The sequence below is a fragment of the Richelia intracellularis HH01 genome (assembly GCF_000350105.1).
Taxonomy (GTDB): Bacteria; Cyanobacteriota; Cyanobacteriia; order Cyanobacteriales; family Nostocaceae; genus Richelia; species Richelia intracellularis.
Genome location: NZ_CAIY01000044.1, coordinates 57,672 through 288,357 on the forward strand (window position 1 = coordinate 57,672; position 230,686 = coordinate 288,357).

Genomic DNA, 230,686 nt, shown 5'->3' on the forward strand with positions numbered 1-230,686 from the left:
TAAAGAGTTATGGGGTAGGGAAATAATTCTATTAGTAATTGGATTGCCCAAAATAAAAAAGGAAGTCTCATGATCTAACCACCCATGTGTTGCATTCAAAGTTCCAAAAGGTGAAATCCAAGTAATTACTGGTTTACCCCTCACGTTCTCCTTCTTGATTTGAAACTGATACTGAGTTTTCATGATGTTATCTAACTTCGTGAAAAATGTTTCCGCTCTTCGGCGGTCACTTGTCTTAACCATTAATAATATGGCTGCATGAAAATCTTCTTGTTTTCCTTCTTGTGGAATATTCGGAACCATAGATACAGAAAATTCTTCTGCCATCCAACTCAGAATATCCTGCTCTAAATCGAGACTCAGATAGTCCTTAATACTTGTTTTTATTTGTTCTGGAGGGATTGGAGCAAAGGGATTATTTTTGGATATGGAAACATAGTCCAACCATAAATGGTGTAAATTCCTCCCGGATAGCATAATTAAAGTCTCAGGGGGTAGAAATTTTGCCATATTTTCCCTTTCATATTCAACTTCTAACTGACGTTGACTATTAGGGTTTAACCAGGAAATTCCTTGCAATTGAATACCTGTAGGTTTTAAAGATATGCTTCCAACTAAACCCTGATTATCTTGCAAACGTGTTAAGACCTCGGGCGGTAAACGACTTTTAGTTACTGCATCCATGATTTTAACTGATGCAGGAATATTAAAGTAAAATTGGATAAAGGAATTAGAATGCTTTATTTTGGAAAAATTCTCGGCGAATCCATTAGTACTAGCTATAGTTAACTTGCTTTTATAGGCATTAGTTATTTGTTGAATTGTTGAGGGATTATTGGCTACTACTAAGAACTTTTGATTTATGAATGCCGTGAATAATCTGCTTCCAGATGGGGATTTGACTGTTCGAGTCAAAATTCTCTTGCTGGGATTTTCGCGTTGTATTAGACTACCTGAAATCTTCGATGTTTGAGATAAAACTTGTTGTGCTTTCACAAGGTTTTTGATGGGTAGTATGATTGCCAGATGCTGTTCTTGAAGACTTTTACTATTAGTAGAAACAGAGGTATTGATTGTTATACTTTTCTTATTAGAGGTTAAGACAACAAAGGTAATGCGATTACCCACCCAAGGTTGAATATCCTTATGAAAATCATAACCTTTGCTGTTAAAGAGGATGTCAACCCATATCGCTAAATTTTTATCCAGTTCTTTTTGGGCTACCAGTGTTCCAAATTCCCGCAGTTGTTTCCACTGACTAGGATCAGTTGTTAAAGAAAAAGATAATAAAGCATCCTGGGGAATCAAATCATTACCAGGAAGAGAATTACTATTAAAATATTTACTTTGAATTAGAAGACAATATACTCCTAATCCACTGGCAATTAAGAATATAGCAATTGAAAATTTTAAAGCAAGGTATGATTTATTTTTTTTCTGCCTTCTTACAGAAGAATCTACTGGTATTGTCATAAGACCCCTCAGACTATTTTTGATTTTGGATGAGAAAGGAAAATGAGGAATAAATACTAGTGAGACCTTATGTGAAGAGAACATTTTTAGATTATTGCATTGCTTTTTGCTACTACTTACATTCCTTACCCCATTGCCAATTAAGGCCTATCTCTCTTGAAAGGTCTTACTCTTCTCTTATACTTGAGGTCTGCATAGATGCCAGTCTGTAGACTGTTCATAGGCATAGGCAACTTGGAAAAGTAAATCCTCTCTAAGAGCATTACTAATTAGTTGTAAGCCAATGGGCAAATTCTTGTTATCAAAACCACAGGGTATGCTTATACCAGGTAAACCTGCCAGATTAACTGGTATTGTCATCAAATCTGTTAAATACATACTTAGAGGGTCAGCATTTTTCTCACCTGATTTAAATGCGGTGACTGGAGAGGTAGGACATGCTAGCACATCAACCTGAGTAAAAGCATTCTCAAAGTCTTTTTGGATTAGTGTCCGTACTTTCTGAGCTTTTAGGTAATAAGCATCATAATAACCTGTAGATAAGGCATAAGTACCAATGATAATCCGACGTTTTACCTCTGTACCAAACCCTGATGACCTAGTCTTTGCATACATAGATACTAAGTCATCCCCGTTCTCGTTACGGTAGCCATACTTCACCCCATCATAACGGGCCAAATTAGCAGAAGCTTCGGAGGGGGCAATAATGTAGTAACTGGGTAACCCGTAGCAAAAATGTGGGCATGATATTATACGGATTTCTGCACCCAAAGCTTGTAATTGATCAATAGCTTTCAAAAATGCCTGGTTTACAAAATAATCCAAACCTTCCCCAATAGTTTCTTTGATTATACCTATTTTGATTTTTCCCTTGGGTTTAAAATCTGGTATTAGATTAGCTGTGTAATTTGGGATACATATACTTAGACTAGTGGAATCTTTAGGATCATGACCGGCAATCACACTTAATGATATAGCTGCATCTTCTACAGAACGACTAAAAAGTCCTATTTGATCTAAAGATGAAGCATAGGCAACTAAACCATATCGGGAAACCAATCCATAAGTTGGTTTGATCCCTACCACACCACAGAAAGATGCTGGAAGGCGAATAGAACCACCAGTATCAGAACCAAGGGACACCACACATTCATCTGCAGCGACCGCTGATGCTGAACCCCCTGAGGAGCCCCCAGGAACTCTGGAAATATCCCAAGGGTTTGCTGTTACTTGATAAGCTGATGTTTCACAAGAGCTGCCCATGGCAAATTCATCCATATTGGCTTTACCAATCATCACTGCTCCGGCATCAAATAATTTCTGGGTTACTGTAGACTCATATGGAGGAACAAAATTTTCTAAAATCCGTGAAGCGCAGGTAGTAGTAATTCCTTTAGTACAAATATTATCTTTAATGCCAATGGGTATTCCTGCCAATAGACTAATTTGTTCCCCAGCTGCAATTCTGGCATCTACTAATTGAGCTTGTTTCAATGCCTTTTCCTCTGTTATACACAAAAAGCTATGCAGTTTAGGCTCCAAGGATTGAATTTTTTCCAAAGTCTCCCGGGTAATTTCCACAGCTGAGCGTTCTTTGTTAACTAGCTGGGTATGCAATTCGAGGATATATGCCATAATTCCCTTCTTGTATGAATAAGGTGTTTGATTTTAATAATATAAATTGCCGGCGGTAACTCAAGTGGAATTAAGTCATATAAATAATATAAGTTTATCAACCTAACATAGAGTTTCAAAATGCATTAAATCATACAGAGTTATTAGGCACATATTGAGCCCAGACACAAAATAATTTGTTAGTTTTTCATTTGAAATATTAATTAATGGGAATAAAAATGGCAAAAATCTTATCCTACAAATCTTTAGGTACTGGGAAGGTATATGACATAGGGGTCAAAAACACCCATAATTTTGCCCTCAGTAATGGTTGTATTGCATCTAACTGTTTTAACAAATCCCATTCCACCGCCTATGGTTATGTTACTTATCAAACTGCATATCTCAAAGCAAATTATCCATTAGAGTACATGGCAGCATTATTGACTGCTAATAGTGGTGACATAGATAAAATACAGAAATATATTTCTGCTTGTATGAGTATGAATATTACTATATATCCTCCAGATATCAATTGTTCCAGAGTAGATTTTACGCCCCTGAATGGGAAGATTTTATTTGGGTTGTCAGCGGTACGTAATGTAGGACAAAATGCAATTGCAGCAATTTTAGAAGCCAGGGAGAAAGGAGGGAAATTTAAAGCCTTAGCCGATTTTTGTGATCGTGTTGATTTGAGCACAGTTAACCGAAGAACGTTACAATCTCTAATTTATTGCGGTGCTTTTGATAAAATCAATTCTAACCGTCACCAATTAATTCAAGATTTGGAACTAGTCTATAACTGGGGACAATCTCGTGCCAGAGACAGGGCTAGTGGCCAAGGAAATTTGTTTGATTTGCTTGGAGGAGAATTTACTTCTCAAAATACCCCCAGCCTAACCAGAAATGCCTTTGAATTAGCCCCTAAAGCCAAACCAACTCAGGACTTTCCTCCTCAGGAGAAACTACGTCAAGAAAAAGAAATTCTTGGCTTTTATGTTTCCGAGCATCCCTTAACTTCATTGCGACAATCTACCAAGGTTTTATTTCCTATAAACCTTTCTCAAATTGATGAATATAAACAAGAAGCTTTAATCTGTGCTGTTGTTATGCTCAATGGGGTTAAAAAGGTAATTACAAAAAAAGGCGATCCTATGGCCATTCTGCAAATAGAAGACTTAACTGCTCAATCAGAAGCTGTCGTTTTTCCCCGGACCTATGAACGTATTCATTCCTTGCTGCAACTTGATGAAAGACTAATTCTATGGGGAAAAATAGACCACCGTGATGAGCAAAATCAATTAATTATTGAGAATGCAGAAGCAGTCGAAAAGATGCAGATGGTTATGATAGAGCTTACCCCTTATCAGGCAAGTACCATCGAAGAACAAAACCGTTTAAGGAATATTTTAAAAGAACATTCTGGAGAAGGGGAAAAATCCAAAATCCCAGTTATTGGGATCGTTCGAGCCGGAAATTCCCAAAAATTAGTTATGTTTGGTAGACAATTTTGGGTACATGACTCTATGAGTACTATTCAGACCTTAAAAAATGAAGGTCTTGCAGCTCGTATTCAGCAGCTAAATCAGTCATAGACTTATAAATTTGTATGGTGTACTGGTGTGTGCAAGCTAAAAATCGAGCAAAAATATTAATCAAAAGTTTGGGCTTGGGATAATGTTAACTATAAGCCCAGTAGTATCAGCATCTTAAATATACTATGGGCTAATATTGTTAAATATCCCTGCCATTAAATTCCCCTTCACATAGCCACTGTCATAATCAACACAGTTTGTTCAGATCAATACTGATTAAGATTGGCGACTACGATATTCTAATTTCAAATATAAGGGTAATGTATTTATTAAGTATATAAACGTATTATTATCTATAAAGTATGTCTTTTGGTTACTTACTCGGATGATAAATACTTAGGAATAGTGATACTTTAGAATTCCATAACTAATAATCATTTTTATGTTTTATGTTGAGGATAGGAGGAAAGATACCTATGACCGCACATCAGATATATACGGCATCGCCTGCAATTAGCAAATTTGTAAGATATTGCAAAGTCATACAACCTCAAACCCACAATGAAATTAGCAGATTTTTTGATGGTGTAATTGGATTTCCATACGATAAGGAACTCTTATTACAGGCTTATTTATTTATGAATACAAAAAAACTGTTTCCTCTGTGCTCTGAGTTGCTACTTTTTGAAAAATCACCCATATCAGACTACACAGATCTAGGAAAATGTGATTTTGTATACCTTACCCCTCAATTTAAATTATTTTTAATTGAAACTAAATTTATTGATACCCAGGCGACAGGAGCAACTGAGAGAAAAAGACGAAATAAACATAGAAATAAAGTTTTTGATCAAGTAATCACTTTAAAAAGTAGATTTAGTGAATATTGGAATATTAATGCCAATGAATTAGAAACAGGAGTTTTTTCGACTGACCCAGAAATATACTGGCGTGGTAGTGGGGTAAATGTATTAACAAAATCGGTTTCCATTGAAGAGTTGGAAATATGGCGGAGAAATTATCTATATTCCTAAATTTAGATATTGAATTATTTACACAAAATGATATCTTTTAGGTTAACATTATAATTATGAAATAATGCTTATACCTATAAGCAAATAGTAAAACACTAAGATGACAATAAGTAAATAAAATTATCTAGCAGAAATAAATCAAATTACTAGCAATAGAGTTATAGCAATAAGACAAAAGTCTATACTAAATTTTAGGGTTTAAATAAACTTACTCAAAATAAATTATAAAGTGAAAGATAATCATATATTAAATTTCATAGGGTATCTAGAACATTAAATAAGTCCTTAATTCTGCATTATTTGTTATATTTAAACAACTCAATATAAAGTAAACACTTTCAAAAAATATCATAATTTTATTATCAACTTTTAATAGAAAATAAAAACTATTATATTACAGAATTTTTATCATACTTAGATACATAGTAAATAGCTATAAACTATTGAATAAATACAGCAATTCTTAAGTGATAAGTTTCTTTTAAAACTAAATAAATCTAAGATTATTTGGAAAGGCTCCGTATATTATATGGTTAATTAAATATGCTTGGATTCGCAACAAATAATTTAGAGAAATAATTAACTAGACTATATGTTACCTACAGTTTACACTCTCTCAAAATTCCTAAATAATAAATACACAGTATATAGTAAATAGTACCCTTATAAAGGATATAAGCAATGTTTATCCAAGAACTTTAACATATTCATAAAATAAATTTATCAGTATTTGAATACTGCAGTAAAACTGGGTATTTGCAAGCATAAAATCAATATATGGTGATTTTCGTAGATATTGAATGTGGTTATACTATACTAGAAATAGGTTTTAATATATATTTTGTCTAAGGTAACTATATAAAAATATTAGTAATAGTTTCAACTTAAATAAGTTAATACTCAGCGATAAATCTGCTTTGCTTTAAAAGCTATTTCTCTGGAAAGAAGTTTTGGTAAAAACTTTTATATGCTAGTACATGTTGAATATTATCATTATCAAGTTTATGCATGAATGTTAATTAAAAATTTAAGCTTAAAAAATAAAAAATAATTTGACTTAATAACTTGAAAAATCATTATTTTCTAAGATATGATCTAATTGTATAAATTCTTCGCAAATTATATAAATTAGAGTAGTAGATATATCCATATAAATTTAAATAAAAATACTTGACTATTTGAATAGTAAAAATTATCTAACTACATAGATTTTAATAAGGATTAAATTAAGTTTAAATATACAATATATCTCTTATTAAAAATAATAAAAAATATATAGTAAATGGAGCATAACCAAATTATAGTTTCGAAAATCAAAGACTCCTCTTTGTAGGAAAATACCTTAACCAGAAAGTATAATATAATCAAATAAATATCCGGTTATAAAAGTATATATATGTACTGATATAATAGAATTCAAACAATATTACTAATATTATTTCCAGTATAAAAGAATTAATAATTATACTTAATCTGCTATGCTAAGTTTAAATTAATTAATATTAAAAGCAGAAAAACTTTGTAGCTTATATACAGCTATTTTATAGATATTAATTTTGGGGATTGGAACCCAACTTTGAAGTTGAGTTCTATGAGGGTTACAATGAAATATTACTTTTTAAATTTATGTAATCATATTACTTACAGTATTTATCCTACAAGGAATATGAGTGATTATTCCTTACTTCAGATGCATGGTTTATAATTTCTCGTTGGGAATCATGAACTAAGCATCCATCTTCCATTTCAACTATATGATCAGCAATATCTAAAATTCTATTATCATGGGTTACTAAGAGAATTGATGTCCTTTGCTCTTTAGCTAATTTTTGCATTAATTCTACTACATCGCGTCCTGATTGTTTATCTAATGCTGCTGTAGGCTCGTCTGCGAGTACTAATGAAGGATGATTTACTAATGCACGAGCAATAGCTATTCTTTGCTTTTGTCCTCCAGATAGATTATCTGGGTAACAATCAATACTTTTTCCTAAGCCTACTACCTCTAGCATATTTTTTGATTTAGAAATAGCATCTGCTGGTGAAATAGTATCTTGTAATTCCACAGCCATCTGTACATTTTGTCTAGCACTTAAAAAACCCAACAAGTTATGAGCTTGGAAGATAAAACCAATATTGCGACGGATTTGCACAAGCTCAGCTTGACCAGCTCCAAATAGTTCTATTCCTAAAAATTTTAAGCTTCCTTGTTGTACAGAACGCAAGCCACCTATCAAGCTCAATAATGTGGTTTTACCAGAACCAGATGGTCCCGTCATGATGACAATTTCTCCAGGGTTAATTACCAGGTTGATATCAACTAAAATCTGTCTTTTTAGAGAACCTTTACCATAGTAATGATTGAGGTTATTAACTGAAACTACAGGTTCTTGGGTCATAAATATATAATATTTTATAGATGATTCCCTAATATTATTAATATATGTATTATCTATTTTAATTATTGAGTATTAATTAACTTTCTCCTATTTTCATTAGAAAATTAATATTCTGAAGTAATGTAAAATACAAAAAATTATAATTGTCAAAAATATCTTAGAAAATATCTGCTGGGTCTGCATACTTTAATTTACGAACAGCTATAGAGCCGGAGAAAAAACACATGATAATCGTTAATATTAGTACTGTAAAAGCACGAATAAAGCTCATAAATATTGGGAGAAGAGTTGCATTTCTTGCACCTTCATATAGAAATAAACTAAATATAACTCCTGGAATATATCCTAATAAAGCTAAAATTAAAGCTTCTTGTAAAATAACTATCAACAAATATTTTTGTGTATATCCTATAGCTTTTAGAGTAGCATATTCAGTTAGATGATCAGCAACTTCTGTATATAAAATTTGATAAACAATAACAATCCCAACAATAAAACCCATTATTGTTCCTAAGGTGAAAATAAAACCAATTGCCGTGCTGCGTGCCCAAAAATTTTTTTCAAATTCTATATATTCATTCTTTGTTAATATTTTGACATCATTAGATAAATATTTTCTTAATTTATCCACCACTAGATTCGCATTATAACCGGGTTTTACTTTAATCAAACCAATATCAATTAAGCCAGATTGTCGATTTGTGAATATCCTTAAAAAGTTAACATCACTAGTAATTAAACTACCATCAGCACCAAAGGAAGTACCGAGATTAAATAAACCTCCAACTTTAATTAACTTCCTTCCTACTTCTGCTTTTACTAGTTTTCCTTGTTTGAATATTGCTGCAATTGGACCATACTCTTTCCGAGAAGAACGGTCGTATAGGACAACATTAGGTAATTGGGTTTTACTTAGATTTTCCCTTAATCCTGATAGATTTAAAATCTGATTTTTTGGGTTAATTCCAATTACTAACAAGTTGCGTGGTATTCCATTAATAGGATTTTTCCAGCTTGTAAAATCTAAGTATATAGGATACACAGAATCAACTTCTTTTAAATTCCTTGCTTTATATAACCTACGTCTAGAAAATTTTTGCATTGAGAGTAAAGCACTAGATTTAGAATGAATTAGAACAATATCTCCATTTAAACTACTATGGAAGCGCACATTACTCTGATATAGTGAGTCTTGAAATCCTAACTGCATAAACATCAAAATATCAGCAAAAGCAATCCCTGCTAGGGCTACTGCTAGTCGGTTACTCTCACGCTTGATTTGTAGCCATGCCAGGGGTGTTTTTTTGCCAAACATTTTTATAGTTCCTATGGTTTAATAATTACCAATCAATTTTGGTCAGGATTAATAGTGATGTATATAAAATTATGAATGTATAGTATTGATAGTTTTCCGCTAAATAATTTAGAGGTAAATCTGAACAAGGACTTTTGCATCAGTTAAACCAGCAACTAGATCACTATCGCGAGGAGACAAAGAAATTCTAACTTCTACAACTCTGGCATCTACATCTGCAGCTGGATCATTGTTAAGGATGTTTTTCTTGCCGATTTTTCGACCGATCTCGATGACAGTTCCTTTTAATTCTCCACTAAAAGCTCCGTTCTCACTATTGATTATTGCCGATTGACCCAGGCGCACTTTACTAATGCTATCTTCTGGAACTTCAGCCACGGCAATCATTTGGTCCGTACGCCCGATTTCAGCAATCCCATCTGGCCCCATTGTTTCCCCTGCTTTAGTATGAATTTTTAGGATTTCTCCGGCTATAGGTGCTATGATGTAGCTTAAATCTAGTTCGGCTTTAGCTCTCTTGTTGCTGGCAATAGCATTATTTAATTGAGCCTGTGCTATTTTTATCTTGCTAGGACTTGAATCCCGAATCTTATTGAATCTTGATATTTGTTCCTGAATCTGTCTTTGCAAAGTTGCTGTGGTCTGATTTAGGTATGCTTGGGCATGATTAGTTTGTTGTATCAAAGTAGCAAGCACTTTGGCTCGGTTGGCATAGGCCTCTTCAATCTGCTGTCTCAATATTTCCAAAGTTTTGTTGCGACTAGCCTGGGCTTCTCTAAGTATTTGATTGGCTTGTTTTACATTTAACTGTTGACGATAGTGTTCTTGCTGAGAAATAGCTCCTGATGCATATAAGAGATCATACCGCTGCAAATCAATTTGAGCATTACGTTTTTCGGCACTTAGTTTGTTTATAGTTGCTGCAAATGTATTTTTTTGCCCTTGCAACTCCGCTTCTAAGCGTCTTATAAAAGCCAGTTGAGCTATCTTTTCTGCACCTAACTGTGACTTTAAACGTTTAATGTCGGCCTGCCGAGCCTGTATTTCTCCAGTTAATTGGGCTTTAAGGCGATCAACCACAGCAGTCTGAGTTTGTAAATCTATTGGTGAAATAGTTTTCACATTTATTAAGTTGGCGCGAGCTTCTTGTAGCTTGGCTCTTGCTTCTTCTAACCTAGCTTGGTTGCTAACATAATTATCTAGCACAGCAATAACTTCACCTTGTCTTACTCTTTGTCCCTCCTTCGCTAAAACTCTATCTACCCTTGAAGAAGCCTGTATTCCATTAGTGGGAGCGGATAATCTAATTACTGCACCTTTAGGTTCTAAGCGTCCTACAGCATTAATACTATTGATTATTGGACCATTAGCAGATGGTTGACTGAGCTGCTTAAGTTGCTCCATTCTGGCTAGAGTTAATGCTCCAGCAACAATCACTACCGGTATAACAATAGCAAGACCCCAAAATACTTTTTTCTTTCGTTTCCTTCTGGTGGCCTCTCTATTAACTGTGGCTGCTCACTCACCCTTGACATATGATTTTGTCCATTTTGTTCGTACTTTTTTATAGATGCAAAACTCTCTGCAATACAGTTGTACAACTAATTATTTATGCCAAGACATTATTGAGAACCCAAACTTTTGACTAAAAATAATTCTAAATTATTACTGATTGATAGTCCTATATATACAGGATTATGCGTAAATAGCTTAAATTACTCAAATCATAAAAAGGTAAGAATTAACAAGTATAATAAACCAGGTATACTATATCCTATTCCTGTCTTGAAAGTAAGCACAGTTAAATCTTTAGCTCTGAGATTATGTAATATATAAACTGAATTTATTGTTTTATATCTATACATATTTCTGTTAGAATATGTACTTTAATATAACTATTTAGTAGCATTTGAATACTTAGATTAAAGTTAGATAAAACAATTATATAAATATAAATTAAAGGTAACATATTAGACTAGAAATATTTATATAATTGCAATAAACAAGTTACTTTCTTCTTGGCAATCTTTACCAACTACGGAGAATAAAGACTACAGACTTTTACTATTAAACTAATTACCAGATATCATTTTTACTAGATATATCCATTATAATTCCGGGTAATGGTAGAAGAATTTTCTTAATTAATTTAAAACATTTCTTTATAGGTTATGCATAGCCAAATCAAGCTGGACATCTTGATTTGGCTAAATGATATAAATATCCACGATACCTTGTAAATAGATTCGTTTAGTACTAATTCAATCAGAAGTGAGATATTTTTTGATATTTACATCCCAAATCTTAATTATTTTTAAGGCAATTTAAAATAAAAAATATGGTCTAACCACTAGTTAAATATTATAAACTCCATTTTACAGTAACGATGAGTCTATGATGTAGAATTAATGAGACAGTTTTTATGTTCTTATAGTTAATAACTCACTGTTCTAATCACCCCTCCATTTTCTATTGTAATAGCAATTAAGTCACAAGATAAGTAGAAGTTAAAAGAATGATAGTATTAAGTTATTGCAACGTTTATATGAAATTGCCTTAGTCTAGTTCAACAATGGAATTCATATAATATTTATTGCATCCGGATTATTGAAGTAATAAATACTATTACTTCGAATAAATTCACTAATTACTTATTAAGCCCCTGGTTAATTCATGCAAATTAACATTTGTGGTAGTAATGAGTATTATTAAATTGAAAGGTTGTAAGCTGGAATCAATTGGCAATTTTAATATATATGAAATATTGTACTTACACCAATATTTTCTAGTTGTTTATATCCAACAATTTGAATATATTTATGATGAAAGTTAAATTGGGCTAATTCACCAATGATCATCATTTAAATTCCAAAATAGTTTAGTATATTCTGAGTATATTTATCTTACATTTATAGACTAATTTAAGATGTAACAAACCTTACAGTTATTTCTTAATAGCAGTCTTAAATTCATGTCTAAAATTAACATCATTTAATGCTTTCTTCTACCAGATATTGCTTATAGTAGTTAGGCTAAGTTAGAAAGAGTTTTTATTTTTATTTCCAGTATTACACTAAAATTTCTTGGGTATGATAATAATTCAAAAAGAGGCTTATAAAGTGTAAATATATACGTCATTATATTGTCCTCCATATTATTAAATCGCAGGAGAAAGCTGGCATCTTAATTATCCCGTCGGACATCACATTATATATACATTCATGCTGGCAAATCAAAAAGGACTGTATTCATATAATACTCTGCCCAATCAACACCAAAAGCTTTTTCTAATAGACGACGAGTTTTATCATTCTTTTGTTGTTTAGTGCAATAATTCTTCTGTCCTGCCAGAATTTGTTCCATTTGTTCTGTTGAAACAGGTTGAGAGGCAATTACAGTTGCTAAACTACAATGAATTTCTAAAAATTCTTTCACCCTTTGCACAAACAGATTTTCCTCATCTGGAGAGTTAGGGCGGACAAAAGTACAATATTCAGAAAAAATATCCCCCCATTCTGGTAGAGTTCGTGGCTGAGAGAATTCCAGGGAAGGAAGAGCAGACAGAGCATGAGTATAAGATATGGGTAAATATCCAGTGTTAACTGGTGATAGATCAACAATCGCTGCACTAATTTGACCCCCACTCCCCACTAGATCACACCCAAACATCGGTAAATCATATTCAGGATAGGGAAACATGACACAATGCAAAATATCCAGCACGCTTCCCACCTTTGCCAATTCCATGTGCATTTTGCGAAACTGGGGTGTTTTGTAACAATAGTTCTCAATGGTTATTTTTGCCCCTTCTAACTTTCCTTCTACATACCCTAACTCCACAGGTAAATTATATGGTGTTAAGTCGAGACAATTATTCCACACTGCCTCGATACAGTCAGCTAGTTGACAAATTAAGGGATTTTGTTGCTTGCGTAAGGAAAAAGCAGAAGGAGTTAACATAATTTAGTGGAGTAGAAAAACTTTTCTAGTTGTTTCGTGTCAATTTCCCGGTACACAGATGGACAACGCATCCAGAAGAATAGCAATAGCAAAAGCGGGATATCGACCCAAAAAACATGACTTTATCCTATCCTGATTTTGAAAAAAAATGACAAAAAATTACTTGGCAATCAGAATCTGGTATGGTTGATACTAGCTCCCCGAAATGTACACAGCTAAAAAATAATTCAGTATATAAAAGATATTAATATAACTGGGAAGTGTTTTTTATGACTTGTACTTATCGTAAACATTTTTCACTTAGTTAATAGTATAAGGTAATATTGGTAGCAGACTCAATATCATAGAAACGCAATAGTTTACCCTTTTATATAACCAAAATAAATAAAAATAATATACAAAAGTGATAATTAAGGAATTAAGAGCTCTTTAAGAAAATAGCAGTAGGGAGGAATAATTGATATATAAGCTTTTTCTATCATGTTAATTGTTTGCTTGTTTCAACTATTCAATAAATCAGTACTAGAAATATTGTACTGATTTATTGAATAGTTAAACTTTGAGGTTTACATTAATAAGCTCATTTACTTATCTACCAATTGTCAACATTATTAATATAGGTTCAATATCATTATTTGTTTACATTGCCTTTATATTTTATAGTAACTTTACTTACTACATCCCGAAACATAGATTTTATCCAATACTAGAGTTCCCAAAAACTAACTAATACTTAAAACGAATTCTTCAGTATCTATAGCTTAGAGCTAATTTACATTATACTTATCACTAAATAAAATGATTCTTCCTTGGTATATAATGCAATTATGAGATTTATTTAAGATCCATACATAACACTATAAACTTACCAATAACCAATATATGTATTGGTTATTGGTAAGTTTATAGATAACCGGTTATTTAGCAGTTGTGGACAACTAAATATTATGCAGACTTCTAGTGTGTGATGACTAAATCATCAATGCTACTTTACTTTAAAGATTTTGATATGACCTAGGGTACAATAAACTCATAAAAAATCAGCCAGAAAGATAAATTTATCCCCTGTTTGATATATGCAATATTTTCATCAGCTGAACTGTTAATCACTAATAGTGGAAAATTATTTCTTCCTATAAGAGGGGTATCAATTATCAACAACTAACAAATAGTTTGAAAGCTAGTAAGTTTTTAGCTTTTAATTTTAATGGTTAAGAATGCTCAAAAGAAGAATTATTCTTAAAGCTAAATTTTAAATAACTTGGAATGAAACAATGATAACTCCATCATTAAATTTGGGGATTACCTTTAATTTTATGGTGCGGTTTTTTATTTACTTTCGGGATAGATATTAAGGCTATCTACTATTAATATTGATCATGTTTGAACAGTTGAATTAATTAACCTAAACCAGTACCTACTTAATATTAATCTCATTTTCTATCTTTCTTTTAACAGATTAAATCTATGTTATTAGTTTTGATCTATAGCCCTATTTAATAGGAATAGCCTTTAAATTATTGAGTAAAGCACTAATCCAGTTTTTATAAATATACTGATAATAAATGCCTAATACCTATACAAATAATACTATTATATTATGTTTTTTTATAAAGCTGCCTTGTAATCCTAGTAAATTATAAAAACCCTATTATAATTAATATTTTTTATATTTATGTTACATTCAACACTGTACCTAAGTTTTAAAAATAAGCTAAAATTTATTGCTTATATTAGTGTTTGCAGATTACTAAATGCGCATATTCTCATAATTATTATATGTGCATAAAATTTTTTATATGAATTTAATTTATAGAATATTCAAGAGGGTATCTCAATAAGTAGGATATATAGTTTATATATCCTACTTATTGAGAAATAATTATATCCATAACAACTAGATAGTATAGTATTACAATACTTATCAATAAAGCAACTAGTAGAGTTAATCCCTTTAATAAGGGAAAGATATAAGGCTTCTAAAAAGCAGAATTTTATAACTTCAGGAATAAATATATCAATTCAGGTTAATTAAGAATAAATATATTCAAATATATTTGAAGTAACCATGGAGAAATATAGTAAAAAGGCAATTATAAAACAATAATAGTTGATTTTTTACTTTGCTAGATTTTGGGAGGAGGTAGATGATATTTTAAACTCTATTAATAATGATCCTCTCAGCTTCGGTGAAACCCTCAACTATTTTCCATTTTCGCGATAGTAATATTACATTAATATCCAAATTACATCATAAATTTCCTTGTAGTCTGCAGATGAGATTTAAAAACAGACATAAAAATTAGAAGTTAATATTGTGGCTTCTTTCCAATAGATTCATAGTAGTATTTAGATAATCTAAAGTATCTCTAAAAGTTTAAGAATTAAAGATTACATGTAAAAAAAAGGAACCATAATCAGGTTCCTTAATACTTTGATTGTGAAATTAAGATTACTTGATAGCAACCTTACCACCAACTTCTTCAATACGTTTTTTGGCATCTTCAGCTGCCTCTTTAGCTATAGCCTCTTTGATAGTTTTGGGGGCAGATTCTACCAATTCTTTTGCTTCTTTCAAACCTAAACCAGTTAATTCCCGCACAATCTTCAAAACAGCAATTTTCTTGTCAGCGGGGAAAGACTCAAGAACTAAATCGAATTCAGTTTTTTCTTCTGCAGCTTCTGCACTAGAAGTGTTATCAGGAGAAGCCATCATCATCATGCCACCAGCAGGAGCAGCAGCACTAACCTCAAAGGTTTCTTCAATTTGTTTGACTAGCTCAGCAGCCTCTAGTAAAGTTAAGGTTTTTAATTTTTCCAAAATTTCATTAGTCGCAGTAGACATTGATTCTCTCCTCGAAAATTAGTTTTAATTAATTGGTTATTACTACTAGTTATGTCTTAGGTGCTAGTGAAGAAATAGATAAGCCTTAAATTAAGATTCAGTCTTATCATCTTTTTCCTTGTTCGCATAAGCCTGTAATCCACGAGCTAAGGAGCTTGGTACTTCTTTTATACCTACAGCAATCTTGGCAGTCAATGCATTGAGGGCTCCAGCAATTTGTGCCATAAGTTGATCTTGTGATGGTAAATTACCTAGGGCACTTACATCTTCCCCTTGCAGTAAACGACCCTCCATGACCCCACCACGAAGTTCTGTTTTCTTCGTTGTTTTTTGGAAATTCTCATATGCCTTAATAGCCGATGAAAAGTCCTCCTTTATTAACAAGAAAGCAGAAGAGCCTTTAAGTAAATCCGACATTATTTGCCAATTCTCATCATCTCGAATGGCAATATCCATTAGGGTATTTTTTGTGACTTTACAAACGGCACCACTAGGACGCAGTTTGTCCCGCAAGCTGGTAATTTCACTAACACTTAACCCTTGATAGTCAATAACCACAGCCAATGTGGATTCATTGAGTGCAGTTTTTAGATCCGCTACAATCTTCTTCTTATTTTCTAGGGTTTTTCCCATCTTCTTCTCAACCTCAATACAACAACTTGAGAATCATTTATTCATACAGTTGTTGATTTAACTACTATCTGTACACAATAGCCATAATTAAGCAAAGCAATAGACTCCAAATTCTGCATGTGGAGTTAACAATGAAGCGAAGTTTGTTGTTCTAACTTGGAATCTACTACCGCAATAAGGGCAAAAGAACTAGTTAAATTACAATCAGACCTCGGCAGGAAATTAAGCTATTTGCACCTGCTGTCTCCGGTTATTAATTGCCCAAGCGATAATTATATAGGAAAACCCAAAAACACACAACCTAAGCAGTCTCGGTTAATTTCATTTCACGCAAGGTGTTAATATCAACCCTAATAGACGGCCCCATCGTTGAAGCAACATATATTGTACGCCAGTAACGACCTTTAGCACCAGAAGGACGGTTACGATCAATAGACTCCTGCAATGACTTCAAGTTTACCAACAAGTCCTCAGAAGTAAAGGATACCTTGCCAAACATAACATGAACAATTCCTGTACGATCAGCACGATATTCCAATTTACCTGCTTTAAACTCGTTAATTGCACCTGCCAGGTTCGTGGTTACAGTACCACCTTTAGGAGAGGGCATTAAACCACGAGGGCCGAGAATTCTGCCAAGTTTCGCGACCTGAGGCATCATATCAGGGGTAGCAATCAGTTTATCAAAATCCATCCTACCTTTCTGGATTTCGTCAATCAATTCTTCAGAGCCGAAAACATCAGCTCCAGCACTACTTGCCTCAGTTACTTTTTCACCCCTTGCTATTACTGCTACCCTAACCTCCTGCCCTGTCCCCTTAGGTAAGACTACGGTTGTTCGTAATTGCTGGTCTGTATATTTGGGGTCTATTCCCAAACGAATATGAGCTTCTGCCGCCTCTGGAAATTTTGCAGTTGCCATTTCCTTCAGTAAACCTAGAGCTTCTAAAGGCTCGTAATCCTTATCTTCTACTTTTTCCAATAAGGCTTGTAAACGATGTGATATTTTTTTTCCCATTATTTTCTATCCTCCGGGGTAATTAGCGAAGTTTATCTCTCCCCCGACACAATTGTAAATCGATGTAACTGAAGATTTTAGGTTATTTGAATTAATAACATAAATTACAAAATAATAATCTACCTAATCACTTACAGTGACACCCATGTTCTTGGCAGTACCTTCAATAATCTTCATTGCCGCCTCAATATCATTAGCATTAAGATCAGGCATTTTTGTTTCGGCAATTTCTTTTAATTGCGCCCTCGTGATAGAACCAACTTTCCTTGTGTTTGGTTCATTGGAACCTTTATCAATATTTGCTGCTTTGCTAATTAGTACTGATGCAGGGGGAGTTTTAAGGACAAATGTAAAACTACGGTCTTCATACACAGAAATTTCTACAGGAATTACCATTCCAGCCTTATCTGCTGTTTTGGCATTATATTCCTTGCAAAACATTATGATATTAACACCATGTTGACCTAGAGCTGGACCAACCGGAGGAGATGGGTTAGCTTTCCCAGCATTTAGAGCCAATTTAATTACGGCTACAACTTTCTTTGCCATTTTTTAAGCTTGTTTCTTAACTTGATTAAATTCCAATTCGACTGGTGTATCACGCCCGAAAATTGAAAGTAAGGCTTTGAGTTTACTGCGTTCTGGGCTAACTTCAATAACTTCACCTTCAAAGTCTTTAAACGGACCTGACGACACGACTATTTTATCACCAGTAGCCATATCAATTTTGACTATTGGCTCTTGCCGGGTGGCTTGTTTGAATATTCTTTCTACTTCCCCGATAGAAAGGGGTACAGGTTTAACATGTCCGCGCCCCCTGCCTGTACCACGTTTTTGTTCCGACCCGACAAAGTTAATCACATGGGAGGTATTTTTAACTACCTGCCAGGAATCATCATCCATAAACATTCTTACTAGTACATAGCCAGGAAAGACCTTTTCTTCTGAATTATGACGACTACCATCCCTACGAATTTTGACTGTTGGGGTGTGGGGAATTTCTACTTGAAGAATCTTATCAGCTACATCAAAAGTTTGAATGCGCTGTTCGATATTTGTTTTTACTCGTTTCTCACAACCAGAGGCTACTTGTACTGCGTACCAAAGAGCTTCTGTCAATGTGTTAATTTCTGTTCTTTTGGTCTGTTCCGACTGCAATGCCGAGTTTTGACCTTCTTTTGCTGCTGGAGCCATCAGAATACCTGTTTTACTGCCCAAGTTAAGAACTGATCTACGAGAAATATTACGGATGAGGAGAGTGTTACCATTAGCAGTACGCCTGCGGACTCACTTACCAACTGCCTCCGGTTGGGCCAAACTACCTTCTCAAACTCTTCTTTCAAACCCTGTAATAAATTTGTTAGATTTAATCTATTTTTACTTTTAGGGATTTCTGCTTCACTTTTTTTTGGCATGTTAGTTTACCCCCCATACTCAATCAAAAATTACATTTATTATTAATTTAAATTTAGAAAAAGTACAGCCCTTTAAAGAATTTCCGAAATATAAGGGGAAATTTATAGTATAAAAATTAAACCCGAAATCAAAGTCAACCACTGTCATATTAACAGTTAAATCACTTATTCCGGGCCTAGTCAACATCTGGAGCGCGCCCTGGAGGACTTGAACCCCCGACATCAGGTTTTGGAGACCTGCGTTCTACCAGCTGAACTAAGAGCGCACGATGTACTTTTTTATTTATTTAATACTTTCCCTATATTAGCCTAGTTTGGCATTAGGTAGCTCATTTTTCTTCGGGAAAATTTTTAGGGATAAACTGGAGATGAATACCGTTTGAAACAGTTTCTTTCCTATACACCCTAAATATAATTTACTATAGTGGGCGATCAAATCTCTGTTTGATCCTAGTTGCCTTACCAACACGACCACGCAGGTAATAGAGTTTGGCACGTCTTACCCTTCCACGGCGGACGATTTTGATTTTATCAATCCTGGGAGAATGTAAAAGAAAAATTCTCTCTACGCCAATACCCTGAAATACACGTCTAACTGTTATCGTTTCGTTAATGCCGCCATTCCGTCTGGCGATAACAACTCCTTCATAGGGTTGGACACGAAACTTTTCACCTTCTCTAATTTTAACTCCGACCGTTACCGTGTCTCCTACATAAATAATTGGGAGATCTGATTTGAGATACTCGGCTTCAATAGAGCGAATGATATCTTGGGCTTTCATAAATCTTACTAAAAACTTACAACTGACCATCATAAATCTACTAATGGTCTACAGTCTAGTCGTTATTACATGATGAGTAAGGAAGAACCCATCGATTTATAACGGAATAACCATAAATTATCTATAACTGGTGAGGGTGTATGAACCTCATAAAGTCTATCATTATGGTAGCCATAAATAATAATTATTACTTCGACTAGTTATATTATCATTGTGGAAGCATTTTTAAAACATAAATTTAAAATATAAACTTAACCTCTTATAATTATTTTAGGTGTATATATACAAAATTATCAACTGATAATGTTCCCAATTTAATGCTGGTTAACTATATTTAATCCCAATATTAGAATTTTTACACATTCAAAGCCTTTTCATAGGCAACATAATCATAATTATTGGTATTTAGGAAACATATATTCCACTTTGTCATGCTTCACTACTCTTATGGAAGTGATCTCATGGCAACACCGGGCCCCATAAATTTATTTGATAATCCCACTACATATTCTCCAACCCTAATTAATATTTTGTAGACCCTGGATAGATGAACCTGGTTAGTATATCTAGTGGGCTGTGTATAAGCCTTGAATTCCACAGGTAAAAGAGTCCAGATTTGATAAAGTCATCAAAACTAGATTTGTAATTTGCTAGATAGGTGCATTTGCTTATAAACAAAATATACTATATTACAGTTAAGTATTACTATCAAGTTTATAGGAACTTATATAGAATATTTATGGCACAATTTTTACTGACCAGATAGCCACAGGGATAAAGATAAAAGTGGAAGTGCTATGATGATATTTACCGCTTCATTGGTAGTTAGGGAACAGTACAAAATCTTAGGCGTAAGTGAAAACTATACCAAAAATATAGTTGACTTTGAATAATTCACTAACCATTGGTAATTTAGGGGAGAGTGAAGTAGAAGTATTAATTAATTTCAGTAAAAGTAGTTCCTATTTGTGTTTGGTATTCTCATAAAAACTAGCACAATGCTAATGACAAAAATGATATACGTTTCAATATACGCATTAATCTCAAATCCAAATATAGCAAATAAGAGCGCTGGATGTATATCCTATGGTAAAATTGGGAAAGAGTGAAATTGCAAAGAGTAAACCTAAGCTGAATTAAATTACTGCTTTTATTATAAATAAAGACACAAGAATTTTAATACTATTAATTATGTGATTAGCAGGGGCTAATACATTAGAGTAAACTTATCATCCAGCAGAACATAATATGGAGTCATTAAGACCATGCCATATAAAGACTACTATCTTTATACGGCATAGTCAGTTATCTATTAAGTATAGACAGATTAACACTTAGTATATTTACTTGGATTGTACATAGATTAAGTACGAATATTTTTCTACTGCGTGCATTTTGTATCAATCCACTTGATATAAAATGCACGCAGTAGAAAAATAGACTGGAAAAACCATCCAATAAAGCCCCTACTTAAAAAGCAGGGGCTTTTTGAAGTCTATATAATAAAATGGTTCATCATTATTAATCTTGTTTACCTTCGCGGCTAGCAGTCACAGTGTAAAGAAGTATTAAAAAAACAGCCGGAACTAATACAAATAGCAGGGTAGCTACAAATCCTAAGTCATTAACCTGCATGCCTATAATGCCTCTCTTAATTTCCTCCCAACAATTTTAGAATACCACCATATATATCATTGTACTGACATGGTGAGTTTCTCGGTGTGCGCAATTACCTGCCTGGTTATCAGGAATAGCATTTTTAAGGTTTAGTAACTACATCTACTGAGCCATTGACTAACGTTTGGCAGGCAAGACGGAAATTTGCCGGTTTTTTTCTTAATAAACGGTTTTCTGCTTCTGTTGGAGAAGAAAGATTTTCTATACCATCAAGAATTTCTACAGCACAGGTTCCACATTGTCCACAACCACTGCAATTCATCATTTTTCCAAAAATTTTGTAGATTCCAACACCATTTTCTATGGCTTTCTGACGCAAATTTGCACCAGTTGCAGCTACTACCTCTTTCTTCTCATTTATAAAGTTAATATTACTCATACTTAATTCCTCCTTAATTTTTAAATGTGTTTACACCACAGTTCCAGGATAATTTGGCAGTGTTTGTATTTTTATGAATCATCTAGAAATTTTTGCCGGAACATAAAGCACTTGATGATTGACACCTCAAATACGAGGTTTTACACCATTATAGTTAATTGTTACAATAATTAATATTTTGTCAGACCAATTTACAAGTAGACCTTTCAAAGTAGCTCCTAGTAGATATATTTTTTTGATGAAACAAGTGTCAATACATATGATGGGAAATAATTCTGTAATAGACCTAATAAAATAATCTTTATGCTCTTAATGGAGAGAAAAAATAAATAACTCTGAAAGTCACTTATTATCATGTGTAAATTATTTATTATATTTATATCTTTATAGTTATATAAAAGTATATTTAATATTCATATGTAGGATTCATAAAAATAGAGAAATCATAGATATCAGCTTCTATACTAATAACATTAAATATAGAAAATTAAACTATAAAGTAAGCAGAAAAGAAAATAATAGAAGCATATGGGAATATTTCACATTACCTAGAACATTTTAAAGCCTTGTTTAGAAATAGCAAAAGAATAGGGGCTTGTAGAAAAATATTAATTTGAATGAGGAATAAAATGATGATATGACTACCTGAGGAAATTTTTATAGCTTTGTTAAAAATACCCAGATATTATTAGTAATGCTATTTTATTGATTGTATAAATATTTATAGGTTCCATATTTACAAGTGAAATATTAAAAAGCAAATGTTATAAAATTAGATAATGATAAATATGTTAGTTACAATTCGATGAAATTAGGTGTTAGTAATTTTAATTTCGAGTCTGGCTGGAATAAATTTACAGATTCCGGATTTATCTACTTTTTAATATGGTCGAAGTTTTGATAATTAAAGATGCATTCGTTGCGGTGATAATTACAAAGTAAAATTGTATTTATAATAAAGGTGTATAAGTATAAAAGCATAAGGCTATTCCGATGTAAAACTGTCATTATTTAAGGCTAAAAATAACTATAATCTATATTCTTCTGTGTCCCAATCACCAATAATTACCCTTTATTTATCATTCAGAATAAATAAATTTTGATAAATAAACCTGGGGAAATAATAATACTAGTACTAACCCATTTACATTTAAAACAATTTTGTAATTAGATAGTAGGTAAGAGATACAAAAAGAGACAAAATTTTATGCTCTTTTTACAATAGAATGGAACACTTGTTTCATTAATAACTTAGGTAAATCACCGACAGCCTTCTAGTGATAGAATACTGCTTATGAGTACAAGCACATTATCATGAAGCTCAAACACATAAACTGGTAAATCGTCATATAGTTTCTCTTTTTGATATATTTCTTCAGCATTTGCATATATTTCTGTTGGTTTAATCCATACTTCCCATAACAGGAAATGGAGGTGCAAAATACCTGTCAAGAAAGATGCCAATGACCTAGTTATTTGTAAGTTTGTTATACGTATTTTATTGGCAAAATATAATCAACTGAATCTTTATCTAAATCCTACTGCTGCCTGCCATACAAAAGCTAATAGCAAAAAAAATAAGGGGATAATCGGGAGTACATCTACCAATGGGTCAAATATCTGGTAGGCTTCTGGCAATTTTGCTAATAAGATTATTGCTTCCATATTTTCTTAGTTTACCTATTCAATACTGCTTTCATAATTGGAATATATACTAACATGCTTCGGTTATACATTAGTAGTTAACAACCCATAGTAATTTAGTTGCACATTCTTAATTCAACCATTGGGCAAATTGTTTGGTAAAGTGATCATTTAAAATTGAGTTCCTAACTTTCTGGGTAAATTGAATTAACTCAGTAATATTGTGAATGCTTAAAAGAGTATAAGCTAAGATTTCCTGAGAGCGGACGAGATGTGACAGATAAGCACGGGTAAAGTTTTGGCAAGTATAACAAGGACAGTCAGCATCTATAGGGGAGAAATCTCGGCGGAATTGAGCATTTTTCAAGTTCCACCTTTCCCCTTTTACCATTGCTGTACCATGTCTAGCCCAACGGGTAGGAATTACACAATCAAATATATCCATACCAGAGGCAATCGCCATTATCATTTCTTTATAAGTTCCTACACCCATCAAGTAACGAGGTTTGTTAACTGGTAATAAGGGTGCAGTATCTTGGACAATTTTACGAATCATGTCTGGTTCTTCTCCTACACTTACGCCCCCAATAGCATATCCATGCAAGTCAAACTTCTCTAAATCAACTACTGCTTGTGAACGTAAATCTAGATAAATACCTCCCTGAACAATTCCAAACAATGCTTGGTCAAGACGCTTGTGGGAAAGAATACAGCGTTCTAACCATCGATAAGTACGGGCTGTAGCTGCTTCTACTTCCTCATAAGTGCTAATATGGGATGGGCACTCATCAAATGCCATAATTACATCTGCCCCAAGAATATTCTGAATTTCAATAGAGCGTTCTGGTGTTAGTTCAATTATTTTTCCATCATGAGGTGATCGAAAAGTTACTCCTTCTTCAGTAACTTTTCTCATTTTACTTAAACTAAAAACCTGAAATCCACCGGAGTCTGTAAGTATGGGACCATCCCAACCCATGAACTTATGTAAGCCACCACTACCAGCCACAATATCTTCCCCCGGCTGGAGATGGAGATGATAAGTATTAGAAAGTATCATTTGTGCCCCAGTATCCTTCAACTGAGAGGGGGTAAGAGTTTTCACACTTGCGAGGGTCCCCACAGGCATAAATCTAGGAGTTTCCACCACACCATGGGGTGTGGAAAATATACCAACTCGTGCATGAGTCTGGCTACATTTAGCTAGGCGCTGAAAAGAAAAGTTAGCAGTCAAGACAAAAGTTAATATGTTTCAATTAATAGGCACTAGTAGATTATGCCATCATGTAGAAGTTATATTGCAAACATATTTATAAGTTTCCCTGGAACTATGTGTTACTAAACACAGTTTACTCAAATTGAGGATCTATTACTTGAGTACTCATTACTTTTTATAAAAAGCCTAAAGGCAATGAGTTAAACTGAAATTAAAATAGTGAAAATTGAGAGTTAGATTGAACAACTAGTAACAATTATCATATGTAATTACCATACTGGTAAAATGCTTATTTTCATACAAGCTTAATCAACTATTTTAAATAGCCTCTCTTACCCAAACTTATTATCAATAAGACTTAAACTGAATTTAAAATTTTTCTACGTTTCTATAAAGTTAACCCTTTTGATAAAGCTATTGGAACAACTAATATCACCATAAAGTAATTTGATGTAATATGTGTATACCCGGAATATGATTTGGTTATTAACTTACTGAAATGTAAGTTAATAGTGCTATTATTGCCCCTATTATTTTAATAAATTAATGTTTTAATATCATCCTAATTATGAATAATCACTACTATATTGTTGATGTTTTTGCGGATAATAAGTATGCGGGTAACCCTCTAGCAGTATTTACAAACTCAGCTAATATAGATACCCAGGAAATGCAGAGTATTGCCAAGGAAATAAATTATTCTGAAACTACATTTATTACCTCTCCTCAAAAAAATAATGGCGGTTATGAAGTCAGAATATTCACACCAAATCGGGAAATACCTTTTGCAGGTCATCCTACTTTAGGTACAGCATATATAATACAGCAAATAATCATTAAAAAGCCTGTAGAGAAAATTATTTTAAATTTGGAAGAAGGACAAATACCTGTGACAATTAATTACAAAAATAGCTTGCCAGAATGGTTATGGATGCGACAAAAAGCACCCTATTTTGGGAGTAAATTACCAGGGTCAGTAATTGCTGAAGTTTTACGTTTAAATCCAAGTGATATAGATTTACGTTGGCCTATCCAGGAGGTATCCACAGGTTTACCTTTCATTATTGTCCCTTTGAAAAATATATCTGCATTACAGCAAATATCCCTTAATATAGATAAATATTATCAACTTATTGCTGAAACTGAAGCTAAATGTATCCTTGTCTTTTCTCCAGAAACTTATTATCCAGAAAATAATTTACATGTAAGGGTCTTTTGCAATTATATGGGTATATCAGAAGACCCAGCAACAGGAAGTGCTAATGGCTGTTTGGCTGGTTACCTAACTCAATATACCTATTTTGGAGACGAAAATATTAATATTAGGGTAGAACAGGGTTATGAGATTGGCAGACCCTCTTTACTGCTTCTTAAGGCAAGTAGAAATGATGTATGTATTGATATAAATATAGGAGGCAAGGTAATTTTAGTAGCGAAGGGAGAATTTTTAGTTCCTGCAAAATAATTTAGGGTTCTATTCGGAATTATAATAATTTAATTTGTAGTCTCATGCCACTTTACTATCTTGTGGTGGATAGGGAAATTATTCCACTATAATTTGGGCTCAAAAAAAATCCATATTGAGTAGAATTTGAGATGAAACAGGATTTACAAAATAGGTTATCTGAAGGTTATATGCCCAAAATTTTCACATTTCTTCAAAAGCAAGTTGGAGTGGAACAGTAAATTGTAAATAGAGTTTCGACACTCCCCTTATTCAATAATTTACCCATACTATAATTGTGTTGCCTCCAACAGTATTTTTTCTTTCAGGGTTTACTAAGTATTTATTATTATTTTCTATTTTAGTCACCAAGCTTCTACTTGCCTTTATGGTAAACTATTATTTCGATTCTATCATATGGAAATTTAGATTAATATTTTCCCATTGTTATCTAAAACAAATAATAAATCATAAAATCTACTATGTGTAACGGATTGCAAAGTATAATATAAAAAATATTGAAGAGTAGTAAAATTAAATGCGAGTACTGATCGCGGGAGCAGGACTGGCAGGACTTTCCTGCGCCAAATATCTCATAGATGCAGGTTATACACCAATTATCTTGGAACGTCGAGATGTACTTGGTGGTAAGGTGGCAGCATGGAAAGATAAGGACGGAGACTGGTATGAAACTGGTCTGCATATTTTTTTCGGCGCATATCCTAATGTTTTGCAGTTATTCAAGGAATTAAACATTGAGACCCGGTTGCAGTGGAAAAAACACACCATGATATTTAATCAACCAAATGCACCTGGAACTTATAGCCAATTCAACTTTCCCGATTTACCTGCTCCATTTAACGGTATAGCAGCAATTTTGCGTAATAATGACATGCTGACCTGGTCTGAAAAAATTAGGTTTGGTATTGGCTTGTTACCGGCAATGATTCAGGGCCAAAAGTATGTAGAAGCGATGGATAAATATTCATGGTCAGAATGGATGAGAAAGCAAAATATTCCTTCTCGGGTTGAGAAGGAAGTTTTTATTGCTATGTCTAAGGCTCTCAACTTCATTAGGCCAGAAGAGATTTCCTCAACTATTTTATTAACTGCCCTAAATCGGTTTTTGCAAGAGAAAAACGGTTCTAAAATGGCTTTTCTTGATGGATCACCTACGGAAAGAATGTGCCAGCCTATTGCTGATTATATTACCAAACATGGTGGAGAAATAAGGCTAAATTCATCCTTAAAAGAAATTTTGCTCACTCCTGATGGAATAGTAGAAGGATTCCTTGTACGGGGATTAAGTGGTAAACCAGACTATGTGGAGAATGCTGACCTATATGTTTCTGCCATGCCTGTTGACCCATTAAAAGTCTTACTTCCTAAGTCTTGGCAACAACAGGATTTTTTCCAGAGATTGAATGGACTGAAAGGTGTGCCAGTTATTAATGTACATCTATGGTTTGACCGTAAACTTACTGATATTGATCACTTACTATTCTCTAGATCACCTTTACTTAGTGTATATGCTGACATGAGTAATACCTGTCGGGAATATTCCAACAGAGACTGCTCTATGTTGGAATTAGTTTTAGCTCCAGCAAAAGATTGGATTTCCAAATCGGATGAATGTATTGTTCAGGCAGTCTTAGCTGAATTAGAAAAACTTTTTCCCCAACATTTGACTGGGAATAATAAGGTGAAATTGCTGAAATACCATTTAGTTAAAACACCACTTTCTGTCTACAAAGCAATACCAGGTTGTCAAGAATGTCGTCCATCGCAAGAAACACCAATAAGTAACTTTTATTTGGCTGGGGATTACACTATGCAACGCTATTTAGCAAGTATGGAAGGTGCCGTACTTTCTGGTAAGCTGACAGCAGGGGCTATTACCAAAGCCCATTCTGAGGTCAACTCCTCTAACTTGTAAATGATAACTCTCCAGCCTGCAACGAATGCTGCAACTGCTTGAATCCTCCCCATCCATGAAACCTCCGGTATCTTTGGAAGAAGCCTACGAAATATGTCGTCAACTTACAGCAAAATACGCTACGACTTTTTATTTAGGTACTTTGTTGATGAACCAGAGCAAGCGCCAAGCGATTTGGGCGATTTATGCCTGGTGTCGCCGCACTGATGAGCTGGTAGATGGTCCTGGTGCTAACCTTACTACCCCAAATACTCTAGATGACTGGGAAAAACACTTAGAATTAGTTTTCACGGGAAAAGCAGAAGATCACTTTGATATAGCTTTGGTGGATACACTCCAACACTTTCCCATAGAGATTCAACCTTTCCGAGATATGATCGATGGTCAGCGAATGGATTTATATAATAACCGCTACCAAACTTTTGAGGAGTTATATTTATACTGTTATCGCGTTGCTGGTACAGTAGGTCTAATGTCTACATCAGTGATGGGATTGGATTTGGGATGTAGTGCATCTCCTTGGAACTACCAAATCCACCCATATATTCCTACAAAAGAGGCAATTGCACTGGGTATTGCCAGTCAGATGACCAATATATTAAGAGATGTTGGTGAAGATGCACGCCGGGGTCGTATTTATTTACCTTTGGATGATTTGTCTCAATTTAATTATACAGAGCAAGATTTATTCCAGGGAGTTAATGATGAACGTTGGCGTAGTTTGATGAATTTTCAAATTGTAAGAACCCGCCAACTTTACAATCAGGCGGAGAAGGGTATTAGCAGCTTATCCCCTGATGCCCGTTTACCAGTATGGGCTGCATTGATGCACTATAGTGGGATATTAAATGGTATCGAACGTAATAATTATGATGTGTTTAATCAACGTGCTTATGTACCTCAATGGCAAAAATTGTGTTCCTTACCTATTGCATGGCTGCGCTCACAAGCACTTTAATGTTAATAAACAAAATTGAAACTATTTTTAGGAGTCAATTTTAGGAGTCAATGCTAGTACAAGAAGTAAAAAAATTACAATATTTTAGACTTCGGAGCACTTTAATTTAAGATGTTGAAATCAAAATTAATGGTTAACTCATTTTTGAATGATAGTACTCTAGTTAGTATTGATAGGAGTAAACAGGTTATTATTTTCACCCTTACCCCCAAATCTAACTAACATGGTCAACAAAATTTTCAATTTCATTTGGCTGAATTCTTGACTATTAATTACCATTTAAGCTAGCATTATTCTCCAGTGGCCTAGGAGAGGTGGCTGAGTGGTTGAAAGCGGCAGATTGCTAATCTGTTGTACGGCAGGCAACTCCGTACCGAGGGTTCGAATCCCTCCCTCTCCGTTCTATATAGACGGAAATTAGTTCCTAAGAATACAAGTGGAATATGTATTTGTTGGTTTTCAATGTTCTAGTTTTTATGATTTTGGGTCATTAGTACTAGATCTTGGTAATAAGTGTTGTTATTAGGCACTTAGAACCAAAATCAATTACTAAAAACTCTCATAGAATTAAATTTTCACATATGGTCATAGGCTTCTAAGTTTATGAGGAGTAAAAAATATGCCCAGGTTTTGTACTGCCATGTTCACGAGTATTACAGTACTAGTTGTTAGCCTTCTAACGGTAGCTTGTGTTCCCCAAAGTACAACTAATAGCAACACAAATACTAGGACTACTAATACCAAGAGTAAAGGGTTAAAAATAGGTTCCTTATTACCCACTACAGGAGATTTGGCTTCTGTAGGACAACAAATGGCAGGTGCAGTAACTTTACTTGTAGACACTATTAATGATTGTGGTGGGGTCAATGGAGAACAAGTTTCACTAGTAGAAGTTGATAGTCAAACTGATCCCAGAGCTGGAGCGGCAGGCATGACAAAACTAGCTACATTAGACAAAGTTGGTGGTGTTGTTGGTGCTTTTGCTAGTAGTGTTTCCAGTGCAGCAGTTTCTATTGCTGTACCTAATAAAGTTATGTTGGTTTCTCCTGGTAGTACTAGCCCCATATTTACTGATAATTCACAGAAGGGTTACTACAAAGGTTTTTGGGCAAGAACAGCACCACCAGATACTTATCAAGCTTTAGCTTTAGCCCAACTTGCGAGAAAAAAAGGTTTTACTAGGGTTTCAACTGCAGTCATTAATAATGACTATGGTGTAGGATTTGAAAAAGCATTTGTGCAGGCATTTGAGAAATTGGGGGGAACTGTAGTTAATAAATACAAACCAGTACGTTACGATCCAAAAGCTCAAACATTTGATACAGAGGCTGCATCTGTTTTTGCCAGTAGTCCGGAAGCAGTAATAGCAGTTTTATATGCTGAAACTGGCAGTTTGTTTCTTAAGGCTGCTTATCAACAAGGCTTGACTGAAGGAGTGCAAATCATGCTTACAGATGGGGTGAAGTCAGACTCTTTCCCCAAACAAGTAGGCCAGACTGGTGATGGTAAGTATATTATCTCTGAAGCTGTAGGTACAGTACCAGGCTCTAATGGCAAAGCATTAGATGCTTTAAACAAATTATGGAGGGAGAAGAAAGGCAACCCACCTGGAGAATATGCACCCCAAGTCTGGGATGCAGTTGCTTTGTTGACACTAGCAGCCCAGGCCGCTAAAGATAATAGTGGTTTAGGCATCTCGAATAAGATTAAGGAAGTTGCCAATCCTCCTGGTAAGGAAGTAACAGATGTTTGTCAGGGCTTAAAGTTACTCAAAGAAGGGAAAGACATTAATTACCAAGGAGCTAGTGGTAATGTTGATATTGATGAAAATGGTGATGTAATTGGTGTCTATAATGTTTGGACAGTAGATAGTAATGGAAAAATACAAGTAATTGATAAAGTCAGTCCAAACACAACAGTGAAAATGAGGAGTTAGGGGGATTATGATTTTTCAAACCCATATACTGTAAGTATTTTTATACCTTTACATTGTGAATTAGGTAAGACATACCCAGGATATATCTGAACATCTGTGATTTCCCTATATTTAGGATATTTTAACCCCTTAGCCTCAGATTAAAACCCCCAAAATTTATTGTAGAAAACCTGGCACTCGCAAATTTATTAACTTTGAATTGAGAACCCAATTAACAATATATTTTTATATATTTTTTCGGGTCAGAGTAAACTAATTAAGGGGTTATTGTCAGTTCTATATATTTAAACTGGAATTAATGATATATGGAAATTCATATCATGGTGACATCATTAAATGACTAATAATAAGTAAATAGATATACTTCCTGTTGGATGAATTTTACAAGTAACTTCAAAGCTGCTATCTCCAAATAAATAATGATTGCCACTGGCAAGTTAAATATTTAGATATTTTCTCCTATCTATACCAAATATAGTTTGTAATACCGTAATTTGTTTTTTAGGAAAAAAGATTTATAAAATTCAATCTAATGGATGATGTATATTTTATATCCATGAACCAGTTGGAGGAATTGGATCTCAGCACATTAAAAATTATTTCGGCATATATAACTTATGAATCAAAACATCATATTTATATTTTACAACAGCCCATATCATGGTTAGTTCATTAATATAGTTTTTTCTCTGAACAACTATTCAAATATCTCCTTAGCAAGTTATAGTAAAATAATTCCATTATCATAGTTGGAGTACAAGAGGGTTTTACGGTAAATATAGTAATTTTGCTTAACAAGAATTCAGGTAATATCTTTTGTGAATTTCTATAAGTTTTAATTTTGGATTGAGGAGTTACTATTTCATAGTAGTCTTTTCAAGAAGAATAATTAATCTAGAAGAATTATATAAAAGTGAGCAATGGAAAAATTTCAGTGTAAACATGATACTTTAAGATATCCAACCAAGATAAGGGAATGCAAATCACCATCTATAACCACTAAAATAATTCAGGATGAACTAGAAGCTGAACATATTTTATGTCCATACTGTCAACGCACGGTTAATAATGGCGTTAAATGCAAAGGAATATGTGTCGCTGATAGTAATTATTAGAGTTGCTCATCATAACATGCGATAATATGAGTTTAAGGGGATAAAATGTAATCTTTTCTATGTCAAATCAACTAGTGACTATAGATATTTGAATGTTAGAAAAGCTTATTAACCTAAATATACACATCTTCCATATTGACTATTCAGTGGTATATTCCTCTTAAATTTATTAATTTGTAACCGTGTAAATATTCAAATATGAATTCTAAAATAGTAACCTAATGCTAAGTAAATTTTAGATTGGTGGATTAGTCTCAAATTCTATAAAAGCTTCCCAGGGTAGATATTTCTTGTTTGTATTAAGTCACAGTTCCACTCGGAACACCATAAAATTTACAAAATTGAGCTATTGAAGACATAAATAGGGACTTGAGATTTATGCCCCAGAAGAATAATTTTACTTGCCGATTAACTTAACTAGCTATAAAAGTAACACCGCAGCACTTAAAATCCATAATTAGGTTAAAGTTATAAATGTGTACTTAACAGAGATACTCCCTGAAAAAATTACCACAACATAAATTATTTTTACAGGAAGTTATTATATTTTCAATTAAATGTCTGATTTCCCATTTGCGTATAGGTTGGGACTGGTTGATAGAGCGGAAAAATACCCTGAAATACTTTTCCCCCATCATAAGTATAGAAATAATTAACTGGAATATTTATTAGATCATTTAGAGCAAAATATAATAATATCCTAGCACAATAAACTTTACTTTTAACAGCTATAAAAACAAAAAATAGTGATGGCTATTATTAAATAGAAAATATTAAAGATAATGCCAGTTAATTTATTGTTATATAGGCTATCTTCTTCGAAGTTCTTATTTATATAATACAGGTATCCATTATTCTTAATATCGAGACTCTTAAATCTTTTTCATAAAATTTATACATGAATTATTAATATTTAATTTAGCCGTGTTTCTTTTTTTAACACCTATAAAAATCCAGAAATTTATTTTTTTAATATAAATAGAGTTCATATAAATACAAACAAAAATGTTTTGAATCATTATCGTTTTGATGGGGTTAGTGATACATATGTATGATATGGAGAATATATACAATTCTGAATATACTCGAAATATGAAGGAAATAAAAAAATCCTACAAAAACAACCTAATTTTTAGCTTAAGAATCTCAACATCAGTAAACGAAAATATTTAGGTAGCTAATTAAGAGAGATAATTTACAGAGAGTTATAGAAAATTATGAGTACAAGTAATAGTCGAGTGACATCAGTACTAGAACTGAGGCGAAAATTACCTTTCCCCCTAAGGGGTTTAGCAGACTTAGCATACAATTACTGGTGGTCTTGGAGTAGTAATAGCACAGCCTTATTCCGAGATATTGATCCTCAAGAATGGGAAGTCTGTGGACATAACCCAGTAAGTATATTGAAATCAGCCAAGTATGAACGATTAACCCAGTTGTTGGAAGATCCAAGTTATTTAGAGCATATTTCTGCTCTAGAGAAGGAATTTGACAATTACATCAACCAAAAAGATACTTGGGTAAATCGGGTAGCTCCCCAAGTTACCAGAGATAATCCCATAGCTTATTTTTGTGCCGAATTTGGTATCCATGAATCCCTACCAATTTATTCTGGAGGTTTGGGTATTTTGGCTGGTGATCACCTCAAATCTTCATCTGACTTAGGTTTGCCTATGGTGGGTATAGGTTTACTATATCGTCAGGGTTACTTTCACCAACAGCTAAATAGTCAGGGTTGGCAAGAAGATTATTACGTCGATAATCCCTTTAGGGAAATGCCTATTGAGTTGATGAAAGATAACCAGGGTAATCCACTTTCCATTGAGTTAATAATTCGTCAACGCATTGTCAAAGTGCAGATATGGCGTGCACAAGTGGGGAGGGTAAGCTTATACTTGCTGGATAGCAATCGTGAAGATAATGACCCTATAGACCGATGGTTAACAGGACACTTATATGGTGGTAATCAAGAAACCCGTATAGCTCAAGAAGTAGTATTGGGAATTGGTGGTATTCGTGCCCTTACAATTTTGGGAATTGAGCCTTCTATTTACCACCTTAATGAAGGTCATGCTGCGTTCTGTACTCTGGAAATTGCCAGACAGGAAATTGAATGTACAGGTAAATCCTTCTATGATATTGAAGATAATGTACGGCAAAAGTGTGTATTTACAACACATACACCAGTTCCAGCTGGACATGATGTCTTTTCATCTGATTTAATGGACTCTTTCTTTGCTCATTACTGGCATCAATTACATCTATCCCGTGAACAATTCCTTGCCTTGGGGGCAAGGAGACTAGGGGACCCCTGGGAGCCCTTTAGTATGACAGTATTAGCACTACGGATGTGCCGTACATCCAACGGGGTAAGTAAATTACATGGGCAGGTTTCCCGGAAAATGTGGACAGTTTTATACCCCCAACTTTCGGAAAAAGAGGTTCCTATTGGTTACATTACTAATGGTATACATGCTCCCACTTGGACTGCCCCTCTTATGGCAGACTTGTATTGTAAATATCTCGGTTCAGGTTGGAAAAATCATACTATCGATCCCAAAATGTGGGCAAAAGTTGATGATATTCCTGCTGAGGAGTTATGGTGGCGACATAAAATACTTAAAGAACGATTAATTGCCTACACGCGCTATAAAGTAAAACAATCTCGCATAAAACGTGGAGAAGAAGAACAAAGAATTAATGCTACTAATTTTTTGTTAGATCCTAATGTTTTAACTATTGGTTTTGCTCGACGCTTTTCACCATACAAACGGGCATATTTACTATTACAAGATGTTGAAAGATCGTTAAGAGTTTTTGGGAATACTCAATATCCTGTACAGATAATACTTGCTGGGAAAGCCCATCCGGCTGATGAGGAGGGTAAGCGTATTATTCAACGACTAGTAGAGTGGTATAAACACCCGGAATTATTGCATAGAGTGGCATTAATTGAAGACTACGATATTTACACTGGCCAGAAGTTAGTACAAGGTGTTGATGTTTGGCTAAATAACCCCCGTCGTCCTTTAGAGGCTTCTGGAACTAGTGGCCAGAAAGTCTGCTTTAATGGGGGAATTAATTGTAGTGTACTTGATGGTTGGTGGTGTGAAGGTTATCAGGCAGGAGTCAATGGTTGGGCAATTGGCGAAGATGCTCATACCAGCGATCAGGAATTACAAGATAGAATTGATTCTGAATCATTATATTGCTTGTTGGAAGAGGAAATTGTCCCCATGTATTACGACCAAGATGCTAATGGCATACCTCATCGTTGGGTAGATATGATGAAAGCATCAATCAGGACAAATGCACCATTATTTAATACTAACCGCATGGTTACTGATTATGTTTCCCAAGTTTATGTCCCAGAAATTTCCACTTCCGTGAAGCCTATATTAGCAAAATTCAAAGTGTAATTTATTATATTAACCTCTCCTTAATAATCCTTGTTAAGAAGAGGTTAGATAATTCTCAAGCTAAAGCTAAAAACTCTGATTTTACAAGCGGACCCCCACTATTATACCCAATAAATACATGGAGGGATAATGATGTGAAGCTTAATTTATAATGATTCGTATAGCCTTACATAACTGAGTTTTCTTCTTCCTAATTTCTACTGGTTCATATCGCAAGCTATTATTATGGTTTTTCAACCTTAACACACTAATTTAGTTGCTTAGTCTGCGAAAAACTTAAGTGTTAAGATCGAATTATCTATTCCAAAAGTAATAGCAAGTGATAATCACAAGTGACTACTATAAATTCAACAATAACTTCGTTAGCACATTTAAGTATTTATAATAATAAAAATGCTGATTGGATTTGCTGTGAAAATGAAGACTACATTTTTTTATTACTCAAAATAATTTGTCTGCAGTTTCTAAAACCAAAATATTAATTTATGGGTAATGCTAAAGGAAATTGTATTTAATTTAACTTGATTATTAAAGTGGTTCTCTTAAATTTATACATTTAGAAATGAAGGTGTAGACGTAATATAATGAAGCTTCATATAAAATTAGAGATAAAAAATTATTCAAGTTAACCATGAGTTATGAACGATCTAAGTAAATTTTAATTTGTTTACAATACTACTGAGATAAATCACTTTTCTACCTTCTCTATTAGAGTATTAGGGTTTTGTATAAATCTTCTCCAGTAGAACTTAGTAGAGGGAAATAAGATCCAGCTGGATACTAGACTAATTCAATACTTCTGTGAACTTATTTAGTGATAATTTACTAAACTGATTCAATTAGCAGTTTACTATAAACTATTCTTGCATGATTGCTGTACAAATATTCAAAATAATTACCAAGTATAATTGTTTTGAAGCAATTTTGTGGCTGAATACTTTTGTGAATATCTATGTATCAGTATAGTACTGAGCCACTCAAACACCACATAAAATAAGGAATAGGGTTTGGATCGTAATAAGAAAAGCGTAAAAATTCAGAAAAGAAATATAGCAAAATAAACTCAACTACATCTACTAATACGAAAAGTTTCTAGATAAATTCTAAATATCTCAAATCTTGTAGCCAAACTAGATAGAGTAACACCCATGAATAATACCAATAAATATGTATTAATTTTATACTTGCAACTAACTAGTTGAGTTTCACAAATCATGTTGTTTATAAGTAATATCTATACATTATGCTAGGATTTTTAAGATAAATAGAAAACCTAATATTTCAAAAACTTTCCAGAATTCAGTCTAAATCAAAGCTAAAAAGATACTTGCAATACATTAGGCAGATATTATTTACCAATTAAATAAACATTTAAGGGATTGAATTATAAATAGACATACTTAAGAAAATTATGTTGTTCTTATGGAACTAAAAATATATACATAAACATTGACATAGCATAAACTATGAACCCAAAAATTAGGAAGAGTATATTCCAGTTACCCTAGTTTTGGAGAACATTAAGATTGCCAATGTCCATTTTATTTAAAATAGGAACCAATAGCTGAAAAGTAAATACAATTAAAAATATACTAATCAATCATTCATTCATTACCATAAAGCCCGAATAGGGGCATTAATTTGATTAGTCTCATCAATAGGACTGTTTGTAGTATTACTTACTATACCTGGTGTTGCATTGAAACCGTTACTCTGCGCCATACTGCTGGGGAGAACACCATTTTGTGTCTCACTAGTTGCAGTGCTATTAACGTTAATATTAGCAGGTAGTACTCGTGAATCCTTACCATCCATATCTTCCTTCGCATTTTGCTGACCATCTATGGGAAAAGTGATGCCCAATAGAGTACCTATCAAAATTGCCAGACCACCAGCCATTAAAATTAAAGGTGTCCATCTACCCATGTCATTCTTCTCCCTTATCTACTTTTTTGGATTCTGGTATTGACACTACCTCAAAAACATTTTTCCTACAATCCTTAAAATTTAGTCACCCTTATAAAACTTAAAACCTCAGTTTTAAGGTCTATAGGAATCCTATCAGAAACGTGGGGAATGTTTTGTTTTACCCAGTAACTTTACAGATAATACCTCACCTTTAATTTTTAACTATATAAAATGCCACAACAGACAATTTCCACAAAGGTTTTCAATAAAACCCCACATAGATTTTCTTTATAATCGCACTCAATAGTTTTCTCTTGAACTAATACATGAGGCATAATGATATTTCAAACTATTCCTTTATTTAGAATAAACGCACTCTTTGACATGTTTTTTATTCCTACATTTTTCACTTGTAATCCCGAAAATCAAGCACCCAAAATCTACACCTACGATGCAACCCTATAGTACAGAGTCTAATGGAAAGACTTGTTAGTATTGTTAAAAGATAAACCATGTATCGTCTGTTGTCCATAAACTCAGCTATTTTGGAATAACTTTCAATAACTCGTATCTGAAAATGGTAGATAAATTAAAGTTACAAACAATTTTTACTACTAATACCTATCGGGTAATAATTCTTATTCTGGGAAAATATACGCCTAAGTTAAATCAAATACAAAACCGATAAGCCAATATAATATTTATGGTATTACATCGGCTTAATTTAAATAGACCAAAATGTTGCTAATTTAGCAACATTTTGATCTAGGGTAGCAAGTTTGAGTATTTATGCTTGTAGCAGATGTAGTGTTAGTAGATAACTTAGCTATGGTATTAGATAGAAGTGAGCAAAAATGCCTTGAAGGATAATAAATAGATATAAATCATATGATGGCGATTCTAACCTTTATTTTGTATGGTGTTATCTGTAAGTAAAAGTTAAAATTTTAAGAAGGTATAAAATTTAACAGCAATAGATAATAGTTATTGTAAAACTATTATTATTCTTAATATAGAGGAGTTTATGAGAATTCGCCAGCCCAAATACATACGTATACAAAATACTATTATTAGCCAAAGGTTCAAAGACTAACTATAAAATTTTGCTATTATATATTTTGATTAATTTTATAGAGCGGATAATAACATTACACTTGCTTACAGTTTATGACAAGTTTAAATTTTAAGATATTAATCTACTATAATATATTTGCATCTTCATATTTGTTAAAAATATAAATTAAATACCCAGCATATATTTAAGTTATCTTCACACTTTTATTTTAAGAAATTTGTTAGATTTCTATATTATTAAACAAACAAAATATTAGGTAAAAATTGGTTAACTATTATACATATATATTTTCAATAATATGTTTTCTAATAGTCTAAAAACATTAAGTGATTTTGAAGAATAATATCAGAGCTATTTCTATTTGTTTATATACTTACAAAGCCGGAAGCTTTTAAATATCTTCGATCTTGACAGAATAAATTGAAATAATGTTTGGTGTTTTTCAAAATATAAAAACTAATAAAAGTATGGTATACTAACCATTAGTTTAATTCCTTAACTTTAGATTAATTGAATGTTGCTTAACAAAGCATATATCAACATTCATTATTATACTAGCTTCGTTGTTTGAAAATACTTATATATCTGAACTTTATAAAATAAATTAGGCAATTATCTATAATTGAAATTACTACATATGGTAGCATGCCATTAAAGAGTAAAATTAATGGAGAAAGAGTTATGTAGATGTAATTTTAACTTCTAATAATAGCCACTAGTTAGGGAGTGCTAAACACAGTTATAAATCTATAAGAGTTTTTAAGAAGAACTTTAGTACTAAGTTATTAACAATCTATAGGAAATCTCAAGAGCCAAGTACTCTTGAAATACTAAAGTAAGCATTATAAGTCCATGTGTGCTCCTTTTATCTATATTTTATCATCTAAGTGCTTCTTACTTAAGTTTACTTAGGCTATAAAATGTATTTCTAACTTCAGCTACCGTCCATTAAAAAAATACTAACGTTTATGCAGACTTATATCTGGTAAAGACTTCTTATAATTTTTTCTTGAACTATAAAGTTGATCGTCAATCATCCATCATGCTTAGATTACTCCTTATTACATCCATCAAATTTAGATCTTGACTCTGATACTTTTTAGTTAAGTACGTCTTTAGTCATTATATTTTTTTGAAAAAAGGCAAAACATAAAAGTTTTGGGGTGCTTGGACTTGATTACAATTTATGAGTTCCCCAATGAACCTTACACTTATAGTCCAAATTCGCCTAAAATGCGCTTGTTCTACATGAATTAATGTATTTAAACATTATGGTCAATCAATCTCCTATTCCTGTTGTTGTTAATGGTGCTGCTGGTAAAATGGGGCGTGAGGTAATTAAAGCATTGTCACAAACAACTGATATGAATTTGGTGGGTGCTATTGATATAAATCCCGAACATCAAGGTAAAGATATAGGAGAATTATCTGGGTTGAGTAGACCACTGGGAGTTCCTATTACCAATCAACTAGAACCATTACTCCTAATTGCTTCTCAAGAGAAGCAATTAGGAGTAATGGTTGATTTTACTCATCCAAATATTGTCTATGACAATATTCGTAGCGCAGTTGCTTATGGTATTCGTCCTGTAGTTGGAACTACAGGATTAAGTCTGGAACAGTTACAGGATTTAGCCGAATTTACTGCTAAGGCAAGTACAGGATGTTTGGTAATTCCAAATTTTTCTATTGGGATGGTGTTATTGCAACAAGCAGCGGTAAAGGCCTCCCAACATTTCGATCATGTGGAGATCATCGAATTACACCATAATGAAAAAGCTGATGCACCTAGTGGAACTGCTATTAAAACTGCGGAGATGTTGGCTGATATGGGTAAGAGTTTTAATGTACCAATAGTGGAAGAGAAAGAAAATTTAATAGGTTCTAGAGGGTTTGAAGGGCGTGAGGGTATTAGAATCCACAGCATACGTTTACCAGGATTAATAGCTCACCAGGAGGTAATATTTGGTGCACCAGGACAACTTTATACCTTGCGTCATGATACTAGTGATCGCGCTTGTTATATGCCAGGATTATTACTAGCAATTCGTAAAGTTATAGGGTTAAAGTCCTTAGTATATGGATTAGAAAAAATCCTTTGACCAAATTATTAACCCCTCAATCAAAAATCTAAAATCCAGAGTTTTCGATGCTTGTCCCAATTACTCGCCAAAAATTTGAGCAGTTAATACCCTTAGTTGCAACTGCCTCCCAATATAAGTACTATTGGGGCAAATTCCCTGATATCTTGCAACGATTATTAATTTCCGTTGTCTCAGCATCAATAGCTGTGATAGTTAAAACCATTCTTGGGAGCAAATTTGATTCTATCTTATTTCTATTAGGACTTATAGGGAGTTTTTATTGGTTGTGGGCACCTGTATTTTGGGCAAGCATCTGCAATGTAAAATGTCGTCGTTATAAGTACAGCGGGTTTTTTCAAGGCAGAATTTTAGATTGGTGGATTACTGATGAGCTAATGGGACAACAAGAAACTGTAAATAATCAGGGTGAGCTAGTAATTGTAGAAAACAGGGAGAAACGTATTAACTTGGAAGTTGGGGATGAAACAGGATTTTCTACCCAAGTACAGGCACCACTAAGAGTTGCATACAAAGCAATTGCAATTGGTCAAAAGGTGGAAATGTTAGTCATGTCTAACCATACTGATCTAAGTAGAATTGAGGGCATTTCTGAATTATTTATTCCGAGTAGAGAATTATGGGTTAATGATTATCCTTACATGCGCAGAGATATATTTATGGAAATGAGCCACCATCTTCGCGAATCTCCAGAAATGCAAACAGCGAAACACCGATGGCACAAACGTAGAAGTAGAGATTAGGACTGCCTTTACTTTTGATACTGTTCTTATAAGCCTATCAATCCAAATTTCATAACTTCATTAAGATATTACATAAAAAAATTATAATGACCTCTACAATCCATGATTCTTATATCAACAATCGAGAGGAATCGATAATATTGATTTATTTTTGTTTTTTACTAGAAATATTTGATGTTATTACTGCTATAGCCAAAGCCATTTCAAACAAATTCATTCAATTAATCCAATCGACTGAATTTGTTTGAAATTAATTGAACAGAAAATATATCATCCTGACAAAACCTGACAAGATATTTCATGTTGACGGCCATAATAACTACCACTTTGAATATTAGAATTGCAAGCATTTTCACTATCTATTGCTACCAAGCTTTTAGTATGACTATATACATGAGAAGACATTTATCAATGGAGTCTTTCATACCAACATTACAAGACTTTTATATTTGATAAAATAATAGCTATTTAACAGGGTCTTGTAACAGTAGTTGACAAAGGAAAAATGTTTGGATAGGATTTATTCAGTGTGAGGGGTGATTTAAGAATGGGCACCGAGACGAAACATGGCCAGTCGTCGGTGCCCGTTCTCATTTTTAGTGTTATTTATCAATTTGAGAGTGTCTAATTTCAGTTTTAAATTTATGCGATATACCCCAAAAACTCCCAAATTCTAGACTTACCTATAGCCTGAACGTTAAGAGCTTTCATTGATTTTAATTATTGTAATTTAATTCCCATAATTTTCTGTTGTTCTTGGCTATCTGTATGTAGCCCTACAGTGCAACAGGGGAAAATTTTCATGGAGAGTACCAATAATATACAGTTCTCCCGGAAACTGAACTATTTAATTCTGGTCATTTTTGCTTCGGCTATCCTATGCCCACAATTACCGATAGCAGTATCAATGATTAACAGCAAATATTTTAGAAATATACATTTTGATTTTAATTTATAGTAGGTTATTTCCTATGATGTACTACAGATTAAGGGTTAGTCATTGTTGTTTCTAGAACTTGGGTTTATTTACCCCCTAGAGTTTCCCAACAGAAATCTATTGATTGCTACAGCTACCCCATCTTCTTTAAAACTAGGAGCAACCCACTGAGCTGCAGCTTTTACCGGAGCAGGAGCATCAGACATAGCTACCCCAATACCTGCATATTCTATCATTTCCAGATCATTGAAATTATCGCCAATGGTCATAACGTTACAAGATAGTAATCCCAGGATCTCCTCTGCAAGGTACTTGACTGCTGTACCTTTATTGACTTGAGGGTGAGCAGCTTCAAGAAAAGTGGGAAGAGATTTTGTCAAGTAGAGTTGGTTAGGATTGTACTGATATCGTATATTTTGCATTAATTGATTGATTATATTATGGTCTTTACATAAAGCTAAGATTTTTGTAGGTTCGTTGTCTAAAGTCTTACGTAAATCCCCCACAGGAATAGGTTTTACTCCAGAGCGTTGTGCGTACGCTTTCGTATCCTGACTGAGCTCGCGCACATATAACTTATCATTTATATAAAAATGAACTGATAGAATGTCTCTGAGTTTTGGTTGTTCAAAATATTCTAATAACTTCTCAGTAATTAATCGAGGAACAACTAAATGGCGGTGATTCACATTTGTTATTGGTTCTTGAATCCAAGCTCCTTGATAGGCAATTATAGGCAAGTCAGAAATGACTTCTTTATAAAACTGCAATGCAGAGCAGTACATCCTCCCTGTTGCAATCGCCGTTCTGATTCCTTTGGATCTGGCTCTGTCAATAGCCTGTTTTACTATTTTCCTAACACTATTATCATCCCCAACAATTGTACCATCAATATCTACTACTAGGAGTTTAATATCTGGGTTAGGAATTTTGGTATTTGCAGTTATGGCTGTGTCCTGCATAATGTAGTTATTCAAACCTGAATGAGATTATTTTTAATAACCTACCAAGATTATGTCGTTAGAACCAAAAATAAATCATTTAGCTTTACATTATTAAATTTTATGATTTTACATTTCTTATTTTATTTTCTTTAACATAATTATATTTTCCATTATTACTAATGGTTACTATTACTGTTATCCATCACTCAAGTTCCTTAAAAGTAACACATCGAGTCCAATTATCACCAGCACATTGGTATGTATAAACTAATACTAAATAAACAGAGTAGCGTGGACTAGTTCAATGTTCATAGAAAACTAATAAGCAAGAATTATTACATTGTTGTTAAATAACTCAGAATTTAAGTTGAAATATTTCAAGACTGGAAATATTTTGGTGAATATCATTACTTTATACACATCAAGTAAAATTTCTATAATTCAGCAGTGGTAACAAGCATAAAATAATTATAAAAATATTCAATCTGGATTGTACAAACTGCACTTATCTGATGATCATCAGATAAGTGCAGTTTGGCAAAAGGATTATTGAGAACTAAATGATCATAGACTTAACCCTTTATTTTTATTAATTTCATTAGTAGTATAGCTCACGGTTTTCTGTAGTTATACTTGTCCTATCTTTTCATAAACTTTAACTGGGTTTATCTTTCCTCAGAAGCTTCCTTAACTTTTCCTCTAGCTTTTTCAGCACATGAAAAAATAATAAATTGGACTTAGAGCTTTCAATCTGATAATTAACGATAAAAGTACTCGGTATTTTAGGTTTTTTGAGAAGAACATAGCTTTAATAACTTTTATTTATCTACCTAATAAATTGTTTCCGGTTTCTTGGCTATTTAAGCAGTACCTTGAATCGGTCTCCTGAGGGCGCTGAATATCTATATAGGTATTGACAGATTATAATAGTTGAAATTATCACAACTAAGTACAAACTTGCATTTAAAAATCAGAAGTAATATTTTATGTATGATACACTTCTGCTTACCTTAAACCACTTATTTTCCATCTTAATCTTCTTGTTAAGCTGTTATCTATCTAGTAGCTTTGTTGTTATTTATCTATCCAATAATTTTTCATATCAAGAACTTTATCACTAAGTGATTCAATCAATATTCTGAATAAATCTCTAGAAAAATAATGGGATATATTGGTAAACCTGCTAAAAGTATCAATAAATTTTTCCTGCAAAACTAAAGACTTTAATTGTAAGTATTTATCTTTTTTGCAACCTTGACTAGTTTAAAACTAATATTCTGTTAAAGGTTAGGATTTGTTGTGGTAATTTGGGCATATTTACTTTCGTAGTGCACGATTCTAGCTTAGAATTTTGCTGTGTTTGCTGTGATCAATATATACACTTTTAAATAAAAAATTTTCAAGTATCTTACTTAAGACTTGACTTGTAGTCATTCCAATCTAAGTTAATAGCCAAAAAAATGAAAATAATTTATTTTGAAAAAAGTATAGTCTTAATTCTATATAGACTATTTTTATCTTCTCTTCATTAATTATCTACTGCAAAATCCTCGAAATTTAGTGCCTGTTGAGGAATAGCAGCAATAATTGCATCAATTACCTTGGAAACTGGCATAATTTCAATGTTAATACTGGGGTGTTTTTGTCCATTAGGTATAATTGCTCGCTTAAAGCCTAGTTTGGCTGCTTCCTTTAACCTTAATTCCATTTGAGATACAGAACGCACCTGTCCTCCTAATCCTACTTCTCCAATTAATACTGTACCAGGGTCAACAATGCGATCACGGAAACTTGCAACCACAGCAATCGCCATCCCCAAGTCTACTGCTGGTTCTTCTACATTTAACCCCCCAGCAGAAGCAACATAGGAGTCTAATTTAGACATGGGTATACCCACACGCTTTTCCAATACCGCTAAAATTTGAACTAATCTGCTATAATCAACACCAGTAGTAGAGCGGCGTGGGGAAGAATAACTAGTGGGACTAACTAGGGCCTGTAGCTCAACTACTATTGGACGAGTACCCTCACAAGCCACTACAATTGCTATACCCGGTGCAGGGTCATCACGATTGCCTAAAAATAACTCACTGGGGTTAGGTACTTCCTTCAAGCCATTTTCAACCATTTCAAAGATCCCTATTTCATGGGTAGCTCCAAAACGGTTTTTTACTGTCCTTAATAACCTATGGGAAGCAAAGCGATCTCCCTCAAAATATAATACTGTATCTACTAGATGTTCTAATACTTTTGGCCCGGCTATTGCCCCCTCTTTAGTAACATGACCAACAATAAACATTGTAGTATTTCTATGTTTAGCCACTTTCATTAAAGCGGAAGTGCATTCCCTCACTTGTGCTACAGAACCAGGAGCAGAAGTCAAATTTGGGAGAAAAATTGTCTGAATACTATCAATTACCGTCAAATTGGGTTGCAGAGATTCTATCTCATTTAAAATATTTTCCAAATTTGTCTCTGGCAACACATATAAACCTGATTGATGGAGATTAATAGCTGCTAATTCCTCTGAAGATACTATGTTTGATGAATGGTTATAACTGCTACAATTTATATCCTCTGGAAAGTATTCTGTCACCCCTAAACGAGATGCCCTAAGTTTGATCTGTTGTCCTGACTCTTCTCCTGAAACATAAAGAGTCCGATGATTTTGAGCCAGTTGATTCGAAACCTGTAAAAGCAAAGTAGATTTGCCAATCCCAGGATCACCACCAATTAACACCATAGAACCTGGAACGACTCCCCCTCCTAATACCCGATCTAGCTCTTCATATCCAGAAGCCCAACGTAACAATTGACTATCACTAATTTGATCAAACCTTACTGCAGCTCTTGGTTTAGCTGATTTTTGGTTAGACCCCCTATTACCTTGTGGTAATTTCCCCCTATTTATTATTCCACTGGTCAAATCAGTTGCTGAATGAATAATAATTTGCTCTTCCAAACTGTTGTAAGTTCCACAGGATAGACACCTCCCAAACCACTGAGAAGACTCTGCACCACATTCATTGCAAACATAATATATCTTTGGCTTTGCCATTCTTAAATCTTAATTAAGTATTTTCACTTTATTTTTGCCATTTATAAAAGTCTAATGCTATTAGTGTTTATGATGTTGATTAAACATATTAATAAGATAGTGTCTTAAGTATTATTAATATTATGATATTGAAAACTCATAGTAATACACTTGTATTAGGGAGAACTTATAAATTTGGAAAGTCATAAAGAAAAAATTTTGGTGGTAGATGACGAAGCTAGTATTCGTCGTATTCTAGAGACACGTCTATCTATGATTGGTTACGATGTTGTAACTGCAGGCGATGGCGAAGAAGCTTTAGATATATTCCACAAAACATCCCCTGATTTAGTAGTTTTGGATGTAATGATGCCAAAAATTGATGGTTATGGAGTTTGTCAAGAACTACGTAAGGAATCTGATGTTCCCATTATTATGCTCACAGCTTTAGGTGATGTTGCTGATCGCATTACTGGTTTAGAATTGGGTGCAGATGATTATGTGGTTAAGCCATTTTCTCCTAAGGAACTTGAAGCAAGGATTCGCTCAGTTTTAAGACGAGTAGACAAAATGGGAGCTTCTGGAATTCCTAGCTCAGGTGTTATTCAAATTGCCAATATTAAAATTGATACTAACAAACGTCAGGTATACAAAGGTGATGAGCGAATCCGACTTACCGGTATGGAATTCAGTTTGCTAGAATTGCTAGTTGGTCGTTCAGGGGAAGCTTTTTCCCGTTCTGAAATCTTACAGGAAGTATGGGGATATACTCCTGAACGCCATGTAGATACACGTGTGGTCGATGTCCACATATCTAGACTGAGAGCCAAGTTAGAAGATGATCCCAGTAACCCAGAATTAATTCTGACAGCTAGAGGCACTGGTTATCTTTTTCAACGTATTATTGAACCAGGAGAGGAGTAAGTTGGGAAATCAGTAACTGAGGAGAGATGTATCTCGTAATCTAGTTATTGGTTTTTTACGCTTAAACTCTGACTCGGTTTCTAATTACCGACTAAAATAACTTGACAAATCAAAAATTTCAAGTATGGTTCAGTCTGATCCAAAAAAATTATACGCTATTTGCCTATATTTATTGGTGGTTTAGGAGCTTTACTTTTGCTAGTTAATCGTTTGACAACTCCAGAGATCACTAGTTCCCAGGCACGAGGAGACATATTGGGGGTAGTGTTAAGTTCAGTATTGATATTGACAGGATTGATTTGGCAACAGGTACAGCCCAAAACCCCTAATGCAGTTCAATTAATCGGTAATAAGGGGTTTGAAATGCTCCCAGAACTACCGCAGGCAGTAAAAACAGAACTAGCTTGGGCTTCACATTTGCTGCTAACAAATACAGTTACCCAATCACTCTTGATTTTATTTCAAGGTCAGGTTTTATTACGTCGTGGAATTCTGGGACCTAGATCTGACGTAGAACCAGGAAGTATCTTAAACCGAGTACTTCAAACTGAAAAGCCTATTTATCTAGTTGACTTAAATATTTATCCTGGCCGAGTAGAGTTTGGTTTTCTACCAGATAATACGCAAGGAATAATTTGCCAGCCCATTGGAAATAAAGGTGTATTAATATTAGGTGCTAATGCACCCCGCAGTTATACGAAACAAGACGAAAGATGGATCGCTGGAATAGCTGACAAATTAGCTGTTACCCTCAATATAATTGATAGCATTTGAATAAAGTTTCATTCTTACTATAATTAATAGAATTCTTAATTGCGATTATCTAATATTTTATTGGTAAGTACAGAAGTTGATCTTTTATCTAGTTACTTATTTAAATAATAGGGGTGTGTTGGTAAGTTAAGATAGATAAGGATTTTTATTATATTTTTTTATTGCTGAGTTTTCCAGAGGTTTACCCGGCTTTATAATTTTTTACTTCTTGAATATGAATGCTATTCAGATATTTGATTTAGAGTGACAGTTGCAGAATATATTTATCGCCATCAATTGCCATTTCTACTAATTGATAGCAATAAATATAATAAAGTGGTTAACAACTAAATTAATGTTACTCTAAAAAATAGAGAGACTAAAATAAAACATAAATTTAGAGATTCTAAAATTACTAATGTCATTATCTATATACATCTTGGATAAAGATAACAGACAATAAAAATAAATAAAATTGCAGAAACACGCAGTAAAATGAAAATCAGGAGTATAATCAGAATATCTAAAATAAGCTGCAACTACATTTTGGAAAGGTTTAACTAAACTGATAAATAATTGACATCTAAATATATAATTTATAAAAGTTTCTGAAAGAAATATCCTAACTATTAAATGCTAAAATTTAAATTATAATTTCGGTATTTATAATGGAATTCAAATAGTAAGTTTTCTAAAAAAGAAATTAATAGAAAAACATATAATAATCAAATTCTTATCCTTGTTGAGTGAGTATAATTATTGTGAATATTTTTATTATAAAAGACAGTAGTAACTCAGCTAAATATAGCTTGATATATAAGCAAATTTAGTGAACATAAACTGATAAGTAGATAAAAATTAAATACTTATATTGATAGAATCAGGAATTTTATTCAAGCTTACCAGATTAATCTCAATAGAGATAAAATATATTGAGTAGTTAAAATAATAAGAATATTTGCGGATATTGCTGATAAATATAAGTTATATTTATCTAGTTGTTATTCTTGTTCTATTCTGAATTAAGACAATAGAAGATAATAAGATTTGCACTTATTCATAAATTAGGTTATGCAGTTAAAACTCAATATATCTGTCAATAAAATTTATGTTTTGATTTAAAGTTACTGGTTAAACTTCCTAGTTGAAATACATAACAGATTAATCAGCACTAAATTAGTTAGATAGGGGTTATCAAAACTTTACCTCATTCCGAAAATCTCAGGATATTAATAAGTCCTGTAGATAAGCACCAGAATTTCAAATTAAATTAGAGTATCCCATTAAATCATAGATTGATACATCTGAATACTGTGTTAGTCATATTGTAAACGAGTCTACAATATAAAGTTAAATAGTGACAGTATTTATTACAAGTAAATATAACCTAACAATAACGTAATAAATATCATATTTGAAATCATAATAAGAAAAGTCAGCGATATTTATTACCCAATGGAGCAGCTTCAAAATGGTAATACTATAAATTGGTATTATATATATTTATTACCACTAAGTACATTTTACACTTCATTTCTAACCAAGCTGTCAAGATAATGGTTAGCCTCTATTATGCAGATACCTTATTTAAATTGTCCAAATTTAGATATTAATATGGATAATAGACTGATATAACATCTCAATTAAAGAAAATAGCTAAATAGTCTTTATATAAAAGTAAAATAATTAAGATAGTGTATGATTCTTTAGCCGTAATTCTAGTCTAAATAAAATCATTGATACATATACTATAGTTATACAAAAAATTGCATTTTCCCATCGCCAGTATACACTAATATGATAGTAATAATTCCAAGATAATTGATGGTAATACGACTAAAGCTGTTACTAACATAATAGTAATCAACCCAGCTAATCCTCCCTAAAATATGAAGATAAAACCATAATAAGCACCATCATAAATTAGCTGAAAATAACCATTTAAAGATATCAAGCACTACCAAGGAAAGCCAAATAGTTAAAAAAGTGCAAAGCCTAGAGTTAAATTTGACATATATATGGTAGTGATTATATCAATATAAAACTCAATTACTAACCCATTGTGAGTAATTATTAAATGATGATATTTGCCATCAGTAAAAAAATCTGGAATTACTAAATGTGGATTAGTAGCATTATTCCTACTTAGTAGTGTACACATTCTCAAAACCAGATTATATTTATCTTGAGATAATAAGGTAAAGTTGCGTTTGTATATATACTGCGAAAGAGAAATTATCCTAATTAAACCATCCTGATATATATATTTTGCTTGAAATTTTGTGCTGAAAGTAAATTGGGAAGTATGACGAATATGGATCGTAATTAAACTAGCTGGGTATAGTGTTTTTAACCATTGATTAGAAGATAAATAAACACCTTAATTACATCTTATATTTTTCTGTTATCTTTGCAAATATAAAGGTAGAGCATTACCTATAATATCAACAAACCTATTCTCACTTGCAAAGGATAATTAGTAATTAAAGCAGGGTGGTTATTTGGTAATAGCTTATTTTCGCAAAAGCCCTCGCTACCTCTTCCTTAGAAATAGCCTGATTTGCAATTACCAACTTGGAAATATAACCTTCCTAAGCTCCATGTCCTGTTACTTCCTTCACAAGATTCAAATAATATTGTGGATTCTAATTACTTAAACTAGTGATGATAGGTAAACTTAAAGAAATTGTTAGATATAAAATACTGTACGTAATAGCGATGATGATTAAATTACTTATAGATAAAGAATTATGAGAAGTATTTGTTGATAGCTAAATAGAATACTTCATTCTATATTTCCACATACAAAAAAGATAATTCCCAGCCGTTCACTAATATTATTGTTAATAAAATTAGCTACAATTATTACTCTGGAAGATTTTAATAATTGTAGCATTTTCACAGTCAAAGATAAGCTAAAACTGATAATAAATACTATTATTAGTAATGTGAAAATATTGAGTTTATACGTCTTTATCAAAAAAGCTATTAAGGAGAATCTAAAAGGAAAAAATAATAAAATATTATTGATAGAATCACTAATATTTATAGTATGGCGAAACGCATAAAATAAATTGTTAATTTCTACAATTAAACTATATGAAAAGTTGAAAGGAAATAGTGTAGCTAAAATTATAGTACTAATACTGACACTAACTGCCTAAGGAGATCCTAATTTTAAAGCCACATATAATCCTTTTTTTAATAGATTTTGGTATTTTAGCGCTGATTCATACAATCATGAAGCGCTGCTTATTGTTGTAGGTTAGTTATATTTATGATTAGAGATACCATATTCATGGTTGTTAAATAATTCTAGTTATATTGATATCAATCTCTTCTTTTATTACCACTCTAAAGTTTTATTTAAAAAATAAATCACTATTTTTATTGCTATATATACTTGAATATGTAATACCACTTTATAAGTTTTTTACTATGTATTTATCAAAGTCTAATAGTAAATTAAATAAAATTTTAGAGATAAATTAACTTTAATAAATAAATTCATTCAATAATGGATAGATAAAATAGATAACTTTCACTTGAAGTAATATCAATACTTCACTGATTTTATATAATAAGACCTGCTATATAATACTATACAAACATATATAATGAGGAAGTTAAAACTATGGATAAAGATCTACAGGGCTTAGAGATTACTCCACAAGAGTTAAGATATCTTACGAATTTACCTGTCAAGTATGAATTAACAAAAGTAAAAAACTATTTTCAAATAATATTTAGGCTTTGGACTCATAAGTTTCAAGTTTCAGAAAGCCCCACAATCTTTTTCTTAGGATTATCTTTATACATTATTACTTATTTACTTTTTAAAGTAATGATTAATTTCTTGATGCTCTGGCTACCTCTACCATCTATACCATCTTGGATTTTACTTATACTATCAATTTTGTCTTTAATTTATTTAACTCAATTTAGTTTATATTTGCTTTGGTGGCAAAGAAAAAAGATAGTGAATGTTAATATGACAGCTCCTCTGAGAATTTTGTTAAATGATATTGATAGATATAATGCTTTGATTAGAGTTATAGATATTAACGATCAGATAGAAGCAGCAGGAAATCAGGAAGTAGCACTTAAAGATAGGGATAAAGTAGTATCAGCTTTAAAAATAGCAAGAATTGATTTAGTAAAAGCACTAAAAACAGAAAAGATATTAAGAGAAAACAAAAAATTTATTATTAACAACAGTGATTTATTTACAGAGAATTTAACTAATTTAACCGGAGCATATATAACAGAAAAAGCAGCTGAACATGGAAGACTACTAAATGAAACATTACAGATAATACTCGAGGTTGAAAATGAAATGGAAAAATTACAAGGTCAGTCTTAAGTTTCTATTTTTTTGGAATTATTTGAGTGAATTTTAATAAAATAACCTCGGTAGTGTATTATTTCCACTCCTAATATCAAATATATACAAATTCTAATTGGGATTTAATATAACAATACTGTAAGTTCGAGATTGAAGTTAATGATTACCAGGATAATGAGCAATATTTATTGGCAAGAAATATCAAGTAATTGGGTTATAGTACCACGTAATCCCATCGGTATTGTTCATTTCTTAGGTGGAGCATTTGTTGGTTATTTACCCCATATTACTTACCGCTTATTATTAGAAAATCTGTCGGCAAAGGGTTTTATTATCATTGCTACTTCATTCCTCAATAGTTTAGACCATATTACAATTGCCAAACAAGCTTTACTTGACTTTGATCAGGCTTTACTATACCTACAAAAAAAATCTGTACTTGGTAAAGCCTATCTACCAATTTATGGAGTAGGGCATAGCATGGGGTGTAAAATTCACTTACTTATTGGTAGTCTTTATAAAGTAGATAGGGTTGGTAATATACTCATCTCGTTCAATAACTATGCAGCAAGTGATGCTATTCCTTTGGTGGAAAAGTTAAACTCTAACTTAAATATTGAATTTACCCCCACTCCTCAAGAAACACAAGATTTGGTTCATGAAAATTATAATATTCGCCGTAACCTGTTAATAAGATTCACCCACGATACTCTTGACCAATCAACAATTTTAAGGAAAATTTTACAACAACGCTTTCCAGAGATGCTAACAGCAAAAACCCTACAAGGAAATCATTTCACACCAATTAATCAAGATTTGAGTTGGAAACTAGGTAGAGAATTTAATCCTTTAGATGCTATGGGACAGTGGCTTAGACAAGAAGCATATAGGGATTTAAATCAATTAAAATACACTATAAATGTGTGGTTGAACCCACTAGCAATATTTTCCAGGAAATCTCTATAAGAGTTTGCTCAATATTTTTAATTGTTTATTATTAATGTATTTTGTATAAGCTTTATCTAAAATTTTATGTTTAAAATTTTGATTATTGATGATGATATAGCAGTACAAATATTACTGAAAAGAATGCTGGAGAAAGAAGGCTATGAAGTGATCGCTGTTAGTAATGGAAAATATGGGATAGAACAAGCAATGATTTTTCCACCAGCAATGATTATTTGTGACTGGATGATGCCAGGATTAACTGGTATTGATGTGTGTCGTTATATTAAAAATTCGCCATATTTATCTACCACATTTTTTATTCTATTAACATCATTAGGTTCTACTGCTGATCGTGTTAAAGGATTGGATGCCGGAGCCGATGATTTTATTACTAAACCCATTGAAAATAATGAGTTAAGGGCTAGGGTAAGAGCTGGATTGCGTTTGCATCAATTAAGCCAAGATTTACAAAACCAGAAACAACTCCTGGAAAAAGAATTAGCAGAAGCTGCAGACTATGTAATGTCTTTGCTACCAATGCCAATGACATCCCCATTAGACATTGATTTTCGTTTTATACCTTCTCGACAGTTAGGCGGTGATTGTTTTGATTACTACTGGTTGGATTCAGAATATTTAGCAATTTATCTTTTAGATACAGCTGGGCATGGTTTAAGGGCAACTCTTTTATCTATTTCTGTTTTCAATTTATTAAGAGCACGGGCATTGAAGGGATTAAACTACTATCAACCTAGCGAGGTTCTAAAAGCCCTAAATGAAACTTTTCCCATGAATGATCAAAATGATAAATACTTTACTATTTGGTATGGTGTTTATCATTTACCTCAACGTAAATTAACGTATGCTAGTGCAGGTCATCCCCCTGCAATACTAGTTCCTGAAGATAGAAATTACCACCCCGTAATACATAAATTAAGAACTCCTGGAATGCCTATTGGCATGTTTCTAGAGGCAAATTATACTGATTCGACTTGTGAAGTTGAAAAAAATAGTAGTTTGTATATTTTCAGTGATGGAGCCTATGAAATTACTAAAGCTGATGGGGAAATTTGGGGACTAGATACTTTTGTACAGACCCTAATAAATGTTTCTAAAACCCCTAATTATCAGTTAGAACAAATTGTAAAAATATTAATTCATTCTCATTCACAACCATCATTTGAAGATGATTTATCTATATTAAAAATACAGTTTTACTAACTATGGAAAAGTGGTGATTGGTTGAATTCTTCTTGGTTAGAAAATACCGTGAAGACTTTATCCATTCCAGTAAGTTCAAATAGTATTCTTATTTGCTCATTTACCGAACACATCAACAACTTACTATCGACTTCACGTAAGTATTTAAAAGCTAATACCAAGTATCCTAACCCAGAACTATCCATAAAGGTTACATTTTGAAAATCCACTAAGACTATTTTTGTTCCATTATTTACTAGTCCAATTATTTGTGATTGCAATTTTTGTGATGTGGCTGCGTCTAAAATTCCACCTGGTTGTATAATTTGAATCTGATTATTATTCATGAATATTATTCACAATTATTAAATTTGAACTTTGTTAGATACAAGTATCTTTAGTCTCCATCAAAATTTTCAACAAAAACCTATAGTTGACTCTGACTGAAGTTATAGTTTATGGTCAAAGACAAACTTAGCAGAATATCTAAATAATAGCCCTAATCCAATATTTTTGTCATATTCATATAAAGGTATTTTTGCTACAAGTAAACAACAAAATATAAAATTTAGCATAGAGATGTAGGAAGTTGGATGTTACAGATAAGCAAAAAAATTGAAGCTAATGAACTCAAAATATTAGTAGTAGGGAGCCCTATTTCCCAATAATATACTTAAAACAATTACACGGTGTTATAAAAGCACTGATTAAAAGATAAACAATTAAAAGTGGAAATAGCCATGCTAATAGGTTTATGCTTAATAATGGTTTATAAACTTAGGGTACACTTTATTAGTCTATGATAAGTTATTTACATTTAAATCTCCACCCTGTAACACAATAGGACCTACCTTAGCTTTACATAGTAATTTGTTACCTTGTCTATAACCTGTATAGCGAACCCTGACAATTTCACCTGGTACTAAATTAACATCCATTAATTGATGCTTTTGCGGATTGTAGGGTACTTCCGCCCCTACATTTGCAATCATTTCTACTCCCCAGGCTTTTAAAAGTCTTTCCAAAGACTTTTTTACCAAAGGTATAATTTTAACTGCCGGCAGTTGGCTATTTTCCCGAACTTTTTGTACTACAGTTGGAAACTGTACTATTAAGGATTCTAATAGTTGCCATGTTGATTGCTGAAAGTCTTGCTGTAATAATTTATACTTCTGATTGAGCTGTTGCTGTAACAACTGGTATTCTACTTGTAGATTAGCCATCTGTTGTTGCATTAATTCCGGATTTGTTATTGGCATTTGCATTTTGACTTCTTCTCTGGAAAAACAACCCACTAGTCTGCTCAATGAAATTACTAGTGTTGCTGATAATTTTAACAACACATGTAATCGCATTTCCCCAATTTCTCCCCTTCGCAGCCGCAAAATTTGCCTCTCAGAAATACCAGACACACGACTTAGCTCTCTAAAACTGGTAATTCCCACCTTTTGCATTAACTGGTGTAATCTCTGAGTCAAATTAGAATAAGGCATTATTTGAAAATGATGGGGTGAATCGAAGAATTTTACGGCAGACTGGAAGTAGTCCACTAGAAAATAAATACAAAACAAATCTATATATTTTTCCCTCTCTCTTTTTATATTCTCCCAATAACTTCCCAAATATCCAAGAAAGATTTCATTCTACTTGAATTATTTGAGTTAGCAGGTCTATGGTAGTTTCACTGTTAACCTCTTTGACTAAGAGAACATAAGAGGTGAAGTTTGCAGTAATGTCAAAGACATATAAATGATTTCTCTAATCGTGAGAGCTTTTGGAATTTCAGAAGTAAGAATAATAAATATTCAGAGCTTAAAACTTTTGATAATTTATTAATATAATTGGGTGGTCTCATACCTGATATTAATAACTCAAAATAATTAACTTATAGGTTACTTTAATAAGTATATAAAAATGATTTTAGATGCCCGATTTAATGTAGTATCTCGGTTTAGTACATTTCTAGTAATATTGAATTAGTTTAAGAGCCTTTTTAACAATAATCTTAGTATATTATAATAAGTCTATCTTAGTCTTTATAGTAAACAGATTGTAAATAATAAATATACTTGCGAATACTACAAATAGTAATTTTATCTTGGAAACCTAGTATATACAAAATTGTGAATTGATAAGTTAATTTGATTACCAAACAAAAAATAGATATGTACATGCATTTAGTAGATATATGTAATAATAAACAAAGATACAAATTTTGATAATAAACATCACAAAATACAACTTATTTATGTTAGTCAATACCTTAATTTATTTATAAATAGTCTTATGTGTTAAGTCTTCCTAGAATAGTATTATAGATATTAACAAATCATCTGGGAACTATCTATATGGATGTTGCATTTTGCTGGATAAGTTTTTTTATTGGATAATGATAAATAATCCTAACATCCAAAAAATAAATAGTCTTTTTAGAATATGATAATTCACTTCAAGTAGATGATTAATCACCAAATAAATTTATAATTACTATTAATCTAATACTGAATCAAATTAATTATACTCTTCAATTAATTCCGGAAGACTTTACTTACTCTAATTATGAATATTTAGTTTATTAAAGCACGATAAAGACATCTTCAGGGTCTATATAGCATTCATATCAGAAATATACAATGGCAAGAACACTTAAGCAATTCGCCTACATTTAGAGCAGAAGATGTTCTACTAATAAAAGGTAAGCCTATTAGAAGATATTAATACGGGGTGGCAGTAACTTATGCAATTATTAAGAAATAGCACGCATAACAGATATAAAATAATATATTTTAAGGTTATAGAACTGAGCAAAAGAAGAAACAGCTTTAAACTAACTATCAAAATTACATAGTTACCTTATACACTAAGTGTAAACAAATTTTATTGTGCTTTTTTACCTAGTATTACTTTCTTTTACTTATTATTTCTGATTCAAGGCAAACTTAGATTATAGTGGATTTTAATATTTAGTATGAGCAGTCAATTGGAATATGTATTAGGATTGATTCATACTGTGGTGTAAAAACTCTTTAGTTTAGGATCCTCTTAGATCTAATATCCTTCAACTTTATTAAAATCGAACTTAGATTCAATTGCTAAGTATAATCAAGTAAATATTAAATCCAATTAAGGCAGGTCATTAATTATAATGACCTGCCTTAAAACTTATCCTAATAATACAATACTTACTTTGCCGAGTTATATTAACCTAGCAAAGTAAGTATTGCATAGCAGTAGATTTTGACTTGAAGCAGTCTCTATGGAGTAGATAACCATTATGGTCAGTATACTCAGCACTAAATTTATGATGACTTTTATATAATTTGGTGCTTGTATCCTGGTTTTTTAGTAGAGGTCTTCTTCCTTATGAGTTTCAATAATGCAATCAGAAGTAGGATAAGCAACACAAGTGAGCACATATCCGGCTTCAATTTGATCATCATCAAGGAAAGACTGGTCAGACTGGTCAATACTACCGGATATAAGCTTGCCAGCACAGGTGGAGCAAGCACCAGCACGGCAGGAGTACGGCATATCCACACTAGCCTCTTCTGCTGCATCCAAAATGTAAGCATCGTCTGGGCACTCTATAGTGGTGTTGAGACCTTCACTTTCATTAATGAGTGTTACCTTGTAGGTTGCCATTGTTTATTCCTCTCTTTCCTTCGCCCAAGGGCAGTATTAGGATGTCTTAAAAACAAATAATAACAGCCCATCCAAAAACTTGATTGGCCGTTAGTAAAAATTTGCCTCAGTTCTGATACTACGAGAAAAAGTGCAAGATGAAACTAGAAAATTCCCTGGATTGGCTATGGATTAGTAATGAAGTTTAGTTGCTGAATATATATAAGTTTATCTTATATCATTAGAGTTGTCATTGTATCGGGAAATATTATGTTTTTTCAGAAAAACCCTATTTTGTGAATTGGTTATTATACTAAGTAGATTTGGTAAAACAATACTTGTATAATACTCATCTAATTGTCTTATTCCCAATTCTGTAAAACCTAGTCATAGTGAGCTGTATTAAGTGAATAGGACTAGTACTTCACAGTATTTAGTTCATGTATTTATACTGGCTCGGATAGTATAGCAATAAAATACCGGATATCATTATCTTTAGTGGGAATTACTTACCAGTAATTTTGAGGTGTTCGGCATATTTTTGCTGGAGCCCTGGGGATTCTAAGTATTTCCATAAATTTATAAGTAAAAAATTAATCTTCCTCTTGGGTAGATAGGTCAATACAATTTTCCTGTAGGTTATTGATAACAACCTACAGGAAAATTTATTATGGATTTAATAATATTTATCAATACCTAACTATTTAAGTAATCTAGTTAGGTATTGACACACTCAGATTTGACATCAAAGTAAGTATTCCTTAAAAATTCAAGATATTCTATAAACCCTAATACCTAGTTTTCAATTTTCAATTATGTTTAAGATGGAAGTAAAATTCGAGATAAAGTCTACTGAACACAAGGGATAAGATTATTTAAAATAATCTTATCCCTTTTTCATAAAATAGTGATTATGATGGCACCACTTAACTATTTAAAAATACCCTTGAAAACCCTAACTCATAACTAATAGTCTTGCTAAATCTTACTTTTGTCTTTTTACTTGCACACAGTACTACAATGATTGCCATTTTTAGAATTAAATGCTTTCCTTGTCCTTGATTTGCAATTACTTTACCATTACAGTAAATCACCCTAATGAAATTTTTCAAATTGAAAATAAATCTTCAGGACTATTTATGTATGAAGGATTTTGGGAATTTGTGGAGGAATTACAAAAATATTTATATTTATAATCAAAACTCTTGAGAATATTTAACATTGATTTTATACTCTTGATATAGAATTTTTCCTTGCTATATATAGATAAATTTATTCTTCATTTTTTATTCTGAAGTTAGTATAATTTACAAATAAAGGAGAGGAAAATATAAGATATTGTAATGTCTACAGCCAACTTAAATTTATCTGCCTTAGAGAGGCAATATAGTCAGAAAGCACCAAAAGAAATTATCAAATTTGCTCTGGATAATTTCGAAAATATTGCTATTTCCTTTAGTGGTGCTGAAGATGTAGTCCTAATTGATATGGTATCAAAAATTACTAGCAAATTCCGTGTTTTCACTCTAGATACTGGGCGCCTACACCCAGAAACATATCAACTTTTGGATGAGGTAAGAAATTACTATGGGATCAAACTAGAAGTAATGTTTCCGGATGCAGTCGAAGTTGAAGCTCTAGTAGAGGATAAAGGATTATTTAGCTTCTATACTGATGGTCATAAGGAATGTTGTCGTATTCGCAAAGTTAAACCTCTAAGTCGTAAACTTAATACTCTTGATGCTTGGGTTACAGGCCAACGTAAAGACCAAAGTCCCAGCACTCGCAACTATATACCCATAATTGAAGCAGATAGTGCTTTTTCTACCCCTGGTCATGTCTTAGTTAAGTTAAACCCCCTAGCCAACTGGTCTTCTGCACAAGTTTGGGAATATATCAAGGCCTCAGATGTACCTTACAATAAGTTACATGAAAGGGGTTTTATTAGTATTGGTTGTGAACCTTGTACAAAGGCTGTATTACCCAATCAGCATGAACGGGAAGGGCGTTGGTGGTGGGAAGAATCTACATTCAAAGAATGTGGCTTACATGTACGTAGGTGATTCAAACAATATATAAATTTAGGGAGATACTTTAGCAAAGGCAAAAATGGAGAATACCCATATCTATCATACTATTTGTATTCACCTCTGATGTAGTAAATTATTAGCATAAAAATATGCTCTTTTACTCTGCTTTCCAATGCTTTTTAATCTAGCAACCTAGGATAAACTCTAAATATTTGTTCCCTTGAATAATCCTTTAGGGCGAATCAATAGTACAGCTATCATAATTGCCAAAGCTACCGCCTGTTTATACTGAGAACCTAACCATGGGGTGCTAATTTCTTGCACAGTACCAATAATAAAAGCACCAGCAACTGCACCATATGGATTACCAATTCCCCCCAAAATTACGGAAGCAAATAAAGGCAAAATTAAGAACCAACCCATATTTGGTCTAATAGTAGTAATCAGACCATACATACTACCACTTAGTGAAGTAATACTACCAATAATTACCCATGTCCAAATAATTACTTTATCGACATTAATACCAGATATTCTAGCCAAATTTATATCATCTGCCACTGCACGCATTGCCTTACCAATTTTTGTCTTCTGTAGGAGGTAGTTTAGGGCCAAAATGGCCGCTACAGTCAAAATCAGTACTAGCAATTGATTTTGAGGTATATTCAGACCAAATATTTTTAAAGCAGGAGTAACCGGTAAATTATAGTTTTTGTTACCTCCACCCCAAATGAAAATGATGCTATTCCGCAATAATAAAGCTAGTCCAATGGAAATAATAATAAAAGTAGTTGACTTGGCTTGAATACACCGCATTCTTGACCAGAGCAATTTTTCTGATAAGAGTATGAAACTAACAGTTCCGACTGCTGCTATTACCACCGATATCAAAATATTTATCCCTAGTGAATTAGCTAGTAAGGTCAAGTAAGCACCAAGGGTGATAAGGTCACCATGAGCAAAATTAGACAAACCCAAAATACCATATGTAAGAGTCAGTCCAATAGATGCCAATGCAATAATGCTCCCTAAAGCGATTCCATTAACTATTAATTGGGCAAATTGTATGTCCATAATCTTCCAAATATTTACTTTAAAACTCCAATAATTACGATTAATCAAAACTTTAAGATTCATTTTCATCCCTATCAGGGGTTTGGCTCTGGCCAATTTATATATTTGGCTCTGGCCAATTTATATATGAATATTAAAAATCAAACAAGAGAAACCTTTTCTTAATCTTTATGCTCCTCCACACAGGTAGCGTTTAAAAAATCAAGCATTACTGTACACAAGCCTTTTTAATTATAGATTGTGAATACACTGAAAATAGGACATTTGTAAGTGAAATAAGCAGAGTCAACGCCAATAATCCGAAATCTCAATAATAAAAATTTTTCAGAGATCCAATTTCTGAAGCTTAATATGGAAAATACAAGCATGAAGCCAACATGTTGTTAATCATAAACACAATTTTCTATGTTTTGCTAGAAGTAATTATACAAATGATTTATCAGTGTTTACACCTTATTATTAACATTACGTGCTTTCATCGCAGCAAGCAAGTTTAAACATTCTTCTATATGCCACTAAATATCCTCATAGTCGTCATATGAGCTCATCAATCTCAATAGGAAACCACATAGCAAACATAATATTTGACTTAATCACTGTGATATGGGATTTCTTATGGGATAAATGGTAAGTTATGATTGTTATGTTTTTTAGTAATCTTGTAAACCCCAAGGAATGAGGGGTTATGCATTACTCAGTTTAAATTTTCCACAATGATAATATTCTTATAAAATTTTGATTTCGTTTAGTTTATGGAGTGTTTGCAAGTAGGCTGGGACTATGAGCTTTTGCACAAAATAAATGCAATGACTTGTATATTCATGTGAGCTTTATTATGGTATTATTATGGACGTGGATTTCTGCCTCTAATGGCTTCTTTTAATACCCTCTCAAACCACAATAGTATTATAAAATAATACACTACTATCCAGTTGCACTTGTCCTTGTTGCACTTAATAGTTTTGATATACTATGAATTTAGTAGTTTAGTTATGTGAAGATCAAGAAGGTATAAAATACCATGATATAAAATCATACTTTGTATTTTATATTGGGGACTTGAATATTAGTCAAGAGCCTTATTAATATCTATTTTTCACCGGTCTATGCGACCATGCCGCAGTCTTCAAGGTTACCAGAAAGTAATTCCCAATTAGATAAATCGTCAAACCTTTTGACGGCAATTCAACGAGTGAATGCTGAATTGTGGTTGGAGCGGAGCTTGAGGCGCTTGCAAAGTCGTCTCAGTATGGAATTAAGTCGGGTCTTATGCCTGAAAATAAAATTATTTTCAGAGGCAGATTTTTTCCAACTTATATTGGAACAATTACAAATTGCTCTAGAGGATTATCCTTCTAGTGTTTTCCACCAGGGTTGCTTGGCAGTTGCACTAGTGCAAGCAAAGGCTTCTTTTGGTTCGATCTGCTACCTCGTTAGATCATCTCAGAAAGAGTTAAAAGATAAACGAGCAAGCATAATTCCCACTGAGGAGAATCAGCTATCCCTAAAATTGTCTGCAGAAATTACACTTGAGGAATTACAAAGCCTAGAACACCAGTTTCCCCAAAAAGCTTGGTGTTTGCCTAGTAGTTATTCTGCCTACTCAGCATGGCTGATTATGGATGTAACATTTTCCCTGTCTGGTGATGAAACCCAGATTATATCTGGGTTTATGACGGGTGCAGCCCAGCAATGTACTCAAATTTTGGAGCAGTTGAGGCAAATACTGGATTTACAGAATTATTGTCAGAACCTACAAACATTTAATAAGAACTTAGAACGAACTAATCAACTCAAAAATAAATTTCTGGCAAGTACCAGCCATGAAATACGTACCCCCTTGAGCTCAATTCTTGGTTTTACCCAATTAATTCTGGCTCAAGGTTACGAAAAAAGTAGGGAAAAGCACCAGGAGTATTTAAATATAATCCTTTCCAGTGGAAAGCATTTATTGGCATTGATTAACGATATTTTAGACCTGTCTAAGATTGAGGCTGATCAATTGGACATACATTGGGAAAAAGTAAATATAACAGAATTATGTAGTAGCGTTTTAGCCTTGGTTAAAGAGAAGGCAGGTAATAAGGGTTTAAAACTGCAAGTAGAGATAGATGAAAACATTCCTACTCTGGTAGCAGATTCCCTTAGGGTAAAGCAAATGTTATTAAATTTACTTTTTAATGCTCTCAAATTTACTGCTACTGGGACAGTCGGGTTAAGGGTATGCTATGATGATTCGTTTATAAGTTTCACCATATGGGATACAGGTAGAGGTATCCCCAAAGAGCTTCAGGACCAACTGTTTCAACCATATTGCCAAATCACAAATTCTGTTAGCAATCGTCAAGAGGGCACAGGTTTAGGATTAGTTGTTACTAAGAAACTGGCAGAAATACATGGTGGTTGGATTGAAGTGGAATCAGATATAAATCAAGGTTCCCAGTTCACTATTTTCTTGCCTTTAACACCAAATGCTGTATTGCAGTTAGACAATTTTCCTCAGTTCCTAGCAGAAGCAGATAAAATAGAATCAGAAGAAATGCTAGGAACATCTGTATCTCTACATCCTATTTCCTTAGATGTCTTGTTACTAGAGGACGACTTAGACAATGCTCATGTAATACAAACATTTTTAAAAAATAAGGGTTATTGGGTCACTTGGGTTAAAAGTGCAGCAGAAGTTTGGAAGGTGTTGACACAGATCAGCCCCGCTGTTATTCTCTTGGATATTCAATTACCTGACAGCAAAAGTTTTGAACTAATCAAACGACTACGTCAACACGATAAATACCAACATATCCCCCTTATTGCCCAAACTGCCATGGCAATGCAAGGAGATCGTGAAGCTTGTTTGAGCGCAGGGGTAAATGATTACATTTCCAAACCAATCGACTTGTCAGAATTGACAAGAATAATTTCTAAATACGTTAGGTAGGTTCGCTTGAGAGAGTTGTTCTCCTCCCTGCAAGGACAATTAAAGCCTCCTAGATCAAAGCCCAAGACAAGCAATTATCTGGGGCCTTATTAATTATTCCTTAGTCAGGAGCTACGCTAGCCCAGTTTACTAAATAGTAGAGAAGTAAACTTTGGACTTAATAGGGTCAGGATTCATAGTTTTATCACCTGGCTGCCAACCTGCAGGACATACCTCGTCAGGATGGGATTGAACATACTGAATGGCTTGTAGAGTCCTTAAGGTTTCATCAACATTACGACCAAAAGCCAGGTTGTTGATTGTGGCATGCTGAGTCATGCCATCTTTATCAATGATAAATAAACCACGTAAGGCAATACCCGCAGATTGATCAAGGACATTATAGCTAGCACTTATCTCTTTTTTTATATCCGAAACTAGAGGATAGTTCAAATCACCTACACCACCAAGTTTACGATCAGTTTGAATCCATGCTAAATGAGAAAATTCACTATCAACTGAAACACCTAGAATTTCTGTGTTAAGTCTATTGAATTCTTCATAGCGATCACTAAAAGCTGTAATTTCTGTTGGACAAACAAAAGTAAAGTCTAAAGGATAAAAAAATAGAACGACATATCTACCACGATAGTCGGAAAGCTTAATGGTCTTAAATTCTTGATCCACTACAGCAGTTGCTGTAAAGTCAGGAGCCTGCTGTCCAACGCGGATACACCCTTCTGCTGCAATTGACATACACTAATTCTCCTTGAGTTTTATATGTATCTGGTAGTGTTTTATGGTATGGGCTGAACCTGACCCTGCCATATTATGCTTACAAGCTTGACTGTTCTTAATAAGTTATAAAACCAATCAAGCACTTAATCTTTAACTAGGCAAAATCTTACTTGCTTTCTGGGTAAAATCTTAATATGTCAGATTATCTTATTAAATTACGGACAACCAGACCTTACCCATCTAGTATTCCAAAATGTGGTAATTTTCTAACAATTTATCAGTGCTTTATTATAGGACTCTACGAATATATCATAGTCATAACGATTTTGATTGGTGTATAAAAAGTTCAGATATTTAAAGGGTAGCTGTTAATCATTGTTTTGCAAGTGATTCAGCATAAGATTTACACTCACACTTATCATGAGTGGCTATTTATCCCTGAGATTACGCTCATTAATCATAGTTTGAAATTTTTTCAATTAATTTAGGATGATGAATCCCTAGTAGAGATATTCTTAGTTGTTAGAAAAAGAATTATTTGGTAATTTTTAGCATTTAAGCTAGATTTATGATGAATGTCAGTTTTATGGAATACGGTATTGAACTTATGCCTAGTTGGAAGAAGTACAACAGGGCTTATGGAATAAGTATTATATATACAAACCTGACAGACTCTTGATCCACAGTCAAATAATAAATCAGTTTTAGGTAAAGAGTTAGGATAGCCTGTATTTGTTTTAATTACTAGCTATAAGCCTGAGAATATGTTAACTCATAGTTTTGTAGACAGTGATAAATTTCTCACCAGCTTTTTTGTATATATTATTCTCAGACTATGAAACTAGGCTCAAACTTAAATATAAGTAAGAAGTCATAATTCACTATTCATGATGGTTTGTAAATAACATTGATTCACTTTTATCTATAGATAATTATTAATTTCAAATTTTTTGTGAAAACTCTTGAAATCCCACTTAGGGAAATCCTAGTATCTCACCTGTACCATTAACTACTTCACCAATTGCAAAAGCTGATATATCATACTTTTGAAAAAAATCTATGGCTAATTTCAATTGCTGTACTGGTAATAATAAGACAAAACCAATACCCATATTAAAAGTATCATACATGACTTGAGGACTAATTCCTCCAGTTTCTGCCAACCATTGAAATACTGGTAACGTAGGGATGTTTTTAACATCTATTTCTATAGATTGTCCTTCACCCAAACACCTAGGTAGGTTTTCCGGTAATCCACCCCCAGTAATATGAGCCATGGCATGGATATCTATGCCTGCTTGACGTGCAGCTAGTACTGGTTTGACATAAATATGGGTGGGTATGGTAAATATTTCCCCTAAACTTTGACCATTAAATATAGTGGGGCGGGCACTCCATTTTAATTTCTTGTTCGCAATAATCTCCCTTACCAAGCTGTAACCATTACTATGTAAACCAGAACTCGGCAAAGCAATCGCAATATCGCCTATTTGCACCCGAGAACCATCCAAAATTTGCCTTTTTTCCACAACTCCCACGCAAAAACCGGCTAAATCATACTCACCTAATTGGTAAAACCCCGGCATTTCTGCGGTTTCCCCTCCTAGCAAAGCACAGCCAGCTTGCTTACAACCATGGGCAATACCTGCCACCACATCCAATAAATTTTCCGGTTCCAGTTTCCCAGTTGCCAAATAATCTAGAAAAAATAAGGGCTCAGCACCAGATGTTAATACATCATTAACACACATTGCTACTAAATCAATGCCAACTATATGATGGCAACCAGTAACCTGGGCAATTTTCAGCTTAGTTCCAACACCATCAGTTCCAGAAACCAGAACTGGTTCTTTGTAACCTTCTGCTAATTGAAAACAACCACCAAACCCCCTAAACCCCCAATTACTTCCGGGCGGAAAGTACTATGTACAGAACTGCGGATTCTTTCTACAAAGGATTTACCAGCTTTAATATCAACTCCTGCGTCCTTATAATCCATGAAATTAAAATAATGCAAGTTTCCACAACAAAAATTATGAATTAACTGTTAAAATAACTCATAACTCCAATTAAAATACCTCATTTTGAATCCCATCACATTATCAATATCAATCTAAGCTTATTAAATCTTGGTTAATATATTTCAAGAGTTGTATATGTTCCTTATGCAGTAGGATTTACTTCGTATTGCTCCAATTTTATTAGATATAGTTATCTTGATAAGTAAATTTTAGATACTCTATCTATAGATGATAAATATAATTCTTGCCTGTCCACAAAAAACATAAAATAAAGGGCAAAAAAGCAAATTTGTTTATTAAACCATCATTAGAAACTTTCATATTAAACTATGGTAGTTCATAGTATTTTTGAAATAGTCATTGAAAAGACTGAATCATAATTTGTAGTGAACTAAGAGTAAATATTTTGATGCTTACTCACAAATTGTTTATTGGGTTATTAATTGACTTTGATTATAACTCTAAGGAAATCTACCCGTGACTTTACCTATGATATTTTGAATTCGCAAAAAACCATAATGGCGACTATCAGTGCTTTCAGAATAGTTGTCCCCTACTAGAAAGCAAGAGCCATCCTCAAGCACTGCAGCTACTCTTTTAACTATTTTTTCCCCTTGAAACGGGAGTTGTGCAATAACTATATCGCCTACTTGTGGGTAGATTTGTTTATAGGCTTGAGTATCTACTAGGATTTCTTCCCCTGATTGTAATAGGGGAATCATCGAAGAACCTATTACACGAAATCTCTTCCTGAAGCCAAAAATTAATAGTAATAACTTTTTAGAGGTTTCAAGCCACTCAAGCATAACTCCAAAGGGAAACACCACCAAATTATTTCTAGCTACTAGCTTTATACCAGGAAATATCTCGCTTCTTGGTAGACCAGAATATTTGATGGATATTTTGCACTGAATCCATTAGTTCTTGAGCATTTTTTAGACTTACTTCTACCTTACAAGCAGAACATAGTTTTGCTGCTTTCCAAAAAATATCATGTAAGTCAGGATATTGTTCAATATGGATTGGTTTAAAGTAATCGGTCCAAAGAATCAACAAATCATCTTTGGTTTTTTGAGCCTGCTCTTCCTTGATGGATATATAGCGAGACAAGAGATTCTGATAAGCAATATGAGCTGCTTTATCACCAGTAGCAGGTACTTCCAAATCTATGATTTTCTTAGTCATAGACAATACTGCCTCTGCAGTAATTCTCGCAGAGGCGGGATCGTAAACCCCACAGGGACCATCACAATGAGCATGTACTTCTGGGGCAGGAAAGCAATTTCTTAGTATTTTAACAATTGTATTCAACATTGTATCTATAGATTGACTCATCTTGGAAATGCACGAAAAAAACTGGTCAGTATCGGGGAAATTAAAGTATACAAACAACAAACATCCCTATAACATATAGCTTAGTGCTATTTGGATTGCCAAGCAACCCAAATAGCACTAAGCTATATGTTATTTTTTATTAGAAATCTTCCGAGGATCCACATTCTCAATAAGCCTATCTTACAAATTATGAAAATCCTTATTTTTAGAGCATTTCAAAGCAACAATATAGAGGTAGAATCTTGAGTATTTTCAACATGTTATCACTAGGATTTTTATAACTCAGATATCAAATGCTGGTATTTCTGAATAATTATTGCCGTGACTTGCGATACAGTTAAGCCATCGGTATTAATCTCAATAGCATTATTAGCTTTTTGTAAAGGTGAAACCTCACGGTTACTATCTTTCCAATCGCGTTCAGCTATTTGTTTTTCTAGTTGTTCCAAAGAGACCTCTGGTTCCCCCTGCCGTTGAAAGTCTTGCTGGCGACGACGTGCCCGTTCTTCTATAGAGGCATTGAGAAAAATCTTGACTTCTGCATCTGGGAAAACATGGGTACCAATATCTCTTCCCTCTGCTACTAAACCACCTTTTTGGCCCCATGTTTGTTGCTGCTTAACCAAAGCTTGACGAACAGACTTATGGGAAGCTACCGCTGACACATTAGATGTCACTTCCACTGACCTAATCTCTTCATTCAGATTATTCCCATTAATCATGATGGTTAATGAATATAGAGGATCTTCGCTTGGAGTAAGTTCAATACAATAATGACTCACCAACTCCGCAATCGCACACTCATCATCCACTTTAATGCCATGTTGTAATACTAACCAAGTTATAGCACGATACATAGCCCCTGTATCTAAGTATACTAATTTGAGTTTAGCTGCAACCTGATGGGCAACAGTAGATTTGCCAGCTCCTGCAGGTCCATCAATGGCAATAATAGGTTGGCGATTACGTAGGATAATATTATCAATCAGACGAGTATTGCCTATATGAGCAGCAATTGCCAACATTCCTTCATCCTCTACTATATCTATAGGCATTAATGTATTCGGCTCTACCAATTCAATGTACTCCACAGATAAACTGCTAATTTGCGCTAATTCTTTACGCACCAGAGCAATAAGAGTTTTACTACGACGCAGACCAGAACCGAAACCTTCTTTAGCCTTTATTAAAGCGCGATACAAGCCATTAGCTTGCTGTATCTGATCCCCTGTCAAATAATTGTTGCGGGAACTTAAAGCTAGCCCTGATATTTCTCTTACTGTTGGGCAAGCAATAACTTCCATAGGAAAATTAAGATCAGCCACCAATTTCCTAATAATTGCTAGTTGCTGTCCATCTTTTTGACCAAAATATACTCTTTCCGGCTGTACTAAGTTGAAAAGCTTGATCACGATTGTTGCAACACCCTGAAAGTGACTTGGTCTAGAACGACCACATAAGACAGATGTCATAATATGTGGTGGTATCACCTGTATCACCGATGATTCTGCTGAATTCTTTAGACCAATTCCCATTTCTTTTGAAGTTGGTACAAAAACCGCATCTACCCCGGCTTGTCTACAAAACTGGTAATCTTGCTCCAAAATCCGGGGGTAATTATAATAATCCTCATCAGGGCCAAATTGCAAAGGATTCACAAAAATACTGACGATCACTGTATGGTTTTCCTCACATGCCCTGTGTATGAGGCTTAAATGTCCTCTATGCAAAGCTCCCATAGTAGGAACCAAACCTACGGTAGTATAAGACAAGTTACTTATATCCCAAGTGATTGGCTTATCTACTACGCAATTAGGTTTTCGGCGTTGAGTCAAATAGCAACGTAAAGCCATAATACTTGTCAGCAAGCGCACAAAAACTCCTCTAGCCCCAATTTCTTTTTCCCACTAATTTATATCCGAAATTGGGGTAGGATGCCAGGGCATCAGAGAAAAATAGCCCTTACAGTAGAGTGCCCAAATATTTACAAAAGATGGTCTTTTGACAAAGTGAAATTAATAATAGGATTTTACTTTTTTAGGCAATGTGAAATTTTCAGTCATTTTAATTAACTCAAGAATAATTTGATTTTGAACAGTTATATGATTGAATCTTGCTTTGCATCGATACTAATTGGGATTTTATTTATCCATAATTTGAACTTTTACAGGTGCAATTCCCCTACGTATAATTCCCAATACCCTTGCTGCTCCATAAGATAAGTCAATAACTCGACCGTGAATAAAGGGACCGCGGTCATTGATGCGCACAATTACTGAGCGTCCATTATGAGGATTAGTAACCCGCACTCTTGTTCCAAAAGGCAAGGTGCGATGAGCTGCAGTCATTGCCTCTGGATTAAACTTCTCCCCAGAAGCAGTCTTATTCCCGGAACCATCATAACCATAAAAAGAGGCAATGCCCTTGAAGATATGGTTTTTCCCCCTGAATCTATAAGCCTTACTCAGGTTTCTTCTCGTGCCTGTATGATGCACTATCAAAAACCTCTCTGACTGATTCAGTGCAATTTCCTTAACAACTTGCGAACTATCAATTTCTTTTAAGGAAGATATTGAACTCATTAATATTGGCAAGCGATTAGACACATATATTAAATTCTGCCCTAGGTTTTTTATTGAATTGAACCCTTGAGATTTGTATTCTCCCACCTTAACTGTATTAATAGTTGCCAATAATCTATAAGAAGTTGTTTTTCCTCTTTTAATCTGCGAGCAACCAATTGAGAAGCTTCCTAAAATAGCTGCAAACAGAGTAACAGTGATCCACATTTTTCTTTGATTCATGCATCCAATTTCTAAGCTAATGAAAAAACTAGTTACATCCAGAAGTGTAACTAAGGTATCGCTATGATATATACATCCTATAAATTGAAGTCATCCCATCTTCACATCTCGCTAATGCCCGGAATAGGCTAACACAATTTTTTGAGCCTGAGTATCAGAACCCTACCATACCTAGTTGTTGGAAACCCGAAATAAAAACAAAAATTGCCAAGTCACTACAGAACCTTCCTTAATTGAAGATATTAATAATGCTACCTTTTCTCATAGATATTCGAAAGAATTTACAAAATTTCGGAAAGTATTTGCTTGTTACATTTTAAATTATTGAAGGTGGGTAGTGATTTTATAGTTTAGACAAACACTGAAGGGAAAAATTCACCCGTTGATTATATTTACTAACTTGAAAATCACTAAACTAATAATAGTTTTTGCAATCTCTCTAGATTAACATTTATGCTTTTATCAATTACATTTAAAAAACAAGTCAACCTAAACAAATTTTGAGTTGTCATTTAATGTTTTACACAATGGTATGATGTTGTTGTTATTCAATCGTACTGATATGGCTTCCAACCATCAAGCAAGTTAGGGTAAATTATTGGTTGAGAAAAAGTATTTTGTAATCCGGAAAGACGTTTACGTTTAGTTTCCTTAGTCAAATTCCATAAAGTTTCATAGAAGAACAAGGAAACACCAGAGAAGTTGTGATTGCGCACTTGTTTTATCTGCGCCTGGATTTGCTCGATAGGTACGGATTTGTTTTTTAAACCAGCAAGAATGCCAATACTCACTGGAATATGGCTTTTAGCAGCTTTGACTTCTGCTTGCTCTAGCTCTTTAATAAATACATTCATATCATTACGATATATTTGAATTACCAGGTCTTCTAAAAATCCCATCCTTTCCCATCTTTGCCAATCTGCCAAAAAGTACTTATAAGAAAACCTTTGGGGGTTTGGTGCAACAGAAACAATACAATCTCCCCTTTCGGCCTTAATGGCAATAAATATACGCTCCATGAAGTCTGTAATTTTATTGGCACGCCATTCTACCCACTCAATATCTTTTGGATCTATTGGGGGAGACTTACCGGAATGCTCTTGTTTATAAATTTTTACTGTATAAGGATCATATCCCAATTCTGAAGGTAAACCAAAATGGTCATCAAATTGAATCCCATCTATATCGTATTTTCTCACTATCTCAACAATTAAATTTTGGATAAAATCCTGTACATCTGGGCGAAATGGATTTAACCATACACGATCATGAGTCCCTTCCTTCCAAATTTTACTTCCATCATGGCGATTTGTTAACCAATAAGGGCGTTTCTTTGCCAATTGTGAATTAGCTGGAGCCATAAAGCCAAACTCAAACCAGGGAATTACCTTTAACTTCTGTTTATTGCCCTCTTTTATAAGCTCTTTAAGTACATCTCGGTTTTTTAAGCCTGGCTCAGGATGAAGAGAAATACCTGTAACGCTTTCAGCAATTTTGCTTGGGTATATAGTATAACCCCAATTCCATACCGTTGGATAAATAACATTAAAATTAAGTTTCCTAAGCTGTTTTAAAGCATTCTTTAAGTGATTAGGTTGAAATAAAACATTACTATCAATATTAGTCAACCACACTCCTCTCAATTCTGTTGTTTGTTTTACCTCCAGGAAATCTAGGGATAGATTTTGAGTATTCACAGAAAAACATAATATCACTATTATAGCAACACTAAAAGCTGATACACCCAGAGATAATAATCTTCGATTTTTCAGCAGATTAAACCAATAAAATCCAAAATACTGAACTAACAGAAAATTCATAGATTTACAACTAATATGAAAGTCTACATTAGCATCATCCAACTATTAAATTACATAATGGTGTCTAGAGAATGAAAAGTCATACTTGTACCAGTTTAAAACACATACATACTAAACATACTAGATAGTCAACATTGCGTTTATGTCTGCAGTTTATATTCTAATTTTAGTGGAAATTAACAAGTAAAACTAGGTATGATCAGTACCAAAGCTTTTCCATATTTTATAGCATGAATGGTTTATATTTTGAACTCAATCAAGAATTACATGGGAGATAAGTAGTGTGAATTCAAAAAAATGTTATGATCCTGAATCTTGAATTCGAGCGTAAGGTTACGACACATATTCCACAACCTAAATGATATCAAAGTAAATACCCTTAAATCAGTCAAATAGCTAGTCATTATTGATTATGATGCTTAAAACCTGGGAAAGTATAGTAATAGAATCTTATCGGTATATTTACAATTTATTTTATAATTAGTTTGGATGAACAGATAATATTATTTCTGGTGCATATGTAAATAAAAAAATAAATAGTAAATCAGTGAGCACTAAACATAACATGCTATTAAATCTATTAAAACTGGATTTAGTTGCAGAGAGGGACAATTTTATTGCTTCCAATAGTGCAAGGGTTACAAATTTACAGCCAAGCCAAAATTTATGCCTGCTAATAATACCTGGGGTCGTTGCCATATTCTTTCTCTTGCTAACTTTACCAAAGCTGAATATGATACTGTGCTAAAAACAACTGCTAGTTTTTGGGAAGTTCTATCCCGGGGAATAAAGAAGGTTCCCACTCTTCAAGGACAAGTGGTAGCAAATTTATTTTTCGAACCATCGACCCGCACTCGTAGTAGTTTTGAAATAGCAGCTAAACGGCTTTCTGCAGATATCCTGAACTTTTCTTCTGCTACTTCTTCCATGACTAAGGGGGAGACTATTCTCGACACTGCTAAGGCTTATGTGGCAATGGGAACCGATATTATGGTTATTCGCCACCGGCAAGCGGGGATACCACAAGTAATTGCTCAGGAAATGGATAATTTAGGAATAAAGGTAAGTATCTTAAATGCTGGAGATGGACAACATGAACATCCTTCCCAAGCACTTTTGGACTTATTTACTATTTGTACCCTTCTAGATGCCAAAAACCCCCGCTTGGATCTTTTGAAGGGTAAAAAAATAGCTATTATAGGAGATATCCTACATTCTCGCGTTGCTCATTCTAACATATGGAGTTTAACAGCAACTGATGTAGAAGTACATCTAGCTGCACCACCAACATTATTACCAAGGTTTTTTAATAATTATGGTCAAGATAGAGCAGGAAAAATATTTCTGCATTGGCAATTAGAACCAGCCTTAGAGGGTGCAGACTTTGTCATAACCCTACGGTTGCAAAAAGAGCGTATGGCTTCCTATTTATTACCTTCCTGGCGTGAATACCATTATTTATTTGGCATTACTAAGTCAAAGTTAAAACTGTGCAATCCCAATGTAAAAGTTCTACACCCTGGTCCAGTAAACAGAGGCATAGAAATTAGTTCCGATCTAATAGATGATCCAGAAATTAGCTTGATTCAAGATCAAGTTACTAGTGGTGTAGCTGTACGGATGGCATTATTATATTTAATTGGCAGTTGTAAGACCATAGGGGAAGAGAAAGAGTAAAGAGTTGGAATAAATAGCAAGGAAGTAAAAAATTACAGAAAAGCTTAATAGGTAGAAGGTTATAGTTTTTGTTCTATCAGAGGTTTAAAGATTAGCCAAAATTTGGGTTAGCAGTTAGATTTATAAGCATTTCCAATTCCTTTTTAACTAGTAAGGCGATTTAAATATCTTTCAATTAGTAAGATCGCAACAATATCATCTATAGGTTGTGATGGGGTGCGTATACCAGGTGGCAAAATTTTGATTAAACCTTGAGGTGGATACATTTGCCAATATCGGTCCCGCGCTTCTAGAGAAGTATATCGCTCATCTACCATGATGATGTTTACAGGCTTGAGGAGATCCACCTGTAATAGCTTTTGCCACCCTTTAGCAGTAGTTTGATCTCCCATTACTATTAGAGAAATGGGGAATTTTTCCTGAAGGTTATTGATGGTAGTAATAACTTGCTTGGCAGGTAAAACTTGGTGGTTATAGAGTTGACGATCCAATCCCATAACCGCAATGCCACACTTATCGCGGCCTGGATCAAAACCTAAAATTGTTGGCTGCGTGGGAAAAAATTCCTGATGATCGTTTGTCATTCAATTTGAGATTTTTGATTTTAGATTATCTCGATGGGATGGCAACTATAGGTTTAAGGATTTTACTTTAATACCTCGATATAACTAAATAATCTAGGTTTTCAATTTAAATAGATAAATCCGCACCCATTAGTTTTCTTTAACCAATTATCTAATGACCTATATTATTTTGACATAATCCCTGTTTATAAAAACAATAGAGTTATTCAGAAACAAGAGAAAATGTAAAGTTAGTAACTAGATATGGAAAATGCCAAAAATTGAGGACGCTTTAAAACATGAGCTGCCAGTTTTGGCAATAACATAATTAAACTAGAAAACTTTCAAGTCCTGCTATATTCATAAAGTGTCTACCTATGAATAGCAAATATGTTCTGTTTAACTATAAGTTCTTCTTGGAGTTAACAGCAAACAAATGTTTGTTTCTAACATATCAGCTGAATTTGCATTCCGTTCAAATTCAGCTGATATATGAAATCTGAATTTAGCAATATTATTAATACTCCAGCTCATTAGCTTATTAGTAGACCTATAGGTTATAATATCTATATATTATTTAATAAATAAGACAGTACAACAATAACTTTTACTAAATAGCATAGAATAATTTGTTTATATTTTTGATGGACTTAAGTAAGTTATTACTGATTCATAATAAAATCATATTCAATATTCTTATTATACAAGATACAAGTTGATATACAAAAAAACTGAAATTCTTACAATAAAAAGTGAATATATATTTAAAAATAAATTATGATCTTATTGGAAAATCTAAAGTTTCTCATTACCTGTAAATTAGCATAATATAAGTGTTTTTTAGGAAATCCATATCTATTATCAAAATAAAAAATATGGAAATTATAATACAAAAAAATAAAATGCCAATTATCTAGCAACACAGGCTGAAAAACAAAAATTCAAAGTTATTTAAGTGCTAAAAATTAGTTTTCCATGATACATTGCAATTAATTTTACCTTTAGAGGCCCTGCTGTGTAAGTGTTTTGGGCAGCAACTGCTCTGATTTCTATTGCTTGTTTTTGTTTATTAATTTGAGCCATAAATTGCAAAAAAGTACTATCTACCTCAATACTTTCTAATATACCTGCATTACGAGCGCGGAATTGAGAAGCTGAAATCAATAACTCCAAGCGCTGACGCAATTGATAAGATGTCATTGTTTTAGGGTCGGTAGTAGTGACAGCTAATATTTCACCTTCCGAAAAAACTAATTGATTTAAAGCAGCATCAGCAAAAAATTCAATTTGATCTTCCCCCCTAACATAATTGCCAGCTGATAATACCCTTACAACATATTGTTTACCATCTCGAATTTTCTGACTTAACTGCTTAATCTGGTCTTGGTTAATCTGTACAATCTGATTATTGCCTGGATTCGTACCAGGTTCTGCTAATTGAATGTTAGCATTGTGATTAGCTTGTTCCAGCAGTTTAATTACTAATTGACTGGTAGCAGATGGTTTTTCCACACTCACAACAGCAGCTGCCAATACTTGACCACGAATAAGAGCCAATTTTCCCAGACGTAAATCGCGGTAAGACTGATAGTATTTCTCTAGTCTGGCAACTTCTCCTTCCAGTAGACTCCTTTGCTTTTCTAACTCTTGCAGACGAAATTCTTTTTTTAATATCGCTTCTTCTCTCTGAGAGATTTCCAAATTACGCTTTTGAATAATCCCGTCTAATTGGATGATTTTGTAATCACGTTGTTCAATAGCTTCTCGACGCTTATCCAGTTCTTGTTCTCTTTGTGCAATTGCTGCTTGAGACTGATTATAAAGTTTATGCTTTTCTATTGTCCGCAACTCAATTTCTTGTAAGAGCTTGCTTTTTTCTTTGTAAGCACTTTTAATCTCACCTCGAGCCTGTTTGAGTTTATATTGGGTTTGTATTTGTATTCTCAATGCTTTTTTTAGGTAAGAATTAATTTTCTCTAATTCCTGCTTGGTTTTTTCTAGCTGATTTTTTACTTGTTTCTTTTCCTTCCTGTTAGTCTCTAAATTTAGAGTAATATTATTGAGCTTTTGATTAGTAATTTCTAACTCCTGAGCCGTATTATCTAATTGCTCTCGTCTATCTCTAAGATCCCTCTGAATATCATCTAACTCAAAGACCCCTTTACGTAAGCCCTCATCAGCAGCAAATAAAATACCTAGGGTAGATGCAGATACTAAAATACCAGTCAACATGGTAATCATCACCGCCGTATTTTTGGGGCGCATGCTAAATAAGGATAAACGAGCCTTGCCAACACGTGTGCCAATGAGATCACCAATGGTGGCAATTACGCCTCCCAGAATTAAAATTGCCAAAATCAGGATATGCCCAGCGTCCATTGTATTTTAACTAGCCAAATCCCTCCAGATAAAATCTATAGATTTTGAAAAAAACACCAAATGAAGAATTCCACAATATTAAACACACTTTAAATTTAATATACAAGTAGTAATGGGAGAGTAGAGTCAGAGCTTGGTTATTGTGATTTAAATTTTAAATTATTTAGCACAATGCCAAGTTTTCCCTACTCCAAACCCCAAACTATAAATTCAAGTAAACTGCCTACTTAAAGTTACTGGTTTATGTACAGTAATCTTTTTCTTGTGTATGGAAATCATCTTCTTCTCACGCAAGTCTCCTAACAATCTAGTTACAGTTACTCTTGTAGAACCAATTGCTTCAGCAATTGCTTGGTGAGATAATTTGAGGTCAATAGTAATTCCATCTGCACAAGGAACTCCAAAATCACGGCAAAGAATTAACAAAAAACTCACCAACCTTGAGCCCATATCCCGGTGAGCAAGAGTTTCAATCATCATCTCCGTTTGGAGAATCCGTGAAGAAAGACCCCGTAACATTAACATTGATAACTCAGGATTCTCCTTGAGTGCTTGCTCTACTTGCTCAATAGGAGCCGAGAGCAATTCCACAGGTGTAAATGCAACTGAATGGTAAAACCTGTCCGACTTGTTCCCCGTCAGCAGTGATAGCACTCCAAACACGCTATTTTCGCGTAATAGTGCTACCGTGATTTCTTCTCCTGCCTCGTACACCCTGGATAATTTTACTGCTCCTTTTAAAAGAAAATAAACTCGTTCAGCAGGATCACCAGGAAAAAAGATCGTCTTATTTCGCTCAAAGGTCTCTACAACTGGAGGAAAAGCACCAGTTGCCATCTGGCGAAATACATTTGCTAGGGCTTTGTCTTGTGTCACGATCATCTCTCTTCCCCTACCCAATGCCGAAAAAAATAAAACTGATTTCCTTTGAATACATCCAAAATTTCAAAAACACATAGTCAAGTGTTTATGTTTTTCTATACTTAACTCTCCTCTTGTAAGTTATTGGTTCATGATGACATATTATTTTTCATAATTCCACATGCTACTTTCTAATAGATTCTTATAACAGCTGATGTTTTCTAGTTTTGTTAAGAAAAATCTAATATGTATTGAGCATATATTAAGGATGTCCGATTAATTCAAGGAGAATAGTTAACATACAGACCCAATCGAGGGAAAAAGAAGATATATTTATTCCCAGAGGGTACCTGAAAGGCTGGCCATATTTTAACTCAACCCCCTCAGTCTCAACCATAAAATATGTACTAGTAAACATCAAGATCATAATCTCAGTCTGAATAAGATCTGTTTTTGCACTCTAGCATGTGCATAGGAATGACTGGATAAAATATTTAATTCCTGAACCCGAAGTGGGAGGGCACAAGTCATGAAGTTAATACTATGAAAATCATGAAGAATCATCAATCATTTTCTCAGGGAGCTTGATGTGTAGAATTTTTCACTCTGGTATCTAGTTGAAACACGTCTCTATCACTTGTATCAATGACAATTTCATTTGGCCCTAAATATTTATCATGCTCCCAGTTATTTAACTTAGATAGAAAATGGAAATAAGAAATTACATAAATATATCTAAAAATATAACTTAACAATTTTGGGTAACAGAGTTTACTTGTAATTAGTATATTTAATGTAGCGTAGGTTAATTAATATAGAATTGTGAGATTATCTTCCAGAATAGAAGAGATTTTTCATGTATGTATACTGCTGAGATTCATACTTATGGTGAAGCAAGTGGCATTATTTTAATCTTTGACAACTTTTAAAAAATTTTCTCAGATTCTTGTATGCTCCTAAAAGCGGTCATTAATTTTAAAAATATCAAACACTTATATGCTGGATCTAAATGGAAAAAATGCTTTAGTAACGGGTATTGCAAACAACCGTTCTATAGCTTGGGGTATTGCCCAACAGTTACATAAGGCTGGAGCAAATTTGGGAATCACCTACCTACCTGATGAAAAGGGCAAAATGGAGAAGAAAGTAGGTGAACTAGTCAAGCCACTTAATCCTAGCTTCTGTTTACCTTGCAACGTTCAGGATGATAAGCAAGTAAAATCGACTTTTAAGGTTATTGGTGACAGATGGAGTCGAGTAGATATTCTCATTCACTGTCTTGCTTTTGCACAAAAACAAGATTTGAGTGGTGATTTTAGTAAAACTCCCCGTTCTGGATTTAACATTGCCTTAGAGGTTAGTACATATTCCCTAATACAACTAGCTGATGCAGCAGGATCTTTGATGAGTAAAGGGGGTAGTATTGTTACACTTAGTTATTTGGGTAGCATCAGGGCAGTTCCTAACTATAATATCATGGGTGTTGCAAAAGCAGCCTTGGAAGCTAGTGTTAGATATTTGGCAGCAGAGATGGGAACCAAAAATATTCGTGTAAATGCTGTCTCTGCTGGGCCAATTCGTACATTAGCTTCTAGTGCGGTGGGTGGGATTTTAGACATGATTCACCATGTGGAGGAAGTAGCACCCTTACAACGTACTGTTAATCAATTGGAAGTAGGCAATGCTACAGCATTTTTATGTAGTGACTTGGCTAGTGGTATCACTGGACAAGTCATCTATGTAGATGCAGGATACCAGATTATGGGAATGTAGTTGTGAAGGAAAGGAAAGGGGAAAATTCTGGATTTAGAACTTAGTAGTGAGTATAATTAAAATTTCTTTCCTCTTTTTCTTATTTCTAAACCACCAAAATTTCTTTTTCTAAACTTCTAAGGAATTCCGGAATTTGGACTAGACTTAATACTACTATAAATCTACCTATAGGTAATTATTATATTAACTAAACTAAGATAAACTATATCTTTTTAAGTATTAGAATAACCTACTAAACAACTGCCTTAAGTTATTGCTATTAAGTATTTAGTGTTTGTTTTTCATATCATGATCACTTTAGACTAATTTTATTTCAACCCTAAAAGTTAGTTATAAATACCAGTAAATAGTTATTTGTAGCTAACTGCTAATTCATAAATTGCTGACTAATAACTAAAATCAACATGCAAAAAATTAGTGATAACTCCAGCCAAGAATTCTTAAATTCCCAAGATATTATCATCCAGGCTCGCATGGCTACTGTAACCCGAAAAACACAGGAAACTAGTGTACAAGTGACAGTCAATTTTGATGGTACTGGTATTTGTAAAGCTGCCACAGGTATTCCTTTTTTGGATCATATGCTGCATCAAATTTCTTGTCATAGTTTAATTGATTTAGATGTCCAAGCTCAAGGTGATTGGGAAATAGATGATCATCATACTAATGAGGATGTCGGTATTACATTAGGAAAAGCTATAGCAAAAGCATTAGCAAGGAGAAAAGGGATTGCAAGATTTGGTCATTTTATTGCCCCTTTAGATGAAGCATTAGTTCAGACAGTCTTGGATTTTTCGGGACGACCTCATTTAAGTTATGGTTTAAGGATTCCCACTCAAAGAATTGGTGATTACGATACTCAGTTGGTACGTGAATTTTTTGTCGCAATGGTTAACCATGCTCAGATGACATTACATATTCTCCAACTAGACGGAATTAATTCCCACCATATTGTTGAGGCTACCTTTAAAGCCTTTGCCTATTCGATGCGTATGGCTGTAGAAATCGATCCACGGCGTGTTTCGAAAATTCCTAGTTCTAAGGGAGTTTTATAAGAAATTCACTTGAGAAATGGGAAAGGTTAAATAGGAACACAAGGTTCTTATTTAACTAATTAGGAAATGAAAACGGAATACTCTCAATTATTATCTGTCAAATCTAAATAATCTTAAATCTAAAAAAGCAAATACGACCAGTTATCCTTGAATTGACTTGATTGACACATTATATTCTATTACCAGTAATGATAGAATAACTCAATTAATCAAATTTATTATGTATTTTTATTAATTTTATTGATGGCTAGCTAAGTAAAAATAAAGCCTGCCAAGAGTATACCTAATATTTTTAAATACCCAGGGAGCATAAGTTGTATAAACTAATAACTTGCAAAGAATTGATTAAAGGAACAAAATCAGCCTACTAATACAGAGTAGTACAGTTCAAACCACATTATTAAAATGTATACAGGTAATTATCTTTTCTACTGATATTAAAAAATTGATACTGGATAAACTAGTTAGAACTTTTACCTTAAAATAGGTTGCTAGTGATCTAAAATAGAGTTTTTAATTAATCATTAATACTTTTTATATTTGGTAATTTTTATAGTCACTATATGATATATTCAAACTCTATTAAGGGTATGTTATCAAATTACTTTGCAGCTATTATAATTAGGGAGTTTGCCCAAAAATATATCTAGTCAAAATTATATATAATTCAATAGTGATGGGACTCTACAAGTCATTATATAAATAATATGAAATTCATTATTAACTAGGATTTAGTATTGCTAAATTATCTCATATCATAAATATATCATGCACAATAATATAAAATACATGAGATTAACATTAAAGATTAAGAAAAAATGTGATTCTAAATAATCATATCATATTAAGTATAGAAAAAAATTTAAGTATAGAAAAAAATGGGATATAAATCTATAATTTAAGATAGAGGAGAACTTATTTGAAATTGAACTTTGTAGGAATTTTATGTATACCTGATACTTGATGAAACGGTCGTCAAAGATGAGAACTAGATGGTTGGCGATAAGGACAAGTTAAAACTATATGAGAAGAATATGATTTATTAATAATTTTATAGTTGGCAGATAGAAAAAATATGCAGCATGGATTTATACATTTAATTGATGACCAAAATTCAATTATATACTAACAGTAAATTAATACCTATTATTAAAATATTAAGTTAAACTTGAACATCTCTTCTAGAGTATTAACATACGGGGCTATTCTAATAGAATTGAATATCTTACATACTGAACAAAGAATAAGAGCCAATCTAATTTGATGATTCTGGCTTTTTAGGGAATTATATTTGCTTTAAATTTACTTTAACAAAATTTTAAACTTACTCTACAATTTTCGGACGGAAAGTTAATTAAATTGCAGATAATAGGGTTAGGGAATTTAGATCATTCAGTATGGTCAAGATCAAAATTTTCAGTCATAACTTGATGTTTGTTATTTTCTTATAAGTATGCTTAATACAGGTTTATTGAAATTTATTACCCAGCAATTTGTAGGAATTATGGTATTACTACCAATTATTTTTTCCTCATCGCCTGGTTCCTCTCAAATCAAGGCCTTACCTCTTAATGTTGAACTGAACAAATTAACCAAAAGTACACAACAAAAAAAGCTAGATAGAGTTTATACTTTAGGTGGAGGTGATCGTGTACGTATAAATATATTCGAAGTACCTGAATATACAGGAGAATATCAAATTCCCCCTGGAGGAAAAATTAACCTCCCTTTAGTTGGTAGCATTACCTTAGAAGGATTGACAACAGAAGAAGCTGCTGATGAAATTGCCAAAAGATATGCTCGTTTCCTTAAACGTCCTTTAATTTCTGTCAATTTGTTATCTTCCCGTCCCATCAATGTTTTCGTTTCTGGGGAAGTTACTCGCCCTGGCTCCTATACCTTAATACCTCAAGGTGGGGCAGGAGAAAATCCTGGCGTACAGTACCCCACAATTCTAGCAGCATTAACCTCAGCAGAGGGGGTAACTATGGCTTCAGATATTACTCGTGTTGTGGTAAGACGAAAGGTAAGAGGAGGAGGACGAAGAGAGGTAACATTGAACTTGGAAGAGTGGGTTTCAACAGGTCAACTACCCCAGGATATCACTTTAAGGGATGGAGATAGTATTTTTGTGCCTACTGCAGATAAGCTGGATTTGGCTAGTGCTCGCAATCTAGCCGCTCTTAACTTTGCTGCTAGCCCAACTGCAGCCCGTACAGTAGCAGTAGTTGGTGAAATAGTACGTCCAGGCTCTTATTTAGTCACTTCTAGTGTAGATAATATCCCTAATCGAACAGCACAAACTGGTGGTGGTGTTGCTGTTGCAAATTTGCCTACACTAACTAGGGTAATTCAACAGGCTGGGGGTATTACATCACAGGCTAATATCCGCAAGGTTACTATTAGGAGACCAACTAAAAGCAATGGTAAAATACAAACTATTGATGTTAATCTTTGGGAATTATTACAAAGTGGCGACATAAATCAAGATGTAATTCTCCAAAATGGAGATACTATCTTTATTCCTACTGCCACAGAAATCAATTCGGCTGAAGCTACTCAATTATCAATTACAACCTTGTCGGCAGAAAAAATCAATGTTGGTGTAGTTGGGGAGGTAAAAAAGCCAGGAAAAGTACAGATTAACCCCAATAGTCCTCTAAATGCTGCAATACTTGCAGCAGGGGGTTTTAATGATTCTAGAGCTAAAAGAGTTACTGTAACCATGGTGCGCCTCAATCCTAATGGTTCTGTAACGAAACGTAAAATCAAAGTAGATTTGTCAGCAGGAATCAATGAACAGACTAATCCAATTCTTCACAATGATGACGTTGTATTAGTTGGTCGTTCTAATGTTGCCAAGGTTACTGATCCCTTGAGATTAATTTTAGGGCCTGTCAGTGGAGCTATAAATATAGCTAGATTTTTATTTGATAATGATAACTAAGGCAATTTAACAAGTTAATAATTTAGGGTCAAAGTAGCTGAGCTCTCCAGTTATTGAATTACAGAATGCCATTATAAAAGTACAGAATTAGCTTTTGGAGTAGTGTTGAATTCATAAATAAAGAGGAAGACAAACAATGAACTTCAGTATTTCCAAACCTTTGTTTTGGCAAAATTCACATAATTAGATTCTGAAAGAGACTAGTTCATAAATTCTATAAAACGGGTTTTGGTAATTACTAACCCGGTTTTTTATTACATATTTTTTGATCTATTTATAATGGTAAAGCTCTGATATATAAGACTATCTTATTATATTCAGATGCCAATTAAGTCTGAAGGCCTTAATTAACAATATGTGTATTTCTATAGTTCTAATCGTAATCTCCACCTATTTATATTAATAAAGCAAAAATAATACCAAGATTGATAGATAATAAATTAAATATTGATAACGAATAGCCTTTTTTAGAAAAAATATTAGAATAGCATACTAAATTTGCAACATTTTTATTTGTAAAACATATTGTATACTTAGGTTGTTATGATTTGATTATTACTAGCTTATATAGCAAGGCTAATATTTATATTATATGAGATAGATAAAGCTCATAGTAAACTTATTCAAAAATTAGAAAAGGCAAATATTTTAGAAGTGAATATCTCATGAAAGAGTATAAGAAATATACAACTGTTTATCCATACTTACTATAGTTTTTATATTGGAAATAAAAACGTTTAATCCATAAGAATACTAGTAGAGCAATTGGTTAAATAGTAAGATAACAAAATTAATATACAAGCCCAAATTAACCTAAAAAGCTTATGATAAAAAGAATTTATTATTACACCCAGTATTTCCTAGTAAATAGTTTAATACCAATTAATTATGTCTAATTAATTATGATCACTAAAATATAAATACGGAAAATAATATAAACAACAAGTTTAAGTTTTTAAAACTTATAATTTTAAAGTCAGCTTACTTTATATATCAAAAGTTATTGAAAATCTGATTATATTTACATTCAATATAGTTGTTAGTTAGCAAAGCATTGAACGTAAATATAGTCAATATACTGTTCAGATAACCTGATATTTTATCCTTTATTCTAGACTATCATCAGGTGAAAGTTCATGAATCATTAACAGTGAGAATTAAAGAGTTATAAAAATCTCTTATCTCATTGTAATACATGATATTCACCTCATAATAATATTCAATTTTAGTCATAAATAATGTTAAGATTTATATATGATTGACTCAATTTTTAAATTTTATTATTTTGCTATTGAATAACTTCACAAACCCTAAGCTTATTATGTGTAATAATGCAGATGTGATCATGATAAGCTTACTGAGAAAATATTGCGCAACTTAATCAAAAAATATGCAGGTGGACATAACATATGGGAGAGAGTAAATAATCAAGCATAATTCAAGTTAGTGATCTCAATCATCGTATTTTGTTTGGCGCAAATTTGTACAATACCAATTTGATTTTGGTAATTCTGAATTGTACCAAACTTCATTGGGCTACACTTCGCCATGCAGATTTCCAATAAGTATAATTATGGGTGCAGACTTGTTAATGCGTACCTCTGGTCTGTAATTTTTATTCTCAGGCGATTATATCTTCAGTAAGTTAATTCTAAATGAAGCTAACTTTATTCATGTCAACCTCAACAATGCCATTTTGTTTGATTTTGAACTGAAGTATGACATTTTCCATAGTGCTAATCATTGTTAGCTTCTGCCAAAACGTTCAATTACCCCATACCTTGTAAAATAAGGAAATAAGCAAGAATTTATCATCATCATTATTAAAGATATATTTTTGTCATTGACTCCCTATTATTATCGAATCTATGAAGTCTTATCTCGCCGCTGCTATTCAAATGACAAGTGTGCCAAACTTAGAAAAAAATTTGGCACAAGCAGAGGAATTAATCGATTTATCCGTACGCCAAGGAGCTGAATTAATCGGTCTACCAGAAAACTTCCCATTTTTAGGAGAAGAAGTAGACAAGATCACCCAAGCTGAAACTATTGCCCTGGAGAGTCAACAATTTCTAAAAAAAATGGCGCAGCGTCATCAAATAACTATTCTTGGTGGTGGTTTTCCTGTACCAGTAGAACAGTGTACTAAGGTTTACAATACTGCATTATTGATTAACTCCAATGGGCAAGTGGTGAGTTACTATCATAAAGTACATTTGTTTGATGTTGATGTACCTGATGGTAATACATATCAAGAATCTAGTACTGTAATGGCAGGAAAGGAAATACCTAAAGTTTGTAGTTTTCCTGATTTGGGAAATATTGGTATTTCTGTATGCTATGATGTGCGTTTTCCAGAATTCTACCGCCAGATGTCATATCAAGGAATGGATGTGATTTTTGTTCCTGCAGCATTTACTGCATTTACTGGAAAAGACCATTGGCGAGTACTATTACAAGCTAGAGCTATTGAGAACACCTGTTACGTGATTGCACCAGCACAAACTGGAACCCACTATGCCCGTCGTCAAACCCATGGGCATGCAATGATTATCGATCCTTGGGGGGTCATTCTGGCAGATGCTGGAGAGAAACCAGGCGTTGCAATCGCGGAAATCAATTTTTCACGTTTAGAACAGGTACGCCGGCAAATGCCCAGTCTGCAACACCGAGTATTTGGCTAATACTAAATTATTTAGTTAATACTAAATTCAAGCAATATCTGCTAAAGCAAAACAAATTGGCTGGGGTTTATTAGTAATAATAAACCCTGAATGTAAATGACAGATTAATTTTCTAAAATAAAACTCTTTACTATAGAACGACAAGAACTACTTGAAACACAATTTTAGCTAGCGGGAATATTTAGTTGCTCAGGTCACTAGTTATCATAAATAACAATATCTTATTTTTTATGAAGATATATGTTATGAGAAATGTAGGACATATTAAAAATACCATAGTTGCTAATATTAATTTAATAGTCAAGATCCTTGATACCAATTGATAAACTGATAATATTCGTGTGGTTTGGTTTATTGATAGTAAAAGTTTCAAGTAAATAGTAAGTGCCAGCTCTTCAATTTATTAACTGCTTATAAAGGCAATTGAAATAAAAATACAGTGATATCGTAACATAATAATATATAAAAAACTCTCCTATATTCTTATCGTGCCTGATAGGTTGGGCACATTATTAAAACCTCTTTCTATTGATGGATGGTAAGTTAATATTCAACAGTGTGTTCGCAAGTATCATAAATTTAAGCTTATTTAAAACGACTATTGACATTAAAAACCTTCATATTGCAAACACTGTAAGTCAAAATAAGAGGTTGGAGGTTAGAAGGTCAACAGCTGCTGGAGCAAAGTAAGGTATTCCAGCAGTAATACGTAATAAACCAGCAACTATCTGTATCAATAGTATACCTTATCAACAAATTTTTACACGATGGAAGGTAAACTTATTCAGTTATTTTAAATCATACTTACAATAATCAATAAACAACTATTATCAACTTTTAATATTATCAACTCATAAATCTCCAATTATTTTAAGACTTATCTTGAATACGGATATCAATCACACTGGCTTTGAAATTATAGTTGAACCCCTCCAATTCAAATGGCATCCCAATTTTAACTTTACTGTTGCCTAAAACAGGACCATTGTTAGTAATTTGAGCCTTCCCTAGAAGAGTTAGTAGTATATCAGTACTAAAGTTACCTTGTCTTGGATCATCTACTTCCATGACCTTGCCATCAGGTAGGGTCGCAATTATATTTCTAGGGAATACTTCCATTGATTTAATCTTAACTTCTCCATATGGTTGATTACGGATGATTATATGAGTTTTGCCACCCTTTGTAAGGCCTTGCTCAACTAAACGTTGAGGATCGCGAACACTTAGTCCCCTCACGACTAAATCCACTTCAATAGGTACTGTTTTTGTTCCTAATAAGCCAGCAGAACCACTACTACCGGGGGAAAAAAATATGCCAATAATAACAAGCAAAATCACTAAGCTAGCACAAAAGTCTAATATATTAAGTTTACCGAACAAACGTCCTTTAGAATCTAAAATAGTCATCATAGTTTTCCTAAACAAAAGCAAATAATAAATGATTAAGCATCAGGTATCTACCACTTCAATATCCTATATATGGAGTGAGGGGATTTTTTAACAATGCAAAATCTCTCATATCCATTTATCCTGGTTATATTAGCGAAGTAGTTATTTAGGGGGTATTGTAGTAACCAACTATTTTTCCCAGATAACTCAAACCAAACATACCCCATGTTTAACTTCTATATAACAAGATTTTCCACTGAATTATAGCTAATTGGAAAACTTAACTTTAATACAATCCATAAACCTTATGGATTGTATTATCCCTAATTTTCTACCAAGAATGCAAGTAACCTATTTTTACTACACATTTCAGAATATGAAACTGGTCAATATAAAATAACTAACAACTAACTGTCCAGAAGTCAGTTCTTACGATCCCAATAATGAAAACCTGGTGGTTGTTAGCCATAATAAATCAAACTGATTAGATTTTTCTTGATCAAAGTCATCATTATGATTTAGAACTACTTGTCATAACTGGTATATCACAAAAGTATAAGTATATTTGCCAGACTAGTCATTGTCTCTAATTGGACTAGCAGATAATTACGTAGAAATTTATAGTATAATTATTCAAGAATTGTTCACATTTGTAGCAAACGTATATTTAGGCAAATTAATAAGGGTTGTAAATACTAAGACATCAGTAAATATTAAAGCAACAGAAGAGGTTTTATATTAACTTAGAGGTATGAGATTAAACTCCTAATCACTTTTGAAAAAGTTTCTTTATAATAAACATACATACCCCAAACAATTTTCTCTTTGTATGACTATGATTAAGTCAAATCCAGTATACAGCTTAATCTCTTTTATAGGAATATCTTTGAATTCTGAATGCCTTAAATTAATCACTTTTCTCCTGCCAATAATCAAAAGTACGGATTTATATTTTCCGAACATCTGTTCATACAACCTAAGCTATATGGTTTGACTTCTGAAGTCAGTGTTCCATATTCTCCAAGGACATTGATATTGCTAATAAAGTTTTGGTTTGTTTTCAATTATTGCAAAGTCCCTTTTCTTACAGCCATAAGTAAAGAGAACTTACTGAGAAAGCAGATCTACTCTCCAACATAGCGTAGTATTAATAGTGGTTAATTTGTACAATCATCTACAAGCTTTGGAACAAGGTAACTGGTTCAAGTTAATCTGTGGGGCTAGTTACAAATTTCTACCAGCAGTTAGAAACCTCACACTAGTGTATACTCTGGCAGGTGCTGACTGCATTGATATAGCTGCTGATCCAGCGGTAGTAGCTTCTGCAAGGAGGGGCCTAGAAGTTGCTAGAAATTTTGTTTTGTCTCAGGAGCAGGGTTTTAATGAGAATCAGATCCCCCCTTTGCTTATGGTTAGCCTCAATGATGGTGAAGATCCCCATTTTCGCAAAGCAAAGTTTGATCCGGATATGTGCCCTTCAAATTGTACTGGACCATGTGAAAGAATTTGTCCATCACAAGCAATTATACTTAATACCCGGCAAGGGCTAGTTTATAAGGAGAACAAAATAGAAGAATTTTCTGCTGGGATCATACCTGAAAAATGTTATGGTTGTGGTCGTTGCCTTTCAGTATGTTCTCATGGGCTAATTCATACATCGTCTTACTTATCAAGACTTGAAATGATCATACCATTAATACTATCATCGGGGATTAATGCGATAGAAATTCATACTCAGGTAGGAAATCTGCTAGAGTTTAGGCGTTTATGGAATAAGATAACACCATGGGTTGAACAATTGGAACTAGTAGCAATTAGTTGTCCTGATGGGAAAGGTGTAATTGAGTACTTGAAGTCTTTATGTACAGAAGTTATGCCTTTACCATGTGCATTGGTATGGCAAACAGATGGTCGTCCTATGAGTGGAGATATTGGTAAGGGTACAACCATGGCAGCAGTTAAATTCGGGAAAAAGGTTTTGACAGCTCAATTACCAGGATATGTGCAATTGGCAGGTGGAACTAACAATTATACTGTTCCCAAACTCAAGGATATGGGACTTTTATATAAAGAAAATTCACAGTCTTATATCTCTGGAGTTGGTTATGGTAGCTATGCTCGTATGCTGTTATCACCGATTTTAGAAAAATTAGAAAATAAGGAGATGAATATTACTGGCATGTCAGCGAAAAATCATTTAGAAGAAGAACCAAAGTTGCTCTGGGAGGCTGTTTGCCTAGCTTCTTCTCTTGTCTCCCAAATTAAATCGCTTTAGTACCCTGAATTTTAAGTGTACTAAAACAAATTGCCTAAACTATAAATAATTAGGAAATAGAATTTCCTCCTTGTCTCTAAAAATGTCACCAGAGAACGTATGACAATTACAGACGACCTCCAAAAGTTATTAGACATTTTACCAATAGAACTAAGGCTTACATTAGAAAAGCATTCTCAGCGAGACACTTTAGTAGAAGTAGTGTTAGATTTAGGTCGCCGCCCAGAGGCCCGCTTTGCTAATTTAACTGAGTACCTGAGCCAAAAACTCGTTACTCAGGACCAGATAGATGATTGCATATCAAGAGTAGGAATGTTTGGTGGAGATAATCGGGCCGGAATTGAACAAACCTTGCACCGAATCAGTGCAATCCGCAATCGTAGTAGTAAAATTATCGGTTTAACCTGTCGAATTGGCAGAGCTGTGTTTGGTACTATCGGGATGGTACGTGATTTAGTCGAAACTGGACAGTCAATTCTTATGCTTGGTCGTCCAGGGGTAGGGAAAACAACTGCTTTACGCGAAATTGCCCGGGTCTTAGCAGATGATTTAAATAAACGAGTTGTTATCATTGACACTTCCAATGAAATTGCTGGTGATGGAGATATTTCACACCCGGCTATTGGTAAAGCTCGACGTATGCAAGTAGCTCATCCAGAACAACAGCATCAGGTAATGATTGAGGCTGTGGAAAACCATATGCCAGAAGTTATTATTATTGATGAGATTGGTACAGAATTAGAAGCCCTGGCAGCCCGTACCATCGCCGAAAGAGGAGTTCAATTAGTAGGTACAGCTCACGGAAATCAAATTGAAAATTTAATCAAGAATCCTACCCTCTGTGATTTAGTTGGTGGTATTCAAGCTGTCACTCTGGGAGATGACGAAGCTAGAAGACGAGGTAGTCAAAAAACTGTACTAGAAAGAAAAGCACCTCCTACCTTTGAAATTGCCATAGAAATGCTTGAACGGCAAAGATGGGTTATACATGAAAGTGCAGCAGATACGGTAGATAATTTGCTGCGTGGAAGACTACCTAGCCCACAGGTGAGGACAGTAGATGAAAATGGCAAAGTGAGAGTTGTTCACCAATTAACTGCTCTTAATGGTAATAAATGTCAACAATCTAAGGAATCAACCATCATATCTGCAGGAAGACAAACCAATGGGTGGCGTTCCTCTGGACAAATGCAACCATTACCTTCATTAAAAGCATTGCCAGAAAAAAGGGAATTTGACCGTTTGTTAGAGCAATCCTTAAATTATAGTGGTGATCTGAACTTTAATGAGATAAGGCAGACAGGTCCTAATGGTGAAGATTTACCACTACATATATACCCTTATGGAGTTAGCCGTCACCAGTTAGAACAGATTATTAATGTGTTAGATCTCCCAGTTATTTTAACAAAAGAATTAGACAGTTCTGATGCTATTCTGGCATTACGGTCACATGTTAAAAACCATACTAAACTACGCCACATGGCCAAGACCCGACATTTACCTATACAAATGATAAAGTCTAGTACCATACCTCAAATTACAAGGGGGCTACGACGTATTTTACATATGGAAGAGCCTAACATTACTGATGAAAAGGAACTACAACTCCTCTTACATAGTGGCAGCGATGACGAGATGGATGCTTTGGAAGAAACTAGACTAGCTGTCGAGCAAATTGTTATTCCCAAAGGTCAGCCTGTAGAATTACTACCTCGTTCCTCCCAAGTACGCAGAATGCAACATGAGCTGGTAGAGCACTATCGTCTTAAGTCCGACAGTTTTGGAGAAGAACCAAATCGACGCCTAAGAATCTACCCGGCTTAATTTTAATGATGATTAGAAGAAGATATGAGTAGTATCACAAAATTCTTCTTCGGGGAGGTACATATTCTCACAAACAACTATTAGGCTTGAGAACTGCTAAAAAGTAATTCAATACCAGTAACTACAAGACCATAACCACTGATATCAGTGGTTATGGTCACAACTTGCGAGAACATCCGCATCTTACTCAACTCAATACAGTACTACCCTATTACTGACCAGCTGTTACTGATTTTCAACTAATCTAAATATATTGTGTGTTATTTGTAATGCGAATCACCAACCAGGTTGTGTAAGTACTACTACCACTTGTATATGTACTGGTTCGGTTCTTTATGGACTGGGATTACTTTTTCATAGGTATCATGAAGAATCGGATCAAAAATACTAATTAAACCAAAATAAACCTTAATGGACTAGTATCTTACTATACAGCTTGAAGAGAAAATTACAAACCCTAGCTGAGTTATTGGGAGTATACAAACCATTCTACTTTGTATATTTTCCGAGTAAAAACTTAGTTTCGCAAAAGTTCAAGAAATGTTGATAGTACTAAGTTAAGCTAACATCCCATCACCACAAAAAATAACAAAACTGTCACTTAGGAACTCAACACTAGCTATTAGGAAACATGAATGATTACTCTCCCAAACATACATGATCTGACTTTAGGCTCTTTTACCAAAAAAGTTGTCGCAAAGAATACTACTTCTCATTCCCCAAACAATTTCATATTAACTGTAAGGTAGTATTATTCTATTGAAAATAGCCTGAATTCTACACATCCAAATTAGGAAGAATGATAATATAATTTTTTTCTTCACACAATCAACTTTTTATCATATCTCAAGACTTGCATAGTAAAATAGAAGAAACCAATGAAAGAAAACATCAAAAATATGTAATGTTACAATAAAAGATATATCTCTTAAAATTTACTCAGATAAGGCACCTAGAGATACAAGGTAATTTTTATAAAAACTCCTGTTAGAAATCATCCCAGCCTTCAATACTAGAAGACATAACATAACTAGTTACACTAGCTTCGAAAAAGTTTGCTTTGGTGTGAGCTTCCTTTTTAGTATCTGATAATCGTTCTAAGTGGACGTAGGGACTTTTTTTATAAACTGATTCTGTAAATAATGGCTCTAAACCAATTGCCTGCAATCGTATATTTGCAAGATATTTTGTGTATTGTTCTGTACTTTTGGTTGTAATACCTAGAATATTATCTCCAACAATATGTGAAGTCCACTTACATTCATACTGAACAGCAAGAGCAAACATTTCATAAATCTGCTCACGGCTATGGGGGAAAATTTTCATTGCCTCTGGAATTAATTTTTGATATAGACGCACATGGGATAGCTCATCTCTATTAATCATTTTAAAAACATCGGCAATTCCAGACATGAGCATCCGTGAGGACAAATTGTAGAAAAATATAAACCCATTGTAGAAGTAAATAGATTCCAACAAATAATCCGCTAATAACGAAACAAAGTAATTTTCTGGCGTTGGATTATCAACGTACTTTTGGTATAGTCCAGCAATAAATTCACATCGTTCCTTTAAAATAATATCACTGCGCCAAAACTCATATAGTTGTGTTCGGCGATCATTCGGAATCACTGTTTCAATAACATACTGATAGGATTGATTATGCATTGCCTCTTGTGAAATTTGTTCTGCCATACATAATGCTATTTCCGGAGCTGTAACACTATTTTTGAGATGAGGTACATTACAGGTTTGTACCGAATCAAGAAATGTGAGGTAGCTCAGAATCCCATCAAATGCCCGTCTTTCTTCAGGAGTAAGGTTAACATAGTCTACTATATCTTGAGTGATATCTATTTTTTCGGGAATCCAAAAATTCTCCCGCATTTGGCGATATAGAGATACAGCCCAGGAATAACGAACATCATTTAATTGCATTAAATTGGTGGTCTCTCCGAACCATATCAAGCGATTCCCTGTATCATCATTTCCCTTAGGATTAAAAACAGGGTTAATTGGCATTAATGATTGTTTTAGTTGGTACATTGATCAAGCGATTTAGGTTTTTGGATTGATTCTACATGATGAATTTACAAGAACAATTCTGGATACCTTTGGTTACCAAGAAATAAGTTGTTCAAAAATGTTCAAAAAATTCATTTGCTCATTCTCATTTAGTGATGTGCCCACAATAAAAAATGAGGCAAAAAGTTCATAAGTCATAAAGTTTAATAGTCAAATCATATGCTGATGTAATCAATTAGTGACGTGAATTCAACAAAACAATCGGGCATATAATCAACCCATGACCACAGGGAAAATCTCTACTTTCTTTGGAAATTCTATTTGCCAAGAGTATATGATTTTGGCTTTAGTTCGCACAGGCAACACATTGCTTATTTGATTCCTTAAAGCTATCTTTTTGTACAGTGCGAATATAGTATATTGCCTTACAACCCAACTCCCAGGCCAGCATAATGGTTTCAAAAATATCTACAGCAGTAAGGCACCGTTCTGGATCATCAGGAAAATAAACTCCTGCATTTAAATTAAATAGCAATTCCATGGAAATCCCTGTATCAATCCATTGTTGGATTGTGGCAATGACTTTGACAATTTTTTTTTGGTCTAGTGTCTTATTCTCTCCATAGAACCACAAGTGGTCCCGAATATATGGTGGTGCAATTGGTACTGAACCTTTTGCCCATTTTTCATAGAAGAACCTGCTGTAAACTGGCAAAACACTGGCTGTACAACCCTGAACCAAAGAAGAGGAAGTGTTCGGTGCTATACTCGTAATGTGTGAATTACGGACTCCATATTTTTTAATATCCTGACTCAATTTTAAAAACCGCTCTGGTGAGTTAGCATGCTGCTCAAACCAATCTACAGGCCTTGCTCCAATTAAATTTCCCTTACTCCACTCACTACCTGTAAAAACAGGATATGCACCCCGCTCTTTAGCTAGCTCCATAGAGGCTGCAGTACAATAGTAACCAATATCTTCAAATAAATTACTGATTTCTTGAAGGTCAGAGTAGGTGAGGTGACGTTTGGCTAGCCAGTCTGCTAGGCCCATACAGCCGACCCCAATTGTACGGTATTTAACGTTATGATTGGCACTCGCAGTGAATGGAGGTGAAGTCAGATCAATAGTGTTATCTAGTATTCTTACTGCCGTGTGACATATTCCCTCTTGTTCCTCATAATCTAGATTTGCAAGATTAATACTTACAAGATTACACGTATGTGCTTCTTCACCTGGTTTTACATTTGACCAGGACTCTTGACACAAATTACCTCCAGGAATGTAGCCCTGATGCTGATTGGGGTTAGCTCGGTTGGCAGTATCCTTGAACCATAGATAAGGCATCCCAGTTTCTAATTGGCTTCGCATTACCTGTTTTAGAAAAGCCCGGGCATTTACTTTTTTGTAAATTGTAATAGAGCTATCTAAACTTGCTTCGATTTGCAGGTAAGATTCTACAAAGGCTTCACCCCATAGTTCCGCCAGTTCCACACCTAAATTAGTCCGCACCTCATAAGGATCTACCAAAGTCCATGTTGCACCTGCCGCCACTCGCCGCATAAATTCATCATTGACAACCAATTGTGGGAAAACATCATAAGCTTTCCGCCTAGCGTCTCCATTCTCAGTTTGCATATCCAGGAATTCTGGTAAGTCAAAATGCCAGATATCTAAACTTACAGTAACTGCACCAGCCCTCCTTCCTCCCTGATTAACCGCAATCGCTGTATCATTCAATAGTTTAATCCATGGTACTACACCACCAGAAGCATTCTTCTTACCCATAACCCAACTGCCAGTGGCCCTGATCCGAGACAGATTGACCCCCACACCACCGCCATTTTTGGAAATACGTGCTGCATCATGAATATTTTCAAAAATACTCTCCAAATTATCATCCATAGCTGTTATAAAACAGCTTGCAAGAGAGCCATTAGGCACCCGCAAATTTGCCAGAATTGGTGTTGCTAAAGATATTTGACGCCGAGCGATTGCTCTATAGAATTTCCATGACCAATTTAACCGGTTGTCTGGCGTTTCAACCGAAGCAATTAAGAGTGCACAAGTTAAAAACGCCTCCTGAGGTAACTCATTTGCCAGAAGATATCGTTCCGTTAACATCACTGCCCCAGCATAATCATAATCAGCATCCCAATCAGGATTTATCCAAGAGTTGGCAATCTCCAACTCTTCTGGGGAGTATAAGGAAATGCGGCTATCATATTCTCCTAACAGAACTTTTTGTTGTACAGTCCGAGCATATTCCCCATACTGATAACCACGACTAACTTGAGTATCTTTCCATAAACTCCAAATATGTAAACGCCCTGCCACATAACGCCAATCAGGTTCCTCTGGGCTACACAATTCCAAGGCACAACGAATCAAATTGTCTTGGATTTCCCTTGTAGTAATACCAGGACGTAATCGAGTTTTTAACTGAGCTTCTAAGGCTATAGGATTTGTTGCAAGGGCCCTACAAGCCCAATTAACTACTGTACGAATTTTACAAATCTCCAACGGGGTCGTCGAACCATCACGGTGAATAACACAAATATTCCTTGTGGAGTCCTCGAAAAGTGTAGATGAAGCCTGCATACCAGATAAGTTTTTGATGAACTGGAGAAAAATAGCTTGCAGAATATAACTGATAGCCGGATTTAATAATGGAAAAGACTGTCAGTGTCAATAATATTACGTATCATTGAAAACTGGAAACCTCAACAAGTCATAAGCTTGAAAAGCAAAACGAAATTCAAGGAAAAATATACAATTACAATCCAGAGTGGGTTTTTGTAATGAATAAAATCCACCCTGATATAATGGTGAGTGCCAGTATATATCGACAATTGATTTTTACGCAAGCAAATTACAGTTGTGTTAGTATTCGAAAGCGTCTGAACTCTGATGGAGGGGTGGCTGTTGGAAGTAAAAGATAAAAACTATTACAAACATTGGAATATCCTATAACTGTAATAAAAGTTTGCCTTATAGGTTTCGAGTATCTGAGGAGATTGATTCATATTTTTTTACTCATCTGCAGGCTGTATATGGCTAATTTTTAAGAAACCCAAATAAATAATTGTAATTAATTATTAAATTCCCTATTAACAAACTATTTTGTTTTTATGTTCAGGTTAGGGGTTTCAAATTTAACTTGAGACCAGAGTAATTTTTGGCAAATCACTGCATAGTACATTACTTAAGTAATGTAAGGGTCAAGTGTTAAAAACTACGAGACTGGTATTAGTATTCCCCACAGGTAAAAATAAATCTATTAATTGTAGTTAGGGCATTCAAAACTTGCTATCAGCTGAGATTATATTTGTCTCGAAAGTCAACTAAATTATATTCGGTGTAGGGTAAAGAAAGTCATGACTAGGAATTTGCCTCAACTTAATTCAGTTTCTCCTAGACCAAAGGTGATTATTTCTACTTGCATACTTCATCTCGCAGTACTGTTAGTATTCCTACCCCACACCTTTAGTTGGAATTCTGTCTGTATAGCAGTATTTTTACATTGGATTACTATTGGTCTGGGAATTTCTTTTGGGTTTCACCGTCTGGCCACCCATCAAAGTTTGCAAGCTCCCAAATGGCTAGAATATTTCTTAATTTTGTGTGGGACCCTAGCTCTCCAGGGAGGAGTGCTTGGCTGGGTAGGATATCATAGAGCTCACCATTTATATTCCGATCAGGAAAAAGACCCACACAACTCTAATCAGGGCTTTTGGTGGAGTCACATCAACTGGTTAATGCACTCTGTACCTACTAGAAAGGAAATACCCAGACTAACAAAAGACATTGCCAAAGATCCCTTTTATCGTTTTTGTCACGAATATTATATTGAGTTACAGCTATTTTTAGCAATTATTTTGTATTTATTGGGTGGTTCGTCCTTTGTTATTTGGGGGATATTTGTACGTTTGTTTGTAGGAACTCACTCTACCATGTTCGTCAATAGTGCTTGTCACATGGTAGGCTACCGTAGCTATGATTCGGAAGACTGCTCAACTAACTGTTGGTGGGTCGCTCTACTAACTTTTGGGGAGGGTTGGCACAATAATCATCATGCATTCCAATATTCAGCACGTCATGGTTTAGAATGGTGGGAAATTGATGTTACCTGGATAACCATTAGACTCCTACAGTCACTAGGTTTAGTCACTAATGTCAAGACTACACAACGAGAATAAATTACCATAGCTTACTAAAATTACCAAGATTAAATGAAGGAATTGTAGCTGAAGCTAAAGAACAAATGAAAAAAAATGATGAACCCATAAAGCTGATATGGAAAGACCCCACCAGCATTTCAAGTTCATACAAGGAGGGGAATCTAACAGCTATTAATCTAGGTTAGCTTAAACATATATTTTAGCAGACAAAAAATACCATTGTCATTGTAGGTTGTTTAACACGGCCAAATTTTATAATTTCATAAACCTAATAAGTAGACTTGTTTAGATATAGATAAAACTTCTGTTTACAGGAAAGTAAGACAAGATTTAGATCAGGCCTCTTAACTATACCTTAATCAATTTGACAGTTAGAAAAATCCACCTCAAAAATCAATGCAATTAAGTCTGATATTTCAATTTGAGACTTTGAGAGGATCCCTTCTGTAAAACTCACCAAATTCTGTAAGTATAGCTGATATCGGGTTGATGGGATTATATAGGCTTATATAACCCCACAAGTAACTAATGGTTCGAAGCAAACATATTAGATTAGACATGTCCTCAGGTATCAGAAAAGTAGGGGCTGTTAATGGCAATCCGATACAAAATTTAGGGTTTAAACTTCTCTATTCCTTGGCAGTAATCATTAATTTCTAAATCTACCAAGTCAAAAATCTCATGGCTCCAAGTACTAAAGGAGTAAATAGGACGAAGGAATGGAATATCATCCATATCTGATTCCTCCTTTGTAGTTGGTGCTGAATAAGATTGTAACGGCGTATTAGTGGATAAGGGTTGATTCCAATCTTGATAGTTTGATGTAGTCATACCATCTACGACAGATGTGGGAATTGGCAAAGGTGAGTTGTGTTCATTACCCTTGCTAGAGTCAGATAAGGAAGAGATAGAGGATGATGAAAGGGTATTAACCATATTCCCAAAAGAGTGAATTTTTTGAATTGTCAATTCTGCTCTTTTTTCCTTAAATCCTTCTCGACGTTCGATAGTATTGATACTTAGGCGTCCTTCGATAATGGTGTGATCACCTAGATGATAATTTTGTTGAATTTCTCTTGCTAATTTTCCCCAACTAACTACTTTTAGAGTAGCCGGAGGATCATTTTCTCTTATCCCTGGAAATTGCACTAACATTTCCGTGACTTCTAAGTTGTCCGACGTATAACGCAACTGCGGTTCTTGAATTATATCTACTAGTAAAATACAACTATTCATTATAATACTCCAGTTATGGGTTAAGAGTTTACCCTCATTAATTATTGTTTTATTTACTTGACCCTTGCCTGCACGATTTCCTGTGTTTCCTTGTTCCCTATTTATTAGGTTAGCTTTGCAGCATATGCATTCAAAATAAGCTATACTTATTTATTAATTGCGCTAGGATTATTACTCTAATGTGGAATGACTATTTATGAATGCATATAATATTTACAGTTAATTTACAATCAATAATAAACATATTAAAGCCGATTATTTTTTATCAGACAAGATAATACCTAATAAATAGAATAATAACAGCTAAAGTTTCCCAGGAGCAGATGTGGGCATAAAAACAAAAAATGCCTGGGAGTCTAACATGTGAACTCCACCCTTATGATTGGTAATCTTGATGATCTCAGTGAATTTGACTTCTACTAATTTAATCCTTTGTAGGAGTATAATTAATCTTAACCTTTATTATTCCTTGATCAATCTGCACAACAGTCTTAAAGTCTAAAATCATGGTGCTTCTTCTAGACTTTTAATGATTATCAATAAAACGGCAAGTAATTTGTGCTTAACAGCAATTATAACAACCGTCTTAAAATATGCAACTATCCAGATAATAATGTTTCTACAGGATTTATTGGTGTACCACCAATAAATTTTATACCAGCGTAATCCCAAGCACATTGATCCATTATCAATGGTAAATTTCGACTTATATTGCCCAAAATAATGGGAGAATATATTGTAAAAATCTAGTGGTGTAAAAACTACATTATGTATTTATATAGGAGACTTAATTTTAAGCATACCTGCTAATAAAAATCTCCCCCCCTATAAATAGAATTTCTGAGTAACTTATGTAGCAATACTGAATTAGCAGCGAAGAGACTCATGAATGCTAGCTGTCAGTACAAAATTTTGGCTAAACACACAGTACAGTTTAGAAATCCCCCATAATTAGTATGATTATGAAAATACTTATGATTTTGATTCCAGAAGAAATCTAATTTTTAGGTTGGAAGTATAACTAGTAATTTATCCCGAAACTCTTCTATACAAAACATCCAAGGAAAAACTTTCATTAGTAATACTTATTATTATGAACTAACAATCCATATAAAACATTCTCAGTAGGAAGAATTATCATAAGGATGTTGCTATCAGCTAGGGATCAATAATAAATTATATACTTGACATAACCAAGGGTATCATAGATTCAACGCACATGCATTTTTATGGAGATATAACTATTAAAAGCAATATTTTAACAAGTAATACATTTTTATCCTACTATTATCTTACCAAACTGGAGTTATTTTATTAACTAAGTTGATTAAAGTCATTGTTCCGTAAAAATTATAACAGTCTTCAGAAGAATTACCGTGAATTCATTACCAAGAGGCAATTATATTTTTGTAAGACTTATTAAAAAATTTTTCTTAGTAATGATTGACTCAAAACAGATAAAAATACAAATAACTAAGTATCCATTAGACATTTCAATTTTTATGTATTTTGATATTTATCTTTCAAACTATAACTACTTATAAACTTACTTGAAAGTAGCCTAAAAATAGGCATGGTGTATGCTCTATCTGTTCTGAATATCTCCATGAATTTGAAAATCTTGATACTAAATTTATACTATATAAATAGTATGGAATTATAGATGATGATAAAACCTTTTTTAAAGTGGGCTGGCGGAAAGAATAAATTATTATCACAAATAAGCCACTTTTTTCCACCAGAATTAGAAAATGGCGGAATTAAAACTTATATTGAACCTTTTGTTGGTGGTGGGGCTATATTTTTACATTTGGCAAGTTCGTACCAAACAATCGAAAGGCTTTTCATCTCTGATATTAACCCAGAATTATACATAGCATATAAAACTATTCAAAATCACGTGGATGAATTGATAGCAATGCTATCAAGTATTGAAAATCAATACTTGTCCCTATCAGAAATAGGACGCAAAGATTATTTTTATCAATTACGCCGGCAATTTAATCAATGCAGAAATAATGTAGATTTACATTATCAAAACCATAAATGGATAGAAAGAACAGCACAACTTATTTTCCTGAACCAAACCTGTTTTAATGGGTTATTTAGAGTAAATTCTAAAGGTGAATTTAATGTACCGATGGGTAAGTATAGTCAGCCCAGGATATGCAATGCAGAAAATCTTTGCTCAGTTTCTCTGATTCTAGAAAATACTTTTATTTATCAAGGAGATTTTAGTATGTGTGAAAAATTTGTTGACAATCATACTTTTATTTATTTAGACCCACCTTATAAACCAATCAGTAAAACTTCCAATTTCACATCCTACTCACAACATAAATTCGATGATTTAGAACAACTAAGATTAAGAGACTTTTTTAAATTGATAGATTCCAAGAATTCTAAACTACTTTTAAGCAATTCAGAATTTAACAATTACAGTTTTTTTTCAAATGCATACAGCAATTATCGAATTGAAAGGATTAGGGCAAATCGCACTATAAATAGCAATATTTCTAAACGTAATACAGTCAATGAAATACTTATAATGAATTATTAATTATATGAGGTTTAATCATCATAATAAAATATACAATTTTATATCTCTACTCTAGAGTATACGCTTAAAATTATTCAGGAAATTAAATTACGTTGACTTACATCGTTTATTCCATTAAAGTATGGAAATAATTAATATACAAAAGTAATACAACCACATAATATTTTCGGGTAACATAATTCCTTGATTTTATCCAAATTTAAAAAGTTGTTACACTATATTTACAGCATCATAAGGTTAATTGCCCGGAGAAATAATCTGGGCATATGGTTACTAAGGAATATTAATCCTAATGATTATTAAATGTTTCTAGAAATTACTTACTGCCTTTAGACATATCACTTTTAACTACCCTGATTAAGACATACAAAGCTGCTAGTATCACTTCAAATTTTCTTGCACAGTATTAGTAGATACTCGTCAATAAATTTTTCTACTAGACTTCCGATATTCTCTCTAAAAACCTATCTTACTTATGTTATAGTTCATAATATTTTGGTATTGATAACTAAATAATATATAAGTTTCATCCTACTCCAAAAATCAGGGGTTATTTTATAGAAGTAGTAAATATTACTTTTGATTTCAGGTAGGGTGATTACTATGTAAAATTGGCATAGTAAATAAACCCCAAGCCAAACCTGTAATTAATCCAAAGGGTGTAACTATATAATTATTAAATTTCCATAAATGTAAAGTTTGAGCTGCAAGCTCTATAGGGTAATTCATCATTAGCAAAGTAGTTATTGCAACCCCATTCCAATGATATTGAGCTAGCCAGTAAAAGCCCTTACCACCAGTGAATGTGTATAAGAGTCGAGCCATCGATAGTCCCGTAATTGTTCCATAACAACGCATACATACAGCCATGATGAATGGTGATTTTAATTCTATTCCCATATGTGGTTGAGGACAGACATGATGACCCATCCAGTAAATTATCTGCGCAATAGCAGATAATATTGGCGAACTAGATGCTGCAAAAAAAGGAGCTATAATCGGACCTGTTAACATTCCCATGAGAATAAGATCGGCAATAAGACTATTCCAGTAAGCTGATGGTTTTCTAACTCCTGCTGAATCTTGCACAGTTAACTGTCTCCCAATATTTCTCTCAAGCTTAGAATAACACTATAAACTTTCAGTTCATAAAATGAATATATCTGGAAATTATGGTTTAATCATAAAGTTTATTAAAATAGGGCAACAACCTAGTATAAATATTTATCCCTTATAAGAGTTGTTTAACATCTTTCTTAATTTAACTACTCTCACTTTTTAAAATAAATTCAAAGTAAATAGGATAATCAATCTACAAAAAGCAATTTTCATCACCACCTAAATCTGATTGAATAGGTCTATTTTATAAGAGGTAGAGATTGCTGATTGGAAGTGGTACGAGATAATAATTGATACTGGAAAAATAAATGAATTACTTACTACCTCATAAGATTTTTCAAGGCTTATTTATAATTTTGTTGTCAACCTATGTAAGTTTGCATCACAAAGAATCTGCTATGGCAAAAATCTCAATGGATAAAATGCTCTGTAGTAGTCAATTAATTAGTGCAGTGGATGCCATAGTTAATAGGCCTACTTTTAATAGGGTTAATTGGGGAATATTGATAACTAGTCAAGATACACAAAAAATCCTTTATATCCGTAATGCAGAAAAATATTTTGTTCCTGCTTCTAATACAAAATTACTCACTACTGCCGCAGCATTACAAGTATTAGGAGCGGATTTTCAAATTCGCACCTCTATATACCAAGATGGAGAAGGAATTTTTCGGGTAGTAGGTAGGGGTGACCCCAGTTTAAAGGATACTCAGTTAAAAAGTTTAGCCCAACAGTTACGTAAAAAAGGTATTAATCAAATTAAACAATTAATTGTTGATGATAGCTATTTTCAAGGAAAAATGGTTCATCCTAGTTGGATGTGGGAAGATTTACAGTATTATTATGGTGCACCGATTAATAGCCTGATTATAAATGGGAATTCCACGATAGTTAGGTTATTTCCTCAAACTATTGGCAAACGATTGCGTATAATATGGGATAAACCATTAGAAGCATACTACTGGAAGATAGAAAATAATACTGTTACTACTGAAAAAGAAAAACCTGGTTTTGTCAAAGTTACTCGGGATTTAAAAGGACCAATATTAAAAATTGAGGGTCAATTAGCTACTAATGATAAACCCAAGATAACTGTCATTGCAGTTTTTGATCCCATTGAACATTTTACCCGACGTTTGCTTTTAAGTCTTTTAAGATCAGGAGTGTATGTTAACCGGGTATTTTTTGGCTCTAATAATAAAAATAATTTAGAGGTTGCAGCAGTCAAATCTCCTGAATTATCTAAGTTGATAGCAGAAGTTAATACTAGTAGTAATAATTTGTTTGCAGAAGCTTTACTGAAAACCTTAGGCAGTCAGAGTAAGAACAATAATCGACAAGATACAGCCAAACTGGGGTTAAAAGTTTTGCAAAAAAACCTACAGAAATTAGGAGTTACTCCCCAAAGCTACAAAATAGTAGATGGTTCAGGACTTTCTCACAAAAACCTGATTAGTCCTGAAGCCTTAGTTCAAACCCTGCAAGGAATGACGAGATCACCTCAATTCAAAGTTTTTCGTGCTTCTCTTCCCATTGCAGGTGTAAGTGGAACCTTAAAAAGACGATTTAAAGACACACCTGCAATGGGAATCGTACAAGCAAAGACAGGTACATTGAGTGGGGTGGTTACCCTATCAGGATATGTTAAACCCCCACACTACAGCCCAATTATTTTTAGTATTATGGCTAATCAAACCGGAAAAAGAACTTCATTAATGAGAAAGGCTATAGATGATATTGTGATTTTATTAACTCAGTTGAAACGTTGTTAACAAATGGGTATTACTAGTTTAATTACGAAAAATTAGGATAACTATTAATATTCCAGTACTGTTTGACTATAATTTCTATCGTGGAATAATAAATTATGCTTCATAAATAATATTTCAATATATTATTGAACATCAGTATCAATAATACTATTCATAATTTTTATATTTAACTAATTTCCTAACAGAATTAACTAATACTTATATTTTCTGTGAAAATTTGATAATTTTATTTTATTTACTCTTATAGATCATGGTATTTATTAATTTTAAGATTTCTAGGAATTTCATATTTAAATTCTTGTTCCCTATTATATATGATAAGCAGACTTCTCTTAATAGGTATTTTTCCTAATCTAATGGCTTATAAATATTCGATAAAATACTAAAGTATAGGTAGATTTAATGATTAGAAATTTATCGGCATGAATTAGAAACTCGAGTATTTTGTTTTGCTAATATGGAATTTTACTTTCTCTGAAAACAACTGAACCACTATATTATCATCTGTCCTGTGGAATTTTTGAGTTAAAAATAATTTCAATAAGGATAATACCAATAAAGTTGTAGTAAAGAATACATTTAACAACTGCTAAATATATTCTTTACTACAACTTTAAGAATAAACTTCCGGCACAATAGAGACAGAAATAAGTCCAGATTATTTGTGCTCGGAGATGACTAATGGTTGCGCTCTCAGAGAACGCCCAGCGTCGTTTAACTATCCAAACTGTCGAAATTGCAACCAATACAACGGCAATTCGCTCTTTGGATTGGGACCGCGATCGCTTTGATATAGAATTTGGATTACAAAATGGTACAACCTACAATTCATATTTAATTAAGGGTGAGAAAACTGTTCTGGTAGATACTTCCCATCAGAAGTTTCGGGATTTATACTTAAATGCTCTAAAAAGTTTAGTTAATCTTAAAGCAATTGACTATATTATTGTCAGCCATACAGAACCAGATCATAGTGGTGTAATTGAAGACGTTCTCCAGTTGGCTCCTAGAGCAACTGTATTAGCCTCTAAAATAGCCCTGCAATTTTTGGATAACTTAGTTCATGATCCTTTTTCCAAGCGGATTGTCAAAAGTGGTGATCGTATTAATATTGGGAAAGGGCATGAAATAGAATTCGTCAGTGCACCAAACTTACATTGGCCTGATACTATTTTTAGTTATGATCACCAGACACAGGTACTCTACACTTGTGATGCATTTGGTATGCACTACTGTAGTGAGGATACTTTTGATAAAGATCTAGAAGCAATTGAAGCAGATTTTCGCTTTTACTATGATTGCTTAATGGGACCAAATGCCCGTTCTTTGATAAATGCAATGAAGAAAATGGGCCAATTAGGAGATATTAAGATCATTGCCAATGGTCATGGCCCCCTGCTATACCACCATCTTGATATATGGCGAGAATTCTACAGGAGTTGGAGTCAAAAGCAAGCTAAAAAAGAAACTACTGTTGGTGTATTTTATGTTGTTGGTTATGGATATAGTGACCGCTTGGCACAATCAATTTCACGTGGAATTCAAAAAAGTGAGGTGAATGTAGAATTTATCGATATTGCCACCACATGTGTTCAGGAAGTAAATGAGTTAGCATTGCGTTCTGCTGGAATTGTTATTGGTATGCCCTCATCAGATAATGCAACAGCTAATGCAGCAATTAGCTCCTTACTTGCTGTTATTAATAATCATCAGTTTGTTGGGTTTTTTGAGTCTTTTGGTGGGGATGATGAGCCAATTTCTCCCCTACGTAAGAAATTCATTGATCTTGGTGTCAAAGAGGCCTTCCCAGCAATTAAGGTAAAATATACACCCAATGACTCTCTGTTCCGAGAATTGGAAGAATGCGGCACCGATATGGGGCAGTTGATTGTACGTGCCCGTAATATCAAGCAAATTAAGTCCATTGATGTAAATCTGGAAAAAGCCCTAGGTCGTATTAGTAATGGAATTTACATTCTTACTATTGCTAAAAATGGATCTCAAACGGGAATGTTAGTGTCTTGGGTTGCTCAAGCTAGTTTACAACCTTTAGGCTTTACAGTTGCTATAGCTAAGGTACGAGTGATCGAGTCAATGTTGCAAATTGGCGATCACTTTGTTCTGAATGTTTTAGAAGAAGGTAATTACAAAGACCTAAAAAGGCATTTCCTCAAGCGTTTACTTCCTGGTTATGATCGCTTTGCAAACATCAATACTCAAACTGCACAAAATGGCTCTCCTATTCTCACCAGTGCCCTAGCATATATGGAATGTAAAGTGATAAACATCATGGAATGTAGCGACCATTTTATCATGTACTGTTCTGTCGAAAATGGTCGAGTTTCCAAGCCAGAAGGAATTACTGCTGTCCGTCATCGCAAAGTCGGTAACTATTATTAAATTCAGATGGGAATGGTAAATTGGCAGTGGTTAGTGAATAAGGGTTAAAGGTTGATATTTATTTTTCCCTTCTCCTTCCATCTTTTCCTTTTACCTTCCCTTATCTCATCATTTTATTCTGCTATTTTTCTATTCTCAACTTGAAATTATTATGAATAATACTTATTCTCGTGATGTTCAGTATGTACCAATTGCTACGGACACATTGGTATTGAGAGCACGCAGTTGGACACGTTTAAGATTTGAAATTGAGTTTGCACGAGCTAAGGGTACTACTGTCAACAGTTATATAATTCAGGGTGATAAGACTGCAATTATAGACCCAACCCCAGAAACTTTTGCAGAGATTTATTTAGAAGCATTACGCCAGTGTACGGACTGGAACAAAATTGATTATATTATTCTGGGTCATTTTAATCCCAACCGTTTAGCTACCCTACAAATGATTTTAGAGCGAGCTCCAGAAGTAACTTTTGTTGCTTCTGTTATCGGCACATCTCACTTAAAAGAAGCTTTTTCCGGGCAAGCATTGAAAGTGCTCACCATGCGGGGTAAGGAAACCATAAATTTAGGTAAAGGGCATGTGTTGCGTTTTATTCCCACTCCTAGCCCAAGATGGCCTGGAGGACTCTCTACTTATGATCCTCAAAGTCAAATATTATATACTGGCAAGTTATTTGGTAGCCATGTATGCGGAGATGAAATTTTTGACGAGCAGTGGGAAAGTCTTAAGGAAGACCAACGATACTACTTTGATTGCTTAATGGCTTCCAATGCTACACATGTATTAGCAGCTTTAGAGAAAATATCTGATCTACCCCTAAGAATGTATGGTGTAGGCCATGGACCTTTAGTGCGCTATAGTCTAGTAGAACTAACAAAATATTATCAACAATGGAGTTGTGCTCAAAGCGAAAGGGAAATATCTGTTGCCCTATTATATGCTTCCGCCTATGGTAATACAGCTACCCTTGCACGAGCAATAGCTTTTGGTTTAAATAAGGGAGGGGCTGCAGTTCAATCTATCAATTGTGAATTTGCCGGAAATGATCAAATTCAGGCAGCAATAGAAAAGTCAGATGGTTTTATTATCGGTTCTCCTACTATTGGTGGTCATCCACCTACTCCTATTCACACTGTATTGGGAATTGTATTGGCAATTGGGGACAACACAAAAATTGCTGGAGTTGTAGGTTCATATGGTTGGAGTGGAGAAGCTGTTGATTTTATTGATAATAAACTTAAGGAAGCTGGGTATAAATTGGGTTTTGAGCCCCTTAAAGTCAAATTTAAACCTTCTGATGTAATCCTCAAAGAATGCGAAGAACTAGGTACAGATTTTGTCCAGGTACTGAAGAAAAGTAACAAAATTAGAGTTCCCCAAATAGCTGCTACTCCCACAGAACAAGCAGTAGGAAGGATAATTGGTTCGGTATATATATTAACAGTCAAACAAGGTGATATATCTACTGGTATGTTAGGTGCGTGGGTATCTCAGGCAACATTTAATCCTCCGGGAATCACTGTAGCAATTGGTAAAGAGCGAGCAGCAGAATCCCTTCTATATTCGGGAAATCAATTGGTTCTGAATCTCCTCCCCGAAGGTAAACAACAAGAGTATATGAAGCATTTCCGTAGAAAATTTGCTCCTGGAGAAGATCGGTTTTCAGGATTCCCCACTGAAGTTTCTGACAATGGTTGTACTATTCTTTGTGATGCTTCTGCCTATCTGGAATGCACCATTCAAAAACGAATGGAATGTAATGATCATTGGGTTGTTTATGCCAAAGTTGATAATGGTAAATTACTTAAACCAGATGCTATTACTGCTGTTCACCATCGTAAAACAGGCACTCAATATTAGTATTGACTAATTTTTGGAAAATGGGGAAATAAGACAGTGTAATACTTGTCATACATAGTTCCTAAATATTTTTTTATTGTATAGATAATTAAATGGTACTAAATTTACCAGATATTTTAATTAAATTTAATTATCTATATTATTTTAGATAAATTCTATAGTATTTATTATACTAGATAAAAATAACAAAGAAAAGCAAAACATCAATGTACCAAAGCAACTTTTTTTTGATTCTATGTAAACTGGTTAATTTTAATTCATTCAATAATTATAAACTTAATAGTTTTTAATTATTGAATGCGTATCAAGGATGTAATCAATTGCTTATGCCACTTTTTCTCCAGAATCCAGTCCTATACACATTGAAAATGTTAAGTTATCAAATTTTTATTATCCTAAGATTATTATTCTGACTAAATTAGACTAAATAAAAATTAATTAGGAGATGATAAATACATTCCAGAATTCACAGGGTATCTATTATACTTAATAATAAATCATTAGTTTTTAATTTTCCCTAATTATGAATAACTAAAGGCTAAATTAAAGTAATAAAAACTTTTAGTAAATCCAAGTAATTTAACTTCGTGATTTCATATTTGAAGGGTATTTTGTACTTCTCATAGGCCAAAAATGCCATGTTAATATCCTCACTTCTCATCAGAAGCTTAGAGGTAGGTTTATCCCAAGAATAAAAACTTATAGTTGATTCAATGATGTTGATGTTATGAAAGTCTCTTGGTCAAAGTCTTAATGATATGGTGTGATCAAAAAGTTCACTCTCATTAAATTAATAATTCTGAGGGGTCTTTAATGCATATTATTAATATATTTATGTGTATGGCCATGTTTGATGGTGGTATAGAAGATACTTTATGAGTTAAGATGCTTAACTCATAAAGTATTTCAAAATAATTTTATTACTCTCTTAGCTTTTTTAACTTTATCTATAAACCTATCAGTAATTACGGACTTACTTTGTATTAAGATTGTTGTAAACTTGCAGTGAATATTATTCATTGCTGAGGTAAAGACACTCTCATGGCCCAAATGTATTATGATGCGGACGCAAATATAGACTTATTGTCTGGAAAAACAATTGCAGTTATCGGTTATGGTTCCCAAGGTCATGCCCACGCTTTAAATCTTAAAGATAGTGGTATGAATGTAATTGTTGGATTATATGCGGGCAGTAAGTCAGCAATAAAAGCACAAGCAGCTGGATTAACTGTAAAAAATGTTGCGGACGCAGCAAAAGCTGCTGATTTTATTATGGTTCTTTTGCCAGATGAGTTGCAAAAAAGCATTTACCAGCAAAGTATTGAACCTAATTTAGAGCCAGGTAATACATTAGCCTTTGCCCATGGGTTTAACATTCACTTTAATCAAGTTGTTCCACCTGATGGTATAGACGTTATCATGGTATCACCGAAAGGTCCAGGACACCTGGTGCGCCGGACTTATGAACAAGAACAGGGTGTACCTTGTTTATTTGCTGTATATCAAAATGCCAGTGGGCAAGCACGTGACCAAGCCATGGCATATGCTAAAGGTATTGGCGGGACACGTGCTGGCATTTTGGAAACAACTTTTCGCGAAGAAACAGAAACTGACTTGTTTGGTGAACAGGCTGTACTTTGTGGTGGTCTAAGTGCTTTAATAAAAGCTGCTTTTGAAACTTTGGTAGAAGCTGGTTATAAACCAGAATTAGCATATTTTGAGTGTCTTCATGAAGTGAAGTTGATTGTAGATTTGGTCGTTGAGGGTGGTTTAGTAAATATGCGCGATAGTATTTCTAATACTGCCGAGTATGGCGATTACACTCGGGGGCCACGGTTAGTGACATCAGAAACTAAGACTGAGATGAGGAAGATCCTAAGAGAAATCCAATCTGGGCAATTTGCACGAGAATTTATCTTGGAGAACCAATCTGGAAAACCTGGTTTTACTGCTATGCGAAGACAAGAAGCTGAACATCCTATTGAAAAAGTAGGTAGTGATTTACGTTCTATGTTCAGCTGGTTAAAGAAGGTTTAAAATAATTGACATTTAAAAATAGAAAAATGCCTTTTCCCCGTTATTTTGCGGTTTGCCTGTAAAACCATAGCTAGCAATTAATTTATTAAAATTTTGCTAGCTATGGTTTTTCTTGGTTTACTTGATTAAAAACCAAATGGTTTGGAAATTCACAAATATCTACTTATGAGTAATTGAGATTTAAGTCTTAATATTGTCATCGCAAAAATGATGATAATAAAATCATGTTAAAATTCCCGAATTAAAAAAGGTTTAATTCTTACAAAATTAAGATTTATGATTTTTGATTTGAGTCTAATACTTTGTATATCTATAGTATTACCATCAGGTTTTGATTTCCTTCAATATTTCAAAAATTTTAGTATTAGATGAATGTAACAAGAAAACTTTACACATAAGTTGAAGTAAAAATTATTTTTAAAAGAGAACAAGTACTCTGATTTTTAGCTTAGCACCATCTACCTATAACAGCTGTACTTGATATTCTCAGGGTATAAACCCGGAATTTGACTAAATTTGTTAGCGTTGTTAACCATTACCAGATTAGAAAAATCTAACAGTATAAGGATAGTTTAGGACTTTTTTATCACAACCTATTTGAATACTTTAATACTCAATCTTTAAGAGACTTTAAGGTTATTATCTGGTATATTTAGAATAAATTTACTTCTCAAGGGATTTATTTGCTAAAAAAGATTGATTCCAAATTGAATTACAGAAATATATACATAATATAAATCAATACAAGTATATTGCGAATTTGTACATATACAGAGATATTCAGGCATATCAAGAAGTCTCTTGAATAACAACTATAACTAAATAGATACAGCTCATATTTAGGTAACTATAATTAAACTAATAAATCGTGTATTAAAAACTAATATTTATAGGGAACTGTAACCCAAATAATCTTAAAATTTTATTGTTAAAATTCCTATTCTAATGTAGAGTAACATACTGCTGATCTGCAGACTCTTTATCTTGAATCAGGTTCTTGAAGTTTAATGGATTTATTTATCAATCAATATTGCTACTATACAAATCATGTATAATTGACTACAGTTAAATTTATGAAAAAGCAAAAATAAAAAAATAAGTTACAAATTGTTGTTTTCTAATTGAGGAGACCAATATATTATGAAGTATATTAGCGTTCATGACTCAATATACTAAGTAGACATAGGCTCATCTCAAATCGTACCATTACAAATAAGATTTAGTACTTGATTAAAGACTGTGAATAATTCTCTTTTATCTTTCTTACTAGAAATGGAAGATATTTGGCAGACAACTCTTAACTCACAATTAACAACCCGACAGAAGATACAATTCCAAAGACTATACGAATTGATTTTACAGGGTAATCTAAAACTTAATTTAACGAGGATAATTGAACCCCAAGATTTTTGGGAAAAGCATTTATGGGACTCTTTACGGGGGGTAGTATCGTTGCTCAGTAATTCACATAATCAATTATCTGTAATCGATATTGGTACGGGTGGTGGTTTTCCAGGAATTCCATTTGCAATTATGCTTCCTAACAGTCAAGTTAATTTACTTGATTCTACACAAAAAAAAGTCACTTTTCTAACTCAAATTATCCCGGAATTAGAATTACATAATGTTACGACTACAGTTGGTAGGGCCGAAAAAATCGGTCATAATCCAAAATATAGAGAACAATATGATGTAGCTTTAATCCGTGCTGTAAGTAATACCTCTGCTTGTATTGAATATACACTACCATTAATAAAAAAGGGTGGTTTAGCTATCATTTATCGGGGTAATTGGATGGATTATGAGATTACCTCTGTGACGGGTGTAGCAAAACAGCTTGGTGGTGTAATAGCATACATTGACAAATTTAAGACTCCTCTGAGCCAAGGAACTCGTCATTGTTTATACCTGAAAAAAATAACAAAGACATCTAGTAAATTTCCTCGTCCTATAGGTATACCTAATAGTAAACCTTTATAAAACCTGCTATTCCCTACAAATTTTACTCATGAAAACAGCTTAAGCAAATAAAAAAACTTTTGATGAACTTTCAAAATTAATAGTAGTTTTTTGTAATACTTTCCATAAACACACACACCTAATGATTTACAGTATATTAACAACCTATGGTACTAGTTATTCTAAATATACCTACAAGATTCTGTGCCCCAATCTAAATTACTAAACTGAGTAAATATAATAGTTAACAAAATAATCAGGAGCACAACACTGGACTTTTCCTCCAAAAAACTGGCAGTGTAAGTTTAAATACTGTAATTTTATTTGTTTGTGAATCTCATTTTATACTTTTACTATGAAAAACACATAATCAATTAGTCATAAGTATTAAACTATTCACTACAAAGTATTTTCAAATAACTATACCTGATTAACTCAAAACTGTTTTGTTATCACCCAATCTAAAATTAATACTAGTATGGCTACTATGGATAACAGTTTAGATAATCCACTAATTACTGCAAACTAATATATGTTAATTACAATACTTTGCTCATAATCATCTCATTAAATAAACATATTAAATAACATGAAGATTATTCCCACTTACACTCTAGGTTATGTACTTAAGAAGTTAATTATATAACAAGCTATTCTATAACTACGCAGAAAATTACGTATAAATTTGACCTGACATCTATACGGATAATAAGGTGTGATTAACTGGGCTTTTGCTATTATTTTAAATAAATTATGATTAATTCGATAGTGAAAGGAAAATTAAATTAGGAGTATACTTCTGAATTTACACAATAGGGTAGTAAATCACCCTTCAGTCCTGCAATCAAATTTTTAATTGCCATATTTGCCATTTTTTTCCTGTTTTCCCGGCTAGCATCACTGAGATTAGGTGTAATAATTAAATTGTCCAGGGCAAATAATGGGCTATTAGAAGCAATTAGTTTTGGCTCTGTCACATCAATTGCAGCACTGGCAAGTTGGCCTTCACTCAGGGCATTATATAATGCATCTTGATCAACAACCTGCCCTTGTGCAGTATTGATTAGAATCGCTGATGGTTTCATTAATCTAAACTGGTGATCGCTTAATAAATGGTAAGTATTCGGAGAAAGTGGTATATGAATAGTAATAAAGTCTGCTTCTCTTAGTAGTCTTTCTAAATTGCTAAACTCTATACTCAGATAATTTTCCAAATGCACATCGCACCGATAATTACTATTATACAAGACCCGCATGTCAAAACCCTGAGCACGACGAGCTATTGCTTTTCCAATTTCTCCAAAACCAATAATCCCCAAAGTTGCACCAGTAATAGTTGCTCCTAAGAATAAATCAGGTTCCCAAGCTTTCCACAAACCTCCACGAGTAAATCTATCTGCAATTAACAGCTGTCTTGCTGCAGCCATTAATAAAGCCCAAGTTAAATCGGCGGTAGTATCAGTTAACATACCAGGAGTATAGCCTACAGGAATTCCTTGTGCTGTAGCTGCAGTAATGTCAATGTTGTCGTAACTTACGGCCATTTGACTAATTACTTGCAAATTACTTGCAGATTCTATTAGTTTTCTATCTATAGGGTCAGTTAACAAGCAGAGAATACCATTAGCTGTCCGTGCTTTTTCTAATAAAACTGCTCGTGGAGGTGGTTGACGTTCTTCCCAAACTTCAATGGTAGCAATTTCTTCTAGCTCCTTTAATTCAGTGGGAATATAACGGGTAATAAATACCTTTGCTTGTTTTGAGTTCACGATCTGCACTTAAACTAGACCCCTAATATTAATCTTAGTAAGAATATGGTAATAGGTGTTTCATTGTTAATGTATTTAAATTGTCTTTAAACTATAGTACAAAATATTTGCTAAATACTCATAGGCCATTATGACTGAAGTGAATTAAGTTTCACAATTACTATTTCTGGAGCAAGAGTTAAAGTGATTAATTTCAGGCAAGAGTGATACTTACAAGGGATAATGGATATTTTGGGGGAGGATATCCTTAATAGAATTAATAGTAAAAAATTGCTGCATTTTGTAGTAAAATTAAGTAATTGAGATAAGCATTAAAGATAAAAAAGTTATAGAAACACTAAAAAGCAAAATAAGATAACTCTAATAGAGAGGTAATCATACTTAAAATAAGCATAAATTTAAAATGTAAATATTATCTAAGCTAATAAATATTGTATTGTGAGACATACTGAAGAAAACAGATAAACAATAATAAATAGAATAGTAAATAAATTCAAATAACAACTAGAAAAGCTAAGTAATTTAGTAATGAAATAATCAGAATCATGCAAGTAGTAAAGTTGTTATAGGAGCCAAATTAAATGATATTATATCATGTATAAATTTGAACATTAAAGTTTCTATGGCACAATGTGAGCAGCAAATCATCATTAGTGAGAGTACCAGAAAAAGATATATAATTAAAATTATAATCCTTCTTAAAATTCATTGATAATCAAATATTAAGTAAATTTACTCTATAGAAGAGCAACACCTATTTGGAAATTTAGGTCAAATAAAAATCATTATAAGTATTGATAATTACAAATAAATAGATTAGCAGCTACTAACGTTTAAAGTCTTAAGCATAGTATCTACTTTATCAAGCAATTTATTTGTTCAAATAAGAAATTTTATATCCCCTTTTATGATCTATAGATAATTCTTAGCTTAGTTACCTTAAGTCCAATTTAGTTATAGCTACACCAACAAATATTGATTTTACATTAATAAGAATAGTGCTAGTTTACCTGAGTAAATTAACCACGATTACTTAAACTAATAATGATTAACTAGTAGCACTTTACTATTTTATTACTATGAATAAAAAATAACTATTATTAAACTGTTTAATAATAGTTATTTCTAAGAGGTTTTATGAATATTCCTAAAAATTAAATCTATTAAAAGTCAACTAGTATACAAAGTGAATTAATTTTTATATTAAAATAGGATTATTGTAATTTATCTTTACTCTTCGATGTATTTTATTTTATTATGATGTGCATATAAATACGAACTATGCTGGGCTGAATATTGACTTTATATAGTCAGTTGTTATTATTTCTTCCTACTCTGTTTGCTGCTTGACTCAAAATTACTGATATCATAGCAAATGATAAGAAGAGTTTGTAACAGTTTTAAAACTATCTAGCAATTTTTAATAATAGCCAAATTCTCCTCATACCTCAGAGTTATTATGATGCCAATAAACTTGCAGTGATAGCAAGGGCAAAAGTTTAGAATGTTTTAAATGAAAAGTGGGGACAAGAGTTATTTGCCAAGAAGCTCTAAATTCCATTAAATAATAGCTAATAGTAATAGTAGCAACATAATAACCTCCTGTCTTATCAAATTAGAAGTAACATTTATCATCCAACAAATAAATATCCTCTGGGAGAAAGTATGATCTATAAATACTCTACTTATTGATAAGCTGGAAGAGGTCATTCATTATTACCGGGATAAAACTTATTTTCATAAACTTGAGCTAATCATAGAATATTTGATGTATATATTTTTATACTTAATTTATGACTTTTATAGCAGTTTTATTAATTTTCATCAGAAAAACTTTGTTCATCAAGTTGATTAGGTTTATTATATGTTAACTTTTAATTAAATTTAGTATCTGTATATCTAGTCAATCATACCTTCATACCTTATATTTTAATTATTCTACAATTGAAGGCTGTAAATTAATAGTGGCCATAAAATGAATGACGTTCTATTATTACAATATTTGAACCTCAAACAAAAATGGCCATAATCATGAGAATAACGTTCTCCTCAAGATAAAGAAGTAATTATGACATTATCCACTCTGCCATAATTATTTTAAATTCTTCCATTAATATTTAAGTAAGTGTTTGAAGACGTTCTCGTAGAATTTCTGCTTGTTTTTGAGCTTCTGTTAAAGCCTCTTTTACCCCTCGAACGACTTCTGCTGGAGCCTTCTCTACAAATTTTGGGTTATTCAGGCGAATAGCCAAAGATTGAGCCTCACTTTCGACTTTAGTTAATTTTTTTCTAGTTTTCCCCTAAAGGCGGTTGTATCTACTACTCCTTCTAAGGGTATTAATACTTGTATAGTTCCCACAACTCCTGCAATTGATTGGTCTAGTTCTGCCGAAGTACATTCTTGTTGATCTACGGTAATTAATTGGGAAGCTTTTTGCACCCACTTTTTTCTGGACTCAGATAATATTAAGTTGTGGCTGACAAACCAGATGGTATAAAGAAAACCAACTATTTCAAATAAATTACCGATAATAGGAATATTTCCTAAAGTATTAGATGCTGCAAGAGCAAGTTTTACCAGAAATAGAGCAAATAAAACTGCTAATATTTTTCGCCACTTTATTTGCCTAGAAGTTGATTCTTGTACAGATATGATTGCTAGATTATCAACCTTTGCCAGATTTTTGATATAGGTCTTTCCAATATTGAGGATTTGTATTTCTTGATGGTTTTCACTAAGTAAGTTAGTATTGACCTTGATGCCAGGCTTGATATCTGCCTCTGCCCTTAAATTTCGGATTGTTCGGATTACCCCAATTAACAAGTTGAACTGTACTTTTAATTCTGGGTTTATTAATTTGGGATTAACTTTAGGATAACTCTGACAAGATAAAATTAGTTCAGAGTCTTTCCCCTGTTGGGTAAGGGTATGCCAAATTTCCTCGGTAATATGTGGCATCAATGGGCTTAATAGTTTTAAAGTTTCTTCTAATACATAGGCTAGGGTTTGCTGAGCAGTTCTACGAGATTCTGTATCAAACTTATTCTGTAGACGAGGTTTTACAAGTTCAATATACCAGTCACAGAAATCTCCCCAAATAAATTCATATATGGCTTTAGCCGTTTCACCCAAACTATATCTATCCATGCAATCATGGTTCGTCTGTATAACCTGGTGCAGTTGGGATAGAATCCACTCATCCGCTAGTTCTGTGGTTTCTGGCATACCCAACTGTTGAGGTGTTTGTCCATCCAAGTTGATCATTACAAACCGTGCTGCATTCCACAATTTATTAGCAAAGTTACGGGAAGCTTCCACAGAAGAAGATTCATTCTTACTACGATCATACTCAAGGCGAATATCTTGACCAGCACCTGTCACCTCTTTAATTAGAGTATATCTTAGGGCATCAGTACCATATTTATTAATCAATAACAGTGGATCTATACCATTATTCGATGACTTAGACATTTTTTTACCATTTTCATCCAACACTAAGCCATGGATATAAACATGTTGAAAAGGCATTCTCTTGGTAAAGTGACCAGCCATCATGGTCATTCTTGCTACCCAGAAAAAGATGATATCGAATCCTGTTACTAAAATACTGTTAGGGTAATAAGTTTTCAAATCAGCAGTTGTTTCTGGCCACCCTAAAGTAGAAAAAGGCCATAATCCGGAGGAAAACCAGGTATCTAAAACATCAGGGTCTCTTTCTATCCTAACGTTTTCCCCAAATTTTCCTACTAGTTTTTCCCTTGCCTCTGCACTACTATAAGCTACTACGAAGGGAGTATGATCAGCAATTTCTCCTCCTGTTTCACTCACCGCATACCAGGCAGGTATCTGATGACCCCACCACAATTGACGTGAAATGCACCAGTCTTTTAACCTTACCAACCAATCTCGATAAACTTTTGTCCACCTTTCCGGAATAAATTCAGGAGAGTTTGTCCTATCCAGCAATTCTAGACATTGATCTGCCATAGGAGCAACTTTTACAAACCATTGGGTTGACAGTAAAGGCTCTATAATAACCTTCCCACGATCACTATAGGGAACACTATGTTTGTAATTTTCTACCTTTAGTAACACCCCATCGGCTTTCAAATATGTGACTATATTTTCCCTGGCAACAAAGCGCTCTTGTCCCTGAAATTTCCCAGTATTTTCATTTAGACTCCCATCTTTATTCATTATATTAATAAATGGGAGATTGTTGCGTTTCCCTATTTCAAAATCATTGTGATCATGGGCAGGAGTTATCTTAACACATCCAGTACCAAACATAGGATCTACAGACTCATCCCCAATAATCGGAATTTCCCGATTCATAATTGGCAGTATCAAAGTTTTCCCGATGAGATGTTTGTAACGTTTATCACTTGGGTTTACGGCCACACCAGTATCTCCAAAGATAGTTTCTGGCCTAGTGGTTGCGATCTCTACATGACCAGAACCATCGGCAAGAAAATATCGTAAGTACCATAAACTCCCATCAACTTCCTTTAGTTCCAACTCCACATCGGAAACAGCAGATTGTGATGCCGGACACCAATTTACCAAGTACTTACCACGGTAAATTAGTCCTTCATTATAAAGGCGATTAAAAGCTTCTAAAACCGCCTTGGATAAAATATCATCTAGGGTAAAACGTTCTCTACTCCAATCTACGGAAACACCCAAGCAGGTCAATTGTTTGACGATTACACCACCATAGTCAACTCTCCATTTTTGGACTCTTTCGAGAAAGTTTTCACGCCCTATCTCATAACGAGTTTTTCCCTCCTCTGCCAATTGTTTTTCCAGAATTGTGTGCACCGCAATACTGGCATGATCTGTTCCTGGTAAGTATAAGACGTTACGACCACACATGCGGTGGTAACGTACCATAGTATCAATCAAGCTATTGTCAAAGGCATGTCCCATATGCAAACTACCAGTAAGATTTGGGGGGGGGCATGACTATACAATAGGGTTCTCCTGGATGGTTGGGATCAGCCTTATAAACTTGATTATCCTCCCAGAATTTCTGCCATTTAGCCTCTATAGCAAAAGGCTCATATAAGTTGGGAAGATTTGTTTTATTTTCAGTCATTATAGTTTTTATGTTGGGTAAATAAAATATGTGTATTTTCACTGTTAATTTTAATCTGTTCTACATACTGACTGTCAGTGAAATATCCCTGATTTTACCCAAAAAATAAGGAGATAAATATCCACAACTTATCCAAACTACTATATTCAGCTACTAGCATCAAGATTAAGTGCTACTATAAAATTTTTCCTCCGCAGTCGAAAATAAAGGCTTAGGGGGATAGTTGGAAATAGCTTGTCCTCTCACTAGAAAACGTTGAAAACTAACTATAAGGAATTGAACTACTATGATAATCATTTTTAATGTAGAGCAACTAAAATTTAGATTCAATCAGGTTTTACTAGAAAATTCACTAAGAAAGATTTGTTAAATATGACTATCCAGTTTTGTATGACCATTTCTACAAATGTGTCATACAAGCATATGATATAATTTCCTTAAGTTAAGCCCAACTAAAAATATTTTTTGGCAAAAATTTTGGGTGATTTGGTTGAGTAATAATTCAGTTGAGATTGATTATATATCAATTATTCCTTAGATATTTTAAACTTTCAATTACTCTTCTTAAATCTAGAATCTACGAGGTTGGAAGTTATAAATTATTTTGATTTTGGCTTTCTTAAGTCTTAGAATTTTTGATTTATATGTAAAAATATAATGTCATTGATTTCAAATCCAATAAGCAAATACCTGTATTGAAATAATGAGAATAGTCTAATTTAATTACTCTCAATTCTTTGAGTGAATAAGACGTATATTAGGATGTAGAAAAACTAATTCGCTCCACCATCATAAGTAATTCCATTCATAAAGACACTAATAGTGAGAATTCAGGAAATACTCCTTTGAATTGAGGAGGTATTTAAGCAGTCAAAGGCTTTCAATAAAATTTTGTTAATGAAACAAAAGTAAATTTGATACCATGGTTGGTAATGTTATCATGCATCTGTTACAGAGAGTAAAGGACTATTTCATATGGTCAAAGTACCAGTGGCCCCTGTGGTACTAGTCGTTTTAGACGGCTGGGGCTACTGTGAGGAAATTCAAGGAAATGCCATTGCCAAAGCTAAAACTCCGGTAATGGATAGTCTTTGGACTGCCTATCCACACACATTGATTCATACATCTGGCCAGGCTGTAGGACTGCCAGAGGGCCAGATGGGGAACTCAGAAGTAGGACATTCTAACCTTGGTGCTGGTCGGATTGTACCCCAGGAACTAGTCCGCATTGGTAATGCAGTAGAGAATGGTTCTATAAATAAAAATATTACATTGGTGGAACTTTGCCAGACTGTAAAAAGCCATAATGGAAAATTGCACCTTGTAGGACTATGTTCCAATGGTGGAGTCCATTCCCACATAAGTCACCTATTTGGACTTCTAGATTTGGCTAAGTCTAAGGGGATTTCAGATATTTGTATTCACGCAATCACAGATGGTAGGGATACCAAACCCACAGATGGTTTAAAAGCTATAGGTTTAATTGACAAATACTTAAAACGTATTGGTATTGGCCTTATATCAACTGTTAGTGGCAGATACTATGCTATGGATCGCGATCACCGTTGGGATCGTATTAGGAAAGCCTATAATGTTATGGTTCAGGATAATAGTGGTGATGGACGTTCCGCTGTACAAGTGTTAGAAGAATCCTATGCTGAAGGTATAACAGATGAATTCATTGTTCCCATACGTATTGCCCCTGGAGCTGTGAAATCAGGTGATGGACTTCTGTTCTTTAACTTCCGAGCTGATCGTGCCAGGCAACTAACACAGGCATTTGTCAGCCCATTTTTTAATAATTTTCAAAGAGAGCAGATTCAACCCCTGAATTTTGTCACTCTAACTCAGTACGATCCAGAATTACAGGTGAAGGTAGCTTTTGAACCACCAAATCTCAGTAATATATTGGGGGAGGTATTAGCAAAGCAGGGTTTAAAACAGTTTCGTATAGCGGAAACAGAAAAGTATGCCCACGTTACATACTTCTTCAATGGTAGTGTAGAAGAGCCTTTCCCTGGAGAAGATAGGGAAATAGTAAATAGCCCTATTGTAGCAACCTATGATAGCGCTCCCAGCATGTCTGCGCAGACGATTACAGATTTGGTAATTGCTGCCATGAATAAGGGCATTTACTCTATGGTCCTAATTAATTATGCTAACCCTGATATGGTAGGGCATACAGGAAAAATGGAAGCTACTATCCAAGCTATTGAGATGGTTGATAAGTGTGTAGCTCGTCTGGTAAACAGTGTCAGCAAAGTTGGTGGTACCATAATTGTAACAGCTGACCATGGTAATGCTGAGCATATGATAGATGAAGAAGGTTATCCATGGACTGCTCATACTGATAATCCTGTTCCATTAATTTTAGTAGAAGGAGAAAAAGTTAAAATTCCTGGGTATGGAACAGATATTACCTTGAGAAGTAATGGAAAACTTTCCGATATTGCTCCCACAATTCTAGAAATATTACAAATACCCAAACCCGTAGAAATGACTGGGGAATCACTAATTCAAGTATCTGAGTATGAAGTAGAATTAACCAGTACTCCTCTCAGAATTGGATGGTAAAATAAACCAGGGTAGATAAATGCCCAGAATGGTTAACATTTAAACTTGATCTCAACACTCACAACCACTTATCAAATTTAAAAGAACTTATATATTGTTACTATGACAATCACTAACATTGTACAAAGCATTTGGGTGTTCTCTGCTGTTGGCTTGATTATTTTAGTCCTGTTGCATAGTCCTAAGGGTGATGGAATAGCTGCAATTGGTGGCCAAGCACAGCTATTCAGTAGTACTAAAAGTGCAGAGAATACCTTAAACCGAGTAACCTGGACACTTACAGTGATATTTCTTGGCTTAACAGTTATATTAAGTGCAGGTTGGCTATCGAAGTAATTTATAAGACAAACGGAAAAACAACTATCTACACCCAAAAACCTTTTTGATTTATATTTGTAGCAATTATTGACAGGCAGTTGATACCCTTAATTGTCGTTTAGTTTTATACCGCGGAATATATGCCCATATTTTAATATCTCCTTTCCATGGTGAATAACTTTGGGTACGGAATTAAAAGACTAGGGGGATAGAATAAATTCTGTTTGAGGAAACAAAACATCAAATTCAATCAGGAGTTAATTGTAGATAGTTGCCCCGTCCTAAAACCTTATCGGTTGATCTATTTCTTGTCATAGTGGGACAATCATACTAAACAGTAGTAGCGCTGTTACTAAAGTGCAAAATCACATTTTGGCTGTTTTTGAGTTGGTTCTTTATTTCCCATATAAATCTACGATAAATACCCAATAACTAGTCAACATTGCACAAGTGCAAGATTATGTCCAAGGTATATGTCCAAGGTAATTGAATATACAAATATATGGTCTATTAACCACAGAAGTTTTATAGTAGGGAGCTTTGTGAATATTAAGTCGTCAGGCACTACCCCTTAATACTTCATTCTCAAAACGCCTACAACCATGACTATATACGTATAATACGTCATCAACCCTTATTAGCCAAAGTCAAGGAGTTAAAAACCTTATTCTTAACTGCTTTTCCGATTGTAAACTACATATTTACCATTTGAGATGACTATGTTATCTCTTCCCTACGAAAATGGAGGTTTCAATAAAATTTCCAAGTTTGAAGTATCCTTAAATACTAATGCGATATCTTGTAGTAAAAAAAGATTATAGTAGTAGTCAATGTTATTGATAACCAACATTTCTCTGTTTGCATTTTCCTAATTTTCTGTGCAGCTTTACCTAATAAATCCATGGCAATTTGGCAACAAAAAACGACCCCCTGGTATTAGCCTATCCTTAATGTTTGTTTAATATATCTATCTGTTCTTTACACTTAAGTATTGATCTTTGAACAACTAACTAAAATATGTTGTTTCACCTAGACTTAAATTATTTTGTCAAAATGGTAACAGTTTTTTTGAAACATTTACACATTATTAAGATAAGGTAAAATAGGCTTTGTTCCTATTTTAGTTTGAAGTTTATCCTAAACTTACAATATCTTTTTAACTAGGTAAATTAATCTTTGTATTATGTCAAAGTTTCTTCTTTATCCTTAATAGCTAGTAGTATTTATTTTATAATGCCAAGGATTCTTGTAATAGATGACGACCCTGCTATTTCAGAACTGGTAGCCGTAAATTTGGAAATGGCTGGCTATGATGTCAGTCAAGCCGAAGATGGTATTAAAGGTCAGGCTTTGGCTCTCCAGCTACAGCCAGATTTAATCATCCTTGATTTGATGTTGCCAAGAGTAGATGGATTTACAATTTGCCAACGTTTGCGTCGTGATGAGCGTACAGTTGAAATGCCTGTTTTAATGTTAACAGCATTGAGCCAAACTCAAGATAAAGTGGAAGGTTTTAATGCAGGAGCTGATGACTATCTAACTAAGCCTTTCGAGGTAGAAGAACTCTTAGCAAGGGTAAGAGCATTATTACGACGTACTGACCGTATTCCACAAGCAGCAAAACACAGTGAAATTCTGAACTATGGTCCTCTTACCTTAGTTCCAGAAAGATTTGAAGCAATATGGTTCAATAAAACTGTAAAATTGACCCATTTAGAGTTCGAACTGTTACACTGTTTACTTCAACGTCACGGTCAAACAGTCTCCCCCAGTGAAATCTTAAGGGAAGTTTGGGGGTACGATCCTGATGATGATATTGAAACAATCCGTGTGCATATTCGTCATCTTAGAACGAAACTAGAACCGGACCCACGCCATCCCTGTTACATTAAGACTATATATGGTGCAGGGTATTGTCTGGAATTACCCAGTACTTCCGCAACAAGTCAGAACGCTTCACAAACTATGTTTAATTGAAATTAAGGCTTAATGTTGGTAATTCATGAATATTGTGTGAATAGTATATTCACTCTCTGTTTTAAACAGCAAGCGCTAATTTGAAAGTGAAGTAAAGGCTAATAAATTCCTAGCCTGAAAACATACCAAACATCTATTTTTTTTCAAAATGATGGCTATTTAATGCTAGGAGTAGGCTAAGTAAAATAATGTAAAAAGCACAATTTTATACTTTATTGGTTTCAAATTAAGCTATGCTTAGCTTAGATACTAGATTTTTATACTCGGAAATATCCGTAATTAAATGCTATATGCATTACTAGTGCATACTTTAGAATGAATTTAACCTTGTTATGAGTTATGAGAATATTAAACATGAATCGTTTAAGGGGCATAAAAACTTCCTCCTAAAGCCAATTACGCTAAACTCTGAGCATTGTGGTCAAGGTAAAACATTACTTTTAATATTTGATGAATATCTCTACCTATAAAAAATGCATATGGACGAGTGCAACATAGTATGAGGTTACTATTAGATTCCAAGCTATGGGGAGTTCAATCTAAGATTGCAGGTAAAATATTCACCTCTATTAGGCCTGAAAACAAAAACTAGATATTCCCAGCTAAAATACAATAATGAACCAACAGAACTGAAGAAATTATTACTATTTGAATGGCTTCGCATTATTTATAACTTTTACGCGTATTCAAACAAGTTATTTAACCGATTGGAACCAAAATCAAAAATTTTGTATACATAATGATCAATATAAATATGTTTAAAATGAGCTTAATACTTACCTAAAAAACCACAAATTCTTCTAATATTAAAGCTTCTGAAGTTTATAAATTTGATGTCCAGTTATTAAAAATGTCTAAAATAAATTTAAAAGCTTATTAGGTAAGGCTCACATGTTAAAATCAATGGCATATCTAACAGATAACGAGCATTCCTACCAAAATGTTCCGGTGCAGCTATGGTTTAATTCCTATAAATTAGGTTTTCTGAAGTTACTTTTTATTAATAGATAGTCATTTGTGTACAATTAGACTATCTATTAATATTGATATCTGAAAAGTCTTAGTATCATTATTAAGACTATAATGCTCCTGTTAAAATCAATGCCATGCTTTCATGATGCACTCGTGATAAGGTACTATTAATATTTCGGTATATAAAAAACTCGGTATTATTGTTACTTGGTCAATTTCTAAAAATAATTATTATTGGATTAAATAGGATAATTATATGACTATTTTTAAGCCCGAGTTGACCATTTTTTTGTTGATTCATGTAGTTAATGTATGAGTTAAATGCTTTACTTCCATTAGTTTTAACCAAATTAAGCTTCTAGGCAAGTATTTACAATATAGATATTAGATATTGTTAATCTACTACTTCATTTACAAACTTTTAATGAAGAAAGCCACCTAGGGTACTGGAAAAATCTTACTTATTTAGACACTATTTTGGAGGTAAAAGCAGTTATTATATCTGCACCCTAAAATTTACATAATTCTTTTACGATTGAAGCTTATCGATACTACTTAGTTTATAATTATTCAAAAGGATTGTATTTCTCATACACTAGCTTGAATTATGTGTTCTCACTATCAATATTTCCATTGAAAAATAATAATTGCTATTCAGAATTAGAATCTGCTTGTTATTTATAAACTGTATGGGGTCTTGCCAATATTGCTAAACTTCCTTAATATTACAATTTTCCCAATAAAAGTATTAGCTGTTATTAATTTAATTTCTACTCAATTCCTAGAATTTATAACCTATTTTGTAAGTAAATTTTTGTTCTCTCTTCATTACTCGAATAATCAGAACGAAAATATAATCCGATTCGAAGTGAATTAATTACTATTCCATAACTTCCATTTATATGTGTAAAAATACATATAGGAGAAGGTCTAGCAATTGAAAAGTCTTACTCAATAAATGCTAATAATAAGTCCCTGATTTGCGGTGATGTACAGCTGTTATACCATCAAAGTCTAGTATCTGTCCGCCATTTATAATCGCGTAAACCAACCAATGATCCCCTATTTCCATTCTGCTTTGCACATAACATTCCAGATATGCTAATGCATGTTCTAGGATCATACAACCATTTCTAGCTTCTCTCAAAGGGATACCTGTAAAACGATTTTCCCCTGGTTTAAAAGGCTTAAGAAAGTGCTTCATTAAACCTAAATGATTACTCTCCTTAAGGATATTCAAAACAAATGGATTACCTGAGTACATCAGTGACTCTAAGGCCCTTTCTTTTGCCACAGAAATAGTTAAACCAGGAGGAGTGAAACTGGCCTGAGAGACCCAAGAGGCTAACATAGCACTTGAAATATCTCCTTGTTTAGCTGTTACCAGACACAATGAGCCGGTAACCCTTCCTATGGCCTGCTCAACGGAAGTAGCAGGTTGAATGGATGTACGGATTTTTTCCCTTTTTTAATAGCTGAGCAAAGTCTGTTCCTGTCTCCTTACACATTTGTAGGATGATATCGTTAGGTGTGAATTTTACCCGGATAGGTTTAAAACCAAGACGATATCCTGCTTCTTTGAGTTTACCTTCAATTAGGTCTATTGCTTCCCCACTCCAACCAAAAGAACCAAATACTCCCGCTAATTGATTATTGTTGGCTTTTGATAAAATTATACCTAGAGCTGTTATTACTGGGGTAGGTATATGACCACCAAGTGTTGGAGAACCGATGATAAAACCTGAACTTCTTTCTATCGCAGCTTGGATTTCTTCCATTGCGGCAAACTCACAGTTAATTGATTCTACCCTCACTCCGGCCTTAGTAATACCATGGGCAATTGCTTGGGCAATTGCTGCAGTATTTCCGTAGGCAGAAGCATAAATTAATGCCACACTTATAAGCTGTAGGGCTTGCTGCTGTATTCCCTGACGATAGGCATTAGTAAGTTCAATCAAGGCATATCTTACCAAAGGGCCATGATTAGGAGCATACAATCTAGCAGGAAAGTTAGACAGTTTTTCTAAGGCTTTTTTCACTTGATAGGTGTGGGGGGACATCAAACACTCAAAATAGTAGCGTCTATCCTCCAGAAATACTTGCCAGCCTTCATCAAAAATTTTATCCCCGCAGATATGAGCCCCAAATAATTTATCTGTGTATAGAATTTCTGTTTGTGGGTCATAGGTACAAAGATGATCAGGATAGCGGGGGTTAGGAGTGGGTATAAACTGCAACTTATGCCCTTTACCTAAATCCAAGGTATCTTCTCCCCTCATAATAATAATAGGTAAATTGTTATCTCCTAGGATCTTCTTTAGATTGATCATCCCTGGCTTAGAGGCAACAAAGGTAATTTGGGGTGCGATTTCACGCAAGACTTTTAAAGTCGTTGCTCGATTCGGGTTAATATGACCAACAATTACGTAATTAATTTTAGTAACATCAAATATTTTTTGTAGTTTTTCTAAATAAATTTGCTTAAATTTTTCTCCTGGGGGATCAAATAGGGCAATTTTATCACTTTCAATCACATAGGAATTAGCCGTAGTTCCCTTAGCAAGAGCATATTCAATCTCAAACCTTAGCTTTTTCCAACTGCGGGAGCGCAGTACTTTTGTATTTGTACCAATCGTAAAAACCTGAACATCATCGAGTTTGGTAATTGACATTATTAAAGAAATTGATAGATAGAGTATAAATATTTGGGGATTTAATGAAGAACCTATAGATAATCTTTGAAAGTAGGAGAAAAGGAGGAATAAACAATCCACAATCTGATATTCCTTACACCTGCTACTTTTCAATTTATGTATTCTTTAATAGTGGTTACCTACTTTACGGTGATGAACTGCAGTAATTGAGTCGGGCTTACTTACTTTCCCAGCATCAACTATACTGTATACTACCCAGTGGTCTCCAGCATCCATCCTACTGACAACCTCACATTCCATATATGCTAAAGCATCAACCAAAATAGCAGAACCATTGTTTGCTTCCTGAGTTCTCACATTATCAAAACGGTCAGCACCAGGAGCAAATCGTCTCAGAAAATGCTTCATTAAGGGTTGATAGTTAGTTTCTTCCAAGATATTGAGAACAAACTTGTCACCTACCTGCATTAGTGACTCAATTGCTCTGTCTTTTGCAACAGCAATAGAAACACCAAGGGGTATAAAACTAGCTTGACTTACCCAGGATGCTAACATTGCACTTTTAACGTTACCTTTCTTTGCAGTAATAATATATAGGCCCCCACTAATTCTACCTAGGGCTTTATATAAATCTGGTGCTAGGGACTTTATCTGTTTAATATTTTTCTCCCTCGTCACTAATTGCCCAATATCAGTTCCAGCTTCTTCACATAATTTATAAATATTTTCTGTGGAAATATTCTGAATCTTAATCACAGGGAAAGCTAATTTTAAACCCAAAGCCAGAAATTTACTAAGTAGGGGATAAGTGGACTCATCATCACCACCAGTTTCAAAGATGCTGATAGCTTGTTTTTTGTTGGCAGAACCCAATATAGTACTTATGGCATTCTCAATATTCATATCTCCTTGGCTGGGTGGCATTCCTAATACAATCCCTTTACACTTACTGACAATTTCTCTAAGCACCTGCAAGTCAACATACTCCCGTAAATTAACCATTTCCACTATTGCTTCTGTTTTAGTAATACCCTTAGCAATCGCTTGGGCCAAATTGCTGCTATATCCATATTCAGAAACATAAAATACACCTACATTGTTTCCTACACTGGTTTTGTTTTGACTCCACTTACGATAAAGTCCTATCAGTTCTTTAACATTGTGGTGTAATAGGGGACCATGACCATTTGCAATAGTATCAATTTCACTAAAAGCATCCATTCGTTTTAATGCAGATACAACTGAACGGGCATTGGGAGCCATTAAACATTCATAGTAGAATTGATAATCTGGATATATAGCTTCTAAATCTTCATCAAAAGCATTGTTAGTGCAGTAATGTAATCCAAATACATCACAGGTAAAAAGAATTTGGGTTTTATGATCATAGCTCAAAATTGTATCTGGCCAGTGTAAATTAGGAGCCATGACGAATTCTAACTTATGTTCATTTCCTAGGAATAAATAATCTCCATTTTTGATAATTATCCGTTCGAATGGATTATGTAATAGTTTTTCTAGGAATTGAATAGCAATTTTTGAACCCACTACAGTAATATTTGGAGCCATTTGTAGTATGTCCTTAACTAAACCACTGTGGTCCGGTTCTGTATGACTGATGATTAAATAATCAATATCTGTGAGTTTTATTAATTTTTTTAGGGTGTTTAAATATAATTGGCAGAACTTGGAATGGGAAGTATCCACCAGGGCAATTTTTTCCCCTCGTATCAGAAATGAATTGTAGGTAGTGCCGTTTTGCAAACCAAACTCAATATCAAAACGATCACGGTCCCAGTCCAATGAGCGAATAGCTGTGGTTTCAGGAGCGATATTTAATGTCTGCATTGTTAGTCTTTTCCCAGCTTCATCAGTAAGTGCTAACATTACTCCCCCTAATTACTGAGTATTTTTTTATGTTCCCATTGTGCCATGACTTCATTAAAAACAATTTTCTTGAGAGCAAATAGATTAAGTAAAGAAAAATAATATTTAGTAGATGAAGATGAGTTAACAATATAATTACTTAAGGTATACTTTTTGTTTTGCATCCTCTCAAAAAACAAAATTGTTCCCCACCACTCTAGACATAGTCAAGTCTGTTTGTTATTGTGGTTTTTAGGAACATGTAATGCTAGTGCGGCTCAGTAGCTCAGTTGGTTAGAGTAGGGGACTCATAAGCCCTTGGTCGTCAGTTCGAGTCTGACCTGAGCCACTTGTTTTTTTGTGATACCCGAGCAAGAGTGTGAGAAGACAAATCTCGTTCATAACATATAACTTACACTAGTTATCTTGTAGAAAAAGCCTCACTGAATCGCCGTGTTATTGGTTCTGTAATAAAGGTCATAACTGACTTTTTGCGGATTACAATCTCCCCACTTGATGCCATTCCAGGGATTAATTTTATCCTACGTCCTCTCACCATGAGATGGTGTTTATGGAGTTTTATTCTTGCGAGAAATACTAAACCTAATTCTTTGTCCAGGACTGCATTAGGGCTTATTTTTATAACCTCCCCGTCAATTGTTCCAAATTCTTGGAAGGGGAAGGTAGCAACTTTTACTTTTGCCTTCATTCCTTGATGGATAAAGCCAATATCGCGATTTAGGACTTTTACTTCCAGTAATAATTCTTCTCCACCTGGCAGGATTGATAATAATTCCTCACCTATTTGTACAGGCCCTTGGGTTGCTTTGATTTTATATACTATACCTGTAACAGGAGCTTTAATTTTCTCCCCTTCTTTGTTTTCCCTGGCTTGTTCCAAGCGTCCTTGCACTGTGATTAATTCTTTCTTGTGCCTGTTAATTTGTGTTAGAATTTCGCTTTGACGTTTGGATTTTAAATGCTGTGTTTGCTTAACTGCAGATTCAAATGCAGCTTCTGCCTGGCTAATTTCCTGTAATTGTGCATCAATATCTTTTAGTAGGGAAGTACATTTATCTTCGGCTTCTGTCACTCTGTTTTGGGAATTAATTACCCCATTTTTAGCTCTAGTAATTTCAGCTTCTGCTCGATTTAATTTATCTAGTGCATCAAGATAATCTAATCTAGAGATGGCATTATTGGAGACTAGTATACGCAACCCATTTTCTCTAGATCGAGCTAGGTTTAAATTAGTATCTACATTTTTTTGTAGGGTTTGGGAATTAAATAAGTTTTTTTGGGCATTAGCTAAACTTTTTTTTGAATTGACCAGGTTCTCCTGTAAACGAGCAAGTTTGACTTTTGCTTTTTGCATAATCGCTTTTTGGCGACTGACTTCGGCCTTAGCCACTCCATAACGAGCATGATAGTCTTGAAGGCGGGATGCTAACAATTGATCTTGTAGTTGATTCCTAGTTTTTGCATCTCCGTTAAATTCAGATTCTAATCTCTGTAAATCTTCTTGGATTAACTTGCTAGTTTTTGATAACCTTATTATGTCGATATCTTGGGAACTAAAGTCACGTTCAATTAATACTTGGCCTTTAATAACATGATCCCCTTCTTTAATTTTAATTTGTGAAATCGTACCATTACCCAAGGAAATAATAGGTCTTACCCGACTGGAAGCTATCAATTCTCCTTTAGCAACAGCCACTTCATCGATCTGGGAAAAATATGCCCAGCTAATTGTAGCAAAAACAATTAAACTAACAGTCCCAGATAATAATCTGGTATAAATTGGAGGTAGTTCCTGAACTGCTTTGCCTAATTCATAGGATAGCTGCTCTTCAGGTTTAGAAAATGTTTGTTTTATCTGTCTTAATTGAGTTGGATTAGCTGTTAAGAAAAACCTCATAGAATTTTTGGATTAGATTTTAAATTTTTATTAAATCAACTGTACTGAAGATAAGAGCATTAGTATGGTCATTTATCTTTTATTTATAACTATTGATTATTCATATTTATATAGTGCTCATTACAAAATATTTCATCTATTTTCAAGTTTAGATACTAAGCTAAATAAGCATAAAATAGTGTAGTTTTAGTCACCAGTTGCCAAGTATGAGCCTATAGCCTGTTTTGAAGTAATTATTAACCCATTTTAAATTTCCAAAATCACTGGTGCATGATCACTAGGTTTTTGTTTATTTCTTGGTATAGTATCAGTTATACAACCTTTAGCTCGATTGTATAATTCCGGTGTTAAGTAATGGTGATCTATACGCCAGCCAAAGTTGTGCTGAAAAGATGCAGCTCGATAATCCCACCAGCTATACTGTCCACTTTCTTGATTAAATTTCCGGAATGCATCCGCAAACCCCAAACTGAGAATTGATTTTAAAGCTTGTCGTTCAGCACTGGAAGACATAATATGATTTTTGTTATTTACCTTTTCATGTATATCTCTATCTTCCAAAGCAATGTTAAAGTCCCCACACATGCAAATATGAGAGTGCGTTTGCATCAATTTTTGTAAATAAGATCCTAGGAGATGGAGCCACTTCAATTTGTATTCATACTTATTACTGCCAACAGAAGAGCCATTGGGTACATAAAGATTAACAATACAAATATCTGCTAGCATACCAGTGATTACTCGTTTTTGCTCATCCCATTTAGAATCTAAATCTGGTAAAATACTATTAAACCCGATTATAGAATCTGTTAATGGTTGTAAACTAGCAATTGCTACACCATTATAAGACTTTTGCCCAGATACATATAAGTAATAACCTAATTTTGTAAAAGGCAATCTTGGAAACCACTCTTCTATAACTTTCGTTTCTTGTAAACAAAGAACATCAACAGGATTGTCTGTCAACCATTCAATTACATGATCTAAACGAGTGCGGATTGAGTTGACATTCCAGGTAGCTATTTTCATAAGTTTTTATTTCACATTTACTTTACTATTGGTGATTTTTGATAAACATAAATTTAAAGACAAAAAATAAATTCATTTAAATAGATTTAAGTCTAAAATAAGTTTCCCAGACAAAAGCTTGACAAACAAAATCTATATTTTATAGGTAATGATTTATGTTGAATATTCAAATAAATTATTAGCATCATGATTAATTTATGCGACATATTACAATAGTTTTTATTATTATGTATTCATAACTGAACTTATTTTATAATAAAACCGAAACTTTTCACTACCAATAATAGCATCTCCAGATTATAAGAGTTAAACTGGATATAGTTATAACTAAATTTCTGATTATTCTATTTGAAAATACCTATTTAAGTTCTCAAAGCAGAATTTTCCTTTCTAACTACTGGTATCATTATCTTCAATCAAATATACCTGATTTATTCACATATAAAATTTAATTAATTAATTTATTTATTGTCAGAGCGATTAGATTTTATTATCTGTTGAAATTATTAATTTTTGATGGTGTTTATTTTGCATCTATATATTATTTAGACTTAAGACTGATAAAATTTTTTAATGCTATTTATACTTTATTCTGGTATATTATCTCTCCGCAGAATATCTATTTTCTTTTGATTAATCCCTCAATATTTTTGACAAAAAGTGCAAAATATTGAGGGATTAATTATTCATATAAATAAAACTTATTTGAAAGTTTTTAATTCTTATATAGGCTTTATTTATAAATTTAAACCAAAGTTTTGAGTATTTCTCCAATAATTTGAAATACATTTGGCATTCATTGGAGTCCACAAATATTACAATAATATCCTTGATCTAATAGGAAAAGAGTGATTATACAGTCTAATAACTCAGGTATGTATTGTAACAGTGATTTCGTAAGAGTAAAAATTCAAACCCCATAGCTGGATAAAAATATTTATGATAGTTGAATTCAGCATCATGGGAACTATTGAAAATATTAATAATATTTCTAAGTATCAATAAAATTTTTACTAATCAAATCTTTGTTTTCTCCATAAATAAAACCCATGATATCCCAAAATTTACTTCTATCTTAAGTATCTATACTTTTTAATTTATTCATTGATTAGACAGCATAATTAGCTGTTTCTTTTGAAGATTTTTCACTTCATCTAAATTCAATTTCACATTAGTTAATATTTCTGCAACCGTGGATTTGCAATCACAAGCCTGCAAGAATTGAAACTCTTCATCTGATAGTTGTACTACGTGATAATTATAATCAAATATACTCTTGCTGGGCCATCCTTCCATGCATGGATGCCTTTCTGGAATGGATTGCATTAAAACATTATCATTAGACCAAGTATTTTTATTCAGAGGAGGATGAGAAAGAAAAAATTCGTAGTGGCTGATTTCTGGATCCAGTAATTCTATTAACCTGTAAAGTTGACGATCACTCAACTCGTTTGTCCGCTTTACTAAATCTGGTGCTTGACCTAAAAGTCTTTCTATATTCCAATAACCACTATTAGAAAAACCAACAAAATCTAAACCAGAAGCATCTATTAATTCAAATAGTGACTCCACATTGTAGTCAATCTCCTGAGGATGTACATACATATCAGCAAAATATTCATCTCGCATATTTTCCATTGCCCAACGTCTTTTTTCATATTGAACAAGACGATTATTACTTGGTAAAGAAGCAAATATTTTTCTTCCTACTTGCACACCATCACGATAATCTCCTCGTTTATTAACTTGTAATATAGCAATAGCTTTTTGCATAAGCTGAATTTCCCATCGTCCTAACTCACTATATACAAATACATGTAGTAATCCACCTGGTCTTAGCTTATTAGCCAATGCTTTAATGCCACCAATAGGATCTGGAGTATGGTGTAGGACTCCTACACAATTAATTAAGTCAAATTCACCATTGATTTTATCTACATCAAACAAGCTTAGGTGGTGAAACTCCACTCGGTCTGCTCCAGAAAGCTGACAGCGTTTTCTAGCAACTTCTAATGCACCAGAGCTAATATCAATTCCTACTACATAAGCTTTAGGGTTCAAATGTACTAAATATTCTGTACCCACTCCTGTACCACAGCCAGCATCAAGGATTCGTATGTTACAACTACTGGGTTTTTCTCCTGTGCAAAAACTATAAGCACTGGTCCAATGCCACCGCCAGTTATAGCCTGGAGGTATTTTGTCTAATAAGGGCTCAGGGGGGAAAGGGTAGATGTTGTACAAATTTGCAACTGCATTACCAATAATTTTTGGATTGGACATTATATTTATGTATTTTGGATTTTGAAATTGTAGGTGTGGAATTTCCTATAGAAATCAATTAATTAATTTGGAAAATTTATATAATATTCCTACCAGTACCTGTTGTCATTGATAACAATGAACAGCTTGAAAATATAGATAATAAGTAGCTTTGATTCAAAATATTTCATGTGATAAGTGATGATTTTTTGATATTTGAATGAGCTAATTAGTCTAAAAAATCGGACAAAAAAATACCTCATATTACTCAAAGAAGTTAGTTAATAAAATATAATCTTGATTTACTGATTGGAGGATTTGGCTAGTAATATTAAGTGCTGTCTAAAACATAGGAATTTTTTATATCTTGCCATCATTGAATTATGGCAAATTAAATATTAATACTTTCAATATATGATTATTTATCAAATGTTCTCTTGACTTTACCTTTAATATGCATTGAAAACAAGTTTTTAGAGGTGAGCGACTAGAATAATTGGCAGTTTATTTTCATAAAAATAATATTTTCCCCAAATCTGACAGGGAATTTTGGTTCTATAGAAGTAGAATAAGTTCTAAAATGTTTCAAAATTTGGTTGTAAAGTATCTAAATACTTACTGAATGTTAAGTATTTAGATACTTTATTGCAAAAACCTGCCTGTATTAATGAAATCATAATTCTAAGTTCTTAATTTTCTATGGTCTCCCCATCAATCTTCTTTAATCTAATAACTACAGGATAATAATACTATTTACTACCATTTTTAACTAAGAATATATTCTGACACGAAGCAAATATCAATTTATCTTTTGACATTGTAATTATAAAGTTGTTTTATGGGTAGCTAGTTGTCTGTCTCTCTATTGTCATAATAAACAGGAGTCAAAACTTATTCAAAAAGGATTTTTACCGTTATCAAAAATTTTTTTTGATAACTAGAAGGTTTTATCACATACTAAGCCCTTGGGATGGATGAATACTAGTTGTTTAGTTGATTAGGGATAGTTAAATGTATAATACAGGGAATATTAATGTTGTTGCCAATAACTTCACTAATACTAGTTTTATGGCAGTTAAAAATACAAATTAATGATACTCGTATAGTTAAGAGTAGGATTGCAAATGTTTTTGAGAAAACTTATTCAAGAAGTCTTGTTGGCAAAAACACACAGTCATTTTTTCAAAGTAAGGAGCTGCAAGAAAATAGTTACCAAAAAATACTAATATAGTTATGATAAATCCCCATGTATTAATAGATACTATTACACTAGGTTAATAAGTAAATATAATTAGATCCTGCGGAATAATTTGCTATGATTTAACATAAATGCTTAGTATTGCTGTAGTAAAAATATCAGGGAATAAATTATCAAATGCAAAACCAAGTAATTACTAAAATCCCAATTATTGGGTCTTAGATACCTATAAACATTAATTAATTAAAGACTGCCAATAAGGTTTAGAGTCAAACTAGTTTTCATTTTGCTGGGGAATATATTAGAAACATCTTTTCATGGAGGTGTTAGGGTTAAAATATAACATGTTCAGGATTACCGTTTCAAGATGACCGTTAAATTGCTGAGTAAGGATTGTTAAATTGAGTTCATGAGTTAAGACAATTTATATATACACTTCATACAATCTGTAAGGTGCTTATTTTGAGTTAATTCTGGATTTTATTATGCATTTGCAAGATTTTTTGAACCATCTGTTTACTAGTGACTTACTCAAGCTTGACAAAAAATACAAAAATTAAAGTGCTATTTAAACATCCGAAATATTTTATTATTTTTGGCGTTTAACTCTTTACTCTTAAATAACTTCGGGCTGGTTTATTTAAACCCTAAAATTTAGTCTAAACTCCAGTAATTGATACACCCACTAGAAAGTTAAGTTACAGAAAAATAGTGAGAAGCATATTTTGAATCAGGTCTAAAAATCACTTAGATTATTCAACAGTCAGAAATCTACTGCCCACCATATCAAAGATGCTCCACACTAAAATAGCTATACACTCAGTATTACTTTCCATTTATGTCTAAAATCTTAGGATTCAATCTTTATAGAGCATAATCAACCTTAATGTTTGTACTAACTACGGAAAGGTATTTACCCTAGATATAAACGGTAGAAATCTTCTAGGCGAACTCCACCATATTAATCAACTCCTTATAGATTAGGAAAATTGTGGTTATGATTGACAAGGCATTTACCTTATGGATGTATATGCCTTGTTTGGATTGATGAGGAATCGGACCACCTACAAACTTACACTATACAAGTGTTAGTCTTTTAGAATAATCTTTCTTCACACTATTTACAAGCACACTCTCTAACATTTATTTATTGTTCCATAACGAGAGAGGTTCTTTACAAAATGCTTGACTCTCAAATACTCTCTAAGAGTGGAACATATGTAAATAACTTGCTTGAATTATGAAGACCCACTCCACAAGGGAGCCACAACCAAATACACGACTGACTGATTGATGATATACATACTCAGATAACCCCATTAAGTTAGTAAATTATAGGTAATTTAAGCAAATAGACGCAGTTAATGCGTCTATATTTTTAATACTTGTGTTGCTAATGACCAACATTAGGATTAGTGAGGTTATCTAATTGCATCCGTTGCTCCATTTGACGGAGGAAATAACCTGTCATCATTGCTGATGCCAAAAGACCGGCAAGATTGTCTCTATCTGTGGTAATTTGCACATTAAAACTTTCTGCAGGTAGAGCTCCCACTAGCCCCTGAACATTTTGTGAAATTATTTGTTTAATTTCCGGGCTGACTGACTGGGCAACACGGGCTAAAACCTCAGGAGATTGGTGCTGTAAATAGCTGAGTAACTGATTGGAATTATCGTCAAAGTTCTCGTGTAATAGATTATTGGGGTGTTCCTCAGAGTTGTCATTTAAAAAGTTAGGATTAAACACCATTGGCAGTTATTTTTGAGCTGAGTTGCTAGTTCTACTCTAAACCATAGTATAAGTATGAGCCACGTCCATTTTTCAGATCGGGCAGATAATCAAGTGGTTAAAAGACTATTAAACCTCCCCTGGAGCTGAAGTTATTTGTAATTCTAATTGTTCTCTTTGAGAATTACTCTTAAATGGTTGAGGGAGTTGGTCAATTTGAAAATATTGATGAAACTTTTGGGTTAATTGCAGTAAATAATATCGCGATTCACCAGTACGATGTTTACGTACAAAACCTTGTCCTACTAGTTCTTGGATATGTTGATATGCTCCTGAACCACGAATATTAATTAAATCACTTTGACGAATGGGACTACTTAGGGCAATAGCTGCCAGGGTCCGTAAAACCCCTATACTCAATTCTACGGGGATTAGGTTTTGTACTAGTTCTTGAAAACTAGATCTTAGTTGCAAACAGTACCCTTGAGGTGTTTCTATCACCTCCAAGGCACTATCCCGGCGAGCATATTCATCAATGAGTTTACCAATTCCCTCCTTAACTGTGGCATGATCATAGGCAGCGCATTCAGCAATTTCCCCAATTGATAGGGGTTGCCCCTTTAAATACAGAATAGCTTCTATTTTTGTCACAGCAGTCATTATTAGATTGTGGATTTTCCATTTTGGACTACTAAAGTACTAGAAGATTTTACTAGCACTTTGTTTTAAACGATTAGCTAAAACGTCAAAGCTAAGAACTTAAAATCATGGGGTAAATTTATTTCCTCCATAAAATAATCAGAGTATAAATACACCAAACCTTATAGTTAATTGATTAGTAACACTAATGAGGGACAATCAAGTGGGATGGGTTATATTATAACCAAGCAAAAAGTCAATAGCTCATAGATTATGAATTTATTGGCTTTTCATTGTAGTCTTCTCCTCTATTACCTAAACGAGATGCGAGGATTGATTCAGCAATTGCTAAATCTTGGGGGGTTGTAACTTTCAAATTAGTTTCTTCGCCCTCAACAACATGAACCTCTAATCCGGATCTCTCGAATAGGGCAGCATCATCAGTCACTTCCCATCCCTTACTTATGCCTTTTTGATGACATTGCTTTAAGAGCATAACATCAAAACCTTGGGGGGTTTGTGCCGCCCATAAATTACCTCGTTTAGGGGTGGACTGGACGATTCCACTTTGGTTTATAACTTTAATAGTATCCTTTACAGGTACAGCTGCTATTAAACCGTTACAACCTTCCATTGCTACTGCACATCGATCAAATAAATCCGGGGTGGCAAGACATCGAGCTCCATCATGAATTAAAACTTTCCTTGCATCTCTTGGTAGTCCCTGTAAGCCATTGTAAACTGATTCTTGACGGGTGGAACCACCGGGAATAAATTGCATTGGTTTAGTTAATTGTTGCTCGGAGATAATCTCCTCAAAGTAACCTCTATCATGAGATTGAGAAATAATCCCAATCCAACTTATAGTCGATGCTCCATTTGCAGCTAGCAAAGTCCAACTTAATAGGGTTTTCGATTGTACCTCTAACAAGAGCTTATTCTTGTTACTACCCATTCGTTTCCCCATCCCGGCGGCTGGAATTAGTAAATGCACAATTATTTTTCCTCAGTCTATTCTTATTACATAGGGTAATGTGATCAAGGATCTGGTACATAAAATAAATAACTGTAATTTGTTATTTATCCCCCATAATCTACCCCACAATCCGATTGCTTAACCCCTATATTTTCCTAAAATCAAGTAGCAAGTAAGCTCAAATAAAAAAATTATGCGAGTAGTAGCCCTTATCCCTGGCGGCATTGGCGATCAAATTCTATTTTTTCCGACTTTGGATGATCTGAAGCGAATTTACCCCGATGCCCAAATAGACGTGGTTGTTGAACCTCGGTCAAAGGGAGCTTACCGGGTAAGTAAGTCGATTCATGAAGTTTTGTTGTTTGATTACAAAGACTGCAACAGTTTGGCTGATTGGGCTAATTTAGTTGGTAAATTACGTGATAGCGAATATGATGTTGCGATAACTACTACTAATGGTTGGATAGAAAGCCTAATTTTATGGCTGACAGGAATACCAAAACGTATCAGTTTTAAGGGAACCTTTGGAGCTTTTTTCACTGAGGAGGTAACCCTAACAACCGAACAATATACTGGTCATATGTATCATGATCTGCTTAAAGGTATGGGTATTCAATCAATTTGCCCAGAATTGATGGTGAATGTCCCCAAATCAGATATTGACTGGGCAGTCCAAGAACAACTCCGTTTAGGAATTAAAGATACTGGCTACGTTATAATTTGTGGTGGTTCTGGTTATTGCAATAGTCCACAGGGCGAAACAAGAATATACCCAGTAGAGAGTTGGCAGCAAGTTATGCAAGGTTTTCACGAGAAACAACCCAATTTGCCTTTAGTGGTAATCAAGGGGCCAAATGATGATGCTTTCATCAAAAGCCTTGTCTCCCTTATACCTAATGCTAAGGTTAGTTCTCCTGGAGATATAGGTAAACTGGCAGCTATAATTGCCGGGGCAAATTTAATGTTATGTACTCATAATCCCGCATTGCATTTAGGTGTTGGAGTGCAGACTTATACCTTGGCTTTATTTGGCCCCACAGACCCAGAAAAATTATTACCTGCAAGTGATAGGTTTTTAAGTATAAAATCTCCTACAGGTAAAACAGAGGATATTCCTCCTATGAAGATATTAGAAAGAGTTTGGGGAGGGTGAAGAAAAAGCCGGGGAGTAGGGATAAGGGGGACATTTTTCCTCTTATCCCTCATATTTTAATAGCTATAATTTTGTATAAAATTTTACAAAATTATAGCTATTAAAACTACGTATTATTTGGTCCTCAGTTGGCACAAGTATTTTTTATATTGCAACAGCATTATTACCTTTGGCTTGGCTTATAGAAATAACTAACGATTATGACTTCATAATTTGTGTTTGCACTGAAAGCAAAGAAAGCGAAACCCTTAATCGTAATTGAATTAAGTATAGAAATTAATTGTGCTTGCCATTACAAATAATCTTTATCCCGAAAAAACTAAACTTTCCCATCACTAGCCCCTTATGATGCTTATATAAACTTAAGTTACCTTTGCTAACTACAATAATATTTCTGATGTATGTATTTCCTTTCCAATTGCCAGTAATAGCTGGTATTAACCTTGTATTATGTACTTAATATATGATAAAGAAACTGAAATAAATCAAATAGTCAAGTATCCATACTATAAAATTGAACTTATATTTTAAGATGAAATATCGGCATGCCTAATTTATGGTTGAATTTAATATTGCTGAGAATTTACCAATAGATAATTTTTATGATTAAAAAAATCAGTTAAAAATAACTTTTGCAGGTACTATTATCAACAGTCAAACAATTGTTATGAGTTATTGTTATCAATTAATCATACTTTTGCAACTATCGTAATTAAGATAATTTGGTTTATCATTTAATTCTTCAGGCTCGAAAAAAAATACTGCCATGTCAAGCATTCCTACAGTATCCCAGACGTGCTATTATTGTTCATATTTAAGTTTCTAAACCCATGTGCTGTTCTAAAAACAATTGGCCCTATATTTCAGTAGATTTGTTTAAGCTCTAAAATTAACCTGAATAACAAGTAATTGAAGGTTTTCCCCAAAATACTTTGTTACAATGCTGATAAATTATACTCAGGGCGATGTGTTTATACCCTTTTTTATAAAGACAAGAACATAAATTTTATCAAGTACTGCCTTGCTTTTACTACGTAATTTTACGTAGATTTATCTCGCCTTTTCTAATTACCAGAGTTCACGGGACTATAACTGCTTTAATTACCTTATGTTCTTGCATATGACAAAATGCAGTTTCTAATTTTTTTAAATCGAATTTTGTACTCAATAGCAAATGAAAAGGAATTCTCCTAGTTGCAATTAAGTTCAAAGCTTCCCGAACAAAGTAAGGGGTATTATGAAACACTCCCTTTAATGTCAATTCATTGTAGTGCAACTTCTCTGTACTTACCAAAATAGAAGTATCCTGAGGACAACCGCCAAATAAATTCACTGTACCACCAGGGCGTACAGTAGTAATAGCTGTTTCCCAGACACTTGGTACCCCTGTTGCCTCAATTACAATATCTGCACCTAACCCATCAGTAAGTTCTTTTACTATTCCAGCAATATCTGGTGTTTGGTGATAATTGAATATATGTGTTGCCCCTAATTTCTTCCCAATCATTAATCTGTTATTATCACCACCAAAGAGTATTACCTCTACAGGAAAATCATGGGCTAGCTTGGCAACGAACATCAAGCCGATTGCCCCATCACCCATAACTACTACTTTTTGGACTATTCCTTTACACTCATCATGACTTTTTAGCCCAGAACGAGCCACCCCATGTAGTACACAAGCCAAGGGTTCTGTCATTGCTGCTAGGTCATCAGGTAACTCTTCGGGAATCGATATCATATTATGTTGAACAATGGCAGAAGGAATTCTCCAGTATTCTGCAAAACTGCCGTTATTCCAAGTTAAATGGGGGCACAGCGAATATTCCTGTCGCTGACAATAAAAACACTTCATACATGGAGCGGAATTATTAGCTATCACACGGTTGCCCATTTTCCAACCAGTTACATCCCTACCTAATGCCACAATTGTACCAGCAGCCTCATGGCCAAAAAGAGTAGGTAGTGTCAGCATTTTTGTATGCCCACCTCGCCTCCATACCTTTAAATCCGTACCACAGGTAGTTGCTGATCCCACTTTAATGACCACTTCCCCAGAGGCAGGAGTTGGATCCATTACCCGTTCTAAACGTAAGTCTTCCCGACCGTAAAGTAAGGCTGCTAGCAAATTATTACCCCAAATCATACCTAGAATTAACCCCGACAGAATCATATCATTCTTAGCTTTCAAATGGGGGCAAGGATAAAGTAGAAGAAGGAATACTTCTTTTTATAAGTCCTAGTTAGATCAACAATATTATCCTAAGGAAAGACACTGTCTATTCTGATTACTACTTAACAATTAGTAATCAGAATAAATTTTTATAACCTACATGGAAATTTCTAAAACATTAAGTCATAAATCTAAACCCACTAAGTATCTACTCTAAAATATAGTTAACGTCTGGTTTTGAGCAAAACCTCAAATCGAATATTGACATCCAGATATATTGGCCTAAGTAACTAGTAATTATGAAACTTAATTTCAAACTTAAAAGAGCTACAAGATAATTAAAAAATATAAAACTAAGTCTCAATTCGTAAAAATACAAAGCTAGTTAATAGATGTTAACAGTACTAAACACTGATTAAGTATATTAAATTAAGATATATAGATTATATACTGGTAATTATTATATGTTAATAATAAGCCAAGATATTCTTAAAGCCCAAATTTTGTAACATGAATTTAGACTCAAATACACAGTTTATAATATAAAGTAATTCTACGTTTTGCTTTACTTTTTAAGTGTGATTTATTTAGGAAATCCCTTGCTATATGTGTAAACTGTAGATGACTCTATTATAATTATTCTTGGTATAAGAGCAGCATTATCCAGAATATCGAGTCAAACAGTTTTAAGAAACTGCATTCACCCAAATACTACCCTTTGTTCAATCTGAGCAAAAACATTTTTACACAACATATTTTACGAATTTATACATCATAAATATATGCTATTTAATAACCTAAAAAAAACAAATCTATTGAGTTACTGAATATTATCAAAGCTATAAATACCTTTTAAAGTAAGCTATTTATAAATATAAGTTACCTGAATAATAATACTTCTTTAATATTGATTTATTGCTACCGTATGCTCACGAACAAGTCATTAGTCTTTCAGTGAAAGTAATTCAGTTGTTATTTAACTATTATGTATTGAGGTTTTTAACTATTAAACTTTACCTCATCAATTATGAGTTACTATATTCCAATGAGAGCCTCTAATAAGCTCTTTTATGTAAGCTATATGAATGCTATCATCAAATAAAATTTTGTTGACTATATATTATCTAGTACTTATAGATAGTCTTTAATTAGTAAGCTACTGGTAAATATACTCCACTATCCCCTAGCAGAGTGTTGCTGGTTGTTTACATATGACAATACAGTATATGGTCTAGTGAAGCTTTTAAGAATTTGTTACTTAATTAAGTTGTTTTATACACCATTTGTTATTGCTCTCATTATTTCTCTGTTTTTACTAGGATTTTTTAGCCCCTTCATAATTATCAAGTTATTCCAAATTCTCAAATTTATTATGCAATTATGGTTTTGCCTGTATAGCAATGTTTTTGTTAATTAAAAAATTCATTTAACACTAAAACCTACATTAGTTCAAAACAAGTTTCCTATCTAAAATTTAAAATGCAATGACAAAGAGACATCCTAAAGGATAGAATATTCCTATAGAAACTGCCTATTTGACCCATTGGCTTTGCCAAATAGTCGACTTAACAGAGTGGTTCAACATATCGTTGCTAGACTTGTTATCCATGCTCGGGCTGGCTGTATTTATTGGTGTTATCCTTGTACAATTCTTCCAGAAGAAGGCTTCTACTGTGGAATATTGTTATTAGGGCCTGTGTTTGTCTTAATTTTATGATTGAGACGATTAAGGAGTTAATTGTTTTTTCTAAAGTATTGTTACCCAATCATGATATGATCCAACTGAACTGGATGTGCAGTTAGAATAAATAGTTGTGCTGGTTCCAAGTCCTGTGAGCTTGTCAGATGAATCAATACCTACCACGCCACCAACAACAAGGCAAAATACCCAGTCTGGTTTTGGAGAAGCAAAACTAGCAAACTCTATGCAGGACTTCTATCAACTCTCCCAGCAGCTGTTGTTAATAACTCTTGCAATTTCAGGGTTTGTGTTTGTACTTGTATGGGTATTTTATTCCCTAAACATTGCTCTCAATTATCTCATTGGGGCTTGTGTGGGTCTATCTTACCTAAAAATGCTGGCGAAAGACGTTGAGCAGCTGGGTAATGAGAAGAAGCGGTTGAGCAAAACCCGTTTTGCTCTGTTCATTGGATTGGTTATATTTGCTACCCAATGGCATCAGCTACAAGTTTTGCCCATATTTTTGGGATTTTTAACTTATAAGGCAACGCTAATAGTCTACACGCTGCGAACGGTCTTTATATCTGATTCTTGATGGACTCAGATTCAAAAATAAAATCCTCCAATCCTCCTTGTATGAGGAAACTGTCGCATGGGAATGCTTAGTTTCTTAAATGCCTTGAACTTTTATACCTTTGCCAACCTAGAAGTGGGCGAACACTTCTATTGGCAATTAGGTAACTTGAAAATACATGGGCAGGTTTTTCTCACCTCCTGGTTTGTGATTGCCATTTTAGTGGTGGCTTCACTAGTTGCTACTCGTAATATCCAGAGAGTTCCTAGTGGCATACAAAACTTGATGGAATATGCCCTAGAATTTATTCGGGATTTGACTAAGAATCAGATTGGAGAGAAGGAATACCGTCCTTGGGTGCCTTTTATTGGCACATTATTCTTGTTTATTTTTGTGTCTAATTGGTCTGGTGCCTTAGTTCCCTGGAGGTTAATAAAGCTCCCAGCAGGAGAATTGGCTGCCCCAACCAATGACATCAATACAACAGTAGCATTGGCTATGTTGACATCTTTAGCCTATTTTTATGCAGGCTTTAGTAAACGTGGTTGGGGTTACTTTAAAAAGTACATAGAACCGACCCCTATACTATTGCCAATTGCAATACTAGAAGATTTCACCAAGCCCCTTTCTCTCAGTTTCCGTCTATTTGGTAACATCCTGGCGGATGAGTTGGTTGTGGCAGTACTAGTTCTTTTGGTTCCTCTATTTGTACCATTGCCAGTAATGGCTTTAGGTTTGTTTACTAGTGCCATTCAAGCCTTGGTCTTTGCCACTCTGGCCGCGGCATATATTCATGAGGCAATGGAGGGACATGGTGAAGAGGAACATGGAGAACATTAATGAGAAGACATCAGCTTTATGCTTAAAGCTTTATAGCCTCCTATAGACATAGAAGCTAGAGATTTGGGCTGATTGTTGGTTCAAAAATGCTTCAATTGATGTAACTTTAGGTTTGGGTGTAAAAACCTCAAAACTTGGAAAATCTAAATAGTTGATTTTGTACTCAAGGTAAGGAAAAGAAAATGGATCCATTAGTTTCTGCTGCTTCAGTTCTCGCTGCCGCCCTAGCAATTGGTTTAGCTGCTATTGGACCTGGTATTGGTCAAGGTAATGCCGCCGGTCAAGCAGTAGAAGGTATTGCTCGTCAACCAGAAGCAGAAGGAAAAATTCGCGGTACTTTATTGTTAACACTAGCTTTCATGGAATCTCTAACTATCTATGGTCTAGTGATTGCCCTAGTATTATTATTTGCTAACCCCTTTTCTTAAGCTCTAAAGCTAATTGGTTAGAGGCGTTATATCGAACGTCTCTAATCTTTACTATCCATGTTTTTATAGCAGATGAGGACGTCAACTTGTTGCTGTTTGGATGATTTTCCTTAACATCCAAGTAAAGGAGACAAATGTTTGATTTTAATGCGACTTTGCCCTTGATGGCATTACAATTTCTATTGCTCGCGGCTCTATTGAATACTATTTTCTATAAGCCACTAACAAAAGCATTAGATGATCGTGATAATTATGTCCGTGATGGTTATGTAGATGCTAATGAACGCTTAGCTCGGGCTCAGAAATTAACTCATGAGTATGAGGAGAAACTAGCAGATGCTCGTCGCCAGTCTCAATTGATCTTGACAAACGCCCAGGCTGAAGCACAAAAAATTACTTCCCAAAAAGTTGCCGATGCACAGCAGGAGGCACAGAAACAGAGAGAACAGGCTGCCAAAGAAATAGAACAACAGAAAGATAGAGCGTTAAGCGCTTTAGAAAAAGAGGTAGATGCTTTGAGCAGACAGATAATAGAAAAACTGTTGGGATCAAGTTTGGCTAGGTAAATTACTTCCTATATGGTTAAGTTACTGAGCTAAAAGTTACACAATGTACACATGCAGAAGAGCACCAGTTTGTTGGAGTTAAATAGTCGTTAATTTGGCAGTTTTTCTCCATAGTATTATCAAGGGAGTAGCGCAGTTGTAGATGAGTATTATGGGAACCGTCTTATTACTTGCCACAGAATCAGAAGGTGGTTTTGGTCTAAATTTAGATATTCTGGAAACCAATATAGTTAATTTGGGTCTTCTGATTGGCATATTATTTTACTTCGGGCGCAATGTATTAACTAACACATTGAGTGAGAGGCGCTCAAAAATTGAGAAGACCATTGTGGAAGCTGAAACCAAGGCAAAAGAGGCTGCGATTACCTTATCAGAAGTGCAGCAGAAATTAACTCAAGCACAGGCGGAAGCAAAGCAACTTATCGCAACGGCTGAAGATAATGCCAAAGCCATAAGAGAATCAATTCTAGTGCAAGCAGAGGAGGATGTGAAACGGTTGGAAGAAACAGCTGCTAGGGACTTAAATGCAGAAAGAGATAGGGCAATTGCTCAGTTAAGGCAACAAGTGGTGGCAATGTCACTGCAAAAAGTTGAGTCTGAGTTGCAAGTAGGAGTTGCAGAGGAGACCCAACAAAAACTAATTGATAGCAGCATAGTGCTACTAGGAGGTTAGGAATGACAATTGACATAGCAATGGCAAAAGTTGCCCAGCCATACGCCCAGGCTCTCATGTCTATAGCCCAAAGCAATAATCTCAGTGACCAAATTGGTGAAGATGTACGTGCTTTATTAAATTTGCTCAATGAGAGTGACATGTTACGTAACTTTATCGGCAATCCTTTCATTGATGCAAATGATAAAAAGGCAGTACTTGTTAAGATTCTAGGAGATGGGGCTAACACTTACCTACTCAATCTTTTAATGCTACTTGTAGATGGAAGACGGATTTCATTTTTGTCAGACATCTGTGAGCAGTATTTAGTACTATTACGCCGGTTGACTCAAACTGTATTAGCAGAAGTAACTTCTGCCCTACCTTTAAGTGAATCTCAGGTACAGACTATCAAGCAGAAAGTTATGATGATAGCGAGTGCTCAGCAGGTAGAACTAGAAACCAAAATTGATAGTAACATTATTGGCGGCGTAATTATCAAAATCGGTTCCCAAGTAGTTGATGCTAGCTTGCGTTGTCAATTGCGTCGTATTTCATTGCGTCTAAGCAGCTCCTAAATAGATTTGGGTTTTTGAATTTCACAGCTACTTCCTACAGAGGTATTCCCTCATATTTTTGTTTCAGTGGCAAAGCTGTGGGTTATTTAGCCAGTAGGATTTTGGATTATGAAATTCCTGTCTGAATAATTTCTCCATATATCTAATTTGGTTTCAACATCCAAGCAAAGAATTCATCAATTCTTCCGTCTCAAGAAAATAAAAACAGACTCATGAGTATTTCAATCAGACCCGACGAAATCAGCAGCATAATCCAACAACAAATCGAGCAATACGATCAAGAAGTCAAAATTGCTAACGTTGGTACAGTCCTCCAAGTTGGTGATGGTATTGCCCGTATCTATGGCTTGGAAAAAGCTATGGCTGGTGAGCTTTTAGACTTTGAAGATGGGACAGTTGGCATTGCTCTCAACTTAGAAGAAGATAATGTGGGCGCAGTGTTAATGGGTGCAGGTCGACAAATTCAAGAAGGTAGTACTGTTACTGCCACTGGAAAAATCGCTCAGGTTCCTGTAGGTGAGGCTTTGGTTGGACGGGTAGTTGATGCCTTAGGTCGTCCAATTGATGGTAAGGGTGAAATAAAAACTTCAGAAACCCGTTTGATTGAGTCGATGGCTCCCGGTATTGTTGCTCGTCGTTCCGTACACGAGCCAATGCAAACGGGAATTACCGCTATTGATGCCATGATTCCTGTGGGTAGAGGTCAGCGGGAGTTAATTATTGGAGATCGTCAAACTGGTAAAACAGCTATCGCTATTGACACCATCATCAACCAAAAAGAGGAAGATGTAATGTGTGTATACGTTGCTATTGGTCAAAAGGCCTCCACTGTGGCAAATGTGGTGCAAACCCTGCAAGATAAGGGCGCTATGGACTACACAATTGTGGTTGCTGCTAATGCCAGTGATCCTGCTACCTTACAATATTTGTCTCCTTATACTGGTGCTGCTATGGCTGAGTACTTCATGTATAATGGCAAAGCAACCCTAGTAATTTATGATGATCTTTCCAAACAGGCTGCAGCTTACCGTCAGATGTCCTTGTTACTACGTCGTCCACCCGGACGTGAAGCCTATCCGGGAGATGTATTTTATCTCCACTCTCGTTTGTTAGAAAGGGCTGCAAAATTAAGTGATGAATTAAGTGGTGGCAGTATGACCGCTCTGCCTATTATTGAAACCCAGGCAGGTGATGTATCTGCTTATATTCCTACCAATGTAATTTCTATTACTGATGGTCAGATTTTCCTCTCTTCTAACTTATTTAATTCTGGCATTCGTCCTGCTATTAACCCTGGTATTTCCGTATCAAGGGTGGGTTCTGCAGCACAAACCAAGGCAATGAAAAAAGTAGCTGGTAAGTTGAAGCTAGAATTGGCTCAGTTTGATGAGCTGCAAGCATTTGCTCAATTTGCCTCTGACTTAGATAAAGCTACTCAAGATCAATTAGCCAGGGGTGTTCGACTAAGGGAATTACTTAAACAGCCCCAGAACTCACCGCTTGCTGTATACGAGCAGGTAGCAATTTTGTATGCGGGTTTAAATGGGTATTTAGATGATGTGGCTGTAGATAAAATTGCTGAATTTGCATCTGGATTTCGGGAATACTTGAAAGCTGGTAGTCCTCAGTATACCCAAGGTGTAAAGACTTCAAAAGTTCTAGGCGAAGCAGAAGAAACAGCGTTAAAAAAAGCAATCGACGAGTACAAGAAAACTTTCTTGGCAACAGCATAACAGTTTTTTAGATTTTGTGGAAAGTTTGCTCAACGGAGGAAAACCAATGCAACTTTCCAAAAATGGTTTTGGATTAAGTCCAAAATTCTAAATCTAAAATCTAAAAATCTAAAATCTAAAATCAGACAATGGCAAATCTTAAAGTAATACGTGATCGCATTCAGTCAGTTAAGAATACGAAGAAAATTACCGAGGCCATGCGCTTGGTGGCAGCAGCTAGAGTGCGCCGTGCCCAGGAGCAAGTCACATCTACCCGCCCTTTTGCTGATCGCTTAACGCAAGTTTTGTATGGTTTACAAACCCGGTTGCGTTTTGAGGATTCAAATCTACCCCTGCTGAAAAAACGTGAAGTCAAGTCAGTTGGTATTTTAGTTATCTCTGGTGATCGGGGTTTATGCGGAGGTTATAATACTAACGTTATCAAACATGCAGAAATTCGTGCTCGAGAATTAAAGGCTCAAGGAATCGGTTACAAGTTTATAATTGTTGGAAGGAAAGCACTCCAGTATTTTCGCCGTCGTGATTATCCCATTGATTCCAGCTATATTGGCTTGGAGCAAATTCCCACTGCTACGGAAGCCAACAAAATTGCTGATGGGTTATTATCTTCGTTCTTATCTGAAAGTGTAGATAGGATTGAGTTAATTTATACCAAGTTTATTTCTTTGGTAAATTCTAAACCTGTAATACAAACCCTCTTGCCGTTAGATCCACAAGGTTTAGAAACTCAAGACGACGAAATATTCCGCCTAACAACTCGTGGTGGAGGTTTTCAAGTGAAACGGGAGAAAGTTAATACAGAAACTCGTTCTTTCCCCAGGGATATGATTTTCGAGCAGAATCCAGTAGATATACTTGATTCTTTATTACCCTTATATCTTAGCAATCAATTATTAAGGTCATTGCAGGAGGCAGCAGCTAGTGAGTTAGCTGCGCGGATGACTGCAATGAGCAATGCCAGCGATAATGCAGCTCAGTTGATTGGTACTTTAACTCTAAGTTACAACAAAGCTAGGCAAGCTGCGATTACTCAAGAGATTCTTGAGGTTGTGGGTGGTGCAGAAGCACTTAAATAAAACTCTATTGACGGCCACAAATAAGCTAATTGCTGGTATTCATGTGACTGGCGATTAGCTGCTTTGGCAGTTAAGATAGGTAGAAAACAACCAATATCAAAAATACAATTATAGGCTAACTATATTGTACTAAGTAAGTTTTAAGTGAATTAATTAGCAGAAGTAAAAAAGTGAAACAATCAAGTTTATATAAACTGCTGGTAACACCTTTGCAAATTTTAAATTAGTCCTGTTCGGTTGGTAAATTTTAATGGTCAATAACCTAATATTTGATTGAGTACACTTTATACTCAATAGAATTTAAACTTTGTTTGTTCATAAGATGTTTCAGATTAACCAAATTATATAAGATTAGTTGTAGCATGATAGGAGTTTTAACCTGGAAAGGCTACTAAGTTCTAATTGTATAAATGCAGTGAAAATTATATCCATAGCTCTCTAATATACATAATATTTAAGCTAGATAACAAACTACCCTACTCATCATGTGCAACATACTTATATACCAAGTTACCTAATTAATCATCACCATTACATCAGCTCATAATAGTTTAGGGTTAAAAATAAAAGTTTGCATTTTGTAACACAATTTAGCCACAATGGACTTTAATATATAGATAAGAGAATTTCATGGGTCCGTACCGGTTTTGACAGGTTGGCGAAATCTACTCTGTGACTCAGGTCGAGAGTGAGTATTCTCTCGAAAATAAAATGCTCAAAACAAAAGTAAATGCGAATAATATCGTGTCTTTTGCTCGTAAGCCCGTTGCAGCTATTGCATAGGTAATAAGCCTCTTATAGGTTCGAGCCTTCATTGTCTGACTCCGTTAACGACTTTGGAGCTAACCCCAACGGATATGCCAATTAGTTATCTCTGGTTAATTAGTTGGTAAGAAACTTACTAGAGTATCCTGGCGTTCGGGATAATGAACGTTCCCCGCCCTGAGGGTAAAAGGGGCTAAACCTGTGAATGAGCGGGGGGTTAATACCCAGTCTGGACAGCAGTTCGACTCTGCTCGGATCCACTATATAACTGCACAAAATCCACTTGACACGAATGTCAAGTGGATTTTGTGCAGTTATATGAGGAAAGTAATACATTGCACATTACTGCAAGGGTATATCCTATAACAAAGGGATAAATATACATACTGGCCCTAATAAGATGATAGAGTCCGAGCCTATGCATAAATTATCATTGAGGCTTTCAAATAAAAATAATTGAGAATAGACTTGTATTCAATTAAAGGCTATATCAATAAAATCGCCATTTTTTCTCGTAGATATTCATCTTATTTCCCATTATGAGATGGTATCTTGATCCTAAACAGAGTATTATAGATTAGGTGGTAAATCTCAGTATTATCAATTGTTATAGTTGACTTATCAGCATTGAAACCATGTATGGGCTCTTGCCACAATAGACCCATACAAAACTTGTCCAGCTGACAGCAAAAGACAAACTTTCCCATTGCTTATTAGGTGCAGATATAAATGGAAAAGTTTTTGTTCCGCTCTTCCCATCCTACGATGAACCATTCCTGCTTTTTTGTAGCAACGGAGAGGGCAAATTCATATCCCCTATTACCTTTAAATCTCCTGCATCACTATCTGCTGCTGTTATGAGTAACATGTTAGGTGATATACAACCTTTTGCATTATTATAATTACAAAAATTATCGCTGCTTTCTGCTTCCAATACCACAAAGAAACCTTTAGGATTTTGAGATACAGTTGCTAAAATGTTAGATTTAACATTTCAGCAACTGTGTGTGTAGTAAGTATATATAAGGGTAAATTATTTTGTTTTAAATTTTCTTCTGACTCTTCATTATAAGTATTTTAAGCTGTAAAGACTCCCAGTATTTTTTTCGTGTTGGATGGCAGCTAAACTAAAGGAGTTTGAATTGACCTTGACCCCTGTTACATGTGTAACCACACCAGCGCTGGAAGTTACCAGGTTCTTCGCATGTCCCAAATAAATGCCCAGGTTTGACATTTTGTCCTAATTGAGTCTTCTGCCAGGTCCATAGTGTAAAATTTATGCAGTGCCCTAGTCTAATATATTAGTACTATTAGTACCTATAAAGATTGCATTTCAAGTTTTGAGTAGTTCTCCTCCGGAGGTTGCAAATGCTACCCGTGTGTAAATAGAAATAATAAAATAGCAACCCAACTTTATTTTTAAAAATAAAGTTGGGTTGGATAAGTAAGTACATACATTCAAAAAAATATCAATTGTTATTAGTCTAAGAACCCCATCAATGAATTCGATTCATCTTTCATTTTTACCATTATGGGGCGATTACCCATTAAAGAATATTTTTTGGATATTACTAAATCACTAGCTGTTATCGGACGAATTCCAGAAGCAGTAATTTCATCTACGATATTCATCGTATTTGCAGCTATGGGACGTATACCCATAATATCAATTGTCTCCACTACCTTTAATTCTGAAGACTTGGTAGGGCGAATTGATAAGGCTGACTTTTGACGGATATCCAGTTTGTTGGATAATTCTGCCTGAACTGGGTTTTGATTTGTTTCCTCAGATTTAGGTTTGTCTATATTTTTGTCTATATTTACTGTTTTACTTTGGTCATTTTTAACCTCCACTATATTCCCCCCTTTTGCTATAGTTTTTATTTGCTTATTACTGACTAAATTTGACAGTGTTTAATAATAGCCATGAATATAATATATCTGAATTATTCATTAATTTTTATAACAATTATTTAAGAGTCCTAGAACTTATTTATATTTTAACCTGAGTTTTTCTACTCTAGTTTTCTATTATTACTAAACTCATGAAATAATTTTCCGCTTTTAGTCAAAAATATTCAAAATTCAAAGGAGAAATAATCAGAAACTAATAACTTTTTCTGAAAGTAACCGAAGATTGCTGGGGTCTTTCGTTACCCTGTGCTTACCGTTTTCTTGCAAGAAGTTATTAGCGATCGCATTTTCGGAGGATTTACTACTATTCTAGTGTTAATCTACAAAACGCATGGATTTGTAAGTAAAACTATGAATCGAAGGCAATTGTTAAGGTATTTTTGTGTGGTAACGCCAACAATAGCTGCGACTGCAGCTACTTATAGCTTACAATCCCGGTTATTGGCTGCACACAATGGTAGTAAAGTTCTCTGGGACTATTTTGGTAAAAAAGGGGCAAAGAATTGGGGAAAATTGTCCCCACAGTTTCTAACTTGTAGATTAGGTCAATCCCAATCTCCAATTAATCTTACATCTGCAATTAGCGCCAGTATACCCAATTTACAATTCAACTATAATCCTTCTACTCTAAGAATTTTTAATAATGGTCATACTATCGGTGTCAACTATGATAATGGCAGTATGCTGACGTTAAATGGAGAAACCTACGAACTTATACAATTTCATTTCCATCACCCCAGTGAGCATACAGTGGATAATAAATCCTATTCTATGGAGTTACACCTTATACATAAGAGTAAAAGAGGTTTTATTGCTGTTGTGGGAGTATTCCTTAAACAAGGCAATTACAATCAACTTTTAGAGTCACTTTGGCAGATGATGCCTTATCAAGAAAGTAAGGAGGTAAGATTTCCCTATATCACCATTAACGCTCAAGACTTGATACCCCAGTCAGAGAGAGTTTACATGTATTATGGCTCTCTAACCACTCCACCATGCTCTGAAAATATATACTGGATAGTATTTCAAGAACCATTAGAAATCTCTACAGATCAAATTCAGCAATTTGCGGGAATATTTCCTATGAATGCCAGACCTGTTCAGGAATTAAACAGCCGCTTTTTATTGCAGTCATCTAGTCACCAATATTAATGATATTTTGGGCTTTCTACTATGGAATTTATGTTTATGTTTGTGTTTGTATAAAACATAAATAATATGAATAGACTTAAATATTTGAATTCAGGTCTGTAGATTAAAACACAATAAGCAAAATCAGTTCATGCCATAAATTATTCCTCATCAAGGCTTGGTTTGTTTCCAAGCAAACAAAGCCCATCCTACTGAAGCAAATACCGCTTTGAAACCTTGTACAATAAGAAACAGCCAAAACCCAGTGTGAAAAATTTAAACACATACATTATGGTGTTATCGCAACAAAATATCACTGAGTATGGACTTAATATTGTAAATGTTATATCTAGAGGTAATTATAAACTTAGCTTTTTAGTAGTAAAGTTTGCAAAACTTAACTCGTTTACTCTATTCCAACGGTAAATTTTATCCCTAAATTCTTTCCACTGTTTATATATTTGCTTGAATTGTGCATCTTTAATAGCATTCTCCTCAAATATTTCCAAGGTGGCTTTTTGAGCTGCCTCCATGATCTCTTGACTATAAGCAACTAATTTAGTCCCACCAGCAACTAATCTTGCTAGTGCTTCCCCATTCAAGGTATCATATTGACTTAGCAGAGTAATATTAGCCTCGTATGTGGCTGTCCTAAATATCTCTTGATATTCTTTTGGCAGATTTTCCCATTCGTTACGATTTACTAACATATCTAAAGTCGGACCGGGCTCCCACCAACTAGGATAATAAAAAAACGGTGCAGCTCTATTTAAACCCAATTTCTCATCATCATACGGTCCTACCCACTCTGCAGCATCAATAGCTCCACGTTCTAGGGATAAATAAATCTCGCTTGCGGGCAAAACCTGTATATTCACTCCTAAACGAGACATAACTTGACCACCTAGTCCAGGGATGCGCATTTTTAAACCCTTAAGGTCTGCTACTGATTTCACCTCTCTTTTAAACCATCCCCCCATCTGCGTACCCGTATTACCTGCAGGAAAGTTGATAATATTAAACTGCTCCCTATAAATTTCTCGAATCATTTCTAGACCTCCACCATTGTACAACCAGGCATTTTGCTGTTGTGCACTTAGGCCAAAAGGAACAGAGGAGGCAAATACTAATGCTAAACTTTTACCAATATAATAGTAACTGGCTGTATGACCACATTGTACTTTCCCTTGTCTAACAGCATCTAGTACCTGTAATGGTGGAGTTAGCTCCCCTCCTGCATAAGTCTTGATGGTGAAACGTCCACCAGTCATTTCTTTTACGCGTTTTGCAATTGTTTCTGCACCATTAAAAATGTTTAGGGATATAGGCCAACTTGTTGCCATGCGCCATCTTACAGTTGGTAAACTTGATTTTTTCCCAACAGTATTTGTCCGACGACTACAAGCTACGGCTGCAGCAGATGTTGCTGTGGCAATCAAACCTTTACTAATAATTTCCCTACGCTTCATAAGTAATCCGTAAAAAGTTTCCCGAAGTTGCAACTCTCACATTGTATTATGAATGAGTATACTTAGGGCTAATCAAGAACCGAGGAAAATTTAACATAAGCAAGATTTAAAATTCCTATAGCAGAAAAAGCGTTCTGCTATAGGAATTTTTCCAAGTAAATATAAGAAATAATTTTACTTTTGATTATTTTGTTGGCTTGTACACTACCAAAAACTAGAAGCATTACGTTGTGTGTATACAGTAATTAATAGTCTTACTGCCAAGGCATAATAATAGAATTATTTAAATTTATCTTATCATTAATGCATCCAATTACATCAAATACAAACTGATAACACCCTATTTTACTTAAATAAATAGGGAATATATGTAGACTTTTAATAATTCATATTTTGGTTATCCAAAAATTTCATTTATCACCTATAAATCTCAAAAAGATGCTTTCTCAATTACAGCTATACCAACTAGCTGGAAATAGTATACTAGTGAGTGCCCTAAATGGTTATCAAATAGGTCTTAAATACAAAAAGTTTTTGATGTAATTTAAGTAATATCATACTTCCTGATCTGATGGCAGTAATTTGAATAATTCATTTGCTAAGATATATGGAGTTTATATCATAAAGTTATTATTATATTCCATAATAACCTTAAGCAAATTTTACAAAATTTCGCATATATTTTATCTATGTATAAATATTATTTTATATTCCTGTATAACAGGTATTATTTGGAATAAAATATATCTTAAATTAAAGTAAAATTACTATTTTAATAGTGCTAAAAAACTCTTAATTATTATTTAGTAAAAATCATAGTAAATTTACCAAAATTATAAATAGCATAATTAAATTATGGTGGTATCTAAATTGTTGTTTTGTTTGTTCTCACTGTAATAAAAATACATTGAAATTTAGAAAAAAATAGCCAAGTAAATCTTGTTCAGAATATTGCCAGATAAAATTTTAGTTATATCCTGCATTATGCAGGATATAACTTTGCTGTATGATTGCAAGCATAATTTTTCCTAATAATAAAAATCTGTTTACCTAAGTTTAAAGGGCAGATGATTTATTCAACCATATTAATTATGAATTTCCTAGCCCTATCAGAATACCTAATGGCTTATTCCGTGCTATTTGGGATTTTTTGGGTGCTAATACCCTCTTCCTCTTAGCAAATCTTAAAATCACTAGCAATCCATTCATTGATAATAATCTATCTGGACTCAGTCTATATGACATAAAAGTTTTGCTAAATCAATATTGAGTAACATTTTAACTCGAAGATTATGCAACCTAGCTTTTTCTGAAACTCCGAAGTTACATCAGTGTGCAGCAGAAAACATTTGTTATTTATAGATAGTATAGAATTCTGCTAATAAAATATCCAAACTTGTTCTTTTTGAGCAGATATTATCTAGATAGTAGCCTTTTATTTTTGAATTATTTAATTTTCTACTCTATTTTATTTACCAACAACTCTAATGAATAAGTGGGTAAGCTCACCCAAAGAATACATTCAATCTTGTCCTGATACAGAACTACTAAAACTCCTGGTTTTAGTCTCACTCTTAACTATATGCCATGGAGATTAGTTAAATTTTGAAAACTTAGGTTTATTTGCATTATTATATAACTATAAAATCAGTAAAGAATCAAATAAAATTAAGGACAGAGCATGAGTAGGGATTTAGCAATTAGGTTGCGGGAAGGGACACAGCAATCCCATACATTAGCCGAAAATACGATATTCATGCAATGTTTGTTTAAGGGAATAGTGGAGAACCAGCCTTTTCGGCTAATGATAGTGAACTTGTATTTTGTCTATATTGCTTTAGAACAAGAACTCGAACGTTATCAAGAACATCCAGTGGTGGGAATGATTTGGTTTCCAGAGCTACATCGCCGTGAACATTTGTCAAAAGACTTAGCTTTTTATTACGGTAAAAACTGGCGAGAGGAAATAGTCTCTTCATCTAGCACAAACCAATATGTAGCTCATATTCATGAGTTAGCTGATACCATGCCAGAGTTGCTAGTAGCCCATGCTTATGTACGGTACATGGGTGAGTTATCTATGGGCTCAAGTTTAAGAACTATAGTACGCAACGTTATTGATTTGCCAACAGACAAAGGAACAGCCTTATATGAATTTGATAGTTTACCTACCACTCAAGCAAAAAAATTTTTAAGACGAAATATCGTCACACTTTAAATTCACTTCCTATAGGACATAGTCTATCATGTGAAATTATAGAAGAAGCTAACTATGCCTTTAAACTCAACTACGATGTTTTACATGAGTTAGAAACAGAAGTAAAAAAAGCTCTTGGTGGGGTCATGTTTGATTTGATTGCCAGCCAGCACCAAACTAATAGTAACCATTACCAAAGCAATAAAAGTCACCATGCCTATACAAACTTAATTGCTACTGAGTAAATAAATAGCCCACTTGCTACTCTGTTCTGATTCCGAGTGTAGTTATTTTCTCCTCACCACAATAACTAACACTGTATTTAATTATTATTATCTTGTAATTCAAGATACCTAAAAGTGTAATTGCTTTTTAAATCTTTAAATATTATTATTTATTTTATTTTTAATTATTTTTTTGAGTTTTCAATAAATAATCTTCACTAAACCGAAAACCTAAAATCCAACAACTATTTTTAAGTATTTAGTCCTATGGAAACTTTCCAGTCCGCGGTTAAATTTGACTCGAACTTACTGCAGAAATATGATTATCAAGTACCTCGTTATACCAGTTATCCTACAGCTACAGAATTGAGAAAAAATTTTGGTGATTTAGATTACAAAGCTGGAATTGCAATTGGTAATTACAAACAAACACCTATATCTCTTTATTGCCATATTCCTTTTTGTCAAACAGGTTGTTATTTTTGTGGGTGTAATACCATTATTACCCAGAGCAAAAATGTAGTGGAAAACTATTTAAAGTATCTGGAAAAAGAAATTAAGCTAGTTGCTACCTTAATAGATTCTAGCAGAGAGGTTAATCAACTACATCTGGGTGGTGGTACACCTAATTATTTGAGTTTGAATCAAATTAGTTGGCTAAAAGATATATTAAACCAACAATTCTCTATTAGTTCAGATGCAGAAATCTCTCTAGAAATTAATCCCCGGTATGTAGACAAAAATTACATTTTTAAACTTAAAAACTTAGGTTTTAATCGAATCAGTTTTGGGGTTCAAGACTTTAATCCCAAAGTACAAGATGCAATTAATCGAATTCAACCAGAGTCGAGTTTATTTAATGTGATGGATTGGATTAGAGAAGCAGGATTTGAAAGTGTAAATGTAGATTTAATTTACGGGCTCCCATTTCAAACTTTGCAAACATTTCAAGATACAATTCAAAAAACAATCATGCTAAATCCAGACCGCATAGCAGTTTTTAACTTCGCCTATGTGCCATGGATTAAACCAATACAAAAGAAAATCCCTAGTCAATATTTACCACAGCCTTTAGAAAAGCTAGATATCTTTCAAATGACTATTGAAGAACTAACTAACAATGGTTATGTTTTTATTGGCATGGATCATTTTTCTAAACCGGATGATGAGCTTGCAATTGCTCAAAGGCAGGGAAAGCTACATAGAAATTTCCAAGGTTATACCACAAAACCTGAATCAGACTTATTTGCTTTCGGAATAACTTCTATTAGTATGTTGCACGATGTTTATACTCAAAATCATAAGTTTCTCAAGGAATATTATAAAGCAATTGATTCAGGAATATTACCAATTGAAAAGGGAATTAGTCTAAATAGAGATGATGTTCTCCGTCGTGCCATCATCATGGATTTAATGTGTCAATTTAAACTTTCAATCAGTGATCTGGAAGACAAATATCATATTGCTTTTGATACAGATTTCGAAGAATATTTTGCTCCTGAATTATTAGCACTACAACCATTAGTAGTAGATGGCTTAATTAAAAGATTTCCAAATGGTATTGAAGTAACATCCACAGGAAGATTATTAGTTAGAAATATTGCTTCTGTATTTGATGCCTATAGTCAGAAAAAGTTTGTGAAGACTTTTTCTAGAGCTGTTTGATTATTTTTATTTTGTCTAGTCAATCTACTTATTTGATAGCTCATTAACCTCTATTAACTTCTCTACTGATATGAGGTTCAGATGATTACTTGTCATAAATAATTCATATGGCCTGGAAAATGAGTAATTTTTGGGTCATAGATAGCTTCTAACAATTATCTTGAGTTCTACAGTATTACACCAACCTACCCCAACTATTTTCTAATTGTGGGTATGGAATTGAACTTCATATTACACAACTAAAAACACAATAGAGGAGAGAACATAATAATGCGAATTATGATGATCCAGCCCAATTATCATTCTGGTGGTGCTGAAATTGCTGGAAATTGGCCTCCCAGTTGGGTTCCTTATGTAGGAGGAGCATTAAAAACAGCCGGGTTTGAGAACATCAGATTTGTAGACGCAATGACTGATTACATTTCTGATGATGTTCTGCGGGAAATTATCGCTAATAATCAGCCGGATGTAGTTTTAGCAACTGCTATTACACCGATGATTTATCAGTCCCAAACAACTTTACGGATAGTTAAAGAAGTATGTCCTCAAACCAAGACAATTATGGGGGGAATTCACCCTACATATATGTATAATGAGGTCCTGCATGAAGCCCCCTGGATAGATTATATTATTCGTGGGGAAGGAGAAGAAATTACTGTTAACCTACTAAAGGCAATTGCTAATGGTACGGATATAAGGGAACGCCGTCACATTCTAGGTATTGCATTTTTAGAAGACGGAGCAGTAGTAGCTACAGATTCCCAACCACCCATTGCAGATTTAGATGCTCTTACCCCGGACTGGAGTTTATTAGATTGGACAAAGTATATCTATACTCCCCTCAATGTACGAGTGGCTGTTCCCAGTTATTCTCGGGGATGTCCATTTACTTGTCGTTTCTGTTCCCAGTGGAAATTCTGGCGTAATTATCGTTCCTGTAACCCCAAGAGATTTGTAGATGAAATTGAAACTTTAGTTAAAGATTATCAAGTAGGATTTTTCATCCTAGCTGATGAGGAACCAACAATTAATAAGCCCAAATTTATGGCATTATGTCAAGAATTAATTGATCGCAACTTAAATGTTCATTGGGGAATTAATACGCGGGTAACAGATATTTTAAGGGATGAAGAAGATTTACCTTTTTATCGTCGAGCAGGTTTAGTACATGTATCTTTAGGTACGGAAGCTGCAGCTCAGTTAAAATTGAACCTTTTCCGGAAAGAAACTACCATCGAGCAGAATAAAAAAGCAGTACAACTATTAAAACAAAATGGTATTCTGGCAGAAGCTCAATTTATCATGGGCCTGACAAATGAAACTAAACAAACTATAGAAGAAACCTATAAAATGGCATTGGATTGGAATCCAGATATGGTGAACTGGAATATGTTTACACCTTGGCCATTTTCCGAACTATTTGAAGATCTAGGCGACCAAGTAGAAGTTAGAGACTACTCACAATATAATTTTGTTACACCAATTATGAAGCCCGAAGCCATGGAACGGGAAGATGTTCTTAAGGGGGTATTAAAGAACTATGCACGCTTTTATTTGCGTAAAAGTGTAGAATACTGGTTTGAAAAGGATAAGTTTAAGCGCAATTATTTGTTGGGATGTCTTAAGGCTTTCATCCAAACTACGCTTAATAAGCGATTCTACAATTTGAAACGGGTAAAATATAGAGGCTTAGGGGCGGAAATAGAACTAGGGTTTGATGAATCTAAAATACTTACCCGTGAACAAATTGCTCAATTAAAGCAAGAACGCCCAGAACTTTCAGCAGATACTGATTTTACTGGTAATATTTCCGCTTGTGGTGCTCCTAATGATTTACCTGAATATGCTGAAAAGCAGGATATTCCTACTATGAAAATATAGAAGTGTTGTTTGCCTTATAATTGCAATAGCATTGGAATCCTAACAATAGAGCTATTGCTTCTTTCAATAATGACTTCAGATATTTCCGACAAGATAGTAAGAGTTACAAGAAAATGAAGTATAAATGATTGATTCAATATCTACTCTTCTCTTATTATAGATATTGTTGGTTTACTATACCAAAAATCTATGCTTTTCAAACTTTTAGGGGCTTATTCTCTATTCCAGAGAAGCACAAGAATCACATTTTGCTGATAGCCTAATAGTGGCAACTCTGTGTTACAGCAATAAATCAACGGTGATATGGTTGAGCTGAATATCCTAATACCTAAAACACTGGGAATTTTCCCAGCATTAGTCTAAAAGGTTGTAGAACAATTATATAGCTTGAAGAAAATACAATCAAATCTCAAGGATATTAGCCAGGAACGGACTTATTTATAGGCAAAAATTTTGTCTATAAATTTTTAATTAGTCGTATTTTGAAGGTTTTGTTTAGGCATTATTGTAGAATACAAGAATTTTAGGCAGTACCATACTAATGGTACTAGCCCCCTAGGAGAACATAATATAGTTGATATTTCAAAATATAAAACAACTGCAATATGGTCAAGTAAGCAATTTAATAACTAGATCAAGATGTACCATGTATTATTCATCTAGTATACCCTTACTTGTATTCTGCTTGAGTATAGATATAAAATTATTCGATTTCAATTAGTTAAATATTGAATAATACCTAGTAGTCTGATTTTCCCAGACCATTATCCAAAAGGAAGCAAGGACATCTGTCTACTTTTTAGTATTTATATATTTATTTCTATGTTAATTTAGGCCATAAATTTTTATGGCCTAAATTATATATGTTTTCTTAATTGTCTGCAGTCCATAATTAAAAGGTACTCAACCATAATTGGTTCCAATCATTCAGAAATCAAATTAAATTCTCATTTGATAAGCCTCTATATATATAAATTAACTATAATAAACCAGTATCCAAAAGATAAAAACAACTATAATTAAGAAAAATAGAATGTTAACAACCTATCAAATCAGGTTTTAAGAAAGTAAATACTAATGAATATCAGTATAAAAACTTGGTAATAATTCAAGATAGTAAATTAGTCAGATAATTATAAAGAAATATGAAAGAATTCTGATATTCAGTATTTTTTAATTAGTAATAGTAACACCATTTTTAATGGTTATATAAATAGATAATATTTAAATGAAAATATAACCTTCATGAGATTAGTATTATTTATCTTATATTAAGTAATAGATTATTAATCTCATCAGTAGAATTATCTGCTGTATTAAAAACCAAGATGCTTAATACTTATTAATTAACTATTTGGTCAATCTAATGGAGCCCAATATGCATATAATATATCTTTAGTAAGAACCATATTTTTTCTGCTTACACCATAATTTAAACTTCTAAATATAATTCCATGGAGAATCTATGGCGACAAGCTAATTGATAGTTATAGCTACTATTATAGGAATAAACTTTTCCATAAAGGCATTAAAACAACGATAATACCATGGGAAAATTTCAGGAATTACGTAACCCACTTATCAAAAAAAATGTTAAAAAATACACATATCTACTTGACTAAATGCCAACGGTAATTATATTTACACCCAAAAGTAAATCCCCATAATAAAACCTCATCAAGAATAAAGTTATTAAACCTATCCGGCTTCAAAAAATAGAATGACAGTTTCTAGTGTAAATTTAGTTATAATCCCAACACAAAATCACTTCTTACTTATTATGTATTTGTGATCAAATTCGTATGGTATTACTATTAGGTGGATTTCCATAACCAAAAAGACTTATACTGACTATTATATCCTGAGACTTCAAAAATTTTACTCTCGTAGTGTAAGCTTTAGCTACTATTATTCCCACACGTCAGTTTATCTACGCACAAACACTGAAATTATCTTACGGGTTCTGTATATAAATGAATATTTTATGTATAATCCCCATATCAAGATCAAGATTTTTGATAATTAAACAATAAAGAAAGCTAATAAAGAGATAGGAGGCATACTGAAATTTGAGTAAGCATGAAAATAATAGCAGCTCATTTAAGGTATGAATGATAAGACTATGATTAGTGAAATACCTAAAGGCCGTAATGCTTTTATCATTATCCACGGGATTGGCGAACAAAAACCATTCGACACTATGGATTACTTTGGACGTAACTGGATTAAGTTTTTTGAAAAAAGTAACATAAATGTCAAGCTGGAACATATATTAGTTGAACATGAGAAACGCAGCCCTTCACATATAACTGACTGTGTCAGAATTAGTCCATGTGATGCAAGTAAAAATTGGCAAGTTGATGTGTATGAATATCACTGGGCACATCAAACAAATAATGAGATTTCTATCTCTGAAGTGCTTAAGTGGTTAGAGAGAACTTTAATGGGGACGATTAACTTCTACAGCCAGCCACAAAATCAAAGGCTAACAGCAAAGATTTCAGGAGAGCAACGACGTAAACAAATATTTAAATATCATCTGCGAATAATAACTATATTTATACGCGCATTTAAACCCATATATCCATTACTACGTTTGGTGCTATGGCTAATTTTATCTTTATCTAGTCCATTTCTTTCTGGTCGTTTTTTACAGTGTTCTTGGAAACTAAGTAAACAACTATTACTTCCTGCTCTAGTCGACCATATTGGTGATATTGCAGTATATTCTACAATAGATACTAACTCAGCACAGTATAAGGTTCGCCAGCGAATTATCAAAGGGTGTTTAAAATTACTTAAATCTATTATTCAAGATAAACAAGCCAGCTATGACAAAGTGGTACTAGTAGGGCATTCACTAGGGAGTTGTATTGCATATGACACCCTAAACCTTTTAAATATAGAAATTAATTTGCCTTCAACACAATATCAGGAATTGCCAGTAAATAAAATTGTTGGATTAGTTACTTTTGGCTCACCGTTAGATAAAGTTGCCTTTTTCCATCAAGAATCCCAGAAAAGTGATAAACAGTACATAAGAACTGCCATTATTCAACATCTCACATCCTTCCGAATAAACCCCCAGACAATATCTAAACCCAGATATTTAACAGATAATCCAATCAAAAATAAGCTGGAAAACTTGCGCTGGGTCAATTATTATCACCATAACGATCCTATTGGTGGTCGCTTAGACTATTATCAAAATTTATATAATGTATTAATGAAATATAAAGCTCCATGGGGAAATAAGGCTCATCAGGGTTATTGGGTAGACTTCAGCTTTTATGAACATATTGCCAAGTGTTTCTTATATTCTTCCAGAGAAGATGAATATTCTTATATTAATAAGCAGACTTAGAGAGAAACAGGCTAATCCTAAAAAAGAGACCTAAATCGCTCTTATGATATATAGCTCTGTATAAGTAAGGGTTGATGGTGATACATGTCATATGCATTAATTGCAATAGCTGCTAATTTGCAAGCAATTAAATTCTTAGATTACCATATTACCATAATAATGAAATCTATATGATAAAACCTGTATATATGGTTTTTCCTTATAAATATGTTATTCCCTTTCAATTGATGATATTGATAAGCAAAGGCTTGAGTATTATCAATACTTAAGTTAAGTGAATAGTAAAATTTACAATCAGTTGATGACTCTATAAATATGAGAATTTGGTAGAATATTTTTACTTCTGGTTAAATAATACTTAATGAATAGATTTTGACCCATTCCTTAGGTCTTATGTAAAAGACTAAATAGATGAATTCGAGTTACTAGAAAGATTGTAATAAAATGGAAGAGGGACGTCTAGAATATTCTAAACGTCCCTCAACTAGTTAGGATTAGTCGAAGTAAAGCATCAATTAAAAAAAATAAGAATATTAGAAGCGAATTTGAGACAGTCAAATATTTCTTAAATGAATCTCTCAACTTTGTAATTATTCAAGATTACTGGCAATTAACCGGATAAAAACAATTCAATTTGACAGTTTTTTGTATACTAATCTCAAGAAAATCTTCACGAAAACTAGTAAAAACCTTGTGACATAAACTCAGACTTATGTCACAAGGTTTTTAGGATGGTTCAATTTACTATTAAATCTTCTAAATCCTGATGAAAAACATAAAAAAGATCAGGTATTTCTTCAGCTTTTCCAGTATTCTATGCTTTCTAATATCTGAGTTTCAAGCCCTAATTACTGTTAAGTAAGCTCTTTTAATTCCTATAATTCATTGCACAAACTGACAATAATTTTTGGTACTTGGGTCTTTTGAAAAGTCTTAGATTTGCTTACAGCTCATTATAATATATTTGTTCTTTTTAACTTCCAATATTCAATTGTCTTTCTAGTCTGCGAGCAACTAGGGACATGAAGTAACAAAAAAGCCAATAAACCAAACCAATAAATAAATAAACTTCTGCATACTGTCCAAGAAACTGAGGTTGAGCAAGTATGGAACGGGCAATTCTAGTGAGTTCTGCCAAACCAACAAGAGATAATAGACAAGTATCTTTGAACAATCCAATAAATTGACCAACAATGGCAGGAATAACAGTTCTTAAAGCTTGAGGAAGAATAATAAATCCAACAATCAAGGGTGCTTTTAAACCAAGAGCCTTAGCAGCTTCTGCTTGTCCCTTAGGGACAGCTTGTAATCCGCCACGAATATTTTCTGCCATGTAAGCTGAACTAAACAATACCAGGCCTATGATTGCCCTCATAACTCTGTCTAAACGCCATTCTAGAGGTAGGAATAGGGTCAACATAAATTGTGCAAGGAACAAAATACCAATTAAGGGTAATCCTCGGACAATTTCAATATATGAAGTACAAAACCAGCGCCATATAGGTAAAGTACTAGTTCGTCCCAGTGCTAATAAAATTCCTATAGGGAAGGAAAGAACTATACTTGCTATTGCCATAAGAACCGTAAGTAGCAGCCCATTCCATAGGTCACTTCCAATTGGTTGCAGATAGAATTCTCCTCCAATTAACCACATAATAATTGGAAAAGATATCAACCATAACCAAAAGAGCCAGGGAGCAATTATGGGAGTGAATTTTCTCCCTAGCCACATACCCACAAAAGATAAACTATTAATTCCTAATAACCAGAGACGAGAGTTTATATCAAGGGGAGTAATCACCAAAATAATACTGGTAATTAAAACTATAATTACCGGATTGGTTCTAGCTCTTTCTTTGGCAGTGAATACACCCCAGTTAATTCCAATTAATACGCTAACGATTGCAAAAGCATTCCAAAGCCGCCAATACTGACTGCGAATATATCTACCTACTAAAAATAAATGTAGGTTTGCCTGAACAACTTCCCACTTTGCTTGATTGAATATCCAATCACATAGACCTTTACTGATCCCAACAATTATTACTAGGCATAGAATTGTGAACAGGGTGTTATACCAATTACTGAAGAGATTCTTACGCAACCATAATAATTTTGAATTTTGGAGTACAGATTCTAAATTTGCCATATTTGTTAGATTGATTTAGAAAACAAGAGAGAACAGAAAAACCATGACTGGATGGAGATAATGCTAAATGATAAGTGGGGATTGGAGTAAGAGTTACTGAATGATAGTGAGAACTAGATTGGTTTAATGAGACAGTTTTTGAGGCTCTGTATAATAACCTTCAGTAATATCTACGAACAACAATTATGTTCTATCCAACCCAATATGTCTTTAGAAGACAACTTAAATTTTAGTTAAACAATTCCCAACATAAATTATTGTGGACTCCTTACCCAATCAAATTTTGGATTATATTTGGTTTAACAGGACTTTTCTCTGATGCAGACGGTATTTAGCCAGTCTGAGGACTGGATGCATAGACTAAAAGAAACTTTAGAATGTGCTTTGAGTAATTAAGGTGGTATTAACGTAAAAGGAGTAGAACAAATAGTATGGTTTTTGAAACATGACTCAGAGTTTAAGTTTTAATCATATAAACCTATTTGTTTGTGAAGTATGTTTTATATGCACATCACATAAAATTCTTCCTTGTTCGGCAGCAGTCATAATAAGTACTTATTGAGATTGTACAATTTAAACTTAAGCTTCAAGCTATTTACCAACAATCCTATGAGGTTGACTTATTATTACTTACCTATGATTCTTTAATCCGTACATTGCGGTTAAAGATGTTCATGAACAGGGAGATAGTTAGGCTAATACTTAAATAAGTGAGCATAATCAATAACATTACCTCTACTGCCCTACCTGTTTGATTAAAAGTAGTGGAAGCAACAAAGTAAATATCTGGATAACCAATTGCTATTCCCAAACTGGAGTTCTTGGTTAAATTTAAATACTGGCTAGTTAGTGGGGGAATAATTACCCGTAGTGCTTGGGGAAAAATTACAAGACGCAGGGTGGATAGTGTGTTTAAACCCAAAGATGTCGAAGCTTCCCATTGTCCTTTCGGTATAGATTGGATACCCCCTCGAACAATTTCAGCAATAAAAGACCCTGTGTAAAAAGTGAGTCCTAGTAGCAGGGCTGAAAACTCCGGAGCCATTGTAAACCAGGGAAACTCTATCCCCCCTTGACTAACATAAATCAGGTTGCCAAGAGAAAGCTTATTTTCTGTATTGGGTAAACTCAGAAATACAGCAGAATACCAAAATAACAATTGCAGTAGGAGGGGTGTATTGCGAAATGTCTCCACGTAAACCCAGGATAAGTTTCTTACCAACCAGTTATCAGATAATCTTGCTGCTCCTGCACCAATACCTACAATGGTGGAAAGGACAAGACCAGCTATAGCAATTCGCAAGGAATTGATTAAACCAATTATTAGAGCATGACCATAACTATCCGATGGCTGATATGGGATAGGAGTTTCAGCAATATCAAAGGAAGCCTGATGCTGGAGAAAGCCGAAACCAAACTCAATACCAAGTTGTTGTAGATTACGCGTCAGATTACTCGCAAAAACTGCAATTACGACTCCTACTACAAATACTAATATCAATTGGCTAGCAATGCGCCAAAATCTTTCACTTTGCCATGGATAGGATTGGGGATTAGGAATTTTGTTAGTCATGGGATCGTCATAGAAAAGGAATGATGGAAGAAAAAAGAGTCTATCATTGGGTATGTAGTCAATAAATTAGAACAAATGGACTAGTGCCTACATCCCATGATCTATTGCTGATTGGAAATTGATTGAATGAATGAATTCACTTTCTATTTTTTGTATAGCATCCTATTCGTTTTTCATATAGCATCCTATTCGTTTTTTGATTACAGCAACTCAAATATTTTTCCAGTTTCAATATGGAAAAATTCCGTATGTTTCTAAACCCTCGCCATGTGACACAACTTGCAAATTATTTTGAATTGTCGCTGTACAATTCATTCCTATACCTGTTATGAATAATGGCACGACGGAAATGGACAAAAACCTTTGTTGTTCCCATCGTGCATCAAAGGCAATAGACAAATAAACGAGTAATGTCTTGATTTAACTCATCTGGATTTTTAATTATGAGAGTTAAAAAACTGCCAGTTTTAACAACCGACTCAGGCTAATATTATAAGATTGCTAGTATTATCCTAACTCAATAGTAGGGATTACTTTTAAATTTTCCCTCTTCAACTCCTTACTCTATTAATCTTTAACCTATCTAAATGGTGGAGCATACAAAAGTCCACCTTTCATCCATTGTCGGTTATAACTACGGGGGAGGTTTAATTCTGTTTTTAGCCCAAGATTACGATCATAAATCTCGCCATAATTACCAACATGCTTAATAACTCTGACGACAAAATCATTGGATAAACCCATACCTTCACCAAGGTTACTTCCATTGCCTAACAGCCGATTAATTTCTGGATTATCACTATTTATTTTCTGCATCACATTTTGGGAAGTAATTCCTAGCTCTTCAGCCTTAATTAGGGCATAGATAACCCATTTTAAGGCATCAGCCCATTTTGCATCACCGTCAGCTACGGCAGGTGCAAGGGGTTCTTGAGAAAGGGATTCACCAAGGATAATATGATTTTCTCGTTCTGGCAAAGTAGTACGCCGGGAAATTAACTGAGATTTATCGGAAGTAATAGCACTACAACGCCCTTGTTGATAGGTTGCGAAAGCAGTATTGATATCTTCAAAAACCACTGGCTTATAATTAATTCCCAGTAGTTTCATTTTATCAGCTAGATTTTGCTCATTGGTTGTCCCTGTTTGAGTACAAATTGCTTTGCCATTTAAATCTTTTAAAGACTTTACTTTGCTACGTTTACTTACCATTATTCCCTGCCCATCATAGAAAACAATAGGACCAAAAGCCATCCCGACGGAGGTATCCCGGCTAATAGTTAAAGTGGTATTACGGCTAAGAAGATCGACTTCCCCAGTTTGTACAGCAGTGAAACGTTCCTTGGCATTAAGGTTGCGATAATCTACAGCATCTGGTTTATCGAATAAAGCAGCAGCCATAGCACGACATACATCTACATCAAGTCCTCTATAGCGACCATCAGTATCAACAAAGCTAAATCCAGGTATTTCCCCACTAACACCACAAATAACTCTTCCTCGGTTTTTGATACGGTTTACAAGACTATTGTTTTTCCCCGGCGTGACTGTATTACTACTACAAGCAATTAAGCTAATAGTTAAGACTGTGATTACTGACGATAATGCAGACTTAAACATGAACATAGGTGAAAATTTTCTGTTACTAAACTAAATTAATCGGAGTTGAGGCTGAAACTCCAGGGTTTAAAGAAACTTACTTGAAGTTATTTAAGGCTTAAAAACAAGGCAAAAAGGGCTGTAGAAGATCTGGGATATTTAGAGAATACTTGATTCTGTATATTTTCTTGAGTTTGATCAGCTCAGCACTTAGAGTGTGTTTAGGAGTTGACAATGTTCAAGAAATTATACTAGTAGTTTTACCCCATGGGCAAAACCTACTACCTCTCGTTTAATAGCAAAATATGGAAAATTGCGTTTACAACTGACCACATACTGACCATATATCAACTTCATGCTTGCACCAACTAGGTTGAAATTCAGTACTTAAATCATTAGATCAACTCACAATTACGCATATGTTCGGTTCGCTGAGGTAAGTTTCACTCATTCTAATCACAAGTACAATGTTTATCATAATTTATTAACTGCATATACTGAGGATAAATTTTTCCTTAGGAGAAATTTCTCATACCAAACCTGACTTTTTTTAACTTCCCCCAAACCAAACTATCCAATAAATTTCCTGATCTCAAAACTACTTTGCAAAAACAAACCGTCTTAACAGAACGTCATAGCACTAATATGGAGACGTTCTCAAAGTATTAGACCATATATTTAAACACCCAATGATTTACTGATGTGATCAAATAGTACTGAGTAATTGCATATTTCATGAAAATTATAGTTTCAGGTCTAGTACTCCAACAATCTTGAATTGAATACTTAATCCATTACAACTATTGCCATGTAATAGATACAACTTAGACTATACTTAAATTAAGTATCTATGGAAATTAGGGATAATCTTCACAAGATATACCTTGTTCAGGGTATTACCTATGAACAATTATACGGAACAGTTTAAATTAGGTATGGTAAGACCTACTCCATAATACCTAAATAAGATTTTAATAAGATTCAATTTACATATAGATTGCTAAATATTTAGGTAACCTGGGTTGAGACTATCACCTGAATGAAGAAGCTAAATTCACTGCTGGCCTTAGCGCTTAGTACTTGGAGTATATCTTTTATAGTTGTATAAATAGGATAGAAATGGTCAGGTTTTCTGTTTATTTACTATTCAAGTATTAGCATTAGTAACAGGCTTTCCAGGTAGGATAGCCATCCTAAAAATAAATGTTGACGATATTGTAGTGGGAGTATGGACTCTTTGATAGTGAGATATTTATCAATATTGAGTTCCCCTAGGATAATCCTTGCCCCTGCTAAATAAGTTCAATCTTTGTTTCAGTAATCTAATTGAAATTTCCATACCATAGCTGTGGGGATTTATGCTGAAAGATAAAGAAGCAAAGAATCTATTCCTAGGATAGGGGTTTTTACTTTAGTAATCATTACAATGTATCTCTATGCAACGTTCTTTAATGCACATTTGCATTCAGTATTCAAATGATCACAACATCCTTAATACTATTCCCGCTATTAATCCATTCAAAATTATTCTATAAAACAATATTTCATTGTAGCTAGACTAAGAGGAACATGTAGCAATAGACAATTACATATCCCAGCTTCTACAAAGTTTTACTTATTATTAATTACGAAAAAAATACTTAATTAGATTTCATGGTAATAGATATTAATATTATAAAATAATTCTTTATATTTTACGGAGCAGCGACTAATACAAATTTACTTGTAGCTTCCTATTAGGGGCTTATATTAAGTATTAAATCATTAATTTATAATTCAGCTATTATATGTTCACTACATATCTTTTAATGAACCGATAACATCTTTTTAAACCCTACTAAAAGTTTATTTTTTTGGCTTGTGTGATAGTCTTTATCATTATATTGTGAATTGACATTGTAAAATATTTTATTCAATATCAAACAATAGATTATTTGTGGTAGCTTCTGTGAAAAGTACCAAAATATTAGTCTCAATTTTATTTGTCTGTTTCTATTTAGCAGTTACCTGGGTTTGATGCTAGATCCCAGTGACTTTTCATACATCCAATAGACATAATATAAAGATATTGCATCTGTGTATTTTAGACTTAAAAAAAGGCTACTCATTAGAAAAAATGACTTATTCAGATATCAATTATTAAAAGTAAATTATGAAGGAATTAAGCCTTAGGAAATATAATTTTTATGTTAAGAGGCTAGATATAATTAGGAAATTAGCAACAGTAATTCTCATTTGCTAGGAATAATAATGTTAAGGTAAGAGTTTAAAATATCTGTTTGATAGTACCAATCTGATATCCGATAATTTAAGTCAAGTAGGCAATTATCTAAAACCCTAGGTTCAATTTAAGGCTTAGCTATTACCCACTACCTACTACCTATTACTACCAAAAAATTTAGCAGCTGACATCGTATTAAAGGAAAATAAATCTCTAATTTGAGGACCAGGGTCGGCTCAAAATCGGTGATAAATATGCAGTCAAAGCTCCAATTAAAAATCCAGATACATTACGAACTAAAGGTAACCATTCAGAAGTCCGGGTTATAACTGGTCCAATGCCAAAAGCCACAAATAAAATACCCCATAGCGGTGAAAAAATTAAAGCCCATTGCCAAGCTATAACTTGTTTCTCTTCACGAGGTTGAGCTGCAAAACCACAAATTAATCCACCAATTACAGAAGTAATTAGTGTTAGAATCCACTGTTCTTTAGGTAATCCAGGAACTACATTACAACCCCCTTGTTTTAAGCAACTCTTAACTGTACTAATTGCTTCTAATATAGCTTCATCTTCCCCTCTTTCCCTAACAAAATAAAGATTACCGAAGCGAGTTTGCAGTTCAATCCAAAATGTTCGGGGTAAAAGTTGATAGACTGCATCTCCAACGCTAAAGCTAAGAATATTCCCACCACGAGTATCAGCAACTAACATTACACTTCTATCATCTAAGCCCCAGAAATTAATTACTGCCCTACCAGGAGTACGGTCATATTGTGTTAATATCCTAAGTTTCCAGCCTGTATCAGTTTCAAATTGTTCTAATTCGTTAACTAACTTACTTTCTTGCAAATCAGTTAGAGATTTAGCTAAATCAACAACTGGTGTAGGCTGGCCTGGCAGAAGATCTGGATTATTATAGGCATAACCAGGAAGGGGGTAGACAATCCACGTGGATATTATCAAACAAAACCCTGAGAATACTGCCAGGAGTCTTCGCCAAAAAAAATACTGCATGAGTGTTTCTATAAATTTATTAACAGCAAATATTAACAAAGCATTTTTAAAGAATTATAAACAATTTTTTACACTTGTTTACTTTACTCTAATCTTTTCCTTTGTGGCAAAATACTTTACTCTTCACAGACAAAATTTCTCTGATAAATACTCTTGAATCCTAAACTTAAGTCCTGTTAATCTGTACTATATGAATATTATTCACATATGAAATATTATTTTTAGTTCCTCAAATTTCAGATTTCTTAAGGATTATATATATAAGAAAATCATATTTCTCATAGGGAATGTTAACTTTCACTTCTCGTTTCCCCATCTGGATGATAGGAAGGACCTTTTACAGAATGAAATGAACTGAGACGAATCTCTGAAGCCTTGTTGCTTGATTGTGATCTTTTAAAGGTTTGCCACGCTGCTTTTATCCCCACAATTAGACTACGGGTATTAGTACTAATATTTTGTGCTTGTCTCCTGGCATTATTAAGACTGTGATCTACCTGTTTAGCTACCTTCGTTGCACTTTTTACTCCTTCACTAACATCATCACTTAATTCCGTAATTTCTAAGCCAGTCAGACGAATCGATTCTAGGGTTGGAGGTAATTCCCTAGAAAGGGTATCAAATAATTTCTCCGCGCTACGTGCTGCCCGTGATAAATCTTGTAAAGCGGGTATAGCTACCGTTAAAACGGCAGTTAAACTAATGGCAACTAGGAGAATGGACAGCCCCAGCCAAAACAAGGGTTCATTCACAGATGTATTCTCGTTTAATTTTTTATACTTTGGGTATAATCTCTTGTAGCCTAATGTTTGCTTCATAGCTAGCAATAATGCCAGAAGCGATTGCCTTCTTGTAGTCTCTCCCAAGTATCATCACAATTTGAAAGCAACCGATGAGAAATCTTGTGAGCTTTGATATTCATAATTGTGGACAAATATTCTGCAATATTAGGGATAGAACACACAGATTTTTGCAGAAGTGCACGGTTGCTACTGCCTTTACGGGGAGGAAATAATAATCCTGTTAATGCACCAATAGCTGTTCCTATCAAAAATCCACTAATAAAAACTCCAGAACATTTGTTAGACATTTTAGCTTTACCTCCTTAAACCCATTTTATAGACTAATTGTGTCTTGGGTTTTTCAGAAGATTCTACCTGTTTTTTCTCAGTGATGATAGATAGCTTCCAAAAAAGCTACTATTTATTTAATTTTATGAAAAAACAACGTTGGTATATTTTACGTAACGATATGATCACACGGGCTATTTGTTGCAAATTTTGAATTTGCAAGGCTAGTAATTTTTTCCGGACCTTGTAAAGAGAAAGATTTTTTTGGCTGAAGTTTATTTTTTCTGGTACTTTATCAAGTAAGTAACTAATCTGAAAATCAATAAAAATCAACCTACTCGTAATTTTAGGTAAGCGTAGTTTCCACTGCCACAGTGGAACAGCTGCACAAATTAGCATTAATGCAATGCTTATATTAATTATAATGACTATTATCACCATAAATTAACTTCTTAAGAAGGTTAAAAGCTAACACGAGCAAACTACACCTAGCAATAGTAACACTGATATATATTTGTGATCGTAAAATATGGTTTTTACACATTATCTTGATAAGAAGGCAGAGGTGGGAATGAAATCACTTGCAGTAAAAAGCTTACTTGAAAAAGACAAGGTATTGAAGTCTAAATGTTTAGTTCTTTAGTAGTTTTTGCTTATTAAGGTAATCGAGGACTATCTTATGTAAGTATTTTCGGCTATAGCATTAGCTAGAGGCATATTTTTTGCTGAAGTTGGCCGTAATTTCAAAGATGTTAGAATGAAGTGACAAAAATTGGTATGAAAGAAACAGAATTGTAAGTTGATAGAAGTTTAGATTGACATGCAACTATTAAACAAATATAGGTATACACTAATAAAATGGTAATCATTCATAGAAGCAAATAATTCCTTTAATCCATAATTTGAAATACTTATTCTGAATTGGCATTGGGATGCAATATCTCATCTTAACTTTGATTAAATTTAATAGTGATAGTTCTTTTTCAAAGATAGCAAAGGAATTATTAAATTAACACTTCGGTATGGTGAATTCATATTTAATAAACTTATCCTTATAAACAGCTGACTTATCCTTATAAGTATTGAATATACTAAATCCTGATGAAATCAGCACGTTACAGCTTATCTTTGCCTAATATTCAACTTTCCTATTTAGAGTGGGATGAAGGAACAAAACCCCTATTACTTTTGCATGGATTGGCAGATAATGCACTAGTATGGGCAAGTCTGGGCGATTATCTTGCATCAGAATACCATATTATCGCCCCTGATATGCGCGGTCATGGTGATAGTAGTAAACCAGAAGAAAATTATAGTTTTACAAGTACAATAGCCGATTTGGAAGCTTTGATGGATCATCTGGAGTGGGGCAGTACTCATATTGTTGCCCATTCTTGGTGTGGAAAGCTAGCTTGCATTTGGGCAAAACAAAACCCCCAAAGATTACGAAGTATGGTGCTGGTAGATCCAATATTTGTGTGGAAGATGCCCATATTTCTGAAGTTAACATTTCCCCTACTATTTCGCGTTTTATCTTCTCTGCAAGGAATGGGCCCATTTCCTAGTTATCAACTAGCTGAATCGAAAGCACGTCAACTAACTCAATACCGAGAATGGACACCCTTACAGCAAAAAGTATTTAAAGCGGGTATAGAAAAAAACTAATGGAAATTGGGGGAGTAAATTCACTACAGTAGCCCGTAACCGTATTTTTGAACAAGTAATGGCAGTACCTGGTTTAACAGTTCCCGTGTCTACCCCCACTCTATTTATACAGCCAGTTAAGGGGGTGAACCGTTTAGATTATCAACTTAAACCCTATAAAAAGTATCTAACCAATTTGCATATTTGCAAAATCCCTGGCAATCATTGGCCTTTTCTAAGTACACCGAATATTTTTAATCAAGTTATAGCAGACTTTTTAAAGGACAAGATAGACTTGTAATATTACACGCCAAGCACTAACCATTAAGTAATTTCAAATAATACCCTTTCCATTACTAGCAAATTCGTCAATTGTTTGTAGAGAAAGTTCATGATTTGTAAGGGACTGTATAATTCCAAGAGGTAAAGTTAAATGTCTAGCACCCGCCCTCAGAGATGCAATGGCTTGAGTAGGGGATTTTATACTTGCCGCCATTATTTCGGTTTGACTACCAGCTAAAATACTAGCCATATCAGTCACTAGAGCAATCCCATCACCCATTAGCCTGGTGGTTCTATCTACATAGGTAATTGCATATTTTGCCCCCGCTTCTCCAGCTACTAAAGCCTGGGATGGGCTATATATACTAGTAACAGCACAAGTAATATTTTCCATGAGACAAGCAAGAGCCTTAAATCCCACTAATGAGGCAGGAATTTTTAGAACTGTTTGGCTACCAATCATTTCGAAGGCTTGTTTTCCTTCCGCCAGCATTTCCTCAAAATCTGAGGATACAAGTTGATAAAATATAGGCCCAGTCGTTAAACTTGCTAGTCCTTTTAAAGTTAATTCTACTGGCAAATCAGTTTTTCCTAATAAGTTAGGGTTTGTGGTAATGCCCTTAACCCAGCCCCATTCTTGGGCAACCCGTGCTTCAGCAATAATTGCCGAGTCAAGATATATACTCACTTTACTCTCTCCTGATCAAGTTTAAGGTGCAAATTATTATAGTGATGGAATAGCTGTTAAATATTATTCTGTGGAATAATATTTAACAGCTATTTAACAAAATGTTGAAGCAACTTAGTAGCAAAAATATTGACTTCTGGCACCTTCATTATGGCTGTGATAATTCCAAATAAACATAAACCAACTGAGCTTGATATTACTAATTGCAATAAAAGAGTTATTAATCCATGATTTCCTAAGAATATCTGACAAAGCTGTAAAGTGGCGAAACTTGTCACCCCAGCAACAACACTTGCACCAGCTAAACCAAGAATGGGTAAGCTCCACTCCATTATCGGCAATCCATTTAACTTGCGATTAAGAATGAACAGCAGTAGAAAGACAGAATTACAGTTTACACCTAGTGTTGCTAGTACTAAACCAGGAGCACCCAAAGTATTTACAAATATGTAATCGAATATAATATTGAGCCCAATATTAACCATACTAATACAAAATGGAGTTTGACCATCGCCCAAGGCATAAAACACACGCACTAAGACATCTCGTCCTAAATAGACAAACATTCCAATACCGTTAACAATTAGTAGGGAAGATACTAGAACTGAGTCCTTGTAATCAAAAGCTCCTCTTTCATATATAACCTGGACAATGGGTAAAGACAATGCAACCATTAATGCTCCTAAGGGCAACATGGTAAAGGCAGAAAGTATCAACCCCTGGCGAATACGTAACTTGAGCTCCTGCCGATATTGAATGTCCGTAAGTTGAGAAAATAGTGGTAGCAAAGGGACTAAAATTACATTGGAAATTATTCCTAAAGGAGTTTGTACTAATAATCCTGCATTGGCTAAGCCTGCCGCTACTCCATTCACGGGAATCAGGGAGGCAAAAAACAAGTCTGTGTAGAGATTGATATGCAACATCCCTGAAGAGAAAGTTGCAGGAAGCATTATTTTCATCGTATTTTTCACCTCAGGTTGATGAAAATCTACCCGCAAGGATAATTGACTTAAAATTCCAGCTTTTATTTGAGCAAGTACCTGAACTATGAATTGTAAAGTTGCCCCAGCCACAGTAGAAATTGCTAAAACTATTCCCCCTTGGACTAAATATTCAGGATTACTAGTTTGATTATCTGCCTGTAAAAAGAAAATACCCACTCCCAGAATAACAGAGATACTTGAGAACAAAGGGCTAATGGAAGGTAGCCAAAATTGATTGTTAGCATTGAGAACTCCAAAACTAATACCAATGAAACCTGCCAATACAGCTATGGGGGACATAATCCGCAACTGATGAATTGCTATAACCCTGACAATTTCTTTCTCTGGAGTTCTTAAACCAGGTGCAAATATATCAATGAATTGGGGCGCAAAAACTGCTATTGTTATAGCAACAATTATTAATACTCCTCCAACTAAAATGGTAACAGTTTCCACAAAAGGAGATGACTTCTTATCATTCTGTTTTGATAAAACACTGATGATTGCACTATAGAAAGGACCGTTGATACCCCCTAATAAAACTAGTAAAAAACCAGGTATTGTATAAGCATAATTGAAGGCATCTGCAGAGGGTCCCAAACCAAAAGCTGCGGCAACAACCAGCTGGCGCACGAAACCAAAAATTTTACTGATTAACGTGGCTGCGGCAACAATTCCCGCGATACCGACCATAGAGCGAGGAGTTTTTTGTTGAGTCACAAATCATTATCTGGCAAATGCCGATATGTACCTAACCTGAAATTTTGCCATCTTTCAGGAACATTTTGGAATAGGAAACAGGTTAAATGTTTGAAATATTTATTTCTTATTCCATAATACTCATATCTTCTCAGACTACCAGTCCTTACCAAAACGAATAGTAATATCAGACTCCAGATCCCCAGTAGCAGAAACTTCCACAGTTCCAATACCTAATATCCGTCGGATTTCCTTCCCTGCCTCTAAATTTCCCTTCTGAGCAATAATCCTAGTGTTGGTTAAATTCTCAGAAGAATTGCTAATCCTATAAACCTTCTTAAAACCCTGTTTACGGAAGTAAGAAATTACTGTTTGAATTAAACTCTGATTTTTGGTAGAGTTCTGCAGTGCAATTCTTAAGTGCGTCAGCGGGCGTTTATCCTTTTGAGTTTCCCCAACTTTTACTCCAACATAATTACCCAATAACCTTGCCTTACCTTCTAAATCTAACCAATAACTGTCAGGATCTTTACTCAAAAGGCTGAATATGCCTGGCAAAATGGTCATTTGCAAATTATCTTGTTTTAATTTCACACAGAAGTTTACCAGTGCCATAACTTCTTCCATTTTCAAGTTGGTATCAAAATATTTACTTATCATCTGGGTCAAATAAGGTAATCTCATTAAAACATTAGGACTCAACAAGCGTTCCCTTAAAGCAATGAGTAAAGTTTGCTGACGCTGCACCCTAAATAAATCTCCGGTTACTTCCTCCCGGAAACGGACAAAGTTTAATGCTTGCTTTCCATTCAGGGTTTGCCAACCACTAGCCAAACTAACATTCAAATTCTCTGTTAAGTTTTTATAATTGATAGTCTTAGGGATAAATAGTTCCACTCCACCCAATTGGTCTATCAACTTTTGCAATACACTAGTAGATATACGTATGTATCGGTGGATTGGTGCATTATTTAATGTTCTACTAACTACACGTGCAGCTAATACTACACCACCATATACACTAGCTAAAGAAACTTTAGTTAATCCCTTATCAGGAATTGAAATCATTGTATCTTGGGGAATTGAAATCACTCGTACAGTTTTATCCCTAGGATTAAATCTTACCAGTAGTATAGTATTGCTTTGGTCAGAAAAGTCTTTTGTTGAGCTTCCTGTACTATTACGGACTGACTCTACTCCCAAAACCAATATATTCATAGGTTGTTTCAGCTCATACTCCGAAAGTCTGTGCCATAATCCTCCAGTAATTGGCTGTTTCTGATTACTCTTTGACCAACCTAACTCCTCCTCTGTTTTGTCTTGACCACTCCAAAGAGGAGTCCACAAGGCCAGAGTTGAAACAAGCAACCCGGATAGTGTCAAACCAACAAAAATCGTTAAGACCCAAAATAGCCATCGAGGCATACTCAAACCTAGTCGATAGTAAAGTTGACTGGGTATAGAGCTGCTGGAACCAGCATAACTAACCAAATCATGAGCCATATTTGCTCGTGGATCATGTACAACTTCCTGATGTAAAGGATTAGGGAAACTGTGTTCTTTTAACTGCTTTTGTCTAAATTCATGAATTTGTTTAACCACGAAAAACTCCCCACTTAGCCACTCCCATAAGAGTTATGTTAATTTAAGCTACCTTTTTCATTGGAAAAGACCACAGTAAACTGGAGAATATCTCAAGTTAATTTTTGTGGTAAAATGAAAAAACATATGTTCCCTGTTATTCTTGCCGGTGGTAAAGGTGAACGTTTTTGGCCTCTAAGTCGTCAAGATCGTCCCAAGCAATTCCTTAGTTTTGATGGTAGTTCTCAAAGTCTTCTCCAATTAACTGCTTCTAGGTTATTACCTATATCAGGCGGTTGGGAGAATTTGTGGGTAATAACTTCTAGTCAACTAGCTCTGGGAGTGAAAGACCAGTTACCACAATTACTATCTCAAAACTTATTAGTTGAGTCTCAAGGAAGGGATACAGCTGCTGCTGTAGCTTGGGCCAGTCTGGAAATAAAAAGGCGTTACGGAGATGATGCCATTGCTGGCTTCTTCCCTTCTGATCACTGGATTACGGACAAAAAAAATTCATATACACTTTAAATACAGCAGCACAATTAGCAGCCAGTAAACCATCAATTGTTATTCTGGGAATTGAGCCAACACATCCATCAATTGCATATGGCTATATTGAACAGGGTGATAAGCTCGGCAGCTTTAATGACTTAACAGCGCATCATGTAAAACGCTTTACTGAAAAGCCAGATCACAATACAGCAACCAAATTTGTGAATACAGATGGTTTTACTTGGAATACCGGGATATTTATTTTTCAAGTCCATGTTCTACTTGATGAAATGTATACCCATGCCCCCGAAATTATTGAACCTATAGAAAAATATGGTCCGGATATCTATCAGCAACTCCCCAAGAAGAGTATAGACTATGCAATTATGGAAAAAACCAGCTTGGCATATGTTTTACCCGTAAAATTTGACTGGGATGACTTAGGCGATTGGAATGCTATTGAGCGGTTGCTCAAAAAAGAAGGTAATCCTAATGTAGATATAGCCAACCATATTTGCCTAGATACCAAAGGTGCAATTGTTTATACAACCAACTCAGAGGATGTAATTGCTACCATTGGTTTAGAAAATGTGGTGGTTGTGCGTGACCATAACATAACTCTCATTGTAAAAAAAGAGCGTACCCAAGAAATTAAACAATTACTCAGTAAACTAAAGACTAATCCCAAATTTACTCCCCTTCTTTGAAGTATTATGTTGCTTTTATTTAGTTATCAAACAATTGGTTTGATAAAATCATTATGGAAGAATAAGTGCAAATTTACATACACGAATTATCTACCATGAAAAAATAAAAACTTTAGTTTTAAGAAGATTATAAATGCAGATGGTTTGACTTTCCCTCAACATTGCCTTAATTTTCATATGGGTATATTCTCTTTGACACTGAGTATGTAAAATCCTGTGTTTATATACTCATAATTTTTCTTATATACACAAAAAATAAATTAATGGACATTCATATATTATGAATGTAATCTTCAGAATGAAATTACAATTGATTAATATACAACAAAGGTAATTGTTTACTGTTGCATTAATTATCTTTGTTTCTCTTTGAGGTTATTTTCCAAAAAGAAATTATTGAATTTATGCTAACAGATATTTAGAAATACATATATTGTTTGGCAACCCGAGGTGTTCATAAATGAGCATCAATTATAAAAAAATGTTATGCTCAAAAATGTTTGAGTCGACTTTGTATTTATTGATATTTTAGTTTACTTTAATTGTAGTACAAACGATTTAATAGTTACATATTTATCAAATTTAGAAGGTGTGATACAAATATAAAATCGAATGTTTAATTTTATCGATGAAATTCAACCTTTACTTATTTTATTTTATGAGACTATGTATTTTATACATTAGTCTATTGTGATAAGGATACTTTTAATATAAAGACCGCATTAATGATGAGGATTTTGCTATAGTAACCCCCAAATAGTAAACTTAATTCTAAATATATTTACTTAAGTCACTTTTCACTCAAACCTTCCCACTAGGGATTTAAGTAAACTCTCATATTGCCCTATATTTGGATGCAATATTAAGTTGGTGTCTGTATTAGTTGGTTATTTAATTATGAGTACAGTTGTTTTTTCTATAAGTCTACATAATACTCAATTATCTTCACCAGTAAATAATATATTTCCCCAAGTATCTTGGGGCTATGACCAATCATTGATATTTATTTTGCCGCCATGCCAGAGCTATTAAACTAAAGTAGTTTTTGGGTTAATAAGGAAAAGAATACGTATTAATATCTTTTCCTTACCTACGAAACCAAAGCTTCCCCTCCTATCTCTATTCTCTAATTTTCAAATTTATGTCAATTATTTCTGTCAAAAATCTTAGTAAGACCTACCCCATTGCCATCAAATAGCAAGGTTTAGGAGGAACTTTAACGCATTTATATTTCGGCATATATACCTCAATATAAATGCGGTTATAGATGTTTACTTTGAAATTGATCCTGGAGAAATAGTAGGCTTTTAGTATCAAATAGTGGAGATAAAACTACCACACTGAAAATGCTAACTGGATTAGTTCATCCTTCTACTGGGGAATTGAGAGTGTCTGAACATATTCCTTTTTATCGTTAAGCAGCTTTTCTAGAAAAAATTACTCTAGTGATCGGGCAAAAACAGCAATTGTTATAGTATATTTCTCCTATAAATTCTTTGAAAATTAATGCTTTCATATATAATATCTCCAATAAATACTTTAAACATCAGGTGTGTAAATTAACAGAAATGTTATCCTTGAAAGGCAAACTTACACAACTTTTACCTTATACACAAACTTTACCCCAGGGAAAGAATGAAGCCAGAATTATTAGCATCAATATTACATAACCCTAAAGTACTATCTCTAGATGAGGCAAATTTAGGATTAGATATTACTGCTTTATACAAAAGGGTATTGGTCATTCATCAGGATAATTTAATATATGAATATGACGGAAGTTTAGATAAATTGTTAACATACTTTGTTACCTATAAGTAAATTAACTTAGAGTTGGAATATCCTTTGCCTATATAGAATGTATTGCTCTATGGGATGTACAAAATTGATTGGTATTATGTGTCGTTTAATTATTTTCTAAAAAAACTTACTAGAATGGTTTCTCATATTCTATCCCATTTAGAAGTAGTTGATTGAACTGTGAGCGAAGCACCGATTGAAAGAGTGATTAGTAGGTTATTTCAAACAGGTGCTTTTTGAAAATTTACTATTACTAAAATTTATTCTTTTTATAAGAACTTACATATTTGTTCACAAACAAAACTAAAATTCTAGACTTATAATTTTAAATTAATACTATTAGTTAAATAAATCTTTAGGAGAACTATTACATTGATAGCTGTATACTACGCTTGCATGGTAGAGTGCCAAGCCGAATTAGTTTTATGAATAATATCTGGTTGCTTACCTATTATTTTTATAAGTGTGTGGATAAAAGGATCACTGTTATGCAAATTTAGCTTTACTTCTGTGGAGTTTACCAGTTATTTTCTGGCAGTTTTTTTGGTAATATAATTGACCACTATGTGGGTAGTTTAGGAATTTGAAAAAGAGGTATTATAAGGAAAGCTTTCATTTCATCCAGATTGCTACAATCAACAGATCCAGCATGGTATCATATTGCAGAAAGAATAGCTCTCATAATTTTTATCTTTATCTTTACAGGTATATTCTTTACTTTCTTCTATCCCTAAGCTTTTTGGATAAGAAACTTATGGATTATGGTATTATTTATCCCTACCATAATTTTAGCATTTGCACTGAGGTTTATAATTCAGTAAACTTTTGGCATATTTGCGTTTTGGAATGAGAAGGCAAGTGTAATAGAAAATTTTTGGTTGCTATTTTATTTACTCTTATCTGGGTTGATTGCTCTTTTAGAAGTTTTCCCTGAATCAATACGGCGAATAGTTTTACTAACCACTTTCCCCTATTTGATAGACTTTTCCGGCAGTATTTTAATTGGCTTGCTAAAAAAAATGACACATATTTTTTTAGTAATCTTGGATTATTTTTTGTTATTCCTAGGGATTAATAGCTGGCTATAGCGACGGGGATTAAAACATTATTCTGGCATGGGAGCTTGAGAGATTTTAAGCGTTGATAATCATAACTTGTATGATTTTATATTTCCAGATGCTTATATGTTTTGGCATGCAAGTGTCAATTACTTGAATGAAATACCAGAATAATTTTGGTTATGTCATACTACTAGCAAAATATCTTATTAACTAAGCTAGTCAAACCTTACTAATATTCATAGTATTTCATTAAAAATTTCGTCATATTAGATGCTATTAGCTAGTAAAATTGCAAAGCATTTTCTAGTTACTTTGCAATTTTATACGTTGAATAGGTAAACTGATTAATTGCAGAGTGTATACAATTATTTAGGATAAAATAATATGAATTCAAGGCTAATCTATAATTTATAGGAAAACTACTGTTTTTGTATTTAGCCGCTAGATTCTTGACTAAGAAGCTATTAGAGGGTTCTTAAAAAATATCGTAGGTGTAAGAATCTGTAGGAAAATATCTGATATTTCATTTGAAATAGACCCAATTACAAACAAATAGCTAAAATATTTATTATTTATATATTTTTACATTCAATAGTGCTCTGATCTGATTAGGCTATATCATAGCCTCTAGACTGAAAATAATAATTCAAATACAATAAAGCAACCAAAAATATCTTATGCTATCTGGAGTTCTTATTAATATAAAGTTATAGGTTTCTTCAGATCTTAAAACTAATTGGATAACACAATGGTAAAAATTCATGTTCTATTGCATAAATATCACAAGTTCTCCCTAAAAGTCCCTACCTAATAGATCGGGATTATTTTTTGGCTTTTTCTCTGATACTCCTTGGATTTTTGGGAATTTGTTAATCTGCATAATCAATTTTTACTTTACTTGTAATTAAGACTTTCGTGATCATTCCCAAAGTCTTAACTCAATACTTCACTCGATTCCCATAAAAATTTTACTATTATCTAAAGTTATATCTGTGATGATCTCAGGTATTTTAAGTTGAGTAAAATACTCATATTAATTGTGCTAACAGCACATCATTCATCTACAAAGGTAGAAATTTTTATGGTCAACTTGCAAAACTATCAAAATATGGGAAGTCTTGTTTGTGATTTACCGAAGATGTATTTAATACCTTTAACCACTGAGTTTGGTTTTAGAAACTCAGTTTTATGTACTAGCATTCATTACTGAAATGAACTGCAGGGTTTGCTTACAGTATACGACCCAGCTTACCAAAAATCGTCCTGGTATTTTCCTGCTACCACATTAGTATTGCCCGCAACAGTTATTTTTAGTACTGACAAATTGGCCTTTGAAATCACTGAACAACTGATATAAATCAAAATCAAGTGAAGTTACCTGTAATTTGGCAAAGCCCTATTTTTAATTTGCACTGTATGTGTTCCACCTATAATTAGAATTATTAGGCTGTCTATTGCTTTCAAGGCAAATAATCTTTGGGACAATAGCAGGTTGATTTATGTTTATAAAACACCCTGATGGTCTGAAGCTATAAATTACGTGGATGTTGCTCTATCAATTTCCTTACTTGCTCCGCATGGTATGAACTTCTTGTTAATGGGGAGGAAACAACTTGTAAGAAACCTAGTTTCTCACCAAAAGCTTGCCAAGTGGCAAACTTTTCGGGGGCAACAAAATTATCGACTTGCAAATGTTTAGATGTTGGTTGAAGGTATTGTCCAATAGTTAGAATATCACATCCCACAGCACGCAACTCTTGCATACAATTTCGAACTTCTGCATCCGTTTCCCCTAGTCCAACCATAATACCTGATTTTATGTATATATGAGGTGCAATTTGCCTTGATGTCTGTAATAAATCTAAAGTTAGTTTATAATTTCCTTGAGGACGAACTCGCTTATATAAACGAGGAACAGTTTCTGTATTGTGATTTAGAACTTCTGGTTGTGCAGAGAGAATTATTTTCAATGCTTGCCAATTACCACACAAATCTGGAATTAACACTTCTATAGTTGTTTGGGGAGAAACTTTACGAATAGATTCAATACAATGGACAAACTGAGAAGCACCACCATCCGGTAAATCATCCCTATTGACAGAAGTAATTACAACATGATTCAGCTTCATGTGAAGTACAGCTTCTGATAATCGTGTAGGTTCAGTGGGATCTAATTCCTTTGGCTTTTTTTCAAAATTAATATCACAGTAAGGGCAGGCACGAGTACAAGTTGGTCCCATAATTAAAAATGTAGCAGTTCCTGCATGGAAACACTCACCAATATTTGGGCAGGATGCCTCTTCACACACTGTATTAAGTGCCAAACCCCTGAGAATTTCTTTAACATCTCCTACACGCTGCCATTGTGGGGCTTTTACCCTTAACCATTCCGGTTTAACAGTCATAAAATTCTAGGTTTTAAATTAATTCAATTTTCTGGCAAACAACTTAGGATTTCAAATTAAAATCCTATGATCCCATTTGATAGTGGCATAAAATGTGCTGCCATCAAGTGAAAGTTCTACATTACATTGGAAATTAGTATTAAACAACCAGCAAAATACCCAATTCGATTGCAGTAAATTATATTGATCCCACCATATAATTCCACCTTGGCACAATAATTTTCAAGAGCATACCTGATTCACTCAAATCTTGGCATTTATTATTCTATATTTTGACAACAGTTGCCATTATTAAGGTTCTCATTGATAGTAATAAATTATGCTAATTATAGCATTTAAGAATGTAAGAAAACTTAAATATATTTCAATAAAACACCTTCAGTTAAACCTTCTACTATATTTTCAGGTTTACAAGCAAATGTTAGCAAATTCATATGCTAAGTCAGGTATGTAAATTACAGTAACCCAAAAAAGAAATTATTTCGTACATTACACCATCAGGGGTACTAAAAAATTTTCATGGGATGGTGATGGCATCTACCTAAACCTTTAACCAGGAGGCCATTTCATCTGTCTTCCACCTAATAAATGTATATGCAAATGGTTGACTGTTTGACCAGCATCACTACCATTGTTTATTACCACACGATAACCACTCGCTAATCCAGCCTGTTTAGCAATATGCCTGACTATTAATAGTAAATGTCCAACGAGAGTATAATCTTGGGGCTCTACATCAGCCAATTTAGGAATGGGCTTTTTAGGAATGACTAAAATGTGAACCGGTGCCTGCGGCTGAATATCTTTGAATGCGAGTGCTAAGTCATCTTCATAAATAATATCGACAGGGATTTCTCGACGAATTATTTTGCTGAAGACCGTTTCTTTTATTTCACTCATGGCAACTCATAATTTGGTTACTTGTTAGAAACACTATAAGATTTAGTATCAGTAGTGGGAAATATTTAATTCACAGCCCACTAAAACTTATGGTATGTCAAATACTGATACAATTCCCTCAAAATTTTGGTGGAGTTAATACTTCCATTATTGGGCTAGAGATGGGGTAAAAATACCCCATCTCTAGGAGTCCTCTAAATTATAGAGAAGGGTATAACCAATTATTTATCAATCCTTGAAAATTGATGCGGTTAGTGAACATAGTTTAATTTTAATGGTATTCCCAAATAACATAGGGGATTTGTTGGCTAGTCATCAAGCGGGTGATTTTCTTACTGTAGAGTTTCCTAGAAACTTACGAGGTACATTTGATTCACCCAAGATCACCATATCACCAAAAATTTTTGTTTTTAAACGCTTGACACTTTTGCAGTTTTTACGATTCTGAATCTAGTTATGTATTGATCTTCAATGGTGATTATATAAATAATATAAGCATTTCTTTGTACTTTTTAAACCTAGTATTAATCTAGATAGAACTAACAAATTTTTGATGAAAAATGTCACGATTTTTATGTCTATCTTTAGAAGACAGTTTAATTAATATTTACCTTACCACTCAGTCAGTCATATTTAAAATCAATTTTGCCTTAGTTAGTATTGATTTGCATTTGTTCTGAATAATTACTTCAATAATAACCGCATTCCGAAGCACACTTTATATTTAATATATTGGTAGAAAACTTTTTCAATACAATCTCGTACTCCAATATGGATCAAACATAATTTTGGTGCAGGTGTTATAGATAACTTATAACAAGAGAAGACTATCTAATAAACAAGCAAGATAAAATCCTAGGATTATAAGGGACAACGCTATAATAAAATGATAACGAACTCATAAACACCTCCAAACAGAGTCAAGTAACTGGTGGAATATATTTAAATGGTGGCATGTAGTATGCATACTTAAGTAAGTCATTAGTTAGGCTTAAAAAAATCATTAAAATTTATAAATAATATGCTTATATAAACTTTCCCTAGCTATATATCTATAATTATTTTATTCCAAAATAATTAATTGCAGGATTCTCCCAGAGAGAAACACAGATGAGAATAGAATACAAGATAAAATAATAAAAGTTAAGCGTTTAAATTTGCAATAAGCAAATTATTTAATTGTGTTTTAAAACCTAAATTGACTATCATTACAAAAATGACATAATTGATGGGATTTTAAATAACATGCTATTTATACTTCCACATTAATCCATAATGATGACTCAATATATTGGTATATTCTTAAAATTCTGTTTTCTTTATATCATCATTTTTTGTACTTAATGTTCGACTTATTTGCTTGATTTAGGTGAATTTATACTCAAATTCTAAACATTTTCTTAGTGAGGTATTAGCAACTTGGGAAATACCATCAGTCTGATCAGACTATAAATAGGAAAAACTACACCGTCACAATTTATAGAAGGTTACCTTTGCATTAATCTGATGCGACCTATTTCTTTATATCAGTTTAAATATGTCTTGTATGTTTAATTAGTGATTTATAAAATCTCATTATTTAAATAATATCCCCATTATAAATTAGTGTTATGTATTGGAGGATCAGTAACCATCTATAGTATTTTTAATTAATGTTCAAATAGTCATTTATTTTGTCAAATATCCATAAATAAATAAAATTATGAAATTTAGGGTTGATTAGTAATCAGCTTTAGAAAAATTGTAATTGGGTTATAACTAAATCCATAATTACTTACACCCTTGAAATTCATTAATAATATGAGACAATTAAACTGGAAAATATTAGGGATGGGTTATCATAACCTCATAATTTATTATGTGTATGTAACTTGCTAAAATTGCAAACTTATGAGTGAATGGATAGAAATTGGTAAGATAGTCGCTCCTTATGGGTTGCATGGGGAAATGAGGGTTTATCCAAAAACTGATTTTCCAGAACGTTTTGAAAATTCCGGAAACCACTGGTTATTACGTCCTAAAGTTAACATACCAACTTCAGTGGAATTACTTTATGTTAGATATTTGAAAAACAAGGAATTATATATAATTAAGTTGCAAGGGGTTGAGAATCGTGAGCAAGCAGAAGAAATAAGGGGAAGTAAATTATTAGTTTTAGCAAGTGACCGCCCAGTTTTAGAAGATGATGAGTATCATGTGCTGGATTTGATTGGAATGCCAGTATACCTCAAATCAACAGGGGATTTGATAGGAGAAGTAGTGGATGTAATTATTGCCGGGCATAATCTACTAGAAGTTGAACCAACAAAAGGAAATAAGAGGAAGTCAACTAAAAATATTTTGATACCATTCGTGAAAGAAATTACACCTGTGGTAGATTTACCTAGCCGTCGAATTGAAATAACTCCCCCACCTGGTTTACTAGATATAAATCAGTAGCAATTTGCATTTTGCCATTAGAATATTACCATTCAAGATAAAAACTACATATCCAAATACTACTGCAATTATAGCTTTTTCTCTATTTACTAATACTAAAGTAGACGACAAAAATTATTCAGGGAACTTATCCTTAATAAGTTTGGATACCCTATCTTCAGATTTTTATCTGTTGTATTTGACAAACTTTTAAAAAATATTATTTCCTCACTGAATCAATAACAGATGTTGTTACTTGCTAGATAAAAAGAGCAAGTTCTAAGAGAAATACCTCGAAAACTTCAGTATGGTAGATTTTAGATGAAGAGAGTTTACATTAATGGCTTAATAAGTAGACAGTTGGAGTACTCTATTGTTTCTAATGAGCTGTAGAGCCTTCTAAAAGAGACCTACTAATATACAGTTGCGGAAATGCTATTATTTTTTATTAGAAGTATGGCCCCACAGACTTATACCAGTTTAGTGTGAAGAACTCAGTATCATTACAAAAGCAGAATTTCTCAAATTTCCTATGCCACTTCATTGTCTGATACAAATTTTGGTAAAACATGATAAAAATTCAATCTAAAATCTCAATTTTATTCAACTTAGGGAAAATGAAAATAATACTAATAAATTAGCATCTAAAAAAATTATCATCGCACTGACTATTTGGTAATTCTGTAAATTTTGTTTGCACTTTAAATAATCACAATAACACCTAGTCTTTTCACTCATTATTCCTAGAGATATCTAAACTTGGCTTTATGTAGAACCCCCAAAGCAAAAATCTTAGGTCTTATGCTTGCTTGTTGGTTATAAATAATACTATACGGACAATACAGAAGGTATTAATAGAGTTTTAAACATCGTCTCAGTTTATTTGTTTATTGCTTAAATCTATTTCTCCTGGTTCAATTCTCTATAAGTGTTTAAAATTACTAAAATAAAAAAATAATTATAAAGACATAAAGTATTGCCAATTTAATTTTAAATTTTAAATAATATTCAAAACTTGATTATTTAAAGCCGTATATGGTTGAATTTAGTTATATAAATACCCATAGGTATACAAATAAATTATATATATAATAGCAATATTTATATATGAAGATATGGCAAAAGATTTTGATTTTAATTAAATGCATATAGCATTTATATGTACAGATTAGTAAAATCTGGAAGTTTATAGCAGCTATCAAGACTACTGCTACAAATTCAAAAATAAAAATTGCAAGTATATTATTATTTATTACCTATATGTAGGGGATTATAGTAAAATAATCTCAACTGAATTTTGCCAGAATCAAATTAAGAGCTTAAGCTCTTTTATAGATATTTTAATTCCTATCTATGCATAAAGCCATATATTTGGCTTTGATTAATGAATCAAAAATAATAGAGATACTTACTTAAGAATGGCAAATATTGAGGACTAGGTATGGAAAATCAGAGAATTAGCCTACAGAAACAAACCATTTTAACTGAGAGGAAAAGGGGAAATTAATATATCCTTAATTTCCCCTTTTCCTAGATTGATAACTGATACTTACTTGATATTGGCCCTGGTATCTTTTACGGCAGCAATAAAAAATAATCCACTGAGGGGAATACTTAGCCCTAGAATAATGACAGTATTCTGAATACCTAGATCTGGTTGTCCAGAAGTAATTTCAAAAATTGAACCAACTGCTGCAATTGCAGTAATACAAGAAAAAGCTAAAAATAAACCACTTTTGGGAGTTATGGAATTCATTAGTTTAGTCTTCTTAAGGGATATGCTTAACTGCTTGTATGGAAAACCCATGCTCAGATAATTCTTGGGTTAAGGACAAGAAATTATTTATACGATCTACAAATACAATTCCATTCAAGTGATCCATTTCATGTTGGATACAGCGTCCTAATAGATCTCTAGCCTTTGAGGTTTTAGGACAACCATTTTCATCCTTGTAGGCAATCTCCACCTCCTCTGGACGGGTTACACTCATATAAACACCTGGAATGCTTAAACATCCTTCCTGTGCTGAAGTCAGTTCCTTACTGACTTGTTTGATAACAGGATTAATTAAAACTAAGGGAGGATTAGTAGAGTTATCTGGTTCACAATCAATGACAATTAATTGTTTATTAATACCAACTTGGGGTGCAGCAAGACCGACCCCATCCTTACTGTACATAGTTTGCAACATCTGACGTACAATTTGACGAATATTTTCATCTACTCTGGCTATACGTTTTGCTGTTTGACGGAGAACACGATCACCTAAGTAATGTAATTCTAATGGTGGATTTGTTAACTTTTTCTTCTCAATGGCAATTTCTGCGGACATGATCCTTTAACTCTCTATTTTGGGGTAAGTTTGCATAGGCTTCTAGTTTTTTAATCCTAACAATTCTCTCATAGCTTTTATTTAAACCACGTTCATATTCGCAAGACATGGTTTTTGGGCTGGATCGTATTCACCTAATAATGATTATTTTCTCAAGGGCAGATTATAAAATTAACATTGTAGGTATGATATTAGAAAGTAATAAATCTAAAAATAATATAAGTCTCAGTACTCAGTCTTTACAATTTTGCCGACTAAATATTTTCCCTAAACTATAAGAAGTTGTAGTTAGTAATAATAAGGATGACGAACGAATTTCATTGACCTTTGTATTCTTAAAGTTATTATAAAATAATAACTTCAGATCTTTTTATGCTTATATTTCTATTTCTATTATTTTGCCTTTTAGCTTAGCTATTTTAAAACTTAAATGTCTATTCATAGAGACAAATATTTTTCCGTATCTATAATATTTACTAATATATATTCCTTCTATTAAGACTCCTCTATTATGAATACTTGCTGAGTAAGGTGAATATGGGTAATATATAAATCTTACTTAACCGATTTCTCTAAGAAATTTCACTCCTAAGTTATGGAATATGGGGGTTTTATATGTTTTGAAAATTCAAGATAAGGGCAATCTATATTTTATGTAAATCATAAAATATACTTATAAATATAAGCTCAGGATAGTGTAAATATTTGTAATAAACTTTTCCCAGATTTACCTGGATTATTAGAAGACATACACTCCAAATTTGATTGGTAACTACTCAACAATCGCAGATGTCTATTTTCCCTTACTGTAATCATTAATTATCTTTTATTACTGAGGAATTTAAATATCTTATTCAAATTCATAAATAATCAACTTCCCTATCATAGGTTATATTAAGTGATGTGATATAAGCATCACTTAATATAACCTAAAACTGGATATATAAGAAGGTACTAAGTCATCTGTCTTATAAAATAGTAAATTGGGCCTTATGTTCTTCTTTAACAAGTTTTCTAGTCTCCCCAATAGTATAGTTAGTGTATGTTATTATTGATGAAGTTTTAGTAAAAAAATCAGACCCCCTCTGTCTATTACTAACTTAGTATTTATTATCTTCTTTCATCTGAATTAATGAATTTCTAGTCTCTCTTAATTTTACAAGCAAATTTATCTGTGCCTACTAATTTGATGATATTTTAATTTAAAAAGCAATCAACTTAATTATTCAGCTGATTGCTTTTCCCAAGATTCACTTGGCAAATACCTTAAAAATTACTTGGTAATTCCAAAGAAAATTTAAGATGATTTGCTCTGGCCTTTGCCATTATACAAACTGCAAATTATTTGAGCAGATAGATAATTATTAATTTTTATTCCCCAGTTATGGAAAGCCCTTCAGCCCAAACTCTGGGGCATACGCCGCCAGGAGTTAACTCTTCTTCTTTTTCTATAAATATAATAGACTTCAATAATTCCTTAAAATCACCTGCCACTGTTGCTGAATCAATACTAGTTTTGACTCCCTTATTAATAATCCAACCATCAAATGGAAGAGAGAAAGAACCCTGTAATGATTTTACCCCTGCATGTAGAGCCTGCAAATCATCAATTAAAATAATATTTTCTGCAGTTTCCAGACTTAATTCTTGTTCTGCAGCTTTACCAGCAAATACATGATAAAAATTGGGACTAACAGTAACTTTCGCTCCAATATTTGCATTACCAGTGAGTTTAGCATTCATACGTTTTGCTGTTCCAGCACTATGGAGAAAACCACTTAAAACTCCTTTTTCTATCAATGATACTTTACGAGTAGGAGTACCTTCACTATCGAATGCTTCTGCACTAATATTGGACGGATGTAATATGTTATCATTTATAGAAATGAGAGGAGAGGCTATTTGTTTTCCAATATCATCAGGAACAGACAAGCTTTGTTTATCAAGAATATTTTGAGCATTGAATAGGTTGGAAAAAGCACCCAGCAAACTTAAGAAGGCATCTGGAGAAAAAACTACAGTATACCTTCCGGATTGAGCTTTCTTATAATTTAAATGACTAATAGTTTTATCTACGGTTTCTTGAATACACCCATTAATATCTAGATCCTCTAGGCTTGTACTAATTCTAAACGCACCTGCACTGCGGGGCTTTTTACCTTCTTGTTCAGTCTTGCTATACAGATAAATAGATGCCAAAGAATGAGATTCAGCCCTCATAGCACCCTTGCTATTTAAGTAGAATCTGCTGATCTTCTGTTGAGATAAGGCATTATAAGGCACACTTTTTATTGCTGGGTGGGCAGAAACTACATTCTTTTCTGCTATTAATAATCTTTTAAGTAATTCAGAAATAGGAACTTGAGGAACTAGTTTTTCCGGTTTGCCTTCAATGGGCAATTCTGCCTCCGGGCTAAAATCAGGGATATTTTCCTTGATACCAAAAAAGCTGGCTTCATATGCAGTTTTCAAGGCCAATTCTAGCCCTCTAGCATCTAAATCTGTAGTGGTGGTAATGCCCATAGTATTATTCTCATTCCATACTCGTACAGTGATACCAGAAAGGTTAGAGGCTTTTACTTGTTTCTGCTTCCCTTGATCTACTTGTACGCTGCTAGAATCAGCACTAGACCCATAAATATCAAATTTTCTAATGCCTAGTTTATCGGCACTCTCCTTAGCAAAATTTCCTATATTTTTAATATTAGTCATACTCGATTTTGGACGTAATGATTTGATCTTTTCATTACAAGGTTATAATAAAGTTGATTATCACAGCTATAACTTCACTAATTCCTTGTATAAAATTTTTGAGTTTTTTGGAGAGAACTACGCATTATAAGTTATTTAGTCAGAGTTTTAATTTAATAGTAGAGCTTCATAAGCTCTTTTAAAAGTAATTAAGTAAAGATATTACCTGACACTTTACCTCACAACTTGCAGATTAGAAACCCCAAGCAAAAAACATTCATTGTTGAACAATTACCTTCATATTAGCCACTACATATACTAGGAAGTAATTGTACTATGGAAATCAGCCCCTAAGGGAAACCACTTAAAACCAATAACTGTTTACCTTCCACCAACAGTTATCAAATCCACTTTAATATGAGGTTGTCCAACAGTGGTGTAAATGCTACCACTTACAGAGCCACAAAACCCAGGTGCCAGTGATATGTCTTGAGAACACATGGAAATTTTATTCATAATTTCTTTAGCTTCGCCAATTAATATCGCACCCTTCAAAGGCTTAGTGATTTTGCCATTTTCAATTAAATAGGCCTCATCTACGCCAAAGTTAAATTCACCAGTAGCACCTACACTACCACCGCCCATTCTTTTACAATAAATACCTTTATCAATGGAAGCAAATAAGTCATCTGTAGAGTATTGCCCTGGGGCAATATAGGTGTTCCGCATCCGACTCGCTGCTGCGAAAGAGAAACCCTGTCTTCTACCGCTGCCAGTTCTAGGATGACCAGTACGCCAAGAGCCAGCTCTGTCTGACAAAAAGTTTTTGAGAACGCCTTTTTCAATTAATAAAGTTCTTTGGGCTGGCATTCCTTCATCATCCATGTCAATCGTACCGAAAGCATTTTCTGTTCTTCCTTCATCCCAGGCAGTTAGGTTTTCATGGGCAATTTTTTCACCTTTCTTATCAGTGAAAGGTGAAGTATTTCGTTCAATTTGAGTTGTTTCTAAAAGGTGTCCACAAGCTTCGTGGAAAATTACTCCACCAAAGTTATTTGCCATCACAACTGGGTAGGTGCCAGATTCAACATAATCAGCGTAAAGCATTTTACCTGTAGATTCAGCAACTGTTGCAGCAGATTCTTCATAATCCCAAGTTCCAAGAAAATCAGGTTCACCTGTATTGCCAATACGTTCACCGATAGAACTACGACAACTACCATCAGCACAAAGGATATTGAAACCTACTGATTGAGTAAGACGGATGTCACGGGCAAAAGTACCATCACTGGCAGCAACTAAGACCTCTTGCCAATCACGAAAATATGATGCTCTTCGGGATTGTAAATGGCTAGCTTTACGCTTTAACTGTTTAGTACTATTTAATAATATGTCACCCACTTCCGGTACTGAACTGCATAGGGGTAGCCAAGCATCTTTACCCTTTTTAGTTGCATAATCCCGCAACAATTCCAGATTGATTTCGGGGATAAAAGCATTTGGTTCAGGCAATTGCAAGTCTAGAATTGACAAGCACTTTTCCAATGAAGTTTTCAAACCATTAAAAGATAAATCATTGGTACTAACATAACAATCAGCCTTATCATAAAACACCCTTACTCCTGCACCAGTAGAAATACGGGGGGCAACACTGGTAACTGTATCTTCTTCAGCTAAACAACTAATATAATTAACACGTTCAAGAAAAAACTCAATGAAATCCGCACCGGCAGCACGTCCCAATCCTAATAGAATAGATAAAGGTGCTTCCCAGGTGTCATCAAATTTTTCTAAAGTAGATGAATATTGTAGATTAGGAATTTGCTGAGAAATTAGGAGAGAACTTGTAAGCATAAATTGATCCTTCTATGACTCTGAACGCGCTCATATATTTACTAGTTGTGACTATTCTAACAAGTCTCCGAAAATCATAGCAGCTTAAAAGGTAGTTATATGTCAATTATTCTTATCATGATTAGTCTTATTCTATTGCTCACCAGTATTCTGGTTAATAATAAATAATTGGGATATATTGCTAAACGAAATTTTTGAATGTAGTTAGCACCCCTCAAAGCTGTTAAAACCATACATGGAAAAACTACATATGTGAAGTATATGGACGTCTTAGCACATTTTTGCATTTCACAAGATACCGATACATTCTCATATACTCAATTTAATTTGATATCCCTATACGCTAAATATAGCAAGTACTGAATACTAATGTGCTTATATTTACATTTGTACCCAAGAAATATTGTATTGATAATGCATCATTAAGAATTATAATTTCACTTTTAATTTCCGGTATGTAGGAGTATGAGAATTCCTGTAAAGTTGTCATGAATGTTAGTATTGAATTTTATACCATGTAAATTTCATTTCCATCTGCCATGGGTAATAGCAAGGTTAATTTACCCCTTTTCAAGGGCAGGTTGTAAAGACTTTTGATTATTAAGTAAAAGTTTAAATAGTTTACTCACAAGCTTTTACTATTCAAATACTTTTGGCAAATAAAGCTTTCCCCTGAAGTTTAATTTTCAATCCATTATACTAACTGTATATATAAGCAATTTTAGTTTTCTAGGGCTAAAATATTAACCAAGAGTCATACAGGAGGTTGCATTTTGTCTTTAGGTCAAAATTATTAATACTACATAGTTTTCTTTATCACTTTCGGCCAAATTGTGGGTATTAAAGGAACTAAATCAGGATTAATTATTAGTTTATAGCCAAATATCAAAAGTTACAGAGAATTCATTTAGGATTTTTCAAAAATACCTAGTTTTTTACATTTTTGGTAAACTTTTAGTGCTTGAGTAATAATCTTGATTTTCAACCAGCCTTGCAATTACACAATGAGTTCATAGTATTAATATCAGATAATTACTCTGCAGTCTTTTATAAAGCCTAGATGAAAATTTTCAACTGATTTATCGACCTCAATAATTCATCTCTAAAAAGCTTCTCACCAAATTTAATTTGTCCAAGAGTCTGTTTAAGAATGCAAGTATTCTGTAAACAAACTATATTAAGTAAAGTTAACTATGAACACATATCAGGAAATTAAGTCGAACATTAATATGATCGAGTTTACTATGTAATTCTAGTGTGTAGACAAAATTTAAGTCTTAAACTGAAAGACTGCTAATTTTATTATTTCCTACTCCCTAAATATACAAAGTTCTACAGATAAGTATTTCTAAATACTTATCTGTAGAACTAGGACTTTCGCCCAAGTAACTATTTCAAACCCGAGTTTTTATATAAGTATTTTTACAATTTTATAATTACTAAGGTTAGAATTCCAGATATTTAATCCTATAAGAAGGTGGAACTACTGCCAAGAAATTAACTTGGCTGGTTACCATATTTGACTTATAGAGAAAAATATTCAAGAGAATTTATTCTAAAATTTATGCATATATTTGATATTGTTGACTAACTAAATTAATTGGGGGAATGCAAAAGTCGAATTTCAAATATTTTCCCTTCACCCTATCATCTAGCATTAAGCATCTCACGTATTTTGATTGCTGTGGCAGGTGCAAGTAGTACACCATTACGATAATGGCCAGTAGCGAGGAAAACATTATTAAATCCTGGGAGTCTTTCTATAATTGGCCCAGGTCTACCATAAGGGCGTGGACGTGCACTATACCAATTCCTAACTATAGTAGCTTGTGCCAATTCCGGACAGAAAGCAGTTGTCTGCTGTAAAATATCTTGCAGTAATTCTGCTTGAGGGTAAACTTTCCCATTTTCACTTTGGGGGAATTCCACTGTTGAACCAATCCAATAGTTCCTATTTCCCACAGGTATTATATGTAAATCATTGCCAGTAATTACTGGTTGAAAGTCAGTATTACCTAAGCTACATTCTACTCGTAACTGTAAGGCTTGCCCAAATACAGGACGAATATCAATAAACTTTTGTAAGTTTGCTGTTAAATGAGAAGTGCCTATTCCTGCAGTAATAACTAGATAATCCACATCAAATGAAGCATTAGCAGTATTAACACAATCACCATTGTGAGAGATACTTAGGACATTTGTACCAAACACAAACTCAACACCATTATATCTAGCTCCATCTATCAAAGCTAAGTTTAAAGCTGTGGGGTTAATTTGTCTATCTTGGGGAGAATAAATAGCACCAGTAATATGACTATGATTAATATGAGGACAAAGTTGTTGCAATTGAGTCTTATCCCAAATTTCCAAAGTAAAACCTTGGGTTTTGCGAATTTCCGCTAATTTTATCCATTGCTCAAAATTTTCTTCCGGAAAACACAGATTAAGAATTCCTTGACGATTATAAGGGATAGAATATCCAACAAGTTTTTCGAGCTCCGGGACTAAAGTTTCATAGCGTCGTAAGCTAGTTTGCCGCATCTCCCAGGCCTGTCCTTTAGTTTTACGGCTAATTATACTCATCAGAACCCCTAGAGCGGCAGTAGTGGAATTCCCACAGGAAAATCTCCCTTCTTTATCACTAGGATAAGTGGGCAGTGGAAGTTGGTCAAAAACAGTAATACTTAAACTGGAAACCCAACTCAGTTCATATGCAATTGTTGCACCGACTATACCACAACCAATTATCGCTACTTTCATTGTTCCGTTTCTTCTACCTGTATTCTCCCGATCTTAGCTTCTTTAAGATACAGATCTTTTTTAGGTAATAATCTAAGAAATCCTTCAATATCTGTATATGCAGCTTGGTAATTCCTTGCAGCTAAATTTGAGTTAGCATTCATAGCTGCTTGATCAATTTCCACCAAATCATTGAATAATTCCCGTGCTATTTTTTTTGCAGCAGGTTGCTCCTTTGGCAGTAAATTAGGAGTAATATAATTCATTGTCAGCCTGGCTTCAGCCATAGGACCGTGAATAAAGTTACCGACCTTTACCCATTCATTATTACGAATTAATTCTTCTAATTCTTCCGAACGATCACGTACAGCTAATAACTGCGGTAAATATTCTTGGATTTTTTCTAACTGTACAGAAGTATAAGTGGAAGGTGCTATCGTAACATTAGGGGTGCTACAGCTGATGATAAATGTGGTAAACAACACTAGAATTAAAGATAAGATAGAGCGTTGATAAAACATAAACTGGGAGTTTTGTTTGATTGACAGTATCATTCTATATTGGCATATGTAACTTAATAAATTCTAAGGAAAAAGGACTTTTAATAAATTTATGAATGCATATTTTCTACAAAACACTTGGATTTTCGTTATTCTCAATTTTTATAACTGAATGTAAATAAGAAACATTACTTAGTATTTTTATACATAACTTGTTGCAGATTTATACGTTAGCCCCTAATCATTTTCCATAAGAACTGCAAAGAGACTTTAAGCTAATGTTTGTAACAAAATATTATTCATGGATACAATAGAATATAAAACATACTTATTTCATGACCATTGTACTGACTAGGAGTAAAATGCTCCTTGCCTTGAATAATCACCAGGTAATTCTCAGTTATAGGGAAATCTTATAACTGAGAATTTAACAAAATTCGCCTGTAGTGGAATAAATAACTTTTCTAATAAGGAGAGTAACTTATCTGAATATAGAATACCAAAATTAGCAGATATGATTTAGAAGAATGCTCTGTGAATGAATTTGCAAAGACAACAATATTGAAATTTGTTAGTAACATTGCTGCGGTAGTCAGTTTATTTAAATTTAATTTACCCTATGTAAAATCAGCTCTTGAACATTGCCATAGCAATCTAGAAAATTTGGATTTGTTAGATACCGATTCCCTTAATATTGAATTTCACTTTCCCAGAATAAGTAAATTCTGGTGTAGTCTATATTATTTTAATTCAGATACATTTATATCAATATCACTATATAGTAAATGCAAAATATAAGGTCATAAGGATAGAGTTTTTAAGGTTAAATTATTTGTGGGGATAATATCAACTTTCCACCATTAATGACTAGATTTTCATGGGTTATGCAAAACTTTCAAATGAGATCAGGGAAAAAATTGAAGTTATTCTGCAGTGGAGTTTTAGAAGTTGTTAATCAATAAATTAAATTTGAATAACAATAAAAAATACATAAACCCAAAATCTAAAAATCAAATCCATAAATGACTTTATATTCTCACTGAAAATAATAATAGCGTAATAATTAATAGTATTTTATTTTTTAAAGGAAGTTTCATGGATTAAAAATAAATAAGAAGGTATATATCCCATTTATTTTATTAAAAAATCTCATGTTTAGAAAAAATGATAATATCAATTACTTATGAATCTGATCTGAAACTGTTAACTAATACAGGAATACAAGTTTCATAGTATATACTCATTAATTACTTACATATCAACTCAGTATATTTATACTTTTGATGCTTTGACTGTATATGCTTTTACTATTTATTTATGGTGAATTTTGTAGGTAATTACCTCATTATAACCTTTATAATACTCTATTTTCGTATGAGTTGAATTCCTAAGAGAAATCATAGGTGTTAAACTAAAAACATTCCCACGCTAGTTAAACAAATATGTTGTCATCATTAAAGATGACAACATATTATATAAAATTGTATTAGAGAATAACAATATATATATTTAATAACTTACATACATATCATTAATTTAGCTTCATAATTTCATGATGGTTATCAACTCATACTATGTATATGTTCACAGAAATTAAAAGAAGCTTTGCTCAATTCACTTACAAGAATATTATTTATAACTTGTAGCTTAACCTGCAAATAAAGCTGTTTTTTCTAAATCAAATTTTATCCCTCAAGTTATTTTTGCTAAAAAATAATCTTTATCTATGCAGTAAATATATTATATTTACTCAGGATTAAAAAGTCTTTCCGAAACAATAAATAAAGTTTAATATATGTAGTTATGAATGAGTTTTAGTCATTATCATTTTCTAAATTTTGTAGTAATCTCTATTGGATTTTAATGAGTGTTTACCATAACACTACTAATATTTCTTGTCCAGATATAGTAAGACCCTATTTATTTCCTCAGGTATAATTATCTTAAAGAGATTATCTTTGTATCTGACTTTGCAAGTAATTATCACACTAAACTGATATTTTTCCTTCCCTGTCAATCTGAGAAACTGAAGAAGATATTTTATTATCTTGATAAGATACATACGTTGTTTGAGTTAGAGAAATATTTTTTGCTTGTAAGGAACTATCACTTAACAATTGAGACAAACCACTAACAGTACAAAAAATCAAATCTATATATACCAAATACATATGAAAAGGATTTAAAGGATTAGCTGTTAATATTTGATTTATAGACATACTAATGGCCCGATCTACATTGGTAGAAAAATAATTCGCTAATTTTATGCCATCCAAGCCAACAGCATCTGCCTATAATTTAATTAAAGCCTGGGTGTATATTGGTTCTGGAAGCTGATTTAAATTTCCTATTTCTATTGCTTCCAATAGATCATAGTCAATATTGCTGACTCTTCTAGGGAAATACCTTTGTCTAAGTGGAATGACTTAAGTTCCAGGCCTATTGTAATTAACTGTTGATATTTTTGCTCCTGCCATGAAATTATTAGCTTAGTCGTTTAATTCTTCCTAGTCAAACCCTTGATACTTGATACTTATCATTTCTTGAATTCCTTGAAATTTAGTAAATCACTAATAGGGAAATATGGAAATTGCCTGTTTCAAAAAGCATAGTTCAAAATCCTGCAAATATCGATATTGTCCAGCTTTTAAGTATTTTTTATTGTCTGTATTTAGTGTAATCATACCAATTGCTGTGCGATGTAGGGAAATAACTGGATACCCTAATTGTTTACCTAGGCGGCGAATTTGACGATTTCTACCCTCCTTTAAAACTATTTCTAAACGGGTTTTACCTGAAAATTGATCTATGCAACGAATTATGGCAGGTCGGGTTTTTCTCCCATCTAGTAGTATTCCCTGGCTCCACTCTTTTAGAGCTATTGCTGTGGGATTACCCTGGACTACAACATCATAAGTTTTAGGAATACTATGACTAGGGTGAGTCAAATGGTATGTTAGTTCTCCATCATTAGTTAAAATTAATGCTCCTGTAGAATTCACATCCAAACGACCTACTGGATGAATGCCCTGACTATTTTGTAGACTTTCCGGAAGCAAATCGATCACAGTTGTTCTTCCCCTAGGGTCATCACATGTAGTAACAATACCTGCCGGCTTATTAAGTAAAAGATATATCGGTTCTGGATGAACTGAAAGTGATACTAAATTATCATCAACAGCAATTATATCTGTTTTAGGGTTGACTTTCTGACCTAAATATGCACTATTTCCATTTACACATACTCTCCCTAGCCGAATCATCTCTTCGGCTTTACGACGTGAGGCAATACCCCACTGAGCTAAAATCTTGTGTAACCTTACCTCCATGTATAAATGACTGAGATTTAATGAAACAATAAGTTAATGAATAGTATGGTTGTGGAGTAAAGTATAACTCAGGTCACAATTTTGTAACTCCACTTGTTTTATAAGGTTTATTTCATTCTGTCATCATAATCCTCAATTCAATTGTCTTCAGCAGAACTCACCAACCATAAATTTTGAAATCCCCTAAAGTATTTTTCCAGTCTGTACTCAATTCACTCAAATCTTGATTTAGGTGATTTTATATTGGAGCAATTAATTATCTCTGGGTCTTCTTGGAAAAGTGAGGATATTATTTCACTGTTTTTTATATCTAAGAAATCCCAAATTCATTTCAGCTTTAATCTTAATTAGGTGTACTTAATTTTATACTTTCAGAGTCACGAAACTTTTTATCATTAACTTCTCCTGAATTTATATTTCTTAACCTTTCCAACTAGCTACTTTTACCTATCAATTCAGGCACTTACCGGCATGTCTTTGCTTTTTGCTAGGATATGTGAATTTCTTCCCCAGATATAGAAAGCATTAAATAGAGAGTCCAAGTATACCTCTTTACTTAAACAGCACCAAAACTTTTAATTAATTGTCCCAGCAAATATAATGTTTTTTTGGCAAGTTAATATGGCATTGCACAAAACAGATTATAAAGGCTATTTTCATTTATACAAAAATGACCTTAAATAAAGCCTATATGAAAATCAAAATAATTTGCTGTAGGGATTATGTAAACAATTCTTATACCTTAAACCAACATGATTTTTGTCTGTAAGATAAAAAACTTAATATAAAGACTTAAATACTTTTCTACTCAACTTAATCATTGTTAATGATAGGTGGACCTTAGTTCAATACTTATTTAGCACTTAACATTGCTCCATCTTGCTACTAAATTTTTATAGCTATTTTACTATTAAGAAACTGTCATCTTAGCTTTACATCTTGTTAGGATTTAAAGTCTATAGATAAAAACGTATTGACTTTCTCTTAAATCTTTTTATATTTCCGAAAATACTTTTGATTAAGATTCTTCAATCTTGATTAGGATGATTGTATGAAAAATACGAAATCCTCAGATAGAAACAGCAAGGGAATCATTATATTAACTAAGTTATTGACCAAAACTCTACAGTTTTGGTTGTAACCACAGGTTTCTGATATATCTCAAATAGAAGTGAAAATACAGACTAATGACAAACAACTTATATCTGGGTATATACCCAGATATATGATTTCTGCGCTTAATACTATTTACCAAGGGATTCACTTAACATATATAGAACTCACGGTAGAAAATATTCAGTTTAACAGTAGCCATATTTTTAGAGGGTCATCACTGTAATGATCAGAAGTAGTTTCCGTGTTTGGAAAGCTAGTGCTTGAAGAAGAAACTCTCAACACTTCTTATACAAAATTATAAATGAATTTCTTTATAGTATTTTCCCAGAAGATAATTCACAAGTAAGGAGAATTACTTGGCAAAATACCTCTATTGAACAGAGAAAAATAATATTAATTGCTAATTGAGAACTAGAGCTAGACTTTCAAGCCCTAGAGTTATATCTATAGTTGAGCTTGTCTAATATTAATGGTAAAAAATTAAGTATTTATCCAAATATTATACATGATAAAAGTAATAAATTTGTGGAAATTAGTGAAGGATATATGATTCATTTAGAGTCATATATGGATATTAAAGAATTTAATCTAGTACATGGAAAGTTAATATATAATGGGAGAATCAATATAAATACGTAATTTTATTTAATCGAGTGAAGGTCTCCCAACTTCTTTATTTTCATATTGATTTTAATAGTTACAATTATTAGAAATTGGAAATATGAAAAATACTTTAATTTTATACATCATATAATATATTCTCGGACAGAGGCAAGTTAGGAAAGACCAACTATGCCATTATTTTAGCTGCAAAATCATTTTTAAGTCCGCAATATAGGTAGAGTATTGATGCAGTCAAAACAGCTTTTAAATACTTTAGTAATAAGTCCCTTAAGATAGACAAAGCATAGATAATCAAGTATTCATTAAAAATCTGAAATTTTCCGTAGATTTTGATATTGTAGATTCTAATTAATTCTGATCAGATTTCCTGAAATAGTAAAGTCTAGATTAAACTCAGTTTCATGATCTCTAAATTCTGATTTTTAATAAAAATTTTTGAAAAGCTATAATTAATTCAAAAATTTTACTTATTATTCCGTTGAGAATATCCTATTAGTTGATAGTATTCAACTATAGTTAAGGAGAGAAAATCCCCATATTTTGTGCTAATTATCTATTATATAGGGTAGTTATTTATATATCATAACATCATCAAAAGTATTCCTTAAAAAGTAACTTCTTTTGAGTTATACAGAACCATTAGATTTTTAGATTTTAAAATCATATAGGTAAAAAAGTTTAATCAAAATGATTACCTATACAGATATTATTTAGGCAATGTTATTGCTAAGACTGATTTAGTTATTTAAAATATTATTGATTATTAGAAATTTCTCTCATATTATCTACTATGAATAAATCTTATCCCAAGCCAAAATGTAACCTGTTATAAGTAATTCACTACTATATAAAACCAATATTATGTCTCACTAACACTGTATTTTTAGTATTTTGATAGTTAAAATTACTTCAAGTTTACTCTTAATCATTTACCACTTTTATCTAAGTTAAATCCCTAAAAATACATGAAACATTTAGTCAAAATGGTACTTGACTAAATGTTTCTACAAATATGTATAGATTTTATAGCAATACATAAATTTTTAAGATAAAAATTAATTTAACCTCAATACTTCCAACAAAATATATAAATATTTAATTGAATTATTACTTGTTTTATATAACCATGTAAAGTCTAAACTTATACGACCCTAGTCTATTATGAGTAATCGGATTACTTATAAGTTCATGTTATGTATATGTTCAGGTTATTGTATGTAAACTTAATTTATACTAACTGTAAGCCTGCTGTTCATAATCTAGTAAGATTCTATATAGGAAAAGATTTTGCAATATATCTAACTCCAAAAATATTCTCTAGGGTATATTTTCTGTAAAATGTGTTAAAGACTAACATGCTATATATATGTCTCAGCGCTTTAGTTTTTTTCAACTAAAGGTAATAGAAGAGTAACAAAATAATAAACTAAGGGTGCAGTGAAAATATAACTATCAGTACGATCTAAAATACCCCCATGACCGGGGATTAATTGTCCTGAATCTTTTACACCTGCATCTCGCTTGAGCATAGACTCAGTCAAATCACCTAATAATGCTGCAATACCAATCAAAGAGCCGAATATAGCACCAGTGATTAGAAAATTAGGCCAGTTTAAATAATAAGTTCCTGTGATGGCAATCATAATACTGGCAGCAATTCCAAAAATAGCACCCTCGACAGTTTTTTTGGGACTAATTCCTGATAAGGGAGTTTTACCAAAAAATTTACCAATGATATAAGCACCAATATCCGCACCCCAAATACATAAAAATGTTAGTATGGTAGCTGTTAAACCTTGAGGCAAATTGGCAAATTTAGCTGATAGCAATATGTTCTGGTAGTCCTGGGAAAAATAACTACCTAAGGGAAAATCACTGACTGCTGTATTATCACTTGCTCGCAATCGTACCCAGTAGCTTGGTAGGTATCCAGTATAAAATAACCCCAAAATGGAAGCAGATAAATCAGCAATAGTTGCAGGTTTTGGCTGAAAAAGTAGGTAAAAACAAATAAATGTACCTACAAGGGGCATCACTGCATCACCAAGTTTGTCATTTATAGTGCAAATGATTAATAGCAGTTGGCTAACAATCATAGTGGTTTTCACTGTAGGAAATATGCCCGCGGCTTTTACTAAATTAAAGTATTCTTTTTGACCCAAAAATATAATTGCTGCAAACATAGCAGTAAAGTACCATCCACCCAAAAGGGTGGCTGTTAGTACAACCAAAATTGCTACAATTCCACTAATAATCCGAGACCAAAGCATAGACTAACTATAATTAATTTGAGAGATAAAGGATAAGTTTGTGAAGTGCCAAGTGTAAGATTTTATTTATCCTTTGTCCTATCTTTTCGTTTGAATATAAAAAGCTAGGGAGCAATTGGCCAGGACTAGTGAAAGAATCATTTCCATAACTTTATCATTCCTTTCCCCCTTTAATTCAAATTAATTCAACTTCTCACCACTGAGAATAAACATGGGATCAACAGCTGTAAGGGTTTGGGAAAATCCCCTATTTTCTAGGCGGTTGACAGCAGACTGAACCACCTCTACATTACGAGCTTGTAATTGAGAAAGACTTTGAGAAATAGAGTAAAGAGTTTCTAAATTGATGGCTGTTGCTACAATTCGACCTGATTCTGGTAAATGGTCCCATACAGCTTGTAAGATTTTCTGAATAGGTTGTCCACCTTCGATACAAACACGATCATATATTTGTTTAAGTTCTGATAAACAGTCTGGAGCAATACCTTTAACTACTTGCACATTTTCTATCCCAAAGCAATCACAATTTTTACGGATTAGATTAGCAACTTCTTCATCCCTTTCTACAGCAATAATTTGCCCTTTAGGGCATAATAAGCCAACTTCTATAGGGATTGTACCTGTACCGGCTCCTATATCTAGGAGAACTGAATCTGGTTTGAGTCGCAATTGGGCAAGAATTAATAGGCGAATTTCTCGCTTACTTAAGGGAATGCCGGGCAAACGCTCAAATAATTCATCTGGTATTCCTGGAGTAATATATGGCCAAAGTGGGGAAGGCATAAAATTAAATGATTGTATTTTATATATATGGGTTTTTGAAAGATTCAGGCATATGACTCTTTTAGCAAAAGAAAGAAAGTAATGATTAGAATATTATCTTTTAGAAGTAACTTTGAATGGAATAATATAAAATCTTTTGAAGGAAAGGTTCCAATTCTCACAGGCTTATTTCATAGATTAATTTCTCATTGTTCAGACTATTTTGAAATTAAGTACTCACAGAGTTTCTAAGGATTTGCCTTGTTACAAGCTTTTATATCTTCATTAACCCTAGAAGAATGTTCAGCTTCAGGTGAGAATTTTGCTGAGGTGTAAGTTTAAAAAATATCCACATCAATTTTGGAACTATTAATTTATTTACATAAGCTAAACCTACCTATAATTACACAGGACATAAAACCCAGCAATATCTTATTTGTTAATCGCCCTGGTAATTACATGGGACAAATATACCTTATTTATTTTGGCTAAGTTCAAAATATTGCTGCTAAGAAAGGAAAAATTATTATAATATTTGAAGCGTATGGATATATTCCAGCATAAAAATTTGGTAGTTTTACTATCCCCACCTCTAATTTATATAACTTGGGGATAACCTTAATTTATTTAATTACAGGATTATCCTAATGATATACGATAAAATAGTTCATAAAAAGAATTTCAGCACCTCACTAGTAATATTAGTCTAAACTTAATACTATGGTAAAAAAATTCAATCAACCAATTTTGGAAAAGCAATTTTCAAGTACAGAAAAATTATTATATGTACTATAGGTAAGACCTACAGTAGAATGTTCAAGGAAACATATTAATTATCAGCCAACTTTATAGAAGTAAAATAAAACTAAAATAAGGAGAAGATAAGTTATAAATCATCTTCTCCTCTGTGGAGTTTAATTAAAGTATTTTAGATATAGGCTTATTTAAAATTTGCTGGAATGATTTTATTATATTTTTAGCTTTGAGTAATTTCATGTTTCCATATATATATTACATATATTTTTGCTCTTTTTCTCTAGCACACTTATTTATATTTTCTATTTTTAATACTTAATCTAAATGCTAATCCGCATTAAATTCCTTTATAGTAGGTAATTATTGTGATTCAATCTAGGAAACCCAACATGTATAATAGCTATACAAGTAGATTAACCTACAAAAAAACTGTTCATGAAGAGTTTTAAAAATATGCTATTATTAGCAAGTAAATTAGAATTTATTCATAACTAGAAATTTAATATTTGACTGAGAGTTAGAGTTAAAGATTGAGAATACTATTGAAGAATAATTAAGCTTTAGGCATTTATAAGCAGGAAAACTAAGAGTATTAATTATTAGTAAATAAAAAGTATTGGCGTTTTGTTCTTAATATATTAGTATCCATATTTCTGAAATTATCTCTATAAGAGTAACTGCGTTTCTGTAGAAATCTTAATTACCTAAATCTAAAATTTGAAGTTTGCTATAAACAGGATAATAGTCTTTATTAAGAATTAATAATAGTAAAACTCTGAAGTAAAAAGAAATAATGCTAAGTGTTAGGTAAGGATTTAAATAAGTATTATAAAACCAGGTAATTACCAGATAGAACATGAATATTTCTCATATATACTTTATCTGCAACCTTAATAAATTTTGGGTAAATATGTTCACTATAGATAAATATGATTTTGCAGATGTTACCTAAAATTTGATCTAGCAATTAATCAAGGCAATCACTAGATATATATCATAATCCTCTCCAGAATTTACTTTCGGGAAATAAGGATATTACGCAAAGAAAAATATTAGACATTAGTATCATAATTAATTATGCTTTTTGTAAAGCTAGGCAGATTACAATTGCTATATTTCATATTATATTTGTCATTTTCAGTAGTCAAGAAAAATAAATCTTGACTATTTTAGTAAAAGGCAAATATATAATTGTAAGTACAAAGATACATTCTTTGTAAAGTAAAAATTTATCTTTCTTATGAAAGATTAAGCCAGGAAAAGTCTATAAGGAAAATTTTCAAAAATAATAAATAAAATGGAATTAATTATAGATATAAAAAATTATAAATAGATTTTTTATATCTATTTGGAAAAAATAGCTTATGCAGATGATATTAACTTTAAATTATCATTACTTATATTATAGAATAAATAGTGGGAATAATTTACATCCATGACATACAGAGGTAAGGAAATGGCAATTGTTCATAGACACGTAATACGGAGGTTTTGAATTGCCTATTATTAAGCTCAATAACTCTTAAACATTATTAATAACTTTTATTTATTGTATGACTTCGGCAACATATTCTTTATAAGGGAATGTTGAGTCTATTACTATTTAGCAAAGTTGCTTACGTAATGCGAGATAATAGGCTGATGATCCCTAAGCTTTATAATGTTTTACTCAAAATCTTTAGAACAGCTTACAAATCCGAGCTGTCTAATTCTATGGAATGATTAGATTATATTTTATCCTAGGTTCAATATTACCCAGTATTTAATATAGACTTTTGCAAAGCTAATAACTTAATGTAGAAATGTAGAAATGAGAAGAAACTTGATTTAGAATATTTTTTGGTTTATTCAAGAAAATGTTATTGCTAGAAGATAAATATAAATAATCATAGGATAATTTTATTGATTGGGTTTTTAATCAGGTTCAGAAGTTTATGAGTTATGAAGTTTGGCATCTCATGTAATACCTTCAACTTACATACCCAGAACACATAAAACTTAATGCTTCCAGCAAAAAACTAAAATACACTTGCAGGGACTGCTAATAGGTTATTAGATGTTAAGCGAGGAATAGTTATGGTTATAAAATCTTCGCCACATAAGAATGACCAACCTGAGAATCTACATTCAATATAGATTTATCGTGCTGGAGAATTTCCTCTTTTACGATACCTCTTACCTTAATTAATTCAATAGCACGGTTAACACTTTCAGGTAATATAACTACTAAGCTTCCTTTAGGTGCTGCATCTAAAGCTCTATTAATGGCTTGAGTCTCATCCAAAATCACTTCATAGCTACAATCTGGATTAACTTTACAGATCCCTTGAACTATCAATTCACTTGCTGTACCCCTTGGCCGGCCACGATTATCATCATCTTCTTTGATGACAACCCTGTCAAAAATTTGTGCTGATAGCTTACCAAGAGCAATAAAATTGTCATCTCTTCTGTCACCTGGTCCGCCAATCACGCCGATACGATTACCAGTAGTCCAATTACGGACAAAAGCACCTAATGCTTCATAACCGGCCGGATTATGAGCATAGTCTACTAAAGCATGATAATCCCCCAAGTTAAATAAATTCATTCTCCCAGGAGTTTGACTTACGGAAGCTCGGAAAGTTTTTAACCCCGCACGGATTTCCTCTATCGTAACATTTTGTAAAAATGCTGCTAAAGAGGCTGCTAATGTATTGGCAATCATGAATGGAGCCTTACCACCCATGGTTAAAGGTATATTATCTACCCTCTCTATTCTGTGAGTCCAATCCCCTTTCAAAATTGATACAAATCCGTTTTCATATACCGCTGCGACCCCACCTGTTTGTATATGATCCCTTACCAATTTCGAATCGGAGTTCATCGTAAAGTAAGCAATATTTGCCTTGGTTTTCTCAGCCATTATTGCTACCCGATGGTCATCAGCATTCAGTACTGCGTAACCATCAGGAAATATAGATTCTGCAACAATGCTCTTTAGATGAGCCAACTGGTCGATAGTATCAATATCTCCCAAACCTAAATGATCAGCAGCTACATTTAAAATTATGCCCACATTAGCAAATGCAAATGCCAAGCCAGAACGTAGGATACCACCTCTAGCAGTTTCTAGTACTGCCACCTCTATAGTTGGATCTTGCAAGATTAGCTGAGCACTTTGCGGTCCTGTATTATCCCCTGCTTCTACTAAGTAATTACCTATATAGGTACCGTCTGTAGTCGTATAACCAACAACTTTATTTGTATGTTTAAAAATATGTGCCAGTAAGCGAGTAGTAGTGGTTTTACCATTAGTACCTGTAATACTGATAATGGGTACTCTGAAAGGCTTATCTCGCGGGAATAGCATATCAAGCACTGCACCAGCAACATTGCGTGAAACCCCCTTACTAGGAGCTACATGCATCCGGAAACCAGGAGCTGCATTGACTTCTACAACTACCCCATCCACTTCCCTCAGAGGACGGCCAATATCAGTGGTAACAATATCTATTCCGGCAATATCCAAACCAATAATTTTCACTATTCGTTGTGCTAACCACACATTTTCTGGGTGAATCTCATCTGTACGATCGATTGCTATCCCGCCTGTACTTAAATTAGCTGTAGCTCTTAAGTAACACACTTGCCCTTCTGGTAAAATGCTGTTGTCCTTATAGCCTTGTCGTTCTATTAATTTATAGCTAGTATGGTCAAGTTCAATTTTGGTTAGTACATTATCATGACCATCACCACGCTTAGGGTCTTGATTGGTTTTTTCTAACAATTCCATGATTGTAGATTTGCCATCACCTACAACATGCGCAGGAACTCTTTCTGCCACTGCCACAAATTTTCCATCTATAACCAATACCCGGTGATCTCGCCCCACATAGTATCTCTCTACAATTAAAGAGCGGGAAATTTGTCTGGCACGATCATATGCTGCTTCTGCTTCTTCCCAGGTTCTAATATCTGTAGTGATACCTCGCCCATGATTGCCATCCAACGGCTTAATTACAATAGGATAGCTACCAACCAATTCAATAGCATCTTCCAATTCATCAAAAAAGTTAACCACCGTACCTCTTGGGACTGGAACCCCAGAATCGGCCAAAATGCGTTTGGTTGACTCTTTATCACAAGCAAGTTCTACCCCCAAAATACTAGTTTGATCTGACATTGTCGCTTGTATACGTTTTTGATGTATCCCATATCCCAATTGAATTAAAAAGCGTGTTCCCAGACAAATCCATGGAATACTTCTTTTCTCTGCCTCTTTAATAATTGCTTCTGTAGAGGGACCAAGACTAGCTTCTCGCCAGAAATCTTGCAAATCTTGGACATCTTGTTCTAATTCTGCCTGGGGATAGCGGCCACGATCTATAATACTCTGGCATAGCCGGACTGCAGCTCTACCAGCATAGCGACCTGCTTCTTCATTTGAATACTCGAAAACTACTTGATACACCCCTGGTGTTGATGTCTCACGAGTTCGGCCAAAGCCCAACTCCATTCCTGCTAGAGACTGGAGTTCTAGGGCAATATGTTCTATGATATGACCCATCATAGTACCTTCACGTACTCGTACGAGAAAGCCACCATGGTATCCGGGCGAGCAAAAATGTCTCTCCAGAGTCGGCAATGTTTTTAACAGTCCATCATAAAATCCAGGAATTTCGTTTGATGAGATATCAGCAAGTTTCTCTAAATCGAGGCGCATAATGATCAGTTTGTGGTGTTGGATGCTCCAATAATTGGGACCGCGCAATGTCTGGATCTTGAGAATTCTCATGGGAGTAGGTAGATGGAGATTCGGAACCAAAAGTCTAGTTTGTATCTGAGATAAATCACTTCACTGTTGGTGGTAAATAGTTTAGGGTTGCTTACATTATGTTTATTCTTAATTTCCTTAGTTTACTGTCAAAATTTGCAGTCAATCCAGTTTAACTTCAGGCATGCAATTCTATCAGTTGGATAAACGGTATACAGCTGGTAGAACAGTACGTTGGTAAATATGAAAGCAATCACCATGACCTAGAACATGTAATCTGAGGTTATGAATTGTTAGAGGATCGCTAGCTCCTACATGAGGTTCATTGGTATGAGTGACTTCTGTTGGATCGACAATTGTTACAGAACCTTTACCAATAACTTGTAACCAACCATCTTTTTCAAATAATGCACAGGTGTCTTCATCAATACCAATACCTAACCGATCAGGATGGGAGGATATAGCACTTATCAATCTACCCATACGGTTGCGATTGTGGAAGTGTTGGTCTACTATTATTTCCGGTATTAGACCTAAACCTGTTGCCATATCTAGTAAGGAACGATTGGGAGATTCTCCACTACCACCTCCTGCAATCATATGATGACCCATAACAGCAGCTCCTGCACTAGTACCAGCAAGAGTTAGCTGTCCACTCCTCACACGCTGACGGATAATTCCCATGGCGTCCGTATCAGCCAAAATACCACAAAGGCGTAATTGATCTCCTCCTGTTAAAAAGACCCCAGTACAAGATTCTAGGGATGACTGATACTCTCGATATTTACACTGTTCACGTTCCCTAATATCTAGCAATTCAACCCTATTCGCTCCCATATCTTCAAATATGCGAGTATAGCGGTTGCCAATGGCAGATGGCTCGCGGGAGGCAGATGGAATAATTGTAATATAGGCATCACTAGCACCAGCACGAGCAAAAAAAGTTTTGAGGATTTTACGTCCATGGAGTTTATCTTCTGCTCCTCCAATAACTAAAACGGCGGTTTTGGTTGCTTTAGGTGTCCTCATTTCCAGCGATTGAGTTTTTAGTCCCAGCATTGTGTTTCTCCTGTCAACAACTTCAGGAGCCATTACCTTAGAAGGGTTCCCCTGCTTATGGTAAATGGCATGTAAATGAAACAAGGGTATTTATTAGCCTAATATTACATCGTGCCTCTTGGAAGAGGACACCATCCGCAGTGTGGAACGACTCCTGAAATTATGAACGTTTTTATGCTGCCCCATCCTAATGGGAAGTTACTGTTTACCCTTGGGTTAAGGGCCCAAATCCATGTAAAGGCATTTGGAACACTATCGCTATAACGTCTTGGTTAACTGTGAATGCGCCGCTATTGTTATGTGTCTGCTCCCTTTTTTTAGTACCAGCCGATTTGTTGTTCATCTGTCTTCTTTGTCCAAATTGACAAAAAACTTGGGAAAAAGCAGATACTCATAAGAGTCTTGCTGAAGCTGGCTCGATACATCCTGGAAGTTGTTAACCTAGCTTAGATAATTAATGTTAGATGTAGATGTGACAACATTTAAACATACAATTAAGCAATTAGAGGAATATTTAGTTCCACCAGGGGCAAAAATTTCTCAGATACTTACATATTGAGGTTTATATGGCCTATTTTTAGTGGTACCAACATCAGTTTAGTTTATATTTGGTCAGACATTCACATTTAAGATTAGTGTTCTCCAATACGAATTACTGTGCGCTTTGATATAGTTACGCTGTTTCCTGACAGTTTTTCTTCTGTTTTCAATTCTGGGCTAATTGCTAGAGCATTGTCAAAGCAAATTGCTCAAGTAAATCTGGTAAATCCGAGGGAATTTACCAACGATAAGCATCATAAGGTGGATGATGAACCCTATGGTGGTGGTGTTGGTATGGTACTCAAACCTGAACCAATTTTCGCTGCTGTGGAGTCTCTTCCGATATTATCCAGGAGAGATATTATCTTAATGAGCCCTCAAGGTTACACGATGAATCAATCTCTATTACGAGATTTAGCTGAAAACTATGATCAGTTAGTAATTGTCTGTGGTCATTATGAGGGTTTTGATGAAAGGGTATTAAATTTGGTCACTCGTGAAGTTTCTATGGGCGATTTTGTTCTCACTGGTGGAGAGATTCCTGCCATGGCTTTAGTAAATGGCATAATACGCTTGTTGCCAGGAACTGTTGGTAAAGTAGCATCTCTTCAAAATGAAAGTTTTGAGGATGGGCTGTTAGATTTTCCTCAATATACTCGTCCGGCTAATTTCCGGGGTTGGCATGTTCCCAAAATTTTGCTGTCAGGAAACCACCTCAAAATTGCCCAGTGGCGTCACGAACAACAAATCAAAAAAACTCGTGCTCGGCGCCCGGATATACTTAAAGCTTGGGTAGAAAAAATTCAAACCAGAGGATTAGAAGAACAGTAAGCTAGGAGGCATAGAAGTAGATAAGAATCAATCTACATATGTATTGATAAATAGCCTAATACATGACATAGAGGAAGTCGAAATATGAATGTTCGCATTGGAAATGGCTATGATATTCACAAATTAGTTAGTAACCGTCCCCTAATTTTAGGGGGTGCTAATATTCCTCATCATCTAGGTTTATTAGGACACAGTGATGCAGATGTACTTACCCATGCCATTATGGACGCAATGCTAGGAGCATTATCCTTGGGGGATATTGGAGATTATTTCCCACCAAGTGATCTTCAGTGGTCTGGAGCTGATAGTCTCATTCTACTCTCGCAAGTGAATGAATTAGTTCAAAACCAAGGATGGTGTGTCATTAACATTGATTCGGTGGTGGTAGCAGAAAAACCTAAACTTAAGCCACATATTGCCCAAATGAAGGGTAATTTGTCAAAAATCTTACAGTTGGAGTCTAATCAAGTGGGAGTGAAAGCAACTACTAACGAAAAACTTGGTCCAGTGGGACGGGAAGAGGGAATTTGTGCTTATGCTGTTGTCCTGTTGTTATCAACATAAACTGTGATTTCACAATTTGCTAGCTTTACTTAGGAAGAAATAGTTAATGTTAATAAACCCATTATGAAAAGCTACAAGAGTTGACTAATTCAGTTCACTTTTCTTGGCATGCAATATGCAATCAGTAAATAAATTATACGATTTAGAGCAATTTCTTCTTGCTTTTTACTTCAGTTCTTATGATTCATAGTATTTCAGTATTTTGGAAGGAACATGCTATGAATCTAAAACTAAAGACTTCCCAGATACGACCTATATGCTTATTTTACCTCTACCTAATAGTAATCATTAGCTATATCTTTTGATTTAAATCAATCAATTATCGATGATAAAATTTTCTAGGTCACTGCATTCTACAAGACATTTTTGGTTACCCACATTCCTTGCTGGTATAGCATTACTTACTGTTATAGCCTGTCATTCTGCTGATTTTCAGTCTCAGGGTGTAAAATTTCCCCAATTAGTACAAAATATTCTTAGCGATCCCAAAACCTTTAATTATGCTTTAAGTCAGGAGTCACCGAATATTTTCAACTTGACTTTTGAAGGTTTAGTGACTGAAAACCCTATAAATGGAAAAATTAAGCCAGCTTTAGCAGAATCCTGGCAAGTTTCCGATGACAAGTTAAAGATTATTTTTACTCTTCGACCAAACTTAAAATGGTCCGATGGCAAACCTCTGAATGTAGATGATGTGGTATTTACTTATAATAAGATTTATTTTAATGAGGAAATTCCCACAGATGCTAGGGATATGTTACGAATTGGTCAGAGTCGTCAGTTGCCTAAAGTTAGAAAAGTTAACAATAACCAGGTAGAATTTATTACCTCAGAACCCTTTTCACCCTTGTTACGTACTGCTGGGCTTTCAATTTTACCTGCTCATGCTTTACGTAAGTCTATCAATACTAAGGATTCTGAAGGTAGACCTCAATTTCTGACAAAATGGGGTGTAGATACTCCTCCAAATGAACTAATTACTAATGGACCGTACAAATTAGAACGTTATGATACAAGTCAAAGGGTTGTCTTCAGAAAAAATCCATACTATTGGCGCAAGGGGGAGCAAGGAGAATCTCAGCCTTACATTGAAAAAATAATTTGGCAAATTGTGGAATCTACGGATACATCTTTATTACAATTCCGCTCCGGTAATTTAGATGCCATAAATATAACCCCAGAATACTTTTCCCTTTTAAAACAAGAGGAAAAAAGGGGAAATTTTACAATCTATAATGGTGGACCTACACACACCAGATTATTTATGTTTTTTAATTTAAATAAGGGTAAGAGAAATGGAAGGCCATTAGTAAATCCTATAAAGTCACACTGGTTTAATAATACTGCTTTTAGACAGGCCGTAGCTTACGGTATTAATCGCCAGAAAATGATTAATAATACCTATCGTGGTTTAGGTGTATTACAAAATTCTCCTATTACAGATCAAAGTCCTTACTACTTGTCTCCACAGGAGGGACTAAAAGTATATAAATATAATCCTGCAAAAGCTAGGCAATTATTAATCAAAGCTGGATTTAACTACAATGAACAAGGCGAATTATTTGATGAATATAGTAATCAGGTTCGCTTTACCTTATTGACTAATGCCGGCAATAAAATTAGGGAGGCAATTGGTGCACAAATTAAACAGGATTTAGGTGAAATAGGTATTACAGTTGATTTTATACCTATGGCTTGGAGTGCCTACACTGACAAACTTTCTAATAGTTTAGATTGGGATGCAGGAATTATTGGCTTCGGTGCAGGAGTAGAACCTAATGATAGTGCTAACCTCTGGAATACTGATGGGGGGTTACATATTTTTAATCAAAAACCGCAGGCTGGACAAGAACCAATTCAAGGAAGAGAAATCACTAACTGGGAAAAGGAAATTGAACAACTCTATATTCAAGGTGCACAAGAATTTGATGATGCCAAGCGCAAAATAATTTATGCAAAAACCCAAAAAATAACACAGGAATATTTACCATTTATTTATCTTGTGAATCCCTATTCTATGGAGGCTATTAGAAACCGCTTCAAAGACATTCAATACTCAGCACTTGGTGGTGCCTTCTGGAATATTCATGAGGTCAAGATAGTCAAAAATTGATTGGTATTTAAGTGTAAATATTTATCTGTATTTCCTTTTATTAAGTAATAAATTATACTAATAATTTTAAGTTTGTCTTAGTCATTGAAAAGTAAATTAATTATTTGATGATGCTTATTTCACTTTAATTGTTAACAAAAATGAGAATTAAACAAAAAAATAATTAATCCCCACTTTTGATTAGTTTGATTCTTAATTTGTAAAAAATGCCACGTTAAGCTATTTAGAAAAGTGAAAAACTTTGTATAATAGGCACTAAGTCTGGGTATTTTTATAGATACAACTATTAAGTGTAATCTCAGTAATAATTTTTCCAGATTACCTAATCAAGGTGAATCATTGCAATACCCCAAAACATCCCTATCATTGTTTATAACCTATAATCATTTTCTACTAAGTTGAACAATATCAATATCATTGATCCCCAAATTATATTCTTAAATACAAAATCTAGGGTTATATGAATAACTATTTTATGTAACCTTAGAAACTTTAAATCCTGTAATAAATATAAAATCTGAAATACAAAACCTAAAATTCTTATGCCTGATGAAAAAACATTACGATTTCTTCTAGAATCGATTGCTAGTGGACAAGTTTCTACGGATGTAGGTTTAGAGCAACTCAAGAATTTAAATTATGAATCAATTGAAGAATTCGCCAAAATAGATAACCATCGAGCCTTACGCACAGGTTTCCCAGAAGTAATTTGGGGTCATGGAAAAACGACTGAACAGATTATCAAAATTATGAATGTTATGCGCCAGCGGACTTCAGTGGTAATGGCAACAAGAATTCAACCAAAGGTTTATATCGCCTTGAAATCAGAAGTCTCGGATTTACAATATTACGAGTCGGCAAGAATTTGTGCGATCATTCAGGGGAAAACTTCCCCTGAAGATCTCACTCCCTATACCATTGAAGAACTTTATCCTGGAGTCATTGTTGTTATATCAGCAGGTACAGCTGATTTGCCCGTAGCTGAGGAAGCAGCTATCACTGCTGAATTGTCTGGTTTTCAAGTTCAACGCCTTTGGGATGTAGGTGTTGCTGGAATTCACCGTTTACTCGACAATCGTGACTTAATTGCATCTGCTTCTGTATTAATAGTAGTGGCTGGAATGGAAGGGGCATTACCCAGTGTTGTTGCTGGGTTAGCTAATTCTCCAGTTATTGCAGTACCCACAAGTATTGGTTATGGGGCAAGCTTTAATGGATTAGCCCCACTATTAACAATGTTAAACTCCTGCTCCGCAGGCATTGGTGTAGTGAATATTGATAATGGCTTTGGTGCAGCAATATTAGCAGGGCAAATTTTGCGCACAGTAGCTAAATTCAATCAAGGGTAAGATAGTTTTATATTCTAAGATAATTGGAGATAAATAGACTACAATAATAAGAACAATCAAGTCAAAATAAGCCTGAATTTGGCTTATAATTAGGATGTATTTCAAATAATACCTTTCTAGGTAGCACTGTTAATTATTCTCTTGTATGTAGAATTTTTTTTATGCAAATTGTCAAAGGACATGAGCAAAATATAAAACTATAAAAGCCCTTTAATTATTTTTTCTAATTAAGCCAAGTTCGGAAAATTTCTGATTAGAATAACAGTTTAATAAAGTAAATTAATTACATTTCTAATAAACATATACCCAATAATTTTAATTATATTAGTTTTATGAGTGCTGATAGTTATTTCTTAACAAGATATAACTTAAAAATAGTAAAATTATTTACGTACAGAGTAATCTAAAAAACTAATATTCTAAAATCGTATGCCTGAACAGAAAGCTTGGAGCCAGAGGTTTGAATCTGCCCTACATCCAGTAATTAATCGCTTTAATGCTAGTATTCATTTTGACATGGAATTAATTGAGTATGACCTGACTGGTTCCATTGCTCATGCCAAAATGCTAGCACATACCGGTATTATCAAAGTATTAGAAGCAGAACAGCTAATCAGTGGCTTGGAACAAATTCGTCAGGAATATCGCCAAGGTAATTTTAAACCAGGTATTGAGTCAGAAGATGTACACTTTGCTGTGGAATATCGCCTAGTAGAGATTGTGGGAGATGTAGGAAAACAACTACATACAGCCCGTTCTCGTAATGATCAAGTTGGTACAGATATTAGGTTGTATCTACGGGAGCAAATTCAGCAAATCCGTCAACAGTTAAGGTCTTTACAAACAGTTTTAACAAATATCGCTGAGGACAATTTGGAGACTTTAATTCCCGGTTATACCCATCTACAACGTGCTCAGCCTCTTAGTTTAGCTCATCACTTCTTGGCCTACTTTCACATGATACAAAGAGACTGGGAAAGACTAAAGGATGTATATACAAGGACAAATATCTCTCCTTTAGGATGTGGTGCATTAGCAGGAACTACTTTTCCTATTAATTGCCATTATTCTGCTAATTTATTAGACTTTGATGATGTTTACCAGAACAGTTTGGATGGAGTCAGTGATCGTGATTTTGTGGTCGAATTTCTATGTGCAGCTAGCTTGATTATGGTTCACCTTAGTCGTTTATCGGAGGAAATTATTCTGTGGGCATCTGATGAATTTAAATTTGTTACTCTTAAAGACCGATGTGCTACGGGCTCTAGTATTATGCCTCAAAAGAAAAACCCTGATGTTCCAGAGCTAGTTAGAGGTAAAACCGGACGGGTATTTGGGCATCTTCAAGCTATGCTAGTTGTTATGAAGGGTTTACCTCTGGCTTACAACAAGGACTTGCAGGAAGATAAAGAATGTCTTTTTGATGGGGTTATTACGGTCAAAAGCTGCTTGGAAGCCATGACAATTCTCCTTCAAGAAGGGTTAGAGTTTCGCCACGAACGACTCAATACGGCTGTTTTAGAAGACTTTTCTAATGCTACCGACGTTGCTGATTATTTAGCAACAAAAGGTGTTCCCTTTCGGGAAGCATATAGTTTGGTAGGTAAAGCAGTCAAAAATAGTATTGCTGCTGGCAAATTACTTAAAGATTTAACAATTGAAGAATGGAAAGAATTACACCCAGGGTTTGCAGAGGATATTTATGAAGCAATATCACCACGTCAAGTAGTTTCAGCCCGTAACAGTCATGGAGGAACAGGATTTACTCAAATCAAACAAGCAATTATTAAAATTCGCCAACAATTGGCTACTTCACCTTAAAAAAGAAGTAAGGGCATACATTTTATCTGTATGCCCTCAAAGTTGCTAAATAACAACAACCTGCTAATTGACTCAATATCAATATTTTATTTTGGGATGCACGTAAATTTATTACTGCGACCCAACACCTGAATTTCAAATGAGAATATTTGGGAGTATTAAGGTTAAAGAAATTAGAGATTAACCCAATAAATTTGGATGTCTAACATTACACCCAAGTCAAGGAGATCATTCAGTCTCAGCTGCTGTTATATTTTCTTCCTCGGGTTTAGTATGTCTCTGTTGGAACCTTCTTTGAAAACGCCCTGTATTAGTCCGTTTACGAAACTTACGGGCATAAGCCTGGTTTCGTAGCGCCTTTTCTTTTTTCGGGTTGCGGCGCTTTGCCATATTCACCTCATTAAATAAACAACAATATATCTAGGTTAACTTACTTATAATCTCAGCCACCGATGCTTTTTTATATTTTATATGTTCTTAGCCCAGATTATCTATCCCGGATGTGGCTTTCCAATATAAAATTATACCACATTCATCTAAAAAGCATTAATTTAATAATAGCTTCTACTAAGATAACAAATAATTACAATCATTATTAACCATAAAATCAATTTAATAAAGGCAGAACATTAGAAATATGAATATGATTCTAATTTCTCATTAGAGGATACAACCAAATTAGCTTAAACAATATTCAGGAGATATTATCAATTTTCAGACTTTAGATTGGGTATTAAGTCTACAACCAGGTATTCGTACGATAGAGATTGCTGTTTTTTTAATAAAAAGACTCATATGATTAGTTTGCTACATACATAAATTCTGGTGGAGATATATTTGTCAACAACCATTATTTTAGTATAGAGATAGCTAGAATTGAGGAAAGGAAGAGATAATCAATTATTCATAATGGAACTTAGTTAGGATACTAGTCATTGTTTCCTATTTATAAATCTATATAGAAGGTTAGTTTCAACAAAAATTATCAGGACTACCAGGATTGGGAGAATCAGTATTTTTTTGTATGTGTTATTTTTATTTGGAGCACCAATTATAACATTAAAAAAATGATTGTGCATTTTAAAGTTTGAATAGTTTCATGTATAATAAAAAAACTACTGGTAATTGGGGTACTGACAGCTAGTTTCATTCAATTACTTAGGATTTACTTGCTTATGATTGATAGTAACAAGGGGAACGGCAATTCAAGAATACTAGAATATAAATATGAGTAAAGGATCCATTTACGTAAGAAAACATCTGATATATGCAAAATGGCTACAGTCCCTATTAAGACTACCTGAAACAATCCCCTAATAGAAGCTTAGTTTTGATTGTGAATCATAGCAAAAGCAAGTTTTGCCTTGCAACTGTCCATATATTTCATTCAATTATGTCCCTTATAGCTATGATAAGAGATTAGCTATACCTTCCTATGAAGTAGTTCATTATAGAGCGATTATATTTACCTTGAGATTATTAGAAAGTCAATAAGATAATAGTATAATTTTTTTATATAAAATAGCATGTGTTATCGTAAACTCTTCATAAGCAACATGTACAACTATCAACCATGAGAAATAATAACTCCCAACAGCCTTCATTTTTTTGTGCTGGGCGTATTTATTTATGAGTTACAGTTGTTAAAGATAATTTTTTTCATACCCACAAATATTAAATTTCTGTCTATATGTAACCGTTTGGCAATTACGGGATACTGAATTTGGAGGTAATTGTATAAAAGCCTGCAGTCGCCTCCAGTTATTACTACTGAACTTTCGGGAAAATCCTCCCACCATGATTCAACAAAGTCTTTTACTCCCGAAATTAAGGTATAAATGACTCCACTTTGGATTGCTGTTTGTGTACTCAACTCGTATCTCTGAGGTAGTGATTCAGGGGGGATAACATAGGGTAATTGCCCTGTTTTCTTTCCCAAGCTAGCTAATTGCAAACCCAACCCAGGTAGAATGGCTCCCCCAACTAAAGTATGGTTAGCATCAGCACCAGTGTATGTGAGGGCTGTACCTCCATCTATTACTAATATTGGGAATCTCCACTTATTGCCTGCACCCCATAGGGCCAATGCACGATCAATACCCAAAGTAATATATAGTCCATGCAAAGGTACTTGCTCTAAGTTCAGAATTTTAACATTAGGGTTATTTTGCCAATATAAGGTTTGACTTGGAACTACAGAAGCAAGAAATAAGGATGTAGGCAAGCAAAAACTCTTGGGAAAACTAGAAGGCAAGATATGGGATAACAAACCCTCTAGGGTTGGTGAGTTGAGTAATTGATGAACATCCCCAGGTGAAATATAATCTGTATCCCAAATAAATTCCACGCCCTCACAACTAAGTAATCCCCAGTGTAAGCAGGAATTACCTATTATTAATGCCAAGTTAGTTTTTAAGGCCAATTGAATTATGAAAGTGCAAAAAAGTGAAAATTATGAGGCTATTGTATCAGTTATGCCACAAACATCAACCATAAATATTGGAGTTCCCTTGACACATGTACATCACTAATATAATGAAATAAGTCTCTATTCTTTAACAGTTGCAATCACCACGCTGCTAAACCTACCATATTAGATAACATTATATAGGTAAAAATAAACAAAATATAACAGAGCTGTTTGCCAACCACTCATAGTTTAAATTTATATATTAAAACCTATTCTTTTGAGGTTTATTTCATGATTTTATCAAGTAAAACTTCCATAGCTTCCATAGTTTGTAGGCAGTAGATATTTAATAAGTTTTACTTTTATCTAATCATAATTTCATAAATTGTGTTGAATTTACTATAACTTTTTACCTTAGTTATGATACAAAGATATTAATGTAGAAGTAATTATATTGCAAGTTATTATTTTATGGAGTCACACATAAATTATTCAAATTAATGGAATTAACAATATTGATGTAATTTTAATACATAGGAATTACATCAATATTTAATTGCTCTAAAATTCAGTGTTATAAATTATTTGAATCTTCATAAGCAATTGCAGCAATTTAAATCCAGTAATAGCTATATCGAATTGCTATCAAATTAACTATAAATCATCTAATGACTCAAAATTAAATGATTATATAGCTAAAGTTGTACTTGCCTTTTTATGATTAATTTACTCCATTATCTCAGGATTGAATAGGTTTAAGTTCTGTTGATATATAAAACTTAATTAAATTAAATCTCACCTCTATTTTTAGAGTTTGGTGATTAGTCAAAGATAATTTGATAACGATATATTCTTGTATAATTATTACTGCAAACTATATAAATATTCTATGCTAAAATCAAGCTATAATTAGTCCCTAGATAAGAGTTTTAGCTACCATCAAAAGTATTTTAAATAGGATAATTTCCTAGTATAATCAGAAGCTTATCTGAGAATGATATTCGCAGATAAATTGCCTTATATTTCATTATTTAAATATCACGATACTTGCACCTATAACCACATAAACCTGGATTTGAATAAAACACAAATAAGTAATAATATAAGACTCCATACTAGCAAAAGATCTAACTAAATATCTACTCTCTACGATGTCACTTTAAATTACTCCAATAATAGAGGAAAATGCCCAATTAAATCTGAATCTTACGACAAATTACCCTCAGTAGTTACAGCTCGATATTGAACTATATTGGCACTTTCACTAAATTATGGCTTTGCTTGAGGAAGCTTAAGTAAAAATTGGCAAGTAATTGAATTAATAAGTTACTAGTTAAAATAGAAACTTAGAATAATTTATTATTACCAAAAATTTAACCAGTAGCAATTTTGAATTGACTCAAGACTTACACAAATAGCCTCACCTGATTAAGTACCAAATATTCTGTAAATATTTATTTATATACTTCAAGCCTTAATCATATTAGATAAATCTCCTTGAAATACTAAAATTAATTCCAAATTAAAGTTATAAATAAAAATGGTAAGAACACATAGAAACATTAACTAATTTGGCAAAAAAGTATAGTACTGATTTTTATGACATGAGATCAGATAAAAATATTATGTAAATTTATAACCAGATAATATACAAATCTAATAAATTTGGAAGATTTCACTTCCCAATAGTAAATCAGAGACAATTATAAAGAGAACTGGGGAAGCGGGTGAGGGGAATCGAACCCCTATCATTAGCTTGGAAGGCTAGGGTTTTACCACTAAACTACACCCGCAAATTTACACTTCAGAAAGTATAACACAGATTTATAGTACTTGAAAAGCACTAATACTTGCCAATATAGTTATGATGATCACTTTGATTACAATTATTGAGAATTAAATTGCTGGCTTATTTCAACTTTCTACTGTTATTGTCATATAAAAACTATACAATTATGGACCTGTCATAATAACTCTTGACTACGAAAATAGCTGTTTATAAGATTTAGAAGTTGTATACCTCCAGATAGCTCATAATTATTGAGGTGCATTTTGCAATTTTTAGTAGAGCTGTTGATTCATCAAGAGAGAATACAAGTTTAAGGGATGAGTGGGAAAGTGCTAAGCACTAAGAGGAGAAAACCCTGAATACGAAGAGGTTCATATTGATATGAACATGATTACCCTAAATGGGGTTTAATTCCCTATTCATAATATTACATAATTACATAACTATAATGTTATTTTCTACTCTAAATTGCTTTTTGACCAAGGTATAAAACCTATATTGATTAAACTTAACTAGTCAAATTCATATATGCATAGATTATAAGATACTTTATAATTACTTTGGATAAATTAGATTAATTTAGATTAGAATAGTACAAAATGAAGATATATTTATAAGCAATTAGTAAAATTATATGAAAGTAGTGAGGTATTATTTTGAAGCAAGACAAGCCTTGATAAAGGTAACCGAAAAAGTCACATAACTATGAATATATAAGAGTAAACCATATAATATTCTAATTAAAGTGATTCTATAGCTAGCTAATCTAATTCTTAGAATGGTAGGTAAATAGCATCTTTATCCCAGAAAAATATTAAGTTAACTTAACAAAAAAATGATAATAATCAGGAATTTAACTCACTTATATATATTTTATAAGAATATTTCTCATAGAGTAGAAAATCGTGTTATTACTAAGACAAACCACCATGATATAATGAGGAGATTAAATGCTAATTGTGATGTCAATTATAAGTAGATTATGAGACGTTGCATTTTGTGACAGATTAAGAAAAGAAAATTAACAAACAGAGAGGCTAATAAACTATTAATTTAAAGTCTGATTTATTTTCCCATAAACCCATTGAAATTATTTAAATAGTTCCTACATCAAGTTCCACTCAATTCATAACTTAATTTCAAATCTAAGCCAGAAAGTTTATTAGGAATAATTATATGTTTTCTTCTATAGTTAAGTCCCTTTCATAAAATATTAGCTATTTCTCTTAAGATAGAATATCTAATTCCATGTTAATACTTTGGCTCTAGTTCCTAAATATAAAACCTTCCTATGATTTTTGTAATTGTCTATATATCTGAAAGTTAAAATTGCATTTTATTGATTGTATAATTATTATGGAAGAGTATTTAATTATATTCTAAGTAAATACAAAAAATAATACAAATATATGTACTACCAACTATAATTATATCTAATTTATTTATTTTATTAGCCTTAAAAGGCTATAGTTGTTAACTTGGAAATAGTAAGCAGAATTTTATTAATATTTATTTTACTAGAGCTAGAAATATTGCTTGAAGCTAATACAGCTATGTTAGCTAAAAAACATAGTTTAAATAAATTTATTCAAAAATAACTATATTTTAAGATTTATATGTTTTTATCATCATAGAATATTTGTTATATTTAAGCAATAATTGTTATTTTTTATGTTCGTTATAGAGTTTAAGTAAAATACTAATTAAATATACTATTAAAATTTATATAGAAGTTATGCGGTAGTTATAGAATGCTAAATTGAGAAAGTTTTTACTTATAAATTCTTCCAATTATATAGAATTAATATGATAATTACTCCCTAGATAAGTTTCTAGTAAGATTTGAATTAGTCTAAAATTTTGGTTGTTTAGTTTATGCAAAAAATTTTGGTATTTTATGGACTTCCTTATCACACTTAGCTCTTAACTTATAAAATAGAGATAGACTTTATTAATATTTATATAGTTAAGGCTAACTAATCATGGCTCCTGCCATCTTCATTGAAAATTTAAGAAAATGCTACGGTTCAACTACAGCTATTAAGGATATTTCCTTTAAAGTAGAGCCGGGGGAGATATTTGGTTTACTTGGTCCCAACGGTGCAGGTAAAACTACCACTATCCGAGCATTGTGTACTCTGATTACACCAGATGCAGGTAGGATAGAGGTTTGCGGAATTTCTGCTATCACGAGGCCCAGAATTGCTAGAAGACGGCTTGGCTATGTGGCTCAGGAAGTAGCGTTAGATAAGATGCTTACAGGAAAAGAGCTTCTGCAACTGCAAGCGGCACTATACCATTTACCCAAAGCTGCTATCACTTCTCGTATTGCTGCAGTTTTATGTCTCCTGGATTTACAAGAATATGCTGATAAAACAACAGGAACTTATTCTGGTGGTATCCGCAAGCGTTTAGATTTAGCTGCAGGTCTCCTCCATTCTCCAGATATATTAGTGTTAGATGAACCCACGGTAGGATTAGATATTGAGAGTCGATTTATTATTTGGGAATTTCTCAGAAAACTAAAGGAGGCTGGAACTACT

142 protein-coding genes, 4 tRNA genes, 1 other RNA gene, 7 pseudogenes and 1 other annotated feature (2 of these 155 only partly in view) are annotated in these 230,686 nt (G+C 33.6%); of the genes and pseudogenes, 66 read left to right on the forward strand and 88 right to left on the reverse strand.

Annotated features, from left to right (window positions below):
* Nucleotides 1-1,473, reverse strand: the 5' portion of a protein-coding gene (locus RINTHH_RS05110) for a DUF3352 domain-containing protein (RefSeq protein ID WP_044304683.1). It extends 261 nt beyond the left edge of the window; the window shows 1,473 of its 1,734 coding nt (coding positions 1-1,473); its start codon is at nt 1,471-1,473; its stop codon lies beyond the left edge, outside the window.
* 177 nt (nt 1,474-1,650) lie between these two features.
* Nucleotides 1,651-3,108, reverse strand: a complete 1,458-nt coding sequence (gene gatA / locus RINTHH_RS05115) for an Asp-tRNA(Asn)/Glu-tRNA(Gln) amidotransferase subunit GatA (protein ID WP_008233701.1) — start codon at nt 3,106-3,108, stop codon at nt 1,651-1,653.
* Between the two features lie 218 nt (nt 3,109-3,326).
* Between gatA and RINTHH_RS05120 the strand changes: the two genes are divergently transcribed.
* Nucleotides 3,327-4,682, forward strand: coding sequence for a helix-hairpin-helix domain-containing protein (locus RINTHH_RS05120; protein WP_044304747.1), 1,356 nt, complete (start codon nt 3,327-3,329; stop codon nt 4,680-4,682).
* Between the two features lie 416 nt (nt 4,683-5,098).
* Nucleotides 5,099-5,656, forward strand: a complete 558-nt coding sequence (locus RINTHH_RS05125) for a hypothetical protein (protein ID WP_008233705.1) — start codon at nt 5,099-5,101, stop codon at nt 5,654-5,656.
* A gap of 1,655 nt (nt 5,657-7,311) precedes the next feature.
* On the opposite strand, the gene RINTHH_RS05130 is transcribed toward RINTHH_RS05125, so the two are convergent.
* The 17 genes from RINTHH_RS05130 to tgt all read right to left on the reverse strand — a co-directional run bounded on the left by RINTHH_RS05130 (nt 7,312) and on the right by tgt (nt 24,957).
* Nucleotides 7,312-8,055 (reverse strand): DevA family ABC transporter ATP-binding protein, encoded by a 744-nt coding sequence (locus RINTHH_RS05130; protein ID WP_008233706.1) that lies wholly within the window; start codon nt 8,053-8,055, stop codon nt 7,312-7,314.
* 157 nt (nt 8,056-8,212) lie between these two features.
* Nucleotides 8,213-9,370, reverse strand: coding sequence for an ABC transporter permease DevC (gene devC, locus RINTHH_RS05135; protein WP_008233707.1), 1,158 nt, complete (start codon nt 9,368-9,370; stop codon nt 8,213-8,215).
* Nucleotides 9,371-9,478: 108 nt separating this feature from the next.
* The gene (locus tag RINTHH_RS05140) at nt 9,479-10,807 is read right to left on the reverse strand and encodes an HlyD family efflux transporter periplasmic adaptor subunit (RefSeq protein WP_231291160.1); all 1,329 of its coding nucleotides are present in this window, start codon (nt 10,805-10,807) and stop codon (nt 9,479-9,481) included.
* A 1,782-nt stretch (nt 10,808-12,589) separates the two neighbouring features.
* Nucleotides 12,590-13,330: a phycocyanobilin:ferredoxin oxidoreductase gene (locus tag RINTHH_RS05145; RefSeq protein ID WP_008233711.1), complete on the reverse strand. Its 741-nt coding sequence runs from the start codon at nt 13,328-13,330 to the stop codon at nt 12,590-12,592.
* A gap of 2,452 nt (nt 13,331-15,782) precedes the next feature.
* The gene (rplL, locus tag RINTHH_RS05150) at nt 15,783-16,175 is read right to left on the reverse strand and encodes a 50S ribosomal protein L7/L12 (RefSeq protein WP_008233712.1); all 393 of its coding nucleotides are present in this window, start codon (nt 16,173-16,175) and stop codon (nt 15,783-15,785) included.
* 90 nt (nt 16,176-16,265) lie between these two features.
* Nucleotides 16,266-16,808 carry a 50S ribosomal protein L10 gene (rplJ, locus tag RINTHH_RS05155; protein ID WP_008233721.1) on the reverse strand — a complete coding sequence of 181 codons (543 nt, stop codon included), beginning with the start codon at nt 16,806-16,808 and terminating at the stop codon, nt 16,266-16,268.
* Between the two features lie 148 nt (nt 16,809-16,956).
* Nucleotides 16,957-17,076: a sequence feature (ribosomal protein L10 leader region), on the reverse strand.
* Nucleotides 17,077-17,109: 33 nt separating this feature from the next.
* Entirely contained in the window at nt 17,110-17,826 is a 717-nt protein-coding gene (gene rplA / locus RINTHH_RS05160) for a 50S ribosomal protein L1 (protein ID WP_008233723.1), read from the reverse strand.
* A gap of 123 nt (nt 17,827-17,949) precedes the next feature.
* Nucleotides 17,950-18,375 (reverse strand): 50S ribosomal protein L11, encoded by a 426-nt coding sequence (rplK, locus tag RINTHH_RS05165; protein WP_044304685.1) that lies wholly within the window; start codon nt 18,373-18,375, stop codon nt 17,950-17,952.
* 3 nt (nt 18,376-18,378) lie between these two features.
* On the reverse strand, nt 18,379-19,020 hold the full coding sequence (gene nusG, locus RINTHH_RS05170; RefSeq protein WP_008233726.1) for a transcription termination/antitermination protein NusG: 642 nt from the start codon (nt 19,018-19,020) through the stop codon (nt 18,379-18,381).
* Nucleotides 19,020-19,241, reverse strand: coding sequence for a preprotein translocase subunit SecE (gene secE / locus RINTHH_RS05175; RefSeq protein WP_044304687.1), 222 nt, complete (start codon nt 19,239-19,241; stop codon nt 19,020-19,022). The genes nusG and secE overlap by 1 nt, the downstream gene beginning before the upstream one ends.
* A gap of 193 nt (nt 19,242-19,434) precedes the next feature.
* A tRNA-Trp gene (locus RINTHH_RS05180) sits at nt 19,435-19,507 on the reverse strand.
* 153 nt (nt 19,508-19,660) lie between these two features.
* Entirely contained in the window at nt 19,661-20,023 is a 363-nt protein-coding gene (gene rplS / locus RINTHH_RS05185) for a 50S ribosomal protein L19 (protein WP_044304688.1), read from the reverse strand.
* Between the two features lie 1,521 nt (nt 20,024-21,544).
* On the reverse strand, nt 21,545-21,658 hold the full coding sequence (gene psbM, locus RINTHH_RS05190; protein WP_008230933.1) for a photosystem II reaction center protein PsbM: 114 nt from the start codon (nt 21,656-21,658) through the stop codon (nt 21,545-21,547).
* 124 nt (nt 21,659-21,782) lie between these two features.
* Nucleotides 21,783-22,079, reverse strand: coding sequence for a 2Fe-2S iron-sulfur cluster-binding protein (locus tag RINTHH_RS05195; RefSeq protein WP_008233742.1), 297 nt, complete (start codon nt 22,077-22,079; stop codon nt 21,783-21,785).
* Nucleotides 22,080-23,339: 1,260 nt separating this feature from the next.
* Nucleotides 23,340-23,543 (reverse strand): hypothetical protein, encoded by a 204-nt coding sequence (locus RINTHH_RS05200; RefSeq protein ID WP_196794889.1) that lies wholly within the window; start codon nt 23,541-23,543, stop codon nt 23,340-23,342.
* Between the two features lie 63 nt (nt 23,544-23,606).
* Nucleotides 23,607-23,744, reverse strand: coding sequence for a photosystem II reaction center protein K (locus RINTHH_RS10405; protein WP_008230931.1), 138 nt, complete (start codon nt 23,742-23,744; stop codon nt 23,607-23,609).
* Nucleotides 23,745-23,853: 109 nt separating this feature from the next.
* Nucleotides 23,854-24,957, reverse strand: coding sequence for a tRNA guanosine(34) transglycosylase Tgt (gene tgt / locus RINTHH_RS05205; protein ID WP_008233743.1), 1,104 nt, complete (start codon nt 24,955-24,957; stop codon nt 23,854-23,856).
* A 550-nt stretch (nt 24,958-25,507) separates the two neighbouring features.
* On the opposite strand from tgt, the gene RINTHH_RS05210 reads away from it, so the two are divergent.
* The 6 genes from RINTHH_RS05210 (at nt 25,508) to glgP (ending at nt 35,747) form a co-directional block, all read left to right on the forward strand.
* On the forward strand, nt 25,508-26,404 hold the full coding sequence (locus tag RINTHH_RS05210) for a PhzF family phenazine biosynthesis protein (RefSeq protein ID WP_008233744.1): 897 nt from the start codon (nt 25,508-25,510) through the stop codon (nt 26,402-26,404).
* 517 nt (nt 26,405-26,921) lie between these two features.
* Nucleotides 26,922-28,319 carry a 15-cis-phytoene desaturase gene (pds, locus tag RINTHH_RS05215; RefSeq protein WP_008233745.1) on the forward strand — a complete coding sequence of 466 codons (1,398 nt, stop codon included), beginning with the start codon at nt 26,922-26,924 and terminating at the stop codon, nt 28,317-28,319.
* A 25-nt stretch (nt 28,320-28,344) separates the two neighbouring features.
* A complete protein-coding gene (locus RINTHH_RS05220) occupies nt 28,345-29,277 on the forward strand; it encodes a phytoene synthase (protein WP_008233746.1) in 933 nt (310 codons plus the stop codon).
* Between the two features lie 308 nt (nt 29,278-29,585).
* Nucleotides 29,586-29,677, forward strand: a tRNA-Ser gene (locus tag RINTHH_RS05225).
* A gap of 219 nt (nt 29,678-29,896) precedes the next feature.
* On the forward strand, nt 29,897-31,213 hold the full coding sequence (locus tag RINTHH_RS05230; protein WP_008233749.1) for an ABC transporter substrate-binding protein: 1,317 nt from the start codon (nt 29,897-29,899) through the stop codon (nt 31,211-31,213).
* Between the two features lie 2,332 nt (nt 31,214-33,545).
* Nucleotides 33,546-35,747: an alpha-glucan family phosphorylase gene (gene glgP, locus RINTHH_RS05240; protein WP_008233750.1), complete on the forward strand. Its 2,202-nt coding sequence runs from the start codon at nt 33,546-33,548 to the stop codon at nt 35,745-35,747.
* Nucleotides 35,748-37,358: 1,611 nt separating this feature from the next.
* On the opposite strand, the gene RINTHH_RS05245 is transcribed toward glgP, so the two are convergent.
* Nucleotides 37,359-37,673, reverse strand: coding sequence for a hypothetical protein (locus tag RINTHH_RS05245; RefSeq protein ID WP_008233752.1), 315 nt, complete (start codon nt 37,671-37,673; stop codon nt 37,359-37,361).
* Between the two features lie 2,328 nt (nt 37,674-40,001).
* On the opposite strand from RINTHH_RS05245, the gene dapB reads away from it, so the two are divergent.
* Nucleotides 40,002-40,832, forward strand: a complete 831-nt coding sequence (dapB, locus tag RINTHH_RS05250) for a 4-hydroxy-tetrahydrodipicolinate reductase (RefSeq protein WP_044304693.1) — start codon at nt 40,002-40,004, stop codon at nt 40,830-40,832.
* 47 nt (nt 40,833-40,879) lie between these two features.
* Nucleotides 40,880-41,575 (forward strand): phosphate ABC transporter permease, encoded by a 696-nt coding sequence (locus RINTHH_RS05255; protein WP_008233759.1) that lies wholly within the window; start codon nt 40,880-40,882, stop codon nt 41,573-41,575.
* A gap of 270 nt (nt 41,576-41,845) precedes the next feature.
* Here RINTHH_RS05255 and RINTHH_RS11365 read toward each other — a convergent pair whose 3' ends face one another.
* The 3 genes from RINTHH_RS11365 to radA all read right to left on the reverse strand — a co-directional run bounded on the left by RINTHH_RS11365 (nt 41,846) and on the right by radA (nt 46,514).
* Entirely contained in the window at nt 41,846-41,980 is a 135-nt protein-coding gene (locus tag RINTHH_RS11365; RefSeq protein ID WP_008233761.1) for a hypothetical protein, read from the reverse strand.
* Nucleotides 41,981-42,601: 621 nt separating this feature from the next.
* Nucleotides 42,602-43,474, reverse strand: a complete 873-nt coding sequence (locus tag RINTHH_RS05260; protein ID WP_008233762.1) for a Cof-type HAD-IIB family hydrolase — start codon at nt 43,472-43,474, stop codon at nt 42,602-42,604.
* A gap of 1,510 nt (nt 43,475-44,984) precedes the next feature.
* Entirely contained in the window at nt 44,985-46,514 is a 1,530-nt protein-coding gene (gene radA, locus RINTHH_RS05265; protein ID WP_008233763.1) for a DNA repair protein RadA, read from the reverse strand.
* 174 nt (nt 46,515-46,688) lie between these two features.
* Here radA and rpaB point away from each other — a divergent pair, with 174 nt between their 5' ends.
* The 5 genes and pseudogenes from rpaB to RINTHH_RS05290 all read left to right on the forward strand — a co-directional run bounded on the left by rpaB (nt 46,689) and on the right by RINTHH_RS05290 (nt 54,684).
* On the forward strand, nt 46,689-47,417 hold the full coding sequence (gene rpaB, locus RINTHH_RS05270; protein ID WP_008233764.1) for a response regulator transcription factor RpaB: 729 nt from the start codon (nt 46,689-46,691) through the stop codon (nt 47,415-47,417).
* A gap of 124 nt (nt 47,418-47,541) precedes the next feature.
* Nucleotides 47,542-48,191, forward strand: a pseudogene (locus tag RINTHH_RS05275) (cofactor assembly of complex C subunit B).
* Between the two features lie 3,613 nt (nt 48,192-51,804).
* Nucleotides 51,805-52,533: a hypothetical protein gene (locus RINTHH_RS05280; protein WP_008233766.1), complete on the forward strand. Its 729-nt coding sequence runs from the start codon at nt 51,805-51,807 to the stop codon at nt 52,531-52,533.
* A gap of 165 nt (nt 52,534-52,698) precedes the next feature.
* Nucleotides 52,699-53,481, forward strand: coding sequence for a DUF1350 family protein (locus tag RINTHH_RS05285; RefSeq protein WP_044304748.1), 783 nt, complete (start codon nt 52,699-52,701; stop codon nt 53,479-53,481).
* 66 nt (nt 53,482-53,547) lie between these two features.
* Nucleotides 53,548-54,684, forward strand: a complete 1,137-nt coding sequence (locus RINTHH_RS05290; RefSeq protein WP_044304696.1) for a PP2C family protein-serine/threonine phosphatase — start codon at nt 53,548-53,550, stop codon at nt 54,682-54,684.
* On the opposite strand, the gene RINTHH_RS05295 is transcribed toward RINTHH_RS05290, so the two are convergent.
* From RINTHH_RS05295 to RINTHH_RS05305, 3 genes are all read right to left on the reverse strand, one after another.
* On the reverse strand, nt 54,681-55,010 hold the full coding sequence (locus tag RINTHH_RS05295; RefSeq protein WP_008233771.1) for an STAS domain-containing protein: 330 nt from the start codon (nt 55,008-55,010) through the stop codon (nt 54,681-54,683). The genes RINTHH_RS05290 and RINTHH_RS05295 overlap by 4 nt on opposite strands.
* Before the next feature lie 450 nt (nt 55,011-55,460).
* A complete protein-coding gene (gene grpE, locus RINTHH_RS05300; protein WP_008233772.1) occupies nt 55,461-56,156 on the reverse strand; it encodes a nucleotide exchange factor GrpE in 696 nt (231 codons plus the stop codon).
* Between the two features lie 1,849 nt (nt 56,157-58,005).
* Nucleotides 58,006-58,305 carry a ferredoxin gene (locus RINTHH_RS05305; RefSeq protein ID WP_008233773.1) on the reverse strand — a complete coding sequence of 100 codons (300 nt, stop codon included), beginning with the start codon at nt 58,303-58,305 and terminating at the stop codon, nt 58,006-58,008.
* Between the two features lie 1,322 nt (nt 58,306-59,627).
* Between RINTHH_RS05305 and RINTHH_RS05310 the strand changes: the two genes are divergently transcribed.
* Nucleotides 59,628-60,347 carry a phosphoadenylyl-sulfate reductase gene (locus RINTHH_RS05310; protein ID WP_008233778.1) on the forward strand — a complete coding sequence of 240 codons (720 nt, stop codon included), beginning with the start codon at nt 59,628-59,630 and terminating at the stop codon, nt 60,345-60,347.
* Nucleotides 60,348-60,518: 171 nt separating this feature from the next.
* Here RINTHH_RS05310 and RINTHH_RS05315 read toward each other — a convergent pair whose 3' ends face one another.
* The gene (locus RINTHH_RS05315; protein ID WP_008233779.1) at nt 60,519-61,388 is read right to left on the reverse strand and encodes a branched-chain amino acid ABC transporter permease; all 870 of its coding nucleotides are present in this window, start codon (nt 61,386-61,388) and stop codon (nt 60,519-60,521) included.
* 1,114 nt (nt 61,389-62,502) lie between these two features.
* Between RINTHH_RS05315 and hrmK the strand changes: the two genes are divergently transcribed.
* Complete coding sequence (gene hrmK / locus RINTHH_RS05320; protein ID WP_008233780.1) at nt 62,503-64,323, forward strand: hybrid histidine kinase/response regulator HrmK; 1,821 nt, start codon at nt 62,503-62,505, stop codon at nt 64,321-64,323.
* Between the two features lie 129 nt (nt 64,324-64,452).
* Here hrmK and RINTHH_RS05325 read toward each other — a convergent pair whose 3' ends face one another.
* From RINTHH_RS05325 to RINTHH_RS05355, 7 genes and pseudogenes are all read right to left on the reverse strand, one after another.
* The gene (locus RINTHH_RS05325; RefSeq protein WP_044259823.1) at nt 64,453-65,052 is read right to left on the reverse strand and encodes a peroxiredoxin; all 600 of its coding nucleotides are present in this window, start codon (nt 65,050-65,052) and stop codon (nt 64,453-64,455) included.
* Between the two features lie 962 nt (nt 65,053-66,014).
* Nucleotides 66,015-67,039: pseudogene (purM, locus tag RINTHH_RS05330) on the reverse strand (phosphoribosylformylglycinamidine cyclo-ligase).
* Between the two features lie 483 nt (nt 67,040-67,522).
* Nucleotides 67,523-67,867, reverse strand: a complete 345-nt coding sequence (locus RINTHH_RS05335) for a S26 family signal peptidase (RefSeq protein WP_081606234.1) — start codon at nt 67,865-67,867, stop codon at nt 67,523-67,525.
* A gap of 31 nt (nt 67,868-67,898) precedes the next feature.
* Nucleotides 67,899-68,396, reverse strand: coding sequence for a superoxide dismutase, Ni (sodN, locus tag RINTHH_RS05340; protein WP_196794890.1), 498 nt, complete (start codon nt 68,394-68,396; stop codon nt 67,899-67,901).
* Between the two features lie 275 nt (nt 68,397-68,671).
* Nucleotides 68,672-70,270, reverse strand: a complete 1,599-nt coding sequence (locus RINTHH_RS05345) for a bifunctional pantoate--beta-alanine ligase/(d)CMP kinase (RefSeq protein ID WP_044304701.1) — start codon at nt 70,268-70,270, stop codon at nt 68,672-68,674.
* A gap of 267 nt (nt 70,271-70,537) precedes the next feature.
* On the reverse strand, nt 70,538-71,200 hold the full coding sequence (locus tag RINTHH_RS05350) for a septal ring lytic transglycosylase RlpA family protein (RefSeq protein WP_008233800.1): 663 nt from the start codon (nt 71,198-71,200) through the stop codon (nt 70,538-70,540).
* A gap of 548 nt (nt 71,201-71,748) precedes the next feature.
* A complete protein-coding gene (locus RINTHH_RS05355) occupies nt 71,749-73,020 on the reverse strand; it encodes a glycoside hydrolase family 10 protein (RefSeq protein ID WP_008233801.1) in 1,272 nt (423 codons plus the stop codon).
* 666 nt (nt 73,021-73,686) lie between these two features.
* On the opposite strand from RINTHH_RS05355, the gene RINTHH_RS05360 reads away from it, so the two are divergent.
* Nucleotides 73,687-74,697: an aspartate carbamoyltransferase catalytic subunit gene (locus tag RINTHH_RS05360; RefSeq protein WP_044304703.1), complete on the forward strand. Its 1,011-nt coding sequence runs from the start codon at nt 73,687-73,689 to the stop codon at nt 74,695-74,697.
* Nucleotides 74,698-74,840: 143 nt separating this feature from the next.
* On the opposite strand, the gene RINTHH_RS05365 is transcribed toward RINTHH_RS05360, so the two are convergent.
* The 3 genes from RINTHH_RS05365 to ntcA all read right to left on the reverse strand — a co-directional run bounded on the left by RINTHH_RS05365 (nt 74,841) and on the right by ntcA (nt 78,521).
* Complete coding sequence (locus RINTHH_RS05365; RefSeq protein ID WP_008233803.1) at nt 74,841-75,281, reverse strand: pre-16S rRNA-processing nuclease YqgF; 441 nt, start codon at nt 75,279-75,281, stop codon at nt 74,841-74,843.
* Between the two features lie 930 nt (nt 75,282-76,211).
* Nucleotides 76,212-77,639, reverse strand: coding sequence for a DUF3084 domain-containing protein (locus RINTHH_RS05370; RefSeq protein ID WP_008233804.1), 1,428 nt, complete (start codon nt 77,637-77,639; stop codon nt 76,212-76,214).
* Nucleotides 77,640-77,849: 210 nt separating this feature from the next.
* On the reverse strand, nt 77,850-78,521 hold the full coding sequence (ntcA, locus tag RINTHH_RS05375; RefSeq protein WP_008233817.1) for a global nitrogen regulator NtcA: 672 nt from the start codon (nt 78,519-78,521) through the stop codon (nt 77,850-77,852).
* Between the two features lie 975 nt (nt 78,522-79,496).
* Here ntcA and fabI point away from each other — a divergent pair.
* The 5 genes from fabI to RINTHH_RS05395 all read left to right on the forward strand — a co-directional run bounded on the left by fabI (nt 79,497) and on the right by RINTHH_RS05395 (nt 86,959).
* The gene (gene fabI / locus RINTHH_RS05380; protein ID WP_008233818.1) at nt 79,497-80,273 is read left to right on the forward strand and encodes an enoyl-ACP reductase FabI; all 777 of its coding nucleotides are present in this window, start codon (nt 79,497-79,499) and stop codon (nt 80,271-80,273) included.
* 404 nt (nt 80,274-80,677) lie between these two features.
* Nucleotides 80,678-81,328, forward strand: coding sequence for an imidazoleglycerol-phosphate dehydratase HisB (gene hisB / locus RINTHH_RS05385; protein WP_081606230.1), 651 nt, complete (start codon nt 80,678-80,680; stop codon nt 81,326-81,328).
* Nucleotides 81,329-82,781: 1,453 nt separating this feature from the next.
* Nucleotides 82,782-84,275 (forward strand): polysaccharide biosynthesis/export family protein, encoded by a 1,494-nt coding sequence (locus RINTHH_RS05390; protein ID WP_044304704.1) that lies wholly within the window; start codon nt 82,782-82,784, stop codon nt 84,273-84,275.
* Between the two features lie 1,481 nt (nt 84,276-85,756).
* Nucleotides 85,757-85,840: a hypothetical protein gene (locus RINTHH_RS11690; protein ID WP_408005759.1), complete on the forward strand. Its 84-nt coding sequence runs from the start codon at nt 85,757-85,759 to the stop codon at nt 85,838-85,840.
* 303 nt (nt 85,841-86,143) lie between these two features.
* Nucleotides 86,144-86,959, forward strand: a complete 816-nt coding sequence (locus RINTHH_RS05395; RefSeq protein WP_044304705.1) for a carbon-nitrogen hydrolase family protein — start codon at nt 86,144-86,146, stop codon at nt 86,957-86,959.
* 870 nt (nt 86,960-87,829) lie between these two features.
* Here RINTHH_RS05395 and RINTHH_RS05400 read toward each other — a convergent pair.
* A complete protein-coding gene (locus RINTHH_RS05400) occupies nt 87,830-88,366 on the reverse strand; it encodes a DUF4330 domain-containing protein (protein WP_044258171.1) in 537 nt (178 codons plus the stop codon).
* Nucleotides 88,367-89,501: 1,135 nt separating this feature from the next.
* Between RINTHH_RS05400 and ldpA the strand changes: the two genes are divergently transcribed.
* Together ldpA and RINTHH_RS05410 are read left to right on the forward strand one after the other, a co-directional pair.
* Entirely contained in the window at nt 89,502-90,623 is a 1,122-nt protein-coding gene (gene ldpA / locus RINTHH_RS05405) for a circadian clock protein LdpA (protein WP_008233826.1), read from the forward strand.
* A 99-nt stretch (nt 90,624-90,722) separates the two neighbouring features.
* Nucleotides 90,723-92,447, forward strand: a complete 1,725-nt coding sequence (locus tag RINTHH_RS05410; RefSeq protein ID WP_008233832.1) for a R3H domain-containing nucleic acid-binding protein — start codon at nt 90,723-90,725, stop codon at nt 92,445-92,447.
* Nucleotides 92,448-93,434: 987 nt separating this feature from the next.
* Here RINTHH_RS05410 and RINTHH_RS05415 read toward each other — a convergent pair.
* Together RINTHH_RS05415 and RINTHH_RS05420 are read right to left on the reverse strand one after the other, a co-directional pair.
* Entirely contained in the window at nt 93,435-94,493 is a 1,059-nt protein-coding gene (locus RINTHH_RS05415; protein WP_008233834.1) for a ribonucleotide-diphosphate reductase subunit beta, read from the reverse strand.
* Between the two features lie 325 nt (nt 94,494-94,818).
* Entirely contained in the window at nt 94,819-97,074 is a 2,256-nt protein-coding gene (locus tag RINTHH_RS05420) for a ribonucleoside-diphosphate reductase subunit alpha (RefSeq protein WP_008233844.1), read from the reverse strand.
* A 200-nt stretch (nt 97,075-97,274) separates the two neighbouring features.
* On the opposite strand from RINTHH_RS05420, the gene RINTHH_RS11015 reads away from it, so the two are divergent.
* Both RINTHH_RS11015 and RINTHH_RS05425 read left to right on the forward strand, forming a co-directional pair.
* Nucleotides 97,275-97,415 carry a hypothetical protein gene (locus tag RINTHH_RS11015; RefSeq protein ID WP_008233845.1) on the forward strand — a complete coding sequence of 47 codons (141 nt, stop codon included), beginning with the start codon at nt 97,275-97,277 and terminating at the stop codon, nt 97,413-97,415.
* A 435-nt stretch (nt 97,416-97,850) separates the two neighbouring features.
* Nucleotides 97,851-98,672, forward strand: coding sequence for an acyl-CoA desaturase (locus tag RINTHH_RS05425; RefSeq protein ID WP_008233847.1), 822 nt, complete (start codon nt 97,851-97,853; stop codon nt 98,670-98,672).
* 594 nt (nt 98,673-99,266) lie between these two features.
* Here the strand turns inward: RINTHH_RS05425 and RINTHH_RS05430 are convergent.
* Nucleotides 99,267-99,890 carry a single-stranded DNA-binding protein gene (locus RINTHH_RS05430; RefSeq protein ID WP_008233850.1) on the reverse strand — a complete coding sequence of 208 codons (624 nt, stop codon included), beginning with the start codon at nt 99,888-99,890 and terminating at the stop codon, nt 99,267-99,269.
* Between the two features lie 1,663 nt (nt 99,891-101,553).
* Here RINTHH_RS05430 and RINTHH_RS05435 point away from each other — a divergent pair.
* Entirely contained in the window at nt 101,554-102,450 is an 897-nt protein-coding gene (locus tag RINTHH_RS05435) for a DNA adenine methylase (RefSeq protein WP_008233854.1), read from the forward strand.
* A 585-nt stretch (nt 102,451-103,035) separates the two neighbouring features.
* On the opposite strand, the gene RINTHH_RS05440 is transcribed toward RINTHH_RS05435, so the two are convergent.
* Complete coding sequence (locus RINTHH_RS05440; protein ID WP_008233860.1) at nt 103,036-103,539, reverse strand: DUF2085 domain-containing protein; 504 nt, start codon at nt 103,537-103,539, stop codon at nt 103,036-103,038.
* A 338-nt stretch (nt 103,540-103,877) separates the two neighbouring features.
* On the opposite strand from RINTHH_RS05440, the gene dacB reads away from it, so the two are divergent.
* From dacB to rsmG, 5 genes are all read left to right on the forward strand, one after another.
* Nucleotides 103,878-105,341 (forward strand): D-alanyl-D-alanine carboxypeptidase/D-alanyl-D-alanine endopeptidase, encoded by a 1,464-nt coding sequence (dacB, locus tag RINTHH_RS05445; RefSeq protein WP_008233861.1) that lies wholly within the window; start codon nt 103,878-103,880, stop codon nt 105,339-105,341.
* Nucleotides 105,342-106,022: 681 nt separating this feature from the next.
* A complete protein-coding gene (locus RINTHH_RS05450; protein WP_008233862.1) occupies nt 106,023-107,741 on the forward strand; it encodes a diflavin flavoprotein in 1,719 nt (572 codons plus the stop codon).
* A gap of 151 nt (nt 107,742-107,892) precedes the next feature.
* Nucleotides 107,893-109,605, forward strand: a complete 1,713-nt coding sequence (locus tag RINTHH_RS05455) for a diflavin flavoprotein (RefSeq protein ID WP_008233865.1) — start codon at nt 107,893-107,895, stop codon at nt 109,603-109,605.
* A gap of 1,041 nt (nt 109,606-110,646) precedes the next feature.
* Nucleotides 110,647-111,642 carry a ketol-acid reductoisomerase gene (ilvC, locus tag RINTHH_RS05460; RefSeq protein ID WP_008233867.1) on the forward strand — a complete coding sequence of 332 codons (996 nt, stop codon included), beginning with the start codon at nt 110,647-110,649 and terminating at the stop codon, nt 111,640-111,642.
* A 1,272-nt stretch (nt 111,643-112,914) separates the two neighbouring features.
* Nucleotides 112,915-113,622 carry a 16S rRNA (guanine(527)-N(7))-methyltransferase RsmG gene (gene rsmG / locus RINTHH_RS05465; RefSeq protein WP_196794893.1) on the forward strand — a complete coding sequence of 236 codons (708 nt, stop codon included), beginning with the start codon at nt 112,915-112,917 and terminating at the stop codon, nt 113,620-113,622.
* A gap of 764 nt (nt 113,623-114,386) precedes the next feature.
* Here the strand turns inward: rsmG and RINTHH_RS05470 are convergent.
* Together RINTHH_RS05470 and RINTHH_RS05475 are read right to left on the reverse strand one after the other, a co-directional pair.
* Nucleotides 114,387-115,379 (reverse strand): 2-hydroxyacid dehydrogenase, encoded by a 993-nt coding sequence (locus RINTHH_RS05470; RefSeq protein WP_008233869.1) that lies wholly within the window; start codon nt 115,377-115,379, stop codon nt 114,387-114,389.
* A gap of 2,108 nt (nt 115,380-117,487) precedes the next feature.
* Nucleotides 117,488-120,469: pseudogene (locus RINTHH_RS05475) on the reverse strand (valine--tRNA ligase).
* Nucleotides 120,470-121,444: 975 nt separating this feature from the next.
* Here RINTHH_RS05475 and gpmI point away from each other — a divergent pair.
* The 3 genes from gpmI (at nt 121,445) to RINTHH_RS05490 (ending at nt 125,338) form a co-directional block, all read left to right on the forward strand.
* On the forward strand, nt 121,445-123,043 hold the full coding sequence (gene gpmI / locus RINTHH_RS05480) for a 2,3-bisphosphoglycerate-independent phosphoglycerate mutase (RefSeq protein WP_008233891.1): 1,599 nt from the start codon (nt 121,445-121,447) through the stop codon (nt 123,041-123,043).
* 102 nt (nt 123,044-123,145) lie between these two features.
* Nucleotides 123,146-123,379 (forward strand): preprotein translocase subunit SecG, encoded by a 234-nt coding sequence (gene secG, locus RINTHH_RS05485; protein WP_008233892.1) that lies wholly within the window; start codon nt 123,146-123,148, stop codon nt 123,377-123,379.
* Between the two features lie 1,215 nt (nt 123,380-124,594).
* Nucleotides 124,595-125,338, forward strand: a complete 744-nt coding sequence (locus RINTHH_RS05490; protein ID WP_044304708.1) for a response regulator transcription factor — start codon at nt 124,595-124,597, stop codon at nt 125,336-125,338.
* A 1,933-nt stretch (nt 125,339-127,271) separates the two neighbouring features.
* On the opposite strand, the pseudogene RINTHH_RS05495 reads toward RINTHH_RS05490, so the two are convergent.
* Nucleotides 127,272-128,982: pseudogene (locus RINTHH_RS05495) on the reverse strand (diflavin flavoprotein).
* 147 nt (nt 128,983-129,129) lie between these two features.
* Nucleotides 129,130-130,851, reverse strand: coding sequence for a diflavin flavoprotein (locus RINTHH_RS05500; RefSeq protein WP_008233904.1), 1,722 nt, complete (start codon nt 130,849-130,851; stop codon nt 129,130-129,132).
* Between the two features lie 254 nt (nt 130,852-131,105).
* Between RINTHH_RS05500 and RINTHH_RS05505 the strand changes: the two genes are divergently transcribed.
* A tRNA-Met gene (locus tag RINTHH_RS05505) sits at nt 131,106-131,179 on the forward strand.
* 72 nt (nt 131,180-131,251) lie between these two features.
* Here the strand turns inward: RINTHH_RS05505 and RINTHH_RS05510 are convergent.
* From RINTHH_RS05510 to ispD, 6 genes are all read right to left on the reverse strand, one after another.
* A complete protein-coding gene (locus RINTHH_RS05510; RefSeq protein ID WP_008233905.1) occupies nt 131,252-132,748 on the reverse strand; it encodes an HlyD family efflux transporter periplasmic adaptor subunit in 1,497 nt (498 codons plus the stop codon).
* A 246-nt stretch (nt 132,749-132,994) separates the two neighbouring features.
* On the reverse strand, nt 132,995-133,777 hold the full coding sequence (gene xth / locus RINTHH_RS05515) for an exodeoxyribonuclease III (protein WP_008233906.1): 783 nt from the start codon (nt 133,775-133,777) through the stop codon (nt 132,995-132,997).
* Between the two features lie 1,101 nt (nt 133,778-134,878).
* Nucleotides 134,879-136,060: a class I SAM-dependent methyltransferase gene (locus tag RINTHH_RS05520; protein ID WP_008233907.1), complete on the reverse strand. Its 1,182-nt coding sequence runs from the start codon at nt 136,058-136,060 to the stop codon at nt 134,879-134,881.
* 2,570 nt (nt 136,061-138,630) lie between these two features.
* Nucleotides 138,631-138,987 carry a DUF760 domain-containing protein gene (locus tag RINTHH_RS05530; protein ID WP_008233909.1) on the reverse strand — a complete coding sequence of 119 codons (357 nt, stop codon included), beginning with the start codon at nt 138,985-138,987 and terminating at the stop codon, nt 138,631-138,633.
* A 108-nt stretch (nt 138,988-139,095) separates the two neighbouring features.
* Nucleotides 139,096-139,626: an SMC-Scp complex subunit ScpB gene (gene scpB, locus RINTHH_RS05535; protein ID WP_008229140.1), complete on the reverse strand. Its 531-nt coding sequence runs from the start codon at nt 139,624-139,626 to the stop codon at nt 139,096-139,098.
* A 250-nt stretch (nt 139,627-139,876) separates the two neighbouring features.
* On the reverse strand, nt 139,877-140,599 hold the full coding sequence (gene ispD, locus RINTHH_RS05540) for a 2-C-methyl-D-erythritol 4-phosphate cytidylyltransferase (RefSeq protein ID WP_044304712.1): 723 nt from the start codon (nt 140,597-140,599) through the stop codon (nt 139,877-139,879).
* A 175-nt stretch (nt 140,600-140,774) separates the two neighbouring features.
* Here ispD and RINTHH_RS05545 point away from each other — a divergent pair, with 175 nt between their 5' ends.
* Nucleotides 140,775-141,734 (forward strand): glycosyltransferase family 9 protein, encoded by a 960-nt coding sequence (locus RINTHH_RS05545; RefSeq protein ID WP_008233912.1) that lies wholly within the window; start codon nt 140,775-140,777, stop codon nt 141,732-141,734.
* Nucleotides 141,735-142,812: 1,078 nt separating this feature from the next.
* Here RINTHH_RS05545 and RINTHH_RS05550 read toward each other — a convergent pair.
* Nucleotides 142,813-143,862 (reverse strand): zinc-dependent alcohol dehydrogenase, encoded by a 1,050-nt coding sequence (locus RINTHH_RS05550; RefSeq protein WP_044304750.1) that lies wholly within the window; start codon nt 143,860-143,862, stop codon nt 142,813-142,815.
* 1,618 nt (nt 143,863-145,480) lie between these two features.
* Here RINTHH_RS05550 and RINTHH_RS10725 point away from each other — a divergent pair.
* From RINTHH_RS10725 to ssrA, 10 genes are all read left to right on the forward strand, one after another.
* On the forward strand, nt 145,481-145,624 hold the full coding sequence (locus RINTHH_RS10725; protein WP_155943910.1) for a hypothetical protein: 144 nt from the start codon (nt 145,481-145,483) through the stop codon (nt 145,622-145,624).
* A 115-nt stretch (nt 145,625-145,739) separates the two neighbouring features.
* Nucleotides 145,740-146,183, forward strand: a complete 444-nt coding sequence (locus RINTHH_RS05555; protein WP_008233917.1) for an ATP synthase subunit I — start codon at nt 145,740-145,742, stop codon at nt 146,181-146,183.
* Nucleotides 146,184-146,240: 57 nt separating this feature from the next.
* On the forward strand, nt 146,241-147,002 hold the full coding sequence (gene atpB, locus RINTHH_RS05560) for a F0F1 ATP synthase subunit A (RefSeq protein ID WP_008233918.1): 762 nt from the start codon (nt 146,241-146,243) through the stop codon (nt 147,000-147,002).
* Nucleotides 147,003-147,184: 182 nt separating this feature from the next.
* Complete coding sequence (atpE, locus tag RINTHH_RS05565) at nt 147,185-147,430, forward strand: ATP synthase F0 subunit C (RefSeq protein ID WP_008233924.1); 246 nt, start codon at nt 147,185-147,187, stop codon at nt 147,428-147,430.
* A gap of 134 nt (nt 147,431-147,564) precedes the next feature.
* The gene (locus tag RINTHH_RS05570) at nt 147,565-147,996 is read left to right on the forward strand and encodes a F0F1 ATP synthase subunit B' (protein ID WP_008233926.1); all 432 of its coding nucleotides are present in this window, start codon (nt 147,565-147,567) and stop codon (nt 147,994-147,996) included.
* Between the two features lie 142 nt (nt 147,997-148,138).
* Entirely contained in the window at nt 148,139-148,669 is a 531-nt protein-coding gene (locus RINTHH_RS05575; protein WP_008233928.1) for a F0F1 ATP synthase subunit B, read from the forward strand.
* A gap of 2 nt (nt 148,670-148,671) precedes the next feature.
* Nucleotides 148,672-149,226 carry an ATP synthase F1 subunit delta gene (atpH, locus tag RINTHH_RS05580; RefSeq protein ID WP_044304714.1) on the forward strand — a complete coding sequence of 185 codons (555 nt, stop codon included), beginning with the start codon at nt 148,672-148,674 and terminating at the stop codon, nt 149,224-149,226.
* Between the two features lie 212 nt (nt 149,227-149,438).
* The gene (atpA, locus tag RINTHH_RS05585; RefSeq protein ID WP_008233942.1) at nt 149,439-150,959 is read left to right on the forward strand and encodes a F0F1 ATP synthase subunit alpha; all 1,521 of its coding nucleotides are present in this window, start codon (nt 149,439-149,441) and stop codon (nt 150,957-150,959) included.
* A 128-nt stretch (nt 150,960-151,087) separates the two neighbouring features.
* Nucleotides 151,088-152,035, forward strand: a complete 948-nt coding sequence (locus RINTHH_RS05590; RefSeq protein ID WP_008233943.1) for a F0F1 ATP synthase subunit gamma — start codon at nt 151,088-151,090, stop codon at nt 152,033-152,035.
* A gap of 632 nt (nt 152,036-152,667) precedes the next feature.
* Nucleotides 152,668-153,063, forward strand: a transfer-messenger RNA (tmRNA) gene (gene ssrA / locus RINTHH_RS10420).
* Between the two features lie 497 nt (nt 153,064-153,560).
* On the opposite strand, the gene RINTHH_RS10730 is transcribed toward ssrA, so the two are convergent.
* From RINTHH_RS10730 to RINTHH_RS05600, 3 genes are all read right to left on the reverse strand, one after another.
* Nucleotides 153,561-153,740, reverse strand: coding sequence for a hypothetical protein (locus tag RINTHH_RS10730; protein WP_008233944.1), 180 nt, complete (start codon nt 153,738-153,740; stop codon nt 153,561-153,563).
* Between the two features lie 126 nt (nt 153,741-153,866).
* A complete protein-coding gene (locus RINTHH_RS10735; protein WP_155943911.1) occupies nt 153,867-154,034 on the reverse strand; it encodes a hypothetical protein in 168 nt (55 codons plus the stop codon).
* Between the two features lie 245 nt (nt 154,035-154,279).
* Complete coding sequence (locus RINTHH_RS05600) at nt 154,280-154,654, reverse strand: hypothetical protein (RefSeq protein WP_008233946.1); 375 nt, start codon at nt 154,652-154,654, stop codon at nt 154,280-154,282.
* A gap of 306 nt (nt 154,655-154,960) precedes the next feature.
* Here RINTHH_RS05600 and RINTHH_RS05605 point away from each other — a divergent pair, with 306 nt between their 5' ends.
* Nucleotides 154,961-155,866 carry a carbonic anhydrase gene (locus RINTHH_RS05605; RefSeq protein ID WP_231291161.1) on the forward strand — a complete coding sequence of 302 codons (906 nt, stop codon included), beginning with the start codon at nt 154,961-154,963 and terminating at the stop codon, nt 155,864-155,866.
* Between the two features lie 338 nt (nt 155,867-156,204).
* Here RINTHH_RS05605 and RINTHH_RS05610 read toward each other — a convergent pair whose 3' ends face one another.
* Nucleotides 156,205-157,314, reverse strand: a complete 1,110-nt coding sequence (locus RINTHH_RS05610) for a TRAP transporter substrate-binding protein (protein ID WP_044304718.1) — start codon at nt 157,312-157,314, stop codon at nt 156,205-156,207.
* 1,089 nt (nt 157,315-158,403) lie between these two features.
* A complete protein-coding gene (locus tag RINTHH_RS10740; RefSeq protein ID WP_155943912.1) occupies nt 158,404-158,559 on the reverse strand; it encodes a hypothetical protein in 156 nt (51 codons plus the stop codon).
* A gap of 436 nt (nt 158,560-158,995) precedes the next feature.
* Here RINTHH_RS10740 and RINTHH_RS05615 point away from each other — a divergent pair, with 436 nt between their 5' ends.
* From RINTHH_RS05615 to RINTHH_RS05630, 5 genes are all read left to right on the forward strand, one after another.
* A complete protein-coding gene (locus RINTHH_RS05615) occupies nt 158,996-159,532 on the forward strand; it encodes a biliverdin-producing heme oxygenase (RefSeq protein WP_008233956.1) in 537 nt (178 codons plus the stop codon).
* Nucleotides 159,533-159,543: 11 nt separating this feature from the next.
* Entirely contained in the window at nt 159,544-159,756 is a 213-nt protein-coding gene (locus RINTHH_RS11370) for a hypothetical protein (RefSeq protein ID WP_269208831.1), read from the forward strand.
* A gap of 246 nt (nt 159,757-160,002) precedes the next feature.
* Nucleotides 160,003-161,400, forward strand: coding sequence for an oxygen-independent coproporphyrinogen III oxidase (gene hemN / locus RINTHH_RS05620; protein WP_008233959.1), 1,398 nt, complete (start codon nt 160,003-160,005; stop codon nt 161,398-161,400).
* A 270-nt stretch (nt 161,401-161,670) separates the two neighbouring features.
* Entirely contained in the window at nt 161,671-163,281 is a 1,611-nt protein-coding gene (gene bchE, locus RINTHH_RS05625) for a magnesium-protoporphyrin IX monomethyl ester anaerobic oxidative cyclase (protein ID WP_008233962.1), read from the forward strand.
* A gap of 2,107 nt (nt 163,282-165,388) precedes the next feature.
* A complete protein-coding gene (locus RINTHH_RS05630; RefSeq protein WP_008233977.1) occupies nt 165,389-166,645 on the forward strand; it encodes an alpha/beta hydrolase family protein in 1,257 nt (418 codons plus the stop codon).
* A 973-nt stretch (nt 166,646-167,618) separates the two neighbouring features.
* On the opposite strand, the gene RINTHH_RS05635 is transcribed toward RINTHH_RS05630, so the two are convergent.
* The 8 genes from RINTHH_RS05635 to RINTHH_RS05665 all read right to left on the reverse strand — a co-directional run bounded on the left by RINTHH_RS05635 (nt 167,619) and on the right by RINTHH_RS05665 (nt 176,715).
* Entirely contained in the window at nt 167,619-168,794 is a 1,176-nt protein-coding gene (locus tag RINTHH_RS05635; RefSeq protein WP_008233978.1) for an amino acid ABC transporter permease, read from the reverse strand.
* A 634-nt stretch (nt 168,795-169,428) separates the two neighbouring features.
* The gene (locus tag RINTHH_RS05640) at nt 169,429-170,367 is read right to left on the reverse strand and encodes an amino acid ABC transporter permease (RefSeq protein WP_008233979.1); all 939 of its coding nucleotides are present in this window, start codon (nt 170,365-170,367) and stop codon (nt 169,429-169,431) included.
* Nucleotides 170,368-170,595: 228 nt separating this feature from the next.
* Nucleotides 170,596-170,766 (reverse strand): hypothetical protein, encoded by a 171-nt coding sequence (locus RINTHH_RS10745; protein ID WP_155943913.1) that lies wholly within the window; start codon nt 170,764-170,766, stop codon nt 170,596-170,598.
* 180 nt (nt 170,767-170,946) lie between these two features.
* The gene (locus tag RINTHH_RS05645; RefSeq protein ID WP_008233980.1) at nt 170,947-171,993 is read right to left on the reverse strand and encodes an amino acid ABC transporter substrate-binding protein; all 1,047 of its coding nucleotides are present in this window, start codon (nt 171,991-171,993) and stop codon (nt 170,947-170,949) included.
* Between the two features lie 2,407 nt (nt 171,994-174,400).
* Nucleotides 174,401-175,204, reverse strand: coding sequence for a TPM domain-containing protein (locus tag RINTHH_RS05650; protein ID WP_008233981.1), 804 nt, complete (start codon nt 175,202-175,204; stop codon nt 174,401-174,403).
* 290 nt (nt 175,205-175,494) lie between these two features.
* Complete coding sequence (locus RINTHH_RS05655) at nt 175,495-175,956, reverse strand: hypothetical protein (RefSeq protein ID WP_044304719.1); 462 nt, start codon at nt 175,954-175,956, stop codon at nt 175,495-175,497.
* 68 nt (nt 175,957-176,024) lie between these two features.
* Entirely contained in the window at nt 176,025-176,294 is a 270-nt protein-coding gene (locus RINTHH_RS05660; RefSeq protein WP_155943914.1) for a YtxH domain-containing protein, read from the reverse strand.
* A gap of 109 nt (nt 176,295-176,403) precedes the next feature.
* Nucleotides 176,404-176,715: a hypothetical protein gene (locus RINTHH_RS05665; RefSeq protein WP_044304721.1), complete on the reverse strand. Its 312-nt coding sequence runs from the start codon at nt 176,713-176,715 to the stop codon at nt 176,404-176,406.
* A gap of 660 nt (nt 176,716-177,375) precedes the next feature.
* On the opposite strand from RINTHH_RS05665, the pseudogene RINTHH_RS05670 reads away from it, so the two are divergent.
* Nucleotides 177,376-178,219 (forward strand): annotated as a pseudogene (locus tag RINTHH_RS05670) (alpha/beta fold hydrolase).
* A gap of 33 nt (nt 178,220-178,252) precedes the next feature.
* Here the strand turns inward: RINTHH_RS05670 and RINTHH_RS05675 are convergent.
* From RINTHH_RS05675 to RINTHH_RS05685, 3 genes are all read right to left on the reverse strand, one after another.
* Complete coding sequence (locus RINTHH_RS05675) at nt 178,253-178,888, reverse strand: transaldolase family protein (protein ID WP_008233991.1); 636 nt, start codon at nt 178,886-178,888, stop codon at nt 178,253-178,255.
* Between the two features lie 89 nt (nt 178,889-178,977).
* Nucleotides 178,978-180,567, reverse strand: coding sequence for a murein biosynthesis integral membrane protein MurJ (gene murJ / locus RINTHH_RS05680; protein WP_081606235.1), 1,590 nt, complete (start codon nt 180,565-180,567; stop codon nt 178,978-178,980).
* Nucleotides 180,568-180,729: 162 nt separating this feature from the next.
* Nucleotides 180,730-182,175, reverse strand: coding sequence for an LCP family protein (locus RINTHH_RS05685; protein ID WP_008233996.1), 1,446 nt, complete (start codon nt 182,173-182,175; stop codon nt 180,730-180,732).
* Nucleotides 182,176-182,289: 114 nt separating this feature from the next.
* On the opposite strand from RINTHH_RS05685, the pseudogene RINTHH_RS05690 reads away from it, so the two are divergent.
* Both RINTHH_RS05690 and RINTHH_RS11210 read left to right on the forward strand, forming a co-directional pair.
* A pseudogene (locus RINTHH_RS05690) lies at nt 182,290-183,353 on the forward strand (mannose-1-phosphate guanylyltransferase).
* Between the two features lie 1,141 nt (nt 183,354-184,494).
* Nucleotides 184,495-185,393, forward strand: a pseudogene (locus tag RINTHH_RS11210) (ATP-binding cassette domain-containing protein).
* A 2,350-nt stretch (nt 185,394-187,743) separates the two neighbouring features.
* Here RINTHH_RS11210 and lipA read toward each other — a convergent pair.
* Together lipA and RINTHH_RS05705 are read right to left on the reverse strand one after the other, a co-directional pair.
* Nucleotides 187,744-188,619: a lipoyl synthase gene (gene lipA, locus RINTHH_RS05700; protein WP_008234011.1), complete on the reverse strand. Its 876-nt coding sequence runs from the start codon at nt 188,617-188,619 to the stop codon at nt 187,744-187,746.
* 549 nt (nt 188,620-189,168) lie between these two features.
* Entirely contained in the window at nt 189,169-189,519 is a 351-nt protein-coding gene (locus tag RINTHH_RS05705) for a histidine triad nucleotide-binding protein (RefSeq protein WP_008234012.1), read from the reverse strand.
* Between the two features lie 235 nt (nt 189,520-189,754).
* Between RINTHH_RS05705 and RINTHH_RS10750 the strand changes: the two genes are divergently transcribed.
* Nucleotides 189,755-189,967 carry a hypothetical protein gene (locus RINTHH_RS10750; RefSeq protein ID WP_155943915.1) on the forward strand — a complete coding sequence of 71 codons (213 nt, stop codon included), beginning with the start codon at nt 189,755-189,757 and terminating at the stop codon, nt 189,965-189,967.
* A gap of 1,442 nt (nt 189,968-191,409) precedes the next feature.
* On the forward strand, nt 191,410-191,958 hold the full coding sequence (gene rimM / locus RINTHH_RS05710) for a ribosome maturation factor RimM (protein WP_008234014.1): 549 nt from the start codon (nt 191,410-191,412) through the stop codon (nt 191,956-191,958).
* Between the two features lie 1,528 nt (nt 191,959-193,486).
* Here the strand turns inward: rimM and RINTHH_RS05715 are convergent.
* From RINTHH_RS05715 to RINTHH_RS05750, 9 genes are all read right to left on the reverse strand, one after another.
* Complete coding sequence (locus tag RINTHH_RS05715) at nt 193,487-193,693, reverse strand: hypothetical protein (RefSeq protein ID WP_008234015.1); 207 nt, start codon at nt 193,691-193,693, stop codon at nt 193,487-193,489.
* A gap of 13 nt (nt 193,694-193,706) precedes the next feature.
* Nucleotides 193,707-194,270 carry a peptide deformylase gene (def, locus tag RINTHH_RS05720; protein WP_008234017.1) on the reverse strand — a complete coding sequence of 188 codons (564 nt, stop codon included), beginning with the start codon at nt 194,268-194,270 and terminating at the stop codon, nt 193,707-193,709.
* The gene (locus RINTHH_RS11375; RefSeq protein ID WP_008234019.1) at nt 194,248-194,379 is read right to left on the reverse strand and encodes a hypothetical protein; all 132 of its coding nucleotides are present in this window, start codon (nt 194,377-194,379) and stop codon (nt 194,248-194,250) included. Before RINTHH_RS11375 ends, def begins: the two co-directional genes overlap by 23 nt.
* Before the next feature lie 1,262 nt (nt 194,380-195,641).
* Nucleotides 195,642-196,982 carry a TldD/PmbA family protein gene (locus RINTHH_RS05725; protein ID WP_008234021.1) on the reverse strand — a complete coding sequence of 447 codons (1,341 nt, stop codon included), beginning with the start codon at nt 196,980-196,982 and terminating at the stop codon, nt 195,642-195,644.
* 360 nt (nt 196,983-197,342) lie between these two features.
* Nucleotides 197,343-198,815 carry a TldD/PmbA family protein gene (locus RINTHH_RS05730; RefSeq protein ID WP_008234024.1) on the reverse strand — a complete coding sequence of 491 codons (1,473 nt, stop codon included), beginning with the start codon at nt 198,813-198,815 and terminating at the stop codon, nt 197,343-197,345.
* A gap of 1,647 nt (nt 198,816-200,462) precedes the next feature.
* Entirely contained in the window at nt 200,463-201,575 is a 1,113-nt protein-coding gene (locus RINTHH_RS05735) for an NAD(P)/FAD-dependent oxidoreductase (protein ID WP_008234026.1), read from the reverse strand.
* The gene (psbQ, locus tag RINTHH_RS05740) at nt 201,572-202,075 is read right to left on the reverse strand and encodes a photosystem II protein PsbQ (RefSeq protein ID WP_008234028.1); all 504 of its coding nucleotides are present in this window, start codon (nt 202,073-202,075) and stop codon (nt 201,572-201,574) included. The genes RINTHH_RS05735 and psbQ overlap by 4 nt, the downstream gene beginning before the upstream one ends.
* Nucleotides 202,076-204,042: 1,967 nt before the next feature.
* Complete coding sequence (locus tag RINTHH_RS10135; protein WP_008234029.1) at nt 204,043-204,273, reverse strand: hypothetical protein; 231 nt, start codon at nt 204,271-204,273, stop codon at nt 204,043-204,045.
* 351 nt (nt 204,274-204,624) lie between these two features.
* Complete coding sequence (locus tag RINTHH_RS05750) at nt 204,625-205,383, reverse strand: pseudouridine synthase (protein ID WP_008234032.1); 759 nt, start codon at nt 205,381-205,383, stop codon at nt 204,625-204,627.
* A 1,156-nt stretch (nt 205,384-206,539) separates the two neighbouring features.
* On the opposite strand from RINTHH_RS05750, the gene RINTHH_RS11695 reads away from it, so the two are divergent.
* Entirely contained in the window at nt 206,540-206,722 is a 183-nt protein-coding gene (locus RINTHH_RS11695) for an LmeA family phospholipid-binding protein (RefSeq protein ID WP_155943925.1), read from the forward strand.
* 1,780 nt (nt 206,723-208,502) lie between these two features.
* On the opposite strand, the gene RINTHH_RS05755 is transcribed toward RINTHH_RS11695, so the two are convergent.
* From RINTHH_RS05755 to RINTHH_RS11020, 5 genes are all read right to left on the reverse strand, one after another.
* Nucleotides 208,503-209,393 (reverse strand): phosphatidate cytidylyltransferase, encoded by an 891-nt coding sequence (locus RINTHH_RS05755; RefSeq protein WP_008234034.1) that lies wholly within the window; start codon nt 209,391-209,393, stop codon nt 208,503-208,505.
* 180 nt (nt 209,394-209,573) lie between these two features.
* On the reverse strand, nt 209,574-210,176 hold the full coding sequence (gene cbiT, locus RINTHH_RS05760) for a precorrin-6Y C5,15-methyltransferase subunit CbiT (protein WP_044304723.1): 603 nt from the start codon (nt 210,174-210,176) through the stop codon (nt 209,574-209,576).
* Between the two features lie 2,815 nt (nt 210,177-212,991).
* Nucleotides 212,992-215,688 (reverse strand): cyanophycin synthetase, encoded by a 2,697-nt coding sequence (gene cphA, locus RINTHH_RS05765; RefSeq protein WP_044304724.1) that lies wholly within the window; start codon nt 215,686-215,688, stop codon nt 212,992-212,994.
* Between the two features lie 174 nt (nt 215,689-215,862).
* Complete coding sequence (locus RINTHH_RS05770) at nt 215,863-216,726, reverse strand: cyanophycinase (RefSeq protein WP_044304753.1); 864 nt, start codon at nt 216,724-216,726, stop codon at nt 215,863-215,865.
* A gap of 205 nt (nt 216,727-216,931) precedes the next feature.
* Nucleotides 216,932-217,069 (reverse strand): hypothetical protein, encoded by a 138-nt coding sequence (locus RINTHH_RS11020; protein WP_196794892.1) that lies wholly within the window; start codon nt 217,067-217,069, stop codon nt 216,932-216,934.
* A 314-nt stretch (nt 217,070-217,383) separates the two neighbouring features.
* Here RINTHH_RS11020 and trmD point away from each other — a divergent pair, with 314 nt between their 5' ends.
* The 5 genes from trmD to argH all read left to right on the forward strand — a co-directional run bounded on the left by trmD (nt 217,384) and on the right by argH (nt 223,944).
* Nucleotides 217,384-218,097 (forward strand): tRNA (guanosine(37)-N1)-methyltransferase TrmD, encoded by a 714-nt coding sequence (gene trmD / locus RINTHH_RS05775; RefSeq protein ID WP_008234050.1) that lies wholly within the window; start codon nt 217,384-217,386, stop codon nt 218,095-218,097.
* A gap of 84 nt (nt 218,098-218,181) precedes the next feature.
* Complete coding sequence (ispF, locus tag RINTHH_RS05780) at nt 218,182-218,661, forward strand: 2-C-methyl-D-erythritol 2,4-cyclodiphosphate synthase (RefSeq protein WP_008234052.1); 480 nt, start codon at nt 218,182-218,184, stop codon at nt 218,659-218,661.
* Between the two features lie 325 nt (nt 218,662-218,986).
* Nucleotides 218,987-220,774 carry an ABC transporter substrate-binding protein gene (locus RINTHH_RS05785; RefSeq protein ID WP_008234054.1) on the forward strand — a complete coding sequence of 596 codons (1,788 nt, stop codon included), beginning with the start codon at nt 218,987-218,989 and terminating at the stop codon, nt 220,772-220,774.
* A gap of 542 nt (nt 220,775-221,316) precedes the next feature.
* Nucleotides 221,317-222,123, forward strand: a complete 807-nt coding sequence (gene larB, locus RINTHH_RS05790) for a nickel pincer cofactor biosynthesis protein LarB (RefSeq protein WP_008234056.1) — start codon at nt 221,317-221,319, stop codon at nt 222,121-222,123.
* 429 nt (nt 222,124-222,552) lie between these two features.
* On the forward strand, nt 222,553-223,944 hold the full coding sequence (gene argH, locus RINTHH_RS05795; protein ID WP_008234058.1) for an argininosuccinate lyase: 1,392 nt from the start codon (nt 222,553-222,555) through the stop codon (nt 223,942-223,944).
* Between the two features lie 228 nt (nt 223,945-224,172).
* Here argH and RINTHH_RS11025 read toward each other — a convergent pair whose 3' ends face one another.
* From RINTHH_RS11025 to RINTHH_RS05805, 3 genes are all read right to left on the reverse strand, one after another.
* Entirely contained in the window at nt 224,173-224,334 is a 162-nt protein-coding gene (locus RINTHH_RS11025) for a hypothetical protein (protein WP_008230149.1), read from the reverse strand.
* Nucleotides 224,335-225,571: 1,237 nt separating this feature from the next.
* Complete coding sequence (locus RINTHH_RS05800) at nt 225,572-226,348, reverse strand: pantothenate kinase (RefSeq protein ID WP_231291162.1); 777 nt, start codon at nt 226,346-226,348, stop codon at nt 225,572-225,574.
* A 1,728-nt stretch (nt 226,349-228,076) separates the two neighbouring features.
* A tRNA-Gly gene (locus RINTHH_RS05805) sits at nt 228,077-228,147 on the reverse strand.
* 1,978 nt (nt 228,148-230,125) lie between these two features.
* On the opposite strand from RINTHH_RS05805, the gene RINTHH_RS05810 reads away from it, so the two are divergent.
* Nucleotides 230,126-230,686, forward strand: partial view of a daunorubicin resistance protein DrrA family ABC transporter ATP-binding protein gene (locus RINTHH_RS05810; RefSeq protein ID WP_008234061.1) — the 5' portion only. 459 nt of this gene lie beyond the right edge of the window; the window shows 561 of its 1,020 coding nt (coding positions 1-561); its start codon is at nt 230,126-230,128; its stop codon lies off the right edge, out of view.

What these genes read in the sequence shown, in the direction of transcription:
- gatA (WP_008233701.1), bottom strand. Translation starts at nt 3,108, where the DNA reads ATGGCATATATCCTCGAATTGCATACCCAGCTAGTTAACAAAGAACGC.
- RINTHH_RS05120 (WP_044304747.1), top strand. Translation starts at nt 3,327, where the DNA reads ATGGCAAAAATCTTATCCTACAAATCTTTAGGTACTGGGAAGGTATAT.
- RINTHH_RS05125 (WP_008233705.1), top strand. Translation starts at nt 5,099, where the DNA reads ATGACCGCACATCAGATATATACGGCATCGCCTGCAATTAGCAAATTT.
- RINTHH_RS05130 (WP_008233706.1), bottom strand. Translation starts at nt 8,055, where the DNA reads ATGACCCAAGAACCTGTAGTTTCAGTTAATAACCTCAATCATTACTAT.
- devC (WP_008233707.1), bottom strand. Translation starts at nt 9,370, where the DNA reads ATGTTTGGCAAAAAAACACCCCTGGCATGGCTACAAATCAAGCGTGAG.
- RINTHH_RS05145 (WP_008233711.1), bottom strand. Translation starts at nt 13,330, where the DNA reads ATGTTAACTCCTTCTGCTTTTTCCTTACGCAAGCAACAAAATCCCTTA.
- rplL (WP_008233712.1), bottom strand. Translation starts at nt 16,175, where the DNA reads ATGTCTACTGCGACTAATGAAATTTTGGAAAAATTAAAAACCTTAACT.
- rplJ (WP_008233721.1), bottom strand. Translation starts at nt 16,808, where the DNA reads ATGGGAAAAACCCTAGAAAATAAGAAGAAGATTGTAGCGGATCTAAAA.
- rplA (WP_008233723.1), bottom strand. Translation starts at nt 17,826, where the DNA reads ATGGGAAAAAAAATATCACATCGTTTACAAGCCTTATTGGAAAAAGTA.
- rplK (WP_044304685.1), bottom strand. Translation starts at nt 18,375, where the DNA reads ATGGCAAAGAAAGTTGTAGCCGTAATTAAATTGGCTCTAAATGCTGGG.
- nusG (WP_008233726.1), bottom strand. Translation starts at nt 19,020, where the DNA reads ATGGCTCCAGCAGCAAAAGAAGGTCAAAACTCGGCATTGCAGTCGGAA.
- secE (WP_044304687.1), bottom strand. Translation starts at nt 19,241, where the DNA reads ATGCCAAAAAAAAGTGAAGCAGAAATCCCTAAAAGTAAAAATAGATTA.
- rplS (WP_044304688.1), bottom strand. Translation starts at nt 20,023, where the DNA reads ATGAAAGCCCAAGATATCATTCGCTCTATTGAAGCCGAGTATCTCAAA.
- psbM (WP_008230933.1), bottom strand. Translation starts at nt 21,658, where the DNA reads ATGCAGGTTAATGACTTAGGATTTGTAGCTACCCTGCTATTTGTATTA.
- RINTHH_RS05195 (WP_008233742.1), bottom strand. Translation starts at nt 22,079, where the DNA reads ATGAGTAATATTAACTTTATAAATGAGAAGAAAGAGGTAGTAGCTGCA.
- RINTHH_RS10405 (WP_008230931.1), bottom strand. Translation starts at nt 23,744, where the DNA reads ATGGAAGCAATAATCTTATTAGCAAAATTGCCAGAAGCCTACCAGATA.
- RINTHH_RS05210 (WP_008233744.1), top strand. Translation starts at nt 25,508, where the DNA reads ATGAATAATCACTACTATATTGTTGATGTTTTTGCGGATAATAAGTAT.
- pds (WP_008233745.1), top strand. Translation starts at nt 26,922, where the DNA reads ATGCGAGTACTGATCGCGGGAGCAGGACTGGCAGGACTTTCCTGCGCC.
- RINTHH_RS05220 (WP_008233746.1), top strand. Translation starts at nt 28,345, where the DNA reads ATGCTGCAACTGCTTGAATCCTCCCCATCCATGAAACCTCCGGTATCT.
- RINTHH_RS05230 (WP_008233749.1), top strand. Translation starts at nt 29,897, where the DNA reads ATGCCCAGGTTTTGTACTGCCATGTTCACGAGTATTACAGTACTAGTT.
- glgP (WP_008233750.1), top strand. Translation starts at nt 33,546, where the DNA reads ATGAGTACAAGTAATAGTCGAGTGACATCAGTACTAGAACTGAGGCGA.
- RINTHH_RS05245 (WP_008233752.1), bottom strand. Translation starts at nt 37,673, where the DNA reads ATGGGTAGATGGACACCTTTAATTTTAATGGCTGGTGGTCTGGCAATT.
- dapB (WP_044304693.1), top strand. Translation starts at nt 40,002, where the DNA reads ATGGTCAATCAATCTCCTATTCCTGTTGTTGTTAATGGTGCTGCTGGT.
- RINTHH_RS05255 (WP_008233759.1), top strand. Translation starts at nt 40,880, where the DNA reads ATGCTTGTCCCAATTACTCGCCAAAAATTTGAGCAGTTAATACCCTTA.
- RINTHH_RS11365 (WP_008233761.1), bottom strand. Translation starts at nt 41,980, where the DNA reads ATGTCTTCTCATGTATATAGTCATACTAAAAGCTTGGTAGCAATAGAT.
- RINTHH_RS05260 (WP_008233762.1), bottom strand. Translation starts at nt 43,474, where the DNA reads ATGCAGGACACAGCCATAACTGCAAATACCAAAATTCCTAACCCAGAT.
- radA (WP_008233763.1), bottom strand. Translation starts at nt 46,514, where the DNA reads ATGGCAAAGCCAAAGATATATTATGTTTGCAATGAATGTGGTGCAGAG.
- RINTHH_RS05280 (WP_008233766.1), top strand. Translation starts at nt 51,805, where the DNA reads ATGGATAAAGATCTACAGGGCTTAGAGATTACTCCACAAGAGTTAAGA.
- RINTHH_RS05290 (WP_044304696.1), top strand. Translation starts at nt 53,548, where the DNA reads ATGTTTAAAATTTTGATTATTGATGATGATATAGCAGTACAAATATTA.
- RINTHH_RS05295 (WP_008233771.1), bottom strand. Translation starts at nt 55,010, where the DNA reads ATGAATAATAATCAGATTCAAATTATACAACCAGGTGGAATTTTAGAC.
- grpE (WP_008233772.1), bottom strand. Translation starts at nt 56,156, where the DNA reads ATGCCTTATTCTAATTTGACTCAGAGATTACACCAGTTAATGCAAAAG.
- RINTHH_RS05305 (WP_008233773.1), bottom strand. Translation starts at nt 58,305, where the DNA reads ATGGCAACCTACAAGGTAACACTCATTAATGAAAGTGAAGGTCTCAAC.
- RINTHH_RS05310 (WP_008233778.1), top strand. Translation starts at nt 59,628, where the DNA reads ATGTCTACAGCCAACTTAAATTTATCTGCCTTAGAGAGGCAATATAGT.
- RINTHH_RS05315 (WP_008233779.1), bottom strand. Translation starts at nt 61,388, where the DNA reads ATGGACATACAATTTGCCCAATTAATAGTTAATGGAATCGCTTTAGGG.
- hrmK (WP_008233780.1), top strand. Translation starts at nt 62,503, where the DNA reads ATGCCGCAGTCTTCAAGGTTACCAGAAAGTAATTCCCAATTAGATAAA.
- RINTHH_RS05335 (WP_081606234.1), bottom strand. Translation starts at nt 67,867, where the DNA reads ATGCTTGAGTGGCTTGAAACCTCTAAAAAGTTATTACTATTAATTTTT.
- sodN (WP_196794890.1), bottom strand. Translation starts at nt 68,396, where the DNA reads ATGAGTCAATCTATAGATACAATGTTGAATACAATTGTTAAAATACTA.
- RINTHH_RS05350 (WP_008233800.1), bottom strand. Translation starts at nt 71,200, where the DNA reads ATGAATCAAAGAAAAATGTGGATCACTGTTACTCTGTTTGCAGCTATT.
- RINTHH_RS05355 (WP_008233801.1), bottom strand. Translation starts at nt 73,020, where the DNA reads ATGAATTTTCTGTTAGTTCAGTATTTTGGATTTTATTGGTTTAATCTG.
- RINTHH_RS05360 (WP_044304703.1), top strand. Translation starts at nt 73,687, where the DNA reads ATGCCTGCTAATAATACCTGGGGTCGTTGCCATATTCTTTCTCTTGCT.
- RINTHH_RS05365 (WP_008233803.1), bottom strand. Translation starts at nt 75,281, where the DNA reads ATGACAAACGATCATCAGGAATTTTTTCCCACGCAGCCAACAATTTTA.
- RINTHH_RS05370 (WP_008233804.1), bottom strand. Translation starts at nt 77,639, where the DNA reads ATGGACGCTGGGCATATCCTGATTTTGGCAATTTTAATTCTGGGAGGC.
- ntcA (WP_008233817.1), bottom strand. Translation starts at nt 78,521, where the DNA reads ATGATCGTGACACAAGACAAAGCCCTAGCAAATGTATTTCGCCAGATG.
- fabI (WP_008233818.1), top strand. Translation starts at nt 79,497, where the DNA reads ATGCTGGATCTAAATGGAAAAAATGCTTTAGTAACGGGTATTGCAAAC.
- hisB (WP_081606230.1), top strand. Translation starts at nt 80,678, where the DNA reads ATGCAAAAAATTAGTGATAACTCCAGCCAAGAATTCTTAAATTCCCAA.
- RINTHH_RS05390 (WP_044304704.1), top strand. Translation starts at nt 82,782, where the DNA reads ATGCTTAATACAGGTTTATTGAAATTTATTACCCAGCAATTTGTAGGA.
- RINTHH_RS05395 (WP_044304705.1), top strand. Translation starts at nt 86,144, where the DNA reads ATGAAGTCTTATCTCGCCGCTGCTATTCAAATGACAAGTGTGCCAAAC.
- RINTHH_RS05400 (WP_044258171.1), bottom strand. Translation starts at nt 88,366, where the DNA reads ATGACTATTTTAGATTCTAAAGGACGTTTGTTCGGTAAACTTAATATA.
- RINTHH_RS05410 (WP_008233832.1), top strand. Translation starts at nt 90,723, where the DNA reads ATGACAATTACAGACGACCTCCAAAAGTTATTAGACATTTTACCAATA.
- RINTHH_RS05415 (WP_008233834.1), bottom strand. Translation starts at nt 94,493, where the DNA reads ATGTACCAACTAAAACAATCATTAATGCCAATTAACCCTGTTTTTAAT.
- RINTHH_RS05420 (WP_008233844.1), bottom strand. Translation starts at nt 97,074, where the DNA reads ATGCAGGCTTCATCTACACTTTTCGAGGACTCCACAAGGAATATTTGT.
- RINTHH_RS11015 (WP_008233845.1), top strand. Translation starts at nt 97,275, where the DNA reads ATGAATAAAATCCACCCTGATATAATGGTGAGTGCCAGTATATATCGA.
- RINTHH_RS05425 (WP_008233847.1), top strand. Translation starts at nt 97,851, where the DNA reads ATGACTAGGAATTTGCCTCAACTTAATTCAGTTTCTCCTAGACCAAAG.
- RINTHH_RS05430 (WP_008233850.1), bottom strand. Translation starts at nt 99,890, where the DNA reads ATGAATAGTTGTATTTTACTAGTAGATATAATTCAAGAACCGCAGTTG.
- RINTHH_RS05435 (WP_008233854.1), top strand. Translation starts at nt 101,554, where the DNA reads ATGATGATAAAACCTTTTTTAAAGTGGGCTGGCGGAAAGAATAAATTA.
- dacB (WP_008233861.1), top strand. Translation starts at nt 103,878, where the DNA reads ATGAATTACTTACTACCTCATAAGATTTTTCAAGGCTTATTTATAATT.
- RINTHH_RS05450 (WP_008233862.1), top strand. Translation starts at nt 106,023, where the DNA reads ATGGTTGCGCTCTCAGAGAACGCCCAGCGTCGTTTAACTATCCAAACT.
- RINTHH_RS05455 (WP_008233865.1), top strand. Translation starts at nt 107,893, where the DNA reads ATGAATAATACTTATTCTCGTGATGTTCAGTATGTACCAATTGCTACG.
- ilvC (WP_008233867.1), top strand. Translation starts at nt 110,647, where the DNA reads ATGGCCCAAATGTATTATGATGCGGACGCAAATATAGACTTATTGTCT.
- rsmG (WP_196794893.1), top strand. Translation starts at nt 112,915, where the DNA reads ATGGAAGATATTTGGCAGACAACTCTTAACTCACAATTAACAACCCGA.
- gpmI (WP_008233891.1), top strand. Translation starts at nt 121,445, where the DNA reads ATGGTCAAAGTACCAGTGGCCCCTGTGGTACTAGTCGTTTTAGACGGC.
- secG (WP_008233892.1), top strand. Translation starts at nt 123,146, where the DNA reads ATGACAATCACTAACATTGTACAAAGCATTTGGGTGTTCTCTGCTGTT.
- RINTHH_RS05490 (WP_044304708.1), top strand. Translation starts at nt 124,595, where the DNA reads ATGCCAAGGATTCTTGTAATAGATGACGACCCTGCTATTTCAGAACTG.
- RINTHH_RS05500 (WP_008233904.1), bottom strand. Translation starts at nt 130,851, where the DNA reads ATGTTAGCACTTACTGATGAAGCTGGGAAAAGACTAACAATGCAGACA.
- RINTHH_RS05510 (WP_008233905.1), bottom strand. Translation starts at nt 132,748, where the DNA reads ATGAGGTTTTTCTTAACAGCTAATCCAACTCAATTAAGACAGATAAAA.
- xth (WP_008233906.1), bottom strand. Translation starts at nt 133,777, where the DNA reads ATGAAAATAGCTACCTGGAATGTCAACTCAATCCGCACTCGTTTAGAT.
- RINTHH_RS05520 (WP_008233907.1), bottom strand. Translation starts at nt 136,060, where the DNA reads ATGTCCAATCCAAAAATTATTGGTAATGCAGTTGCAAATTTGTACAAC.
- RINTHH_RS05530 (WP_008233909.1), bottom strand. Translation starts at nt 138,987, where the DNA reads ATGGTGTTTAATCCTAACTTTTTAAATGACAACTCTGAGGAACACCCC.
- scpB (WP_008229140.1), bottom strand. Translation starts at nt 139,626, where the DNA reads ATGACTGCTGTGACAAAAATAGAAGCTATTCTGTATTTAAAGGGGCAA.
- RINTHH_RS05545 (WP_008233912.1), top strand. Translation starts at nt 140,775, where the DNA reads ATGCGAGTAGTAGCCCTTATCCCTGGCGGCATTGGCGATCAAATTCTA.
- atpB (WP_008233918.1), top strand. Translation starts at nt 146,241, where the DNA reads ATGGGAATGCTTAGTTTCTTAAATGCCTTGAACTTTTATACCTTTGCC.
- atpE (WP_008233924.1), top strand. Translation starts at nt 147,185, where the DNA reads ATGGATCCATTAGTTTCTGCTGCTTCAGTTCTCGCTGCCGCCCTAGCA.
- RINTHH_RS05570 (WP_008233926.1), top strand. Translation starts at nt 147,565, where the DNA reads ATGTTTGATTTTAATGCGACTTTGCCCTTGATGGCATTACAATTTCTA.
- RINTHH_RS05575 (WP_008233928.1), top strand. Translation starts at nt 148,139, where the DNA reads ATGAGTATTATGGGAACCGTCTTATTACTTGCCACAGAATCAGAAGGT.
- atpH (WP_044304714.1), top strand. Translation starts at nt 148,672, where the DNA reads ATGACAATTGACATAGCAATGGCAAAAGTTGCCCAGCCATACGCCCAG.
- atpA (WP_008233942.1), top strand. Translation starts at nt 149,439, where the DNA reads ATGAGTATTTCAATCAGACCCGACGAAATCAGCAGCATAATCCAACAA.
- RINTHH_RS05590 (WP_008233943.1), top strand. Translation starts at nt 151,088, where the DNA reads ATGGCAAATCTTAAAGTAATACGTGATCGCATTCAGTCAGTTAAGAAT.
- RINTHH_RS10735 (WP_155943911.1), bottom strand. Translation starts at nt 154,034, where the DNA reads ATGTCAAACCTGGGCATTTATTTGGGACATGCGAAGAACCTGGTAACT.
- RINTHH_RS05610 (WP_044304718.1), bottom strand. Translation starts at nt 157,314, where the DNA reads ATGAAGCGTAGGGAAATTATTAGTAAAGGTTTGATTGCCACAGCAACA.
- RINTHH_RS10740 (WP_155943912.1), bottom strand. Translation starts at nt 158,559, where the DNA reads ATGTCATATAGACTGAGTCCAGATAGATTATTATCAATGAATGGATTG.
- RINTHH_RS05615 (WP_008233956.1), top strand. Translation starts at nt 158,996, where the DNA reads ATGAGTAGGGATTTAGCAATTAGGTTGCGGGAAGGGACACAGCAATCC.
- hemN (WP_008233959.1), top strand. Translation starts at nt 160,003, where the DNA reads ATGGAAACTTTCCAGTCCGCGGTTAAATTTGACTCGAACTTACTGCAG.
- bchE (WP_008233962.1), top strand. Translation starts at nt 161,671, where the DNA reads ATGCGAATTATGATGATCCAGCCCAATTATCATTCTGGTGGTGCTGAA.
- RINTHH_RS05630 (WP_008233977.1), top strand. Translation starts at nt 165,389, where the DNA reads ATGAATGATAAGACTATGATTAGTGAAATACCTAAAGGCCGTAATGCT.
- RINTHH_RS05635 (WP_008233978.1), bottom strand. Translation starts at nt 168,794, where the DNA reads ATGGCAAATTTAGAATCTGTACTCCAAAATTCAAAATTATTATGGTTG.
- RINTHH_RS05640 (WP_008233979.1), bottom strand. Translation starts at nt 170,367, where the DNA reads ATGACTAACAAAATTCCTAATCCCCAATCCTATCCATGGCAAAGTGAA.
- RINTHH_RS05645 (WP_008233980.1), bottom strand. Translation starts at nt 171,993, where the DNA reads ATGTTCATGTTTAAGTCTGCATTATCGTCAGTAATCACAGTCTTAACT.
- RINTHH_RS05650 (WP_008233981.1), bottom strand. Translation starts at nt 175,204, where the DNA reads ATGCAGTATTTTTTTTGGCGAAGACTCCTGGCAGTATTCTCAGGGTTT.
- RINTHH_RS05660 (WP_155943914.1), bottom strand. Translation starts at nt 176,294, where the DNA reads ATGTCTAACAAATGTTCTGGAGTTTTTATTAGTGGATTTTTGATAGGA.
- RINTHH_RS05665 (WP_044304721.1), bottom strand. Translation starts at nt 176,715, where the DNA reads ATGGTGATAATAGTCATTATAATTAATATAAGCATTGCATTAATGCTA.
- murJ (WP_081606235.1), bottom strand. Translation starts at nt 180,567, where the DNA reads ATGGTCGGTATCGCGGGAATTGTTGCCGCAGCCACGTTAATCAGTAAA.
- lipA (WP_008234011.1), bottom strand. Translation starts at nt 188,619, where the DNA reads ATGACTGTTAAACCGGAATGGTTAAGGGTAAAAGCCCCACAATGGCAG.
- RINTHH_RS05705 (WP_008234012.1), bottom strand. Translation starts at nt 189,519, where the DNA reads ATGAGTGAAATAAAAGAAACGGTCTTCAGCAAAATAATTCGTCGAGAA.
- rimM (WP_008234014.1), top strand. Translation starts at nt 191,410, where the DNA reads ATGAGTGAATGGATAGAAATTGGTAAGATAGTCGCTCCTTATGGGTTG.
- RINTHH_RS05715 (WP_008234015.1), bottom strand. Translation starts at nt 193,693, where the DNA reads ATGAATTCCATAACTCCCAAAAGTGGTTTATTTTTAGCTTTTTCTTGT.
- def (WP_008234017.1), bottom strand. Translation starts at nt 194,270, where the DNA reads ATGTCCGCAGAAATTGCCATTGAGAAGAAAAAGTTAACAAATCCACCA.
- RINTHH_RS11375 (WP_008234019.1), bottom strand. Translation starts at nt 194,379, where the DNA reads ATGTCTTGCGAATATGAACGTGGTTTAAATAAAAGCTATGAGAGAATT.
- RINTHH_RS05725 (WP_008234021.1), bottom strand. Translation starts at nt 196,982, where the DNA reads ATGACTAATATTAAAAATATAGGAAATTTTGCTAAGGAGAGTGCCGAT.
- RINTHH_RS05730 (WP_008234024.1), bottom strand. Translation starts at nt 198,815, where the DNA reads ATGCTTACAAGTTCTCTCCTAATTTCTCAGCAAATTCCTAATCTACAA.
- RINTHH_RS05735 (WP_008234026.1), bottom strand. Translation starts at nt 201,575, where the DNA reads ATGAAAGTAGCGATAATTGGTTGTGGTATAGTCGGTGCAACAATTGCA.
- psbQ (WP_008234028.1), bottom strand. Translation starts at nt 202,075, where the DNA reads ATGTTTTATCAACGCTCTATCTTATCTTTAATTCTAGTGTTGTTTACC.
- RINTHH_RS10135 (WP_008234029.1), bottom strand. Translation starts at nt 204,273, where the DNA reads ATGTCTATAAATCAAATATTAACAGCTAATCCTTTAAATCCTTTTCAT.
- RINTHH_RS05750 (WP_008234032.1), bottom strand. Translation starts at nt 205,383, where the DNA reads ATGGAGGTAAGGTTACACAAGATTTTAGCTCAGTGGGGTATTGCCTCA.
- RINTHH_RS05755 (WP_008234034.1), bottom strand. Translation starts at nt 209,393, where the DNA reads ATGCTTTGGTCTCGGATTATTAGTGGAATTGTAGCAATTTTGGTTGTA.
- cbiT (WP_044304723.1), bottom strand. Translation starts at nt 210,176, where the DNA reads ATGCCTTCCCCACTTTGGCCATATATTACTCCAGGAATACCAGATGAA.
- cphA (WP_044304724.1), bottom strand. Translation starts at nt 215,688, where the DNA reads ATGAGAATTCTCAAGATCCAGACATTGCGCGGTCCCAATTATTGGAGC.
- RINTHH_RS05770 (WP_044304753.1), bottom strand. Translation starts at nt 216,726, where the DNA reads ATGCTGGGACTAAAAACTCAATCGCTGGAAATGAGGACACCTAAAGCA.
- RINTHH_RS11020 (WP_196794892.1), bottom strand. Translation starts at nt 217,069, where the DNA reads ATGAACAACAAATCGGCTGGTACTAAAAAAAGGGAGCAGACACATAAC.
- ispF (WP_008234052.1), top strand. Translation starts at nt 218,182, where the DNA reads ATGAATGTTCGCATTGGAAATGGCTATGATATTCACAAATTAGTTAGT.
- RINTHH_RS05785 (WP_008234054.1), top strand. Translation starts at nt 218,987, where the DNA reads ATGATAAAATTTTCTAGGTCACTGCATTCTACAAGACATTTTTGGTTA.
- larB (WP_008234056.1), top strand. Translation starts at nt 221,317, where the DNA reads ATGCCTGATGAAAAAACATTACGATTTCTTCTAGAATCGATTGCTAGT.
- argH (WP_008234058.1), top strand. Translation starts at nt 222,553, where the DNA reads ATGCCTGAACAGAAAGCTTGGAGCCAGAGGTTTGAATCTGCCCTACAT.
- RINTHH_RS11025 (WP_008230149.1), bottom strand. Translation starts at nt 224,334, where the DNA reads ATGGCAAAGCGCCGCAACCCGAAAAAAGAAAAGGCGCTACGAAACCAG.